The 230,686-nt window shown below is 69.9% G+C and carries 115 protein-coding genes and 3 pseudogenes (2 of these 118 cut by a window edge); 73 read left to right on the top strand and 45 right to left on the bottom strand.

From position 1 onward, the window contains the following. The 3 genes in view from MUY22_RS01850 to MUY22_RS01840 are tightly spaced (at most 26 nt apart) and all read left to right on the top strand, a layout consistent with a single transcriptional unit that may run on beyond the window. Positions 1-653, top strand: partial view of a glycoside hydrolase domain-containing protein gene (locus MUY22_RS01850; RefSeq protein ID WP_247056331.1) — the end only. Its footprint begins 1,648 nt before the window's first position; the window shows 653 of its 2,301 coding nt (coding positions 1,649-2,301); the start codon falls outside the window, past its left edge; its stop codon occupies positions 651-653. Beyond that, positions 653-1,339, top strand: a complete 687-nt coding sequence (locus MUY22_RS01845) for a hypothetical protein (protein WP_247056329.1) — start codon at positions 653-655, stop codon at positions 1,337-1,339. Before MUY22_RS01850 ends, MUY22_RS01845 begins: the two co-directional genes overlap by 1 nt. 26 nt (positions 1,340-1,365) lie before the next feature. After that, a complete protein-coding gene (locus MUY22_RS01840; RefSeq protein ID WP_247056327.1) occupies positions 1,366-1,923 on the top strand; it encodes a hypothetical protein in 558 nt (185 codons plus the stop codon). Positions 1,924-2,006: 83 nt separating this feature from the next. Here the strand turns inward: MUY22_RS01840 and MUY22_RS01835 are convergent, their stop codons facing one another. Continuing rightward, positions 2,007-3,689 carry a DUF4832 domain-containing protein gene (locus MUY22_RS01835; protein ID WP_247056325.1) on the bottom strand — a complete coding sequence of 561 codons (1,683 nt, stop codon included), beginning with the start codon at positions 3,687-3,689 and terminating at the stop codon, positions 2,007-2,009. Positions 3,690-3,897: 208 nt separating this feature from the next. Next, positions 3,898-4,311, bottom strand: coding sequence for a helix-turn-helix domain-containing protein (locus tag MUY22_RS01830; protein WP_247056323.1), 414 nt, complete (start codon positions 4,309-4,311; stop codon positions 3,898-3,900). Between the two features lie 106 nt (positions 4,312-4,417). Here MUY22_RS01830 and MUY22_RS01825 point away from each other — a divergent pair, with 106 nt between their 5' ends. Beyond that, complete coding sequence (locus tag MUY22_RS01825) at positions 4,418-5,251, top strand: enoyl-CoA hydratase/isomerase family protein (protein WP_247056321.1); 834 nt, start codon at positions 4,418-4,420, stop codon at positions 5,249-5,251. Positions 5,252-5,258: 7 nt separating this feature from the next. Here MUY22_RS01825 and MUY22_RS01820 read toward each other — a convergent pair whose 3' ends face one another. The 5 genes from MUY22_RS01820 to MUY22_RS01800 all read right to left on the bottom strand — a co-directional run bounded on the left by MUY22_RS01820 (position 5,259) and on the right by MUY22_RS01800 (position 9,366). After that, positions 5,259-6,467 carry an Ig-like domain-containing protein gene (locus MUY22_RS01820; RefSeq protein ID WP_247056319.1) on the bottom strand — a complete coding sequence of 403 codons (1,209 nt, stop codon included), beginning with the start codon at positions 6,465-6,467 and terminating at the stop codon, positions 5,259-5,261. A gap of 234 nt (positions 6,468-6,701) precedes the next feature. Beyond that, positions 6,702-7,661, bottom strand: a complete 960-nt coding sequence (locus MUY22_RS01815; RefSeq protein ID WP_247056317.1) for a pyridoxal-phosphate dependent enzyme — start codon at positions 7,659-7,661, stop codon at positions 6,702-6,704. After that, the gene (locus tag MUY22_RS01810; RefSeq protein WP_247056315.1) at positions 7,658-8,311 is read right to left on the bottom strand and encodes a transcriptional regulator; all 654 of its coding nucleotides are present in this window, start codon (positions 8,309-8,311) and stop codon (positions 7,658-7,660) included. Before MUY22_RS01810 ends, MUY22_RS01815 begins: the two co-directional genes overlap by 4 nt. Beyond that, on the bottom strand, positions 8,304-8,657 hold the full coding sequence (locus tag MUY22_RS01805) for a RidA family protein (RefSeq protein WP_247056313.1): 354 nt from the start codon (positions 8,655-8,657) through the stop codon (positions 8,304-8,306). Before MUY22_RS01805 ends, MUY22_RS01810 begins: the two co-directional genes overlap by 8 nt. Positions 8,658-8,754: 97 nt before the next feature. Beyond that, positions 8,755-9,366 (bottom strand): TetR/AcrR family transcriptional regulator, encoded by a 612-nt coding sequence (locus MUY22_RS01800; protein ID WP_247056311.1) that lies wholly within the window; start codon positions 9,364-9,366, stop codon positions 8,755-8,757. Positions 9,367-9,486: 120 nt separating this feature from the next. On the opposite strand from MUY22_RS01800, the gene MUY22_RS01795 reads away from it, so the two are divergent. Next, complete coding sequence (locus tag MUY22_RS01795) at positions 9,487-10,275, top strand: SDR family NAD(P)-dependent oxidoreductase (protein WP_247056309.1); 789 nt, start codon at positions 9,487-9,489, stop codon at positions 10,273-10,275. Between the two features lie 146 nt (positions 10,276-10,421). On the opposite strand, the gene MUY22_RS01790 is transcribed toward MUY22_RS01795, so the two are convergent. Beyond that, a complete protein-coding gene (locus MUY22_RS01790; RefSeq protein WP_247056307.1) occupies positions 10,422-11,054 on the bottom strand; it encodes a LysE family translocator in 633 nt (210 codons plus the stop codon). Positions 11,055-11,551: 497 nt separating this feature from the next. Here MUY22_RS01790 and MUY22_RS01785 point away from each other — a divergent pair, with 497 nt between their 5' ends. From MUY22_RS01785 to MUY22_RS01710, 16 genes are all read left to right on the top strand, one after another. Then, a complete protein-coding gene (locus MUY22_RS01785) occupies positions 11,552-12,721 on the top strand; it encodes a hypothetical protein (RefSeq protein ID WP_247056304.1) in 1,170 nt (389 codons plus the stop codon). Then, a complete protein-coding gene (locus tag MUY22_RS01780; protein WP_247056302.1) occupies positions 12,721-12,897 on the top strand; it encodes a hypothetical protein in 177 nt (58 codons plus the stop codon). The genes MUY22_RS01785 and MUY22_RS01780 overlap by 1 nt, the downstream gene beginning before the upstream one ends. Then, on the top strand, positions 12,894-13,772 hold the full coding sequence (locus MUY22_RS01775; RefSeq protein ID WP_247056300.1) for a RimK family alpha-L-glutamate ligase: 879 nt from the start codon (positions 12,894-12,896) through the stop codon (positions 13,770-13,772). The genes MUY22_RS01780 and MUY22_RS01775 overlap by 4 nt, the downstream gene beginning before the upstream one ends. Next, positions 13,769-14,830, top strand: coding sequence for an N-acetyl-gamma-glutamyl-phosphate reductase (gene argC / locus MUY22_RS01770; RefSeq protein ID WP_247056298.1), 1,062 nt, complete (start codon positions 13,769-13,771; stop codon positions 14,828-14,830). Before MUY22_RS01775 ends, argC begins: the two co-directional genes overlap by 4 nt. Then, positions 14,827-15,651 carry a hypothetical protein gene (locus MUY22_RS01765; protein WP_247056296.1) on the top strand — a complete coding sequence of 275 codons (825 nt, stop codon included), beginning with the start codon at positions 14,827-14,829 and terminating at the stop codon, positions 15,649-15,651. The genes argC and MUY22_RS01765 overlap by 4 nt, the downstream gene beginning before the upstream one ends. Next, positions 15,648-16,064, top strand: coding sequence for a RidA family protein (locus MUY22_RS01760; protein WP_247056294.1), 417 nt, complete (start codon positions 15,648-15,650; stop codon positions 16,062-16,064). Before MUY22_RS01765 ends, MUY22_RS01760 begins: the two co-directional genes overlap by 4 nt. Beyond that, positions 16,061-16,633, top strand: a complete 573-nt coding sequence (locus MUY22_RS01755) for a type 1 glutamine amidotransferase (protein WP_247056292.1) — start codon at positions 16,061-16,063, stop codon at positions 16,631-16,633. The genes MUY22_RS01760 and MUY22_RS01755 overlap by 4 nt, the downstream gene beginning before the upstream one ends. A 14-nt stretch (positions 16,634-16,647) precedes the next feature. Next, positions 16,648-17,043 (top strand): PPOX class F420-dependent oxidoreductase, encoded by a 396-nt coding sequence (locus MUY22_RS01750; protein ID WP_247056290.1) that lies wholly within the window; start codon positions 16,648-16,650, stop codon positions 17,041-17,043. Between the two features lie 19 nt (positions 17,044-17,062). Continuing rightward, positions 17,063-18,235, top strand: coding sequence for a pyridoxal phosphate-dependent aminotransferase (locus tag MUY22_RS01745; protein ID WP_247056288.1), 1,173 nt, complete (start codon positions 17,063-17,065; stop codon positions 18,233-18,235). Positions 18,236-18,587: 352 nt separating this feature from the next. Then, positions 18,588-19,163 carry a hypothetical protein gene (locus MUY22_RS01740; RefSeq protein WP_247056286.1) on the top strand — a complete coding sequence of 192 codons (576 nt, stop codon included), beginning with the start codon at positions 18,588-18,590 and terminating at the stop codon, positions 19,161-19,163. 3 nt (positions 19,164-19,166) lie between these two features. Further along, positions 19,167-21,176: a flotillin family protein gene (locus tag MUY22_RS01735; RefSeq protein ID WP_247056283.1), complete on the top strand. Its 2,010-nt coding sequence runs from the start codon at positions 19,167-19,169 to the stop codon at positions 21,174-21,176. After that, a complete protein-coding gene (locus MUY22_RS01730) occupies positions 21,173-26,047 on the top strand; it encodes a DNA repair ATPase (protein ID WP_247056281.1) in 4,875 nt (1,624 codons plus the stop codon). Before MUY22_RS01735 ends, MUY22_RS01730 begins: the two co-directional genes overlap by 4 nt. A gap of 99 nt (positions 26,048-26,146) precedes the next feature. Beyond that, entirely contained in the window at positions 26,147-26,668 is a 522-nt protein-coding gene (locus MUY22_RS01725; protein WP_247056279.1) for a PadR family transcriptional regulator, read from the top strand. Beyond that, positions 26,668-27,357: an ABC transporter ATP-binding protein gene (locus MUY22_RS01720; RefSeq protein WP_247056277.1), complete on the top strand. Its 690-nt coding sequence runs from the start codon at positions 26,668-26,670 to the stop codon at positions 27,355-27,357. Before MUY22_RS01725 ends, MUY22_RS01720 begins: the two co-directional genes overlap by 1 nt. Further along, entirely contained in the window at positions 27,357-29,648 is a 2,292-nt protein-coding gene (locus MUY22_RS01715; protein ID WP_247063561.1) for an FtsX-like permease family protein, read from the top strand. The genes MUY22_RS01720 and MUY22_RS01715 overlap by 1 nt, the downstream gene beginning before the upstream one ends. 146 nt (positions 29,649-29,794) lie before the next feature. Next, complete coding sequence (locus MUY22_RS01710) at positions 29,795-30,091, top strand: cellulose binding domain-containing protein (protein ID WP_247056275.1); 297 nt, start codon at positions 29,795-29,797, stop codon at positions 30,089-30,091. A gap of 52 nt (positions 30,092-30,143) precedes the next feature. Here the strand turns inward: MUY22_RS01710 and MUY22_RS01705 are convergent, their stop codons facing one another. Then, complete coding sequence (locus MUY22_RS01705; protein WP_247056273.1) at positions 30,144-30,299, bottom strand: hypothetical protein; 156 nt, start codon at positions 30,297-30,299, stop codon at positions 30,144-30,146. Between the two features lie 848 nt (positions 30,300-31,147). Between MUY22_RS01705 and MUY22_RS01700 the strand changes: the two genes are divergently transcribed. The 8 genes from MUY22_RS01700 to MUY22_RS01665 all read left to right on the top strand — a co-directional run bounded on the left by MUY22_RS01700 (position 31,148) and on the right by MUY22_RS01665 (position 41,519). After that, on the top strand, positions 31,148-34,399 hold the full coding sequence (locus MUY22_RS01700) for a helix-turn-helix transcriptional regulator (protein ID WP_371827573.1): 3,252 nt from the start codon (positions 31,148-31,150) through the stop codon (positions 34,397-34,399). Positions 34,400-34,514: 115 nt separating this feature from the next. After that, the gene (locus tag MUY22_RS01695; RefSeq protein ID WP_247056269.1) at positions 34,515-34,748 is read left to right on the top strand and encodes a hypothetical protein; all 234 of its coding nucleotides are present in this window, start codon (positions 34,515-34,517) and stop codon (positions 34,746-34,748) included. Between the two features lie 9 nt (positions 34,749-34,757). Next, entirely contained in the window at positions 34,758-35,087 is a 330-nt protein-coding gene (locus MUY22_RS01690) for a hypothetical protein (RefSeq protein ID WP_247056267.1), read from the top strand. Between the two features lie 15 nt (positions 35,088-35,102). Next, the gene (locus tag MUY22_RS01685; RefSeq protein WP_247056265.1) at positions 35,103-35,519 is read left to right on the top strand and encodes a hypothetical protein; all 417 of its coding nucleotides are present in this window, start codon (positions 35,103-35,105) and stop codon (positions 35,517-35,519) included. Between the two features lie 17 nt (positions 35,520-35,536). Then, a complete protein-coding gene (locus MUY22_RS01680; protein WP_247056263.1) occupies positions 35,537-35,749 on the top strand; it encodes a hypothetical protein in 213 nt (70 codons plus the stop codon). Positions 35,750-36,044: 295 nt separating this feature from the next. Beyond that, entirely contained in the window at positions 36,045-36,923 is an 879-nt protein-coding gene (locus MUY22_RS01675; protein ID WP_247056261.1) for a hypothetical protein, read from the top strand. Then, positions 36,923-37,624 carry a hypothetical protein gene (locus MUY22_RS01670; protein ID WP_247056259.1) on the top strand — a complete coding sequence of 234 codons (702 nt, stop codon included), beginning with the start codon at positions 36,923-36,925 and terminating at the stop codon, positions 37,622-37,624. The genes MUY22_RS01675 and MUY22_RS01670 overlap by 1 nt, the downstream gene beginning before the upstream one ends. Before the next feature lie 1,198 nt (positions 37,625-38,822). Further along, the gene (locus MUY22_RS01665; protein WP_247056257.1) at positions 38,823-41,519 is read left to right on the top strand and encodes an AAA family ATPase; all 2,697 of its coding nucleotides are present in this window, start codon (positions 38,823-38,825) and stop codon (positions 41,517-41,519) included. On the opposite strand, the gene MUY22_RS01660 is transcribed toward MUY22_RS01665, so the two are convergent. Beyond that, positions 41,516-42,412 carry a serine/threonine-protein kinase gene (locus MUY22_RS01660; RefSeq protein ID WP_247056255.1) on the bottom strand — a complete coding sequence of 299 codons (897 nt, stop codon included), beginning with the start codon at positions 42,410-42,412 and terminating at the stop codon, positions 41,516-41,518. The genes MUY22_RS01665 and MUY22_RS01660 overlap by 4 nt on opposite strands. A 30-nt stretch (positions 42,413-42,442) precedes the next feature. On the opposite strand from MUY22_RS01660, the gene MUY22_RS01655 reads away from it, so the two are divergent. The 14 genes and pseudogenes from MUY22_RS01655 to MUY22_RS01590 all read left to right on the top strand — a co-directional run bounded on the left by MUY22_RS01655 (position 42,443) and on the right by MUY22_RS01590 (position 75,429). Then, entirely contained in the window at positions 42,443-44,020 is a 1,578-nt protein-coding gene (locus MUY22_RS01655; protein WP_247056253.1) for a PD-(D/E)XK nuclease family protein, read from the top strand. Beyond that, positions 44,017-45,024 (top strand): hypothetical protein, encoded by a 1,008-nt coding sequence (locus MUY22_RS01650; protein WP_247056251.1) that lies wholly within the window; start codon positions 44,017-44,019, stop codon positions 45,022-45,024. The genes MUY22_RS01655 and MUY22_RS01650 overlap by 4 nt, the downstream gene beginning before the upstream one ends. Further along, the gene (locus MUY22_RS01645) at positions 45,024-48,404 is read left to right on the top strand and encodes a hypothetical protein (protein ID WP_247056249.1); all 3,381 of its coding nucleotides are present in this window, start codon (positions 45,024-45,026) and stop codon (positions 48,402-48,404) included. Before MUY22_RS01650 ends, MUY22_RS01645 begins: the two co-directional genes overlap by 1 nt. After that, positions 48,392-51,037 (top strand): pPIWI_RE module domain-containing protein, encoded by a 2,646-nt coding sequence (locus MUY22_RS01640; RefSeq protein WP_247056247.1) that lies wholly within the window; start codon positions 48,392-48,394, stop codon positions 51,035-51,037. The genes MUY22_RS01645 and MUY22_RS01640 overlap by 13 nt, the downstream gene beginning before the upstream one ends. 35 nt (positions 51,038-51,072) lie before the next feature. After that, a complete protein-coding gene (locus tag MUY22_RS01635) occupies positions 51,073-52,083 on the top strand; it encodes a hypothetical protein (RefSeq protein WP_247056245.1) in 1,011 nt (336 codons plus the stop codon). A 431-nt stretch (positions 52,084-52,514) separates the two neighbouring features. Continuing rightward, positions 52,515-57,011, top strand: a pseudogene (locus MUY22_RS01630) (DEAD/DEAH box helicase); the annotation flags it as partial. Between the two features lie 1,259 nt (positions 57,012-58,270). Further along, complete coding sequence (locus MUY22_RS01625; protein WP_247056241.1) at positions 58,271-60,313, top strand: hypothetical protein; 2,043 nt, start codon at positions 58,271-58,273, stop codon at positions 60,311-60,313. A 26-nt stretch (positions 60,314-60,339) separates the two neighbouring features. Beyond that, on the top strand, positions 60,340-66,051 hold the full coding sequence (locus MUY22_RS01620) for a hypothetical protein (RefSeq protein ID WP_247056238.1): 5,712 nt from the start codon (positions 60,340-60,342) through the stop codon (positions 66,049-66,051). 1,067 nt (positions 66,052-67,118) lie between these two features. After that, positions 67,119-67,355, top strand: coding sequence for a hypothetical protein (locus tag MUY22_RS01615; protein ID WP_247056236.1), 237 nt, complete (start codon positions 67,119-67,121; stop codon positions 67,353-67,355). A 647-nt stretch (positions 67,356-68,002) separates the two neighbouring features. After that, complete coding sequence (locus tag MUY22_RS01610) at positions 68,003-72,532, top strand: hypothetical protein (RefSeq protein WP_247056234.1); 4,530 nt, start codon at positions 68,003-68,005, stop codon at positions 72,530-72,532. Positions 72,533-72,923: 391 nt separating this feature from the next. Further along, positions 72,924-73,301: an isocitrate/isopropylmalate family dehydrogenase gene (locus MUY22_RS01605; protein ID WP_371827572.1), complete on the top strand. Its 378-nt coding sequence runs from the start codon at positions 72,924-72,926 to the stop codon at positions 73,299-73,301. Continuing rightward, positions 73,298-74,743: pseudogene (locus tag MUY22_RS01600) on the top strand (aldehyde dehydrogenase family protein). Before MUY22_RS01605 ends, MUY22_RS01600 begins: the two are co-directional and overlap by 4 nt. Next, the gene (locus MUY22_RS01595; protein ID WP_247056232.1) at positions 74,740-75,186 is read left to right on the top strand and encodes a carotenoid oxygenase family protein; all 447 of its coding nucleotides are present in this window, start codon (positions 74,740-74,742) and stop codon (positions 75,184-75,186) included. Before MUY22_RS01600 ends, MUY22_RS01595 begins: the two are co-directional and overlap by 4 nt. Before the next feature lie 57 nt (positions 75,187-75,243). Further along, the gene (locus MUY22_RS01590; protein ID WP_247056230.1) at positions 75,244-75,429 is read left to right on the top strand and encodes a carotenoid oxygenase family protein; all 186 of its coding nucleotides are present in this window, start codon (positions 75,244-75,246) and stop codon (positions 75,427-75,429) included. A 6-nt stretch (positions 75,430-75,435) separates the two neighbouring features. On the opposite strand, the gene MUY22_RS01585 is transcribed toward MUY22_RS01590, so the two are convergent. From MUY22_RS01585 to MUY22_RS01575, 3 genes are read right to left on the bottom strand one after another with little or no spacing between them, the layout of a single operon-like run. Continuing rightward, complete coding sequence (locus tag MUY22_RS01585) at positions 75,436-76,368, bottom strand: alpha/beta hydrolase (RefSeq protein WP_247056228.1); 933 nt, start codon at positions 76,366-76,368, stop codon at positions 75,436-75,438. Positions 76,369-76,385: 17 nt separating this feature from the next. Further along, complete coding sequence (locus MUY22_RS01580) at positions 76,386-77,147, bottom strand: hypothetical protein (RefSeq protein WP_247056226.1); 762 nt, start codon at positions 77,145-77,147, stop codon at positions 76,386-76,388. Further along, complete coding sequence (locus tag MUY22_RS01575; RefSeq protein ID WP_247056224.1) at positions 77,144-78,169, bottom strand: UbiA family prenyltransferase; 1,026 nt, start codon at positions 78,167-78,169, stop codon at positions 77,144-77,146. The genes MUY22_RS01580 and MUY22_RS01575 overlap by 4 nt, the downstream gene beginning before the upstream one ends. 127 nt (positions 78,170-78,296) lie before the next feature. On the opposite strand from MUY22_RS01575, the gene MUY22_RS01570 reads away from it, so the two are divergent. Then, positions 78,297-78,614 carry a hypothetical protein gene (locus tag MUY22_RS01570; protein ID WP_247056222.1) on the top strand — a complete coding sequence of 106 codons (318 nt, stop codon included), beginning with the start codon at positions 78,297-78,299 and terminating at the stop codon, positions 78,612-78,614. A 160-nt stretch (positions 78,615-78,774) separates the two neighbouring features. On the opposite strand, the gene hutH is transcribed toward MUY22_RS01570, so the two are convergent. Genes hutH through MUY22_RS01555 form a run of 3 tightly spaced genes read right to left on the bottom strand, consistent with a single transcriptional unit; the run spans position 78,775 to position 82,432 of the window. After that, positions 78,775-80,391 carry a histidine ammonia-lyase gene (gene hutH / locus MUY22_RS01565; RefSeq protein WP_247056220.1) on the bottom strand — a complete coding sequence of 539 codons (1,617 nt, stop codon included), beginning with the start codon at positions 80,389-80,391 and terminating at the stop codon, positions 78,775-78,777. Positions 80,392-80,409: 18 nt separating this feature from the next. Then, complete coding sequence (locus tag MUY22_RS01560; RefSeq protein ID WP_247056219.1) at positions 80,410-81,315, bottom strand: alpha/beta hydrolase; 906 nt, start codon at positions 81,313-81,315, stop codon at positions 80,410-80,412. Positions 81,316-81,325: 10 nt separating this feature from the next. Further along, positions 81,326-82,432 carry a cytochrome P450 gene (locus MUY22_RS01555; RefSeq protein WP_247056216.1) on the bottom strand — a complete coding sequence of 369 codons (1,107 nt, stop codon included), beginning with the start codon at positions 82,430-82,432 and terminating at the stop codon, positions 81,326-81,328. A 273-nt stretch (positions 82,433-82,705) separates the two neighbouring features. On the opposite strand from MUY22_RS01555, the gene MUY22_RS01550 reads away from it, so the two are divergent. Both MUY22_RS01550 and MUY22_RS01545 read left to right on the top strand, forming a co-directional pair. Next, entirely contained in the window at positions 82,706-83,518 is an 813-nt protein-coding gene (locus MUY22_RS01550) for an alpha/beta fold hydrolase (RefSeq protein WP_247056214.1), read from the top strand. A 65-nt stretch (positions 83,519-83,583) separates the two neighbouring features. Continuing rightward, positions 83,584-84,702 carry a cytochrome P450 gene (locus MUY22_RS01545; protein WP_247056212.1) on the top strand — a complete coding sequence of 373 codons (1,119 nt, stop codon included), beginning with the start codon at positions 83,584-83,586 and terminating at the stop codon, positions 84,700-84,702. A gap of 12 nt (positions 84,703-84,714) precedes the next feature. Here MUY22_RS01545 and MUY22_RS01540 read toward each other — a convergent pair whose 3' ends face one another. Genes MUY22_RS01540 through MUY22_RS01530 form a run of 3 tightly spaced genes read right to left on the bottom strand, consistent with a single transcriptional unit; the run spans position 84,715 to position 87,103 of the window. Then, a complete protein-coding gene (locus tag MUY22_RS01540; RefSeq protein ID WP_247056210.1) occupies positions 84,715-85,704 on the bottom strand; it encodes a zinc-binding dehydrogenase in 990 nt (329 codons plus the stop codon). Then, the gene (locus MUY22_RS01535; protein ID WP_247056208.1) at positions 85,701-86,741 is read right to left on the bottom strand and encodes a class I adenylate-forming enzyme family protein; all 1,041 of its coding nucleotides are present in this window, start codon (positions 86,739-86,741) and stop codon (positions 85,701-85,703) included. The genes MUY22_RS01540 and MUY22_RS01535 overlap by 4 nt, the downstream gene beginning before the upstream one ends. Before the next feature lie 50 nt (positions 86,742-86,791). Then, positions 86,792-87,103: a hypothetical protein gene (locus MUY22_RS01530; RefSeq protein WP_247056206.1), complete on the bottom strand. Its 312-nt coding sequence runs from the start codon at positions 87,101-87,103 to the stop codon at positions 86,792-86,794. Between the two features lie 201 nt (positions 87,104-87,304). Here MUY22_RS01530 and MUY22_RS01525 point away from each other — a divergent pair, with 201 nt between their 5' ends. From MUY22_RS01525 to MUY22_RS01515, 3 genes and pseudogenes are all read left to right on the top strand, one after another. Then, the gene (locus MUY22_RS01525) at positions 87,305-88,279 is read left to right on the top strand and encodes a beta-ketoacyl-ACP synthase 3 (RefSeq protein WP_247056204.1); all 975 of its coding nucleotides are present in this window, start codon (positions 87,305-87,307) and stop codon (positions 88,277-88,279) included. 101 nt (positions 88,280-88,380) lie between these two features. After that, positions 88,381-89,535 carry a cytochrome P450 gene (locus MUY22_RS01520; RefSeq protein WP_247056202.1) on the top strand — a complete coding sequence of 385 codons (1,155 nt, stop codon included), beginning with the start codon at positions 88,381-88,383 and terminating at the stop codon, positions 89,533-89,535. 13 nt (positions 89,536-89,548) lie between these two features. Beyond that, positions 89,549-91,087 (top strand): annotated as a pseudogene (locus MUY22_RS01515) (MDR family MFS transporter). A 16-nt stretch (positions 91,088-91,103) separates the two neighbouring features. On the opposite strand, the gene MUY22_RS01510 reads toward MUY22_RS01515, so the two are convergent. From MUY22_RS01510 to MUY22_RS01495, 4 genes are all read right to left on the bottom strand, one after another. Further along, entirely contained in the window at positions 91,104-92,204 is a 1,101-nt protein-coding gene (locus MUY22_RS01510; RefSeq protein WP_247056200.1) for an AMP-binding protein, read from the bottom strand. 22 nt (positions 92,205-92,226) lie between these two features. Next, a complete protein-coding gene (locus MUY22_RS01505; RefSeq protein ID WP_247056198.1) occupies positions 92,227-93,393 on the bottom strand; it encodes a beta-ketoacyl synthase N-terminal-like domain-containing protein in 1,167 nt (388 codons plus the stop codon). A gap of 663 nt (positions 93,394-94,056) precedes the next feature. Then, positions 94,057-95,724 carry a hypothetical protein gene (locus MUY22_RS01500; protein ID WP_247056196.1) on the bottom strand — a complete coding sequence of 556 codons (1,668 nt, stop codon included), beginning with the start codon at positions 95,722-95,724 and terminating at the stop codon, positions 94,057-94,059. Positions 95,725-95,732: 8 nt separating this feature from the next. Continuing rightward, the gene (locus MUY22_RS01495) at positions 95,733-96,155 is read right to left on the bottom strand and encodes a hypothetical protein (RefSeq protein ID WP_247056194.1); all 423 of its coding nucleotides are present in this window, start codon (positions 96,153-96,155) and stop codon (positions 95,733-95,735) included. 275 nt (positions 96,156-96,430) lie between these two features. Between MUY22_RS01495 and MUY22_RS01490 the strand changes: the two genes are divergently transcribed. Further along, entirely contained in the window at positions 96,431-96,985 is a 555-nt protein-coding gene (locus tag MUY22_RS01490) for a TIGR00730 family Rossman fold protein (protein WP_247056193.1), read from the top strand. Positions 96,986-97,040: 55 nt separating this feature from the next. Here MUY22_RS01490 and MUY22_RS01485 read toward each other — a convergent pair whose 3' ends face one another. Next, positions 97,041-104,525, bottom strand: coding sequence for a type I polyketide synthase (locus MUY22_RS01485; protein ID WP_247056191.1), 7,485 nt, complete (start codon positions 104,523-104,525; stop codon positions 97,041-97,043). Between the two features lie 207 nt (positions 104,526-104,732). Between MUY22_RS01485 and MUY22_RS01480 the strand changes: the two genes are divergently transcribed. Both MUY22_RS01480 and MUY22_RS01475 read left to right on the top strand, forming a co-directional pair. Further along, a complete protein-coding gene (locus MUY22_RS01480; RefSeq protein WP_247056189.1) occupies positions 104,733-106,175 on the top strand; it encodes an FAD-dependent oxidoreductase in 1,443 nt (480 codons plus the stop codon). Then, entirely contained in the window at positions 106,165-107,166 is a 1,002-nt protein-coding gene (locus MUY22_RS01475; RefSeq protein WP_247056187.1) for an FkbO/Hyg5 family chorismatase, read from the top strand. The genes MUY22_RS01480 and MUY22_RS01475 overlap by 11 nt, the downstream gene beginning before the upstream one ends. 65 nt (positions 107,167-107,231) lie before the next feature. Here MUY22_RS01475 and MUY22_RS01470 read toward each other — a convergent pair whose 3' ends face one another. From MUY22_RS01470 to MUY22_RS01460, 3 genes are all read right to left on the bottom strand, one after another. Beyond that, positions 107,232-107,666 (bottom strand): thioesterase family protein, encoded by a 435-nt coding sequence (locus MUY22_RS01470; RefSeq protein ID WP_247056185.1) that lies wholly within the window; start codon positions 107,664-107,666, stop codon positions 107,232-107,234. Positions 107,667-107,668: 2 nt separating this feature from the next. Beyond that, positions 107,669-107,878: a hypothetical protein gene (locus MUY22_RS01465; RefSeq protein WP_247056182.1), complete on the bottom strand. Its 210-nt coding sequence runs from the start codon at positions 107,876-107,878 to the stop codon at positions 107,669-107,671. A gap of 421 nt (positions 107,879-108,299) precedes the next feature. Further along, positions 108,300-109,235: a CHRD domain-containing protein gene (locus MUY22_RS01460; RefSeq protein WP_247056180.1), complete on the bottom strand. Its 936-nt coding sequence runs from the start codon at positions 109,233-109,235 to the stop codon at positions 108,300-108,302. 286 nt (positions 109,236-109,521) lie between these two features. On the opposite strand from MUY22_RS01460, the gene MUY22_RS01455 reads away from it, so the two are divergent. Beyond that, entirely contained in the window at positions 109,522-109,923 is a 402-nt protein-coding gene (locus MUY22_RS01455; protein ID WP_247056178.1) for a hypothetical protein, read from the top strand. Between the two features lie 18 nt (positions 109,924-109,941). On the opposite strand, the gene MUY22_RS01450 is transcribed toward MUY22_RS01455, so the two are convergent. Continuing rightward, on the bottom strand, positions 109,942-110,250 hold the full coding sequence (locus MUY22_RS01450; RefSeq protein WP_247056176.1) for a helix-turn-helix domain-containing protein: 309 nt from the start codon (positions 110,248-110,250) through the stop codon (positions 109,942-109,944). Positions 110,251-110,542: 292 nt separating this feature from the next. Between MUY22_RS01450 and MUY22_RS01445 the strand changes: the two genes are divergently transcribed. Continuing rightward, positions 110,543-120,466 carry a hypothetical protein gene (locus tag MUY22_RS01445; RefSeq protein ID WP_247056174.1) on the top strand — a complete coding sequence of 3,308 codons (9,924 nt, stop codon included), beginning with the start codon at positions 110,543-110,545 and terminating at the stop codon, positions 120,464-120,466. A gap of 595 nt (positions 120,467-121,061) precedes the next feature. On the opposite strand, the gene MUY22_RS01435 is transcribed toward MUY22_RS01445, so the two are convergent. The 10 genes from MUY22_RS01435 to MUY22_RS01390 all read right to left on the bottom strand — a co-directional run bounded on the left by MUY22_RS01435 (position 121,062) and on the right by MUY22_RS01390 (position 139,371). Further along, positions 121,062-127,646 carry a hypothetical protein gene (locus MUY22_RS01435; RefSeq protein ID WP_247056172.1) on the bottom strand — a complete coding sequence of 2,195 codons (6,585 nt, stop codon included), beginning with the start codon at positions 127,644-127,646 and terminating at the stop codon, positions 121,062-121,064. A gap of 161 nt (positions 127,647-127,807) precedes the next feature. After that, the gene (locus tag MUY22_RS01430) at positions 127,808-131,263 is read right to left on the bottom strand and encodes an FAD-dependent oxidoreductase (RefSeq protein WP_247056170.1); all 3,456 of its coding nucleotides are present in this window, start codon (positions 131,261-131,263) and stop codon (positions 127,808-127,810) included. After that, complete coding sequence (locus MUY22_RS01425; RefSeq protein ID WP_247056168.1) at positions 131,260-133,047, bottom strand: fatty acyl-AMP ligase; 1,788 nt, start codon at positions 133,045-133,047, stop codon at positions 131,260-131,262. Before MUY22_RS01425 ends, MUY22_RS01430 begins: the two co-directional genes overlap by 4 nt. A gap of 137 nt (positions 133,048-133,184) precedes the next feature. Next, positions 133,185-133,724, bottom strand: a complete 540-nt coding sequence (gene idi / locus MUY22_RS01420; protein WP_247056166.1) for an isopentenyl-diphosphate Delta-isomerase — start codon at positions 133,722-133,724, stop codon at positions 133,185-133,187. Beyond that, positions 133,721-134,725, bottom strand: coding sequence for a tryptophan dimethylallyltransferase family protein (locus MUY22_RS01415; RefSeq protein WP_247056165.1), 1,005 nt, complete (start codon positions 134,723-134,725; stop codon positions 133,721-133,723). Before MUY22_RS01415 ends, idi begins: the two co-directional genes overlap by 4 nt. 254 nt (positions 134,726-134,979) lie before the next feature. After that, a complete protein-coding gene (locus tag MUY22_RS01410; protein WP_247056162.1) occupies positions 134,980-135,768 on the bottom strand; it encodes an alpha/beta fold hydrolase in 789 nt (262 codons plus the stop codon). 163 nt (positions 135,769-135,931) lie between these two features. Then, the gene (locus MUY22_RS01405) at positions 135,932-136,885 is read right to left on the bottom strand and encodes a threonine/serine dehydratase (RefSeq protein WP_247056161.1); all 954 of its coding nucleotides are present in this window, start codon (positions 136,883-136,885) and stop codon (positions 135,932-135,934) included. A gap of 5 nt (positions 136,886-136,890) precedes the next feature. Further along, the gene (locus tag MUY22_RS01400) at positions 136,891-137,793 is read right to left on the bottom strand and encodes a DMT family transporter (RefSeq protein ID WP_247056159.1); all 903 of its coding nucleotides are present in this window, start codon (positions 137,791-137,793) and stop codon (positions 136,891-136,893) included. After that, a complete protein-coding gene (locus tag MUY22_RS01395) occupies positions 137,790-138,800 on the bottom strand; it encodes a TauD/TfdA family dioxygenase (protein WP_247056156.1) in 1,011 nt (336 codons plus the stop codon). The genes MUY22_RS01400 and MUY22_RS01395 overlap by 4 nt, the downstream gene beginning before the upstream one ends. Before the next feature lie 145 nt (positions 138,801-138,945). After that, positions 138,946-139,371, bottom strand: a complete 426-nt coding sequence (locus MUY22_RS01390; protein WP_247056154.1) for a hypothetical protein — start codon at positions 139,369-139,371, stop codon at positions 138,946-138,948. A gap of 585 nt (positions 139,372-139,956) precedes the next feature. Between MUY22_RS01390 and MUY22_RS01385 the strand changes: the two genes are divergently transcribed. After that, on the top strand, positions 139,957-152,853 hold the full coding sequence (locus MUY22_RS01385) for a hypothetical protein (protein ID WP_247056152.1): 12,897 nt from the start codon (positions 139,957-139,959) through the stop codon (positions 152,851-152,853). A gap of 47 nt (positions 152,854-152,900) precedes the next feature. Here MUY22_RS01385 and MUY22_RS01380 read toward each other — a convergent pair whose 3' ends face one another. Continuing rightward, a complete protein-coding gene (locus MUY22_RS01380; protein ID WP_247056150.1) occupies positions 152,901-153,140 on the bottom strand; it encodes a hypothetical protein in 240 nt (79 codons plus the stop codon). A gap of 382 nt (positions 153,141-153,522) precedes the next feature. Between MUY22_RS01380 and MUY22_RS01375 the strand changes: the two genes are divergently transcribed. Genes MUY22_RS01375 through MUY22_RS01360 form a run of 4 tightly spaced genes read left to right on the top strand, consistent with a single transcriptional unit; the run spans position 153,523 to position 178,031 of the window. Next, positions 153,523-155,631 (top strand): hypothetical protein, encoded by a 2,109-nt coding sequence (locus MUY22_RS01375; protein ID WP_247056147.1) that lies wholly within the window; start codon positions 153,523-153,525, stop codon positions 155,629-155,631. Continuing rightward, positions 155,571-156,212: a type VII secretion system-associated protein gene (locus MUY22_RS01370; RefSeq protein ID WP_371827571.1), complete on the top strand. Its 642-nt coding sequence runs from the start codon at positions 155,571-155,573 to the stop codon at positions 156,210-156,212. The genes MUY22_RS01375 and MUY22_RS01370 overlap by 61 nt, the downstream gene beginning before the upstream one ends. Before the next feature lie 29 nt (positions 156,213-156,241). Beyond that, positions 156,242-156,571 carry a WXG100 family type VII secretion target gene (locus MUY22_RS01365; RefSeq protein WP_247056142.1) on the top strand — a complete coding sequence of 110 codons (330 nt, stop codon included), beginning with the start codon at positions 156,242-156,244 and terminating at the stop codon, positions 156,569-156,571. 40 nt (positions 156,572-156,611) lie between these two features. Then, on the top strand, positions 156,612-178,031 hold the full coding sequence (locus MUY22_RS01360; protein WP_247056140.1) for a hypothetical protein: 21,420 nt from the start codon (positions 156,612-156,614) through the stop codon (positions 178,029-178,031). 736 nt (positions 178,032-178,767) lie between these two features. Here the strand turns inward: MUY22_RS01360 and MUY22_RS01355 are convergent. After that, entirely contained in the window at positions 178,768-189,756 is a 10,989-nt protein-coding gene (locus MUY22_RS01355; protein WP_256475343.1) for a hypothetical protein, read from the bottom strand. Between the two features lie 388 nt (positions 189,757-190,144). On the opposite strand from MUY22_RS01355, the gene MUY22_RS01345 reads away from it, so the two are divergent. Further along, the gene (locus tag MUY22_RS01345) at positions 190,145-190,420 is read left to right on the top strand and encodes a hypothetical protein (RefSeq protein ID WP_247056136.1); all 276 of its coding nucleotides are present in this window, start codon (positions 190,145-190,147) and stop codon (positions 190,418-190,420) included. Between the two features lie 31 nt (positions 190,421-190,451). Here the strand turns inward: MUY22_RS01345 and MUY22_RS01340 are convergent, their stop codons facing one another. After that, a complete protein-coding gene (locus MUY22_RS01340) occupies positions 190,452-191,693 on the bottom strand; it encodes a helix-turn-helix transcriptional regulator (RefSeq protein ID WP_247056134.1) in 1,242 nt (413 codons plus the stop codon). Between the two features lie 778 nt (positions 191,694-192,471). Here MUY22_RS01340 and MUY22_RS01335 point away from each other — a divergent pair. Further along, complete coding sequence (locus MUY22_RS01335) at positions 192,472-193,242, top strand: IclR family transcriptional regulator (protein ID WP_247056131.1); 771 nt, start codon at positions 192,472-192,474, stop codon at positions 193,240-193,242. 167 nt (positions 193,243-193,409) lie between these two features. After that, positions 193,410-193,748, top strand: coding sequence for an SsgA family sporulation/cell division regulator (locus MUY22_RS01330; RefSeq protein WP_247056129.1), 339 nt, complete (start codon positions 193,410-193,412; stop codon positions 193,746-193,748). A 5-nt stretch (positions 193,749-193,753) separates the two neighbouring features. Here the strand turns inward: MUY22_RS01330 and MUY22_RS01325 are convergent, their stop codons facing one another. Next, entirely contained in the window at positions 193,754-196,528 is a 2,775-nt protein-coding gene (locus MUY22_RS01325) for an AAA family ATPase (protein WP_256475339.1), read from the bottom strand. 170 nt (positions 196,529-196,698) lie between these two features. Then, on the bottom strand, positions 196,699-197,202 hold the full coding sequence (locus tag MUY22_RS01320) for a cupin domain-containing protein (protein WP_247056125.1): 504 nt from the start codon (positions 197,200-197,202) through the stop codon (positions 196,699-196,701). Between the two features lie 128 nt (positions 197,203-197,330). Here MUY22_RS01320 and MUY22_RS01315 point away from each other — a divergent pair, with 128 nt between their 5' ends. The 7 genes from MUY22_RS01315 (at position 197,331) to mycP (ending at position 209,760) form a co-directional block, all read left to right on the top strand. Then, entirely contained in the window at positions 197,331-198,176 is an 846-nt protein-coding gene (locus MUY22_RS01315; protein WP_247056123.1) for an IclR family transcriptional regulator, read from the top strand. Between the two features lie 32 nt (positions 198,177-198,208). After that, positions 198,209-199,060 (top strand): cupin domain-containing protein, encoded by an 852-nt coding sequence (locus MUY22_RS01310; RefSeq protein WP_247056121.1) that lies wholly within the window; start codon positions 198,209-198,211, stop codon positions 199,058-199,060. A 40-nt stretch (positions 199,061-199,100) separates the two neighbouring features. Then, positions 199,101-200,612 (top strand): NAD(P)/FAD-dependent oxidoreductase, encoded by a 1,512-nt coding sequence (locus MUY22_RS01305; protein WP_247056119.1) that lies wholly within the window; start codon positions 199,101-199,103, stop codon positions 200,610-200,612. A gap of 160 nt (positions 200,613-200,772) precedes the next feature. Continuing rightward, on the top strand, positions 200,773-203,376 hold the full coding sequence (locus tag MUY22_RS01300; protein ID WP_247056116.1) for a LuxR family transcriptional regulator: 2,604 nt from the start codon (positions 200,773-200,775) through the stop codon (positions 203,374-203,376). 41 nt (positions 203,377-203,417) lie between these two features. After that, positions 203,418-205,817, top strand: coding sequence for a right-handed parallel beta-helix repeat-containing protein (locus MUY22_RS01295; RefSeq protein WP_247056113.1), 2,400 nt, complete (start codon positions 203,418-203,420; stop codon positions 205,815-205,817). 113 nt (positions 205,818-205,930) lie between these two features. Then, complete coding sequence (locus tag MUY22_RS01290; RefSeq protein WP_247056111.1) at positions 205,931-208,504, top strand: hypothetical protein; 2,574 nt, start codon at positions 205,931-205,933, stop codon at positions 208,502-208,504. After that, complete coding sequence (gene mycP, locus MUY22_RS01285; protein ID WP_247056108.1) at positions 208,501-209,760, top strand: type VII secretion-associated serine protease mycosin; 1,260 nt, start codon at positions 208,501-208,503, stop codon at positions 209,758-209,760. The genes MUY22_RS01290 and mycP overlap by 4 nt, the downstream gene beginning before the upstream one ends. Before the next feature lie 464 nt (positions 209,761-210,224). On the opposite strand, the gene MUY22_RS01280 is transcribed toward mycP, so the two are convergent. Together MUY22_RS01280 and MUY22_RS01275 are read right to left on the bottom strand one after the other, a co-directional pair. Continuing rightward, positions 210,225-211,916 (bottom strand): flavin monoamine oxidase family protein, encoded by a 1,692-nt coding sequence (locus MUY22_RS01280; RefSeq protein WP_371827570.1) that lies wholly within the window; start codon positions 211,914-211,916, stop codon positions 210,225-210,227. A 243-nt stretch (positions 211,917-212,159) separates the two neighbouring features. Next, positions 212,160-212,648, bottom strand: coding sequence for a hypothetical protein (locus tag MUY22_RS01275; RefSeq protein WP_247056107.1), 489 nt, complete (start codon positions 212,646-212,648; stop codon positions 212,160-212,162). 427 nt (positions 212,649-213,075) lie between these two features. Between MUY22_RS01275 and MUY22_RS01270 the strand changes: the two genes are divergently transcribed. From MUY22_RS01270 to MUY22_RS01255, 4 genes are all read left to right on the top strand, one after another. After that, positions 213,076-229,245 carry a hypothetical protein gene (locus MUY22_RS01270; RefSeq protein ID WP_247056104.1) on the top strand — a complete coding sequence of 5,390 codons (16,170 nt, stop codon included), beginning with the start codon at positions 213,076-213,078 and terminating at the stop codon, positions 229,243-229,245. Between the two features lie 115 nt (positions 229,246-229,360). After that, positions 229,361-229,879 carry a YbaB/EbfC family DNA-binding protein gene (locus MUY22_RS01265; protein ID WP_247056102.1) on the top strand — a complete coding sequence of 173 codons (519 nt, stop codon included), beginning with the start codon at positions 229,361-229,363 and terminating at the stop codon, positions 229,877-229,879. Between the two features lies 1 nt (position 229,880). Continuing rightward, positions 229,881-230,213 (top strand): WXG100 family type VII secretion target, encoded by a 333-nt coding sequence (locus MUY22_RS01260; RefSeq protein WP_247056100.1) that lies wholly within the window; start codon positions 229,881-229,883, stop codon positions 230,211-230,213. A gap of 82 nt (positions 230,214-230,295) precedes the next feature. Continuing rightward, a protein-coding gene (locus tag MUY22_RS01255; protein ID WP_247056098.1) for a DUF4241 domain-containing protein crosses the window boundary here: on the top strand, positions 230,296-230,686 show its 5' end (the start). It continues 719 nt past the right edge of the window; only the first 391 of its 1,110 coding nucleotides appear in the window; the start codon lies at positions 230,296-230,298; its stop codon lies off the right edge, out of view.

Genomic DNA, 230,686 nt, shown 5'->3' with positions numbered 1-230,686 from the left:
CGATCGACCAGAACTGGATCCAGTACGCGACCGCGCACGGGATCACCCACGTCGCGAACATGCCGGACCCGTTCTACGGGATCGTCATCGACCCGGCGCACTTCGGCGCGTCCTGCAACGGCGCCTACCTGATCCCGCCGCCGCCCGGCGTCGCGTTCAACCGCGGTGACGTCGCCGGCTGGGCCGGTGACCTCTACACGTTCTACGGCGAATGGCGCCGCGACAGCGACAGCATCGCCTCCGGGTACGACTACTGCCGGCAACGGCTCGCCAGGATCGACGACACGACCGGCACGTTCAAGCTCACGGACCTGCTCGAGGACTCCACCGCCTACACGATCGCCACGGCCGTCCGCGGGGGCCGCACCATCGTGCAGGCGATGCAGGACCACCTCCTCGGCGGCTACACCACGAGGCTGAAGCGGTTCGTGCAGGACCGGCTGGGCGGCACCGCGGCCAGCGTCGCGGCCTTCGCGCGGGAGGCCCTGCTGCGGGCCGACGACACCGTGATCGCCCTCGGCCGGATCTACCTCATCGAGACGACCGGCGGGGTGCCCACCGCGCAGCCCAACTCCCTGCCCGACTCCGTGCTCGACCCGTTCTGCCAAGGCTTCGGCGAGACCCTCGCCGCGCTCGTCACCCAGGAGGGCTGATGACCATCCGACTGTCCGACCCCGACGGCCCGGCGGGGCTTTCCCGCCGTCGCGTGCTGTTGTCGAGCCTCGCCCTGGCCGGCGGCGCCGTGGCCGGTCTGCCGGCCGCGACGGCGTCCGCGGCGCCCCGGAACGGGACCGCGGCCTCGACGGCCAACGGCTGGCCGGTGCTCCCGTCGGCCGTGACGACCCTCGTGGAAGGCAGTGACCTCACCGTTTCGCTGTGTCCGGGACCGGCGACGGTGATCCTGGTCCACTGCCTGCGGCGCTACCTCTACGAGGTCGACGCGACGGTCCGCCAGGACGAGCTCACCGGCTACCGCGCCGATCGGGCCGCGTCGACGGCGGAGGCGGGCAACCACCGGTCGGGCACGGCGATCGCGATCCGGCCCGCGGCCTACCCGGACGGCGTGGCCGGTGGCTACTTCCCACCCGGCGTGGCGGTCATCCGCGACATCGTCGCCGAGTGCGAGGGAGTCGTGCGGTGGGGCGCCGACTGCGTCCCGGTGCAGGAATCCCGGTTCCAGATCGACGTCCCGCCGAGCGACCCGGCGCTGCGGCGGGTGGCGGACAAGATCACGGCCTGGGCGGGCCGGCCGGGTGAAGGCGCGGGTGTCGTCGTCGATCCCGCCGAGCCGGGCCGCCGGGCGGCCGCCATCGCACTTCAGCGCCGGCAGCGGCGCTGATCACCCGAAACAGGAGGAGCTCCACCATGCGGTTCGGTTTTCGGAAGACGTTCGCCGTCGCGGCGCTGGCCGCGGTCGCCGCGACGGTGCTGTCCGGGGCACCGGCCTCGGCCGCGACGCGGTTCGCGGCCGACGGGACACGGGCCGGCCTGACCGCCGGCCAGGTCGGCTGGCTGCAGGGCGAGGTGAACCGGTACCTCGCAAGGACATCCGGGCAGCAGACCGGGCTCAACGAGGTCAAGACCGCGACCGGCGCCGAGTTCAGAGCCGCCCTGCCCGGCGAGGCCCATCCCCGGAACCTGAGCGCCACGGCCGCGTCCGGACCCTGCGACGGCGGGACGGCACCCGGGTACCTGTGCGTCTACAGCGGCCCGCACGGCACCGGTTCCCAGATCGCGATGTACACCTGCGGTGGCATCGACCTGCCCAACTGGAACGGGTACGGCTCGTGGGGTGACAACCAGACGCCGGGCACGGTGACGTACTTCTACACGCAGTACTACGGCATCGCCGACAAGTTCACCGCGAAGTCCAACAACCAGAACTACAACTGGACGCCGGTCTGGCACATCGACCCCTGCTGAGTCGCGCCGTCGGGCTTGCGTGCGGCCTCGACACGGCCGCGCGCAAGCCCGACGGCACCGCCGCGTCGCCGATCGAGGCGGCGCTACGACACGGTCACCGAGGACCGGAGGTCGTTGAACCCGGTCGCCGCGTCCCAGAGGCCCGTGTTTGCCGTCCGCACGGAGTACTCGGGCCGGGTGGGCAGCAGGGGATCGGCCAGCTCCAGCAGCAGCGCGTACGTACCGGGGGCCAGCGACGACGGCACCGTCACGGTTTGCGCCACGGTCTGCGCGCCGGGCAGCCAGGTGCGGGGGTCGGCGGCGAGCGGGATCCGCGTCACCGCCCCGGTGGCGGTGTTGCGCAGCACCAAAGCCACGTTGCGGGGATTGGTCGCCGCCGCGTAGCCGTCGTTGGTGAGCCCGAGCCGGATCGCGAGGCCCGACCCGCGCACGGCGGTGGCCGGGAAGGTGCCGTCGCGCAACGTGAACCGGTAGCCGAGGCGGTTGGTCACGTCCGCAAGGCAGCCCTGGGCCGCCCACGACTGCAGGACCGCCTGCTGGTAGTCGGTGTTGAGGAACGTCCAGTGGAACCGCGACAGCTCACCCGTGGCCGTGGGGCAGTCCGAACGGGGTGGGTTCGGTGCGCACGTCTCGCCGCCCATCGGCACCGTCCGGGTCTCGCTCTCCAGGTACGGGTACTCCACGGACGGGTTCTCGTAGGTGCCGAAGTCGTCCGCGCTGGCCAGGAAGCAGTCGTTGTGGTGGCCCAGCCGCGCGTTGCCGCCCGCGTAGAGGGTGCGCTTGATCTTCGGTGTCCGCAGCTGCACGGCCCGCGTGGCGGGCAGGACGCTCAGCAGCTTGTCCACCACGGCCTTGCGGTTCGCCCAGTCCGCCGAGGTGATCGCGCCCGCGTTGCCGAAGTTGCGCGTGTAGTACCACTCGCCCCACGCGCCGATGAACCCCGCCTGCACCACGTCGATGACGTCCGCGTTCGCCTTGAGGTACGGCGCGAGCTGGTCCAGGTGCCCGAGCACGCGGTCCTTCGGCGCGTCGTCTCCGGCGTCCGACGCCGTGTAAGCGAAGCGCAGCACCAGTTTCACCCCCGCCGCGCGGGCCGCGGCGAACTGCCGGCCCAGCCGGTCCAGCGCGCTCTGGGCGATCGGCGTGGCCTTGTACTCGGCGAGGTAGAAGATGCACATCACCAGCGTGATGCCCTGCGAGACCCGGTACTGGCGCAGCGTGTCGGCGGAGAAGTCGGCCTTGTCGCAGTCCTGGGTGTGGTGGTAGAGCCCGCGTTCCGGGTTGGCGATGAGGTCGGCCGAGGGCTGGTAGACCGGACCGCTCGCACCTCCGGTGTAGGTGTAGGTGATCTTGGCGGAGGTCTCCACCGGGGCTTCGACCTGGAACACCGCGTCGGCGTCGTTCGGGCTCGCCGATTCGCCGATGTCGGCCCGGTCCACCGTCCAGCGGGCGATCCCGCCCGACGAGGTGAACGGCACCGATTTCACCGGCGTCCACGCCCATCCGCCGCCCGCGTGCCGGTAGAGGGATCCGTTCTCCAGCAGGAAGTCCGCGCCGACCGCCCCCTGGGCGAACCCCGTGCCGGTGTTCCGGTCGACGTCGAGGTAGACCCGCGCGAACGCGGGCGCGCCGGTGTAGCTCATCTGGTAGGTGACGGTGGTGGCGGTGCTGGTCACCGTCGGACCGGTGATCGCGGCGGCGGCGGGAACGGCCGCGACGCCGGTGAGGGCCAGGGCCGTCACGAGGGCTCGCACGATCTTCGGCACGCGCTTCTCCGTTCCCGCCCGCGGAGCGACTGCCGTCACCCAGCGGAAGACGTCTTCGGTGGAGCCGACCACAGTGATCGAACGTTAGACGTGCACGCCGCAGGGGTCAATATCCGAGGGCAGGACGCGGACCACACGGTCAATCGATCATTTCCCGCCCGTTCGTGAATGATTGAATCTCGCGTGAGAAAGCGCTTTCACAATGGGCTCACGGCGTGGACCTCGAATCGGCGCCGTGGTCGTAGGCCAGCTGAGCTTGCTGGATCTGTGCGCTGTGTTCGACCGTCCAGGAGTAGAGGTGACCGAACGGCTCGCGCAGTGACTCGCCCAGCGGCGTCAGGGAGTACTCGACGCCGACCGGTGAGGTCGGCAGCACGGTGCGGCGGATCATCCCGTTGCGTTCCAGGCGGCGCAGCGACTGGGTGAGCACCCGCTGGGTGACCCCCTCCAGCCGGCGCATCAGCTCGTTGAACCGCGTCGGCCGCTCCAGTACCGCCATGATCATCATGGACCACTTGTCCGCGATCTGGTCGAGGATCGGCCGGCTGGGGCAGTCCGAGCGGAACACGACCCGGCCGCCGGTGGCATCCGCGGCCGCGCCGAGCAGGTAGGTATCCCTCATGATCCCTGGTTCTCCCAAAGTGCTTTCTTGATCTTCGTCGTCGTGCTGACCAGCATGGGTATGCATCGCAAACCTACAGGCCGATCAGCAACGCAAGGGATCCGTGATGACCGAACAGCCCTACTCGACCCTGCACGTGAGCACCGATCGCGGCGTCGCCCGCGTCGTGCTGCACAACCCGCCGGTGAACGTGCTCGGCGCGACGATGATGCGGGAGCTGCGCACCCTGCTCGACGGGCTCCGCGACGACCCGTCGGTCCGGGTCATCGTCTTCGCCGGCGCCGATCCCGAGTTCTTCCTCGCCCACGTCGACATGCTGATCCTGGAGGACGCCGACGGCCTCGACGAGCTCGCCAAGGCGGCACCGGCGGGGGTCAACGTGTTCCAGGCCGTCGGCGAGCTGCTGCGCCACCAGCCCCAGGTGACGATCGTCGAGCTCGCGGGCAAGGCCCGCGGTGGTGGCGCGGAGTTCGTCGCGGCCGCGGACATGGCGTTCGCCGCGGCCGAGACGGCCGGGCTCGGTCAGATCGAGGCGCTCATGGGCATCGTTCCGGGTGGCGGCGGCACGCAGTACCTGCGTGAGCGGGTCGGGCGCAACCGCGCTCTGGAGATCGTCCTGGCCGCCGACCTGTTCGACGCCGAGACCGCCGCGGCTTACGGCTGGATCAACCGGGCTGTGCCGGCCGCCGAGCTGCGCGGTTTCGTCGACCGGGTCGCCCGCAACATCGCCGCGCTGCCCGACGGGGTCATCGCCGCGGTGAAGCGGGCTTTGCCCGCCGACGACCTCACCGCCGGGTACCTGCGCGAGCACGACGCCTGGGCGTCCCAGGTCGAATCGCCCGCCGTGCAGAAGCTGATGGCCGCGGCGTTGCCGAACGGGGTTCAGACACGCGACGGCGAGCGCGACCTCGAAACGTTGATGCGCACCATCGCCCGCTGAGCGTTGCTCAGCCGCGCAGGGCGCTGCCGGCCTGCCAGGCGCTCCAGCTGATCGCCCAGTCGCCGTGGCCGTTGTTGATCGACAGCTGCGGGCCGCCCGAGTTGGTGACCTCGACGACGTCGCCGGTGTTGAAGTTGTCGAAGAACCACTTGGCGTTCTCGGTGTTCATGTTGAGGCAGCCGTTGGAGACGTTGTCGCTGCCCTGCACGCCGACCGTCTTCAGGTTCTCGTGCAGGTACTCGCCGTCGTTGGAGATCCGGACGTCCCAGTTCTCCGGTGCCTTGTAGTAGCCGGGGTCGCCTTCGCACACGCCGTAGCTGCAGGAGTCCATGATCGTGTGGTCCACCTTCGACAGGACCGTGTGGGTGCCGTTGAACGTCGGCGTCGGGCCCCGCGGCGGGGTGTCGACGGTCTTGCCCATGCTGATCGGCGCGGTCTTCACCAGCTGCCCGTTGTGGAACGCCTTCATCTGGTGCGTCTTGCCGTCCGCCTTGGCGACCCAGGAGTCGTGCACCTTGTAGCCGGCCGAGACGTCCTGGCCGCCGTACACCCCGCCCCCGATCGGCATCCCGAAGGTCGTGGTCTCGAGCTTCACCGTCGAGCCGGCCTTCCAGTACTCCTTCGGCCGGAAGTGCACCTCGCGCTTGCTCACCCAGTACCAGCCGCCGCCCTGCGCGGGCGAGGACGTCACCTTGAAGGACTTCTCCACCGTGGCCTTGTCGGTGATGTCGTGGTCGAACTTCAGCCCGATGACCAGGCCGACGCCGATGTCACCCGACGCCGGCTGGAACAGCGAGGCGGTGGCGACCCCGGACGGCTTGAGGGTGTGCACTTCCCCGCGTTGCTCGGTCGCCGCACCGGCCTGGTTCACCGCGGTGGCGACCGCTTGGTAGGTGGCCCCGTACCGCAGGGTGTCCGCGCTGGTCCAGGTCGTCTTGTCCGGCGACAGGGCGCCCTTGACGGCGTTGCCGGTCTGCGGGTTGGTGACCGTGACCGCCTGCAACGTGCCACCCGAGGCCCGGACCACGATCGGGTCCTTCGGGCTCAGCTGGTCGCCGCCCTCGAACGCCACCGTCGCGGCCGGCATCCCGGGCACCGTGGCCGTCCCGGCCACTCCGACCGCGCCGACTGCCTGGGCGGTCCCGCCGGTCTCGTTTTGTCCACTGCACGCGGCCAACAGCAGGGTCACCAGGCCGAGCCCGGCGATGCGGATCACTCTCACGGTCCATCAGACGTTCGACCCCGCGCCAAGTTGCGTCACGATCCGGTCACTCGTGGACAAAGCTGCCGTCGGCGTCCGGCTGGCATCGCCTGATGCCGATCCCAGCCGGACGGGGTACCCACCCAGCCCGAGGTTTCTCGGGCTGGGTGATCATGCCGCGTCCCGTACGTGTGACGCCCACGTCGTCTCGCGTCTCTTCACCCGGCCGCTGCTGTGCAACCCGACGGATCAGCCGCCGAGCAGCTCGGCGAAGCGCTCCGGGCTGATGTTGCCGCCGCTGAGGATCACGCCGACCCGGCCCGGCGCGGTGATCTGCCCGCTGAGCAACGCGGCGATCCCGGTCGCGCCGCTGGGTTCGAGGACGAGCTTCAGCCGCTCGAAGGCGAACCGCATCGCGTCCCGGATGGCGTCGTCGGTGACCAGCGCGATCTCGTCGACGAGGTTCCGGTTGATCGAGAACGTGAGCTCGCCGGGGATCTCGGCGGCCTGGCCGTCGGCGATCGTGTGGGGCACGGGGATCGCGACACGCTCGCCGGCCGCCAGCGACCGCTTGGTGTCGTCACCCGCGGCCGGTTCGACGCCGACGACCCGGATGCCGGGCCGCAGTGCCTTCGCGGCCGTGGAACTGCCCGCGATGAGGCCGCCGCCGCCGACCGGGACGACCAGCGTGTCCAGCGAACCGGCCTCCTCCAGCAGTTCCAGCGCCGCGGTCCCCTGACCGGCGATGACGTGCGGGTGCTCGTAGGGCGGGATCAGCGCGAGCCCGCGCTCGGCGGCCAGCGCCTGCCCGATCGCGACCCGGTCGCCGGTGTACCGGTCGTAGGTGACGATCTCGGCGCCGTAGCCCCGGGTCGCGTCCACTTTGGACTTCGGGGTGTCCTCGGGGACGAGGATCACCGCGCTGCTCCCGAGTTCCCGCGCGGCGAGCGCGACGGCCTGGGCGTGGTTGCCCGAGGAGTAGGCGGCCACGCCCTTGGCCAGCTGCTCCGGCGTGAGGCGCGAGACGGCGTTGTACGCGCCGCGGAACTTGAAGGCCCCGATGCGTTGCAGGTTCTCGCACTTGATCAGCACCTCGGCGCCGACGAGGTCGTCGAGGGTGCGGGAGCGGACCACCGGAGTCCGGTGCGCGACGCCGGCCAGCCGGGCGGCGGCGTCGCGGATGTCGTCGAGGGTCACGGGCGCGGTCATGGTGCTCCTTGGGCGCGGATGTCGGCGAGGTAGTTGTAGGCGGAGGCCCGGGAGATGCCGATCCGGGCCGCGACCTGCGGCACCGCCCGCCGCACGGCGAACACGCCGCGGGCGTGCAGGCTGCGGAACAGGTCCAGCCGCTCGTCGCGGCTGAGCGCGGCCCAGGGTTTGCTCAGGCGCAGCTGGTGCTCGTCGACGATCGCGTCGACCACGGCGTCGACGTCGTCGCCGAAGGTGGTCGTCGGCGGTTCCGCGGTCGTGCCGACGTCGGCCAGTTCGCCGACCAGGGTCCGCAGCTGCCCCAGCGCGGTGACGTCGAGGTTCACGCAGAGCGCGCCGAACACCGCACCGCCGCTGTCGCGCACCAGCATCGTCGAGGACTTCACCAGTTTCCCGGACGCGGTGCGGGTGACGTAGTTCAGCTGGTCCTCGGCGTCGTCACCCCGGGCGAGCAGGCCCATGCCGATCTCGCTCATCGACCCGCCCACCGAGCGTTCGGTGACCGACCCGGCGATCGCGACGACCGAGCTGTCCGGCTGCCGGAAGTCGTGCACGACGACCTCGCAGAACGAGCCGAGGGTCGCGGCGATGCCGTCGGCGACCGGGGCGAGTGCCGCGAGGATCGCGTCCCGCTCGGGGACCTCAGGCATCCCGCACCCGGGCGAGCGCCTCGACCTCGACCACCGCGCCGTAGGGCAGCGACGCCACCCCGACGCAGGTGCGCGCGGGCCGAGGCTCGGCAAAGAACCCCTCGTAGACGGCGTTGAGGCCGGGCCGGTCGGCGATGTCGGTCAGGTAGGCCACGACCTTCACGACGTCGGCCCGGCTCGCGCCCACCGACCGCAGCGCGGCGTCGAGGTTGGTGAAGGCCTGCGGGCACTCGGCGTCGAACCCTCCCGGCACCAGCTCGCCGGTCCCGGTGACACCGAGCCGCCCGGACACGGAAACCAGATCGCCGCTGCGGAAGGCCGGCGGGTAGGGGTGCTCGTTGCTCATGGACTCAGCGTATATCGAGTGGACGAACTGTCCAGATGGCCTGTGTCACGCCGCTGCCGAGCAGGTCCTCACGTCGGCGGCGGGTCGACCCTTCCTGCTAGAACTCGACGTGCGGCCGGTCGCCACCCAGTGCGGCCAGCACGGTCCGGTAGGTCAGGTCGGCCCGCGCGCCCACCTCGCCCGCCGCGGTGCCCAGCGCCGGGGAGTCCGTCGGCAGCCGTGCTGCTTCGTGGACGACGGCCAGGTAGAGGGCGCAGCACCACGCGGTGTCGGTGGCGGTGATTTCGCCGGCTTCGCGCAACCGCCTGAACAGCAGCTCGAGCCCGGCCGTGACCTCGGGGCTCATGGGTGTCATCCGGGTGGCCGGGTCCGCGGTGAGTTCCATGATCGCCCGGCTGCCGACCTTGAGCTCGAAGAGCAGCTCGGTCAGCCGGTACAGCGCCGCGACGGGCGGGGCCGTCGCCACTCGCGCCTGGTCGAGGCCGCGCAGGTAGCGGTCGTTGAGCACGCCGGTCAGCGCCTCCAGCAACACCTTGCGGGACGAGAACCGGCGGTGGACGGTGGCGCGCGCGAGCCCCGCGGCGTCGGCGATCCGCTCCAGCGTGGCGTTCGCGTCGACGGCGAGCACTTCCTCCGCGGCCGCCAGGATCCGCGCCGTGCTGCGCTCCGCGTCCGCCCGCAAGCGCCGCGGTCCCGCGTCTGCACTCATCCGAACCCCTCCTCGTCCCGGATCAGCCTACATTCGAAGCGCAGCCGTCTCGACTCCTGGACTAAATGAGACTCTCGTGTAGCATTTGTGCAGTCAAGTCAGACGCGAAAGGAAACCATCATGGATCTGGATCTTGCGGGCAAGCGCGTCCTCGTGACGGGGGCGAGCAGGGGCATCGGACTGGCGACGGTCGAGGCGTTCCTCGCCGAAGGCGCCGAAGTCGTTGCTGTGTCGAGGAAGAGCACTCCCGAGCTCGAAGCCACCGGCGCGACCTTCGTGTCCGCCGACCTCCTCGACGCCGGCGCGCCGCGGCGGGTGCTCGACACCGTGCTCGCGGCCGACCCGCGCCTCGACGTGCTCGTCAACAACGCCGGCGGCGGCGATGTGGCCGAGGCCGATCTCCTCGACCCCATCGGCGGTTCCGGCGCGGTGTGGAGCGACGTCCTCGCGCTGAACCTCGGCGCCGCCGTGGAGATGACCCGGGCCGCGCTGCCGGCGCTGTCGCGGGCGCGAGGCGCGATCGTGAACATCGGTTCGAGCTCCGCGCGCGACCCGCGCGGGGTGCCGCTGTCCTACGCCGCGGCCAAGGCCGGGCTGAGCGCGTTCTCCCGTGGACTGGCGGAGAAGCTGGGAGAAACGGGCGTCCGGGTCAACGTCGTCACCCCCGGCGCCACCCGGACCGCGATCCTGACGAGCCCGGACGGCTACGTGGGACGGCTGTCGGCGAGCATGGGCGTCGACCAGGAGACGGTGCTCGCGGCGATGCCCGAGCAGTCGGGAATGGTGACCGGCAAGCTGATCGAGCCCGCCGAGATCGCCCGGGCGGTGCTCCTGCTGGCGTCGCCGGCGATGCCCAGCGCGGTGGGCTCCAACTGGACCGTCGACGGGGGCATCCTCAAGACCCCGTAAGAGTCTCGGGGTGATCGGGAACGACTGCACGGCCGCCGGCCGGATTCTCCGCTCATCGACGCGGAATTGCCCGGGCAATTCCGCGTCGAGCCTGAAGCGACGGTCTCGTCGTCGTGCTCGCGGGTGGCCGCACGTGGCTGAACGGCTCACAAATTCTCCGTGAGCAAGCGCACTGCCAGGCCGCCGAAAATGACAGCGGAAAACTCTTTGATCCGGCGTTGGAACTTCGGTTTCCGGAGCAGCAATGCGGAAAACGTGCCGGCCGCGATTCCGACCGCACTGTCCATGGCGAGGCCGATGGCGATCAGGACGGTCCCCAGCGTCAGGATCTGGGCGGACACGGCCCAGCCTCCGGGAGTGAGGAATTGGGGCACGAAGGCCAGGTAGAAGAGGACGACCTTCGGGTTCGCGAGGTTCGTGAACACCGCCGACACGTAGGTCCGGCGCGCGGTGGTCCGCGCGTTCGTGCGCAGCGCGAAAGGTGTCGCCGATCTCCTGGCCGACACCAAGGTCATCACCGCCAGGTACAGCAGGAAAACCGCACCGATGATCTTCACGATTTCGAGGGCGGCAGGAGCGGCGCGCAGGAGCGCGCTCAAACCCAGCGCGGCCGCGACCGTGTGCACGACGGTGCCGCTGGCCATACCCAACGCGGCGGCGACGCCCCCACGGCGTCCGCCGGCCATTCCGTGGGCGATCATGAACATCATTCCCGGTCCCGGTACCAGGTTGAGCACCACGCATGCTCCGGCAAAACCGAGAATCAGTCCCAGCTCCATCAAGCCATCAAAACACCGATGCTCCGTCATCGGAACCCCTGTGCTCGTTCGGGGCAGGTCGCCGTTTTGCGTTTCGGTTGCCGTGGCCGGGGGTGTTCGTTCACCTGGTCGCGGCGACGCCGCCCGTGCGTGGCTCGTCGCCGTGATCGCGAAAACCGTGATTTCGTACAGGTGTCGCACCAAAAAACGCGGCGCGGTGCCACGGGTGATCACTATTCAACAGAATTTCCCGATAAACATGGCCGTGCACTGTTTCTGGTGTTTCTCGACGTGGTACCGCCAGGCGGGTCGGTAGTGCGCAATTTTCTGGAGAATCGACGAACGAAGCGACGCCGGCGGGTGGCCTGGGCCGGGTTGCGCCGTCAAGATCGGTGCGGTATACCGGATAAGGCGCGGTTTCTGCTGGGTGAGGAACTGCCAGGGGATGGGCAAACAAGCAGTCACATCTGGCTGTGTCGAACTCATAATATCGCCAACTCGTCATAGAAAGCTGTCCAATGGAATCTGCAGACCCGGTAAGAAGCACAACTTTTCCGTATATCTCGGACGCCACCTTGCGGGATTCCGCGCACATGGCGGGCGTGGAGTTCACCACTGATGACGCCGCGCGCATCTCCGGCCTTCTCGCCGGTGTCGGAGTGGACCTGGTCGAAGTGGGCATCATCTCGGGGGCCGGCTCACCGGACGCCGACCTCATTTCGGCCGTGCACAACGAAGTCGGCCCCGAACGCAGCTTGAGCCTGGTGATGGTCAGGGACCGCGACCAGGTCGCCGGAGCGCTCGCGGAGGCCGGTCGGCTCGGCTGCCGGTCGATCATGCTGTCGATCCCGACCTCGGCCAGGCACGCGGAGCTGAAGCTGGCTTCCTCGAGCCTCGGCTATCTGAAAACACTGGCGAAATCGGCCATCCACCAGGCCAAGGACCTCGGCTTTCACGTCACCTTCAGCGGCGAAGACGCCGCACGCACCGACGTCGAGCGTCTCAATGACTACGTGGCCGCGGGTTTCGCCGCGGGTGCGGATCGGTTCAGGCTCGCCGAAACCGTCGCGACGCTGCGCCCGCAGGACTGCGCCGAGCTGGTCGCCGGCCTCGTGGCGATCGACGGCGCCGAGATCGAGATGCATTCGCACAACATGCTGGGGATGGCGGTCGCCAACTCGTTCGCGGCGTTCGACGCCGGCGCGACGTGGATTTCGACGACCGTGGGCGGGATCGGCGAGCGCGGCGGGAACAGCCCGCTCGCCGAAGTCCTGTGCACGCTCCGCGCGGCCTACGGCAACACCCGTCACGACCTCTCGTTGCTGACCGAGCTGACCCAGGAGGCGATTCGCCGGGGCGGGTTCGGTTCGGCCTTCATGCCGGGCCCCACCACACGACACGCCTACGCCTACGAGCTGCTGGGGCAGCTGCTGCACCCGGAAGCGTACGAGACCACCCCGGCCGAAGTGGTGGGGAACGCGCGATCGCTGCGCGTCCGCTCCCGGCTGTCGCCGGCCCTGGTCGAGTTCGCGCTCGACGGGCAAGAACCCGCCGTCGACGCCGACCTGTTCTGCGCCTGGCTCGGCACGCACCAGGAACAGCACGGCAAACCCCTCCTCGACCGGGACTCGATCCGGGCCCTGGCGCGCGAGTACGCGGCGCTGAACCTGGTCACCGGGGGGCGATGATGGAGCTCACCGGTATCTGCCCGGAGTGCGAGACGAAACTGGCCATGCCGCCGCTCGCCGTCGGCGAAACCTTCACCTGCCCGGAATGCGTGCTGACGCTGAGGATCAACGCCGTCGACGACGGCGTCCTCGAGCTCGAGATGGTCCAGAAGCAGCTCAGGGACTGGGGTCAGTGAGCCGTGCCGACCGGGACGGGGAAGCGGGCGGAAGGATCGCGATCGTCGCCGACCGGATCGGGTGGGAAGAGCGGGAGCTGACCACCGAGCTCGAAAGACGGGGAATCCGCGCACCGTGGATGAACGACGAATCGCTGGGGCTGGGCGTTCCCCCGACCGGATCCCTGAACGCGGACGACCTGGTGCTCGTCAGGAGCCGGAGCTACACCCGCGGCGGCCTGCTCGCCGCCGCCTTCGCCGCTCACGGCGTACCGACGATCAACAGCGCCGCCGCGATCCGCACGAGCGAGAACAAGCTGCTGACGCGCTCGGTCCTGCACGAGCACGAGATCCCGGTGCCGGAGTTCCGGCTCGTGTTGTCCCGCAAGGACTTCCGCTCGGCCGTGGCCGAGCTGCCGCTGCCGTTGGTGATCAAACCCGTCTTCGGCGGTATGGGCCGGCGGGTGTTCCTCATCCGGGACGCGGATACCGCGCAGTCGCTGTACGACTACATCGAAGATCTCGGGCACGCGTTCGAGCAGGCGTGCCTGGTCGAGCGTTACCTGGGCAGCCGCTCCATCCGGTGCTTCGTGGTCGGACACGAGATCGTCGCCGCGGCGGAGTTCGAGAGCAGCGGTGACGGTGAATGGCGGAGCAACGCCGCGACGGGCTCGACGCAGCGCGGTCTCGCCCACGGCGTGGAGCTGCGGCAGATCGTGGACCGGGTCGTCGACGTCCTCGGGCCCGGCATCTACGGCGTGGACCTGTTCGACCAGGCCGGTTCGCTGGTGGTCAACGAGGTGAACCACGCGCCGGCGTTCCGGGCGATCGCCGAGACGTCGGAGGTCGACATCGTGGCGGTGCTCGGCGACTACCTCCAGAAGAGCCTGTCGTGACGCGCGTCGGGATCATCGGCGCCTCGGGTCTGGCGGGCGGGGAGCTGGTGCGCATCATCGACCAGCACCCGCACCTGGAGCCGGCGTTCCTCGGCGGTTCCCGGAACGTCGGCAAGCCGCTGGTGGCCGTCCACCCGGGGTTGCGGAGCCCGGCGGGCGCTGTCATCGAGGCGGTGTCGGCGCCCGAGATCCACCGGCGGTGCGACGTCGTGCTCCTCGCCACCCCGGCCGGCGTCTCGGCGGAACTCGTCCCCGCCTTGTCCGGCCGAGGCACCACGGTGATCGATCTGAGCGGGGCCTTCCGTCTTCGATCGGCGGCGGCCCACGACCGCTGGTACCCCGGCGTCCACCGTGATCCCAAGCTGGTGGCGAGCGTCACCTACGGCGTGCCCGAGCTGATCGCGGACGAGCTGACGGACGCGGACCTGATCTCCCTGCCCGGCTGCTACGCCACGGCCATCACGCTGGCGCTCGCTCCGCTGGTCTTCGGGCTGAAGCTGGCGGAGAGCACGGTGCTGGTGGACGGCAAGAGCGGATCCAGCGGCGGCGGCCTGCGCCTGCGGCGCGCCAACCTGCACCCCTACCGCAGCGGCGCGATCACCCCGTACGCCCCGCTCGGCCACCGGCACGCCGCCGAGGTCCGGGGATTCTTCGCCGAGCGGGCGCCCGACGCGTCCGTTTCCCTGACGATGTCGGCCTACGGCGTCGCGCACGTGCGTGGCCTGCTGGCCAGCTGCTACGTGTCCGGGAACTGGCCGATGGACGCCCGCACGCTGGCGCGCGCCTACCTGCGGTACTACAAGCCACACCCCTTCGTCCGCGTGCGGGACCACGCGGAGACGATGATCCCGATGCCGGACCCGCAGGCCGTGCTGGGGTCCAACTTCTGCGACGTCACGGCGCTGTACGACCCCGAAGGCGACGGCCGGATCGTCGCGCTGGCGGCCTTGGACAACCTCGTCAAGGGGGCGGCGGGGCAGGCCGTGCAAGCCGTCAACCAGCGGTTCGGGCACCAGCCGGAACTCGGGCTGACCATGCAGCCGGTGGTGCCGGCGTGAGCGCCCCGCTGGTGGTCAAGCTCGGCGGCAGCTGCGTGGAGCAGCTCGACGAGCTCTGGTGGGACGACCTCGCCGGTGTCATCCGGGCCCGGCGCGTCCTGCTGGTCCACGGCTGGTCCGGGCCGCTGGGACGGTTCGATCCCCGCCACGGCCGGCCCGCCGCGTTCCTGCGCGACCGCTACGGGAACCGCAGCCGGTGGACCACACCGCAGGTGATCGAGGACATCCGGGTCGTCTCCGCATCGGTGCGCGCGGCCATCGCCGGGAAACTGGCGGCCCGGGGCCTGCGCGTCGAAGGCGTGCTCGGCTGTGACGGACTGCTGCTGGCCGGGCCGGGGGAGCGGTTGTGGTGGCAGGACGGACGCTTGGTGGAGCTCGACAACCTCGTCGGGCCGGTGGCGTCGGTGGACCCGTCCCGGCTGACGGCGTGCTCCCCGGATCCGGCGAGCACGCTGGTCACGCCGCTGGCTCGCGACGCCGGTGGCCGGACGGTGAACACCGACGCCGACCGGGCCGCCGCGGCCCTCGCCGGTGCCCTCGGAGCGGCGGCGCTGGTGCTCGTGACCGACGTCCCGAACTTCTTCATCGACGGCGAGCCGGTCGAGAGGCTCGCTGCGGCGGAGGCGATCCGGCACCGCGACGGCAAGACCACCGGCGGTATGCGGAAGAAGCTCCGGGCCGCCGTCGAAGCCCTCGAGAACGGAACACCGGAAGTCGTCCTGGGCAACGGATCGGTCACCGCCATGGTGGCGGGCGGCGCCGGCACCGCGATCACCCGCGAGGGAAACCCGAACGCACCGAGAACGGAGCACCGAACATGACATCGTCTCGCACGGTCGTGCAGCCGGCCTCGCACCCGGACCCGGCAGGCAACTACTCGACGGCGGTCCGAGCGCTGTCCGCCGGATCAGCTCTGCTGTTCATCAGCGGCCAGGTCGCCAAAGGGCCGGACGGCGCGCCGACGGCGATCGGCGACGCCGGAAAGCAGACAGAGCGGATCTTCGACCTCCTCGAGGAAATCCTCGAGGAGGCCGGCGGCAGCGTCGACGACCTCGCGGCCCTGACGGTCTACATCGTGGACATGGCGGACTTCTCCGCCGTGACCGCCGTGCGCAACAAGCGGCTGGGCGCGAGCCCGCCCACCAGCTCGATCATCCAGGTCTCGGGATTCGCGCGCGAGGAGTTCCTGGTCGAAATCACGGCGACCGCTCTTCTGGGGGGTGCGACGTCGTGACAGTGCCGCGCGTACTGATCATCGACAACGGCAGTCTCTCCATCGGACCGCTGCGCCGGAAGTTCGAACGGCTCGGCCTGGAGACGGACGTCGTGCCGGTCGCCGACGCGCCGGTCGGGTTGCTCGGCCGGCACCAAGCCCTGGTGCTGAGCGGTACCAAGGTCCCGGCCCACGTCGGTGACTACCGGCACGTCGTCGATCTGGTCCGGGGATCGGGCGTGCCGACCCTCGGTGTGTGCGGCGGGATGCACGTTCTGGCCCTGGCGAACGGGGCCGAGCTCGAACGCGGCAAGCAGCGGGTCGGGAACTTCCCGGTCGACCTCGAAACCGGCGGCGGGCTCCTGGCCGGCGTCAAGCGGACCGTGTCCCTGTTCCAGCGGCACACCCTGTACGTGGACCGGGCGCCTGCGGGGTTCTCGGTGATCGGCCGCTCCGCGGACTGCCCGGTCGAGGTCATCCTGTCCGACGACGGACGGATCCTGGCGACGCAGGCCCACCTGGAGTTCCGCGAAGACGGCTTCGCGTTGATCGAAGCTTTCGCCCGGCGCCTCCTGGTGCCGGCCGTCTAGAGGAAGAAGGAACGATGTCCAGTTCTCAGCTGACCGATGAGGCCGCGGCCTGGTTCGGCGCACCCAACTTCGGTTTCGTCGCGACCAGTGAGCCGGACGGACAGCCCCAGCTGTCGATGGTGTGGGTCACGGTGAAGGACGGCGAAGTCCTGTTCTCCACCACCAAGGAACGGCGCAAGTACCACAACCTGGTGCGCGTTCCGCAGGCGACGATTCTCGTGCCGAAGGAGCACGATCCGTACCACTACTGCGAAGTCCGCGGGAAGGTCGTCGTGGACGAAGATCCCGGCGGTGATCTCATCCAGGAGCTCTCCCAGGCCTACACCGGCGGCCCGTTCACCGCCGACACCCCGGCCACCCAGCGCGTGATCGTCAGGATTTCGCCCGCCCACGTGGTCTTCCGGGCGTGATTCCCGCTCGGTGGGCGCCGTGACCGAGTGGACGCGGGAGCGTGCGATCGAGGTCGCGGTCGCCGCCGGTCACGTGCCGCTCGACCTATCGCTGGGGGTGCCGGGCGAACCACCGCCGACGTGGTGCCGCGCGCCGGAGTCGCGCGCGCCGGCTGCTTACCCGGCCAGCCGCGGCACCCTGACGCTGCGCGTCGCGGCCGCCGGCTACCTGGAGCGACGGTTCGGGATCACGGTCGACGCGGACGCGGTAGCGGCGTCGGCGGGGGCGAAGGAGTTCATCTCCACCGCGCCCTTGTTCCTGCGTGATGTGCTGGCCCCGACGACCCGTGACACCGTGCTCATTCCCGCGCTGGGCTACCCCGCCTACGAGGTGGGTGCCCGGCTCGCCGGCCTGCGCGCGCACCGCATCCCGGCGGACGAGGACTTCCGGATGCGCCTCGATCGGCTGCCGGACGCGGTCGCCGCGCGGGCGCTCTGCGTGTGGGTGAACAGCCCGGCCAACCCCAGCGGTGTCGTCGAGGCGCTGGGCCCGATCGTCCGGTGGGCCTGCGAACGCGGTGTGCTGCTGCTGTCCGACGAAGCGTACGCGGAGACCACGTGGTCCGGCACGCCGCGAACCGCGCTCGAACACGGCCCCGACGGTGTGCTCGCGGTGCACAGCATGTCCAAACGCTCCAACGCCCCCGGCCTGCGAGTGGGGTTCTACGCGGGCGACCCGGCCGTCGTCGCGGGCTTGGTGACCCGCCGACGTGCGGCCGGTTTCATGGCCTCGGCCGACGCGCAGGCCGAAGCAGCCGCGCTCCTCGACGACGACGCGCACGCAGAGGCGCTCCGCGTCGTGAACGAGCGCCGGTTACGAGACCTGGTGAGCGCTTTCGCGGCCCACGGCCTGCCCTGCACCGTGCCTGAAGGTGGCTTGTTCGCCTGGCTGCCCGCACCGGGCGCCGACGGAGCCGCTTTCGCTCGGTACACCGCTGAACGCGCCGGACTGATCGTGGCGGCCGGACAGCAGTACGGTCGTGCAGGGCGAGGCCACGTGAGAATCGCCGCGACTCACGACGTAGCCGTGGTAGTGCCTCGACTGCGGTTGCTGAGAACTGACAGCCGGAGATCACGGCGTGAAGTGGCAGCGTCCGGCCGGGCGCCGGATCAAGGAGACGCTGCGGGCGATCGTGCGACGGGCGGGGGATGAGGGCTTGCTGACCCACAACGTTCACGAAGCCGGACGACAGCCCGGCTTGCGCTCTCGGGCTCCCCACCGGCCACAGTGGACGAAGAGAAAGCGAAGAGAGGGGACTCGAACCCCGAACCCTGACGTGTCGGTCGGGCCGGTGGGTGGCCTGGCTCGCGTGGGTGTTCGGTATCTGCGTGTCGCTGGTGGCGAAGATCTGCTCGGTTCCGGAGCCGGGCGTGTTGCGGGTGACGGTGGCGGTGTGACCGGTTCGTGTCCGAAATGTTCTTCCCCGCCCTCGCCCGCCGGTTATAGTCGCTGGCCAGGGCTCTGGAGTGCCGGGCCCTTCCTTGGGGGAAGGAAACGACGTCGGATGAGCGGGTTCGTCACCGCGGCTTTGGCTTTTCCTGCCGTGCTCTTCAGCTTCCTGCTGATCGTCGTCATCGGGTACTGGGTGCTGGCCCTCGTCGGGGTGCTCGACGTCGAGGACGGTGACATCGGCTTCTTCGGCGGGGTTCCGCTGCCCCTCTCGCTGTCGCTGCTCGTCGCCTTCAGCTGGTTCCTCAGCCTCGTCGGGACCGTTCTCATCGACGGCGTGAGCACACCCCTGCGGGTCGGGCTCGGCTTTGGCGTGCTGGTCGCCGCGCTCGGGGGAGGGGCGCTCGGGACCCGGCTGGTCGTCGTGCCGTTGCGGCGCGTCTTCGCCGGGGCCGTGCCGAGCCGGCAGGACTTCGTCGGCCGGGTTGCCGTGGTGCGGACCTCGACCGTCACCGAGGACTTCGGGCAGGCCGAAGTGGCCGCCGCCGATGGGGCGTCGGCGATCATCTCCATCCGGCTCGCCGGGGAAGGCAACCTCGGGCTGGGCAGCCGCGTGGTCATCTACGACTACGACAGCGCGGGTGAGTTCTTCTGGGTCAGCCCGCTGGAACTCGAAGCAGAAAAGGACTGACGCATGGATGCCATCGGCCTGGGTGCCGGCGTGTTGATCGCCGTCGTGGTGCTGATCCTGCTGGTGCTGTTGTTCGTCGTGAGCCGGCTGTTCCGGAAGGTGCCGCAGGGCAAGGCGCTGATCATCTCCAAGGTGCGCAAGGTCGACGTCACCTTCACCGGCGCCGTCGTGCTGCCCGTGCTGCACAAGTCCGAGGTCATGGACATCTCGGTGAAGACGATCGACATCGAGCGCACCGGCCAGGAAGGCCTGATCTGCCGGGACAACATCCGCGCCGACATCCGGATTTCGTTCTTCGTGCGGGTCAACAAGACGGCCGAGGACGTGGTGAAGGTCGCGCAGGCCATCGGCACCGAACGCGCGAGCGACGAGACGACGTTGCAGGCGCTGTTCAGCGCGAAGTTCTCCGAGGCGCTGAAAACCGTCGGCAAGCAGCTCGACTTCGTCGACCTCTACACCAAGCGCAACGAGTTCCGCGACCAGATCATCCGCGTCATCGGCACCGACCTGAACGGGTACAGCCTCGAGGACGCGGCGATCGACTACCTCGAGCAGACGCCGATGACGTCGCTGGACGCGGCGAACATCCTGGACGCGCAGGGTATCCGCAAGATCACCGAGCTGACCGCGATCGAGCACGTGCGCACCAACGAGTTCCGCCGCCACGAAGAGAAGGAGATCACGCGCCAGAACGTCGACGCCCGCGAGGCGATCCTCGAACTGGAGCGGCGCCAGGCCGACGCGGAGATCAAGCAGCGCCGCGAGGTCGAGACCATGCGGGCGCGCGAAGAGGCGGAAATCCTCAAGGTGCAGGCCGAGGAACGGCTCAAGTCGCAGGCCGCGCAGCTGCGCACCGACGAGCAGCTCGGTATCCAGCAGCAGAACCAGCAGCGCGAAATCGAAGTCGCCGGCAAGAACCGGGAACGCGTCATCGCCATCGAGTCCGAGCGGATCGAAAAGGACCGCCTCCTCGAAGTGATCGGCCGCGAGCGCGAGACCGAGCTTTCCCGGATCTCGAAGGACAAGGAACTCGAAACGGAGAAGCGGTCGATCGCCGAGGTGATCCGCGAGCGGATCGCCGTCGACAAGACCGTCGCGGAGCAGGAAGAGAACATCAAGAAGCTGCGCGTGGTCGAGGAGGCCCAGCGCACCCGCGAGGCCATCGTCATCCGGGCCGAAGCCGAAGCCCAGGAGAACCTGGTCAAGGGCATCAAGGCCGCCGAGGCTTCGGAGCAGGCCGCCAAGCACAAGGCGCGCGAGGAGCTGACCCTCGCCGAGGCGCGCCAGCAGACCGCCGAGCTGGAGACGCGGGCCAAGATCCGGCTGGCGGAGGGCATCCAGGCCGAGGAGGCCGCCGCCGGCCTCGCCGCGGCGCTGGTCAAGGAGCGCGACGCCGACGCGCTGGAGAAGGTCGGCCGCGCCGAAGCGATCGTCGAACGCGAGAAGGCGATCGTGGTCGCCGAGGCGCTGCGCGACAAGCTGAAGGGCGAGGCCGAGGGGCTCACCGAGAAGGCCGCCGCGCTGGCCGCGCTCGACAGCGCGAGCCGCGAGCACGAGGAGTACCGGCTGCGGCTGGAAGCGGAGAAGGAGATCCGGCTGGCCGCGCTCGATGTGCAGCGTGACGTCGCCGAGGCGCAGGCGACCGTGCTGAGCGTCGGGCTGGAGAAGGCCGACATCGACATCGTCGGCGGCGAGACCATGTTCTTCGACCGGATCGTCGGCTCGATCGGCCTCGGCAAGAGCGTCGACGGCTTCGTGCAGCACTCCGACGTCGTCCAGTCGCTCGCGCGGCCCTACCTCGACGGGTCGGCCAGCCTCACCGACGACCTCGCCAAGCTGATCGGCGCGGTCAGCACCGAGGACGTGAAGAACCTGACGCTGTCGGCCTTCCTGGCGCAGCAGCTGAAGGCGGGCGGCCCGGACACGGACAAGCTCCGTGAGCTGATGACCACGGCGCAGCGGCTCGGCCTCGCCGAGACGTCGGTCGCCACCGTCGTCGCCGCGAAGCAGTGACGGCGGCCGAGACGGAGCTGGACGCGGGCACGTATGACGTGCTCCGCGTCCGGCTGGCCGCCCAGGCGGCCGAGCTGGGCAAACGCGCGGACGAGCTCAACGCGCGCCGGCTGGCGGTCTTCGGCAGCGCGCAGCTCGCGCTGATCGGCACCGAACGCATCCGCACCGCGAACAACTGCGTGCCCCGGGACATCGTCGCGGTCGGCGGGCGGATGTTGTTCGGCTACAACGTCTTCATCGGGCTCAAGCCCGAGACGGCGGTCGATGACGTCTTCTCGCTGCAGCGCTTCAGCCACGACGAAAACGCGTTCCGGTTCGACGACGTGAGCGCGCAGGACCTGCCCGAGGTGCTGCGGGACGAGCAGTTCGGGCGGGACTTCGGCGAGCTGTACCGGTACTACCGCCAGGCGAAGCTGCTGCAGCTGCGCCGGCTGGACGGGAAGCTGCTCGCGGTGTTCCAGATCGGCCCGCGCACCGAGGACATCCGGGTGCTGCGGTGGGGCGTCGCGCCCGACGGCGCGGTGTCCTACCTGGACAACCGCGGTGAGCGCGACCACGTCTTCCCGCCGTCGCACGATTTCGAGTGGGTCGAAACCACGCGCGAGAACCACGTCCTCGGCCGGCACCCGCACATCTCGATCGAGGACGAGGTGTTCGTCGAGACCGTCGGCGGCAACCTGACGGTCAAGGTCGAGAACAACACCGAGACCGGCGCCGGCGTCTACGCCGAGCCGGTCGACGAGCCGTTGCAGAGCCTCGCCGACGCCGAGGTCTCCTACGCCCGGATCGGCCCGCTGATCCTGCTGCGCATGCTGCCGTACAAGGAAACCACCTACCGCTACCTGGTCTTCAACACACGCACCCAGGACGTCGTGCGGCTCGACGGCATCGGGCAGGCGTGCCAGCGGCTCCCCGAGGACCACGGCATCATCTTCCCCGGCGGCTACTACCTCGACACCGGCGTGAGCAAGACGTTCGACACCACGGTGGACGGTCTCGAGTTCGAGCGCGTGATCCGCTCGCCCAACGGCGAGGACGTGCTGTACGTCTTCCACGCGCGGGCCGAGGGGCGCTCGCTCCTGCTGCCCTACAACGTGATCCGCAAGGAGGTCGCCAACCCGATCCCGTGCCACGGGTATTCGCTGTTCGACGACGGCACGATGATCCTGTTCCGCGCGCTGTCCGGCGAACCGAGCCGGGTGCACCCGATGCAGGTGTGGCGCACGCCGTTCCAGTCGGACACCTACGCCGCGTCACAGCCCGCCGGGACCGGGCCGCTGGAGCGCGTCGGGAACGCCGATCTCGTCCGCGGGATCTCGGACTGCCTCTCGATCACGACGATGATCGCGGACATGGCGCCGTCGGCGGCGGTGTTCGAGGCGCTGATCGCCGCGTGCGCGCGGCTCTTCGACCACTACCACTGGCTCGGCGAGTCCGAGCTGGGTGATCTGCGCTCGCCGCTGTCCGACGTCCGGGTCACCGCCGAGCAGGTGCTGGACGAGTTCGAGACGGTCACTTCGCTCACCGCGCAGGCGGCCGAGGCCGTCGACACGGTGGCGGCCGGCACCGCGTCCCTCGTGCGGCGGGTCCGCGGCGAGGCCCTGAACACAGCGGACGCGTGGGTGCGCCGCCTCGCCGAAATGCACCGGGCGCGGGGGCGCCTCGTCACCGTGCGGGAGCTGCGCTACGCCGACACCGCGCGCGTCGACACGCTGATCGGCGAGCTGGACACGGAGTTTTCCGAGGCCGCGCACCGCGCCGTGCGGTTCCTGCAGGGCGAGGAGGCGTTCACCGGCTACCACGCCGAGGTGGACGCGCTGGTCGCCGGGGCGGCCGCGATCGCGACGGTCGCCGAGGCCGGCCCGGTCGCCGAGCGGCTCGACGAGCAGTCGGCCGGCCTGGAGGTGCTCACCGACGTCGTCGGCGGGCTCGACATCGCCGATGCCGTCGTCCGCACGAAGATCCTGGAGCGCGTCGGCGAGGTGATCGGCGCCGTCAACCGCGCCAGGGCCACCTTGGACGCGCGGCGCCGGGAACTCCTGGACACCGAGGGCCGGGCGGAGTTCGCCGCCGAGTTCGCGTTGCTCGCGCAGGCCATCACGGGCGGGCTCGCGGTCGCGGACACCCCGGAGCGCTGCGACGAGCAGCTGGGCAGGCTGTTGCTGCAGCTGGAGAACCTCGAATCGCGGTTCGGGGAGTTCGACGACTTCCTGACGTCGCTCGGGGAGAAGCGCACCGACGTCTACGAGGCGTTCTCCTCGCGCAAGCAGGCGCTGCTCGACGAGCGGGCGCGGCGGGCGGACCGGCTCGTCGATTCGGCGGGCCGGATCCTCGGCAGCGTGACCCGCCGGGCCGGTTCGCTCGGCTCGGCCGACGAGATCAACACCTACTTCGCGGCCGATCCGATGGTCTCGAAGCTGCGCGGCGTCGTCGAGGACCTGCGTGCGCTCGGTGACCAGGTCCGCGCCGAGGAGCTCGAAGGCCGGGTGAAGGCCGCCCGCCAGGAGGCCGGCCGGAGCCTGCGCGACCGGCTGGACCTCTACGGCGAGGGCGGCGAGACGATCCGCCTCGGACGCAGCACCTTCGCCGTCAACACGCAGGACATCGACCTGACGCTGGTGCCACACGAGAGCTCGATGAAGTTCGCGATCACCGGCACCGACTACCGGGCGCCGGTGCGCGACGAGGCGTTCGAGGCGACGCGGCCGTACTGGGACCAGCTGCTGGTCTCGGAGTCGCCGGAGGTGTACCGGGCCGAGTACCTCGCGACGTCGATCCTCGCCGAACGGCCCGTGGCCGAGCTGGTCGAAGCCGACCTGCTCGACGTCGTGCGGAGCGTGGCCGGGGAGCGTTACGACGAGGGTTACGCGCGCGGGGTGCACGACCACGACGCGGCCGCGATCCTCGCGGCCTTGCTGCGCCTGCGGTCCGCGGCCGGTCTGTTGCGCTACCCGCCCGCGGCCCGTGCGGCGGCTCAGCTGTTCTGGGCCTTCGGCGCCGACGAACGGGCCAAGGCCGCGTGGACGACGCGGGCCGCGTCGCTGGGGCGGGTGCGGGAGGCGTTCGGTCACACCACGGCGATCGACGCGCTGGCGCGGGAACTCACGGACGCGATGACGGCTTTCCTCGACGGTGCGGGCCTGGCGATCGAGACCGAGTTCGCCGGGGAGTACCTGGTCGAAGAACTCGCCGTCGCCCAGCCCGGGTTCGTCACCGACAGCGGCGCGCGCACGGTGCTGGACAAGTTCCGGCTCGACCGGCGGAGCTTCGCCGAAGACCTGCGTTCCCTCGACGCCCTGGCGGACCGGTACCAGCTGGCCGACGCCTGGCTGCGATCCTTTGTGGACTCCGCCGGGCTGCCGGCCGACGAGCTGCCGGAGGCCGTCGCGATCGAGCTGTGCGACCTCCCGCGGTACGACTCGTCGGCGACGCTGACGGCCACTGTGGACGGTCTGCTCGGCTCGCACCCGCGGATCACCGGGCGGTCGGTGACGCTGCGGCTGGACGAGGTGCTGGCCAGGACGCACCGGTTCCGGCGTGATCGCGTGCCGGGGTTCCGCGCCTACCAGCGGCTGCGCAACGAGCTCGTCGCGGCCGAACGCGACCGGCTCCGGCTGGACGAGTACAAGCCGAAGGTGATGAGCGCCTTCGTGCGCAACCGGCTGCTGGACGAGGTCTACCTCCCGCTGATCGGCGACAACCTGGCCAAGCAGCTCGGTGCGACCGGGGACGCCAGGCGCACCGACCAGTCCGGCCTGCTCCTGCTGATTTCGCCGCCGGGGTACGGCAAGACGACGCTCATGGAGTACGTGGCCAGCCGGCTCGGGCTGGTGTTCGTGAAGGTCAACGGGCCGGCGCTCGGCCACGACGTCACCTCCGTCGACCCGGCAGACGCGCCCGACGCGACCGCGCGGCAGGAGGTCGAGAAGATCTCGTTCGCGCTGGAGCAGGGCAACAACGTGCTGCTGTACCTCGACGACATCCAGCACACGTCGCCGGAGCTGCTGCAGAAGTTCATCTCCCTGTGCGACGCGCAGCGACGGATGGAAGGCGTGTGGGAGGGCCGCACGCGGACCTACGACCTGCGCGGCAAGCGGTTCGCGGTGTGCATGGCCGGGAACCCGTACACCGAGCAGGGCAAGCGGTTCCGCATCCCCGACATGCTCGCCAACCGCGCGGACGTGTGGAACCTCGGCGACGTGCTGTCCGGGAAGGAAGACCTCTTCGCGCTGAGCTACGTCGAGAACTCGCTGACGTCGAACGCCGTGCTGGCGCCTTTGGTGTCCCGCGAACAGTCCGATGTGGACGTCCTGGTGCGGATGGCGCGCGGTGACGGTTCGGTGCGCGCCGACCAGCTTTCCCAGGCGTATTCGGCGACGGAGCTGGAGCAGATCCTCGCGGTGCTGCGGAAACTCCTGCGGGTGCAGCGGACCGTGCTGGCGAACAACCGGGCCTACATCGCCTCAGCGGCGCAGGCGGACGCGTCCCGCACCGAACCGCCGTTCCAGCTGCAGGGTTCGTACCGGAACATGAACAAGCTGGCCGAGCGGATCGTGCCGGCGATGAACGACGCGGAACTCGAGGCCCTGATCGACGACCACTACGCGGGCGAGGCGCAGACGCTGACTTCGGGCGCCGAAGCCAACTTGCTCAAGCTGGCCGAGCTGAGGGGGCGCCTGTCCGAGGAGCAGGCCCGCCGGTGGGCCGACGTCAAGGCCGCGTACCTGCGGGCGCAGGCACTGGGCGGCGACGACGAGGACCCGATGAGCCGCGCGGTCGGCGCGGTGGGCCTGCTGGCCGACCGGGTGGGCGCGGTCGAAACCGCCATCGGACGTGCGGCGCAGCGGCTTGTGCGTGAAGAAGTGCCGTGACCTGCTGGTACTGCCTACTCTGCGAGTGTATACGCCGCGTGTATACGCATCAGGTATAGTGATCCCTGCTCGGGACATCCGGGTAGGGAGGGGTAGGAAATGTCGGTTTCGCACACCTTGCTCGCGTTGCTCGAATCGGGCCCGCGGCACGGCTACGACCTCAAGCGGACGTACGACGAGCAGTTCGGGCAGGACCGCCCGCTTGCTTACGGCCAGGTCTATTCGACGTTGTCGCGATTGCTGCGCAACGGCATGGTCGAGGTGGCGGGCGTCGAGAGCGGCGAGGGGCCGGAGCGGAAGCGCTACACGATCACCGACGCCGGGGTCACCGACGTCGAGACGTGGTTGCACACTCCGGAGAATCCGCAGCCGTATCTGCAGAACACGCTCTACACGAAGGTGGTGCTCGCGCTGCTGTCCGGGCGCAGCGCCGCCGACGTGCTCGACGTCCAGCGCGGCGAGCACCTGAACGTGATGCGTTCGCTGACCAAACGCAAGAACGCGGGCGACCTCGCCGATCAGCTGATCTGCGACCACGCGCTCTTCCACCTCGAGGCGGACCTGCGGTGGCTGGAGCTGACCGCCGCGCGCCTCGGCGAACTCGGGAAGGCGGTGCGCTGATGACCACGCCCGGAACGCCGTTGCTCGTCGGCAACGGACTGCACAAGTCGTTCGGCCGCACACAAGCGCTCGACGGGGCGGCCCTGTCCGTCTCGACGGGGGAGGTGCTCGCGATCATGGGCCCGTCCGGCTCCGGCAAGTCGACGCTGCTGCACTGCCTCGCCGGCATCGTCCGGCCGGACTCGGGCACCATCCGCTACGGCGGCGCCGACCTCGTCGCGATGGACGACAAGGAACGGAGTGCGCTGCGGCGCACCGAGTTCGGCTTCGTGTTCCAGTTCGGCCAGCTCGTGCCCGAGCTGTCCTGCCTGGAGAACGTCGCGCTCCCGCTGCGGCTCACCGGCGTCAAGCGGAAGCCGGCCGAGACCAAGGCGGCCGAATGGCTCGCCCGGCTGGAGGTCGACGGACTGGCGAAGCGCCGTCCCGGCGACGTCTCCGGCGGGCAGGCACAGCGGGTCGCGGTGGCGCGGGCACTGGTGACCGAGCCGAAGGTGGTCTTCGCGGACGAGCCGACCGGCGCGCTCGACTCGCTCAACGGCGAGAAGGTCATGCAGATGCTCACCACCGCGGCGCGGGAAACGCACGCCGCGGTGGTGCTGGTGACCCACGAGCCGCGGGTCGCGGCCTATTCGGACCGGGAGGTCGTGGTGCGCGACGGGCAGACGGTCGACCGGGAGCTGGTCGCGTGATGCGGGATCTGGCGCTGGGGCTCCGGCTGGCCGTCGGGGGCGGCCGGATGTCCGGCGCGGCGCTGCTGCGCCTCGCGATGACCGCCTTCGGGATCGCGCTCGCGGTCGCCGTGCTGCTGCCCGCGGCGGCGGTCCAGCACCTGACCGGCGCGCAGGCGGAACGCAAGGCGGCGATCACCCAGGTCACCGAGCCGCGTGCGGGCGTCGCCCCGCTGCTGACCTACAACTGGTACCCGTCGGTCGGCGACGACTTCGTGAAGGTCACCGCGGTCGCGGCGACCGGGCCCGGCTCGCCGGTGCCGCCGGGACTCACCCGGCTGCCCGCGCCGGGCGAGCTCGCCGTGTCGCCGGAGCTCGCCGCGAAGCTGGCCGCACCGGGCGGCGGTTCGCTGAAGGCGCAGCTGCCGGGGCGGGTGGCCGGCCAGATCTCGCGGGACGGCGTTTCCGGCGCGGGTGATCTCGCCGCGTTCTACGGGGTGCCGGCCGCGCAGATCGAGGCCGAAGGCGCCAGGGGCAACAAGGTCTACGCGTTCGGCAAGCCCTACACCGGGCTCGGGCTGTCGGCGGCCATGCTGGCCATCATCCTGCCGATCGCGGCGGTGCTGCTGCTGCCGTTGCTGATCTTCGTGACCACCGCGTCGCGGATGGGTGCGGCGCAGCGGGAACGCCGGCTCGCCGCGCTGCGGCTGATCGGCCTCGACTCGCGGCAGGTCAAGCGGGTCGCGGCGGCGGAGTCACTGGTCGGGGCGGTGATCGGGCTCGTGGCCGGCATCGGGTTCTTCGCCGTGCTGCGCACGTTCGTCGCGGACATCCTGCCGTTCGGCCTGCGGATCTTCCCGGAGGACTTCGTCCCGGACTGGCCGCTGGTCGTGGTGATCGTGCTGCTGGTGCCCGGCCTCGCGGTCGGCTCGGCGATGTTCGGGCTGCGCCGCACGATCGTGGAACCCCTCGGCGTGGTCCGCCAGGGCAAGCCGATGCGCCGGCGGATGTGGTGGCGCTGGGCGCTCACCGCGACGGGTGTGCTGCTCCTGGCCACGAGCCTGGCTCTCGGACGCGGGACAAGCGACACGACCGCCGGGATGGCACTCGCGGCGGGGAGCGTGTTCCTGCTGGTGGGCGTCGCGGCCCTGCTGCCGTGGCTGGTCGAGCGGCTGGTGGAGCGGCTGCACGGCGGTCCGCCGTCGTGGCAGCTCGCGATCCGGCGGCTGCAGCTGGACAGCGGCACCGCCAGCCGCGTCGTGTCCGGCCTGGTCGTCGTGCTGGCCGGCACGATCCTGGTCCAGGGCGTGCTCACGTCCCTGACCGGCGGCGTCGAGCAGCAGGTCTCACCGGACAGCGTGGCCGCGGCCCCGGTGCGGGTGCAGACCACCACCGCGCACCAGGCCGAGGCCGCCGAGCGGGCGGCGTCGGCGGCCGGGGTGACCGGGACGCACCCGGCCACGAACATCATGCTCCAGTCCGGGCGGGAGTCGACCTACGGCATGGTCGGTGATTGCGTCGCGCTCAAGGTGGAAGCCGACATCGGCGGCTGCGCCGACGGCGACGTGTTCTACGTCGTGCCGTCGCGGGGCGGTACCGCCCCGGCGGGAACGGTGCGGCTGCGGAGCTTCCTGCACGACAGCGAGGTCGACGGTCCGGAGTGGACGGTCCCGGGCGGCGTCAAGGTCGTGCCGTCGGCCACCACGGCGACGGCGGCGGAGGGGACGTTGTTCGTCACACCGGGTGCGCTCGGCGGGCTCACGGTGCCGGCCTCGTCGGTCGCGCTGTACGTGTCGGGCACCGGCGACCCGCAGGCGCTGACGGACAACGTCGCGAGGGCGGTCAACGCGCTCGCGTGGAACGCCACGGTCAGCAAGAGCAGCTACCTCGACGACTTCCACGCCCGCGACCAGCAGATGGTGGAGAACTTCCGCTCGGTGCTGATCACGGCGGCACTGTTCGTGCTCGCGGTGGCCGCGATGAGCCTGCTGATGCTGTCGATCGAGCAGATCAGCGAACGGCGGCGCCCGCTCGCGGCGTTGTCCGCGGCCGGCGTGCCGATCGGCGTGCTGGCCCGCGGAGCGCTGTGGCAGACCGCGGTTCCGGTGGTGGTCGGCGTGGTGCTGGCGATCGCGGCGGGGCTGGGGCTGACCGCGCCGATCCTGTCGCTGGCGGACCGGCCGATGATCGTCGACGTCCCGGTGCTGCTCGCGCTGGCGGGCACGACGGTGGCGGCGGTGCTGCTGGTGACCGGGTTGACGATGCCGCTGCTGCGGCAAGCGACCAGGTTGGACACGCTGCGCTCGGAATGAGCCGGCCGGCTGGACCGCCGGGAAGTCGTCGTCCACTGTGGACACGACCGCACCCGCCGCGCCCGGCACCCCCGTCGTGTCCGCGGTGTCGAGCGGCGGCGCCACACTGACCCGGACGGCGGCGTCAAGAGCTACGACGTGTGGTCGTGGTAGCGCGCAACGGCGCGGGCCTGGCGAGCCCGGACTCACCTGCCGCGCAGTTCACCGGCACGACGGCGTGGACGAGCTGGAAGCTGGGCTGCACCTTCCCGGGCAACCAGAAGGTGACGCAGGGGCGGTCGGCGACGTGGGCGCAGTCCGGCGCCGACGTGACCGCCGCGGCCATGCCGTGGAACGGCTCGGTGGAGCCGGGGCAGTCGGTCGCGATCGGGTTCAACGGCAGTTGCACGGGGACCAATCCGGATTCGTCGGCTTTCACGGTCGACGGGAGGGCGTGCGCCTGACGACCGACCCGCTCGCCGGGTTCCCGCGGACCCGGCGAGCGGGTGTTCCCGCTCAGAACCAGTGCCCGCGGCCGCCGACCTTGCGCCCGGTCCCACCCAGGACGGCGAGGATGACACCGGCGACCGCCAGGACGATGCCGATCGTGTACAGCACGGGAATGCCGATGAGAAAGCCGAGGACGATCAGGATGACGCCGAGGATGATCACGGTCGGGAAGCTCCTTCTGCTCACGGAGGGCCGGGCACCGGGGATGTGGTGGCCGCTCGCCCGGGCCCGGAGTGCCCAGGGATCTCCGCGGTCAAACAGACGTCTTCATCCCATCGGTCCATGAGCGCTTTCAGCGCAGCGTCCACCGCTGGTTCGCCTGCCCGGTGCAGGCCCAGAGGATCAGCTGGGTGCCGATGCTCCCGGCCACGGAATGCAGCGCGCCGAACCAGGTGGCGGCCATCTTGTCGTACCCGGTGGCCGTGGGGGTGGATGCCGTCGGTCAGATCGCCGGTGGTCACGGGCTCGCAGGAGACCATTGTGGACAGTTCAGAGGCGGAAGAAAAGCTCCGGAAATCACAAATCCCCGGGCCGAAGTAATCTTCGACCTGGGGAGTGAGGGTGCGCCATCAGACGTGTGCGAGACCTTTCGGGCACTTCTCGGGCTCGTCCGTGCCGGATTCTGCCGGGCTGTTCTTGCCGGTCGTTTGTGGTTCGTGGTGTGGACGGTGGGGCAGGGCGGTTGCTGTGTTGAGCCCGAGCGGGGTACGTGATCCGGTGCTTTCGGCGGTGACGCTGATCGTGGGGGTCATCGTGGCTCTGACTTTTTGTTCGGTTTCGGGAACGTGCTGACGTCGGCCCTCCGGCTGGGGTGCCGGTCTGGGTTGCGCCGTTGGTGGCGCCTGCGGTGGATCTGTCGGTGGTCGGGCTGCCGGCGGCAATTCGGTATCTGTCGCTGCGGGGCGCCCCTATTGAGGTGATTCGGCCGGCTCGGCGGTTGCTGTGCGGATGTTCGGCAACGCCGGGAGTGGTCGGAGTGCCGCCACCCTGCGTCGCGCGTAGTGGGCCGGATGCTGCTGGCGGGGGTGGCAGCCGGCTGGCCGCACGTAGAACTCGGTGCCCGTCCGGATCCGCCAGTACGACGGTGCCGTCGTCGCGGGCGCCGAGCCGAACGGCGCCGAGGAAGATCAGCGCGTCGACCGCCGCCCGCTGGTCGCCGTCGGACGGGAGCAGCTCGAAACTGCCGGTTCGGCGCCACGGGCGTGCCATCCCACACGTCCCAGGCGACTTTCGTGCCGCCGCGCGGTGGCTGGATTGCGGTCTGCTCGCCCGGCCCCACACCAGGGACGAACCGCAGGCCCAGCTGGGCGTCTCCGTCCGGTAGCAGCACACCGCCGGTGACCTCGACGACCTCCCGGCCGAGCAGACCCGCCCAGAAGCGTGCCGCTTCACCCGGGTCGTCCGCCTTGAAAGTCACCGTTATGGAACCGGCGGATCGATTCCTCGTGCACACGGCGACAGGATCCCGCACCATCGACCCACCGGGCCTTATCGTTTCGGACATGGACGGTGATTTTGTCGGCCGGGTGAAAGAATCGGAGTTGCTCGCCGGTCAGCTCCGGGACGCGCTATCTGGCAACGGGCGGCTGGTCCTCATCACCGGCGAGCCCGGCATCGGCAAGACCCGGCTCGCGCGCGAAGTCGTGTCGCGCGCGGAAGTCTCGGACACCCCGTTCGCCTGGGGACGGGCCAGTGACGACGAAGGCAGCCCGCCGTACTGGCTCTTCCGCCAGATCGCTCGTGCCTTGGATGATTCACTGCCGGCTGCTCTGGTCGAAGGCGGCACGACCACCGACTCGGCGGGGGCTCGCTTTCAGGCGTTCGAAGCCTTCGGCGAACAGCTGCGGGAACACGCGCGACGCGCCGGCCTCGTTGTCGTCCTCGACGATCTCCAGTGGGCCGACGCCGCGTCGTTGGCACTGCTCGTGCACATCGCGCGGGACCTGGCCCGCTCCCGCCTGCTGCTCGTCGCCACCTACCGGGACACCGAGACCCGCGGCCGGGACGGGCTGGCGGCCGCGTTCGCCGCTCTTTCCCACGAGCCGGCCCTCGTGCGCGTCCGCTTGGCCGGGCTGCCACCCGCGGACGTGCGCCGCCAGCTGGAGGCCACCGCCGACCGGCCGGTCACCGTCGAGCTCGCCGCCCTGGTCAGCCGCCGGACCGGCGGAAATCCCTTCTTCGTGAACGAGCTCGCGCCACTCCTCGACCACGTCGCGGAGACGTTGCCCGACGGAGTACTCGACACCGTCCGCGCGCGGCTGGCCCGGCTCAGCCCCGTCTGCCGGGAGCTGGTCTCGCTCGCGGCCGCGCTGGGCAGCGTGCTGGAGGCGCCCCCGTTGGCCGCGGTGACCGGAAGCCCCGTCGAGACCGTGCTGAGCGCGCTCGACGAGGCCGCCGCCGCGGGGTTGCTGACCCCCGGTGAAGGCCGGCGGTTCCGGCACGACCTCATCCGGGAAGCCGCACGAGCCGACCTGCCCACCGCGACCCGTGCGGGCGCCCACGCCCGGCTGGCTGCTTGGCTGGCCACGCGATCCGACGCTGCCGAGCGCGCCGCGGAGATCGCCCACCACTGGCTGGCTTCGGCACCCGTCGGCGATCCCCGTCAGGCCCGCGAGTGGGCCGAACGCGCCGGTGACCAGGCGCTGGACCGCCTGGCCTGGGAGGAGGCCGCCGAGCAGTACCGGCGGGCGCTGGACGCCGGCGCGCCGCTGACCGCGGGCGACCGCGCCCGGCTGCTGCTGCGGCACGCCACCGCGCTGACCCGCGACGGTGATCTCCGGTCCGCCGCCGAGGTGCTCACCCGGTCCGCCGAGGCCGCTCGCGCCGCGAACGATCCGGACGCGCTCGGCTCGGTCGCCCTGGCCACGGAGGGCGTCTCCAACCCGTGGGGCGACTTCGGCGGCGACCGGCTGGCCCGCGAGGCACTGACCCAGCTGCCGGCAGCGGACAGCTCGATGCGGGCCCGGCTGCTGGCGCTGGTCGGCGGCGAAGCGGGCTTCGCAGGTGGCCCGGACGCCCAGCGGTATTCCGCCGAGGCACTCGCGATGGCGGAACGGCTCGAGGACGCGTCCGTGCTGCGTTCGGCGCTGCGCTCGCGGCAGATGGCCCGCTCGGGACCCGACGGCGTGCACGAACGGCTCGAGCTGGCCGAGCGGATGTTCGCGCTCGGCGAGGCCGAGCAGGACGACGACACCCGGTTGTGGGGCTGGCTGTGGCGCTTCGACGCCTTCATGATGCTGGGCCGCATGGACGAGGCCGAGGCGACACTCCCTCCGATGCGGCAGTTGACCGAACGCCTGCATCGTCCGCTCGCGACGTGGCACCACTTGCGCAGCGTGGCCGCGGTCGAGATCGCCCGTGGCCGCTTCGACGACGCCGCCGACGTTCTGCGGGAGTGCGTGCGGCTGGTCGAGGGCCGCACGCACAGCTCCGTGTTCGGGATGTCGGTGTTCGTCCTGATCATGCTCGACGGGCTGACCGGGCGCGATCTGGTGAAAGAAGAGCAGCACCGGGAGTTCGAGAAGCACTTCCCGCCTTCCCTCCTGCCGTCGTACGGCCACTACTGGGCACAGCACGGCGATCTCGCGCGTGCCCGCCGGCTCGCCCGCCCCGCCGCCGACGTCGGCAGCTACCCCCAAACCCTGCTGCTGGCGGCCCTCGCGGTCCGGGCCGAGCTGGCGTGGCTCTTCGGCGAACGGGAGGTCGCCGCGGAAACAGCGGGCTTGTTGCGGCCGCATGCCGGCTTGTTCGTCGTCGGCGGGGCGGGCGCCGTGGTGAACGCCGGCTCGGTGCGCACCTACCTCGGCCTCGCGGAAGCCGCTTGCGGACGCCTCGACGACGGGGTGCGCCAGATCCGCCTCGGGATCGCCGCCGACGACGCGGCCGGCATCGTGCCCCACACGGCGTTCGGCCGCTGGCACCTGGCTTCGGTGCTGTCGCGCCGGCGCCGTCCCGGCGACGTCGAGGAGGCGGCCGCGTTGTGCGCCGGTCTCGAGGACACGACCGCAGGCCTCGGGATGGAACCGCTGCGGCGGCGTGTCGCGGAGCTGGCGGCCACCTTGGGCGGAGCTGCCCCGGGCGAGCTCACCCGCCGGGAAGCCGAGGTAGCCGGGCACGTCGCCCAGGGCCTGACCAACAAGCAGATCGCGGCACTGGCGCACATCTCCGAGCGCACCGTCGAAACCCACGTCCAGCACATCCTCGCCAAGCTTGGCTTGACCAATCGGACGCAGATCGCCGCCTGGTCCGCCGGGCAGCGGTGAGGATGCGTGCCACGAGTACGTGGTTCCACGGATCCGTCCGCAAGGTGCACCTCCTAGCGTCGGAAGGAGCCGGAAACACCCCGGTGCCCCGCAGCCGCGAAGGAGCACAACAATCATGAGCAGCCCTGGTTTCCCGCCCCCTTGGCAAGCCCAGAACGCCGCCAAAGCAGGCGCCGACGCTGCCTCGCGCGCCCGGAGCGCCCACGAACGGTCACGCCGGGTTTCACGCGGACGGTCGGGGAGCTTCCTCGGCAGTCTTGTCGCGACGCTGATCGTGCTGGGCATCCTCGCGCTGGCGGCGCCGTTCGTGATCGACTTCGTCATGCACTTCCTCAACAGCATGCGCTGAGCGGGCGACATGGAGCCGCCGCAGTCGCGGGGGCACGCCGAAATCGACAGCCACACCCTGGAAGAACTGGCTTTCCAGGCGAGCCTGGCCGTCGACGCGGCCGGTGCCTTTCTGCAGAACCTCCAGAACTCCGCGCACGACCCGGGACTGTCGGCCCCGCTCACCGGGACCGACGTCGTCCACGACCCGAGCCTGTCGACCGGCTCCGAGCATGCGACGCACGACGCGGCGATGTCGCTTCCCGTTCCGGGCTCGGCGCACGACTCGGCGTTCGTTCCGCACGACGTCGCGCACGATCCCGGCGCGCCGCACCTCGACGCCGGACATTTGTTCCACTGAGCACGAGGGGCGATGATGAGCCACTACAAGGGACGCGTGTCCGGCTACACGCCGCGGGCGGAGGGCGGCGTGTTCCGCAAACGGCAAACCCTGGTCTGGGACTTCCGCCTGGAACGCCACGACCCGACCGGGCAGCCGCTGCCGCGGGTCGCCGTCGAACTGCGGGCCAAGTTCTACCGCGGCGGCTCGATCAGCAACGGCGACGTGGTCGAGCTGTGGGGGCACCAGTCGCGCAACGGGGTCGTGGTCGTCAATTCGGTGAAGAACCTGACCGCGGGCTCGGTCATCCGGGCGCACAAGTGGAACACCGGCGTCACGGTGGCCTACCTGACGGCCTTTGTTTTCTTCGCCGCCCTGGTGGCGGGCGGCCTTTACCTTGCGTTCGGTCCGGGAGTCTTCGACGCGATCACCAGCGGACACCACCACCGTTGAACAAGAAAGGAATTCCGATGAGCGACCATGACGATCCGAGGCTGGAACCACTCCGTTCGATCGTCGAGATCGGGAAATCCGGCCTCGAAGTCGGCCACGCGGCATTCGAGGTCGGCATACCCACGGTGGCGAAGGGGGCAGCCGGCTTGGCGGAAGGCGCGGTGCTCGTGTTCGGTTCGGCTGTGATCATGGACGGGATGGGCGTCGGCTTGCCGGGCGTGCACACCTGACCGGAAGACCATGCGGGGGACCCCGCGAAACTGCCCGACGACTACGGAAGCCGGCCCGGCGAACCGGGGTACGCAGACCACAGCAACCCCGGCACGTCGGCGGCCTCCTGCACCGCCGGGAATCCGGCCCTATCCGCCGGCCATGACGCCGCAGCGTCGATGTCGCCGGAGCCCCATTCCTCCTCTGAGACGTCCTCGCATTACGGAATCCGACGTCTTGCAATCGACGAAGAGATTCGACAAATTTTCCGGCGCGCCACTCCGAGGCGCACCCCAGGTGGAAGGTGTGTTCAGCATGGCAATCCAGGCAAACTGGGCGTCCTGTGCAAAATGCCAGGGCATGCACTACGCAGGGTTCCCCGATTTCAAGGGCGTCTGCCCTGCCGGCGGAGCGCACGAGCAGACTGGAAGCTGGGAGTACCGGATGCTCTACGATCTGCCGGGCAGCAACAAACGACAGGCAGGGTGGGCATCGTGTGCAAAGTGTCAGGGGCTGCACTATGCCGCTTTCCCGGAATTCAAGGGCGCCTGCCCTGCTGGCGGCGCCCATGAGCAGGCCGGGTCATGGGCGTACGACGCACTCTTCGAGACGAACTCCCGTGGCGGTCAGCGCGACTGGAGGTCATGCAGGAAATGTCAGGGGCTCTTTTACGGTCCCTTCAAGGGAAAGTGTCCAGCCGACGGCAGTGAGCACGACCCAGCGGGCAGTTTCAACTACTTCCTCATCGGCGGTCCCGATGTGCCGGACAAGCTCACTTATCATGCGAAATCAATCACATTCTCAGGCGGGACCGCCCTTGGCGGCTGGGCGCTCGTCACCTTGTTCCCCGACGGAAACTTCGAATTCTCCGGCCATTTGCACAACTCCGGAGCCGCTGCGTATGAGCACACGCTGATTCTGGCGGTACCGGATGCCGCAGGCCAGATCCTCACGTTCCGCCAGTCCGGGAATACCTTCGGAACACTCCAGCCGGGCCCCAGAGACTGCGACTGGAAGACTGCCGGGCACAACGATCTCATCGCAACATCATGGAATGCCCTAACCGCTCAAGGAGGCGAGCCGAGTTGGCGGATCGATGCCTCCGTGAACTGGGGTGCCATCATCAATGCACTGGTCGACGACATCGCCAAGGCGGCCGGATATATTGGCACAGTGGTGAGCATTGTGGGCTAATGCTCAAGCCGGTGCGCCACGAGGCCACCGTTCACATCGCCGCGATCAACGAATGGCTCCAACCGGCTTCGACACAGGCCCTAGTCGAGTTCTTCCGGCGGGCCGGCTGGGACGTGGGCGGCTACGACGGCGAGAGCCGGAAGGCGTGGACGATCGCTCAGCTGCTGAGCCGTCGCGATGACGCCGCCGCGATCGGACAAGTGCTGAAGCGGATGGCCGATCCCCGCGAATACCAGCAGGACCGGGAGTCCGCCGACGAAGTCCTCACAGCCCTCAACTACCTCCTGGAGGTCGAGAACCTGCACGTCGAACTCGACACCGATCTGCGCCCGGTCGCGCGGACCGCGCGCGGCGCTGCGGGACTTGCCGGTGGACATCAGTCGGCAGAAGCTTCGTCGATCAAGGTCACGATGGACCTCTGCACGAACGTCGGCAAAGAAGTCCTGGACGACGCCGCCCGGAAGCTCGCCGGAGCGATCCCTCGACGGCCGCTTTCTCTCGCCAGCACTCTCGGGTTCCCCTCGGGCTCGCAGGAGACCACTGTGGACAGTCCAGAAGCGGAAGAAGAAGTTCCGGAAACCACAAATCCCCAGGCCGAAGAGATCTTCGACCTGGGGAGTGAGGGTGCGCCATCAGGGACTCGAACCCCGAACCCGCTGGTTAAGAGTCCTCACCTGGACAGGTTCGATGGTGTCGAGTGATGCCGGCCAAGCTCATTTACTTCGATTGTCGGGTGGCGGCGGTGTCGGCCCCTGACACGGTCTGTCGTCGCGTCCGTGCGCTCTCGGGCTCCCCTCGGGCTCGCAAATGTCAGGCCGTGTCGCCTGGTCCGAGCTTGTCTGCGGCGACCCTTGATCCGTTTGCCGGGCGCTTGGCGAGACCGGCTGCCCGTGAGTTGAGCCTGCGATATTGACGTGGCTCAGGCGTGGCTTGCTCAAGGCCTTGCCCCGTTCGAATAGTGCGGCTGTACCGGTTGCCGTCGATCGCAACGGTCGAACTGTGAAGACCACCGCTCCGACCGTCGGTCAGGGCGGTCGGTGGCCTAGCAGGCGTTCGTGTTCGATATTTGTCTGTCGCTGGGGGGCGAAGGTCGGCTCGGCAGCGGCCTTGAGAAAGCTGCAGGATCACAGCTACGGGGTGTGCTGGCCGCTGGTCCTGCTGCCGGCAGTCGAACCGTTGAACGAAAGTTTGAAACAGTGGTCTCGCGAGACCGACATAGCTCGTAGCAAGACGCACGCACAGAGACAGGCGATGAGATCTCGAAGCCGGTTCAGCCGATCGGGGTCTTGCGACCGAGTTCGGAGAACTCTGAGCAGCGATTGCGTGCTGTCCTTCGGCGTTACGAACCTTGCGCTGCGAACCGACGCCACGCGAACGGATCAGGGATCGCAGGCGTCCCGAAGTCCCGAATTCGGGGTCGTTCGGTGATATGGCTGCGACTGGCCTGGGGTTGTTCGAGACCTGACGGGCCCCGGGGGCCGGCCGCTGGAATGGCGGCCGGCCCCCGGGGGGCCGCTTCCGGCCTGGTCAGGCAGCCCGGTGAGACGACGCCGGCCTGGGGCGAGCCGGCGACGTCGTCGGGCGAACGGGGCGTCGGGGCGGCCAAGACGGACGGCGGCCGCCGTTGCCCGCTCGGTGCGTGGCCTCCCGGAAATGACGGTTCTTCTGCACCTGGTTCTCCTTGATCTTTGGTTCCTCGTTGTTACCCGCAGACGATTCTTGCAGGCCAGGCCATCGTGGCAGGCGGTCGGCGGTGATCATTCGCCGCGGTCGTGGGTCGAACGTGGGTCGAACGTGTGTTGGCGTACTGGCCAACGGGTGCCGATGGGTGCGAGGATCTGGCATCGGTTCGGGCGCAGCTCGCTTCCGGCTAATATCATCGATTGTCAAGTAGGTCTGATGGAAATCCACCTTTTGGGTCCGTTGGTGGTTTGCGTGGATGGCGGCGAGGTTGATATCTCGTCACCGCTCGCGAAGGGGCTGCTCGCCCTTCTCGTCGTCGCGCCGAACCGCAAGATGTCGCACGCGGAGATCGTGACCAGGCTTTGGCCAGGGGAACGTGTTCCCCTGGATCGCATCCGAGAGGCGCGGCGAGCTCTCCGGAAACGGCTGCCGGAAGTCAAACCGAGAAACCTGAACCTGCATTGCATGATCGACCTCTCTGGCTGGTCGGTCGATTTCGCCCGGTTCACGAGTGGGGTCACCGAGGCGAAGCGGCTCGAGGGTCATGCTCGGGTCGAACGGCTGCAAAGGGCGCTCGACGAATGGCGGTCCGAGCCGCTCGTCGACGCGGACTTGGCGAAGTTCGATTTGTGCCGGGAGCAGGAGTACTTGGACGGCCTGCGGCGCGCGGCCACCTTCGACCTTCTCGAAGCGACGGCGGAGTGCGGTGACCGTGTAGGGTTCCGAATCGCCGTGCACGACGCCGTCGGCCGGTGGCCGCACGACGTTCCGATGCTGACTCTCGTGTCCGGCGTCATCGCGAAAACGGAGTCAGGGTCGTCGGCTGGCTCCTTTCTGGCTCGGCACTGCCAAGAGCACGGCGATTCCGAAGGCAGGTTGGCCGAGCTTCAGTCGCTGTATGGACCGCATCCTACGGTGACTTCACCTCGCTCCGGGGCGCGGCGGCAGGTGCCCGCGTTCCGGCCGAAACTGGTCGGGAGGCACGCCGAACTGCGAGAGCTGGACAGTGTGCTGGTACGCGCCAAGCCCGGTGACGCACGGATAGCATTGGTGACCGGTATGGCCGGAGTAGGCAAGACCGCATTGGTTCGCGACTGGGCGCACCAGATGGAGGACGAGTTCCCCGGCGGGACGCTGCACGTGGACCTCAACGGCTTCGGCGCGACCGCTCCAGAATCCCCCGAGGAGATCCTGACCAGGTTCCTCAAGAACCTCGACGTCGAACCACCGACGACCACCCTCGACGGGTTGATCACGGAGTTCCGTTCCGCGACCTCCGGCCGTTCATTGCTCGTCGTGCTCGACAACGCACGGGATGCGGCGCAAGCCCGGCCACTGCTCCCGGGTACAGGGTGCGCCGTCGTGATCACCAGCCGGACTCGCCTGGAGAGCCTCATCGCCCAGGAGGGGGCCCATCCTCTCACTGTGCGACCGTTGGCGCGGTCCGACGCGATCGCCATGCTGACCGGCTCGCTGGGGGAGCACCGGACGCGCCACACCGGCCACTTCGTCGACGAAATCGCCGAGCTGGTCGGTGGGCTCCCTCTGGCGTTGGCGGTGGTCGCTGCGAGGCTGCACAGGCATCCCGCCGAAGAGGTCCGAGCGACCCGCGACTTGCTCAGGGAAACCAAGTCCAGGCTCGACGCCCTTTCCCCGGGCCGTGAGGCAGACCTGAACGTCCGGGTCGCCCTGTCGTATTCGCACGGCGGCCTGACCGGCACCGCAGCCGAACTGTGGGCCTTGCTCGCCTTGCACCCGGGGCCCAGCGTCAGTTTGGCGGCGGTGGCGAATCTCGCCGGCCGGGACTGCGCAGCCGACATTGATGAACTCGTCGCGGCGCACCTCCTGGAGGAGCCGATCCACCGGAGGTACGCGATGCACGACCTGGTCCGCGACTACGGACTCGAACTCGCCTTAAGGCTGTCTCCGGGCCATGCCGAGGGAGCGATCGTGGCCGCCTTCGAGTACCTCCTCCAGCACGTGTGGGCCTGCGATCAGGCCCTGGTTCCCGGTCGCGAGCTGCCCGTTCCCGCCGCCTCCGCCGGTCAGGTGGCGGTACCGCCGACAGCTCGGGACGCGATGGAGTGGCTGGACGTCGAATATCCGACGATTACGGCGGCGCTGCGTCAAGCCGCCGAAACCGGTGACGATCAGCACACCTGGCTGCTGGCCATGGCGCTCGTTACATACCAGTGGCGCCGCAGCAGGTTTGCCGATGCCGAACGGTACTTGCGTGCCGCAGCTGAGGCGGCCGAACGCGTCGCCGGCCTCGCTGATCAGGCGATGGTCTACCGCATGCTCGGGGGATCCCGCTGGAACATGAAGGTGTACCCGCTGGCCGAAGCGGCGCAGCGGCGAGCCATCCAGCTGAGCGAGGGGGCGGGGGACACCCGTGGTCTTGCGTACGGACTCTTCGGAATGGCTGCGATTCACCTCGGTCGCGCCGAGCACTCGACGGCGAGTGCGGTGTACGGCCGGGCTCGTGCTCTCTTCCAGCAGCTGGGCGACGAACTCGGTGAGGCCGATGCGCTCGGTGGACTCGCGCGGGTCGCGCTCGCCGAGGGTGACCACGACGAGGCTGTCGGAGCTTGTTCAGATGCGCGGGACCGGTTCGCCCACATCGGTGATATGAACGGCGAAGCCTCTATCTTGGTTCTGTTGGGTGACGTTCACGCCGACCGCGGAGACCTGTCGAAAGCTGCGGCGAACTACGACTTCGCGGTATCCCATTATCGGTCGCTGACCCGGCGCAGCCACGAAGCGAAAACGCTCGTGCGGCTCGCCGATGTGCTGAGACGCGACTCCCGCGCCGACGAAAGTGAGCAGGCATTGCGCAGCGCCCGAGCCCTGTACCACGACCTCGGCGACACAAGTGGCGTCGAGCTGGTCGACGAAATGCTGGCGAATGTCTAGGAGGCGGTTTGGTGGCGATCGAGCCAGTACCGGAGCACTGGGTCGGGCACACGCCCCCGCCTGGGTGGCACCGCGGGGCCGGGAAGGAGCCGGACCAGTTCTGCGGCCACGTCGCCCATGGTCTGCGGCCGATTGGCAGGGTCCCATTCGATCATGCGGAGACCGACCGTGCGCAGCCCCGGGGCAAGCGCTTCAAGCGAACGCTCCAGCCGGTTCGGGAACGGAGGGCCAGGAACTGGCGGGAGTCCCGTCGTGTTGTCGTGAGGAAGGCCCATGATCGCCAGCTTGAACAGCAAACAGCCCAACGAAAAGATGTCTGAGGCCGCGGTAGCCGGGGCTCCCTGCAGGACCTCGGGCGCGCTGTATCCAGGAGTGCCCTGTGGGCTCGCGTCCACGTCCCGGGGAACTGCGCTGCCGAGATCGATCAGCCAGACCCGGCCGTCCGGGGCAATGAGTGCGTTCTCGGCCTTGACATCACGGTGGATCCAACCGCGAGAGTGCAACTCGCCGAGAGCGTTAGACAGTTGGGCGATGATCGCCGCCGTTCGTTCGGAAGAGACGGGGGCCTCGTCGGCTGAGAAAGCCACAAGATCCCGGCCGTCGACGTCCGGCATTACCAGGTACTGCCGCTTGACATGATCGCCACCAGGGCGAGCGAGGATCAGGCGGGGCACCTCGCGGAGCTCCTGTGCGATCGATGCCTCGTGGAGAATTCCCTCGCCGAAGTACTCGTAGTCGGTGGTGTTCTCGAAGAACCGGGCCGGCTGGATCTTGAGCACGAGCCTGGCCCCGGTGCCGCGGTCAGTGACCCGGTAGACCTCACCCGAATTCCCTTGGCCGAGTGCTTCCCGCACCACATAACGGCCGTCGACGATCTCACCTGGATGGAACACCCTGGAATGCTCTCACGGAAGAAGGAAGAAATGACGACATGGCACCCTCCGGTCGGGGTATCCGGTGATTCCGGCCTGATCAAGGTGTCGGTCGGGATGCTCGGACCGGCCAGGTATCGCTGCCCGGCGCGCGATGCGCTCGTAGCGCGGCCGCGCTACCGCGCCGATACCCCGGTACCCCGCAAGCCCGAGGTGCTGGAAACGTTCACGAATGGAGCGTTCATGGACGTGCTCGACCTCGTTGAGCACCGAGGAGTCGCGGTCGGAGACGCGCTCGGGAAACTCAGCCGGCGTTCGATGCACGACTCCGTCAGGCAGTGGACGGAGCACGCCGTTGCCGGGTATCTCGAAGCTTTCCCAGCCCGCTTGAACGGCGTCTTGAAGCCGTTCCGGGGTCGGTGGGTCTATGAATCCGTACTCGCGAATGCCGACCAGCGAGGCGCACGGCAGTACCGGATCAGTGCCTGGGGCCGGTGCTACCGCTCCGTGGACGGCAAGGTGCGCGAAGTGCGGCTGCCGGCGAACCGCCTCGGAGGCCGGACGCGCACTGACGCCGAGATCGCGGTTGCCGCGCTCGTCCTGGCCGAGGGAGGCCCGGACGCGCTCCCGGAGCAGGTGACGATCCGGCAGTTCGGCATGCTGGAGGGCCGGTCGGTCACCCTGTTCGACGGTTCGCGGAAAGCCGCGCTCGATCTCTACGCGGTGTCGGGCCGGGACGCCTTGGCCCAGCTCGTGGACGCTGGTGATCCTTTCGAGTATCGGCCGGGCGCTGTGTGCGCCGACTGCCCGTTCGCCGCGGTGTGCCCTGAGCTGCGCCGGACGCCGGGATTGCTGGGAGTCCGTAACCGGCGGCGACCGCGCCGGAGCTGGTCCGCTACGTCGGCGCGGAATCACGCCACCTGTCCTGCTCTGGACTACGGACGCCGGCAGCGTCTTCCCGTCGACCAGAAGGTCGAACGGGGGCCTGCGGCCGAACGGGGACGGGCGGTGCACCGATACCTCGAGGATCGCCACCACGAAGCCACCTGTCCCTGCGACACCCGGATCCCGACGGATTGGGTGCCCTCCGGCTTCGACCTGACGGAAGACGACCGGGCACTCGGAGCTGTGCTCCTGCGTCATCACGCCGTCGTGTGCCCGGTGCGGCACACGACGAAGCCGGCCGACCTCCGGGTGGAGCCCAACCTGGTCTTCGACGACGTCGACGCCGACACGATCGTCCTCACCAAGCCCGATCTCCTCTACCACGACGGCACCACGTGGGTCTGGCGGGAAGTGAAGACCTCGGCCTGGGGGCGCCGTGGGACGAGGCCATGGCTCGAGCAGTACCCCCAGCTCGCCCTGGCCACCGTTCTCGCGGCGCGTGACGAGTTCGGACTGGGAATCGGCCGGGTCGAGCTGGAGGTGCTCCGGCCCGCGGGCGCTGACCTTTACACGCTCGACCCGCGGACCCCGGAGGTGCGCCTGCACGCCGAGAAGGTGGTGCGCGAGTCCTTCGGCCGGTGGCATGACGACGACCGGTTCGTCCCGGTTCCGGGCAGACACTGCGCCGATTGCGAAGTGGCCCGGTGGTGTTCCGCTCGGGAAACGACCGAAGGAGACGCATGACGACCTTGCTCCACCACCTGGCCCGAGGTATCGACGCTTTGTCGAGCCGCGACAGCTCGAGCCCGTCGGTTCCGCCATACCCGGACGACACGCAGTACGCCCTGGACCTCGTCGTCCGGGAGTGCCTCGACCACGAGCGCACCCCCCCGGCAGGCGTGCCCGAGCTGGTCCGGTGGTGCACGGACCTCACCTCGAAGCAGTGGCCGCACCCGCCTGCGCACCCCGGAGTCGCTCTGGTCGATCCGGTGCACCGCATCCGGACCCGGGCCTGCGCCGAGCTGGCGGGAGTTGCAGCCACCGCCGACGCGCTCATGGCCGACGCCCTGTCCGATCTTTCCGAAGACGAAGCAGCCGAACGGCTCCGGTTCCTGGAGTCGCACGTCTTGGTCGGACCCGGCACGCCGCGCGAACTCCTGATGAAGAGCCCGAAGGACGCGTCGATCTTCAAGTCCGTCAAGGCGCTGTACCGGCCGGTTCCGGCCGAATGGGCCGTGCGAGGCCGGGTTGCTCTTTGCGAGTGCGGGCTGCCTGCCCGGTTGGATGATCTTGCGGACGAGGTCATCGTCCGGTGCGAACGGGAGACCTGCCCGCCAGGAGCCTGGGCAGGGCCGCGGCTGCAGGCCGGCCGGGCGCTCCTGCTCCACACCGCGCTCCGGCTCTTCGTCGCCTTGCCGGCCACCTTGGATGATCGAGTTCGCGGTGGCCTTGTGTCCGAAGGACTGCCGATGCGCACTTCGGACCCGGCCACCCGGCGCCACGAAGTCCGTTTTCCCGGCTGCGCACCGATCACCTTCCGTTGTTACGACCGGATTGTCGCTTCGGCCCTGGCCGGCGACGCCACCGCTGATCGTGTGGACGTCGCGGTGGTCCCGGACCGTTCCCCGACGGCCACACCGGTCGCCCGTCAAGAATTCACCGACGCGCTGCCACCCGGATCCCTCGTCATTCTCGCGACTGAAAGCGAACTGCTCAGTGGTGCGACTAACGACCGAAAGGACGCCTGATGCGCGACTCCGGAGTAGTGCTGGCGTCCGTTCTGGACGCCCTCGAAGATGCTGGTCTTCGAACGGACCAGGCCGCCCTGCTGTGCGATGTCGAGCTGGGGCTGTTGCTACACGAGCGCCTGAACCCCGGCGAACCGATCGGCGGAGCTTGGGTTTTGTTCTGCGGGATCCCCTACGCCCGCGGCCGTGGACTCGTGACCAGCGACGAAGCGGCTACCGCACTTCGCTCCGCGCGCTTCACGTTGTGGACTTTGCGGCGGCGCGCGACGTGGCACGACGCCCTGGCCACCTACCAGGCTCTGGACCGAAAGTTCCGGGCCTTCGACGCCTCGGGCCCGGACGCCCGGATCGTCCGCCTGCCGACCGAGGGTATCGCCGACGACCGCTTCACCCGGTACGACCGCTTGCTGGCCACGGCCCCGCCTTTCAAGGGCGGCCCGGCCGTGTTCGCCCGGCGAGGACTGCACCGGTTCCAGGCTGGCCGCGCGACAGTCCGCGTCGACCTGCCCGACACCGCGCACCTTCCCAAGCCGGCCGGGCACGACATCGACCTGCCCCCAGCCGAAAGCGGCGAGCCGATCCTCGTGAACCGGGACGATCTGATCGCGACGGCCAAGGACATGGACACGATCGAATTCCACGACTGGGCGGGGCGGATGGACTCGGTCCGGCTCCGGACGCGTGGGCAGCAGGACTTCCGCGGTGAGCCCGGGTTCACCATAGCGGGGATCGAACATCTCCTCGGCATCGTCGGGGCGGGGAAGAGCACCTTGCGTGACGTGCTGACCGTGCACCTCGCCCGGCAGGGCTACCGGATCACGGTCGTGGTCGGCGACGTCGCCGAAACCCTCGAACTGGTGAGGCTCTACAACATTTACACCGGTGGCAAGGCGGCGCCGATCCTGGGCGCGTCGGGCAAGGAACGGCATGCGCAACGGATGCACCGCAGGCTTGCCGGGCGGGGCGTGGCGAACGTCCTTGCCCACGAGGATCCCGGGTTCGGCTACTTGAGCACGTCGTGTGCGCTGAACACCCTCCTCAGCGACCAGGACGACGTCCTCGCCTTCAACCAGGCCCCGTGCACCCGGCTGTACCGCCGCACCGTGCGGCCCGACGCCAAACGGGAGTGGTCGACTGTGCCGGTGGCCTGCCCCTTCTGGGCCGGTTGCCCGCGGCACCGTGGCGCACACGAGCTGGTGCAAGCCACCATCTGGGTTTCGACTCCGGCCGGTCTGGTGGACGCCGCAGTACCACGCCCGCAGAACGCCGAGAAGGTCCGTTATCTCGAAGCCGCCTGCCGACGGAGCGACCTGGTCATCGTCGACGAAGCCGACCGGGTGCAGATGCAGCTCGACCGGATGTTCGCGCCCGCGGTCACCTTGGTCGGCAGCTCGGGCAGCAGGTCACTGCTGGACGATCTGGTCGGCCACAAGAACCGCGAGCTGGTCGAAGGCGCCCGGATGCAGCTGTCCGACCACGACGTCGAAGACTGGACGGCGGCGGTGAACACGATCACCGCGACCACCGACCGGTTGTACGCGATGCTGGTCGCCGACCGTGGTCTGCGGGACTGGGTGCACACCGGCTATTTCAGCGCGTGGACCTTGCAGCTCCGCCTGATCGAGGAGCGCTATCCCGATGACCTGGCCGATGCGGAGGAGCCGCGCAAGCACCTCACCGAATTGCTGGACGAGTTCCGCGACAACCCCTTCGGTGACCGCACCGGAAAGGTCACTCCGGAACTCACGACGCTGGTGAACGAGGTGCTCACGACCGGGCGCCAACCGGCGACCCGCCAGAAGATCAGCGATTTCCTGGTCGAGCTGTTCGATCTGACTTCGAAGCTGGAAGAGCTGCAGCTGGCCTTCGACGAAGAACAGGCACGGCCTCGCCCGGCCAAACGCGGACACAAGCCCGCTCCGGATCCGGTGGACTGGCTGGACGAGAAGCGCCGCCAGTTCGAGTTCACCCTCCTTCTGTCGGCACTGGAACCGAAGCTGGCTCTGATGAACGCGATGTGGCCACGGGTCGAATCGGTTCTGAAGCTGGGCTTCAACGACATGTACCAAAGGCCGCCGGACTACGGCCCGCTCGTCCCGGAAGCCCCGATGGGGAACGTACTCGGTTTCCAGTTCATCGTCGACGGGCCGCCGCGTCACGGTGTGCAGAGTGGTGAGCTGCGGTACTTCCGGTGCAGCGGAATCGGGCGAGAACTGCTTCGTGCCATGCCGGACCTGCCTCGGGTGGACGGCCGCCCAGGGACGAACGTGCTCTTGATGTCGGGGAGCAGCTGGGCGGGCAGCTCCAGCCGCTACCACGTGCGGGTCCCGGTCGGCGTCATCCTGCTACCCGCCGAAGACGCCGTCAAAGCCGTTGTCGAGGGAACAGAGATGCGGTTCGAATTCCTGCGAGGTGGAGCCGGGGGTGAACCACTGAAGCTCTCCGGCGCTGATCTCGATCAACGCCCGGAGATCCTTCGCCGTATGGTGACCCGGCTGGGCGAGCCCGACCACGACGGGAGCATTCTGGAGCGCGAGCTACGTGAGTGGCCGGATGCCCGACGGCGGATCCTCCTGCTGGTCGGCAGCTACGACGAGGCCGAGCTGGCCGCCGACACCTTGCACACCTTGAGTCCGAGGTGGAATGGCCGGGTCGTACGGCTCGTGTCCGACGATGTCGAGGTCACGGTCGGGAGCGATGACGACCACCACGCACCGGTCCTGCGCCGCGGTGATGTCGACACGCTCCGCGACACTGCGGCCGAGATCCTCGTGGCGCCGCTGCTCGCCGTGGAGCGTGGGCACAACATCTTGAACGACGACAAGGTCGCCGCCATCGGGAGTGTCTTCTTCCTGGCGCGGCCGAACCCCCGGCCGGACGACTTGGGGCTGGCGGTCCACACCGTGAACGACTGGTTGGTCCGGTTCGCCGACAGCGCCGGCTTCACCGAGCAGCTCGGGGAAGCGGCCGATCTGGACGAAGGCGCCACGGCGATCCGCAAGGAAGCGCGAGGCCGGTGGTACCGGGCTCTCGCCAGGTCACTCGGCTGGAGCTCGCTCGGCCCCGATCGCGACACGGTGACCTGGGACCTGCTGGTGCTCATCTGGCAGGTCATCGGCCGCCTGGTGCGAGGCGGAGTGCCCGCTCGCGTCGTGTTCGTCGACTCCGCGTTCGCTCCGGAAACGGCCGCGGGCCGACCGGCGGACGAAACGACCGCGACCAGCCTTTTGCACAACATCCACGCCGTCCTGACGCCGTACTTGACCATGGATTCGACGGAGCCGACTCACGATCGCTACATCGTCGACGCGCTTTACCGGCCGCTCTGGGCGGCCCTTGACCGCCTTCTCGAGGACAGGAATCCGGAATGCACTCCCTGATCACTCCCTGCGCGTACGAGCCCGACCCCGAGCATGGCCCGTGGGTCGAAGACCTCCACGTGACGACCTTCGCCGAGCAGTGGCGCACCGAGCTGACCGATCTGTCCGCGCTCGGCTGGCGCAGTCGGGAGCCCTTCGCCGGGCTGCCGGTCCGCAAGCTCGACAGCCTTCTGCGCGCGGTGGCGCCGGGGATGCTCGCGACCGGCCGTGGCGCCGCCGCCGACAGTTCGGTGCCGTGGCTCTACGCGCGGGAGCCGCTGCCGACCGATGTCGTGCTGCCCGCCTTCTTGAGCTGGGTCGCTGCTCTCCGGCCGGAGAGCGAACACCTCGCCGCCACGCGCCGTGTGCTCGACGCTGTCCGCGAAACCGAACCGGAGTGGTCGACCTGCGCGGTGGAGCTGTCCGGTACCGATGTGTCCCCGGGCGGGACCGCCGCACCACACCGGCGGCTCTACGCGCTCCTGCCGGAGCTACTGGCTCTTCGTCTGGCGGAGCGGCCCTTCCAAGCCGAAGGGGCAGCCACCGACATGTGCTTCCGCGCAGTCCGGCTCGAACACGGGGCGGAGCTGGTTTCCTGGCCGCCGGAGACGTTCCGGAAGAACGGAGTGGACCACCGGTACTCGGCCCGGTTGGGGATCACCCTGCACACCGTCCCGTTCTCCCCGTCTTTTCGCGTCCACGTGTCGTCGGGGATCCGCCGATGGTCCACGCGTTCCCCCGTCTGGGTTCCCGGTGGCCGCGGAGCAACGGTGCTGTTCGACCTTCCGGTGCCCTGGGACGAAGAAAGTGGCGAGAGTCGCCTCCGCCTGGTCGGCAACACGATGAAGTTCTCTGCCGCCGAAGGGCGGTGCACGTGGCGAGGACACAGCCCGGTGGAGATCATCGACGAGCTCGACATCGTGCGGCGTTACCCGAAACCGGAAGACCTCATCGCCGATCCGCGCGCATGGCTGACCGGTCAAGGCGGCGTCAGAGCGGCAGTGGTGCACAGCACCGCCATGGGCCGGCACGAGATCGCCGCCGGTCTGATGCCCGGGGAGCGGGCTGATCTCGACAACTGGGTGGAAGCCGGGCTCCGTCCGTGGCTGCGCCGAGTTCCGTCGCTGGAGCGAGCGTTCCGCGTCACCAAGCCGGTCTTGCTCCCGAAGGTGCCGAAGACCGACCCGGTGCGCCGGGCCGAAGTGGATTTGCGTGCAGTATCGGCTCGGAGAGAAACGCTGCGCACCGTGTTGGCGGGCGAGCCGCTGCACGTCGACATCGTCACTGCCTACCCGGAGACGCGAGAGCACCTGCTGCGACAACTTGCACTGCTGCTCGGAGTCACCGATCTCGGCGAAGGCGATCTTCGCCGCTGGTCCGTGGGTGGCCTCGAAATCGACGTCCTGCTGTCCGACGCGAGTTTCCTGGCCACGGCACTGAAAACCTCGTCAGAGGCGCAGCTCGAAGACGCTGAGGCACTCCGCGCACGGAGAGCAGCGGTGGCCGCGCGGTACCCGCGTCGCGCTGGTCGGCCGGGGTTGGCCTTGATCGAGATCCCCGGCGCCGACCGGTTCACGGTTCCCGGCACGGACCCGAAGCTCGCGTTACGGCTCGGATTCGCCGACAGTCGGCGGGTCGCCCAGTTTATCCAGGTCGCCGACAACGAGACCGCGGATCCGGCGACCCGCGCCGAAGCCGCGTGTCGGGACGGGCTTCGTCAGCTCGGTGCCGTCTCCGCACCGGCGCATCGTGCGGGTGCTGGACTCCCGGCGGATCTTCAGTACGTTGCCTTGTGGGTGGTGCGCAAACAGGCCACGGCGAAGTCCAAGCGAGCAGGCCGGCAGCTCATCGCCGTGCGAGTGCGGCCCGCCGACACCGAACACCCGGTCCGGGCCTGGGACGATCGTTTGCAGGACTGGCTCCCGTACGCTGACTTTCTCCTATCCCTGGCAACAGGTGGCCTCGCCGCGGACGGCTCGGCGAGTGGTATTCGTCCATTTCTCACCGTCGAGGACGAACGGGCCGACATCGAACGACGGGTGCGCGCGATCCTCTTCCAGGTCCGGGATCGCCCGACCTTACTGCTGGTGAACGCCGGCAACCTCCGGGATTCGTGGCGATGGCTGGGCAACGGAACCCTGGTGCGGGACAAGCTCGGCTTTGCCGGCGAACCGGACCAACGCCTGGGTGCGTTCGGTGAGGACCTGCGGGTCGTCTTGATCCGCGACCGCAACAGCCGGGACGAGGTCCCGCAGTGGTACGCGCCCGGCAAGGACAACGACACGCCTGGCTTCGGTGTCGGACTTTGGGCGTCACAGGAAGCTTTGCCGGACAATCGGGTTTTTGCCAGCACGGCGGACGTACCCAAGAACTTCCCCAAGGTCCCCCGTGGACTCCGCAAACTCACCGGAGAGCAAGGCCCAGGCCACGCGTCCACGGTGAGCGCGTGGAACCCGCAGTACCTGGAACTGACGGTGCTGGGCTGTCCCCGGGAGGACGAACCGGCGGTGTGGGCGGCGATCGCCCATCAGCTCAGGTTCCACGACGACTACGTACCCCTTGCGAGGCCCCTGCCGATGCACCTGGCCAAGCTCGCCGAGGAGTATCTGAGCCCGCAGTCCACGACGACGGACCGTCGGAGTGACCCGACCTGAGGCGCCGTTTTGACGCCGTGCCATAAGCTGGGGAGATGACTCTCGGTGATTCGCCCGAGCCGGCAGGTAAGGGTCCCCGTTCGGTGCCGAAGCCGAAACGGCTCGAGCACCTTCGTGCGGACCCTCGCGGCTACCCGATCATCGCCACGACCGGCCAAGAGCCTGGGGACGTCGACTTCGGTGCGTTGTCGGAGCCGCGAAAGCTCGCTCTGGCCACCTTCGATCTGTGTGCGGTGTGTGCGCTTCCGTTCGGCGAAGAGCTGCGGTGGCAGGTTTCCTTCGACGAGGTGATGGCAAAGGCTACGACGCTCGTTTCGAACGAGGCGCCGGTCCACGGAATCTGTGCCTTGTACGCGGCTCAGGTCTGCCCGTTCGTTTCGTCACCGTACGCCCGACACGGCGATGGGCTCCGTAAGGGGGTGAAGCGTCCTGCGGTCACGTTCCTGACCGGTTTCCGCCGAACAGCGCGAGTCTTCGGTCGACGTTCCGGTCTGCAGACCTCCGAATCCGTTCTGCACTTCGAGACCACCGGCGTCGAGCAGCGGCTGACGTTGTCGACCTCGGCCGAAGCGATCGAGGCCTATCAACGAGCGCTGGAGACCGACACGCTGGTCATCATCGATGACACCGAGCGTGAGGTCGTTACGCGCCTCACCGAACTGACGATCAAGGAGGGTGAAGATTCCGGCAGTGTGATGGCGGGTGCCGCGTGGTTCGCTGGAGGAGCGTTCTGTCCTGGGATCAGCACCGTGCAGGGCATGCGGCGCTTCGCTGGTGACCCGATGTACACGACTCTCGCGCGGCGGGTCCTGCTGGTACCTGGTTTCGCGAAGGAGTTCGAGGCGACCGAGGACCTGTACACCCGTGCCGCGATGAAGTGGCTCAACAGCCGAGCTCACCTGCCGGAGGTCCTGAGAAACTGGCGCAAGACCACGTTGAACCGAGTACAACGCGGCGAGGTGTCGGCGGGCAAGAGCGGCGGCGGTGATCCGAAGAAGTCCAAGCGCAAGCTTCAAGGCACAGCCCGGCGCAAGAACCGCCGGTGACCTGGACAGCTCGGCCAAGGCGTGCCAGCGGGTCCACGTCGAACCAGCCGGGCACGCCGGCGATCGCTGGGACTACCAATGCCACGTGGTGCTACGCGTTGGATGACCTGCTCGCGTGAGCGATTTCGCGTTGCGAGGTTGACGGAATGCTGGCCCGTAAGAAACGTTGTAAGAATTCACTCGAAAGTATGACGGGTGTCGGCCTTCCGGTGGGCCGGTACCGCCGATGGCTTCATCACTTCGAGTTGTAACGTGCGGTGGCCGACTGCCGATCCATCAACCATGCGTGGTGGTGATCGTCGATCTTGTCCGGCGGAAGGAGGCGTCCGCAGGGCCGTACCGGCGACCTGTGTTGACGTTTCACCCTTCGCTTGGCAAAGGTGAAAAAGCGCCACGATCCTGTGGCTGAAACGGCTTCGTCGGAGGTTTTCATGGCCGCAGAAGTGTGCCAAGCCGAAGAAGTCGCCGAGATCCTCGACCGGATCGGGCCGGTCGACGGAAACGTGCTTTTGGAGGAATCGCAGCGCCGCTGGCCACTATTGACAGCGCGGCGCCTGCGCGCGGTTGTGATGGCGGCGATCCGGGCCGGATTGGTTCGGGCCGATGGGGAGATTCTCTCGGTCGTTCCGAAGACGGCACCTCAGTCTGACGAGGGACATCCCGATTTCCTGCGTGCCGTCGTCGTGGATTTCGAATCCGTGGTACGCCCCAGTTCGGAACGACCGGACGGCGACCGCCGAATCTATCAGATCGGCGGCGCTCGGTTGTCCTGCGACTCGGACTGGGTCAGCCGGGGCGAGCGGTTCACCGCCTGGGTCCAGCTGCCGGACGAAGGCTGGGAAGCCGACATCAGGTCGGAGCGCGTCCGCGCGTCCTACGAGCGCGAGGCGGTCGGTCCGGCGGAAGCGTTCGAGGCGCTGCGGCAGTTCTGCGCCGACGCGGACATCCTGATCGCATACAACGGTATGCAGGCCGACTTCCCCTTGCTCGACGAAGCAAGCGCCGACGCGGGCATCCAGGGGTTCGGCGGCCCCCGTCGGGTCGACGCGCTCTACCTCGCCCACGCCGTCTGGCCGGCCGCGCGTTCACACCGTCTTGCCGAGCTCGCCACTGAGCTGGGGATCGACCGTTCCGGGATGCGGTGGCACGATGCCGGGGACGACGCGGTACTGGCCGCTCGCTTGCTCGGGCGCGCGGCCGAAACGGTGGCCGCGTGGCCGCGGGCCGAACGCGATCTGGTGCTGGGCGTGGGGGCGGGAACAGCCGCCTGGGACGTGATGACCTCGTTGCTCGGCGCCGGCCCGACCCTCCCCGAGCACGATGACGCCGCGGTCGTGCAGGTCTTGGCGGACCTGCTCCCGGCGTGGGAACCGAGCCGCCGGCGCACTCGCCTGATCGTCTCGACCGAACTGCGCGACGAGTCGGGCCGGGTCGACCCGCACCGCCTCGCCATCGCTGCGGCTTCCGGCCGGGTGGAGCGTCGTCCCGCACAGCAGGAGATGGCCGCCCGGATGGCCGATCAAGTGACGGCCGGACGGGATGCCCTGTGCGAGGCTCCCACCGGGACCGGCAAGAGCCTCGCCGTCCTCGCCACCGGCCTCGACTGGCTCGCCGGCGCTCCGGGCCGGCAGGTCGTGCTCTCGACCCACACCAAGCAGCTCCAGTCCCAGCTCGCCGAGGACATCACCAGGCTGGTCGCGGTTGTGCCCGGGATCGAGGACGTCGCCACTCTGGTCAAGGGCAAGCGGAACAGGCTCTCCCTGCGTGCGCTCGTCACCGCTCTGGCCGACGCCACCGGCAGTGCACAGCCGGAGCAGCGCATCCGGTTCGCCGCCGACCCGTGCTACCAGGAACTGCTGATCTACTTACTCCGGCGCTTGGGCGAGGCCGGGACGCTGGACCAGCGTTGGTCGTCACGGAGTGTTGATCCAGCCGATCTCCCCGCCTTCGTCGCCGAGTACTTCGAATCGGGTGCTCGCGCTCCGCTTTCGCTCTGGCTCGCTGGTCTCAGCCAGGAAACCGGCGACTACCGGCGCAGCTCCTCGTCGATCCTCGGCCGGATGACCGAGACCGCTGGTGAAGCTTTCGCCGCGCACCAGCTCGTCGTCGCCAACCACGCGCTTCTCCTGGGCCAGCCGGACGTGGGTTCGGACAGGACGCTGCTCGTCATCGACGAGGCGCATTCGCTCGAGCAGGCCGCCACCGCCGCAGCGAGCGCCGAAGTCGACTACCGCTCGGTGGAGAACCTCACCGGCGAGCTGCGCCGTTGGTGCACCCGCGCGCGCGAAGTTCCCGACAGGCTGGTCGAAGCCGTTTCGGATCTGGAGTCGCTGCTGGACACCGAGACGCTGCCACGAGCGGCCCAGGCCGTCTTCGACCGGTCCGGTGGCACGGTGGGTACTCGCGTCATCACCTTGGCCAGCCCGTTCGGCGGAGTCGGCGGCGAGGCCCCGTCCCGGCAGCTGCTCAGCCGCCTCGACCGCCTGGCCCGTTCGTCGAACGCCGTCGCCGGGGCACTGGCCGGGTATCTGGGTGCTCGAACACCGACCGATGCCTGGTGGGAGTACGAGCGCACCGCGTCACTGGCAGCGCGTGTCGAGGTGCTCGCGGACTCGGCCGGCCAGATCACCGAAGACGCGCGGCAGATCCTGGACGGGCGGCCGGATGATCCGCCGCCCGAAGACGGCAACCGCGTCGTCTACGCCACCGAGCTGGAAAGCGAGGGGATCAGCGTTTCCGCTCGCCGGTACGCGTTCGCGGTCACCTCCGCCCCCATCGAGCTCAGCCGCGAGGTGACGTGGGCCGAGGTGCGTCAGCGGTTCAGCCGGGTCTTCTACGTTTCTGCCACGCTCCGGGTGGCCGGCAGCTGGACCTACATCCGCTCGAGGCTCGGTCTCGGGGCGGACGTCGACGCGTTCGCGCTGCCCGGTCCGTTCGACCTGGCCGGCCAGGCTCGTCTGGTCTGCCTCTCCGACTTCCCGAGCTGGGGTGAACAAGCCGACGGCGCGGTGCGGACGACGGCGCACCAGCTGGCCGGCTACGCGGAGGAGGTCATCCGCCGTGACGGCGAAGCGTTCCGCGGGGGCGGTCTGGTCCTGACGACCGCGAAGAAGGCGGCTTCCGCCGTCGCCGAAGGGCTGATCGGTGAGCTCTCCGGGCGAGCCCCGGGAACGCCGGTCACGGTGGCCCCTTTGCTGGGTAACACGCGTGCCGCGCGTGCGTTCGCCGAAACCGGTGGCTTCTGCGTCGCGACGCGGGGGATGTGGCAGGGCGTTGACTTCGCGGCGGACCGGGTTTCGCTCGTGTGGATCAACAAGCTGCCCTTCGCTCCTTTCGCCGACCCGCTCGTCGCCGCCCGGCGCGCGGCAGCGGCGCGCCGGGCCGCTGCCGCCGGTGATCCCGACCCCGAGCGCGCCGCGAACGAGGGCTACTACCTGCCGTTGGCCGCGATGGATCTCCGGCAGGCCGTCGGCAGGCTGGTTCGTTCCACCGAGCACCGGGGCATTGTTGTGATCAGCGATCGCCGGCTGGCCGGCCGCACCGCGCAGCGCCGGAGCTACCGCCGGGTGTTTCTCGAATCGCTCGATCCAGGTCTGCTGGTCCCGGACGAGGCGACCGGCGAGCCCGCGGGCGGCAACGTGATGTCGATGGCCGAGGGCTGGCGGACGATCTGGCGGTTTCTCGGTGACCACGGGCTCATCACCCCGGAACGGGCGGTCGAGCTGTGCGAGTCCGACGCGCTGCGGGCTCACACCTTGCTGCCGGCCACCCGCGAGATCCTCGACGCGGTCATCGGCCCAGAGGAAGAAGCGGCCGCCCGTGCCTCCAGGGCTCTCGGCGACCTGCTGGTCGAGCGGTGCAGCCGGATCGCCGGCCTGCTCCGCTTCTCGGACGAACCGCTTCGGCTGCGAGAGCAGCAGGAGTCGGTGATCCGGGCAGTCGCCGAGGACGCCGACGTCTTGGCCCTGCTACCGACCGGGTTCGGGAAGTCGTACGCCTTCCAGCTGCCGGCGCTGGCGCTTTCCGGGGTGACGGTCGTCGTCTCGCCCCTGGTCGCCTTGATGGCGGATCAGGCTCTGCAGCTGAACGCCACGGTCGGCGGTGCGGTACGCGCGCTGGTCGGCCCGATGCCGGAGTCGAACAGCCGCCGCGGGAAGACCGAAGTCGCCGAACAGCTGACCGGCGTCGCCGACCACGGCATCCGGCTCGTCTACGTCTCGCCGGAGCGGCTGGCGAACCGCCGGTTCCAGGAGTTGCTGCGCGCCGCTGCGGTGAAGGGCATCCTGCGCCGGATCGCGGTGGACGAGGCGCACACGTTCGTGCAGTGGGGTGACGATTTCCGCCCGAGCTTCCGCCGTGCCGAGCGGCTCATCACCGAGCTCCGGAACAACCATCGGGTGCGAGTGACTGCGGTGACCGCCACCGCGAACCAGTCGGTCCACATCGGCCTGCGGACCGGGCTCTTCGGCCTGGCGGAAGAGCCCGCCGCGAATGAGCCGCTTGTCACGGTGAGGGCCAGCCCCCTACGGCCCGAGCTGGCCGTGTACCGGCGGGTGATCCGCAACGCCGGACCGGCCACGGTCGCGGGGCTAGCCGAGGAGATCGCGACCGCGTGCGACGACCACGCCATCTTCTACTGCCTGACGGTGAAAGAGGTCGAGGCCCTGCACGCCCATCTCCGCCAGTTTCTGGGAGAGGCCGGTATCCGCCAAGTCCGGCGCTTCCACGGCCGGCTCTCCGAAGCGGAGAAGGCGGCTGTGCTGACCGAGTTCCGCGAAGCTCCGGCCAAGGGCGACCCCGGGTTCGTTCCGTTGATCATCGTGGCCACCAGCGCCTTCGGACTCGGTGTCAACCGGGTGGACATCCGATGCGTGTTCGTCGTGTCGCCGCCGCCTGATCTCGCCGCGTTGTACCAGCAGTTGGGCCGGGCCGGACGCGATCAGGCCGGCAAGCCTGCGGGGGAAATCACCGCTCCGTCGTACGGCTTGGCCCTGGGGACGGGACGGGGCTTCCGCACCCTGCAGTGGATGCTTGCCCAGGGCATGGCGCCCGCCACCGAGCACCGGATCGAAGGGTTCCTGCTCGAGACCGCCTCCCGATGCGGCGTGCTGGATCCCGACGAGCTCGCGGACAGCTGCCTCCAGGCAGAGGTCGCCGCAGGCCGCGTGCGGCCTGCTGAGGCGCGCCATTCATCCACAATGGATGCTTTCCGGACGGCCGTCGTCCGGTCGGTGGCCGTCCTGGCGAACAGTGGTGTCCTGGACGACTGCGGCGACTTTCCGGCGACCGTGATGCTGACTCCCGTCGACGAACCGCTCGCTCTGGCCGATGACGAGCTGGCGGATGCGGCGACGTGGTTGCGGCGGATCGCTTCGGCGAATCCGGGCCGGTACGTGACCACCGAACTCCACGAACGGCTGGTGCGGGAGGTGCCTGGATACGGCGAGGTGACCGGTGACGTCGCCGGCACCTGGGCGATCCTTTCGACGCTGCACGACCGGGGTTGCGTCGACGTGTCCCAGGCCGGCAACTACCGGACGCTGATCTCGGTCCGGCGGACCTCCGAGGGAGAAGTGGTCGTCCCAGCCAGCGGACATCGTGCTCGACGCGACAGCGAACTGGCTGAGCTTCGTGCCTGGTACAACGAAGACCGCCGCTGCGCCAATGTCGGGATGGCCGGGTACTTCGGCGTGCCGGAGCGCGCCCTGCCCGAGGACGTGTGCGCCACCTCGGCTTGCCGTTGCTCGACCTGCTGGCAACGGGCCGCGGATCGCGCCCCGCGGCCGGACCTGCTCCGTGCGTTCGACACGCCACGTCCCCGGCCGTCGGTCCGGCGGGACGGCCTGCCGTATCGGACAGTGACTGATCGCAACGTCCGCAGCCTGCTCTGGGACAACTACCGTGGACTGGCCGACGCGATGATCCACCGGGTGCTCCGCGGCGACGAGACCTTCCTGGAGACGCGTACCGGACGGCAACGCCCGTTGTGGCCGAAGCTGCTGTACCACCGCCTCCGCGGTTGTGATCCGGGCGTCCGGATCGAGGACGTGCGTGCCGCGCTGGAGCGGCTGACCGTCGCGGAGCAGGTCGTCCGGACGGACGGCGGGCTCTGGCGGCTGCGCAGGTACGCGGAAGCCGACGAACGCCGTGAGCGCACCACGGCCGGACGAGCTGCGGAGGTGGCGACATGACAGCCAGCGCGATCGAGATCTGGCGGCCGCTGCGGGACGACCCGCTGTTCACCGCGGAGCTCCTGGTCGAACCGGACGCGCCGCACGAACGGGTCTTGGCCTACCTGGAACAGGTGGCCCTGACGCGGCGGACCCCGCTGCACGTCGCGACGGCGTTCAACGCCGTGCATTTCGGCTTCGGCACCGACGGGTCGGGCTATCGTGGCGAGCTGCTCGACCCGGAGCTGTTCTTTCGCCTCGACACCGGGACGAACTCGGTTCTCGAGGTCGGTATGTTCGTACGCGTCGAACGAGGCGGGCACACCCTGTGGGCCGAGACGGTCGGGCAGTTCGGGGCCCATCACGGCGTCGAGGCCGACGGCTGGGTCCCGCCCGAGCTGACGAGCACGTCCGGACGGAACGAGCGTCCGCCCGCCGGCAAGGTCCGTGCCGTCCTCGACTTCGAGGCATTCGGCACCGGACTCAACCACCGGGACCGGGCGGAGCTCGCTCGGCTGCGGCGCCGCGGCACGGTCCTCGACTCGCGAGGCCACGCGCTCGGCACGGACCCGGCGATGACGCGACCGCACGGCATCGGCCGGTACGCGGAGTGGCTGCTGACCAGCGCGAAACCCCTGCTGCTCAGCGGCCCGCTCGGCGGCCTTCTGAACGATCCCCACGACGACGGCGCGCTGGCCGCCGCCCTCGATGCGGCCCTCTCCACGATCGACAAGCTCCTCGCCCGGTCGGAGATCCTGCGCCGCTGGGGCCTGTACGCCACCCCCGTCGACCGGTTCAACGAACGTATTTCCTCGCCTGGTGTTCTCGGCGGAGACGACCTGGGTGAACTGGTCAGGATCGTCACTCGGCCGACGGACCAGACCCGCTACACCGGCGTCTGGCCACTGCTGGCGAGGGCACATCACGCGGACGTGCCGGACCCGCTCGCCTTCGCCGACGCGGTCGAAGCCGTCGTGCACGCCAATCTCGCGATCGGCGACGGGGCCGCCCGGCTCGACGGGTTCGAGGTGCGGCTCGACGACCCGTGGCAGGCGGGTGGCGTGTGGCGCGCCGCGCCGTGCTCCGCCCCGGACGACGAGCCCATCCCGGACGACGTCGTTGTGGAGCACCTCGACAGCACGCTCACCGTCGTTACGGTGGCGCTCCGCGCCACCCACATCGACAACGGCGTGCTCCCGCTGCCCTCGTACGTCACAGAGCTCCTCCCACACGAGAACATGATCATCGACCTGTTCCACGACGGCGAGCCACTCGACGACGCGATGCGCGTCCAAGACGTGGTCCTGAGGGACGACCGGCTGACCGGGATCACCTGGCCGTTCGGGTTCTACCCCGGGATCAAGGTCACCGTCGCCGCCGCCCGCGGCGCCAGCCGGGTGGCGCTCTCGACGAAGCTCCTCGACGAGCCCCTGCCCTACGGCGACGACTACCGGTGGGCCGCCGACGAAAAGCTCGTCGCCGCCGCTCTCGGCCTGGCCGAGGCGCCCGCTCCTGCGCCGGCGGCCGCCCGCGGTGTCAAGCCGGGGCGCGGGGTGGACCCGCTGGGGCGGTTCATCGTCAACGCACTGCGCAGACATGGCGAGGCGGGACCGTTCGGTGCGCGACAGCTCACCGGTCCACAGCTCATGACGGCTCTGTTCGGGCCGGAGCCGGTCAACCCAATGCTGCTCTGGCAGGTGATCCACACCTGTGAAGACCTCGTGACCGCGGACAAGCTCACCTGCGAGCCGGTCGAGGGCGCGCCGGACGTTTTCGTCTGGTGGCCCGACGGTGCCGGTGCGCCCCGTGTCCCCGATCAGGCCCGGCGCCCGGGCGGGCTGGCCGGCCGGGTCAAAGAGCACTGGGTGCCACCCGGCATGCGTCAGCTCCCGGACGGGTTTCGGGCCAGCGAGCAGGCGAAGGCGAACTACGCGAAGTACGTCCGCGGACTACGGGGACCGCAGGCATCCGTGGAACTACCACCCGGTTTCACCTTCGTCCGAGGGCATCGTCGCGGTGACGAACCAGGCCCTGTCTGGCTCGACGCGACTTCCGACTGAACCGGGTAGAGAGAGGACGATCGGACATGGCCGCTCCACACCGGCGTCACCGCCACGACACACATCTCGGCGGGCCGCTCGACACCACTGACCTCATGGCACAGGCTGCGGTGGAAACCGACCTGGACAAGGCCGCCCGCCTGCGTGCCCAGGCCGAGCTGGCCGGAATGCTGGACCGGCTCGGCGACGTCGTGGAAACCGCGCTCGACCTCGTGACGGCCGAGGAGTTCTCCCGGCTGGTCTGGCGGCTGCCCAACCCCGATCGGACGAACTTCCTGCGTGAACTGCGCGTCCCGCCTGCGAAACGGCCGACACCGATGGCAGCACGCGACGGGCTTGCCCGTCTTCGCACGTGGCCGCGGGAGCGGCGCACACACGCCGTGCAGCGTCTCGTGTCTCCGGTGCGCCGCGCGCTGGCCCCGGCCTTGACCGAATGGCGCCATAGCCACGACGACGACGGCCTGCGGCAGGCGCTGACGAATGACCCGGCGCAAGCGAACATCGTCCGGTTGACGGTCTTCGCCGATTGGCAGCGAGAAGCCGCCTCGGTCGCCGCGCTGCGGATCGCCCTGCGCAGCAAGCTCGCTTTGCCCACCTGGCCGAGCGAGCTCGTCGACACCGTCGTCGAAGCCTGTCAGCGGCTGGAGGCGTTGAGCGGTGACTCCGCGACAGCGGTCTGTTCCGACGTCGAACCCGGGCTGGACGATTTCGCCAAAACGGCCGAACGGCTACGGGAAGCCCTCGCGGAGGCCCAGCGGGCAGCGGCCGGCGTCTCCGCACGGCTGGCGGATTCCCGGCCGGCGGCCCCGGAGGACCTCGCGGTGATCGCGGCGCTCGAGCAGCTGGCCGACTCGGCATGGGTGCTTCTCGAAGAGCAGGGATCGGGCCAGGGTTCCGAGGACTGTCTCGTGCTGGCCGCGCGCTTGGACGCCGCGGCGGAGCGGGCAAGCCGGCCGGCCGGCCACCCCGAACTCGACCGTCTCGAGGACCTGGAGGGTCCGCCGGAATACGGAGAGATGATCGCGAGCGTCCGCCATTCCGCGAGAGAGCTACTCGGCAGTGGGGCCTGGGACGACGCCCAGCAAAGCCAGGCGGAGAGCTTGACCGCGTTGGTCCGCCTGGTCGATGCCACGGCCGCGGGGGAGGCCGGAGCGGCAGTCGAACTCCACCAGACTGCGCAGGCGACACTGCCCGACGACATCCGTCCGTTGCTCGTGATCGCCTTGTTGGGCCGTCTCGGCTTCCGCGCGGAGGATCGGCCGGAACCGCGCGACCTGATCGTGGCGGAGCCGGCACCCGAGCCGCAGCCCCTTCCACGCACGGTAGCGCCTCCGGCCGAGGAGGAGACGGTCGCTGCCGAAGTACCGCCTCCCGCCGACGAACCGGATGACAACGCCGAAGCCCGGCAGCTGACCGTGGCCTTGCTGGACGCCGGCAAGCTCGCGCTGGCCCACCACGCCGCGGCCATCTCCGAGGACGACCGGCTCGCCGAAGCGATCCGGTTGCTCACGTTGGCGACGGCCGTCCGGACCGAAGAGGGTGCCACCGCCAAGGAGCTGCGGGAATCGCTCGAAAAGCTCGAGCTGCGCCGCTTCGACGGCCATCAGCCCGCCCAGCTCGCCTTGTTGATGTCGGCCGTCCGCGCCGCGCTCGTGACGGCCGACCCCCATGCCGGGGAACTGGTCGGAGGGCTGAGTGGGCACTTCAGCCAGCAGCCCCACCTGGTCTCGCTTACCTCGGCGATAGGCACTGCCTCGGCGCGCGGGCAGCTCTACAACCAAGCCATCCTGGCCGAGCTGGCGCCGATCGCGATCGCGGACAACGACATCTCCGCCGCAGCCGAGGCAGCGGCCGCCGACCGCGACCGGAGCAGAAACCTGCGGTTCCCACGGGCCAACCAGATCGCGGAGGAGTGGTGGGCTCCGACCGGGCTGATCGGCCGCGCGGTGGCCATCGCGGCGGCCGATCGGAGGGAAGACATCGAAACCGCGGCCGGGACACTGCGCAAGCTCGGCAAGCGCCAGGATCTCATCGGCGAGCTCAAAAGCCTCGACGACCGCTTGCGCAGCCCGGGTTCACGCCCCCTTGAAGGAGCGTCCCGTCGCCGGATCCTCGAGCAGGCCACCGAGTCATTCGATCTGGTGCGGGCGTGGATCGACGCAGTGCGCGCGGAGGCCAGCACGGCCCGCGGGCCGCAACCGCCATCCGCACAGGTGGCCGAGCTGCGCTCCCAGGTGCGTGAGGATCGGACGGCGGCGGCCGGCGAGCTCGATGCGTTGCGTCACGGGAGTGCCGACCCACTGCTGGCGGCAGCGGCGACCGCTTGCCTGGTCCTGCTCGAGCAGAGCGTCGACATGCTCGACGGCGAAAGCCTGCAGGGTGCCGAGCCCGACCCGCACGCGGTGCTGAACCGCGATCTGCTGCGAAGTGTGGCGCTGCGGCTCAGCGCCGACCTCGTCCCGGACCGGCCGACAACCTTGGAGGACATCCGGCTCGCCGACCGCACCAGCTGGGAGACCGCGTTCGACGAGCGGCTGGCCAACGAGGACTTCGTCGCCGTCCGGACGATCGTCGACGCGATCTCCGAAGAAGCCGGTCGGGACATGACTCCGCTGCTCGACCAGCTCGAACAGGCGGTCGCTCGCTCGCGGGCCGAGGTGCGCGTGCTGGCCACGGAGATCGAAGGGCGGGTCCAGAAGGCGGCCCGGCTGGGCCAGCTCCTGGAATCGGCGCGGTCCGACGTGCTGGCCCAGCTCGAAGCCGCCCGCCCCGATCGTGACGACCTGGACCAGGTGCGCCGGCTCCTCGCCGAGATCGATCGCCGTCTGCCCGAGTACGCGGCGAAGGCGAAGGAGGAACTTTGGGAGCGGGTGACCTTCGAGCTGAACCGGGCCGGGCAGCGCGTCCCGGAAAACGCCGCGGCAGACATTCGCGCGCGGATCGACGCCGGCGATCTCGCCACGGCGGAGGAGTATCTGCTCATCGCGCTCGGCGGTGAGGAACCTCCGAGCACTTCGGGATCCACCGACTTGCATCGCTTCCTTGCCGCACTCGACACGCTCCCTGTCACGGTGGCGCGTGACGCGGTGAAAGCCGCTGAAAACGGCTCCGTTCTCGCGGACTGCCTGGACTTCGGACCGTTGTCCCCGGCGGAACGGACCGCGGCGGCCGATGGGCTGCACGCATGGCTCGACCTCGCCGGAGACCAGCGGCACCGGGCGTTCCGGCCTGCGCTGGCCCAGGCGCTGCGGCTTGCCGGCCTCGAGTTCATCGCCGAGCGCCCGGCCGGGCTGTCTGACGGGCCGAGCCGGCGCTGGGTCGAGCTGAGTGGTGTGAAACGGGTCGGCGACGCCCTGATCCCGGCGTTCGGTTCGCTTGCCGGTGATCAGCTGCGGCTCATGCTGTGCTGGAACGCGCCCGATGTCCGGACGCTCTTCGCCTGGGTGGCCCAGGACACGAGTGACTCACCCGTCCTGGTGGCCGTTTTCGGAACGTTGTCCGCGGGGCAGCGGCGAGCGCTGAGCAAGGTCACCGCGGGCCGGCCGGAGAAGCCGGTGATCATGCTCGACGACATGGCACTGGTCTACCTCGCCGCCTACGGCGGTGGGCGGTTCGCGGCCACGGAACGGATTCTCCTCCCCTTCGCGACGACCAACCCGTACTATCCGCACGCGACGGGCAACGTGCCGAGCGAGATGTTCAAAGGCCGGTACGAGGAGCGTTCCGCCATCCTCGATCGGCACGGGGCCAGCCTGCTCTACGGCGGTCGGCAGCTCGGCAAGTCGGCGGTGCTCCAAGCCGCCGCACGCCGGTTCGAGGTCACCCTGGAAAACGTCGCGGTATACCTCTCCCTGCCCGCCTTCGGCGTGACCCGGAAGCCTGACGCGCTGTGGGACATGATCGTCGCCGGGCTCGCCGAACGCGGGATCACCGCCCCGAAACAGCGAGGAAGGGACGCCGCCAAGCACGCCGAACGGGTGGTGAAGACTTGGCTGGCGGCGGACGCCCAGCGACGGTTGGTGCTGCTGCTCGACGAGAGCGATCTGTTCTTCGACGCGGACGCCACAACCGGGTTCGCGACGACCACTCGGCTGCGTGACCTGATGAACTCGACCGATCGCCGGTTCAAGCCGGTCTTCGCGGGTCTGCACCAGGTTCAGCGGTTCGCGCAGCTGCCCAACCAGCCGCTCGCCGCCGCCCACTTCGGTGACGCGCTGGCGATCGGCCCGCTGGCCCCGGAACCCGCTTACCAGCTGATGTTCACGCCGATGGAAACGCTGGGCATCTCGTTCGCCTCGGACGAGCTCATCCACCGTGTGCTGGCCTACTGCAACTACCAGCCCAAGCTCTTGCAGCTCGTCGGGGAAGCGCTCGTGCGGTCCGCGCACGAGCGGCGGGAGGACAATCCGCGGTACGTGATCGGCGACGACGAGCTCGAACGGGTCATCGGCTCCGAAGCGGTCCGGCAGAAGGTGCGCGAAGCCGTGCACCTGACCCTGAACCTCGACTCGCGCTACAAGCTCATCGCCCTGGTGGTGGCCCTGTCCGCGCTGGAGCGTGGTGCCGACCAGACAGTGACGACGGGCAAGCTGCGCGACGAATGTCTTGCCTGGTGGTCGGAGGGCTTCACCGGGCAGGGAGCCGACGAGTTCCGGTCGCTTCTGGAAGAGATGAGCGGGCTCGGCGTGCTCGCCGCCGCGGACGGCGGCTGGCGGCTGCGCTCGAGCAATGTCCTGCGGCTGCTGGGCTCGGCACAGGACATCGAGGACGAGCTGTTCGGTTCGGAGTGGCTGCCGCCGACCAGGCTCGCCGCCGAAAACGCCCGCCGGACGGTCGCCGACGGTTTGGCCGCCCCGCTCACCGAGAAGCAGTTCGCCACCTTGATCGAACGCAGCAACCGCATACGGCTGGTACTGGGCAGCCGGGCGACGGGTATCGACCACGTGCGGCAGCTGCTCCAGGAGGAGCACGGGCGGATCGGTGCCCGGTGCACGCTGGTGAAGTCGACGTCTCCGGAGAGCTATCGACGCGAGCTGCGCGGTGGCAAGCCCGGTGACCCGCACCGGATCGTGTTCTGCGACCTGGGCACGATGAAGGTCGTCAGTGCCTGGACGGCCATCGACCAGGCACTCGAGCTTTTCCCTGAGGCGGGAGTGACCCGTACCGTGGTCGCCCTAGCCAGCGCCGACGCGAGCGAGGTCTTCTCCGCGATCTGCGACTCCGAGCGTCCTGATCTCGCCGACCTCGTCGTCCCGTTGCGCCGTGTCTCGGCGGACGGGCTCCGCTCGTGGTTCGGCGCCGACAACCTGACGACGTCGTTCAGCGACGCGGTCAGCCAGGGAGAGCTGCTCAAGATCACAGGAGGCTGGACGAGCCTCCTGAACCAAGCCGCGAGGCTGGCCGCCGGAGAGGCGCGAAGTGCCCGCTTGGTCTGCGAAAGGATCCGCCAGCAGCTCGCTGGGCCGGAAGGCGCAGCGGAGCTGGTTGACCAGGTCGGAGTGACAGCGATGCCCGCCTGGGCGGATGCGTTCGACGAGTTCGTGAACTATGACGACTCGCTGACGGCTGACGATCTTCTGGCCCTCTTCGACGAACACGGCGGTGCGGCGACCATGGGTGTTTTGCGGAATTTGGACGTGCTGGTGGAGCGCCCGCAAGACGGCTTGTGGGAGCTCGAGCCGGTCATCGCGGCGGCTTGGCGTGTGCTGTCCGCGTCACGCCGAGACGGCGCCGGCTGACTCTCGACGTACCGAATTGAATTTGTGTTCGCGGCCCACTGCCTGCAGAGGTGGCGGGTCCACACTGCTTATTGTGCGCCGCGGCGAGGGAGGTAGGGGCAGCGGGTACTGACCTGGAGATGTCGGTCAAGGTCCACGACGAGCGTCTCGAGCCATGGGTGAGTCCGGTCTGCCGCAGCGAACGTTGCTGACCGTAGCTTCGGCGCCACTGCCGACGGGCGAGGTGGCTGAGGCGATCGAGTTGCCGGAGGGGCGGTGGCGGCCTGTCGGCTTTGGTGTTGATCAAGGGTACGCAGATCGGCTCGTTCTGTTGTCGGAGTCGGATCGTTGGCGGTTACTTTGGCCGTGCGTTCGCTGCTGACCTTCAAGAGTGGATCTCGCCAGGTCAGGTGCCAGTTTCGGCCGGGCTCACGGACATGAGTTCGCGCCCCGCTTCGTTGCGGACACGATGGCGACGTCGATCTGCTCGTTCTTGGTCGATGGTCGGCTGACGAACGCGACCGTCGAGCTGTGGAAGACCCATCGCGGTGGTTCGCGGGTCGGGCCGGTGGGTGGCGTGGCTGGCGTTCGTGTCCGGTATCTGCCGACCGTTGGTGGCGAACATCTGCTCAGAGTCGGCCTTGGTGATGGTTGCGGCGTGACCGTCGCTGGTCGAGCTGCTGAACTGCGCGTTGACGCAGCGATCTCGCGAGATTGGCTCCGAGACCGTCGGCTCTGGTAACGAGACGTCTGGTCAATCATCCGGCAGTTGCGGACGGTCTACAGCGACGGGGGAGCGGCCTGTCGAGGCTTCGGTGTTGATCAAGGGTGCGCATTTGTACCAGTTGCTCTACCGGCAGGAGACCGGCTCGCTCTGATCTCGGGTTCGGTTATTGGCAGTTACGTCGGCGGTGCGTTGGCTCTCGACGTTCAGTGGCGGATTCCGCCAGGTCAGGAAGCAGTTTTCGGCCTTGCTCCGAATGCCGACATGTTCCCCGGCACGCGTGGCCGCCAGGTCACGCTGGAACGCAGCGCGCCGAAGGCGCTCCGTCCGGGCGACCTCGTCGCGAGCGGCGCGTTCTGGTGGGGTGATCACCAGCGTGGTCGCGATCCTGATCGCGGTCTTCGTCCTCCACCGACACATTCGTTCCCACCACCTCCGCTTCCGGGTTCGGTTCGACCTGCTGCCGACGGCGACGTTCGATCCGTCGCCGCGAGCAGGGTGCTGGGGGTCAGTCATGGAGACGATGGATCAGCCATCAGTCGAAGACGGCGTGAACGACCGCTGGGACGAGTTCGTCCGCGCCACTTTCCGACCGCGCTAGCCACTCGCGACGACGACCCCGGCGAGATGCCAGGGCCGTCGACCTATCCGTAGCCTCTACTCAACCGCGGCGCAGCACCGTCTTGCATGTCACCTGCATGCGACATCACCCGCACTCGTAGCGGCGGATGCGCCTCACACGATGAACGTCAGCCACAATTCGACCCATCCGCACACTGCTACGCCGGCGAGTGCCGCGACGATCCGCAGGTCGATGGCGACAATCCGCCCGGAACGGTCAACGCCAGCCTGCGGGCCTCTTACGTGGACTCACAAGGTCCGATGTCATCACTCACGGTGCCCATCCCGCCGGACCTCAGCCCGGCGTGTCGGACCGGAACACCGATCTTGAGACAGTCGCGACCTGGCTGTTCGGATACACCCGGTGTGCAGTGAACGATTCCTGACCACTGTCGAGAGGGTCTGTTCGTGAGGGAAGTCCGGCTGATCAGGCGGGTTTGGGCGACGGTGGTAGCCGGTGCCGGTGTGCGTGTGAACGATGTACTGCAAACAGGCCCATCCCACCCGGAGGAGGGGGTGATGGCGCCAACGAGGCTGAATGATCGGATCGACGCGGGACCGGGTTGCGACCGCGGCATGTCAGGTGCGCGATGGTGTCACGCTCGCTTGCCGAGGGAGGTGGCGTAGTTGTCGGACTGGATGCTGGACGCGGAGGTGCTCGGCCGGGTTCATGTGATGCATGGTTCCGGTGTCGCTGATCTATCGGACGGTGTGCAGAGTTTCCTGAAGGTGCTGGGTGCGCCGTGGCCTGAGGGCAACGGCGATCGCATGTATTCGATGCGGGATTCGTGGGATGCGAGTGTGCGGTGGTTGGAGGACCTGCTCGCTCTGGTGAAAGAGCTCTCGCCTGAGGTCGCGGCCGGGTTGGTCGGTGAGCTGGGAAACTTTTTTGAGGGGTGGCTGCGCGAGGACGCGGTGTCGGGGTTGCAGGGTTTGATCGCAGCCGGCCGGGAACTGTCGAAGATGCTGAAACGGGGTGCAGCGGACACGGTGAAGGGCCAGGCCGAGATGGTGTTGATGACGCTGATGGCGCTGGCGGCAATTGCGTCGTTGTTGTCGTCGTTGTGGGGCGCGTTTTTTGTTCCGTTGGTGGAGGCGGCGGCGCGATTGGGACTGTGGGCGTTGTTTCGTGAATTGCTGGCGAAGCTGGGGTCGATGTCGGCCGAGGCTGCGTTGGCAGGGGCGTCGAACGCGGTCAAGGTGGGTGCGAAAGCGACTGTGACGGACCTGGGGTCGGTGACATGGGGAGGCGTCCGCGATGCTGCGCTGGCTGCGGGGAAGACGGCGTTGAAGTTCGGTGCTGTCGGTGCTGGGTTGATGGGTGGTATGGATCTTGGTATTGAGGTGGGTCAGGTCGCGTTGAATCTACGGGATGAGGTGGACGTCAAGTCGGCTTTGTTGGCGGCGGTGGGTGGTTTCGTGGGAGGTGCCGCTGGCGGGTTGTTCCATGCTGTCGCGTTGGACATGGCGGAGGTGGGCAGGAAGGCCGTGACGGCTGCGACTGAGGGGGCGGCGGGCAGGAAGGCTGTGGGCGGGGAGGCTGTGGGCGGAAAGGCGTCGGATGAGAAGGTCCCGCGTTACGTCTCGGCGGTGGGGGATGTGCTGTATGGCGGTGGGCAGGTGGGGGTGGCGATCGCATCGGCGCCGTTGGTCAATCTGGTGACGAATTCTCCGGGTGCGTTGACGGCGGGTGTACTTGGGGCATTGAGTCGTTTCGGGGGTGGCCGTCATGGTGGTAGCGAGTCCACTGGCGGCGATAGGGCGACGCTGGACGCGGCGTTTGCTGCAGTGGATCAGGTGCGACCGATCCCGTTGATTTCGGGCGAGGCCAAGGGTAGCGAGAAGGCCGGGGCCGGTGGTGGGGTCAAGTCGGGTGCTTTCGGCAGCGTGGAGGGTGTGGAGGCACCGCCTCCGTATTCGGTCGTGCCAGAGGTCGAGCAAGCTGGGGACGTTGTCCCGCTGTCTTATGAGGACAGTCAGGCGGTTGTTGTGGGTGGCCGGGAGCTGGGGACGATGTTCGGCCAAGCTGGAGCCGATCGCACCCCGCTGGCGGCTGCGGCAGGTGCTGCCGAGCCTTTGACGGCATCTGGCGCACTTGAGAATGCCACGACGACCGGTGTGGGCCAGGCCGGCTATGCCTCGTCACCGTCGGATGGTTCTACCGCCGCAGTCCGTCCGTCCGAGCACGTTCTCGGCAGGCGCTCAGGCACAGTGTCGTCGAAGGCAGTGATTGGTGGGCTGGACTCTCCGCCATCTTACAGCTCGAACGTATTGCCAGGACGAACGGCAATGGCGAGTGTGCCTGTGGGTTCCGGCAAAACAGGTGGTGCACTGTTCCCGGTTGAGCCACAAGCGACCGCACCCTCGGTCGGAATACCAATCTTCGCAGGAGAAGCAGGGCCAGTTGACAGTGGCGCAGCTTCACCTCAAGCGCTTGAGCAATTTCCTTCCGAACCATCGCAACAGGCGCACGGCGATGTCGGTGTTCCGGATCACACTGCTACGGTTCCTGGTCGCGTCCCGGTGGAAGGAGACGTCGGGGCCATCGAAGGCCACACTGCAGGCGGCTCGGATGTGGTGGCAGGCTCCGGCGCGGAGCGACCCAGAGGCTACGTACGCCGGATGACCGCACCGTTCTCCTCCGAGCACGAACCTCGCGAGTTCACGACGGTATCGATTCGGAGCACTGGGGACGAAGGTGGGCCGGGCGAGACACGACGGCCCCTCAATCTCCCGGTGGAGAGCCCGGTATTTACCCACGGTTCCCTCGCTGGGGAAGAGAAAACCGATCAGCTGAACACTTCGGCACACCGTCACCGGAGCACCGGATCCTATTCGGGGACCGCACCCCTTGGCGAGGATGTCCCGGACTCGGTGACCGCGATCGCCGCGGAGGTGCTCGGCTCGCCGCCGGTGGTCGGCGGCAGCGAATCGACAGTCCTGGTGTTGCCGCACAACGCAGGTGTCGCGTTCGTCGACCCCCGTTACACCCCCAACATCACCCAAGCCTTCAGAAACCACGGAGCCGGCACCTTCGCGGTGGCCGCCCATCACCGTGCCAATGCCTTCCAGCTCCCCGACAACTCCGGCCGAGACATACCGCACACCTACACCGAATTCGCCGGCACCCTCGCCGGCCTCCCTGCTTCGCTGGTCACCTGGAGCGCGGTCACCGACGTCGTCCTCTACGCCTGCGACCTCACGCCGCACTCGATGACCGCGATTCAACATGCCGTTACCTCCATTCCAGTTCTATCTCACATCACCGTCGCCGCGCGTCACTTGCACGGTCAAACCCGCATTCACCTCGACGGCAGCACCGCCCACGGCACGACACTGCCTCCGGCGCCACCCGGCGCTCTCAGCCTCGGCTTCGACGACAGTGGATATCCCTCGGACGCACACGAATTCGCGCAATACGCCGAAGGTATCTCCACGTTGTCTCCGAGGCCTCCTGTAGATGTGCTCCACGATCTGAACGACCTACTAGAGACGAATCCCGGCGCGATCGGAGGCTGGCTGGCAACCGAAGCTACGTCGGCCAGGGACCGACTTCGCAGCAACGTGGACCAGTCAAGCGACGCGCATCCAATAAAATCACATTACGAGATTCTCCAGAATCACTTGATGGTGCCTGTCGCCAGTCCAACTCCCGGTGCTTTCGTTTTCGCACCCGCGACGCCAAGGGGAAACGTTGACCTCGCAGACCTGAGTGTCGTCATGGAAGATCTGGTCTCGCGCGGACATGTCTATGCTGCGGAATCCATGGCTCATTTTCTCTTGAGGAACGACAGGCGAAACCCTGGCGTAAATGTCCCAAGAAAAAAGTACTACACTCACGGCGCCGCACTTGATGACGCGCCCAGGTTCGGAGGTATCCACCGGATCCGCATCGACTCGAATCCGAAATCGAACTGGAAGTCTTTTTACTCATTGCTCGGCAAAAAATCGTGGCCCGGAGCCGAAGAGCGCAGAGTCTTCATCCACTCGGTTTTGACTTTGGCACTCGAACGGTCGCCGTATGCGCATCAAGAGACCGATGCGCTAAAACTCCTTCAAGATCGCCTACCTGACATAGTAGCGGCATATAAGGAAGACGACTGGCATCGCGCGGTCTCTAAAGCCAATGCAATTGTTGCGCATCAGCGGATCGAGCCTTACATTGAAATAATGTCCGGCGCCCCTCCTCGAATATCGGAAGACAAGAACATTCGTTGGTATGCAGTAAATGCTGACGTCAAATATGGCGCAGGAATAGTGGAGCAGTTCGTGGCAGCCGCCTACCTTGATTTTGGCAACGAGGCCGCCTCGGTGGCTGCCAGAGTCTTCACCGACTCTCTTGACTTGACGCCAAAGACTACGCGGTCAAGAGTTGTTCACGTCATTGACGAATCACAACGGAAGCTTCAAAGGTACCTGAATACAGTTCGCTTGGCTGCGGCAGATGTCGCCGACTTTGTTGCCGGGGATCTCGGTAAGAGAATTATCGCGGAATCAAACCGCTCCTATGGTGACACCAATATTCGAGAGCTTCAGGCGGTCCTGTACGGTCAACCGTCAGGAGGTCACAAGAACCGCCACGCGCCCATGCTCGACCACGGGGCAGCGAAGCGATGGCTAGGTCAACTGTCGGCAGACATTGGACAAGAGAGTGGGCGCGGCGGATGGATATTGGACACTGAGCATATCAAAGCAGCGACAGACGAATTCTTGGACGCGTTCAGTCTCCCAGCAGACTCACATTTTGCCACGGCAGACCTGAAACCGCTACGCAGTGTACTCTCCTTTTTCCTGGATGCTGACAAAAGGAGTGAAGCGATATTTGTCGCCGCCCTGTTCACCGAAATTAACAGGATGAAAGCGTCATCGTCCGGCAGTTCCGAGGTGGCGGCAAGTGCTACCGTCGTACCCAGTATCCAGGAGTCCGTCAGCAAGAGCGCCGCCATCGCCGATGGCGGATCCGGGCTCTCCTCATCGGACTCTGGCGGTCCCTCGCCCGCCGGTCTCACGGCTGGCTACCGTGGCGGCGCTGGAGGTTCAGTTGCCGAGCAGACGCTGGAGCACTTCCTTTCCGGGGACAGCGGGGCCGTCGAAGGCCACACCGCGGCCGGCCAGAATGTGGCGGCAAGCTTCGACGTGAAGCATCCCGATTCTTGATGCAGTGTCACCTGAAAGAACACCGAGATAGCCCGATCCGGTGAACGGGCGACAAAAAGACCGAGCCGGCTAGGCTTTACTCTCTTTAGCGCGAGGTGCGGCCATCACATTGACTGGCTGAAAACGGCGACGGCGTGGCTGAGTATCACAAGAAAGCTACGGCGTCGGCGTCGTGGGTGCTGCAAATAACGCCAGATGGCACTGAACACCTCGATCAGCAGGCGTTTGGTCTCGAAAGGGGTCGCAGACCCTGCGGTGGATCATGTAGTACACGGCATAGGCGTTAGCGCTCGACCAGTTCGCCGAACGCGTCGATGTCGCTGGCGCGGGCGCAGCTTCCAAATCCTCGTCGTCTCGCTCGGACGACCCGCAGACCGGGTCATTTGGGCTCGTGCTCGACCTCGGCGGGTTCGACGTGATCGTCGCCTCGAACCTCTTCGGCGACGTCCTGTCCGACCTCGCCGGCGCGCTCGCCGGGTCCATCGGCGTCGCGCCCAGCGGCAACCTGAACCCGGAGAAGAAGCACCCGTCGATGTTCGAGCCGGTGCACGGTTCGGCACCGGACATCGCCGGGCTCGGCGTCGCCAATCCGATCGGTCAGCTCTGGGCCGGCGCGATGATGCTGGACCACCTCGGCGAACCCGCCGCGGCCCGCGAGCTGATGGCCGCGTTCGAAGCGTGCCTCGCCGACGGCTTGCGCACCCGTGACCTCGGCGGCACCGCGTCGACCGAGAAGTTCACCGACGGCGTCGCCGAGCGCCTGGCATGACCACCGGAACCGAAGAGAGGACGCGCATGCGTGACCAGGCTTTGCACATCGACGGCGAGTGGCTCACCCGCCCGGCGACCGCGGAGGTGCGCGACCCGTGGGACGGCAGCCTCACCGGCACCTATGCGATCGGCGACGCCGACGACGCGGCCGCCGCCGTCACCGCCGCACGCCGAGCGCTCGCCGAGGGGCTGCCGCCGCACCGCCGGGCCGAGATCCTCACGGCGGCGGCCGACGGGGTGGCGCGCCGGGCGGACGAGTTCGCCGGGATGCTGCGTGCCGAGGCGGGCAAGCCGATCACTGCGGCCCGCCAGGAAGTCCAGTGCGCGGTGACGACGCTGCGGCTGTCGGCCGAAGAAGCGCGTCGACTGCCTGGCGAAGCCGTGCAGATGGACGCTTACCCCGCGGGCGAGGGCATGCTGGCGTTCACCGTCGCCGAGCCGCTCGGCGTCGTCGCGGCGATCACGCCGTTCAACTTCCCGCTGAACCTGGTGGCGCACAAGGTCGGCCCGGCGCTCGCGGCCGGCTGCCCGGTGGTGCTCAAACCGTCGGAACGGACACCGCTCACCGCGGGTCTGCTCGTCGAGGTGCTCACCGAGGCCGGGCTGTCGGCGGGCTGGCTCAACCTCGTCACCGGCGACCCGGGCGTGATCGTGCCCGCGTGACAGAGCGACGAGCGCGTCGCCGTCATCTCCTTCACCGGCTCGGCCGCGGTGGGCTGGCAGATCAAGGCCGGCTCACCGCGCAAGCAGCACATCCTGGAGCTGGGCTCCAACACCGCGATGGTGATCGACGCGCACGCCGACCTCGGCCGGGCCGTCGCGGCCGCGGTGGCGTCCGGGTACGGCTTCTCCGGCCAGGCCTGCGTTTCCCTGCAACGGCTGTACGTCCACGAGTCCGTTGTGGACGAAGTGCTCACCCGGCTCGCCGCCGCCGTCCAGGACCTGGCGGTCGGCGACCCCGGGAACGAGGACACGGTGGTCGGTCCGCTGGTCAGCCCCGAGGCCAAGGACCGGGTCCTGGCGTGGGTCCGGGACGCGGTGCGCGACGGCGCTCGGGTGGTCGCCGGCGGCGGTGAACGCTCCGGCGTGCTGGAGCCGACCGTGGTGACCGACGTCCCGGGAGACGCCGACCTGCTGTGCGCCGAGGTGTTCGGCCCGGTCGTCACGGTGGTGCCGGTGAAGAGCGTCGGCGACGGCATCGCGGCGGCGAACGACTCCCGCTTCGGCCTCAACGCCGCGATCTTCACCAACGACCTGGCCCACGCGCTGGCCTTCAGCCGTCGCACGGAGGCGGGGTCGGTGCTGGTCAACGTGCCGCCCGCGTTCCGCGCGGACCACATGCCCTACCACGGGGTGAAGGAGTCCGGCCACGGCCGCGAGGGCGTGAAGTACGCGATCGAGGCTCTGGTGTCGCCGAAGCTCGTCATCCTCGCGGCGTGAAGGGATTGTCCGTGTCGAAGGTCATGACGCTGCCCGAAGCCGTCGAGCGGTTCGTGCGGCCGGGGATGTTCCTGCACCTGGCCGTCGCGGCGACCCCGGTGATGCACGACATGGCGCTCACGCCGAACCACGTGATCCTGTTCGACAACCCCGCCCGGGCGACCGGATCGCTCAGCCCGGCGACCGGGCGGGTCTGCACGTGGAAGTGGAACCGCCCGACGCGGCTGGGTGTCCTCCGGCGCGGCGCAGCCGGTTTCGGCCGTCCGCTGGTTCGAGACCGATCCCTGCTTCCTCCTGCACAACGTCAACGCCCACGAGTGCGGAACGGCATCCGCGACGAGGGTTTGCCGGACCAGACGCTCGGCGATCGGTCTCGCCCGCGGGACACCTCCGGCGGCGGACGCTCGACCTCGCGGGTGGGACCGTCCGGCACCAGCAGCTGAGCGACCGCTACGAAGACCTGCCGCGGATCAACTCCGAACGGCCCACAGTCCGGCCGAATGGTGCTCCTAGACTGCGGCGTGGAGGACGATGGCTGGGTGCTCACGTACGTCACCGATCTCGCCGCCGGCACCAGCCGCTGCGCAATCCACCACGGCTCCGGCCTCCTCGGGGACCCGGTCGCGACCGTGCACCTGCCGGACCGGGTGCCGCCGGGCTTCCGCCGCAGCCGGCTGCCGGACTGACCCGCGTCAGCCGAGCCAGCCGGCTATCCGCTGCTCGCGGTCGCCCGGGTCGGCTGCTAGGTGCTTGCCGAGGAATTCGACGGCCTGGGCACCGATCGCGGGCAGGTGGGTGGTGAGTGCGTCGTGGTGGGTACCCGGGTATTCGTGCTTTTCCTTGACACCGGGCAGGGCGTCGAACATCGCGCGGGCGTCATCGAGCAGGCACAGCTCGTCCGCGTCGGTCAGTGCCAGCATGGTCGGTGCGGTGATCCGCGGAGCGTGGGCGGCCACTTCGGTGGCGATCACCTTGTCCAATGAGGACAAGGTGATCTCGTTGCGGTAGCCGGGCACGATTTCCGCGAGGTGGGTCACGGTGGCGAGGACCCGGTCGTCGCGGAAACCGGCGATCTCCGCCGAACCGCCTGGTGCCGCCAGCGGGATCCGGGCCGCCGCTTCGCCCTTCGCCCGCGCCAGCCGGTCGTCGTGCAGGCGTCGCAGCAGGTCTACGCGCGCGTCTCCGGTGTAGAGCGACGACCGCAGGGCCAGGCCGCTCACCGGGGGCGCGATGGCGACCACCGCGCCGACGCGCCAGTCGAACGCCGCGGCGTGCAGGCAGTTGACGGCCCCGATGCTCATGCCCCAGAGGCCGATGCGGCCACCGTCGACGTCGTCGCGGCCTTCCAAGGCGGTGAGCACGTGCCGGAGATCCTGGGCCTGTAGCCATGGATCGACATCGAGGCGGGGTTCTCCATCGCTGTGCCCGAAATTGCGGTGGTCGTACCCGAGCACGCCCAGGCCGGCCGCGGTGAACCACGGCGCCAGCGGCCAGCACATCCGGGCCAGATCGCCCATGCCCGGCTGCAACACCACGACCGGAGCGGGACCGGCCTGCTCCGGGAGGAACAGCCTCCCGCGCAGCCGGACGCCGCCTTCACCGATGAACTCGACATTCTCCGGCACGAGAATTCCTTTCGGGATCAGCCGACCGGCTGCGGGTTCGGCAACGCACGGGTAGCGAGCTGCCCCGACCGGCTTTCCGCGTTCTTCTTGCGGGTGAAGAGGACGAGGTAGCCGACGTCCAGTGCCGCGGAGAGCACGGCCATGCCGATGAGGAAGTGGTTGTCCGGGTAGTGCAGCAGCATGAAGACGGTCATCACGCCGCTGCCGGCGGTGCGCAGCCAGGCGAACGTGAGGGAGAACAGCCGGGCCGGCATGTCCGGCCGCAGCGCCAGCGTGTAGTAGAGAACGGAGATGAACAGCTGCGCGATGTAGGCCGAGATCGCGCCGGCCGGGGTGTCGAGCCCCTGTCCGACGAACGTCGCGTACAGCACCGCGAACACCACCGCGGTGGTCGCCAGCTGGACGGCGACCGACCGGCGGCCGCGGGGGTCGCGCAGCTGCTTGCGGCCGTGGCGCAGCACCAAGGCGAAGATGACCAGGTCGAGCAGGAACCAGCCGCGGATCGCCCAGGTGAACACCGAGCCGAGGTCGACGGCGAAGAGCCAGGCCCAGACGAATTCCCAGGCGATGTTGCTGCAGGCGGCGACGAGCGGCATCTCGACGAACCGGTTGCGCAAGCTGTTCCGCAGCAGGAGCAGGTAGGCCAGCCCCCAGAGCACACAACCGGCGGCGAACAAGCCGATCTGCAGCGACGAGTACGGAACGCACGCCGTATCGACGATGTTGACGAAGTTCGCCGGGCTGTTGCCACACGACGTGGCCGGAAGCTGAGTGTTCACAGGCGGTCCTCGGAGTCGCTTCGGGCGGGGGTTTCGTGACGCTGTCGCATCAGGTGCTGGGTGACGACGGTGGCGAGAACCAGGACGAGGGCCACCGCGAGCACCGCCGACGTGGGAAAACCGAGCGTGCAGGGTGCGGCCGCGAAGGCGAGTCTGGCCACGACCAGGACGGCGTGGGAGCGCAACGCGGTCTTCCGCGCGGACCGGTTCGCTATCCCGCGGAGCCCGCTCAAGGCCACGAACCCCAGGGAGAGGGCGATACCGCCGAGCACCCAGTAACCGGGGTCGCCCCCGGCTGTCCAGCCGACCGTGACGACCAGGGCGGCGCCGGCCGTGTAGAGCACCGCTGCCGTGCCCGTGGCGACCTCGAGCCCGTGGCGGACGGGTACGGTTCCGTAACCGCCGGTGCTGTCCCCGACCACGTCCCGCATCGCTCCGACCAGGTTCGAGGCGGTGTCGTGCAGGCAGAACGCGGCCGCGAGCCCGAGCACCGCCGCGGGGAAGGAAAGTCCGCCGGTGACCGCTGTGGCGCCGAGTGCGCAGGCCAGCGCGGAAAGCAGGCCCCGCACCAGGTTCCCGAGGATGCCCCGGCTCTTGAAGAGCGCGCTGTAGGACCAGATGCCCGCGCAGATCGCCACCGCCAGCACGCCCGCCGCGGGCGCGGCGAGCCCGGCGAACACCACGCCGGCGATCAGCAGGAGCGCACCGCAGGAAAGCGCTTCCCTCGCGGCCAGCCTGCCGGACGGGATGGGCCGCTGGGGCTTGGCGATCGCGTCGAGGTCCCGGTCGAGGTAATCGCCGAGGTAGTGGGCGCCGAGCCAGGCCGCGGTGGCGCTGGCCCAGGCCAGGACGATCGGGCCGGCCGAGACGTCCGATCGCGCGGCCGTGGCGCCGCCGGCCACGGCGATCAGCCCCGGGTACCAGACGGTGTACGGACGCCACGTCTGGAAGTGGGCGAACAGCCGGGACCGCACCGCCGGGAACGGCCGGTGGGTGGGTGATCCGAGCAGCAGACCGGACACGGGAGGCACCTCGTTTCGGAGTCGAGACGGGCTTCTTCGTGAGGGAATCTTCGGCTTTCGCCGCGGTTCGGGAGCAGGTCCCTTGACCGGGACTCGCCGTCGCTACCGCACGGTAACTCCCCGCGGAGTGCCTTCGCGCGGCACGTTCCATCCTCCGGAACGCCACTGTGGATGGTCCCGGAGTGAAGCGGCCGGTTCGTCCGCGGAGCGGAACCCGGACGGCCCCATCGCCGAGTGGACGGGGCTGGACCCGGACTCGCTGCTGGCCGAAGACCGGCAGTCCCTGATCGATCTGCTCACCACGCACGCCGACGAGGACGTCCGCCGGGCCGAACGCAACCTGCGAAACCCCGACATCCGGGAGCACGTCTACGACACGTCGAGATCGTCGCAGGTGTTCTCCGGGCGTTCGGCGGACCACGTGCGGGTTCCGACGAGCAGGTGAGCTCGAGGTGCCGGCACGAGTGGCGAGGCCGGCGTGGGGTAGTGCGGGGACCGCGTCCGCGGAACGGGCGTTGGCCGGACGGTGGGCCGAGGAGCCGGACGGTACTCCTCGGCTGCCGATGTGATCGCGCTGCCGGGCGGGCCGGTCGACATCGCCGAGATCACCCGCCGGTGACGACTTCGCGGAGCCGTCCGGACCGGATGAACTCGGCCAGGTCCTGGATTTCACCGTCCATCTGCCGGTCCCGGTCCAAGGGCGCCACGAACTCCCGTACCGCCTCGTACACCCGCCGCGCGACAGTGCTGCGCAACTTCGTCTCGCGCAGGTCGAGGCCTTGGCAGGCGGCATGCAGGTGGATCGCGAGCACCTCAAGGGCCAGTTCGCCGACCGTGCGCGCGTCCCGGGCGGCGATCGTGGCCATGCTGACCTTGTCCTGGTTGTGGGCCTCGGTCGAGCGGGAGAACACCGTCGCCGGACCAGCCTGTTTCAGGGCTTCGGCGGTCAGTGCCGAGCACGCGATCTGCATGCCCTTGTAACCGTGGTGCAGACCGGGCTCTTCCGCCGCTGCGCTGAACGAGATCAGATTGGGGGTGAGGCCGTTGTTGAACTTCTCGTCGACCATGAGCTCCAGTTGCCGGTCGAGCAGGTCGGCGACGCTCGCGACGGCGACCTTCAGGGAGTCCATCGCCTGCCCGACATGGCCGCCGTAGAAGTTGCCGCCACTGCGCACCACCCCGGCTTCGACGTCGAACAACGGGTTGTCGTTGGCCGAGTTGATTTCGACGGTGAGCCACGGATCCACCCAGGCGAGCGTGTCCCGCAGGACGCCGATGACGTGGGGTGCGCACCGTACCGAATAAGAGTCCTGTACTCGTCTGGGCAGCTGTTGGTACTTCCGATCGGACAGGGCGTCGTAGCGGTCGACGATCTCGGCGTGGTCCAGGGCCAGCGAGGAGTCCGCCAGGTACGTCGCCATCGCCCCGGCGCTGGCGACCTGGCCCGGATGCGCCTTCTGGTCATGGAGGAACGGCGCGTAGTGACCGCGGTTCCCCCGCAGGACTTCCACGGCCAAAGCCGAACACACTTCCGCCGCGAAGGCGAGCTCGGCCGCGTCAGCCGCGGCCAGGACGGCGAAGCCCGACATGAACGAGGTTCCGTTGATCAGGGCCAAGCCCTCTTTCGCCTCCAGCGTGACCGGAGCCAGGCCGAGCTGCCGATGTGCCTCGGCGGCGGACCGCTCGGTCCCGGCGTGGCGGACCTGCCCTTCCCCCTGGAGGACGGTCGCGAGGTAACACAGAGGAACGAGATCACCGCTCGCGCCGACCGAACCGCGTTCGGGGATGATCGGCAGGACGTCAGCATCGAGCAGCCGCAGCAGGTTGTCGACGATGACGGGCCGCACCCCCGAAACGCCCTTGGCGAGGCAGTTGGCCCGGACGAGCATGGTCGCGCGGACCACGTCGGGGGCTGCGGCGGGCCCGGTGCCGTTGAGGTGGTAGCGCACCAGGTTGCGTTGCAGCGCCGCGGCTCGCTCTGGCGAGACCTGCCGGGAAGCGGAGTCGCCGAACCCCGTGGTCACGCCGTAGACCGGTTCAGCGCCGGCCACAATGGATTCCCGGAGTTCGGCCGACGCGGTGCAGTTCTTCCGCGCGTGCGCGGCGAGCACCGGTCGCACGGACCCGGGAACCCTCGCGGCCGCAGTGAGTACAGCTGTCGTCAGCGTATCTCCGTCCACTTCGAGCAGACGGCGGGCGTTGCCTGAGATTGTGGTCGCCATGGAATCTCCTGGGGTCGGTCAGTCCGGGGACACGCCGTGGACGGTGGGGCTCAAGGCTTCGGTGAAGAACTTCGCGGAGGCGCCGACAATGCGCGGTAACTGCCTTGTCAGCACGTCGAAATGCGTGCAGTCGAGGCTCAGCAGCTCTTTCGTGCCGGGTAAGTGCGCGGCGAAGTCGTCGATCAACGAGGGCAGGCAGACGGTGTCGTGCGCCGCCTTGACCAGGAACGCCGGCACCTCGATCCGTGGTGCGTAAGGCAGGAGCTCCAGTTGGAGCAAGAGGTCCAGCGACAGCAGGGTCAGCTCGGTCCCGCGTCCGCCGGCGACCTCGGTCGACAGCGGATCGAACAAACTGAGCTCGTTCGGCGAACCGGTGCCGAACAGGGGGATCATCTTCGGGTGGTGGCCGAGCCACCGATCGCGCCGTTCCTCAGCGGTTGCTTCGGCAACCCGCCGCATCTGGGTCCGGGAGCGGTGTGCACGTGCTGCCGCGTAGCCGCTCACCGGAGGCGCTATGCCCGCCACCGCGCGGACGCGGATGTCGAGCGAGGTGACGAAGAGAGCGTTCGCACCGCCGTAGCTCAGCCCCCACAGGCCGAGACGTTCACCGTCGACGTCCGGCCGGCTCTCGAGGTAGGTCATGGCGCGACGAAGATCTTTCGTCTGCAGCCAAGGGTCGGCCTCCTGACGCGGAGTCCCCTCGCTGTTCCCGAAGTTGCGGTGGTCGTAACACAAGACCCCGAACCCGGCCTTCGCGAACCGCCGGGCGACCGGCCTGAGGTGTTCAGCCGTGCCGGCCACGGTTCCTTGCAGAACCAAAGCCGGCACCTGCGTACTGGTGGTGCAGGGCTTGCTGAACCACCCGTGCAGCTTCAGGTTTCCTTCGCCCTCGAAGGAAACCTGCTCTTCGTCGATCGCGGTCATGCGTTTCCCCTCACCAGACCAGCGGGACCTCGGTGTACCCGTCGACGATGTGCCCCGGGCGGTGTTCGAGCTCGTCCAGGGGCATGGCCAGCGCCAGCGTGGGCCACCGCTCGGCCAGGACCTCGAGGACGATCCGCATCTCCATCCGGGCGATCGACGCTCCCGGGCAGTAGTGCGAACCGGCCCCGAAGGTGAGGTGCCTGCGGGGTGGCGCGTGAAGATTCAGCGCGCCGGCGTCGGGCCCCATGGCGGGGTCCACGTTCGCGGTGCTGACCATCGGCAGCACGGCAGTGCCCGCCGCGACCGGGTGGCCCCTGATCTCCGTGTCGGCCACGGCAGTGCGCAGCAGCCCCACCTTGCCGGGTGGATGGACGCGCAACAGCTCTTCGACCGCCGACGGTACGAGTTCGGGGTGTTCGTGGAGCAACGGAAGACCGTCCACGTCGGCGGAAAGCAGGCCCACCACGCCGGTCTGGATGAAGACCATGCTGTTTTCGCAGGCGCCCACGATGATGTCCGTGACGCGCTTCACGAAATCCCGGCGAGCGTCGGAGCTGTCACCGTACGCGCTCCGCAGACGGCCGGTGAACGTGTCCGGGCGGGGGTGACGCCGTTCTGCGTGCCACAGTTTCATCGACACCTTGGCGATTCCCCGGACCGCGGCCGCTACCTGGTCGGCGTCGTCGGCGTCGACGGCGAGAATGGCCTCGGCCCAGGTTGTCATTTCGGTCGAATCCGACTCGTCGAGCCCGAGGATCAGGGCCGCCACCCGGGCCGGCAGTGGTCGTGCCCAGTGCCGGACCAGGTCGGCGGGCGGCCCGGCGCTCGCCATCGTGTCGGCCAGTTCATCGGCGATCTCGCGCACTGCGGGACGTAGACGGTGCGCCTCGGCCTGGCTGAGCGACGGTCCCAGAAGCTGCCTCACACGGGCCCGTTCCACGTCCTCCAGCATCGGCCAGCTGTCGGGGCCCATCCGGCCGTTGAGCCGACGGGCGGCGCACTGCCCGCTGGCCGCTCGGCTGAGCCGCTCGTCCCGGAACGCCTGGCTGGACGCTGCAAAGGAGACAGCGAGCAGGAGTGGTCCGAAGTCGGGGTCGTGCACGGCGGTGACGTCCAAACCGGTTCCCGTGTCGGCGGGGCAGCGAGCGTGGATCCGGTGGCTCACCCAGCCCTCGGTGTCCGATGTGGATGCCGTCATGTCGACCTCCGGAATCGCCTAGTGGTCCGCGTGCCGAACTTCGCACGCGGTACCGGCGACAACAACCACCAGGACGGACAATGGTCGATCAAGCGAGGGTAATTGCCCTTTTTCGCGGCTCGGTTGACTCCGCCGGGATGCAGCCGTCAAGGTCGGTAGCGTGCAGTCGCACGTGGACGATGAGGAGCCGGCATGACGGTTGCCGCGCCGAGGTCCGGCTTGCTGCGGGGCCCCGATGGAGCACTCGAGTACTTGATCGAAGGCGAAGGCGGCCCGGTCACCGTGGTGGGTCACGGCCTCACGCGGACGATTCCCGACACCCGGCCGTTCGTCAACGATGTTTCCGGCACGAGGGCATTTCTGCACTTCCGAGGGCACGGCGGTTCGCCCGATCCGGGGGGTGACTGGACGTTCGACGGGCTGGCCGACGAATTGCGGACGCTGGCGGAGCGCACCGCCGCCACCAGGGCGGTCGCGGTGTCTCTGTCCTGCCGCACACTGGCGACGCTCGCCCTGGCGGATCCCGGCAGGTTCGAGCGGCTGGTGTTCGTCCTGCCACCGGCGATGTTCGGAGATCACTCGCGGGCGCACCGCGACCTCCTGTTCGAGCACCTGCGTGAGATCGGCTCCGGCGACCCCCGCCAGCTGGTCGCCGGCCTGACCGCGGCGTTGCCGTCGTGGATGAACCGGCAGGATCCACGCTCCCTCCTGGCGCGCGGTGTCGCCGAACCCTTGCTGCGCCGCCCGCAACTCGCGGCCTCGGTCATCACCCTCGCCGAGCGCGACGTCGATTTTCAGCTCGACCGGCTGGCCGGGATCGAGGTGCCGACGCTGGTGGTCGGCCAGTCCGACGACCGGCTCCACCCGCGGGAGCTGGCCTGGGACATGGCCGGGATCCTGCCAAGGGGGACCTACTACGAGATCGGTGAATGTCGCAGCTTCGCCGCCTATCGGCGGATGATCCGCACCGCGATAGCGGACTTCCTCGGACCGGGCACACCGTGACGGCGGCAGAGGGCCGAGTGGGGCACCGGCTGCTCCGAGCGGCGTGTCCGTCTTCCGGAGCCGACGTGGCGGTCGCCGACCTTCCGCCGTTCGGGAAAGTTCATCTCGCGCTGTCCCACGAGGCCGCGAAGACCGTCTACACGGACGCACGATTCAGCCGTCGTGAGAGCTTCGCCGGTGCTGCGGCGCGGCTGAACGGCAACATGAGCGCGTGGGGTACCGAGGGAGTCGAAGGTGCGGCGCACCGCTTGATCCGCCGTCAGGTGTCGGCTGTGCTGACCACCTCGGCGGTCGCACGCGTCGAAGCCGCAGTGACCGACCTGGCTCACGGACTCGTCGAGGAACTGAGCCGCGCCGGCCAGCCGGGTGATCTCGTCTCCGGGCTCGCGGTCCCGCTCGCGGTGCAGGTGGCCGCGATGGTCTACGGCGTCACGCTCCCGGACCCGGCGCAGCTGCGAACGTGGATCGACGTCCTGGTTTCGGTGGAGGACGTCCCCGACGACCAGGTTCAGGCCGCGGTGGCCGGCATCAGCGGAGCCGCGCTGCGTGCGGTCCTCCGAGCCCGGCCGGACCCGGACGCGTCCGGTCTCGTGCCGCGCCTGCTCGCCACGCTCGGCACCGATCGCCCGGCACGGACGCGCATCGCGCACTTGCTGGTGATGCTGGTCGTCGCGGCGGTGGAGAACCCGGCAACGTCGTTGTGCACGACAGCAGTCGCGCTGTTGTCCGATCCCGCGCTCGTGCACCGGGTGCTGGCGGAACCGGATCGGCTCGGTCCCGTTCTCGACGAGCTGCTGCGGCTCTACCCGCCGGGTCTGATGGGCTTCGCGCGCACCACCACGGCAGAGGTCGAGCTGTGCGGCACCGTGATCCCGGCAGGCGCTACCGTGGTGCCGCTGATCGCCACGGCAAACCGCGATACGACGGTCTTCGAGGCGCCGGACGAACTGCGGCCCGGCCGGGTACGCGTCCAGCCGGACCTGACCTTCGGCTGGGGTGCACATTCCTGTGTCGGCGCGCAGCTGGGCCGGATGCAGCTTCACGCCGCGATCGGCGCGTTGCTGAGCCTGCCCGGATTGCGGCTCGCCGTCCCGGTGCACGAGCTGCCGGTGCGGGGCGGCCACATCGTCGACGGCTTCGAAGAGATCCCGCTGCGCTGGGAACGCACGCCCGACGTCGGGTGAAGGCCGCCGGGCTCAGTGGCTCGGCAGCGCCAGCACGATCTTGCCGAAGTGCCCGGCCGAGGCCATCAGGCGGAAGGCCTTGCGAGCCTCCTCCACGGCGAACTCCGTGAAGGGCAGCGGAGTCAGCTCGCCGCGCTCGATGTGGTCCGTCACCAGCCCGAGGATCTCGCCGGTCCGGGGCCCGAGGTCGTCGATGTCGGCGACCCGGTAGCGCACGTCCGGTCGGCCGGTGGCCGATCGCACGTCGGTCTTGCCGATCTCCACGAACGTTCCACCCGGGCCGAGCAGGTCCAGTGAAGCATCGACAAAACGTCCGGTCAGGCAGTTCAGCACCACGTCGAGAGGCGCGCTGCCCAGCTGCGCTGAGAGTCGGCGCGCGAAGGACGGATCCCGAGAGGACGACAGCCGGTTCGCGGCGAGACCCAGCTGCGCGAGCCGATGCCATTTGGCGGGGTGCGCTGTGCCGTACACCTCGGCGCCGCAGAGCCGGGCGAGCTGGACCGCCGCCGTTCCGACACCACCGGCTGACGCGTGCACCAGCACCCGCTGGCCCGCTCGGATTCCGGCGACGTCGACCAGGGTGTGCCAAGCGGTGAGGAAGGCGACCGCCAGTGTCGCCGCGACCGGGAACGACAACGTCGACGGAACTTCCGCCACGTGCCGGTGGTCGGTCACGCTGAATCGGGAGAACGCGGCGGGCAGGAGTCCGAACACCCGGTCGCCGACGCCGAACCCGGCGACGGCGCAGCCGGTTTCGGTCACCACGCCGGCACCTTCGAAACCGAGCGTCAAGCTCCCCGCGGCCGGTGGTATCCGGCCCACCGCCGTGAGCAGGTCCCGGAAGTTGAGTGCCGCCGCCCGGACCTCGACCCGGATCTCGTGCGGCCGCAACGGGTTCGTGCCACGGTTGTGCTCCTGGTAGGAGATCCGGTTCAGCGAGCCGGGGAACGGCATGCCCAGGCACCAGGTCGCCGTGTCGGGTGGGGCAGCGAGACGGCTCACCCGCGCATCCCGCCGAGGGTCTTGCCGGTGGCCGACCGCGCGATCTTCGAGACCCGGCGGATCGCCCGTGGCAACACACCGAACTCCTGGACGACGGCCGCGATCTGCTGGTGGACCTCGCTGCCGGGCTCCGCGACGTGGATGTCGAACCCTTCACCCCGCACGGCGTCGCGAACCGGAACGCACGCGAGGTCGGCGCAGCTCACGCGTGCGACGAGTGTGGCCGTGAGGTGGTCGAGGTCGATCCGCCGGCCGTTCACCTTGACCAGCCGGTCTCGCCGCCCGGCAAAGGCGAACTGGCGTTCACCGAGCCGGCGGACATGGTCGTCGGTGGTCCATCGAATGGGGAACACACCGCCGGCGGGCCGGGCCAGTCGCGGGCTGCGAACAGTGAGCCGCGGATCCTCGTCCGTGTGGTCTTCGGCGACAGCTGCGTCGGCGAAGGACACGTCGGGCATCAGCGTCCACCGGCCGGCCTCGTCACCTCGGGTACGGGTCGCGATGCCCCCGGTCTCCGTCGAGCCGAAGATCTCGATCAGCCGCGCTCGTGTCGGGTCGAGCGCGCCGAGCAGTTCTTCCGCCGCCGTGGGCAGCATTGCCGTGCTGTGGAGAAAGGTCAGGCGGGGCGCGGCGGCCAGCTGCTCGGTATGGGCGCGCAGGAGCGTGAACGTCGAGGGGATCGCGACGACGAGCAGGTTCGCGCCGACCGGCAGCGCATCTATCGGCCGTCCCGGTGCGACATAACGCGTCCTGACACCGAGCCGAGCCCCGAGCAGCCCCGTGGAGAGCGCTCCGTAGAGGTGGGAGGGGGGAGCGAAGGAGACGATCTCCACGGGTCGCGCGGGCGTCAGCAGATCGGCGATCAGCCCGGCTTCGGCCCACATCTGCGAGTAGGTCCGCCACCACGTCCGCGGCTGCCCGGTACTGCCGGAAGTCCGGAACTCGACGTCACCGTCCGGAGGCGCGAACGTGGCCGGAGCCCCGCCGCACCAGTCCGCCGTCCACGATTCGGCTGCGCGTTCCATGAAGGCGAGCACGCCTGCCTGGTGGCCCGGTGCCCAGAGCCGGGCGGCAGGCCCGGGCGCCGTCACGGGGTGAACTCCGGCTCGGCGCCGGCGTCGGCCGCGACGACGCGGTGGACGATATCGTGGATCCTTTGCACTGCACCGAAATCCTGACCCGGCGCGATCGCTGCCAGCTCGTTTCGCATCCTGTGGAGCACTTCGGCGACGAGTTCCATCTGCCGGACCGAATCGAGGGACAGCACATCGAGGTCGGATTCTTCGTCGATCAGCTCGGCGAGGTGATCGAAGACGCGGTCGTGCAGCCGTTTTGCCTCGGCGAGTGCGCGGGTCATCGGCCAGAGCGTTTCGCCGTGGCCGGCGGTCTCGGTGTTCACTGTTCGCCTCCCGAAGCGGCGGAGCCCGGGTTCGCCCGGACCGCGCCGACGGTAACAGCGGGGTCTCCGCCGGGCTGCCTTTGTTGTTCGCACGGCGAACGGATACTGCGCGAACGGGCGGAACGTTCCGTCGTCTGGAACCGTATTGGCCTCCTTCGACGATCGTCCTTAGGTTCTGGTCCGGACGGTGATCGGAGTGCGATGAACGACCAGCAAACGGTTTCCCGGCTCGTCTCGCTCGGGCACGCCCAGCCGGGCCGGACCGTGACCAATGACCAGCTCGGTGCTCAGCTGGCCACTTCGCCGGAGTGGATCGAAGAACGCATCGGGATCGAAGCCCGGCGGATCGCCGATCCGGGAGACACGGTGGCCGACTTGGCCGCCGCAGCTGCGACGGCCGCACTTGCTCGCTCCGGGCTCGCGGCCGAGGACGTCGATCTGGTCGTCGTCGCGACCTGTACGGCCTTCGAGCGGATGCCCAACATTGCGTGCCGCGTCGCCGAACGGCTGTCCATCACGGCTCCGGCAGCCTTCGACTTGAATGCCGCGTGCTCCGGATTCTCCTGCGCCCTCGCGACGGCGGACCACGCCATCCGGGCCGGCTCCGCCCGGCGCGCGATCGTCGTCGGGGCCGACAAGATGAGTGACTTCGTCGACTGGGCCGATCGCACGACCTGCGTCATTTTCGGAGACGGCGCCGCAGCGGCCGTCGTCGAGGCGGCGCCGCCGGGAGAACCGGGGGGCATCGGTCCCGTGGTCTGGGGATCCGCGCCGGAGAAGGGGTCTCTCATCACCTTGGAGACGGACAAACCGAACGTCCTGCCCGCCCTGTTCCGGCAGCAAGGACCGGCCGTGTTCCGCTGGGCGACCACGGAGCTCGCGCCGGTCGCCCGAGAGGCGTGCCGGCGCGCGGGCGTGGATCCGGCGGAGCTGAACGGTGTTGTCACCCACCAGGCCAACCTGCGGATCATCCGCGCACTGGCCCGAGGCATCGGAGCGCCGGACGCCGTGGTGGCGACCGACCTGGTCGAGTCCGGCAACACCTCGGCCGCCAGCATCCCGCTCGCGCTGTCGAAGCTGATCGAGAAGCAGTCGATCGTCCGCGGGGACCGGGTTCTGCTGTTCGGTTTCGGTGCGGGCCTGACCTACGCGGGCCAAGTGGTCACTTGCCCCTGAGGGCGCTCGCTCGACCACCCACGATCTGCACTCATCGCGCGAAAGGCGGACTTCGCATGACAGCAACAAAACCTGGACGTCCTTCGTTCACCCGGTTCTTCGTGAAGTCGACCCGCCCGAACCCGTACCCGTTGCTCGCCGAGCTTCGCGAGCAGTCCCCGTTCGTCGTCGACGGATCCACCGTCGTTCTCGCCCGCTACGCCGATTGTGAGGTCGTGCTGCGAGACCGGACAAGCAGCAGTGACCACGGAAAGATCGTGCCGGACGGGGTACGGCCACCCAAGCCGTACTCATTTCTGTACCAGGACGGTGCCGAGCACACAACCCAGCGTCGTGCCGTCGCCGACGCTTTCGGCCGGGCCGCCGTCGGGCGGTGGCAAGAACTCATCCGGGAGACCACCGAAGAGTGCTTGGAGCGCGCCGCCGGCCGCGGCGAGATGGACCTCGTCCAGGACCTGGCACTGCAGATTCCCATGCGCCTCGCTTTTCACCTGCTGGGCATTCCGGAGGGCGATCGGCCGAAGGTCCAGGCCTGGGTCTTCGAGCTGGGCCGGTACATCGACGTGTTCGGCCTCCGGCCCGCGGACATCGCCGAAAGCGCGCGGGTCAACACCGAGGTCGACGACTACTTCATCGAGCTGCTGCGGCTCCGCCGCCGCGAGCCGGGCACCGATCTGCTGTCGCGGATGGCCGCGAACTCCGACATCGACGACCCTGTCGTCGCCAAGCAGCTCGCGCAGACGCTCAAGCTGATCGCCGTGGCGGGCATGGAGACGACGGTCAACCTGATCAGCAGCACGTGCCTGGCCCTGATGCGCAATCCCGCTCAGCTGGAGCTGCTCCGGTCCGACCTGGACTTGGTGCCGGACGCGGTGGAGGAGACCCTCCGGTACGACCCCCCGCTGCACCTGCTCTACCGGACGAGCACCCGTGATCTCGAAGTACGCGGCGTGCCGATCGCCGAAGGCACCCGCCTGATGGTGCTCCTCGGAGCCACCGGGCGGGACCCGGAAGTCCACCTGCGACCGGACGAGTACGACGTGGTGCGCCCGGACAAGACGCACCTCGGATTCGGCGCCGGGCCGCACTTCTGCCTCGGCGCCGGGCTCGCCCGGATGGAGGTCACCACAGTGGTCCACGCCTTCGCCGAGCGTGTGATCGCTCCCGAGCTGCGCACCGACCGGCTCCGGTACCGCCCGCACGTCACGCTCCGCGGCCTAGCGGAGCTTCCGATCCGGTTCCGCGCCGTCCGCTGAAGGAGCGACCGCCATGACCACACGGGAACACCCGACCGCGAAGACCGTGCCTGGGTTGCGGGCCCTCCTGGGATGCCTGGTCGCCGGGGTGTTCGTGGCGTCGCTCGACCAGACCGTGATCGCGACGGCGATCGTGCGGATGACCAGTGATCTGGGCGGGTACGAGTACCAGGCTTGGATCACCAGTGCCTACCTGATCACCGCGATGACGTCCGGGCTGAGCGCCGGCCGGCTGTCGGACAACTTCGGTCGCCGTCCGGTGTACCTGCTCTCCGTGGTGCTGTTCCTGGTCGGCTCGGCCTTGGCGACGTTCGCCTCGAGCATCCCGGCGTTGGCCGCGTTTCGCGCTGTGCAGGGGTTCGGCGCGGGCGGGCTCATGTCGCTGGCGCTGGTCGTGCTCGGCGACGTCCTCCCACCTCGGGAACGGCCCCGTTTCTAGAGCCTGTTCTATGCGGCGTTCGGCCTCTCCACCGTGCTCGGCCCGGTGCTCGGCGGGGTGTTCGCCGACATCGACGCGTTCTTGGGGCTCGCGGGCTGGCGGCTGGTGTTCCTGATCAACGTGCCGATCGGCCTCGCCGCCCTCTACGTGGCGGCTCGGTGGCTGCACACCCCGCACCAGCGGAACCGGCAGCGGTTCGACTGGTCCGGTGGGCTCGCGTTGCTGGCGACCCTGGTCCCGCTGCTGATCGTGGCGGAACAGGGCCGGGAGTGGGGCTGGCGCTCGGGGCAGGCGATGCTTTGTTACGGCTTGGGCCTGGCGTGCGCCGTGGTGTTCGTGGTCAACGAACGGCTCCGCGGCGAGGCCGCACTGCTGCCGTTGCGGCTGTTCCGGCGGCCGGCGCTGGGACTCGGCGTGCTCGGAAGTGTGCTGTTCGGGGCAACGCTGTTCGGTACGCTGATACTGATGCCCCAGTACTTCCAGGTCGTCCGCGACATCACCCCCGGTGCGGCCGGAGCGCTCGCTCTGCCGGTCGTTTTCGGCATCGTCTCGGGCTCGGTGATCAGCGCCCGGGCGGTCGAGAGGACGGGCCGGTACAAGCTGTTCGCGGTCCTGGGCAGCCTCCTCGCCGGGGCCGGCTCGCTGTGGTTCGCCCAGTCCGATCCCGGCACCGGCCTGTGGCTGCCGCTCGCCGCGTCGGCGGTGATCGGATGCGGACTGGGCTTCGCCATGCAGACACTGGTGATAGCGGTGCAGGCCGCCGCGGATCCGGCCGATCTGGGCGTTTCGAGTTCGGCCGCGACGTTCTTTCGCACACTGGGTGGGGTCATTGGGGTGACGGTGCTCCTGGCCGTGATGTTTTCCGTGCTGCCGGGCGATATCGTGCGGCAGCTCGGCTCGGCGCCGCCGCCGGAACTGGCGGAGCGGTTGGCTGCGGCGCAGTCCGACACCGCGGTCCTGCACGCGCTGCCGGCGGTGATTCAGCGCCCGGTGGTGGCGGGCCTGGCGGAGTCGATGAGCACGGTGTTCGTCATCGCGGCCGTCGTCGCTTTGGCTGCCGCGGCGCTGTTGCTCGCTCTCAAAGCGCGGCCCTTGGAATCGTCCCGCCGGTAGCGGCAGGCCGGGGTGATCAATAGACTCCTTCGACCACCTTGATGTCCGAGAAGGTCTTGAGGGGTTCAATGTCGGCGACGGCATCACCCATGGCGCCCTCGGACGGCCGCAGCCGGATCGCGGTGTCGCGTTCCAGGTTGTTGGGGAGGAACATGGCCTTGCTCACGTGGTTCATGACCACCTGGCCGCGCTCGCCGTACCGCACCGGCTCGCGGGTGACCGGGTCGACCACGGAAAACGTCATATAGGGCGAGAAGGGATCGAAGACGCACGGATCGCCGACCCCGCCGCCGGGTCTTTCGTTGACCCCGCCGAGCAGGGTCGTACTCCCGTACACACCGATGATCGGAATGCCTGGGTAGCTTTCCGACTTGAGCACGGCGCGGGTTTCCGAGGGCATGTGCGCCCCGCCCCACATGATGACCTCGACCTTCTCGTTGATCAGGGACCGCAGCTCGTCGTCCTGGGCGAGCCGTTCCAGCATCGGCGGGGTGGTCATCAGCACCCTGATGTCTTCGCCACGCAGGATCGACGCGGCTTGGTCGGCCAGATGATCGATGTACGCGGCGGCTTCTTCGCGCTTTCCAGCCGATATCAGCTTCTTGACCCAGCGTGGGTCCAGATCGACGGAGAAGGCGACTCCGCCGCTCTTCCGGGCCTCACGGGCGACGATGGAGCCGATCAGGTGCGGGCCGCTGGGCGTGACCGTCAGCCAGGCGGCATCACGAGGACAATTCCATTCCGCCAGAGAACGGGCTCGATGGTCCAGCAGCAGTTCAAGCCAGTCGTCCAGGAAGACGATTCGCTTGGGTGGCCCAGTTGTCCCTCCGCTTTCGTAAACCGCCGCGATCGGCGCGGTGGATCCGTAACCACGGGGGATCAGGTCCAGAGCGCGGATGTCCCGGAGCTCGTCGGCGATGTTGGGAAAACGCCGGAGATCGCCCTGCCCCTTGACGTCCTGGATGGGGTCGAAGCCCAGCGTTGCGGCTCGGGCCAGCCAGTAAGGAGATCCCGTGTCCGGCCCGAAGTGCCACTGCATCGCGGCGCGGACGTACTCGTCGGGATCGGCGCGGCCACTTGACGACGCGTCGGGGGGAGGGTCTGTCAGTGAGAGCATGTCGGTGTCCCTCCGGGTACGGTCAGCCCTGGTGGGCCCGGTAGACGGCCACGCCGATGTTCCCGCCGAAACCGATGCCGACCTGCACCGTGTGTGCGGCGGGCCCGAGCGGCGCCGTGGCCAGCTGTGGATGACGGACTGCGCCTGGGTACGGCGGCGGGACCGGTATGAAGCCTTCCTCGTGGCCCCGAGCCAGTAGCACCGTGTCGAGCAGGTTGGCCGCGGCCATGCAGTGGCCGAAGAGGGGTTTGGTGCCGAACGCGCGGACCTGGGTGCCCAGGTGGGCGACCACGGCTTCGTCCGCCCGCGCGCACCCCGGCGTTCCGGTCGCGTGGGCGATGTAGGTCTCGACGTCGGTCGCGGTGATCTCCGCGTCCGTGAGTGCGTCGTCGACCGTGCTCTTGATCATGCGATGCGTGGGATCGATCCCCACCGCGTGGTAGGCCTCGCTGCTGAATGCCGTGCTCGACACGGAGAGGTAGCTGTCTTCGACCGACGCGGACAGGACGACTGCCGCCGCTGCCTCCCCGATCACGAATCCCCGGCTGCCGTCCTGGAAGGGGCGACAAACGTCAGCAGGGTGCGTGTCGAAGTGCAACGGGCCGAGCTCGTGGAACGACCGCATGGTCTCCGCGTTGTAGCCGGAGTCGAGTCCGACCACGACCACGTCCGTGGCGTCTCCCAGGGTGATCAGCCGCTGAGCGGTCGCCATCGCGTGCAGACCTGACGTACAGGCCGCGCTGATCACCAGAGCCGGACCGTGGAAGTCGTGCTTCTTCATGACTTCGTAGGCGGGGGTCGTCCAGGTGAGCTGTACGTACGCGCGCCGGCGGATCTCGGCCTCGTCGAAGTGAGCGGTGAGGTGCCGCAACAGTTCTTGGTCCGCTCGGGTGGTAGCCGTGAGAACCGCGACCCGGCGTCCCGGTTGCCAGCCGCGTGAGTATGCGTCGCGGATGGCTTCGTCGGCCGCGCTCACGTAGGCCCGCGCATATCGGCTCAGGCCGTTTGCGGGGGTACCGTCATCCGGAATCCTGGCCAACCAGCACGGATCGGGGAACCGATATCCGAGTCCCGAGTGGACTCGTGCGGCTGTTTCGCCCGAGATGACGCCTTTCCACAGATCGTCGATGCCCCAGCCGTAGCCGGAAACCGCCCCTATTCCCCGGATGCCCATTCGGCTCAGCCGCATGGAGAACCTGCCGTTCGTCTGCGCCGTTGTCGTGTTGGGCAAACGTAGCTCGCCCGGCAGACCCTGGGGCGTGGCGTTCCATGTGCCGGAACGCGGATTTCCCTGCCCGTTCGGGCGGAGCCGCCGAAGGCCGTGGCGCCCGCGGAGCCGGCCACCATAGTCTGCATCGGCTGCCGGTTTCCGGCCGGTATCAACGATCTGGTGAGTTTGGCACCTCATCGCGTCCGGTGTGGACGCGATTGGGGATGTCCCCGCCGGTCGCAGGCGGGTCGAGGACTGCTACGACGCCGATCGGGCAGTGCCCGGACGCATGACGCCGGGATCCCGCCGAGGTCGACCGCCGCCGGAAACAAAGGATCTACGTCGGCGGATCAAGACGGCGCGTGAACAGAGGTGGATCTCACGCGAGTCGCGGCGTATTCCGACGTGCTGCGCCACCGTCGTTACCTGGTCCACTCGAAGAAACAAATGGACGCAGGCCCACCGGTCGACCGACGACGCCGCACAGCCCGCCGGGAATGTGGTGGCCTGGGCCTTCGGCAACTCGGCTTGTTGCCGCGTCCTTCCGACCCCTCAGCAGGTATCTGACCGGGCCGAGCCGGATACCGGCGCGGCCCGTTCTGACCAAGGCCGACGACGAGGGTGAGGTACCGGCCGGGCGGGTCAAACGGACTGAGATGCCTGGTGCTCGTGGTGGTGCCGTGCCTCGTGCCCCGCGAACTGGTCACCCGAGTGCTCGCCGGCGCCGAGGAAGCTCGCCACCGAGTCGTGCCCGTGATGGTAGTGTCCGGGGTTCTCCAGAGCGTGCACAACCCGCTGCTTCGCTTCGGCCAGTGCTTGCTGCGCGGCCGGGTCGGTGGTCTGTGCGGCGAGGGCGTCGATCGCTTTGCCCGCTGAGTCGGCGAAGGCCGATGGGTCGGTGACGCCTTGTGCGCCGGCTGCGTCGATTGCGTCGCCGGCAGCGCGAGAGGCTTGCTCGATGGCCGCTTGCTGGGTGGGGGTGCTGCCGGGGGCGGTCACGCTGTCGATCGCCCTCGTGGCGGCTTCCTTCTCCTGGGCCGGGCCGGCCGAAGTGTCTCGGGGACCCTTGGAATGTGTGGCCGGCGTGGTGCCGTCAGGGTTCTGGCCGGACATCGGCCGGTGGCCACGGTGGTCGCCGGGCGAGTGCGAAGCGCCGGAATCCGGCTGAGCGCCACCGGATGCCGGGCTGGACCCGCCCCCACCCGACCCGGTGGTCGTGGGGGAAGGGGTGGGCGTGGCCGGTGTCGACTGGCTGCCCTGACCTCCACTGCTGGCCCCCGAGCCGGAGGGTGCGGTCGTGGCCGGTGTCGCGGTGCTGGCAGGTGCGGTGTTCGTCGGCGCGGGTGCGGTGGACGGGGCCGGCGCCGGGGCGGCCGTGATGGTGGCCGGCTGCGAGGTCTCCGCTGACCCGGCCGGGTCAGCGGGGGCCGTGGTGTCCGCTGGTGTGGTGTCGGCTGGTGGTGTGGTGTCGGTAGGTGTGGTGTCGGCTGGTGGTGTGGTGTCGGCAGGTGGTGCGGTGTCCGCCGGTGCGGTGGGTTCCGCCGGCGGCGGCGCCGCCGGAGCCGCCGGAGCCGGAGGTGGCTCTGGGGCGCCGACGTTGGCGCGGCCGTCCACGATGTCGATCGGCGCCAGGTCGTCCACCCGGGTCCCGTACTGCCGGGCGAGGGAGTTGAACAGGTCCTGGAGATCCCGTAGCAGGTCGTCCTCTGCGGTGGTCTTCACTGAGGCGAGGTCTTTTTTCGTCTGTTCGTTGATGCGCCCGACTTCGAACAGGTCCGCGGCGGCATCGACCCGTGCCTTCGAATCGGCTTTGATCTTTTCTTCGTCCGACTTCTTCTTGTCCGAAGAGTGGGCCTTGGTCTCCCACCAGGTTGCCGCGAAGGACTGGATCGAGTGGCCGATGTTCCCGATCGTGGCGCCGTACTGCCTTTGCGTGAGCTTGCCGAAGAGATCGTCGCTTTGTTTGTGGATTCCCGATGTAAACGTCTGGAGGGCTTTCGCGGTCTCGCCGGAGATGGCGTCCGGAATCCCCTTGATCTCCTTGGCGAACTTCTCGTTCACGTCACCGAGGTGCTGGACCGCCGCGTTGAAGTCCTTCTCGAGTTTGTACCAGGACTCGGCGGCGCTGCTGTGCTCCAGGCTCGCGTGGCCCTTCGTGTAGGAATAACCGGAGATATCCTTCTTGGAGTTGTTGATCAGCTTTTCCAGGACATCCTCCATCTTGGACACGGAGGGGTAAAGTCCGGCGTCGAAGTCCGGTGCCGGTTCGGTGTGGGCGCCGACGAGGAACTTGTCGTCCGAATTCGTCATCGTCGTCCCTATTTCCCGTCGAAGGAGTCGTCGTAGCCGTCGCCGTCGTCGGGCTTGCTCTTGCCGCCGGAGAAGTTGTGCTGATTCTTTTCCGTCTTCTCGTCGTCCGCGGTGATCGTGCCGATGACGTCGCCCTCGATGCTCTTGGCGATCTTCTCCGCGTTGCCCTGATCGGCGTCTTCAAGGGCGTCAGCCATCGACTTGAGGGAGCTCTTCAGCTCCTTGAAGATGGTCTTGAGGTGCTCGGCGTGCGAGACCAGGCCGTTGCGGCGGTCGTCCACGATCCGTTCGAGCCACTGAGCGGTGGCGAAGGTGCCTGCGTCCGGGTGCTGGCCTTTGATGGCGTTGAACGGGTCCATGTCGTCCAGGAGGTCACCGATGTTGTCGGCCAGTTTCCGGAGCCCTTCCGGGTCGTAGCTGGTTTTCGCCATGCCCACTCCTCCGTCACCTTCGCCTCCGGCCGCCATCTTAAAGTCGGCCAAACGGTCTTCCTGGCCGCGATCTGTGGGACGGAGGAGACGGGGGGATTCCATTCACCAACGTCAGCGTGTCCGTTCGGGCATCGGCAGTGGACGGAAGCACGGCAGCCGGCCCCTTCTGTCCATCCGCCGAGCCCGTTTTTCGCCAACCAGGAACGAAACCTGGTGATCGTTGACGGTGTTTGCCGGACTGAAGCGATATTCCGTCCTCAAGAGGTGGAGATGTCATGACCGACAACTGGCAAGCCGTGCGCCGCATCGGGGTGTTCTGCGGCGCTCGCACCGGCGGGCAGCCGCAGCACATGGAGACCGCGCGGCAGTTCGGCACCGCGCTCGCGGGGCGCGGCGCGAGTGTCGTGTACGGCGGCGGCGCGGTCGGCTTGATGGGGGCGGTCTCCGGGGCGGCCCTGGCCGCGGGCGCGCTCGTCACCGGCGTCGTCCCCACTCACCTGTACGACTCCGAAGACGCCGGCCGGAGCGGGGGCGAAACCGTTGTCGTGCCGTCCATGCACAAGCGCAAGGCCCTGATGTACTACCTGTCCGACGCGTTCGCGGTGCTGCCCGGCAGGCTGGGCACCTTGGACGAGCTCATGGAAGTCGCGACGTGGAACAAGCTCGGCTTGCACCGCAAGCCGCTCGTCCTCGTCGATCCGTCGGGTTTTCGGCAAACTGACGGAGTTCCTCGACGACCTGGTCGACCAGGAGTTCCTGAGTCCGCCGGACAAGTCGAGGATCCAGATCAGCGACGATGTCGAAGAAGCGCTCGATCTCTTGCTGCCTGAGCCGGAAAACGCCGAAGTGCTCCAAGCCGCGTCGTAACGGAACTGCGACGTCGGATCAGCTGGTCAGCGTCGCCTTGATCCACGTGCTCAGCGCCGTAACCGTGGTCTCAGCGTCGTCAGTGAGGACCGTGTCGTGGTCGCCCGGGACGTCCACCGCGTCGTGCGGCAACGGCCACCGCGGCCGCCAATCACGGTCCGGATCGGCCTCCAGCATCCCCGGCGTCGGCCGGCCGCCGAGCAGCAAGGTCGGTACGTGCGACGGTTCGGGGCTCCAGCGGTCGAAGAGGCGCACGTACCCGCCGACGGTGAGCGCCCACGCGTCGCCGAAGTGGCCGGCTTCCGCGAGCCCGGCCGGCATGGTGGGGGCGCCTGTCATCAGGGCGATCGTGCGCGGGTCGGTGCCGTCGGTGAGGCCGATGTCGGACTCGATCAGCGCGACCCCGGCCGGGGCGGGGCCGGTCGCGGCCAGGTGCGCCGCCAGCGCGTGCGCGGGCAGGCCGCCGGAGCAGTAGCCGAGCAGGACGACCGGGCGGTCGCCCGCGAGCGCGCGCACCTGCCCTGCGAACGTCTCCACCAGGGTCTCCCGATCCCGGGGGATCGCCTTGTCCGCGCCGAATCCGGGGTACTGGAGCATGAAGAGGTCGTAGCGGTCGCCGAAGGACTGCTTCAGCCGGACCGGGACCGGGTCGTCCCAGCGCAGGTAGCTAGGCAGGAAGAACAGCACCGGGTCCTGGGAGCCCGCGGCGATCCGCATTGGCGGCAGGGCGTGCTCGCCCGCCTCGGCGGCCGAGAACGACGGCAGCGCCTGTGACGCGATCACTTGGAGTTTCATAGCCTCGTACGGTCCCCACTCGGCGAACACCCGGCGGTGCAGCGCGGCGATCCCGTACGGCGACCCCGGAGCCGGAGCTTCGGCCGGGGGCTCCGGCGGGGCCGCGCCGAGCAGTTCTTCGAGGTGCGCGGTGAGCTCCGCCGGCGTCGGGTGGTCCAGGCCGACGGTCGGCGCCAGCCGGAGGCCCGTGTGCGCGGCGATCCGGTTGCGCAGCTGCAGCGCCATCAAGGAATCGAAGCCGACGGCGGTGAACTCCTTGTCCTCGGGCAGCGCCCGCGCGTCCGTGAACCCGAGGACGTCCGCGAGTTCGGCGCGCACCAGCTCGGCGAGCACGGCGCTGCGCTCGCCCGGCGCCGCCTGCGCCAGCAGGTCGGGCCAGGCCGCCGCATCGCCGGTCCCGGCGGAGTCCGCGGCCGGGGGCAGCAGCTCGTGCAGGATCGCCGGGGTGTCCGGGTTCCGGCTTTCCCGCCGCAGCAGCAGGGGCACCGGAACGGGGTCGGACGTCCGCAACGCCCGCTCGAACGCCGCCATGCCGGTCTCGGCGTCGAAGGGCAGGACCGTGTCGGACGCCGTGGTCGTCTGCCCGGTCATGCCCGCGTCCCACAGCCCCCAGGCCAGCGACTGGGCGGGCAGTCCGCGCGCGGTGCGGTACCGGGCGAGCGCGTCGAGGAAGCTGTTGGCGGCCGCGTAGTTCGCCTGCCCGGGCCGGCCCAGGACGCCCGCGGCCGAGGAGTAGAGCACGAAGGCGGCCAGCCCCTCGGTGGCTTCGTGCAGGTGCCAGGCTGCGTCCGCCTTCGGGGCCAGCACGCCGGCGATGCGGTCCGGCGTCTGCGAGGAGAGCACGCCGTCGTCGAGCACGCCCGCGAGGTGGAACACCGCGGTCAGCGGCGGCTCGCAGGACGCGACCAGCTCGTCGACGGCCGGCCGGCTGCGCACGTCGCAGGCCACGACGGTGACCCGGGCGGCCAGGTCGTCCGCCCAGGACGGCCGTTCACCGCGGCGCCCGGCGAGTACCAGGTGCCGGACTCCGTGCCGGCCCACGAGGTGCCGGGCGAGCAGGGCGCCGAGCGCGCCGCCACCACCGGTGATCAGGACGCTCCCGCCGGGATCCAGCACGGGGGGTTCCCGGTCGGGGGCGGGCGCCGGCACCAGCCGCGGCTGGAGGAGCCGGCCGCCGCGCACGGCCACCTGGGGGACGCCGGCGGCGACGGCCCGGTCGAGCGCGGCGGCCGAATCCGGGTGGCCGCACAGGTCGACCAGCACGACGGTGCCGGGCTGTTCCCGCTGCGCGCTGCCGACCAGCCCCCACACCGCGGCGGCGGCGGGGTCCGGGTCGGGACCGGTGGCGTTGTGGGTGACGACGGCCAGCAGCTCCCCAGGCGATGCCTGCAACCGCGCGAGGGTGGCGGCCAGCAGCCGCCGCGCGCGCTCCGGCGGGCTGCCCGCGCCGTCCGCGCCGGCCGTGTCGAACACGGCGTGCCGGCCGGTCGTGGTCCCCGGGGTGACGGGCAGCCAGCTGACGTGCTGCACGGCCCGCCGGGCGACGGCGTCCGCGCGTGTGCGCTCGTCGAGCTGCCGGGTCACCAGGGAGTCGACCGAGGCCACCAGCCGGCCCGAGGAGTCGGTGAGCCGCACGGCGACTTCGTCGGCGCTGACGCGCCTGATCCGCACGCGGACGGCGTCCGCGCCCGTGCGGTGCAGTTCGACGCCGGTGAACGCGAACGGGACGCGGATCGTGTCCTGATCCGGTCCGCCGGCCAGCAGGGACGCGTGCAGCGCCGCGTCGAGCAGGCACGGGTGCAGGGCGTGGTCGCCGGGGGTTTCCCGGCGAGGCAGTTCGACCTCGGCGAAGAGCTCCTCGTCCCGTCGCCACAGGGCGGTGACCCCGCGGAAGGCGGGACCGTAGCGGTGCCCGCGCCTGGCCAGCTTGCCGTAGCTGACCGGCACCCGCTCCGCACCCGCCGGCGGCCAGGGCCCGCCCGGCTCAGCGGCGGGGACCGCTCCCGCGGGCGCCGTCTTCACGGTGACGTGCTTGGTCCACTCGTCGCCGGTCCGGGCCCAGATCGTCACGTCGGCCGTACCGGCGACCACCTGAACCTGTGTCTCGCCCTTCTCCGGCAGGATCAGCGGCTCGTGCACGATCAGTTCCTCGAGCCGCCCGGTGCCGCCGGCCTGGAACGCGAGGTCCACGAACGCGGCCGCCGGCACGACGACGTCGTCCCCGATCCGGTGATCTCCCAGCCACGGAACGGTTTCCGCGGACAGCACGCTCGTGTGCCGGACCTCGGGTCCGTCCGCCGCCGGCTGCGCTTCGCCCAGGAACGAAGACCGCGCCCGGGAACCGCCGCGCCAGTAGCGCTGGTGCTCGAACGGGTAAGTCGGCAGGTCGATCGTCGCGGCGGAGCCGTAGACCGCGCGCCAGCCGACGTCGGCGCCGTGGACGTGCAGGGTGGCCAGCGCGTCGAGGAACGCCACCGGTTCCGCTTCCCCGCCCGAAACCGGCACGAAGGTGCCCTTCGTGCACGCCTCGCCGAGCACGGTGAGTGCGGTGGACGGCCCGACTTCGACGAACAGCCCGTCCGTGCCGAGCCCGCCGACCGCGTCGGCGAACCGGACCGCTTCCCGCGCCTGCCGCACCCAGTAGCCCGGGGCGGTGAGCGCCTCCGACTCGACCTCGCCGGTCAGCGTCGACACGAACGGCACCTCGGGATGCCGGTAGCGGACCGTTTCGGCCACGGCCCGGAACTCGTCGAGAACCGGGTCCAGGAGCGCCGAATGGAACGCGTAGTCGCCGCGCAGCCGCCGGTGCGGCCGGCCGACGCGCGTCACCACTTCGGCGACGGCCGCCCGTTCACCGGAGAGCACCACCGCTTCGGGCCCGTTGACCGCGGCGACGGACACTTCGGCGGACAGGTGCCGCCGGACGTCCTGCTCGGACGCGCGCACGGCGACCATGACCCCGCCGGGACGCATCGCGGCCATGGCCCGGCCGCGGGCCGCGACCAGCCGGACCGCGTCGGTGAGCGAGAGGACCCCCGCGACGTGCGCCGCGGCGAGTTCGCCGACCGAGTGGCCGACGACCCGGCCCGGCCGGATCCCCGCCGCCTCGAGCAGCGAGCACATGGCCACTTCGAACGCGAAGAGCGCGGGCTGCGCGTAGTCGGTCCGGTCCAGCAGGTCCGCCGGTACTTCGAGCAACGGCGTGTCGAGAAAGGCGTCGAACTCCGTGCACACGGCCTGGTAGGCCGCTCCGAACACGGGAAACGCCTCGGCCAAGGCCAATCCCATGCCGGCGCGCTGGGAACCTTGGCCGGTGAACAGGAAGACCGGACCGGGCTCGGTCGCCGCGGTCGCCTTCCGGACTCCCGGGTGCGCCACGCCGTCGGCCAGGGCCCGCAACCCGCCGAGCATTTCGGCCCGGTCACCGGCGAGCACGGCCGCGCGGCGGTGCAGCGGTGCCCTGGTGGTCGCGAGGGCCCGCGCGACGTCCACGACGGATTCGTCGGTGAGCGAGTCGGCGAGCCGCGCGGCGTGGGCGCGCAACCCGGTTTCGTCGGCGCCGCCAAGGACCCACGGTGCCGTGGTCGGCCCCTGATCCCGCGGCGCCGGCGGAGTCTCGGGCTCGGGCGGCTCTTCGATGATCACGTGCGCGTTGGTGCCGCCGATGCCGAACGACGAGACCGCCGCGCGCCGCGGCCGCTGTCCTTTCGGCCACGGCGCCGGGTCGGCGAGCAGGCGCACCGCGCCGGATTCCCAGTCGGCGTACGGGGTGGGTTCGTCGGCGTACAACGACTTCGGCAGTTCGCCGTGGCGCATCGCCCAGATCAGCTTGACCACCCCGGCGGCACCGGCCGCGGCCTGGGTGTGCCCGATGTTCGACTTGACCGAGCCGAGCCACAGCGGATGGTCGCGAGGGCCGCCGTAGGCGGCCAGCAGCGCGGTCACCTCGACCGGATCGCCGAGCTTCGTGCCGGTGCCGTGCCCTTCGACGACATCCACTTCGGACGGATCGAGGCGGGCGTCGGCGAGCGCGAGGCGGATGACCTCCCGCTGGGCCTCGCTGCTCGGCGCGGTGAGGCCGTTGGACGCGCCGTCGGAGTTCACGGCGGATCCGCGCAGCACGGCCAGGACCCGGTGTCCGTGGCGGCGGGCGTCCGACAGGCGTTCCAGCGCGACCACCGCGGCGCCTTCGGCCCAGCCGGTGCCGTCCGCGCCGGCGGAGTACGAGCGGCACCGCCCGTCCGCCGACAGCGCGCGCTGCTGGCTGAACGCGATGAACGGGCGAGGCGTGGCGAGCACCGTCACCCCGCCGGCCAGCGCCAGCGAACACTCGCCCGCCCGCAGCGACCGGGCGGCCAGGTGCATCGCGACCAGTGACGACGAACAGGCCGTGTCGATGGTCATCGTCGGGCCGCGCAGGCCGAGCACGTAGGAGATCCGGCCGGACGCGACCGCGCCCGACGAACCGAGCAGCAGGTGCGACTCCATTTCCGGTGCTTCGCCGGAGCCGTAGCCGTTGTTCATCAGCCCGACGAACACGGCGGTGTCGCTGCCGCGCAGGGACGACGGCGCGACGCCCGCGCGTTCCAGGGCCTCCCACGAGACCTCCAGCAGCAGGCGCTGCTGGGGGTCCATCGCCAGGGCCTCCCGGGGTGCTATCCCGAAGAACGCCGGGTCGAAGCCCGCGACGTCGTCGAGGAAGCCGCCGCGGCGGGTGTAGCTCGTGCCGTCGCGCCCGGGCTCGGGGTCGTAGAGGGAACCCAGGTCCCAGCCCCGGTCCGCCGGGAAGTCACCGGTCGCGTCGATCCCGTCGTGCACCAGCCGCCACAGGTCCTCGGGTGAGGACACGCCACCCGGGAGCCGGCAGCCCACCCCGACGATCGCCACCGGCTCCGCCGGGTCGTCCGCGAGCCGCGCTGGGCTCGCCGCCCGGTCCGCGGGCTTCCCGGCGAGGAGCCGGTCGAGGTGGCCGGCCAGCGCGCTCGGCGTCGGGTGGTCCCAGACCAGCGTGGCCGCGAGCTTCAGCCCGGTCAGCACGCTGAGCCGCTGCCAGAACGTGCCCGCCTCGATCGAGGTCATCCCCGAGTCGGCGAAGGCCGTCGCCGGATCCACCCGCTGCCCGCGAATCGCCGCGGCCTCGGTCAGGACGAGGTCCAGCACGGCCGGGAACCGTTCGCCCGGCGGCAGCGCGGCCCAGCGCCGGACCGGCGCCGCCTGCGTCTCCGCGGCCAGCGCGTCACGCAGTGAGCGTCGCCGGAGCTTTCCCGAACCGGTGCGGGGGAGCACGGTGGTGAACCGGATCTCTTCGGGCACCTTGTACTCGGAGAGCGCTTCCGCGCAGGCTCGCAGCAGCGTGGCGGGCTCGGGCGGTGCCCCGCTCGGCACCACGAACGCGACCGGCGCCTCACCGGTCAGCCGGTGTGGCCGGCCGGCCACCGCCGCGTCAGCCACGCCGGGCAGGCCGAGCAGCACCTGCTCGACCTCCGCCGGGTCGATCTTGTGGCCGCCACGCACGATCCGGTCGCTCACCCGCCCGGCGACGACGACGTGCCCGTGCTCGTCGAGCCGGCCCAGGTCGCCGGTGTGGTACCAGCCGCCGGGCAGCGGCCGGACCTCCCGCGAGGCGGCGTCGTGGTAGCCGGAGATCAGGCCGGGGCTCTGCACCCGGATCTCGCCTTCGGTTCCCGGCGGCACGTCTTCGCCGGTGTCGGGGGCGACCACGCGCACCCGGACGCCCGGCACCGGCGGGCCGCTCGTGCCGGGCACCCTCGGGCCGGTGGCCGGTTCGACCGAGATCATCCCGCAGGTCTCCGTGCTGCCGTAGCAGTCGAGCAGCGGTGCGCCGAGCGCCGCTTCGACGGCCGACCGCAGCGCCGCGTCGCCGGGTGCGCCCGCGGTCACGCAGATCCGCAGCGACGGAACCGGCGCCAGGCCGGTGTCCAGCAGCCGGCGGTAGGTCGCGGGCACCCCCGCCAGCACGGTCGGGCGGTACCGGAGCAGCTGTCCGGCCACCGCCGCCGGGTCCCGCTCGGGGCACAGCCGCGCGGACGCCCCGGCGACCGTCACCCCGAGCAGGCAGAACGAGTGCGCGAAACTGTGCGACATCGGCAATGGCCACAGCAGCCGGTCGTCCGCGGACAACCCGAGCAGCGCGGTGTAGCAGGCCGAGGGGGACCACAGCGCCGCGCGCTGCGTCGACACCGCCGCTTTCGGCGTCCCGCTGGTCCCGGAGGTGTAGATCATCCACGCCGGCTCGTCGGGCCCGAGGTCGTCCCGCGGCGCTCCCGCGTCGCCGGCGGCCAGGTCCTCGAACTCGTCGCCGACGACGATCACCCGCCGCGGGCAGGCGGCCGCGGCCGTCACGGAAGAGACGTGGCGCTGGTCGGTCACCACCACGGCCGGCGCGCAGTCGGCGAGCAGGGCGGCCACTTCGGCGGCGGTGCTCTGCGGGCTCAGCAGCACCCCGACCGCGGCCGCCCGGGTCGCGGCCAGCACCCCTTCGACCAGCTCCAGGCGATCGTCGAGCAGGAACGCGACGTGCTCACCCCGCTCGACCCCGAGCCCGGCGGCGAGCCGCGCCGTCCGGTCCGCCAGCTCGGCCCACGTCACGGACCGCCGGCCGTCCCCGAACGCTTCCTTGCCGCCGTAGCGCCGTGCGTTGTCGCCCAGCAGGCGGGGAACGAGACGAAGTGCGGTCCGATCGTCCATGGTGGTCTCCCAGCTGCGGCCCCGGGGTCGGCGCATTTGCCTCTGATTGTCGCCGAGCCCGGGCCGCCGTGTCGGCTCTTCCGGGAAATGTGCTCTTCCGGGCGGACGCGACGGACGAAAGCACGTTGCTGCGCTGCGGGCGGCTCGCCGTGGTGCGTTACGGTCCTAGCTTCGTCGGACGGACAGCACGCGGGGGACGGGGCGCCCATGGAAAACCTCAGTTACGACGTCATCGTCGTGGGCGGCGGGCCGGCGGGTTCGACCGCGGCGACGGTCGTCGCGATGCGCGGGCACCGCGTGCTGCTCCTCGAAAAGGAGCACTTCCCCCGTTACCAGATCGGAGAATCGCTGCTCCCGTCGACCGTGCACGGCCTGTGCCGCCTGCTGGGCGTCGACGACGAGGTGTCCCGGGCCGGTTTCACGCTCAAACGCGGCGGAACCTTCCGCTGGGGCCGCAACGCGAAGCCGTGGCAATTCTCCTTCGCCATGTCACCGCGGGTGCCCGAGCCGACGTCGACCGCGTTCCAGGTCGAGCGGTCCCGGTTCGACGAAATCCTGCTGCGCAACGCCGTTGACAACGGGGTCGAAGTCCGGGAAGGCTGCGCGGTGCGCGCGGTCGTCTCCGACGGGGACCGGGTGCGCGGGGTCGAGTACACCGACGCCGGCGGGACCGCGCGGACCGCCCACGCGCGCTTCGTCGTCGATGCCTCCGGCAACACCAGCCGCCTCCACCGGCAGCTCGGCGAGCGGATCCAGTCCGATTTCTTCCGCAACCTCGCGGTGTTCGGCTACTTCGCCGGCGGCGCCCGGCTGCCGGAACCCCAGCGGGGCAACATCTTCTGCGCCGCCTTCGACGCGGGCTGGCTCTGGTACATCCCGCTGCGCGACGACCTGACCAGCGTGGGCGCGGTCGTCGCGCCCGAGCACCGGGCGCTGATCCAGCAGGACCCGCGCACGGCGTGGACCGAGCTGATCGCCGCCTGCCCCGAAGTCGCCGAGAAACTCGACGGGGTACCGGCCGCGACCGAGGCCCCGTACGACCAGGTCCGGGTCCGCAAGGACTACTCGTACTGGAAGGAGAAGTTCTGGGCGCCGGGAATCTCGCTCGTCGGCGACGCCGCCTGTTTCGTGGACCCGGTGCTGTCTTCCGGGGTGCACCTGGCCACTTACGGCGCCCTGCTCGCCGCGCGATCGGTCAACAGCTGCCTGGACGGCATGGCCGAAGAGCAGAGCTTCGCGGAGTTCGAGACGCGGTACCGGCGGGAGTACAGCCTGTTCTACCGCTTCCTGATCTCCTTCTACGACATGCACCGCGACGAGAAGTCCTACTTCTGGTCGGCGAAGAAGCTGACCGACGTCGCGACCGACGAGACCGCGGCGTTCGCGGAACTGGTGGCGGGCCTGGCTTCCGCCGACGCCGATCTGACCGATCTGTCCGCCGCCGCTGCCGACTTCGGCCACGCGGTCGACGCGCTGGCGACGGCGGGCGACGAGGTCAATCCGCTCTACACCTCCCAGGTGGTCGGCGCGACCTTCCACGAGGGCAAGAGGTTGCAGGACGAGGCCCGGTTCGGTGCCGGGACCGACCCGGCCGGCGGGCTGACGACGGCGAAGGACGGTCTCGGCTGGGCTGCGCCCGATGTCCGCTGAAACCGCCAGTACGTACGCCCTGCCCGTGCTGACGCCCGCCTTCGGTGTGGCGTCGGCGTCCACTGTGCTCGGTGCCATCCGGTACGCCGGGCGGCACCGGGAACCGCACGACGACGCGGGGTACCCCGAACTGACCGTGCAGCTGGTACGCGACGACGCCGACGCCTTCACCGAGGTGTGGCACACCAGCGGCGAGGTCGAGCGCGGGAGCCGTGACGGGGTGGTCTACGCCCACGACGGCGAGCACTTCTTCGCCGCCGGGCACGTTCGCGAAGCCCGTGGTTACACCGACGCGATCGCCACGGCGTACCTGACCGCGCTGGACCTGGCCCGGTCCCACGGCTACCACCGGATGTTCCGCGTCTGGAACTACCTCCACCGGATCAACGGCCGGAACGCCGAGGGCCTGGAAATCTACCGGGATTTCTGCCTCGGCCGGGCGATCGCGTTCGACCGCGCCGGCCTGGGCGCCGGTGACCTTCCGGCGGCCACCGGCGTCGGCTCCCTCGGCGGGGGCATCGCGTTCTGCTTCCTGGCGACCCGATCCGGCCACAGTCTCAACATCGAAAACACCCGCCAGGTTCCGGCGTACCGGTACCCGCGCCGGTACGGGCCGCGCCCTCCCGGCTTCGCCCGGGCGACCTGGTTGTCCGACTCGGGGCACATCTACGTCTCGGGCACGGCGAGCATCGTCGGGCACCGGACGGTCCACCCCGGCCGCGTCGACCGTCAGTGTCGCGAGGCGCTGGCCAACATCGCGCACGTGATCGGCGCCGAGAACCTTGCCGCGCACGGCCTGACGGACGGCCGGACGCCGCGCGACCTGCGCAACGTCAAGGTCTACGTCCGCGAGCACGCGGATTTGGCGCAGGTGCGGGAGATCTGTGCCGAGGCGCTGGCGCCGGACTGTGCCGTCGCGTACTTCACCACCGACATCTGCCGGTCGGATCTGCTGGTGGAGATCGAGGGCATTGCGATGACCCCCGCCTGACCCGTACGGCTCCGGCTGGGAACGGGGTCTCCGGAAGGTTCCGGAGACCCCGTTCCCAGCCGTCTTCAGCGGGTGATCGTCGCCGGTTCGGCGAGGACGACGGCAGCCGGGCTGGGCTTGCGCCGCAGCCGGGTGCTCTCGAACTCGCCCTGGTCCACCGTCACGAACCCCAGCTGGGCCGCGCCGACCCGTTCGGCCTCGTCGTGCACGGTGACGTCCCATTCGCTGTAGCGGCGGCGCAGCAGCGTGCAGGTCGCTTCGATGACGAGCTCGGCGCCGATGACGATCGGGGCGAGGTGTTCCATCCGCTGCCAGACGCCGAGGGAGCACTCGAGGGGAGTGATCCGGGTGCGCAGCAGGTCCATGCACGGCCATTCGCACATCGCGACCAGCCGCCCGCTGGCCATGACGTCCGGTTTCCGTGAGTAGAACTCTTCGCTGAACGGCAGGGCCCGCACGGAGTCGTCCGCGGTCACGCGGTAGCCGATTCTGGTCCGCATGGTCACCACGTCATGCCGTCCTGGGCTCGGTGGTCGCGGTCGGTCAGATGCCCGGCCGGCAGCACGCAGACCCAGCCCGCGTGTTCCGTGTCCAGTGGAACCGGTGTCAGGACCTCCGCGCAGGTTTCCCGGGGCAGCGTGCGCGTGCCGGCGAAGACGTGCCGGACACACGATTCTTCATCAAGGGAATGTGCTTCGCTGAGAGTGGGCATTGAACGACGTCCTCCCGTACCCGAAGGGGAACTCGGGCGAATTCCCGGACTTGGCCGGAACGGCGCCGTGCGATCGACCGAACCAGGGACTTGGAGGCGAGACCCGGCCAACGTCATTGTCCGGTGCGGGGCGGCCACGAAGGCACTGCCACGGTGCTTGCGGTGAACCCGTGGGTGAACGACCAACCCCACGGCGACCCTTCCGGGATGAAGCTCACCAGAATCGTGGACGGCGGCCAAGAGCGTACGCGGGGTTTGCCGACCAATGGGCAGTCGATCTGGACGTTCGAACCCACCGGCGAGCGAAGCGGGTACGTCGGCGCGATATCCATCACATGTACGGGGTCGGTGACCGGTCGGCACAGTCGCATGTGGACCGTCCGACCGGACGGTCCACATGCGATGGTCGTGTGACGTGAGGTCAGCGTTGCAGCTGGCCACGCACCGCGCCGCCGGGGAATTCGGCGGTGTGGAGGTTGGTGTAGAAGGTCTCGGGCTTGGCTTTGATCGATTTCAGCAGGGAATCGTCGAGGCCGGAGACCGAGCCGGAGACGGCGAAGATGTTTTCCGGAACCGCTGATCCGAACAACGGGACCCGCACTTCGCCGTTCTGCCCCGCGGGGCCCCAGTGGACGTGGCCCATCGTGGGCTCGGCGATGCCCGTCCAGGTGAAGGAGTAGTCGAGGGTGTCGTCGACGAACTTCACGGAGGAATCCGCGCGGCCGTCCGGGTCGCCGGACTTCGGGCCGGCCGGGTCGGGTACCTCGTTGGCGCCGTTGTTCTGGGACTTCAGCTGGGCGTTCCAGCCGAAGGCCAGCATGTCGTGCTGGTCTCCGGCCGCCGGCGCGAGCTGCCCGCGCAGCGCGCCGCCGGGGAACTCGGTCGTGTGGAGATTCACGTAGAAGGAGCCCGGGTTCTTTCGCAGCCGGTCGGCGAGGCCGGCGTCGGTGAGGTCGATCGCGCCCGCCGCCGCGTCGACCGTGGCCGGCATCGCCGTGCCGAACAGAGGAACCACGACCGGGCCGTTGACGCCGCTCGCGCCTTCGTGGATGTGGCCCATCGTGGGTGCGGAAATGCCGTCCCAGCCCAGCTGGAAGATGACCCGGTCGCCGGCGACCGCGACGAGCGCGGTTCCGGTCCCGACCGGGGAGCCCGACGCGGGGCCGCCGGGTGTCGGAACTTCTTCCGCGCCGCTGAGCTTCGCGCTGAAGTAGACGGTGGGCCCCGTCGGGGTGGCTTCCTTGGCCGCCGCGACATCCTTCACTGTGACCGTGGGCACCGGGCTTGCGGGCGCAGCCGCGGGCGTGTCGTTTCCTTTGCTCACCACCACGATCGACGTGACCACGGCAGCGGCCACCACAACGGCTCCTGCGGCGGCACCCAGTAGTACGGCGCGGCCACGCTTGCGAGTCGGACTGGGCGTCTGATCGGTCATCGTCTTGTCTCCAATGTGGCATCGGCAGAACTCGTCGGGAAAGGTCTGTTTCCCGGGAAACGAGACTGGAGCGTGCTTTCTCTGGACTGGTTCAAGATTAAGTGGAGGGGGTGGCCCGGGCAAATGCCGTCGTCGTCTTGTCCAGTACTGCTGCCCGATCACACGTGGGGCCGGTCACTTCGTGCGAGAACTGTTGTGTGGAAGGACGATGACGTCCCTTGTGGACGTCGTCGCCGCCGGTGACGACGCGATGGCGCGCCTTCCCCAAAGGGCGGGATTCCTGGACGGATCGACGCGGTGCTCCACGCGCGGGGTGCGCATCGGCGGATCCTCGGACGAAGAACCGGGGGCGAGAAGATCGGTGCTGACGATGACGAACTTGCGGCCGCGTCGTGCCGGGCGTGCGCAACACCTGCTCCGGTGCGCCCTTTTGCCGGTGGTCTTCGTGGCCGGCGTTCTACTGGTGATCGGAATCCTGCGAGGTTCCGGGTATTGGATCGTGACCGGCATCGTCGGGGGGTGTATCGCGCTCGTGCCGGCGGTCGTCACGCGCGTACGCGAGGCGGCCGGCCGGATCGACCGGATCGTCCGCGACGAGCTGTCACGCTGAGACGGTCGGCCGACGGCGTCAGCCGAGCCGGTATCCCTTCCACTGGACGGTCTGGATGACGTGGCCTGCTTGGTCGTCCAGCTTCTTGCGAAGCACGGCGATCCGCCATCGCACCCGGTCGCGGCTGTACATGACACCGGTGCTTTCGAGCTCGTTCGCCAGGACCCTCCAACTCACCATGTCGCCGCGGTGCCACAGCAGCATGCGCAGCATGACCAGCTCCGCCGCGCTCAGGCGCACCGGCCGGCCGTCGTGGTTCCCGGCGCCGGTCTCGATGTCGAGAACGACGTCGCCCAAGGTGACCACGGGATCGGCCAGCCGGAGCACGTGCGCGGCAGGGGTACCTGGAAGGCCTGCGGGGTTTCGTCGTGGGAGCACGTACACGACGAAACCAGGCACGGATGACGGATCGTCGCGGCGGGCGACCGCGGGGGGCGGAAAGAGGAAAACCCTCCACAAAGGACTGCGCAGGCCGCGTTCCCGACGTCCGGTGAGTGAACTTCCCCTGTTCGGAGCGCTGGAGCTCGAGACGGGTGACCGGCGGATCGCGCCCGGTTAGCGTTATGCCGCGCCTTTCTTCCGATGACGAGTGAAGTATTTTCGCGGAGGGAGCGAACGGGTGAGTGATGGGGTCCACGTCCCGGCGGCGGCGCAGCACTTCCTGGAGGTGGTGCTGGGCATCGCGATACCAGAAGGATCGGTACCGGGACTTTATGCGATGGCGGACGACTGGGACGACCTGGCGGACGCTCTGGGCGACCTGATCGATGCGGTGGAAGTCGGCGGGGCGGGCGTGGACGCGGCGCTGGTGGGCATGGTCGGCCGGGCTACGGGGCAGTGGTTGGAGAGGCAGGCGCCGGAGGGCCTGCGGGCGTTGGTGTCGGGGGCGCGGGAGTCGTCGAAGCTGACGCGGAACGCGGGCGCGGATGTGGTGAAGACGATCTTCCTGATGTCGGCGATGGCGTTGTTCGCGCTGCTGACGATCGCGGAGCTGCTCTCGACGGTGATCGGGGCACTGCTTGTCCCGGCGGTGGAACTGGGGGCGCTGGCGGCGGTGCGGGCGGTGGTGGCGGCGATGGTCGCGCGGATCCGGGGCTTGACGTTCTCGGCTGCGGCGCGGGGACTGAGACAGGTGGGGGTGCAGGCGGGGAAGTTCGCAGTGCTGGGCGCGGGGCTGATGGGAGGCTTGGACCTGGGGTTTCAGGTCGGGCAGATCGCGTTCGGGGCGAGAGAGGGCCTGGACGGGCGGTCGGTGCTGGGGTCGGTGGTGGGCGGGGCGTTGGGGGGTGCGTTCGCCGGGGTGGTGCACGCGGGCGGCCTGTTCGTGCGGGATACGGCGCTGAGGCTGAGCGAGAAGTCCCCGGGATATGTGCGGGCGGTGGCGCACGCGTTGTACGGCGGTGCGCAGGTGGCGACGGTGGTGGTGACGGCGCCGGCGGTGAATGCGGCGACGGGGTCGCCGCAGGCGGCGTCGTATCTGGGGGCGCTGGGCGCGTTGGGCGCGATGGGTCGCGGCGGGCGTCACGGTGGCGGCACTGGAGTGTCGTCGTCGTTGGATGGGCTGCTGGAGAAGGCGGCGCATCTGCGCCCGCCGTCGATCACCGTCCCCGATGTGACGGACAAGGACGAGCCCGGCGGCCACTCCGACGCCGGCAGCAAGGGTGACAAGCTGTTTTCGCCGGACGGCGAGGGTACTTCCTCGGACCCGCCTCCTCCTTACTCGAGCCGGTCGCCCGAGTTGGAGAGCGGAGTACTCGATGCTCCGGCATCCGACGTCCGGACGTTCGGTGTGGTGTTCGGTTCGGCTGAACCATCCGGACTGGATTCACCGGACGCCGGAGCGGCCGCGGCGGGGGAGCGCGCACCCGGGGAAACACCGATCGATCGGCATACCGGGGCGGCGGTAGTCACCCTCGCGGCTGTGGACGGCGCTTCTTCCCCCGAAACTTCACGCGACGCTGCGGCGGGTGGTCGCCTGGCCGCCGCTCCGGTCCGTGGTGCTCGCGGTCCGGAATCGCCGGCGTTTGCCGGCGGGGGCCGGGCCGAAACGGCGGCGCCGGACCGGCCGCACGTGCCGGCTGCGGCGGACGGGCCGCCGCGCACCGAGACCGCGCCGCGGCTTCGGACCGGAAGCGAAGTTCCGCTGTCCGGACAGGCGGCTGCGACCGACCGGCTGGTGAGTACGGGCCGGGGTACGGCGTCCGGCTACCACGAATCGCGCGACGCGACCAGTTCCTCGCGCGGGTCGGCTCCGGCGGGCCGGGACGAACCGGTGCCGGCCCCGGTTGCGCGCGGTGATCGTGCACGGCCGGCCACCGCGGCCGCCGGACCGAGCGGTGACGGCGGGGACGACACGGGGACGGCCCGGTTGCCCGGTCGCCCGGTCGACCCCGGTTCCAGTGCGGTCACGAAAGCGCCCGAAGGCTCGAGCGCGCGGGCGGAAGAGGCCGGTGTCGACCGGCTCTGGTCCGACGAGGACGAGTCCGACGCCGAGTCCGTGCCGGCGGATGCCGGCCCGGCCGCGCCGGTTCGCGCCGGTGCGGGACCGGGATTCTCCCTCGTCGAGCTGGCGGCGAGGTGGGTCACCGACGCGGAGAACCGGCGGAACCTGGTGAACCTGATCGCCGATCCGGGCTCCGCCCGGCAGGTGAACCTGGCCTGGCACCAGAGCACTGCCGCCGCGCAGCGGACCTACGCCGAAGTCACGGAGATCGGGGGCCTCCGCCGGTTCCACCGGGAAGTCCCGGCGCCCTGGGGGCGTTCGCTGGCGACCGGCCGGATGCCCGCGGACTTCGTGCTGCTGGAGGCGCGGGGGAACCGGTTCGTCGTGCCCCGGCCTGGACAAGAAGCGCAGCTGATGACCCCGCGGCTGCTGGCCGGGGTGCTCGCCCGGACGAGTCCGGCCGGACCTCGTGGACCCCTCGTCGTGCTGACCCGCGACACCGATCCCGCGACGAACGACCGGCTTACCGCGACGCTGCTCGAGGAACTGGTCGCCCTGACCGGCCCGGTTCCCACCTTCGGGTACCAGGGTGCGTTCGGGGTCCGGCGGGACGGGACGTTCTGGTTGCCGGCCGGAGCGGACGTTTTCCGCGGGCCGGAGCTCGAGCTCGAGGATGTCCGCTACCACTCACGAGAGAGCGTTTTCGGCTTTCCCGGCGAAACCGAACCAGACGACCTCGCCCGCGTCGCCGCCTCCGCCGCGGCCGAGGTGGGCGTGGCGGACCCGGTGGTGTTCGTCTCGACGGCCGGTGGACCGGGGCATACACGAGCCGGGGTGGTGAACGGCACGAACGACGTAGAAGGCCACGACGCGGTACGGCTGCTGTTCGAGGACCGGAACTTCCGCGACGCCGTGACGGATCCGGCACGACCGATCGTGGTGGCCTCCGACTTCGCGGGTTCCGGAACGGGATACGGGGACTTCGGGTTCGACTTCGCGCGGGCGCTGCGGCAAAAACACATCTTCAACGACGTGTACGCCCCCACGGGCCCGGCGGCGGGCGGCGGGTTCCGGTTGGTCTCGGGGCTGCACGCGGGTGACGTGCAGGTGGCCCGCATCGCCGACTCGTCGGATGTCGAGTTCATCTACTTCGTTCGCTTCCCCGGCGACGCGGCGATACTGGAGTCCGTGCGCCGCTGGGCACGGACGTCGGAAGCCCAGCAGATGACCACCATGGCCGGGGCGATGTCGGTCAACGGCACCAGGGTCCGGCCGGTCGTCGTGATCTCCCTGCAGACCGGGGGCAGCCACCTGGTCACCCGGTCCGACGGCGAAGCTCGGTTCTTGCCCCCGGCAGGACTGGGGCAGGTGATCCGGCACGACGAGCACCTGCGGCGGATGCTGGACCACCCGATGTCCGGTCTCCATCGGCGAGACCGGGCGCCGGTGCTCCTGATCACTCCCGGCGGCGAAGCGACCGGGATCGAGGAATTCGCCGCGAGTTTCGCCCGGGGTGGCTACGCCCGGGACGTTTACACCCCGGCCGGGGGCGTCAAGAACCTCGGTGATCACGGCGGTTTCGAGGCCGTCGACGGGTGGCTCAAGCCCGTCCTGGCGACCGCACCCGGCCCGGAGCGCGTCCGCCGGTTCGAGTTCGCGATGCCCGGGCTGGGCGGCTACGGCCGCATTTTCCCGTCGCGGGCGTTCGACCTGGCCGGTGGCGTGGCGTCGCTGCTGCGAGACCGGCCGTTGAACCGGCGGCTCTACTTTTCGGAGACCAAGGAACGAGACGCGGCGGGGCAGGAGCGGAGCAAGTGGACGCCGTACCTCGTGCCGTCGGGCCCGCTGACCGACGTCGACCGGGTCCACGGTTCCACCGAAGGAGGGTTCGACTTCTCGCTGCGGACGGAGGATCCAGCGCTGGCCGGCGACCGGGTCAGGCTGACCGGAGCCGCGGCGGACGCCGTTCTCCTGGATCGGGCCCACCTGCCGAGGCTCGCCGACCGTCCCGAACACCGGATGCTCGAGGCGTGCTGGGCCGCTTACACCGACGCAGTTCATGCGCAGAGTCCGTTGCAGCTCATGCATCTTCGGGCGTTGGCCGCCGGAAGCCCGCTGGCGGACCTGGTCGGGCCCACGCGGGAGGTGGGTCGTGAACCGGAGCACGGTTTCGTCCGCGTGCTCCGCGGAGGGCACGTCGTCCGCGCTGACGAGACCGGTACCGAACCGATCCCGCTCGGCGACCTGGCCGCGAACGCCATCCCCCCGGCGCGGGTGACGTCCGGGCCGGGGGGAACCGGGTCGCGGCTCGACGAGGTCCGGCTGGCCGCCCGCCGTGCGGCGAGAGCGGACTCCTGGCGCCGGCGGCACGACGTCCAGCGGGTGAGCGCGCAAATCTTCGTCGGGGGCAACGACGAGTTCGGTGCCTATCATCACGCGCAGGAGGCCTACCGGCAGGCTTATCTCGAGGAGGGACGCCGGCTCGACCGGTTCGGTCTCCCGGCTCCGGGTGAGCCCGTGATCGAAACACGACGCGCTTCCGGCGGCCAGGACGACGCGGCGCGGATCGCGTTCTCGGTCCCGTTCGCCGAACTCGGCGGGACTGCCCTGGCCGAGGACGACCTCGCGGCGTACCCACAGGCGTTCGCCGGGTTGCTCCCCGATCGGCCGGTGGACCTCGCCGCCCGGTACCGAGCCTTGCCCGACCCGTTCGACCGCTTGGCCGAGGCGGGGGCCGACGACCTCGAAGCGATGCTGCTCTGGGGTGAACCGGCCGCGGCGTCGCTCGACGAGCTCCCTGACACGGTCGTGACGGACACCGACGGGCAGGTCAGCCTGATCAACCTGACCACGGATGCCGACAGCGCCCGGTCCGTCCGGAACCTGTGGGAACAGCGGGTGACCGCCCGCAGCCGGCAGCTGCTGGCCGTCAGGCAGCGCGGCGGCGGGTTCCAGGAGACGGTAGCGCCATGGGCCGACTGGCTGGCCGAAGGCCGGGCGCGGCCGATCACCCTGGCCCTGGAGACCGAGGGGGGACGCTTCCGCCTGCCTGCGGCCACCGGATCGGTGCCGGCGGAAACGCTCGCCGCCCGGGTGGCCGCGACGCTCTGGGCGGCCGATCCGGCGGTGCACCGGCCGCTGGTGGTGTTCCACACGGCTCACGACGGCAAGCGTGACGACAAGTTGGTCGGTGCGTTCCTGAAGCACCTGGAGGACATCACCGGTCCCCGGCCGGAGTTCTCCCGGTGGGGAACACTTGCTCCGCGGGAGCTTGACGGCGTCCTGCAGGTCGACGACGAGACGTTCGTCAAGGCCCCGCTGCTGAGCCTGCGGCAAACCCGTCACCACGGAGATGGTGTCGCGTTCGGCTTCCCAAGCGACGACCCCGCTGGGGACGCCGCGCGGGCCCGGGTCCTGGCCGCGGTGTCCGGCGCCGGCGGCCGGAACCCGGTGGTGCTGTTCGCCGCGTCGGGTGGCCGGACGCACGTACGGGTCGGGGTGCGGGGCGGTTCGGTCGACCTGGGCGCGGATGAGGCTGTGCCGCTGCTGCTGGAGCATCCCGGCTTGCCGGCGGCGCTGGCGGACCCCGGGCGCCGGGTGGTCGTGGTCTCGGACTTCGCGGGCTCGGTGGTGGGCTACCGCGAATTCGGTTTCGAGGTGGGGCGTCAGCTGCGGCAGCGCGGCCACTTCAACGACGTCGTGGCACTCGTGGGGCCGGTGAACGGCGAGCCGTCGGATGCGGTGTTCCGTTCGGTGTCGGGCTTGCACGCGGGAGACGTCCGGGTGACGACGATCAGGGACGAGGACGGCGGCGGGGTCCTGCACCTGGTCCGTTCTCCGGACGACGATGCCCTGCTGGACGAGCTCACGCGGTGGGCGCGGACGCCCGGCGCTCAGCACTTCACGGGCTTCACCTCTGCGGTGACGCCAGGCAAGGAGGCGCCTCTCCCGGCGTTGGTCGTGGTGAAGCGCACGGCTGCCGGGACGCTGGCTGTGCGCTCGGACCATGAATCCGTGACTCTTTCGGATCACGAACTCGGGCAGGCCCTCCGGCACAGTGCGGAACTCCGGGAGGTGCTCGGCACCTCGGGCTTCGGGCACCAGGACGACCCGGAGTTCGTCCCCCCGGCTGTCCTGGTGCACTCCGTCGGCGGCGTGGCTGTCTCGGTCCGGGAGTTCCAGGAGAGCTTCGCCCGCGGGGGTTACCAGCGGACGGTCTACGCGCCGCGAGGACCGGCGCGGCTCGTCGACGACGAACGAGGGCTGGTCGTGCCCGGAGGGTTCGACGAGGCCGCTCCGGCTGCCCTGCGGGAAAGCCGGCTGTTCGGGTTCCCTCTCGCCTCCAGCCGCTTCGGCACGTTCGGGCGGGCGTACCCGTCGCTGGCGTTCGACTCCTCCGCGATGGCCGTACCCGCTCTTGCCGACCGCGCGATCCGGCTTCGGATCTACCTCACCAGGGAATCGTCACCGGGGCAACCCGACGGCACGTGGGCCCCCTATCTCGTTCCGGCGCCTTCGCCGACTTCGCTGATCGTGGCTCATGGCTCGCCGACGGGCGTGGGCGTCGCGCTGGGCACCGAGGACCCGATGACCTCCGGGGACCGGCTGACGATCGCCGGCCCGGCCCTGGATTCGATCCTGCCGGAGCGGAATCCGGCTTTGCCGGCCGCGAGCACCTTCTTGCACGCGTGCAGGCTCGGTGCGGCGGAGCCGGTCAGCCAGGTGCGGATGATGCAGGCCCGGACCGAGCGGCCGGAAGGACTCCCCGGACACTTCGTTGCGCCGACGAGCGTGCTCGGACGGCTGTGGGACTACGGCGGGGTGATGAGGCTCGACGACGGCGGTCACATCGCGCGAGGAGACGATCTCGGCGGCGAACCGGTGCCGCTGCGAGACCTCGCCGCGAACCACATCCCGGTCGCACGGGTCCGGTCGGCAGCCGGGCCTGGCGACCACTTGGCCGAGGTGGCCAGGGCCGCCCGGCAGGCAGCCAGGGCCGACTCCTGGCGGCTCCTCAACGGCGCTCCCCGGGCAAGTGCCGAGATCATCGCTCACGGTTCCGATGCCGCGGAGCCGGTCGCCGTTGAGGACGCGTACCGCACGGAATACCTGGCCGAAGCCGCCCGGCTGAGCCGTTACGGCCTCCCCTCGCCGGGCGAGCCCGCCATCAAGGTGACGACGGCCGATGTCGCTCCGGAAGCCGGGATCTCGGCACGGATCGACGTCACGCTCCCGCACCGGGAACTGGGCGGCGCGGCGATCGACTCGGGAGATACCGAGCAAATGTTCACGGCCTTCGCCAAGCTGGCTCCGGCCGAGGAGCGCCCGGCGGCTCCCGAAGACCTGACTGCGGGCGGCCCGCTCGGCCGCGACGTCGACATCTCCTCGGCCACCGCGCTGTTTCTCGCTCCAGGGTCTCCCTCGACGACACCGGAAACCGGCTCGACGCCTCGGGCGGCCACCCGGCGCAAGAGGAATCCGACGGCGAACGACGCCGACCTGGAAGCCGCGGTACGACGCGCTGTCGAGGAAGAGGACAAGAAGACCGTCACCGAGATCATCGCTGCGGTTCGCTCCCGCAACGTCGGCGCCGACGACGCGCGAATCCGCGACATAGTGCACCAAGTCCGCGGTACGACGCCGAGGCTGGTTCCCCGGACCACGGTGGACGACGTGTCGGTCGAGGCCGCCGTGGTCCGCGTACTGGGCCTGGGCATGACGAAGATCGGCGACATCGTGGCCGCGGTGCGAGCCGAAGGCGTCTCCAATGAGGGGCGGATCCGCGACGTCGTGCACCGGGTGCGCGGCACGAAGCCCGGCAAGTGGGGGACGGACGACGCGACTTTGGAGGCCGCGGTACGACGAGTCATCGCGCCGAACATGAAGACGTACGACATCACGTCCGCCGTGCGAGCGCTGGGAGTTTCCGCCGACGACGCGCGAATCCAGGCCATGATCCATCGGGTCCAGGGTACCGAGCCGAGCAGGAGAACCACGGCTTCCGTGAACGACGCGGTCGCGTATCCCGCCGCGTCGAGCAGCGAAGAGCGGGCCAAGCCGGACGACCAGGCACTGGATGACGAAGTGCGGCGAGTGATCAGCGAGAGGAAAACCACATCGCGCAAGGTTATCGCCGAAGCGTTGCGGCAGAAGGGGATCAAGTTCTCGAGTACCCGGCTCATGGAATCGAAGCACCGGGTGCAGGGGACGCAGCCGCGGCCGCGGCACACGGTGAGCGACGCGGAACTGGAGGAGATCGTGCGAGGCTTGATGCCCCTGGGCACCGAGCGCGTGCAGGACGTCGCGGATGCGGTGCGCCAGGCGGGCGTCACCACGGGAGCTTTCCGGATCGATGCGGCGATCCACCGGGTTTGGCCGGCCCGGGCACGTACCCAGCTGTCCAGCGGAGAGGCCTGGGCGAGCACCGAGTTCGAGCAGGTGCCGGAGCACGTGCTGCGGGGCGTGGTCGAGCAGCTGGTGCGCAACGGGGTCCGCGCGGTGCCGGAGATCGCCGGAGCGCTGCAAGCCGGCCGGGTCTACGCGACACCCGAGATGATCACGAGCGTGCTCGCCTCGATCGAGGCGGAGGCGCCCGAGCCCGGGGGTGACCGGCATGGCGATGACGCGACCGAGGCCGGGCAACGCCACAGCGAGAGCGAGGACGTTGCACCGGCGGGTTCCGCCGGCCTGACCATGGCGTACCGCCCGCCACCGGCCCGGGAGCCGGTGGCGGGCGAGAAGCGGAGCGCCGAGGATGCCGTCGGCCGTTCCAAGCGCCGCCTGACCACCAGCACGGACGCGGGCTTCGCCGGAGTTCGCGCCGAAACGAGCACCGGGCCGGCCGGCCTGGGGACCGACCAAGCCGCGGACACGAGCCGGCTGCCGGAGGGTGCGACCCCAGAGGACGTGGACCGGTGGGTGCTGGCGAGGCTGGATACGGGAGCGTCTCCAGCCGACGTCGCCGCCGCCTCCGGTGGACGGGTACCCGCCCATCGAGCGGCCGCATTGTACAACACGGCTCCCGATTCCGGTGCCGAAAGCCGTGGAGAAGCACTGCCGGACGGGACCTTCTGGGAGGATCAGGGACGGCGCCGGACGAACTGGCCCGCGCCTGCCGACGAGGATCTGCCGGAGCTGTACATCTCCCACGCCATCCGGCACGGGCTGCGCCCCATCGAGGGAATGGACGACCTGTTCCACTGGCGTGATCCGGCCGATCCGCTGTACCGCGTCGCTCCCGCGTTCGCAGGGCCCGACGGAGACCTGCACCCGGAAGTGCGCAGGCGGGCCGGCGAGATCACCGCGAAGATCGTCTTCGGCAAGTCCGAGCTCAAGGGAATCGCCGAAGATCCAGCCGACCCCCGGCTGCCGGAGGCCGCCGCCCGGCACCTGGACAAGCTGTGGCCGAAATTGGAACGCCGGATCGCCGATGAGATCCGGCGCGTGGTGCGCACTTCGGTCAACCCCACGCCGGACAGCGTTCGTGAAGCGCCGTTACGACCTGTGGACGACCGTCAGCACGTCTACGTCGGACGTGTCAAGAAAAATCACGTCGCCGCGCACGAACCAGGGCTGGTCCACCAGCTGGGCCTGTTCCTCGCGCACGTCCCCGGGAGTGTGCCCGGCAAGAACCAACCGACGCTCGCAAACGGACACTTCATCGGCATCTACGCCGGCGCGCACTTCGGCAAGCTCTACGTGACCGCGAAGCAGAAGGGCCCGCGTCGGCGGATCGAAGAAGAGTGGGGGGAGCGGCACCCTGCCTACCCCGCCTACCACATGGCGGCGGGCCGCGAGCGTGATCCGGACCTGATGAGCAGCGAGGGCGCCGCGAACTCGACGGCTTTCGCCAACTCCGCCACCGACCCGGAGACGGGTGAAGGGGACGACGCTCGGATCAACACCGTCTTCCTCGGGGTCGAAGTGTCCCTCCCCGACAGGAACAACCCCGGACGCACGGTGAAGGTCGGCGCCACCGTCTTTGTCGCTTTGGACAACGCTTTCGATCCCGAGGCCAATCCTTACGGCCTCATCCTGGCCGCCTACGGCGAGCAGTACGAATTTCCCGAACCTCAGGTCAAGGCCGAACCTGAGGAGTGACCGTTCGCCCGCTCAGGGGCTACCGGGCCACCAGCGCGACAGTTCCCTGATCGCCCGGATCCGCAGGTGTCCCACGAAACGATCCACCAGAATCTCGAGGTGCAGGGCGGAGGCCGAACCGGCCGCCTGCCTGCGCACCGGCCGCGCGCTGCGACGCCCGTGACAGATGCCCGGCGGGCGCCGCACGGCCGGCGGCAAGAGCACCGGGATGGTCCCGATCTCCGACCGTCCGGCCGAGGTCGTGATCGCGGTCGTCCGGACCTGCCTGGGCAGCTGCGCGGGTCACTGGCCTGGGACCAGGGCGCCGAGCCGGCCCGGCACGCCCGGGTCACTCCGGCTGCCGGCCTGGCCGGCTAGGTGCGCGACTCGCGCTCGCGGCAGCAACAGAAACACCAACGGCCTGCTGCGCCGGTACTTCTCCACCGGCGCTGATCTCTCGGTCCACACTCGAAGCACCTGGCTACCGTCGCCGCCGAACTCAACGGCCGCCCGCGAGAGACACCCGGCTGGGACGCTTCGCCGAACGCCTCGGCTTGCGGCTGTCCACAACGGAGCCCGTTGCAGCGGCCACGTGAATCCACCCCTTCATTGCCGCTCACGAGCCGGACGACTCCGGCCGGTCCTCGCCGGACGAGCCGTCCGCGGGGGCCGTGCTTTCGTCCGCGGGGGCGTCGCGCGGAGCGGTCTGCCCGGCCTGCCGGCGCAGGGCAGGGCCGGTGGCCTGGCGGCTGTCGCGGGACGTCCAGGACGAAGACTTCTCGTCCGCGTTCATCCGGTCACCGGAGGACGACTCCGCCTCGCCCTCCGAGACCGAAGGTAGCTCGGCCACGGGCCTTGCCGGTTGGGGGCGACGGGGAAACTCCTGCGCGATTTCGGGCTCGTGGCCCAGGACGACGGCACCGGGCACCGGGTCCGCACCGAGGTCCAGGACTCGCGGGCCGCCGGCGGTGACCTCGACCGGAACTCCGTGGCCGAAACTGGTGACCCGGTGCGCGAGGCCCGCCGTGCGGGCGAGCCGCTGGACGGCGGCCGCGTGGCCGTCGCCGGCCCCGCCGACCAGCCGGAGCCGCTCCACGGACACGTGCGGTACCCCGCCCGACCGGAGGCTCGCCACCACCGCGGTGAGGTAGTTCACCAGCGAGCTGTCGGGCATGGGCCACGCCGGACCGTGCCAGCGCGGCTCGGCGAAAACGCCGAGCCAGGTGCTCACCGGATTGGTGCGGACGAGCACGTCGAAGGCCTCGAACCGGTCCGCGGGGAGGCCGGCGTACGCCGCCTCGACAGCGTCCGCTTCCGCACGGGGAAGGAACGCCGCACCGGCGACCGTTCCGTCCGACGTGCGCAGCAGCCGGGCCGGAAGCCGTTCACCGATCGCTTGCCGGGCCGCCTCGACCAGTGCGTCGGGCTCGAGGAGGGGGAGCGTCACCGGGTCTTCGTCCCGGAACAGCCGGAAGGGTTCGCCGTTGCGGAAAACGTGCCAGCCGTCCGCGGAGGCCGCCAGCACCACGGCTCCGGGAACCGTCAGCGACAGCTGCGCCGGGACGCTGCTCCGTCGCGCGGGGTCCGGGGCTCCGGGCAAGAGCGGCTCGCCGCGCAGCACGAGGACCGCTCCGTAGTCCGGCGACAGCCGGTCCGCGACCAGCTTGCCGAAATCGTACGCGTCGATCGTGCCGGACGGCGTCCGGACGGCGCCCCAGCCCGCGTCCGGCGTGAACTCGACGAAGTGAGCGTGCCGGATCACCGGCAGGGCGGCGAGGGCGTCCCGCCCGGCGACGGCGGATTCCGGGCCCGTGATGTGGAGGTTGCCGTCGGTGCTGGTGAACCCGTGACTCCACAGTGGAACGTCCGGGGCGCGTCCGGTCCGCGCCGCCGACTCGGCGTGGATCCCCGCGAGCGGCTCGGCCATCGCGAGCGTGGGCTCGAGCAACCGCACCAGATCGCGCACGCGTGCCGGATCCTGGGCGTTCGCCGACCGCTCCGGCTGGTCGAGCAGGTCCTCGACGAGAACTCGCCGGGCCGGATCGGCCGCCGCCCGGAGCACGCCGAGACTCAACTCGGCCAGCACCTGGATCCGCCCGGGGTCCGACCGGGCGGGACCGTTGTCTCCCAGCCGGAAGGCGATCGAGCCGGGCCGGTCGCCGAAACCGGCCCGGGTGAAGTCGACCGTCTCGTTCCCGGCCGGGCTGAGCGCGTGTACGTCACGGGCCGAGGTCACGGCGCCGGTACCGGTCAGCGGCAGGGGATTCGGCCACGCGCGCCGCACCCCGGCGTCTCCGGCCCCGGCAGAGCGGTCGGCCAAGCCGTGCAAGATGTCGCCGTGCTCGGCCATGATCCGGGTGACCCAGTAGTAGGTTTCCGGATCGCGAGCGCCGTCCAAGTCGACGTGGAGCACAACACCGAGGTGCCTGCGGGACTCCCTGGCGAGGCGGCGAGCGGCGTCCAGAGCGTCCGGGAGCTCGCGCCACGGGTCGTCGGCGGGCCGCCGCATCGGCGACATCAGGGTGTCCTGGTTCAGTGGACCTTCGGGCAGGAAGGTCCACCGTGAGAGGTCGTCCGGGGCACGCCTGCCGGACGCGGCTGTCGCGTAGCCGACCTGCTGCAGCGCCTGCCGGGTGAACGGCGGCAGCGGTTCGCCGGCGGTGGCGTGACCGGGCCGGTGGAGGACGAGGGAAAACCCGATCCGGGCGGCGGGTGAAGAAGTCAGCCCGCCCGGCACACCACCGGAGTGGAAGGGGACGAGGTGGCCGTCGCGCGGAACGGGTGCGTCCGCGACGGCTTGGAACCGGTCTTCGAACTCTTCTCCGGCCGCCTTTTCCCGCGCGGGCATCGGGACTGGTCGTTCGTCGCGTTCGTGCGCCGGCCCGGACGACACCGGCACCACCCCGGCGCCGCGGGATGCCTCGACCTGCTCGTAAGACGGCACCAAGTCGCCGCGAGCCATCGCCGGTTCCCGCACGGCCCGGGCCACGAACAGCTCCGGCACGTAGGCCTGGCGGCGCTGCCCGGCCGCGGCCGGCTCGAAACCCGGGATGTGAGCCAGCTCGGGCACCGTGGGCGCCCAGCTGGGCGGAGCCTTCACGTAGGTCGGCAGGTCGTCGTTCCCGGCGATGATCGCTTCCTCGTCGGCGGCGACGGTCAGGTGGCGCAACGCCACCCCGTCGGTGCGGCCGGCCGCGAACGCCGTCCCCAGGTGCGCGGGCAGCAGCCGGGGAGCCTGGCCGGTCTCGTACCTGATCCAGCCCGCCGAGCTCGGCAGGTACACCTTCAGGCTGGGATCGTCGTCGACGAAGGTCTCCGCGATACTCCGGCCCGGCAGGGTCTCCGCTTCGCGGCTGTCGCTCTCCACCAGCAGGGCCAGGCGACGTTCGTCATCGGGGAACTGCAGGCTGCGCAGCACCGCGGGCACGAACTCGCGAGGGGTGAGCGCCGCGCCGTTCCACGTCCGCACGACGTCGGTTTCCGGATCCACGGTGAAGGAGACCGTCGCTCCCTGAGGAAGCGGCCGCATTTGTGACACAGTCCCGGCGACGGACGCGGTGTTCTGGTGCGGACGGGGGAACACCAGCTGGCTGTCACCGGCCAGGAGCGACGCGTGGGCGGCAATCTCTCCGGCGGGCGCCTGCCAGGGTGCGGTCCAGCCGGCCAGCTGGGCCACCCGTTCCGGCATCCGGCCGCCGAGTTCGGTCAAGTCCAGGAATTCCAGGAGTTGACGCCACCGCTGCTCGAATGTGGTGACGGCCGGGTCGGCCAGCAACGCCGGCCGCCGGAGGGCAGCGGCGATCCGGTCCGCTTTGGCCGGATCCTGCGCTGTCTCGAAGATCGCGGTGCTGATCGCCGTCTGGACCTGCAACGCGCCCGGTGACGAAACCGGGCTCCAGAACTGGAACATCACGCCTTCGTCCTGGTACCGCAGGGCGTAGCCGGGCGAGGACGATCCCGGCAGGTCGTCGAGCCGCCGGACCTCGCGCGGGTCGGCCGGCCACGGCAGGGGCCGGGCGCCGGTGAGATCACGGTGCCCGTGGCGGTTGCCGAGTTCGTTCGCCAGCCAGTACAACGGCGCTTCGAACGCCTTGACGATCTGGCCGGTCCTGGCCGCGGTCGCGACGTCCGGGGTCGTGCCCCGGAAGCCCACGACTATCCTCGGCCTCGCGGCATAACCCCATTCGTCACGCAGCTTGGTCAGCACGGAGGCGGTCTGCGACCAGTCGAAGGTGCTGCCGTCGGTGGTCTGCGTCCGCACTTCGGAGTAGCGGTCGTCGACCTTCCAGCTCGGCGCTCCGGCGATCAAGGTCTGCAGCCGCCGGCGGAACAACTCCGTGCCGCCCGGATGCGGGCCGTCGAATTCGAGCAGGACCGCGAGCGGGTTGGGCGACGACATCATGCCGCCCGGAATCCCGCCGGCGTCGAAACCGATCGGGTCGGCGTGCCCCGGCCGGGTGCTCCCGGTCGAGACCCGGTCGTGGATGTCGCGCAACGGTGTGGCGTGGGTCCGGTTGTGCCGGATGGTCACCCCGCGCTGCTGCTCCGCAGAAGAACCGTGGCCTCCGCTGTTCGCGACCAGCTTCGCTTCCAGCTGGTGGAACGGCGGCAGGTCGGCACCGGGCTCGGCCGCGGCGGCCGCGTGCAGTTCCCGGAAGCTCTGCGCGAGCTCCGACCGGACGTCCTTCGCGCGCAACTCCCCGACATCCCCGACGAGGACCGCCGTTCCGCCGTACCCGGTGATCTCGACCGGGTCCATCCGGTCGCCGCCGCGATAGGTGGTCACCAGCTCGTCGAACAGTCTCCGCGCGATGTTCTGCCGCACCACGGTCCGCTGGACCTCACCCAGCCGGTGCTGTCCGGAATCGAAGGCGAGCTGCATCCCGGTTTCGCCGAGGACGACGGCGCCGGGGGTGGGGGCTTCGCCGGGTGCGAGAACGCGGCGGCCCCGATCGACGGAGATCTCGACGGCGCGGCCGTGGGCATAACCGACCACGTCCCGGGTGTAGCCCGCGCGGCGGCCGAGGTCCTCGATCGCGGCCGCGTGCGCGGTGCCGGAACCGCAGTCGACCAGTTCCAGGGTGTGCCAGGGCAGCTGGGCTTCCCCGAGGTGGTCGAGGCTGGTCCTGAGGTTCTCGAGCCGCCGAGAGAAGCCCGCGTCGCTGACCGGCCGCGCCGTACCGGTCGTCGCCGGTTCGGTGATCCCGGCGGGGGTGCGGTGGAACACCAGCTGGAACCCGGCCGCACCGTCACCGGCGCCGCGGGCGTATGCCCGCTCGACGACGTCGGCTTCGTGCGGGGGCAGGAAGGCGGCCCCGACGATGGTCTTGTCGGCCGACCGGAGCAGCCGCGCCGGCACGGGTTCGTCGTGCACCGGTGATCCGGCGCCCGGGTGCCCGGCCACGGCGGCGGTCGTTGCCGCGATGTCAGGCTCGGCGGTGTGGGCGACAGCCGCGTCCGGAGTGTGCGCTCCAGTGCCGTCCGCGGACGTGACGGGCCGGGTGACGTCACCTTCGAGATGGTGGCTGAGCTGCGGTGAGAGCCGCGGTCCTGCGGCGGCCCGGCCGGCCGGGCCGGCACTCACCACCGCGGAGCCTGCCGGTGTGGAGGCTCCCCGCGCGGCCGTGCCGTCGATGACAGCGGCCGGCACGACGGAGGCTGTGGTTCCCGGCCTGCCGTAGCCGATGGTCGTGCTCGCGGCGGGCCGGGCCGCGGCTCGGCTGGTCTGTTCCGCGGGGGCGAGGCTCGCGGCGGCGTGGTGCGCCGCTTGTTCGGTGCCGGTGCCGGTGCCGGTGCCGGTGGCGATGACGGGCGGAGGACCACCGGTGGTGGCCGTGGCGAGGAGACCGCCGGACACCGTGCCGGTGGTATAGACGGTGCCGATGACCTGGCCGGATGGGAGGAGGGCCGGTGTGTAGGCCGGTGGCGGTGTCGTATCGGCCGGCTGTTCCGCGACTGGGGTGTACGCCGGCGGTGCGATGTCGGCGTCGCCACCTTGCCGTGCCGGCTCGGTGACCTCGGCGATCGCGGAGGTGTTGTCCTTGCCCGTCGTCAGCGTGGTTTTCTCCGTGCCCGCGCTGGGTTCTTCCGGCTTTTCACTGCCGGCAAAAGACTTTTCGCCGTCGCCGCCCGGAATGGTCACCACCGGCGGCTTCTCCGTCATGACCGCCTGCAGCCGATCGTCCAGCGACGCGCCATCACCACCGGATCGGCCTCGACGGCCGCCACCCAGCCCGCCGACGGCCCCCAGCGCACCCAGCCACGGTGACGCCCCCGGCGACTGCCCCGACGCCGCGTTCACCGCCGGCGCCGACATGACCGCCGTCAAGACCTGACCGGTCGCGTAGGACACCTGCCCCACGCCACGCACGTACCGCGGTAACTGTCCGCCCAGCTCGGTCGCCGCGCCCGTAGCCACGTTCCGCACCGACACCGCGACACCGTGGAACACGCCCGCGAACGCGCCTCCCACCGCGCCACCGACGAACGAACCGAGCAACGACCGGGTGTCGAGGCCGTCGCGTTCCCCGGCCAGGATCTGGCCTCCCTGGATCGCGAGGTCCAGCCCACCCATCAGACCGCCACCCACCGCAGCGAACTTCGCCGCAGATGTCCCGGCTTCCAGCCCCACCTTCGCGGCACTCCGCAACGCGAGGCGCGCGACCTCACGCGGGGCCATCGCCAGCAACCGCGCGGTCAGGGCCTTGAGCACCGCCCACAACGAAACCCGGGCCGCCGCTTCCACCGCGGGCACGAAGGGAATGCCGATGATCGAGGTCAGCAATTCCAGTACGGCCAGCAGGGTGATCCCTGCCATGATCCCGAGCAATGCTTTGGTCTTCACCACATCGGCGCCGGCGTTCTTCGCCATCTTCGCCATCTCCGCGGCACTCGACCGCAACTCCGTCACACCCGAGGCCGCGCCCCCGGACAGCCACTCGCCCAGCGAGTGGCCCGTTTCACCCACCAGAGCCGACAGCACACCCGGACCACCCGTTCTCAGGGCCGCCTCCAGGTTGTCCAGCGCCACGATCAGCTCACGCCACTCTCGGGACAACGCCTTGAAGGCGTCGGAATCGCCCTCCGGCCACGGACCTCCCAAAACGACTTCGAGAAACTTCTGCAACTCCGCCGGCAAGCGATCGACGTCCTGACTCACCTCACACCACCTGCCCTTACAAGGTTTCTCCGAGAATCGCAAGCCGGATCCGTTGCCGGCACGCACCAGAACCCAGCAAGCGCCTTCGGCAGGCCGGTCGCGGACTCCGCCTCGGGAAAACCCCAACCTGCAGGGGAAACATCCACGAATCGCGAACTGTCCACACAGGATCAGTCACCGACGGCGAGTGCGTGTGCGGCCCGTCACTCCGTCGTCTGCTTCCCATCGGGGTGGCTGTGCTCGATGGCGCCCGCAACCTGTGTGACGTGGGGTGGCACGAACATGCTGAAGTGGTTCCCGCTCACGGGAAACACCCGGACCTTCGCGACATCGACGTGCTCCCAGCCGTTGGCGGGACTGTCGAGGTGGAGCTTCAGGCCGAAGTGCGCCGAAGGCATTGGTGCGAACCCGCCGACCGTCTTCAGGACGTGCACGGTCAGATCGGACGGTGGGAAAGCGTAGCTGGCGTAGGCGTGGAGCGAACTGAGCTGGACCTCGACGATGGCCGCCAGGTGCTCGTCGTAGCGAGCCGGCTCTGTAGCGCCGAGTGCCCGGGCCAGAGCGTCGCGCTGCCCGGCGAGCGGCGCGTCGAAATCGATGCCGCAGTCGCACGTGCCGGTGGCAAGGCACGCCATGTGGCGCACGACGGCTTGGTCCCGCAGCGCACCCGCGACGTCGTCGTCGGGCGGTTGCTGCCCGGCGACGGCCACGAAGGTGTCGAGGAGCAGCACCGGAGAGACCTCCGCTCCCGCCGCGCGAAGCTGCCGTCCGATCTCGTAGGCGACGACGCCGCCGAACGAGTGGCCGCCGATCCGGTACGGGCCTTCGGGCGACAATGCCTTGATCTGCTCGACGAAAGCCTCGGCGATCGTCTCGACGTCGTCGAGGGGCGCTCCGGTCCCGTCAAGCCGGCCGGGGATCTCGAACGGGAGCAACGGCCGCTCCGGTCCCAGCGAAGCGGCCAGCGGGCGCAAGTAGGCGCCGGAAGCCCCGATGCCGCCCACGCAGAAGAAGGGGCGAACACCCGGGCTGAAGGTTTCACGTACACGTTTCGCCGCGAAAGGTGCCTCGCCTTCGGCGAGGTAGCCCGCGACGGCGTCGATGGTCGGCAGCTGGAGGAAAAGCGTATGCGGAACGCGGAAGCCCAGGTAGGTCGACAGATCGGACATCAGGCCCGCGAGCGCCAGCGAGCCGAGCGGAAGCTCGGAGAGCGGCGCCCGGGGGTATGCCGTGCCGGCGGTGGCTTCGGCGACGGACCGGACCAGCCACGCGCGGATCTCGCCGCTCGTACGGCCGACGGGGCGCTGGGGTTCGCCGGCCGCGGCCGCCGCGGCGTCCCGGCCGGGGAATGCGCGATGGACCAGGTCCAGCGCGTGACTCATCGCGCACTCGACGGACTCGAAGCCCAGCACCCCGCCGGTGAAGTAGGTGTGCCGCTCGCCCTGCCGTGCCTCCAGGTCCTCCAGCACCCCGGCCCGCACGTCGGCGCTGGTGAAGTGCGGCATGAGGAACCAGTCGCGGTGCAGGTGAGCGCGGAAGTCCTGCGCGCCGCAGGCTGCGAGGTCGCGTTCGAGCTGCCCAGCCGTGTCCTCGCCGAGGTAGGAGTAGCAGGTGTAGACGTCGCTGCCGGGGTACCGGTGCTGGAAGCCGACGCAGTGCCCGCGGTCCACGGAGCTGTCCGCGAACTCCCCGAGCAAGTAGAAGGCGTCCTGGGGCAGCCCGGTCGCGGTGGCCACGGTCGTGCGGTACCCCTGGTACCGCACCCGCCGGGCCACCTCGTGCTCGGCCGCCGAGGCGTCGAGGACCCCGGCGATCCGGTCCGGCGGCACCGCGATGACCAGGTCGTCCGCTTCGACGACGCCGCGGTCGGTGCGCACGACCACGCCGCCCCGCGCGGTGTCGTGGCGGGTGACGGCCAGCACGGTCGTGTTCACCCGGACGTCCGCCAGGTCTTCGGCGACTCGTTCCCACAACGCGCCGAATCCACCCTTGACGGTGAAGCGGGCCTCGATCGCCTCCGCGCTGGGCACGGTGTCGGAGAGCAATCCCGTCGTCTCGGCGTACTTGACGAAGTAGAGCGCGGGAAGGTCGTCGTCCGGGAAGCCGTAACCGGCGCTCGTGTAACCGAGCCCGAACGTGGTGTACATCGCCTGCAAGTCGTTCTCGGCGAGCCACTCGGACAGCGGGGCGGCCAGGGCCGCGGCCGAGTGGGCCAGTCCCGGTTCGCCGATGCGCGGGAACCGCGCGGCACGCAGAGCTTCGTAGCGCTCGACGGAACCGTCCGTGAAGAAGCGCATGTCGGTGGTGGTCCGGCCGGACGAGCCGGTGCTCAGCACCAGCTCGGCCGGCGTCGGTTCGGTGCCGACACCGAGTTCCGCGGCGAGCGCCGCCAGCGTGCGGTAGCGGCCGGTGCAGATGTGCGCGCCGAGATCGTGGGGATGCCTGTCGACGTCGACGGAAGTCGCCTTACCGCCGACGTGCCCGGCGGCCTCCAGCACGATGACGCGGTGGCCGGCGCGCTCCAGTTCCCGGGCCGCGGTGAGGCCGGCCGGGCCGGCTCCGATGACGCACACCGTGCGCGGGGCGAGGGCGTGCCGGGGCGGGCGCAGCAGGCCGGCCAGCTGCGGCGGGAGCGGCTTGCCCAGCCGGGCCAGTGAGGTCATCCGGTAGATCAGCGCACGCAGGTGCCCGAGCGACGCGGTGGATCGAGGGGATCGCGCCAGCGCGACGCCGAATCCCGCCGGCGCCAGCGCGGGGTCGAAGGCGAGCGCGTCGGTCGTCTCGTCCGGGAGCGGCTCGTCGAACCGGATCCGGGCCAGGTCCGTCCACCGGTACTCGCCGGGCCAGGGCTTCGTGGCGTCGAGAGCGTCCTCGAGCCGCCGCGGATCGGCTTCGACCGGGCGGAGCCGGATCTGGAGCACGCAGCCGAAGCCGCCCCCGCTGAGACGATCGCGTAGTTCGTCCCGCAGGGCGGTCGGAGCTCCGGTCTCCTCCGCCGGGCGGGCGACGGCCTCGGGTGGAGTCGGCGGCCACCACTGGGTGCCGTGGTCGTAGTGACCGGGCCGCACCGGTTCGTCCGCGGGCCGGACGCGGTACCGGGCCAGCCACCGGGAGCCGTCCGCGGCGGTGAACACGCGTGGTGCCTGGCTGTGGAGTTCGTAAGTCGCGTAGGACACAGCGACGCGTTCGGTGTCCCACAACGCCGTGCGCAGCCTCGGCTGCGCGTCGAGGACCTGGTCCCGTTGCGCGGCCGAACCCGCGGTGAGATCTCGGAAGCTGCTCGCGTCCGGCGCGAAGAACACTTCACCGGTGTTGAAGGTCAGGTCGAGCAGGCCGGCGGATTCGTCGCCGAGCAGCCGCAGCGAGAGGCCACGCACCGAGACTTCGTGGTCGTCGGCACCCTGGGAGTTGCTGTACCGCCCGAGGACGGGAAAGACGCGGCCGGGGCGGAAGAAGTCCTGTGCGGGCACGGCCGGATCGGCCACAACGCGCAGAGTGCCGCGCGCACCGATCGAGGCCGGATGGAGGAACCGGGTGCCGTGGCGCGCCGAGTACGCGACCAGGCCGGACAGGTCGATGAGGACCTGCCGGAAGTCGTCGTCGATGTCGTACAGCCGGGGGTCCTCGGGACCCGAGGCCACGACGAGGCCGGCGTTCACCGGGCCTCCTGCGGTCCACGGCCGGTGGAGCGGAGAGCGTGGAGAAGGGCGTTCGAGTACACGAGGGTGCCGTCCAGGAACGCCGCTTTGGCGACCTGGCGCCGCAGCTTGCCGCTGGTGGTCTTCTCGGCGAAGCCGGGCCGGCCGATCAGCAGGGTGTCGATGGTGATCCCGTGGTCACGGCTGGCCCGTGCGCGCACTTCGGCCCAGATGGCCAGGGCCGCCTCGCGCGCGAGCTGCCGGGCGCGTGTCTCGAGCAGGAGGACGACGTGGTCTTCACCGGAGCCGCCGTCGACGGAAAACATCAGCGTCCCGCCGGGCCGCACCAGCGGGTCGCAGTCACGGACGCTGTCTTCGACATCGCCGGGGTGGACGTTGCGGCCGCCGACGATCATCAGGTCCTTGATCCGGCCCGTGACGAACAGTTCGCCGTCGAGCTGGAAGCCGAGGTCGCCGGTGCGGAGGTAGTCGCGGGACTCGGCCACGCCGGTGAGCCGGGCGTGGAAGGTGTCTGCGGTCGGCTGCTGCTGGTTCCAGTACCCGGCGGCGGTGGTCGCCGAGTGCACCCAGATCTCCCCGACGCGCAGCGGTGGGCACGGCAGGCCGGTGTCCGGGTCGACGATCCTGATGTCGTCCCCGGCCTTGCTCGACTTCCCGCACCCGCGCAGGACGGTGGCGTGCGGGCCGGCATCGGACACCACGACTTCACCGGCGGCCAGGGAGGTCTTGTCCAGGAGCACCCGGCCCTGGCCGCGATTGGTCACGCTCGCGGTGTTTTCGGCGAGACCGTAGGCGGCGAAGAAGACGTCGTCGCGCAGTCCGGAAACGGCGAACGCCGACTGGAACTCGCGGGCGGTGCGGTCCCGGACCGGCTCGGCCGCGCAGATCGCCATCTCCAGCGAGCTGAGGTCCCACTCGCTCCGCTGCGCTGCGGTCGTCTTGCGCACGGCCAGGTCGTAGGCGAAGTTCGGCGCGGAGGTGACCGTCGCGCCGACCCGGGACATGACCGCGAACCACACGGCGGGATCGCGCAGGAAGGTCAAGGGGGACATCAGGTGCGTCGCCGAATTACCGCTCACCGTGCTGAGGATGACGTTGATCAACCCCATATCGTGGTACTGCGGGATCCAGAACACCCCGCGTGTCCCGTCGTGCAACCGCAGGTCGGTGACGTTGGCCGCGAGCTCGTGCGCGATGTTCCCGTGCGTGACCACGACACCTTTGGGTGTTCCGGTCGAGCCCGAGGTGTACTGCAGGAACGCCGTCTCGGCCGGGGAAACCGGCTCGTGCCAGGGCTCCGCGCCCTCCGATCGCGGCAGCCGGCGATCGGTCCGGTGCCACGACAGCTGCGGGACGTCTGCGGTGGCGCGGCCGAAGAACCCCGCCACGGCCGCGACCTTGCGCGCCCGGTCGTACCCCGAGTCCGTCAGCGCGAGACGGGCGCCGCAGTCGGTCAGAATCTTCGCGAACGTGCGCATCGCGCGATCGGGCCGGACCGGGTCCGGCGGGTACACCGGAACCGGCACCACACCGGCCGCGAGGCAGCCGGTGAAGGCGGTGACGAAGTCGAGCCCGGGTGGGTAGACGAGGACGGCTCGATCACCCGGTACGGCTCCCCAGCTGCGGAGCGCTTGCGCGACCTCGTCCGTGGCCTCGGTGAGTTCACCGGCGGTGAGGGTCTTGCCGTCTTCACCGTCGTCTTCCACCCAGGTGAAGAGCGGACGGTCCGGATTCGTGGCGCGCAGCGCCTCCAAGACCGTCGGAAGCGTGGCCGAGCTCGTCATGCTTCCAGCGTGCGCGCGCAGTCATCCGAAGCCGGTCGCCGAGGACCAGGGCGGCCATCTGGGAGGACTTCACCTCACGAACGTCATGACAGCCATCACTCCGGACGTCGCGAAACGTGATCGCGCGGTGACGGCCCTCAGCGGCATTCGGCCGCGAGCAGCTGCGGGACCTGCAGCTGGGCCCACGGACTGAGCAGAAACGGGGTTCGGCGGACAATCGTCAGCAGGTCCATCCACTCGACCCAGCGCCATTCGCACACCTCGGCCGGTGCCGGCCGCGGGTCCGCGTCGACCGTCGCGGTCCACACCGGACAGAATTCGTTCTCCACGATCCCGCTCGCGTCGACCGCTCGGTACCTGAAATCCGGTACGGCGATGCGCAGGTCGGCGAGTGTGACGCCGAGTTCCTGCCGACCGCGCCGGACGACGGCGTCTTCCATGCGTTCGCCGGGGCCGGGGTGACCGCACACGGAATTGGTCCACACACCGGGCCAGGTCTTCTTGCCGACGTCCCTGCGGGTCAGCAGCACCCGGCCGTCGGGACCGAAGATGTAGCAGGAGAACGCCAGGTGCAGCGGCGTGTCCGTGGTGTGCACGCTCGCCTTGGGCGCGGTGCCGGCCGGAGCGAACCGCTCGTCGAGCAAGACCACCAGTTCCGTCTCGCCGTACTCGCTCACGAGGGTTGCCCCGATCCGTCGAGGGCCGCGTAGACCGTCACGATGGGATCCGACGGCTGCTTGTAGCCTAGCCAGCTGAGCCGGTGCGCGCCGGCGGGGTGGCTCCCCGAGATCGCGGTACTGACGGTATCGAACCGATCCGAGGCGATACCCGACATCTCCAGCAGGTCGACGATCCGCGCGTTCGCCTCGGCGTCGTCGGCGAGGTTCGGGTCCAGCGGGCAGTAGAGCGTGGCGGACGTCGGCTGCGGGCGGTTGCCCTGAAACGCCAGGCAAGTCATGGGTGCCTTGCGCAGGCCGGCCGCGGCGTCGCCGTAAAGCCGCCCGAGGATCTTGGTGAAGAGATCGGGCTGGTAGTCCTCGGCCAAGCCGGCGGCCCGCTCGAACTCCGCCGGGCCGCAGCCGGTGTGCCGGAGGTAGAGCTTCACCCGGGCCTCAGGTGAAGCGCCGAGGTCAAGCGCGAAGAACGCGATCTCCTGGTGCGGCGACCGCCCGGCACCCAGTTGCTTCTCGAGAAACGCCCACTGCGCGCCCAACCCCAAGCGGGCCATTGCTTCTCCCACGGCCTGCCGGGGTTCTCCGGCCGTGGCCGGGTTCAGGTACACCTTGAACAGCGGATCGCCGTCCGCCCGGAACGCCGTCGCGCACAACATCGAGAACAGCCCGCCTGCCGGACCGGGAGCGAAGAGGTCCTCCACGAGGCGAAGCCTGCTGACGTCGACGGCCAGCACATCGTCCAGCTGCCGCACGAAGTGATGCTGCGTCAGGCCGTGAGGCGCACCCGAGGAGCGGTCGAGCGATTCGAAGCACACTCGTGGTTCCACTTCGGATCGGTTCATGGCGAAGGAAAACTCCACCGGCGATCCGTCGTTCGCCGCGAAGGAATGGTGGTCGTCGAGCCGCGAGACGGGCTCGTTCACCCAGTTCCCCATCAGCGACGTCGCGAGCTCGACGTCACGCGCGGCGGTCTCGCCCGACCGGCCGGCGGTTTCGGACAACACCGTGAGATGCGCTGCGACGACCTCTCGATACGTGGGCTCGTCACCGAGTTCGACACTCGGCCATGCCCGGGTGCACCTTGTCATCCGCATCACCTTCCACCAGCTCGCTCGGACGTCGAATGTCCGTGAGTGTTTCCGGTTTCGGTTGACGCCAGCGGACTTTTGCGGACAAGGCGGGTGATCGGGTCTAGGTGATCTGCACTTATCGTCGCCGACCGAACTCCGCGGTCCGGCAGGACAGCGCACAGGCCGTGCTAGCGCGGCAGGCCGCGCACCGCGTCGAGGATGAAATCCGCCACCAGGGCCGGGCGCACCGCGAACGACAGGTGGCCGGTCGGCACCTCCATTGTGCGCGCGCCCATCCGCTGGGCGACGAACCGCTGCAGCTGCGGCGCGGTGGTGCGGTCCTGCGTGGTGATCAGGTAGCGGCTCGGTTTGCTGTGCCAGGCGGCGGTGGTGGTGCGGCCGGCGAAGAGGGTCTGTGCGATCCGGCCCTGCGCCGCGTACAGCGTCCGGGCCCGCTCGCGGGGGACGCCGTTGGCGAAGTCGGCCAGGAAAGCCGCCTCGTTCAAGCCGCCGAAACCCTCGTGGAACTCCAGTCCGCTGTTGGCGGGCGGTGTGGGGAACCCGGCCGCGAGCGCGGTGTAGTCCTCGCCGGCCTCCGGGGCCCTCGCGGACAAGTAAACCAGCGAGCGCACGGCCGGGTGCAGCCCGGCTTCGGTGATCACCGCGCCGCCGTAGGAGTGCCCGACCAGCACGGTGGGACCGGTCTGCAGATCGAGGGCCCGCCGGGTGGCCCCGACGTCTTCGGCCAGCGAGGACAACGGGTTCTGCACCGCGGTGACGGCCACTCCGGCCCGCAGCAGGAGCGGGATGAGTTCGCCCCAGCAGGAGCCGTCGGCGTAGGCGCCGTGCACGAGGACCACGTTGGCGCCGGGAGGTAGCGGGGCCGCGGCGGCGGACGCCGGCGCGGCGACCGCGGCCAGTGCGCCCGCGGCGCCGGAGGCCAGACCCAGGGAAAAGGTGCGTCGACTGATCGTCATATCGATGACGTTACCATTCTGCTGGTGGGAAAGGATTGCGGAAATACTGTGACCCGCGCGGCCGTGGCCGGGATCACCGGTATCGAGATGCCCTTACGCCGCAACGGGAACCGGCCGACGCCTGATTCGAGAAATGTGACCGCTTCCAGGTGCCGGAACGGGATCAGCTGCCCAGGACTTCGACCAAAGCAGACCGTGCGATGTTGCGTCCGGTGACGACGGCTACCGGGGTTCCCCGGGTGGGCACCTTTCCCGCGAGCAGGGCCGCCACGCCGACCGCGCCCGATCCCTCCGCGGTCACCCCTCGCTCGAGGGCGAGGTAGCGGATGGCCGCGCGGATCTCGTCCTCGCTCACCGTCACGAAGCCGTCCACGTGCTCCCGGACGAGGTCGATCGTGACCGAGCCGGGCTCGATGTTGCCCGCGATGCCGTCCGCCAGCGTCTCGCCCACCTCGACGTCCACCTGGGTGCCGGCGCGCACAGCGGCCGACATCGCGGTGGAGCGCTCGGGCTCCACCGCGACGATCCGCGCGCCCGGCCGGCGGGACCGCCACAGGCCGAGGCCCGCGGCCAGGCCGCCGCCGCCGACTCCACACAGGACGGTGACGTCGCCGGGAAGCTGGTCGTCCAGTTCGAAACCGATCGTCGCCTGACCGGCGATCACATACGGGTCGTTGTACGTCGAGACGTAGCAGGCGCCCTCGGCCGCGAGCCGCAGCGCGTGGGCTTCCGCGTCGTCGAAGGAATTCCCGAACCGCACCAGATCGACGCCGGAGGCGCGCAGGGCGGAGACCTTCGCCGGTGAGGCGTTCCGCGACACGACGACCGTGATCGAACGGCCGGTCAGGCCGGCGGCGAACGCCATGCCGAGGCCGTGGTTCCCCGAGGAAGCGGTGATCACCGGGACGTCGTGTGGCACGGCGGCCAGGGCGTTGAGCGCTCCGCGCACCTTGAACGATCCGGTGGGCTGAAGGGATTCGAGCTTCAACGCGATCTCCGGGCCACGGCCGTACGCGGTGTCCAGCGGAGTCGGGGGGAGATGGTCCGAGACGACCTTCGCCGCCGCTTCGAGGTCGTCGTAGGTGGGTACGCGGACGTGGCGGACCGGTTCGGGCATGCGTCTCACGCTTTCGACGGTGACGGGGAGGAACGAAATTCGGCCAGGCACATCGCGCCGACGACCATGGCTCCGCCCGCGACGATCCGGCCGCTCAGCTCGTCGTGGTCCACCAAGACACCGAAGACTCCCGCGAACAGCGGTTCCAGGGTGAGTACGACGGCCGCCACCGAAGCCGGCAGGTGCGCCTGGGCCCAGGTTTGGACGAGGTAGCCGGCCGCGGTCGCCACGATGGCCAGCCCGATCACGGCGGCCCAGAAGCCCTCGTCCGCCGGAAGGTCGAGCCCGCCGGGCGAGCCCAGCGCGAGGCAGAGCAGGCCGATCACGCCGAGCTGGACGACGGTGAGGCCGTAGGCGTCCTGGGCGGTGGACCACTCGCTGAGTGCGATGAGGTGTACGGCGAAGAACAGGGCGCACAGCACCGTGAGGCCTTCACCGGGGCCGACCGTGAACCCGTGCAGCGTCATGACCGCCAGCCCGGCCGTCGCGACCGCCGCCGCGCACCAGATCATCGAGCCGATCCGGTGCCGGAAGACCAGTCCGGCGATGATCGGGGTGAACACCACCGACATGCCGGTGATGAATCCGGACATCGACGCCGAGGTGTACTGCTGCCCGTACGTCTGCGCGAGGTACGCGCCCCCGAGCGTCAACCCCAGCAGTGCGCCGCGGACCAGGCCGTCGCGGCTCAGCCGGAGCACTCGCCGCGGCCGCAGCGTGGCCAGCACCACGAAGGCGATCAAGAACCGCACCGCCAGGAAGTCCACGGGGGACGCCAGCCGGATCGCGCCCTTCACGATGACGAACGTGCCGCCCCACAGGGCGGTGGTCACGACGAGGGACAGCAGCGCGAGCGGGACCAGGCCGCGGCCCTGCACGACCGTCCCCCGGGCGCCGGCGGTGGTCACCGGTCGGCGAACAGGGACGGGTACGGGCCGACCTGGACCTGGTGATAACCCGGCTCGTGGCGCTCGGTCTCCGGACGGACGTGGGTGCTCCGCGCCAGGATGCGCTTCAGCCAGCGATCCGTTCCGTCGTAACGGGCCTTGAAGGGGCGCCGGGCGTGCGCGGCGACGTCGTTGTTCACGACGACCACGTCGCCGGGATCGGCCGTCACCGTGGTGGCACAACGATCCAGTGCCTCGCCCAGCCGCTCCCAGGCGGAACGTAGTGCCGGCTGGGCGTCGGGCAGCTTCGTGTAAGGGGGGTCGAACCTCATGCACAGACCGTCGGTGGTTTCCCACAGGGTCAGCATTCGTGCCGGGTCGTCGGTGTCGCTCCAGCTTCCGGGGTAACTGTCGTCCGGATAGAGCAGCACCGGGGTGGTGCTCAGTGCCGCGATGTCTTCGTCCGTCAGGTCCGCCTGCCGGACGCTGGCGATGTCCGTCCCGACCCGGTCGGGGTTGCGCACGCAGGCCAGGAGAAGCAGCTCCGGACGATCCGGGTGGTAGGAGTCCTCGGTGTGCCATTCCAGCTTGACCGTGCTGCTGGCGCCGACTTGCAGGGTTTCGGAGCCCTTGCTGGGAACGATGTCGTGGACGAGCCGCCCGGCCTGCTGCGCTTTCCAGCCGAACGGACGCCCCGCAGCTCCGGCGAGCAGCGCGAACGCGATGTCCAGTTCGCGCGTCCGTTCCGGGTCGGCGGTTTTCCAGGAGGACGGCGTCGGCCCGGCGGAATCCGGGTAGCCGGAGAGGATGCCTTCGATGACGCAGTAACCGTCATGCGACCGTGGTGTCCCGGTCAGGTCGCCGAGCGCGACGATCAAGCTGCCCGGAATCCGATGGGTGTGGGCATGCAGGCTGTCGGCGGCGACGCCCTCGGCGACCAGAGCGGACGTCGTCCGGTGGAGCAGATCCAGGGTGTGACCGGAGGGCTCGCGTATGTCCGCCCGAGAAGTTCGTGAAGCCTCTTTCATGGAATTCTTTCGTAGTTTCGACAGGATTCGGATTTTCGGCTATTAGTCGCGTGGTTCGACGTCGAGCATAAATACCTTGTGGTTGCCGAATGGCCGGGGTTTCGATGCGGGAGGCAGCAGAGGGGAATCCCTCGCGGGCGGCGGCTCAGACGACCACCGGGCGGCCGGTGTACTGCTCGCGATCCAGCTCGAGCTGTTCCAGCCGGTGAGCGCACCACAGGGGCCGGGAATCCCTGCCGTGGTGGATTTCGTGGCGCAGCCAGTGAGCCATCGAGTCGCTGAGCTCCTCGGCCGCCCCGATCCTGCCGCCTTCCACGAGGGCGCACAGCCGCGCCTCGGCGTTGCGGAAGGTGGTGAGGTCGGTGACGGTGAACTGCTGCGCCGGCAGTCGGCGTCGGCGGTGACGTACCAGCAGGAAACCGGCCAGGCCGAGCAGGGCGATCATGCCGACTCCCAGGAGCAGGAGCTTGGTCGCCAGCGGTACGGGCGCCCCCACGACGTTGTTCGGAGTACCGGTGACGGTCAGGGCAGGAGCATGGGCGGCGAATCCCGCTGTTCCCGGGATGATCATCTCGCACTACCTCGCAATCTGGTTGAAGAGCGTCCCCGGCCGGGGACGCGAGCCTGCCGGCGCAACCGGCCGCAAAAGTTGAGCATGCGATGTTCCGGTTGGTCGGCCGATGCGTGACGAAATTTCGAGGAATGTGACCGAAAGGCCATCCGATAGCCGACGAATCGCGGCGGAAAGTTTTGCTGCCGAGGGAATTCCCTGCGAATCGGACGTCACGGTCGCCCGCCGTGCCGAGCCGGAGAGCTCGCCGGACATCGGGTGATGAGTGCTTCGCTGAGGTCGGTCGCGAGGCGAAGACGGTGTGTTCGGCTACCTGTTGTACCCGATGGGGCTTCGCTGCGTGACAACGGTTGCCGGGGAGTGATAAGCGTGGTTCGTGAGGGATCTCCCTCGGGTTCGGGCTGATCCGTTGCCTCGTGTCGCGCAAGGGGCGTCGGGAAAAAACCCTGGTGACGCAGGTCATGTGTGGCCATGGCTGCGTCGGCTCGGGGAAGTGGTAACGCCGCTGGCGCGGCCGGCTCGCCGTACGCCGTGGTCCGGCCGCTGAGTGGTGCCGGGCTTTCAGGCGCGAAGGGAGGTGTTGTGGTGGGTGATCACGGGTTGTCTGTGCCGGTGGAGGTTCAGCATTTTTTGGAGGTGGTGTTGGGGGTTGCGGTGCCGGAGGGTTCGGTGCGGGGGTTGTATGGGTTGGCGGGTGATTGGGATGAGTTGGTGGGGGCGTTGGAGGGGTTGGAGCGGGCGGTGGGGGTGGGTGGGGTGGGGGTGGGGTCGGCGTTGGTGGGTGAGGTGGGGCGGGTGTCGGGGTTGTGGTTGTCGGGTGATGCGGTGGAGGGGTTGTCGGTGTTGGTGGGGGGTGCGCGGGAGGCGGCGAAGTTGTCGCGGAATGCGGGTGCGGATGTGGTGAAGGCGTTTTTTTTGTTGTCGGTGATGGCGTTGGTTGCGTTGGCGACGATTGTGGAGTTGGCGTGGACGGTGGTGGGGGCGTTGCTGGTGCCGGTCGTGGAGGCGGGGGCGCGGGTGGCGGCGTTGGCGTTGGTGGAGGCGTTGAAGGCTCGGTTGGCGGGGTTGACGTTTTCGGGGGCGGCGCGGGGGTTGGGTCGGGTGGGGGTGCAGGCGGGGAAGTTCGGGGTGGTGGGGGCGGGTTTTATGGGTGGGTTGGATTTCGGTTTTCAGGTGGGTCAGGTGTTGGTGGGGGCGCGGGAGGGGTTGGATGGGCGGTCGGTTGTGGGGTCGGTGGTGGGTGGGGTGTTGGGGGGTGCGTTTGCGGGGGTGGCGCATGCGGGGGCGGTGTTTGTGCGGGACACGGCGAGGAAGTTGGAGGCGGGGTCGGGGAGGGGGGTGGAGTTTCCGGGGTATGTGCGGGCGTTGGGTCATGTGGGGTATGGGTTGTCGCAGGTGGGGATGGTGGTGGTGAGTGCGCCGGCGGTGAATGCGGCGGTGGGGACGCCGGGGGTGAGTCCGTTTTTGGGGGCGTTGGGTGCGTTGGGGGCGATGGGTCGTGGTGGTCGTGCTGGTGGTGGTGGTGGTGGGGTGTTGTCGTCGTTGGATGGTGTGTTGGTGGGGGTGGGGGGTTTGCGCCCGCCGGTGGTGACCATTCCCGATACCGGAAAGCCGGCCGACACCGACGGGAAATCGGGGGGGATTGCCGAAAGCCCGGCAACGGTCGCGGAGAAACCGGATCTCCTTCTCGAAAATCCGAGTTTGGCGGAACCCGTAGCGGGCACTTTCGCGCTCGGCGACGAGCTGGAGAAATCCGTCGTAGCCGAAAGAATGAAGCCCGCGGACGAGAAGTTCGCCAATGAAGCGGCTGACGCCTTCACGTACGGAGACCGAGCCGGTACGCCACCACCGCCTTACGAGGCTGTCGCACCCACGGTGGTGTCCCCCGCTTCCGGCGCTACCCCGTACGGCACCCTGTTCGGCAAACCTGACGTAGCTGCATCCCGAGGCACCACCTCTCCGATCGGCGCGCCCACCCTCGGCGGCGGCAAACTCACCGCGGCAGCCGATGCCCACGTGACAGGGGCTCCGATACCGCCCCCGGCGCGAGAGATCGTGGCCGGGACTCGGACCATCGGAGAGCCTTCTGAGGGTGCGACGTCTTTCCTCGGCCGAAATGGCCTGCCGATGTACGCTCTTTCCTCGGAGACAGCGGTGAAACCGGAGGCGGCCGGAGGAACCGTCGCGTCGTCGGGTCATCTGCCTTCGGGGGCGGTGTACAAGTCTCCGGTCACGAGTGAGCCGGTAAGGGAAAGCTCGAACCCGCTCTCGGCGACGGGAGAGCTGCCGGTCCGAACCTCGGCCGTCGCGCCGCGTCCTGAGGGCGGGATCCCGGCCACGTCCGAGCCTGTTCGGTCGGCCTTGGCAGTACACCTCACACAATCGAGCACGGACGGCGCGGGGGCGTTTCGGGCTGGAGAGCGCTATGTCGACGGGGTCGATGAGACGCCGGTAAGGCCGCACGGTCCCGGTGCCGCCGAACTTCCGCCGGGTACGCTGACGCTGGGCCCCAAAGCCGCCAAACTATATCCCAATGACCTGGCGGATCGCGTCGCCATTACGGCGATCGTCGACGAGCTCATCGCAGAGCGCGGAACATTGGAGAGCCCGCATCTTATTATTCATCTGAGCTCTAGAAACATCCAAGTCGCTTCTGGTCATGAAGGGCAGCTGCGAAAGATAATTACGGACGCGCGAGAACGTGCGAGCATGTCGGGGTCTGCGTGGACTCCGCAATATCGTGGCGGGCGGCCCGATGTGGAATTCGACGTGAAGGAACCAGGGGATGCCACAGTATTATTGTACTGGATTGTGAAAAAGAACCCAACGGCCAAGGCTGAGGAAATTGCCAGAATTTCCGTAGAGTCGGGGATACGTGGCGGTATGACGCAACTCAGGCCGACGGTCGCTCTTGCCATCAAGGAGGCCGAAAAATGGGGTGATCGGCCGAAGCATCTCCGTACCTCCGAGCCTGACGATATGCCGCAGATCGACAGTCTGATCGATCAATTTATCCGGATTTACGACAGCTCGAGTCTCAGGGAATTTTATAATTTTTTGCGAGAAAGAAATGTATCAGGAAGGGAGTCGATTTTCCGGGAGCGTTTGACTATGCGCCGAGCGGCGCGCCTGGAGGCGCCGCATGCTCCTGCCTCGGCCGGTACTGCGGTGGTCGAACCGGGTTTTCTGGGGCGGCAGTTGGATGTGGGGGTGGCGGGTGATCGTGAGCTGATCGGCCGGTTGGCGTATGTGGTGGCGTGGGCGTTCAAGACGGAGGGTGTCCCGGAGCTCGTTGGCAGGCTGGCCGCGGAAGGCGTGCGCGGTCCGGAAGCCGAGCTGGCCGGGTTTGTACAGGCGGCGGTGGCGGAGGCTGATGCCCATGGTGATCGGCTGGTGCCGGCTGCGGTGGGGGATCCGGCATTGAGGGGTGAGGTTCGGCGGCGGGCCAGGGGGATTTTGGCGGAGATGCCTCAGTTGCACACGGCTGAGCGTGGCGCTGTGGAGCTGGTGCGGCAGTTGCGGTTGCGTCATGTCACGGGTGGCGTCAACGAGGTGAACGCGGTTGCTGGGGAGTTTCTGTCGTTGTCGCCGGGACAGTCGCTGCCGGGTGGGGTGGCTGATGACTACGGAGAAAATGCGGTTGTGGTGTCGTCTCCGGCGGGCGATGTGGTGGCGGTGCCGTTGCCGCATGCTGCCGGTGTCGCGTTCGTGACGGCTGGTTATGTGGACAATGTTCTTCGTGCGTTCGCGCAGGCTCCGGTGTTTCCGAGTGACTTCACGGTGGTCGTGCATCATCTTGGTGGTTCTTATTTCGTGCCGAAGGCCGGTGGGGGGATAGCCGAGCTCGGTCCTGATGGTCTGGCCGACACTCTGCAGAACCTGTCGTCTCTGCCGGATTCGTTGTGGGCGTGGTCCGCGATGGCCTTGAGCGCGAACGTTTATGCCTGTTCGTTGTCGCTCGACTCCGTCTCGGATCTTCAGACTGCTTTCAGGCGGACCGACCAGTTGGCGCACGTTCAGGTTGCTGCCCATCGGCTGGATGCGCGGATTCACATCGATCGCGGTGGGGTGATCACTTACAGTTCGGCCGTGGACGTCGCTCCGCGGCCTGCGGGCACTCTCTCCCTTGCGCCTGGGCATCGGCCCATCGCTCCCCTCGAGCCTGCGGACCAAGCTGCGGCCGGGAAGGGTTCCCTTCCTGTGGAGACGGTAGCGAAACCAGAGCCGGTCGTCCTGTCTTCGGGTCACTCTTCTGTGGGGGCGGCGGACAAGTCTCCGGTGACGCCCGAGCCGGCAAGGGAAGGCCCACTATCGCTCTCGGCGAAGGGTGAGCGGCCGGTCCGGCCGTCGTCGGCCGTCGCACCGCCCCGTGAGATCGGAATCTCGGCGTCGTCCGAGCCCGTGAGATCGGCCCTGGCGGCGTACCTCGTGCAGTCGGGCTCGGACGGCGGAGACGGCGTGGGGGCGGTTCGGGCAGCGGAGGCTGCTGCCGGCGGACTCGATGAGGCACTGGTGAAGGCGAGCGGTCGGAGCGACGCGGATCTGCCGCCGGGTACGCTGACGCTGGGCCCCAAGGCCGCCAAGCTGGATCCCAAAAACATCGCGCATCGTGCCGCAATTGCGAAGATCGCTGATGAAGTCGTCGCGGAGCGGGGAGTGCTGGAGAGCACTCTTCTCCTGTCCCACATGAACGCCAGAAATGTGCATGTCGGGGCCGAATGGTCCGGGCAGTTGCGAAAAATACTTGGAGAGGCGAGGGAACGCTCGATCGCGGCAGGTTCCGCGTGGTCGCCACGATATCGCGGCGAGCAGCATGCGCTCGAATTTGATACTGACAACCCTGGAGATGTTACAGTCCTGCTGTGCTGGATTGCAAAAAGAAATCCGGCAGCGAAGTTGCCTGAAGTCGTCAAACTCGCCGTAGATGCAGGAATTCATGGCGGTGTCAGTCAGTTGAGGATGTACGCCGACCGTGCTGTCAAGGCGGCCGAAAATTGGGGATACCGGAGCAGGGCTCTCAGTGCATCGAAAGAGGAAGATATTCCGGCGATAGACGCCTTGATCGATCGGCACATTCACAATGTTGGCGAAGTCTCACAGAGGAAAGTTTTCGAATTTTTGAGACAAAACAACGTGTCCGGAGATGATCCGCCCCTTCGGAGGCGCTTGGAAAACCGTGTTGCCGCGCGTGTCGATGGCCATGATGCCTATGAACCGGAGAGTTCTGTCGTGGCGGCGCCGAGTTTCATGGGGCGGCAGTTGGATGTGGGGGTGGCGGGTGATCGTGAGCTGATCGGCCGGTTGGCGTATGTGGTGGCGTGGGCGTTCAAGACGGAGGGTGTCCCGGAGCTCGTTGGCAGGCTGGCCGCGGAGGGAGTACGTGGTTCGGAAGCCGAGCTGGCGCGGTTTGCGCAGGTGGCGGTGGTCGAGGCGGAGGTGCATGGTGATCGGCTGGTTCCGGCCGCGGTGGGTGATCCGGCGTTCCGGGGTGAGGTTCGTCGGCGGGCTGGGCTTATTCTGGCCGAGACGCCTCGGCTGCATACGGCAGAGGGGGGTGCCGTAGAGCTGGCGCGGCAGCTGCGACTGCACCATGTTACGGGTGGCATCAATGAGGTCAATACGGTTGCGGCGGAGTTTATTTCGTTGTCGTCGGGTCAATCGCTGCCGGGTGGGGTGATTGAAGACTACGGGGACAATGTGGTCGTGGTGTCGTCTCCGGCGGGTGATGTGGTGGCCGTGCCGTTGCCGCATGCCGCCGGTGTCGCGTTCGTGACGGCGGGTTATGTGGACAATGTTCTTCGCGCGTTCGCGCAGGCTCCGGTGTTTCCCAGTGACTTCACGGTGGTCGTGCATCATCTCGATGGTTCTTATTTCGTGCCGAAGGCCACTGGTGGGATCGCTTCGCTGAACCCTGATCAGCTGGTGACGACACTGGACAACCTGTCCGGGCTGTCCGTTCCGATAGCCGGCTGGGCGATGACCGCCATTTCCGCGAACGTCGTCGCGTGTCTGATGACTACCGACTCCGAAGGGGCGCTGCAGAGCGCCCTGAACGCTCGTGATCACCTCGGTCACATCCAGGTCAGGTCCTATCTTCGGGATGCGGCCATCCACATCCATCGCGGTGGCGCCATCACGCATACCGAGCCGGGAGACACCACCTCGCAGCCTGCGGGCACGCTCTCCCTCGGCCCCCGGACGGGCGTGCTCGAAGAGCCGCCGCGGTTGCCCGCGATCGAGGAAGAAGCGGCCCGGTTCGTCGAAGAGCTGTTCGACGAGCTCGACGAGCACGCGCCCCCGCCGACGCTCGTGCGCCAGGACAGCTGGGTATCGATCCAGTCGGCGCATTCCGACGTCGTCGACGAGCGCACCCTCGAATCGCAGTACGGAATTTCGCTCCGGGACCAGCGGCGCTTCCAGAAGATGACCGACCGGTTCGGGGTGGTGATCGACGTCCGGCCAACCAACCCCGCATCCGTCGCGTGGAGGGCGCGGGGCGCGGTGCCCAAGCCACTCGAGATCAAGGCCAAGACCCTCAACGCACTCGACGTCCACTTGGGCATGCGAAGGGAGCAGATCGGGCTCGTCGGCTACTTCCGGCCACATCAGCCTGACTTGACCGCCGTGCCGGAGGAACTCCGGGAGCCGGTGCTCAAGCGATACCACGCTCGCTCGGCCGAATACACGCAGCTCGCCGGGGACATGGACCGGCTCCGGCGGGAAGGCCGCTTCCAGGTCGTCGACGGCCTCGTGCAGGAGCGCCGGGCCGACGGCTTCCGGAACATCACGGGCGACAACGACCTCTACGACATCCGGTTGCCCGAGGATGGCGCCAGCCTCTACCAAGCCGACTACGACCGCATGGTGTACCTGCTCGTCGGCCGCGAGCTGGGCGTCGAACACGGCGCGATGAAGTACTGGGAGCCACAGACCGAGTTCCAGCGCAAGATCCGCGACGACATCGACGAGCAGCATCGCACGGTCCCGCTCGTCCGGTTCGCCCCGGCGTTGCCGGCTGCGCTGATCTACTTGACGAACGACCGGAGCGAGCGGCGTCCGTCCATCGCGCCGGTCGCCGCCGCGGTCCCGCAACCCCAGCTGAGCATGAACTACCGGTCCGTGCCGGTCGACGCCGAGCTCTTCGAGTCGGTTCGGCCGATCGAGGCGAGAGTGCGCACCGATGGGGAGTTCCCGGTGTTCGGGCGCCGGGAAGCCGAGGTGACGACGCAGTTCCGCCCGGTACTGCGCGTCGCCCAGGATTCGACGTTGGCGATCAACGGCACCAGGTCGGTCGGAGACGCCGGTGGCGTGAACGAAGCCAGGGAATTCTTCGCCACGCCGGAGGTGCTGGAGCGATCGAGGGAGGCGTTGCGACGTACGGGAACAGGCGTCGAACTGGTGGCGGAGGAAACCCGGCTGGTCCTCGACCAGGACGGCCGGGAGCAGGTGCTGCACCGCGTGGTCGCCCGGGTACCCGGCGAGTCGGCCGACGCCAGCCGCGACTTCGCGCAGCTCGTGCACGGCGGCACGCCGGACACGCTCTTGTTCGAGACGCCGGGCGGCGGGCGGGCGTCGGCTCCGGTCAACGCCGAGGACGGCCTGGAGGTCACCGGCACCTATCACCTCGCCGAGGGGCTGGCCGAGATGGTCGACCACGGCGATCTGTCCGAAGTGGATGCCGGCCGTGCCGCGCTGATCATCGGGCGAGACCAGCGCGAGACCGGTGGTCTTCCCGGCCGTCCGCTGCCCGGGAGCCGGTACGGACAGCTGCTGGACCAGGCCCCGGAGGCCGGGGAACGGTGGCGGCTGCTCGGCGAAGCCGCCCGGCGAATGGGCGTCAACCAGTTCGCGTGGGCGACGCCGGGCCGGCTGTACCTGCGCGCGTCGATTCCGGAAGCCGGCTCGGGTGGGCGTTCAGGGGCCCAGGGCCTCCACTTCGCCACCGTGATCGCGGAGAGCGCGGACGGCCGGTCGCAGATCACCCTGGAGAACCGCTCGCACGCCGCGGAGCTGGACACCGCCGTGCGCGCCGCGATCGACCGCAACCTTGCTGAGCACGCCGGAGACCTCGAGCGCATCGCCGCGGATCTGGCGGAACGGGTCCGGGACGCCGGTGACACCACCGATGCGGCGAGTCTTCGGCGTCACCACGAACTGGCGGACGCGCTCCGGGAGATCGAGGAGACCGGGTACGACGCCGCCGAGGCCGGTGCCCGGCGGCGGGCCCGGCGGGCGATGGCCGCCGAAATCATCGGCACTCCCGGTCCGCGGCGCTGGCACTTCCGGATGTACACCAAGGAACCCGGTGAGACCTTCTTCGACCAGCAAGCGTTGCTCTACGAACCCGGCAGCGCGGCACCGGGCGTCAATCCGCTGGTGACAGTCGCCGTGGGCGGGCTCGGCGACATCGCCCCGGCCGGCGTGTGGTTCACCGGAAAAACCCGGACGGTCGACGACGACACCCTCGCCGGTGTCCGCGCGACAGCGCGCGCCACCGCTCGCGCGGCTGTGCTGCGAGCGGACCTGGACCTACCTCGGCCCGAGGTCACGGTGACCGGATACGGCGACCGGGGACGGGCCGGCCAGGTGGCAGCGCACTTCCGCAGAACCCTGGCGAACGAGCTCAAGGCACTCCAGGGCGACCACGTCACGGTCCGCGCGGAGGACGTCCGTCTCCACGTGGAGACGGGTACGGACCCAGCGGGCGACGCGACCGAGCCGCGGGCCGTGGTCGAGGTCGGGTTCGCCGACCCCCGGAACATCCCGGAGCACCAGGCGGTGGCCGGTTATGACCGGGTCGCACACGGGTTGCGAGAACTGGAACTGACCCGGTCCGAGCTGTCGGGCAAGGTGGCCGAGTACGCCGAACTGGCGGCGGAGGGCAGGCTGGAGCCGCGCGCGCTGCCGGACGGCACCCGGGAGCGGCTGGTGGCGCTCGACCGTTCGCTGGCCGCCTTCTCCGACGCGGCGGTCAAGGGCCGGGTGCGCACGCTGGTCAACGAAGCGGTGCTGGCAGCCTCACTGGTCCCGACGCGCGAACGGGAACGGCGGCCGAAGCTGTCCGAGGGTGGCTCGGAGGTGGACCGGCGGGCGATCCAGCCGATCCCGCCCGCCCGGCTCACTCAGCTGCTCGGCGATTTGAACGTGCCTCTCGCGCGCGGCCGGAGCCCGTTCACCGGGCCGTCCTCGCCGGGGTACGGCATGTCCGTCCCGCCGGCGGCGGACCTGTCCGTGCGCCTGACCGCGCTCGGGATGATCAACCTGGTCCCGGCCGCCCGGGTGAGCTTGGCGCGCGAACCGTTGTTCCAAGCGTTGCTGAGGAATCCGGCAGCGCTGCGGGAAGCGTTGTTCGCGGGTGCCGGCCACGAAGAGCAGTACTTCCTCAACACCTGCGTTCCGGCCACGGTCCACATCGGGGTACGTGGCCGGGTGCCGACCATCGCCGGGCTGCTGCAGGTGGGCCGGGCCGTGGTGGACGGGACCGAACAGGGGCTCGACGGGGTGCCCGCCGAGGTGCGGAACCGCCGGGACCGGCCGTTGGGCCGTAGCCAGGAGGACATGGTCCGCAAGCGGGTCGCCGACGCGCGGGAGGAGTTCGCGGCTGTCGAACGGCGCGCCGTGCACCTGCTCACCGCGGACCAGGCCAGCCCGGCGGTCCGGCGGGAGTGGCGCACCTTGACCGAGCGCTGGGGCCGGTCGATGCAGAAGCTCGCGGCCGCCGACCTGGAAGCGGACCCGGTGCCGGTGCTCACTTCCAAGGTCGTCCGCGGCAACTGGCGGACAAGCCTGAAGCTGACGTCCCCGCTGATCGTCGACCGCGGTGCTCGCCGGCTCACCGGGGTGGTCCGCGCCCGATACAGCCGCAAATTCCGATCGCAGCTGGCGCTGGAGCCGGACGGCACGCTGTTCGGATTCGACGAGCTCACGGACGACGGCCGTTCGGGAGTGGCTCTCGCCGAGGTCCTGGACTCGGAAGACCGTGCTTTGGCGTTCTGGCGCCAAGTGGCGATGGACGGCGGAACCGTGCTGCAGGCACCCGCTCACCCGTTCCATGTTCAGGCCGTCACCGCGGCCGGCCGGCCGGCGTTCGTGACGAGCAACGCGATGAAGTCGTACCCGGTCCTGCAGACACCGGAGGAGTTCACCGGGTGGGCGCATTCATGGGGTGCGCGGGCCCGGGTGAAGCTGTTCCCGGATCTCGATGTCGATGTGGCCTCGGAGGTGGCGGACGGGAGCGTGTTCGGCGCGGTGGCCCCGGAGGCGGAGCCGTCACGCGGTGGCCCTGCCCAGACCGGCGAGCCATCCGGTATCCGCCGTACTCCCACGGACGTGAGCCTCGCTTCGACCGTGGGTGACATTTCGCCGTTCGATCCGCGTCGCACCGCGAGCGAAGTGGGCACGGGCTCGTCGGGCGGCCTCGACCTGCGGCGCATCTCCAGTCCGGAGGGCCGCCGCGCCTCCGTACGGCCCTTCAGCACCCACGACGGATACCTGCAGGTGCCGGTCCGGCGTGCGTCCGGCGGCCACGCGGGTGCTTTCTACCCGACGTTCGACACGGCACTGGAAGCCGTCGGTGGCCTGCGGTCCGCGTTCGTCACGCTGAACCACCTGCCTGAGATGATCTCGGAGGTGGCGGAGGGCAACGCAGCCGGGCCCGTTCCGTCGGTGGTCATCGACTCCGCGCCGGAGGTGGCGGCGGGTCTGGTGGAGGGGAGTGGTTCCGGCGTCCGGCGAACTCGCTGGCTCGAGCTCATGGACGCGCAGGGGCGGCGCTACGGCGTGGGCTTCGCCCGGTCCGGGCAACGCGGTGACGAGATCACCTCGGCCGTCGCCGCGTCGACCGACCACGCCGAGCGGATCGTGGCGGTGCGGTCGGCGCGCGAGGACGGCGAGACCTTGATCACGGAGTCGTTGCAGGACTGGGCACCCGCGACGGAGGGAGACCGGACACGGCCCGTGCATCTGATCCTCGAAGGCGAGAACGGCCGGTTCGTCGCTCCCGGGCACGAAGGGGAAGCCGTCTCCCGTCTCGATCCCCAGGCGATGGCGGAGGCGGTCGCCGCACTGGGCTTCTTCCGCGAAGCCACGGGAGGACCGGTCCGTCCTCCGCTGATCGTCACCACGCACGACGTCAGCGCGAACCCCGATGTGCGCGACCTCAACCGGGGCTTCTTGACGCACCTGCGCGCGCTGACCGGGCCCTGGCAGGCATTCGAGCACGCCGGGCGGCTCACCTTCGGACGCGATTTCGGCGTGCCCGGCATCGAGCGTGGAAGCCGGTTCAGCGAGTCCTTACCGAGCACAGACGAGGTCCGTTTCTTCAGTGACGGGTCGGTCTTCGCGATTTCGTCGGCGTCGGGGGATGCCGAGGTGCGAGCCGCTGCCCTGGCTTCCGTCGCGAGGTCCGTCACGGGCCCCTGGAAGGACCGTAAGCCGCTCTACGTCGTTCTCGACGCCGACCGGTGGCGCGCTTTGGCCGGTATCGGCCCACACCAGGATCTCGAACTCGGCGGTAGGCCGGTCGGGCGCATGATGCTGTCGAACGCGGCGTTCCGCGCGCGGCTCGAAGAGGACCGGACCCGGCCGGTCGTGGTACTCGCCACCGATTCAGGAGGACGAAGGGACATCGGCGGACTCGGCTTCGACTTCGCCGGGGCCCTGCACGAAGACGGGTTCTACCCGCCCGTGTACGGGGTCAAGGGCGAAGCCGGCGACCGCCCCGTTTTCGTCCCGGTTTCCCGGTTGCGTGCCGGTGATCTGCGGACAACGGACATCTCCCGGCCGGACGGCACGCTGGCCGCCCGGCTCCTCCGGGCGCCGGGGGACGACGACGTCCTGCGGCGGTTGCGGAACTGGGCCACCAAGAGCACCGAGCCGACGCTCGGCACCTACGTACGACGTGACGGCAGGCTGGTCGAGGCTCCCTGGGACCGTGCGCCGGTACTCCTGGTCGCCCAGCGCACCCGCCGGGGCTACCTCGGAACCCGGCGGGACGGACTGGTGGGCTCGGTCAGCCCGGCCGGGCTCGCCGACGTGTTCCGCGATGATCCAGCCCTCCGCGAAGGGCTCGGAACCGATCCGGGCCTGCCCTACATGCTGGTCGGTCTCGGTGGCCGGACGCTCGGCCTCACGGAGTTCGCCGCCGGAATGGCTCGAGGCGGGTACGCCCGCACCGCCTACGGCCCTCGTGGCACGGTGACGTTCCGGGCCGGCAGCCCGCTCAGAGTGGACGGCCCGGGCGTCCGGGCCGTCGAGCCCCGGGTGCCCCGGCCCCGGGACATCGTGAGTCATCCCAGCGCCAATGACCGGCTGGGGACCTTCGGGCAGTTTTTCCCGAGCCGGGATTTCGACGGTGCGCACGAGGGGCTCGCCGCGCTCGGTGAGTCGCGCGGGCAGCAGCAGTACTACATCCGGGAGATGCGCCGAACCGGCGCCGATGGTCTGCCGGAGTACGTGCCGGTGCCCTTCCGTGCTCCCTGGGCAGGACGCAATCCGTGGTTCACCAGCGGTCACGGGGGGATGCCCAGCGGACTCGCGTTCTCGCTGGTGACCGGCGATCGCTTCCGCCGCGGCGATGTGGTGATGCTGGGTGACGCGCCGGCCGCGCGGGCGATCTTCGCCAGCGAGATCTACCTTGCAGCACAGCCTGATCCGGACGAGGGGCTGGTGCTGGGGCAGTGCTCCACCAACGTCACGGCATCCGCGAAAATCGGGCCCACGGCCGCCTTCGGCATCCGCGAAGGGTGGGAACGGGAAGCGGGTCCGATGGAGATCTGGGCCGCTTCCGAGGCGGTGGCCGTCGCTCGGGACGGTGAACGAACGGTCAGGGCGGGCGGCGCCTTCCTCAGCGCCGTCGCGCCGGGCGTAGTGCCTGCGCAGCCACAGCCGTTGTGGTCCGGCCTCGCACAGTCCGGACAGGACGACTTCGTCGAGAGCCCGAGCCTCGCCGCGCCGGGGCCGGTGCGGCGACCGGGTATCCAAGTCCGGCTCGACCCGACTTTCGCGGGGTTCTCCGACGACGAGTCTTCCGAGGCCGACGCGTTCTCCGACGATGCGGCGTCGGAGGCCGGCGGCGACGAGCAGTCCTCTCCGGAGAGGGCTGCTCTCGTGGAGTGGTCCGAGCGCTTGGGGCAGGCCCGGGAACAGGTCGAAGAGCGGGAAGCCGTTTTCCCGCAAGAAGTGGCGGAAGCGCGGTCCCGGGCCCAGCGGTTGGTGCGGGCCGTGCCCGTGGCGGCGGGCGCGGTCGACGAGGAGATCCGCCGAGCCCTCCACGAAGGCCTCACGGTCGTGCTGACGGAGGTGATGCTGACCGGCGCCTCCCCGCAAGCGGCGTGGTCGGACCCGGTCGTCACCGAACTGCGTGAGACCGCCGAGTCGCTGCGGGGCCCGGTGGCCGGTGCTCCGCACTACACGATGCTGCCGGTGGCCGAGATGGCCGCGCTGCACGACGAGGTGACGGGCGACCGCGCTCCGGAGCAGTGATTCCGTGCAAGGCCGAGGGGAACGTCCGAGCGCCGGGCCGGTTCCGTTCAGGGGACGTCGAAGCAGCTGCTCCAGGACAGCGCGGTCCGCCAAGCGGCGATCAGCGCTTCGTCGTCGGCGTAGGTCGGGTCCTCGCCGACGGGGATCCACGTCTGGCCGACCGGTTCGCCGCCTTCGACGCGGGTGACGGTGATTCCTTCGTACCGCACGACCTCGTGGCCGGTCGCGCCGGAGACCGACACTGCCCGAGCGGCCGCTTCCAGCCGTACCCGGCGGTCATCGGTCATGGGACGCGCTTCCCGTCTCACCCCACGGGGTGGAAGTGGCCGGTGGGTGGTTGCGGATCACGGAACCACCCACCGGCCGTGCAGGACTTCGACACCTGTACCAGGAGGCGCCTCAGCGCGTTCGACGGTACGTGCGGCGAAGGCAATCCAGTCCGGTTCCGGTCCGGTGCCGCTCATCCGGGGAGCGACAGTGCCCGTTCGACCGGGCTGGGCCGCGGTGACAGCGGCCAGTTGTCACGATTTCCGTGATAGCTGTCGGGTGGGCCTCTTCGTGAGGGATATCCGCCTGATCGGGCGGGGGCGGGTCACGACGACGGCCGAGCCCCGGTGCGCGCGGGACGATCGAGCCCGACCAGGCACATCCCAGCCACGGGAGGGCGCGATGCTGAAGAGACTGCGTACCCGGATCGGCGCGAGGCGGCGGGTGCAGCCCGCGCCGGACGACCGGCTCGAGCGCACCACCGTCGGCTGCGTCCTCGTCGTGCACCCGGCGGGCGGCATGTCGGAACAAGCTCGCGTCCTGGCACTTTCCCCGGACGTCGACCCGGAACACGACCTGGTCGTCGTCGACGCGCTGGCCGGTACGCCGATCCGGGACCGCGAGCTGGTCGCCGCCGCCATTCCGGCGGGAGATCGTGCGATCCGGTTCGTGCCCGTCGATCTCGGGGGTGACCCGCGGCTCGACGGGCCGTGGCTGGCGGACCGGCTCGGTCGCCCCGTCGTGGTGCCGGTCGGCACGTTGCGGCCGTCCGCGGGTGGACTGTTCTTCGACGACGCCGTGCGCGATGGCGGTTGGTACCGGTTCGCGCCCGGCGCGGAATCCGAGTGGGCCGGCAAGCGACTTCCGCGGCCGGCGTGGGATTCTCCCGGTTTCGCGAGCCTGAAGCCCTTGGGGACTACGAGTGTCGCGGAGCCACTGCCGGCCGGAGTGTGGCTTCGCTCGGTCGGGACCGCCCGCTGGCTCGAGCCGCACCGGGCCCGGCTGATCCGCTGGGCGCGAAGCCGTCCGGGAGAGATCGTGGTCGTTCTCGGCGGTGAAGGACTGCCGGAGCTGCCGCTGGAAGCGTTCACCACGTGGTGGGAGTCGCTGACCGCTGACGAGCGTACCCAGGTGCGCGTCGTCCGGTACGGACCTGTGGAGTCGCCGGCGGGCGACCCCGTCGGGCAGACGCTCGCGGACCTGCTCGGCACGGAGATCGTGCAGTCGTGCGGCCTGCCGGTGGGGACGGGGCAGTCGGCGGCCGTCGTCGCGCTGCGACCGGACGGCTCGCACGGGTGGCCGATGTTCGCGCACGCGCTGACCTACCGTCCCCGCGGGCCGGAGGACACCATTGCGCCGACCCCGGTTCTGCGGTCGCACCGGAAGCCGCTGAGCGGACTGCCGGAGGTCTCGCCCGGCGTCTACCAGTACGACTCGGACGTCGTGCTGGAGGTTGTGCAGGCCGGGGTGTGGGTGCGCACTCCCGACGAGCCCGTTTACGGCGACTCGGTACGCGCGCTGCCGGCCGATCCGGCGGTCCCGCAGGTGCTGCACGACATGGCCGGTTCCGGGCTCGCCGCGCGTCTCTGGGACTGCGCGGAGAAGGTCGCCGAACGGCTCGCCCCAGCCATCGGAGCGCGGCCGAAGGTCGTGCTCACCGACGGGGTGGAACCCGCTCCGGCCACCGGGTACATCTCGCACCCGCGGCGGGCGGCCGCTTTCGCCGCGGAACCGGCACCGGAACCGGAGCAAGAGCCGGCGGAGGAAGAAGAGCCGCTGGTGTACCTCCTCCAGCTCGTCACCGCCCCGGACGGCGATGCTGCGCTGCCCGCGCAATCCGGGCCTCCGACGGCGGCTGCGGCAGCGGAGAGTCAGCCGGTGCCGCAGCCGCTCACCACGAAAGCCGGCGCCGCCGCCGCGCTCGCGCTCTACCTCGGTCCATTCGGGACCGGCATCGACGACGCCCTTCGCGACGGGGGAACCGGCGAACAGGCGGTCCTCGGACGCCGTGCGGCCGCGAGCATGGCAGCCCTTCCGGTGCACCACGGCGTCACGTCCGCCGCTCTGTCGTCGGACGCCGTGCCGTGGGATCTCGTGCGTGACCTCGACATCCTCGTCGAGCCGGGCTTCTTCGCGCTGCCCGTCGGATCCGGTTCCAGCGGTGAAACCGACCTGCTCGTCTGGTCGTCGACGGGACGGCTGACCGCGTCACTCGAACCCGACTCCGGGCGCGGCCGGGTGCTTTTCGCTCCCGGCACGGGGTTCCTGGTGCTCGCGGCCGAAGCACCGGCCGGGGACCGGCGCGGCCGGATCCTGCTCCGGGAACTGGCTACGACGGAGACCGACTTGGGTGCCTACGAAGGCCTGAACTCGCTCGACCAGATGATCCTGGAGTCCTTGCGCGACGCCGGTGACCGGCTTTCCACTGGAGACACATCGCCGTCCGGACCGTGGTCCGAGCGGTTGCCCGGGCTCGCGCGGGCCGGCCGGGCGGGGGCCGGACGACGGTGAACACGGAACCGGCGGCGCGAGAGGTTCCCGAAGTTTTCGAGCGGTTGTTCGCGGACGGTCAGTTGCAGCTGCTCCTGGATCCCTCCTGGACGGAGTCGGAAGAAGCGCCGAACCCGCCTGTCGAGGCCATCGTCGGAGGTTGGGCGATCACGGGCGAAGGACTCCGGAGCAGGTTCTGCTCGAACCCCGGCTACCGCCCCAGCTCCCCTTACGCCGCTCTCGATCCCGTGGACGGCGTGCTTCGCGTGCTGGTGCGAGGCGGCGACGACGCCGAAACGATCACCCCGCACCTGCCGCCCGCCTTGTTCGACACGGTGCTCGCGATCGCGGTCGACGAACAGGGGGTCGCGCTGGTCCGGTCGGCCCCGGACGGTGCGCCGTCCGTGCTGGTGGCCACGGCGTACGGGCACCGAGCCCTGCTCGACGTGCCCGGCTGGCTCGACGTGACCCTGCACGACCTGGCGGCAGCGCTTCCGGAGAAGGGCGTGGACGTTCTGCTCAACCCCGGCGCCCCCGCTTCGATGCGAGTGCCTGCCGACGTCGTCCGGGACATCGTGAACGCTCCCGACGGCGAGCTGTGACCGCGTTTTCTTCCGGAAAGGACACGACAATGGTGGATGAGTTTCGGATGGACCCGGCGGGGGTCGACCGAGTTGTCGCGCGTCTGCGGGATGCGTGTGACTCGGGCTCCGCCGGCCTTCGAACTTTCGACGGATACCTTGACCAGCTCGACGGGTGCTGGGGTGACGACGAGAGTGGCGAGGCTTTCGCGAAGAACTACGTGGGCACCGCGGACCAGGCCAAGGAAGGCATGCGGAGCATGCTCGAAGGCTTGAAGAGCATGGCGGAAAACCTAGCTCAGTCCACGAAGAACTTCCAGGGTCTCGACGAATTGGCGGCGAAGGAAATGGACCGGAGGATCGGCGACGGCCTGAAGTAGGTATCGGTGGTCGGAGGGGCTTGATGGTGCGCTGAGGGAGGTGGTCGTGTTGTCGGATTGGATGCTTGACGCGGAGACGCGCGGCCTGGTGCAGGTGCTGCACGGCTCCGGCACCGCCAACCTGTCGGACGGCGTGCAGAACTTCCTGAAGGTCCTTGGCGCGCCGTGGCCGGAGGGAAACGCGCAGAGAATGTACTCCGCGCAGCATTCCTGGGATGCGGGCGTGCGCTGGCTGGAGGATCTACTGGCGTTGGTTGAAGGGCTTTCCGTCGACGTCGGAAATTCTCTGGTGGGTGACGTGGGTGGCTTTTTCGAGGAGTGGCTCGGCCAGGACGCCGTATCGGGATTGAAGGGGCTGATCGACGCCGGCCACGAGTTGGCGAAGATGCAGAAGAACGGCGCCGCGAACGTCGTCAAGGGCCAGATCGAAATGGTCGTGATGTCCCTGCTGGCGCTCGCGGCCATTGCGTCGCTGCTGTCGTCGCTGGTCGGTGCTTTCTTCGTGCCGATCGTCGAAGCCGCGGCGCGGGTGGGTCTGTGGACGCTGTTTCGCGAACTGGTCGCGAAGCTGGGCTCGATGTCCGTCGAAGCCGCCTTGGCGGGGGCGTCGGCCGCGATCAAGTCGGGCGCCAAGGCGGCCGCGGCGAAGGTTCAGGCGATGACCTGGAAGGAGGTCGGCGGCGCCGCGCTGGTCACCGGGAAGCAGACGCTGAAGTTCGGCGCCATCGGCGCGGGGTTGATGGGGGGTATGGACCTCGGTATCGAGACGGTTCAGGCCGCGGCCGGCCTGCGGGACGGGGTGGATTTCAAGTCGGCTCTCTCGGCGGCGGAGGGTGGCTTCATCGGCGGGGCCGCTGCCGGGGTCTTCCACGCGTTCGCACTGGGATCAGCCTCGGTGGGCAGAACGGCCGTGACGGCGGTGGCCGGGAAGGTCCCGCGGTACGTAGCGGGGCTGGGAGACCTGGCGTACGGCGGTGGGCAAGTGGCGGTGGCCATCGCTTCGACGCCGTTGATCAACGAGATCACGGACGCGCCCGGTGCGGCGTGGGCGGGTGCGCTGGGGGCGCTGGGCAGGTTCGGGGGCGGTCGTGGCGGTGGCGGTGCGACCGGCGGGGGCAAGAGCGAGTCGCTGGACGATGACCTTGCCGCGGTCGATCGGGTGCGGCCGATCCCGGTGATCTCCGGGGACGTCAAGGGCGGCGGGAAGAGCGGCAGCGGCGCGGGTAAGCCGGTCGAGAGCCTGCACGACGTCACGACCATCGGTGGGGTCAAGCCGGATACCTCGCAAGCTTCGGAAGTGCCGCCCCCACCGTATTCGACGGTGTCGGCACCGCAGGAGGAGCAGGCCGCGGACACGATCCCGCCTCCCTACGAAGACGGCCAGGCGGTTGCGACCGGTGACCGGGGGCTGGGGACCGTGTTCGGGCGGAGCGGAGACGATCGCGCGCCAGTGGTGGCCGTGCCCGATCAGTCCACTGTGGACGCGCATGGCGCCGAGCCGGCGGCGTCGGCGAGCACGTCCCAGGACGCCACGGCGAACCGGGCGGGCCAAGTGGCCGAGGCCGGGCAGCCGACCGCATCCACCTCGGCAGACCTGGGCGCGCCGGAAACCGTCGTGCCTTCCCCGTCGACCGCGGAAACGACAGGGGGAAGGGAGGCGCCCGCCGGTGCTTCTGCCCCGGCATCGGTGGGCTCGGGGGATGGCCAGGCGGTGCCGAGTGGTGTGGCTTCCCCGGCGCAGGGGGACACCGCCGGTGTCCGGGACACCACGGCGGCACCGCCCTCCGGGCTGGCTGCGCCGGTACCCGTCGCCGAAGTCGCGGGCAACGCCGCCGCGCCTGTCCCGCCGGCTTCCGATGGCGGGGCTCGCGGTCAGTCCGTGTCCGCGGTGGTCGGCGGTGGGCCGGCGTCCACCGTGCTGGGCTCGCCCGGGTCTGGTGCGGCAGTGCAGGGTCAGACGGCGGCCGCCACCGGTACTGGTTCTTCCACAGTCGTACCCGGGGCGTCAGGATCCGTGGCCGCCGCGGTCGGCAGTGGGCCTGCGCCCGCCGCGCCTGGGCCTGGCGGGGTGGTGCAGGGTCAGCCGGCGGCCGCCGCCGGTCCGTCCGCAGCCGTGCCCAGCGCGTCTGGATCCGTGCCCGCCGCGGTCAGCGGTACGCCCGCCCACGTCGCGGCGAGTGGTGCCGGCATGACGCCGTCGGATGCGAAGCAGGCTCTGCCCAGCGGCGAGGGCCGGCCGCCGGTGCCCGGTACGGCCACTCCCGCCGAACCAGGCCGTGGAACCGCGCCGAACGCGCCGGGACCGGAGTTACCGGCGGCCACGGCCCGTTCGGCCACGCCCCCGAGCGCCAGCACCGGACCGGTGCGGCCGGACACCATCACCGGCGCGGCGCGGCCGGACACCGGACCTGCAGTCGCCGACTCCACGTCGCGGGCTGATCCGGGCGCCCGGCCGGTGCCGACCACCCGTCCTGGTTCGCCGGAAAGCACGGCGCCGGTGCCGGACCGCTCGGCCGGCGACGCCAAACCGCCAGGAGGCTCGAACCCGCAGAACCGTCCGGGCGGTGCCGGCCAGGCGCGCCCTGCGTCCCACCCGGACCAGGACGAGCACCGCGCGGAACGTGACGGCCAGGGTGCCGACGCGGCTGCCGTAGCGGCGGCTGTGCACGCTGCCGAACTGGCGGCGATGGTTCCGGGTGCGCGCGCCGCCGACACGGTCGCGCTGGCGCCGGAGAAGGTCGACTGGGCGAACTGGGATGCGATCCGGGACAGCGTCGAGGGGACGCGGTACAGCGCGGAGCGCTTCGAACCGAAGGCGAACCCGAGGCGTGAAGGGGGGCTTCTGGAAGGTCCTATCACCCAGATCCGCTTCGACGTCCGGCGCAAGCAAGTCGCCGAGGGCGTGTGGGTGCGGGAGATGGCCATCCCGATCGACCTGGTGTCGGACGTGATCGACCAGAAGACGCGTGAGACGTTCCTGCACAAGCTCAACGCCGACCTGGACAAGTACTTTTCCGGTCTGCCGTTCAGGAACGGCGACCACGCTCGGTTCCGCGTCGACGGCCGGGCCCCGGACGGCGCCGACCCGGACTGGCACCGGCTTCCGTCGCGGCCCATCCCGGTCACGCTCCGGCCGGGACAGGGCGAGACGAACCAGGTCGAGTGGTTCCTCGGCGAAGACCCGGGACGGGCGCTGCACGAGATCTTCCACACGGCGGGGCTGGCCGAGGGATACCTCGATACCACCGCGGGGCTGAACCGTCGTCCGGTCCGGGGCATCATGGGTCCTGACCCCGTCAAGGAGAAGTTCCTGGTCCGGGCCAATCTCGACGCGCTCGACGAGATCTCCCTCGCCGCGGGTGACCACGGTGGCGGCTACCGCGGGCCGGAACCCGCGTCCGGGCGGGCGACGCTGACCTCGATCGTGTCGAGCGAGCCCTACGGCGCGTTGCACTACCCGACCAAAGCACCCCCGAAGCCCCCGGGCCCGGGCGGTCCTTCGGGGGAACCGCGACCGCCACGAGTGGAGCTGGGAACGGGCCGGCCGTCCTCGGCCCCCACCGACGATCCGCACACCTTGTCTCCCACCGCGTCGCTTACGCCACGACGCCGCTCGTCGGGTGCGTCACCCCTTCGGGCCGCGCTGCCGACGCTCGGGCAGATGCTCCTGGCAGAAGCCCGGATCGAGCAGCCCACCGTCGCGGGGGACCCGGACTTCGCGGGGATCCGGACCACGGTGCTGGACCAGCTCGAGGTGGCCGGGCTGAAACGTGCCGAGTGGGAAGCGTGGGTCGGCGACAAGTTCTCCGACGACCAGCTCAAGGACTTCCACGAGACACTCGAGGGCCGGTCCGCGGACACCCTGCGCGGGGTCGAGGTCCGGCTGACCGCGACGGCGATCGGCCCGCCGTCCGGCGTCGTGGCGGACACCGTCGAGCTCACCAGCAGCAGTGAGCACGGGGGGCAGGCCGCCAAGACGGCCGACGGGGTCGAGACGACGCCTCTGAATCCCTCCAGCCTGCTCTCGGCGCCGGCCGGTCCGGTGACCCTGGCCGCGAACGTCAAGGGAATCGGTGCGTCTTCGAAACGCGCCGTGACCGCGGAGAAGTCGACGTCCAGCACGGTCGAGGTGCAGGAGCGGCGCGAAGTGACCCGGTCCACGCACGACGTGGTGCACCAGGTGTCAGTGTTCCGCAAGGGGCACCGACGGCGCGATCGGTCGCAGGACCCCCGTGACGTGACGGTCCGGCTGGATCTCGACTGGCCGAAGTACGACTCGTCCGTGGTGGACGCCGGGCTGCTGCCCGTCGGGTACCCGACCTTGCCCGGCCACCTCACCCAAGCGGAGCGGGACAAGGTCTTCGACGCGTTCCGGGACGCCCGCAAGCGCATCAAGCACGTGGCGCTGGCCGGCACCGGCGAAATCTTCCGGGGCGTCAGCGACCTGCTGAAACTCGACGAGAGCAAGGACGAGGCCCGCGAGCTGCGGAGCTGGCTGGCCGCGCTGGGCGCGAAGCACGGTCGTGACCTCGTCACCGGCGGACTCGCCAGCCGGAAGTTCACCTTCGACAACCACCGGCACCCGATCGAGATCGTGGTGGGACGCCGGCACGAGCCGCCGGGCGCGCGCCCGTCCTCCTCGCGCCGGGCCAGCAGCCGTGGCTCCTTCGGGCAGCGGCGCAAGTCCACGTCGTCCCACGGCGATTCCCAGAGCGGGTCGCGGGACTGGGGCGGTTCGCTCTCCGTCGGGCTGGGCGAGTCGATCGCGGACGCGCTCGGGGCCTCGCTCTCGGCGACCTTGTCCTACAGCCGCACGGCCACCGACTCGGAAACCCACGTGGCCGGGCTGGTGCACGAGCTGAACGCACAGACCCGGGGCGAGTTCGACGCGCACGACATCGAACTGCCGCTCTTGGTCACAATCGTCTCGGAAGGCCGTCCGACCGGCGACCGGCCGGTGAGCAGTGGGTCGGGCTCCGGCAGTCACCGGTGGCGCTCGACCGACAGCGGCCGTCCGTTCCAGCAACTGACCGTGAACGGCGCGGCCCGGCTGTCGATCGCGAACCCCGGGGAGATGGACTCGGACTCGTCCAAGAGCGGAGATTCCGCGAGCACCGATCCGGCGGATCCCCGTGCCGGGATCCCGATGAGTTCGGTGCCCGATCACGCTCACGGATTGTGGCGGCTCACCACTGACACACTGACCCGGGTGGCCGCGCAGGTCGTGCGCCGGCTCGTGGTCGACGAGATCGTCGCCGAGGCCGACACTCAGCGAGTCAAGGAAGAACTGCAGGACTTTCTTGACGAGAACGCCCGGGCGATGCTCACCAGCGGCGACGGTGCGCGGTTCAAGCTGGACGGAGAGCAGGACCTTTTCCTCGGCGGCGATGTGGAACGGGGAGACGGCCACTACGTGAAGCTCGCGTCGTGGAAGGAAGTGGGCGGCCGGCTGACGGCCGGCGACACCCTGCAGGTGGCCAACTCCCGCAAGCAGGAAGGGTCCCTGGCGATCGAAGCCGAAGGTGACGCGGGGCCGGTCACCGTCGGCGGGTCGCTGGCGCCTTCGGTGAAACGGGAACGGCGTGGGTCGGTGTCCCAGGTCGTCACGGCCGGGCACGAGTGGTCGGGCGGAACCGGCGGTGCTCACCTGTACCACTTCCCGGTCACCGTCGAGGCCCGGCTCGGTTCCGGCTGGAACGACCTCGGCGAACCGATGACGTGGCGGGACGAGGAGCAGCAGGACTCGGCGGATCGCAGTCCGGAAATCCGGGGACAGCTCGAGATCGCCGTGCCGACCCGGCCCGGCACCCGGGTCACCATCAACGCCGAAGAGAAAAACGAAACCGCCTGGCAGGACGACCACGCGCAGCTGGCGGACGGCCACCGGCGAGGTTCGCTGCCCGCCGCGTTCGACATCGACTCGATGGCCCCCGTCCGCAATCTGATCACGACGATCGTCGACCTGGTTTCGAGGCCGGATCCCGAAGGCGTCCGAGGCAAGACCCGCAGCGCGTTGAAGCACGGAGTCCTCGGAGGCCGTCCCACCCCGCTCGGTCACCAGCACGCGGGCAATCCCGAGCGAGACGTGTCGCAGCAGGCCGTGGAGGCGTGGGCGAGCGGCGCGGAGCGGGAAGGCCGGCTGTCACTGGCCGCCGGCCCGGGCGACCGGCTCGACTTGGAAAGCTTCAACGACGGCAGCCTGCTGGGAACGGGCAGCCGCGGCCTCAGCGGCAGCGTCGACCTGACGACGAGCTACCTCAACCCCCGGATCATCCGGCGGGACGACGCGCACCGGTTCGAGGACACCAGATACACCGAGACCGAGCTTTCGCCGGAGCAGAAGAGGCTGATCGGGCTCGGAATCACCACCAAGGTCTCGGTACCGGCCGGGGAGATCGCCACGGTCGGGGCCGGCGCGGAAGCGTCGATCGCGCGCGGGCGGGGTGAGTCCGGGTCGACCAAGGTACAGTCCGACACCCGGCGGTCCCGCGTCGAGCGGGGCTACCTGGTCGAGTACGACGTGACGCACACGCTGGGCTCGTCCGTACAGGAGGGCTGGACCGGCCCGTTCGGCGGCCGGCACGCCGGCGAACCCGACCCGCGGAGCAAGGGCAAGTTCGTTTCGCACGCGGTGAGCGTGTGGGTGCCCGCGACGGACATCGCCACCATCGGCGAGCTCGGGGACGCGGAAGTCGTCAAGCTGGCGTCCGAGGACCAGGACACGTATCGCGCCGCGGCACACCCGCCCACCCCCACCCGGCCGGTCGCGGACCCGTCCGACATCCTCGGTGAACTGGACCCGGTGCGCTTGGACATGGTGACCGACCTGCTGACCGAACTGCGTACGCGGTTGAGTCAGTGGGAGGCCACGATCGGCGACCCCAAGGTCGCGGCCGAGTACGCGTCGATGCACGACGCGATGGTGCGCAGTTTCGGCACTCGGCTGCTGCTGGGCGGGTTCCCCAAGATCCTGCGGGGGATGCTGCGGGGCGGCGTGGAGCTCTTCGGCGAGCGCGTCGGCCAGTCGGGCAAGCTCGAACAGCTGACGGTGCTCAAGGCCAAGCTGGTCGACGGGCTGGACCGGGAGCCCGACCGGGCCTACACCTACGAGTCGACCGTCAAGACCACGGTCCGGGGCCGGTCCGGCACGGTCCGGGAGCTGAAGTACGGGGCTTCCACGCACGTCAAGCCGTCGATTCCGGTGCCCGAGTTCACCGGTTCGTCAGTGCTGGGGCTGGGCGACGCCGTCGATCCGCACGCCAAGGTCGAGGGCACGCAGACAACCTTCGCGGGACCGGAGCGAACCACCACCAGGAGCGTGACCTTCAAGTGGTCGGGCCACGCCGAGCGACGTGACTACGGCCTCGAGGTCGAGGTCTACGTGCGGCCCTGGGCTCGCTCGGGGGTGTACCGGCGGCACATCCCGTTCATGCGTCACGCGCCGGTGCGTGACGACCAGGGTCTCGAGGCGTTCACCATCGGTTCCGCGGTGCGCACGACGGTACCCTCGATGTTCTTCGCCCGCGGGCCGGTATTGGCCACAGTGGAGGGATCCCTGCGGGAGGCCTGGCAGGCAGACGGGAAGACCGGCCTGCCGGAGACGATGCCGGTGTGGGGCTTCCCGTTCGAAGCACCCCACCTCCAGGAGCACTTCGACGGGATAGTCAAACAGCTGAACGCCCGTCGTGGCTTCATCTTCATGGTGGGCACGCGGACAACGCTGACCAGCCAGCAACTGCACGAGCTGCTGTCCGATGGCGGCTACGGCGTCGACATCGGCAGCAGCAAGGTCTCCTCGGTGAACATCCGGCTCGACCTCGGCCGCCGCGAGGTGGTGCGGGAGATCGACGGCGCGTCGCTGACCGAGTCGACCGGTTCGGACGAACGGGCTGTCCGGCAGGACGCGCACGAGGGTGTGGTTTCGGGCGGCTTGCTGGGTGGCTTGGCCAGTTCGCTGCTCGGCGAGCAAGGCACGAAGAAGTTCGGCAAGGCCGCCTTGACCGAGCCGGTCGAGCCCGCCGGCACCGAATCGGCCACCGGTAAGAAGGTCTACTGGGTCCGCGCCGAACCGAGTTTCACCGTGACCCTGGTGTCGCGGAAGGGTGAGCCGGCGCCGCCCCACGCGACCGGGCCCGACGGCCTGATGGATCTCCTTGTCGACGAGGACGGCCTCAAGGAACTCGGGCTCACGCTGCCGGCTCCCGGCACGCGGGGTGGTGGCCCGAGCATCCTGATCCGGCAGCCGACGCCCCCGCGAGACGGCGATTCGGGCGCCGACGCGAACGTCCCGGACATCCAGGTCCGGTGGGCCACCTTCGAGGACGAGCAGGCGACCGAAGCGGCCCTCGGCCAGTTCGCGCATTCGCGCGCGGTCACCGGTTCCCTGCGCCGGGACCTGGCCCGGATGGGCGTGGACACCCTCGAGACGTTCGACCCGCTGCCGGACACCGGCCGGAAGCTCGCGAGGCTCGCCGCCGTGGTCGACGACCTGGGTGAAGCGGTCGGCGGAGCGGTCCGGAACCTGGTCCGGGACGCGCGCTTCGCCACCGAAAACGTCCCGGTCCGTACCGTTCCCGACGCGTCGGGTGCCGGGGAGCACCGCCAGACGATCCGGCCGGTGACCCCGGAAGGGTTCAGCCGGCTGCTGGACGATCTCGCGAGCCGGCTCGAGCTAGGCGGAAATCCGTTCGAAGCGGAAGACTCCCTGGTCGCCCACCTCGGGTACGACTCGGAGGATGCCCTCGCCGTTCGTCTCGCGAAGCTCGGCACGATGAGCCTGCCTCCCATCGCGCGCAGGGGGCTTTTGACCGATGGATCGCTGTTTCCGGTTCTGGCCGGCAGTCCGGCGGCGATGACGGAAGCGCTCTACGCCGCCAGCGGCTTCGAGAGGCCGGTCGGTGACGACACCGCGGCCGCCGTCGTCGACTCCGCCCTGCGGGCCAGGGTGCCCTCGGTCGCCGGGTTGCTGATGGTGGGCATGGCCGCGGTCAAACGGTTCACGAATGCCCTGAGCTCGGCCGAAGGACATCCGGCCGGACCGGAGCGCGCGCGGCAGCTCGCGGTCCGGGCGGCTCGGGTCGAGCGGGAATTCCGGGCCGGCATGGCAAGGGCGGCGGAGCTGGCGCGAGAGGAGCACCAGGACCCGGCGGACTGGCAGGCCCTGGTCCGGAACTGGGCGGGTGCGATGCAGCAGCTCGCCGGAGCGGCCCAGGACGGGCACGCGTCGATCAGCGCGCGTATCGAAGCGTATGCGCGGCTCGTCGCGCCACAGGTGATTCCCGAGTCGGCTCTCCCGGGCTCTGCGCGGAGCGCGCTCGCCGAACGGCTCGGCACCGCAGCGGACGTGACGTCGTTCTGGGAGCGGCTGGCGGCCGGCCCCGGGCACGTGCTCGTGGGCGGCGAAGGCGCGGTGTTCGCCCAGGCGTGGCGATCCGAGAACGATGAGCAGGTCTTTCTCCTCTCGGACGCCGACCCGTCCGGAATGACCGAGCTCAGCCTGGAGGAATTCGGGGTATGGGCGGCGGCCGGCGAGTTTTCGGCGCCGAGTTCGCTCTTCCCCGATTCGCAGAGCCTCGACGATGGCGCCCTGCGAATCGTTCCCTTCACCGGAGGAATCGAGGTCGGCGGCGTACGGGGGACGCGCCCGAACGTGGCCCCACCCGCGGGTGCGTTCGCGGTGGTTCTCGCCGGTGACGGCCGCCCGCCGGTCGCGAGCCTGCTCGCCGCTCTGCGGCGCAGCGACTGGAATCGCACGGACGAAATTGTCCTGTCCGGCCGGAACCGCGAAGATCTGGACCTTCTCCGCGATGCATTGCAGCGCGAGCTGGGCACGTCCGTGAGCCATCTCCTGGAACCGAGGACAGCGGGCGCCGTGACCCGCGACGGTCGGCTCGGGGTGAGCCGGCGCTCACCGATCGAGCGGCAAAGCGGGCCGGACTTCCGGACGCTCGGCGCGTCGCGAGTGGAGCACCCGCCGGCGTCGGCACCGGTACCCGCCGTAAGAGAACCGGCGACCACGTCTGCCGCGTCGGACCGGGTGCCGGAAAACGTCCTGGCCGCGGAGACCGCAGACGGCCGGGTGGGCTTCGTCGCACTCGTCCCCGACTTCGTCGACGCCGGGGAGCTGCGCCGGATCTGGACGGATTCGAGCGTGCACAACCTGCGAAACATCCTGCGTCACAGAGAAAACGAGAGCTACTTCGAAACGCCCGTTTGGGCCGGCGCGGTCGCCGACGGACGAAACGGCTCGCTGTTCCTCGCGCTCTGGGCCGAGGGATCCAGGCTTCGGGCAGGCAGCGAAAACCTGACCGTCGCGGACGCGGCTCACCGGCTGCTCGACTCGCCGGGATTTCAGCGGTACCGGCGAGAAGGGGTGCGGGGTCCCCTTGTCGTGCTCGCGGACGCCCCGGACCGGGAGGCGGTCGCCACCGCCGGGCAGCTCATCGACGCGCTGGCCGCCGAGCTCGGCCCCGTTCAGCTGTTCACCTACCGGGACAGCTTCCGGTTCACCAGCCGGAGAGAACTGAAGTTTCCCGCCGGCGCGCGGTTCGAGCAGCGGCTGACGGCCGGATTCGCGGACTTGGCCAGTGCTTCGCGGAACAACGTTTTCGCCTTCCTCGAAACCGACGACCCGGTGCGCGGCGATCGCGCGATACGTGACGCCGAGGCCGTCCTGGCTGCCTGGACGCAGGCGTCACCCACGGGCCATGCCCCGTTGCTGCTCAGTCTGCCTGGCAATGACGTCGAGGCCACCGTCGGCGCGAAGAGCAGCGATGTCCGGCTCGCGCTGGGTGGCGCCGAAATCGCCGGGCTTTACCTCGACGCGCCCGGCGTCCGGGCCGCTTTGGCGGCGGACCCCGGAGTCCCCCTCGTGGTCGTCACCGGCATGCCCGGCACCACCGCACCCGCTCGTGCCGGGGACGTCCCGTTCGACATCGGTGCCGCGCTCCGACGGACGGGACTGTTCAACCCGGTCTTCGCGACCCGCGGCGGGGATTCCGCGGGAAACCGGTTCTTCCAGCCGGTTTCCGGGCTGTTCGCGGACGACATCCGCACCGAGCTGATCACCGACGCGGACGACCGGCCGGCCGCGATCTTCGTGCGGCACGACGGTGACGAGGCGGCACTCGCGACAGTCCGAGGGTGGGCGAAGCAGCCCGGATCCTCCGGCGTCACGAAGGTCACCGGGCCGGACGGCAGTGCGCTCCGCCCAGCGTGGCGGGGCAAGGCCGTGCCGATCTTCGTCAAGGCGTCGGCCGGCGGCGCCTACCACCTCCGTCGGTCCGACGACAAGTCCGTGGTGGTCACGGCGGCCGGACTCGGGCAAAGCCTGCGGGACGGCCGTGACCTGCGATCGGCTCTCGGCGACTTCGGAGATGGCCACAGCCCTGGTGACGAACGGTCGCCGCTCGTCATTCCGCTGGAGGGGACCATCACGGGGCTGGCCGAGTTCGTCGGCGAGCTGAGCCCAGGCGGCTATTCGCGCAGGGTTTTCGGCGCGCGAGGCTCGGTTCGGCTGGATCCGGCCGGTGGACTTCGCACCGGTGATCCGGCGTTCGACAGCGCCGACGCGGTCATCCCCGAACCCGGGCACCTGGTCAGTTACGCGATTGCGAACGCCGAACTCGGCGTCAACGGTCAGTTCTTCCCGGTCAGCAGGAACGACATCACCTGGATGTGGCGGATAGGCGCGCGGTCGGACTCCGTGTCGAACCGGATCTACTACTCCCAGACGGCCGGAAACACCGGAGCGTCGCAGGGCACGCCGTATTTGACGCCGGGAGGGGCACCGGGCTGGCGCAGCGTGCTCCACGGGGAGCCGCGATCGATCGTGATGGCCATGGCCTCCGGCCGTCCTCATGAACTCGGGGACCGGCTTCGGCTGTCCGACGGCGCCGCGGCCGAGGCCTTGTTCACGACCAAGGCCTTCCAGGCCGCCGGCCCGGATCCGAGCAGGCCGTACTGGCTGCAGGCTTGCCGAACCGCCGCCGCGACAGAAGTGCTCGAAGGGATCGAGAACCTGTGGGGGGACGGCCCTGTGGTCGCTCCGACGGCCGAAGCTTCGGCACCGCTGAGCGGAAAAACCGTCCACGTCGCCGACCGCGGGCACTTCAGGCGCGCCGGAGAGCAAACCGGAGATCCCGTTCCGCTGTCGGATCTCGCGGCGGAAGACATCGGCCTGAACGCGGTCGAACTCACCGGCGACCTTCGCGACGATGTGGGTGCTTCCCCGGAGATCCGGAAAATCGCCCGGCAGGCGGCTCGTGCCTCGGCTTGGCGGGTCGCCAACGGTGCGGCTCCGGCGACGATCCAGGTGCTCGTCCGGGGCGAGGACGAGAACGCCGGCTGGGCGTGGGCCGGCCGAGTCGCGGACGCGGTGGAGGCGGCGTTCAACCACGAGACCGCCCGGCTGGCCACCGAGTTCGACCTGCCGGACGTGAGCGGTCAGGCGTCCATCGAAGCCGGTTTTGACAACACGGGACGAACCGTGCCGCTGGCGGCGGTAACGGTGGTACTGCCCCCGGGCGACTTCGGCATGCGGGCTCTCGAAAGCCGTGACACCGGGGTGATCACCGCCGCCTTCTCCGCGCTGGAGCCCGGGAATCGCCGGGCGGGTGCGCCTCCGGTGGCGCCGAGTACCGTTCCTCGACGTGACGAGGGGCCCGAGCAGCTGGGGCCTCCGTTGGCACCGGACTCACCGGCTCCCCCGGGTGGCGAGCCGTTCCGGGGGAGCCGGGGGAATCCGGGTCCGGAGGACGAGGCCGGGCCGAGCGGGCAGGGGAACGCCCGTCCCGCTGCCGGAAGAGGGCGGCCAGTGCGGCAGGCCTGGCTGCGGCACGTGGAGACCGCACGATTGGTGCAGGGCAAGGTGCACGCGGAGGACATGTCCGCCTGGCGGCAGCAAGCGCGAACCGTGGCCGTCGATGTGTTGCGCCGTGCGCGGGAGCGGCTCGAAATGCCGGACATCCGGCTCATCCACTACAGCGGAACGATGTCGGTTCTGCGCCACAGCAAGATCGAACGAGAGTTCTTCGGGATGGTCGACGAGGAGCTCACGGCCCTGCAGAACGGAACTCCCGAGCACACTGCTGCCGGTCTGAACCTGCGCAGCAGCAACATGACCACGGCGAACAAGCGGAACCCCCGAGTGGAACTGTGGTCTGACGGGAGCCCGGGCCGGCGGATCGCGGAGTACCAGAACGAAACCGCGGTCAAGGTCGATTTCCTGCGGGGCGGTATCGACTTGCCGGTCGCGCACATCGATCGGGCGTGGTGGGCGGTGCAGGGGATGATTCTGCGGGCGGCGCAGGCCGGTGTCGTGCCGGCACCGCCGATCCGGGTGACGTTCCGGTACCCGCCATCCCAGGCGGTCGGGAATCTCGCCGAGCGGGAGACCGCGATGACCGGCCTGGTGCGGTCGATGGTCACCGACGCGCTCACCACGGCCTCGGTACTGGGGTCGGCGAACCTGCCGACGGCCGAGCAAGTGATGCCGGCACTGGAATTCGCGATCGAACCCGAGCCCGAGATGCCGCTGAACCAGCTGGGTGCGCTGGTAACGCTGCCCGAGGTGCCGGGTATCTCGGCCGTTTTACCGCCGTTTCCGGTACAGCCCGGTGTACTGACGGCTCAGACTGTGAGAGCCGGACAGTTCACACGGCAGGCCGAAACCCGGTCAGGGCCGGCCGCCTCGGACGGCGAGATGATTCCACTGCCGCGCGTCACCGGTGAAGCACCGCGGGGAGATGACGTGGCGTACGTCCAGCGCAGCGCGGAGGAGCAGCTGAGCTGGCAGGCCTCACCGGCCGGGTCCGGGTCGCTGAGGTTTTCGCAGGCGGATTCCGAGTCGCTGGACAAGCTGGTGACGCTGGTCGCACGAAACACCGCGGTGCTGGTACGCGACCGTCGTGAGCCACCGGACGTCCGGGTGGACCTCACCGGCGGCAAGGCGCAGTTGCGCCAGCAAGGGGCCGCGGCATTCGGGCTGGTAGTGGCGGAGTTGCGCTCCGCAGTGGTGGCCGCCGGGATCGATCAGGATGCGGCGAGCGAGCTGATCTACGACCGCATCGAGCACCTGGGCCGTGGTGGCAACAAGGCGCTCGCGATCAAGATCAGCGTGCATAGGACGCCGAATCGGACTGTGGACGGCTACCGCGCGGCTCGGCGATCGGACCTGTCTTTCCTACCGCGCACGCACGAGCTTCCTGCGGCCGCGTTGTTCCGCTTGAAGAGGCAGTTCGAAGGACTGATCGAACGGGTACGGAGCTCTGCCGGCACCGAGGAGTCACCTCGCCTGGTTCTTGACCTGCGCACGCAGGAGACAGAACAGCAAGCCGGCGTCCGCGCGGTGACGGACATGGTGAACACCATCGTGCGGGATTTATTGCCTCCGGAGGGGGAACTGACGCCCGCCCTCCTGATCCGGAACCACGTCGAGTTCCGGTACGACGGCACGTTGCACCGGAACCAGAGAGCGCTGCTGGTGGATCTGATCGGTCCGCAGCATGCACTGGACCTTCGGCCGACTGACGACGAGATGACTGTCGACTGGCAGGAAGGAAACCAGCCGGTCGTCCACCCCCGAGTCGAGAAGACCGACGACGTTATTGCCCGATGGGAGGCACGTGTCGATCCCGGTCGGCCTGACTCCTTGCCGACGTCGGCCGAGGCCGGATTCGACCCATTCGTCGAGCGCTACGTGGCCGAGGTACGCGGAAGGGTGTCGCGGAACGAGGAAATGCCCGATGTCCGGGTGCAGGTGTACCAGGCGACTCCGGCCCGCTCAGGACAAGCTTCGGCGCTGCACGAGAACTTGATCGGCCGGATGCGAAGTGCAGTCGCCGCCGAGCAAGAAAACCCACCGGACCTGCGATTCACCGCGCTGACTCACGAGACCGACGGAACCGAAGGCTCGGTCCGAGTGGTGATGTACGCGGGCCCACGTGGTACCGCGGACAGCTATCGGCGAACGCACGCTTTGGATGAGCCTTTCCTCTCGCTTCAAGCGGGGGTGCCGGAGGCGGCTTTGCCGAGGATCACCTGGCTGATGGAGGGAATCCTTCCCCTCTTGCCAGCGAGTCCGGACAGGGACGCAGGATTCCTGTCGGTCCACGTGGTCAGCCGGTCGGCGAACCCCCTGGATCGCCTGCTCGCATCTCTGATGATCGTCCGGGAAGCCCTCGGTGCGGCGCTCGCCGCCCAGGTGGATTCAGCCGACAGCGGCCATACCGTCGACGACGTGCTGCGGAACTTCGTGCGATTCTCCTCGTCTGTGGACCATCACCGGCCTGCCGGCCTCCGGTTCCGGTTCGTCACCGATCGCGCACCGGACGGCGCTGTGTGGGTCGTTCCTTCGGTCGAAGGCGATTTCCGGTCCCTGAGCGCACATGTGGCGGAATTGTTCCCTGAGGATGCGCTATCCGTCCGGGAGGTGGGAAAACAGATAGGTGCGGAAATCGTCAGGCTGGACCATGCGATAGAGCTGCCCGACGTTCGCGTTTCGTTCGACGCGCCAGGGAATTCGGTTGATGACGAGAGGATCACGCAACGAGCAGCCAGCTATGTCACGGCCCTGTTGCACGAGGGTATGAGGTCTGCGAGCGTCGTCCCGGCAATCGTGCGACGGGTGCCGATCACAGTGAATTGGGCCAAGAATTCGAGTCGGCATGAAGTTCGAGTCCATATTTGGGTCGTCGGCAACGCAAGACATCCTGCAGACCATTACGAGAATGTCCGGGAGCTGCGGGAGTCTTTCCTCTTTCGAGTCGGCGGGCGGCTGTCCGTGGCGTCAGATCAACGTATCCGGCGGGTTGTCGCGGGCTTTCTTGGCCGCTACGCGAACAGCCGCGCTGGTCGCCCGGAGTTGCGAATCGATGTGTCGGGAGAGGGGGAAACCGGTTCGGCGCGTGCGAACCGCGTGGCAACGCTGGTGCGTGAAGCACTGACCGAAGGCAGGAACGGGCTACGGGTATTCGGCATGCCGTCCGTCGACGAAATCATGCGTGACGGCGTGCGAATCGGCAGGGTTCCGGCGGATCAGTTGCCCGGCGGGCTGCAACTGCGCTTGATCGAAGTGACTCCTTCCGGGGGACGGCGTCCAGTCACGCCGGAGCCTGGCTCTGCGCGGGCGTCTGCGGTGTCCGAGGGCGGAGGGCTGCCGGACGCGCCTGAGGCTTCTGGCGGTGACGGGATTTCATCCACGCCGGGGCCGGCTGCCGAGATGGGTGGGCTGCCGGATGCTCCGGACGCTGTGGGCGAACCTGGATTACCGGTATTTTGGGATAGGGCCTCCGAAATCGGTGAATTGCCTGACGTGCTGGAAGGTGGCGATTCGAGGGAAGATTTCTCGTCCTGGAATACGCACCAGTTCGGGTACAACTCCTGGGAAGGATATCCGTGGGGTGAACCATTGTCGGTGGAAGGCGAACGGGTGGAGGCGCTTGCCGGAGACCCGATGGACACTGATCTCATGGATTACTCCATGGGTGACGAGAACGGTCCGGGGTGGCACCTGTCCCAGAGGGATGAGGATCCCGATTTTTCCGGGAGGTGGGGTACTCTTCCCGATCCGTTGGACCTGGATCTTTTTGCACCGGGGAATGAAGTTGGGCCGAATGGAGGTTTGAATTCGCTTGATTCGGCTGATCTGGTGGAACTGGGAGACCTGATTGGCCCCGATTGGGTACTGGAAGACTTGCATTTCGTGCCGTTGGTCCAGGGATCTGTGGTTCACGGAGTATTTTTCCATCGGCCGGGCCGGGCGAATCCGGACTTGGATGAAGTCGGGATCATGCGGTCGGCCTTCGAGAACGGAGCAGACGTCGTGGATGCGTATTCCACGGTCCTGCACCACGACGATCGTGGTTTTTCCGTGTGGCGGAAGGCTGATGATTCGGAACTTCGGCTGGATGAGTACGGTGTCGAGCGGCTGTTGAACAGTGCGGGTCTACCGGGTGGCCAGAGGTGGCGTGGGTTGCCCAGGCTGCGGATTTTGGCCTGCGGGGTGGACGATCCGCGGTGGGGTCGGCTGGGTCGGTTGGGGGATTGGCTGCGGAGTGGTGGTTTTGCGGGGCAGTTGGAAGGTCCGGCGCGGGCGGTACGGGTGTTCGAGGACGGTTTCGTGGAGGTGGGGGAGAGGCGGTACGGGGTCGGGTCGTCGCTGCGCTTTGTGGAGCTGGCTCCTGGAGATGGGGCCGGGCCGAGCCGTCGGGAACAGCAAACAAACCCCAGCGCTGAAGAAGAGGCTCGTGGCACGGCTGCGCCACGACGCGATGTGCGGCTGAGGACCGAGACCGAACTCGTCCGCTGGACCGGGCGACGGGATTCGGCGCAGCCGCATTCGCTGTATCCCGACGACGAACAGGCACTGAGCCGGTTCGCCGCGCAATTCGCCACTGAAGTACACCGGAGGTTGCCGGACCAGCAGACGCCGGACACGTGGTTGCACGTCTTCGATTCGTCGCAGCCGGATAGCGTGGCCGCACAGGTCACCCCGCTGCACACCCGGCTGGAAGAGACGTTGCGTGCGGCGGTCGCGGCGCGGGGCCCGGTACCGGAAGGCCTGCGCTTCACCACGCTGACCCATTCCGTCGGTGCCGCGGGGCCCTTGGCTCGAATCGCGGTGCACCAGGACCCGGCGCGCACCGTGGCCGAATATCAGCAGATCCGGATGCTGACCGAGCCCTTCCTGCCGCTGACCGACGCACTGTCGCAGGCGACGGTGCAGCGGATCGAGTGGATGCTGGGTGGCTTCACCCGCCGGTTGTTGACCCACCCGGGTCGCGGTGACGACCAGCTGGTGGTGACGCTGCGGTATCCGGCCACGACGACCGCTTCGGCGGCGGAGACTCGCGAGCAGGTGGTGCGGAGCGTTGTCGAGGCCGCGATCCGCGCGGAGTACAGCGGCCTGAACCACGTCGGCTCCGGGCGTAATGTCAAGACAGCCCTGCGGGCGGTGCGTTTCGAGCGGAGCCCGGCCTGGCACGACTCGGAGATCCGGTTCACCGTCCTCGACGGTCGAGACCACGCGGCCACGCCGCGGACAGGTTCCGTGATCGCCGAGTGGACGGGCCTGATGGATCCGGCTCAGCCGGGAGCACTGCGGCCCGAAGACCTGGCAACCCTGAATCAGTTCACGGCGAAGTATGTCGACGAAGTGCGCCGGCGATCCGAACGACACCAGGAACAGGTGGACACCCGGCTGCACGTCTACCACCGCAAGAGCATGCTGCCGGGGATCCGGACCGAATCGCATAATCAGCTGGAGAGCCTGCTGCGCAGCGCGATCGCTGACCGGGGCGCGACGCCGGAGGCTCTACGTTTCACCGTGATGACGCACGAGTCGCTCGGCGGGCAGTTCAAAGTCCGGGTGAACGTGCACGGCACGGCCGAACGCACCATGGGCGACTACCGGCAGGACGTGCTTCTGGTAGACGAGTTTCTCCCACGCTTCACCGCGCTTTCGGAGGCCACCCGGCAGCGGGTCGGGTGGATGTCGGAGGGCCTTTTCGATCGGTTCTTGACCAGCGCGAGCGGCGGCGGTGAAGTGCTTCACGTGACGCTGGTGCATCAGGCCACCACGTCGGCCGCCGTGATCGAAGCCAGGGGAAAGCTGGTGGTGGAGGTGATCGGGAGCGCGGGGGTCGCGGTGCTCGCGGCCCCGCAGCACGCACATAGCGGGTATACCCCCGATGATCTCGTGTCGCGCTTGGTCCGCGTTGAGCATGTGGTCGGCCGAAGTACCGGAACACTTCGGTTGGAAGTGGTCGCCGCACCCTCGGCCGCTTCGGCTTCGGGTGCCGTGCCCGGAGAGCGGCGGCCTGGCACGGGATCGGCGGCGGCACGAGCTGCGGTGCGCCCGGACGAGCTTCGGCCTGTCGATGGTCTGGCCGTCGAACGGACCGGCACCGAAGTCGCGGAGTGGCTGGGCCGGCCGGACCCGACCAGCCCACGTGGGCTGCGGGCGGAAGATCTGACGAGACTGGTCGAGTTCGCGGGAACATTCAGCAACGAGGTGCTGAGGCGGTCCAGTAGGGACCTGCAGCCGCCGGACATGCGGTTGCACGTGTTCCAGGCAAGGGGGGCCCTTCCGGGTGTTCGTGCGGAGCCGCACGACCGGCTGGAGAACCTGCTGCGAAGCCAGGTCGCCTCCCGGGGCGCGGTGCCGGACGATTTGCGTTTCACCGTGCTGACCCACGAGGCGGCCGACGGGGAGTTCGGCGTCCGAATGGTGGTGCACGACACCCCGGAACGCACAGCGTCCGACTACCGGCGAAGCCGCGAACTGAGCGAGTTCTTCCTGCCGCGCTTCGCGGTGTTGCCGGAGGCGGTCCGGCAGCGGATCGGCTGGGTGTTCGAGGGCTTTGCCGGCCGTTTCCTGACTCACCCCGGCGAAGAGGTCCTGTACGTGACCGTGGCACGTCATGCCGCTGCACCCGACTTCGTGGCCGAGGCCCGTGAGCAGACTGTGCGACGCCTCGCCATGGACGTCTTTTCCGCGGTGCTTGCCGACCCGCGGCACGCCGGCAGCGGGCAATCCGGCGAGAACCTTCTGCAGCTGGTCCGCTTCGAGCGGATTCCGAGCCCCGATGAAGGGGCACTCCAGCTGATTGTGGTCGACAGCGGAGAGCAGGCAATCCGCCCGGGTACCTCGCGTTCCGAGGCCGCGCGTCCCGGAAGCTCGACCGGCCGGGCGGTGGTCAAGGACAGTGCCGTGGTCGCCGAGTGGACGGGTCGGCCGGATCCGGCGCAGCCCGATTCGCTGCATCCCGAAGACCTGGTGAGTTTGGCGCATTTCACTCCGGCATACGTCGACGAGGTCCTGAGGCGGGTCAACCGGGACTGGGAGCTCCCGGATACGCGGTTGCACGTCTACACGACCACCGCGGCGCCCCCCGGAACCCGTACCGCGTTGCATGAGGATCTGGCGCAGGCCTTGGGGGTCGCCGTCACCGCCGCGGGCGGGGCACCGGACGGGCTGCGCTTCACAGCGTTGACCCACGTAACCAGCGCCAAGGAGGCTCGCGTTCAAGTGACGCTGCACCAGAGTCCTGAGCGGACGGCGGACGACTACCGGAACGTCCGGGATCTGGTTGAGCCATTCCTGCCGCGGCTCGATGCCCTTTCCGAAGCGGCTCTGCAGCGGTTGAGGTGGGTTGTGGAGGGCTTCATCGGCCGGTTGCCGGTTGATCCGGGAGACGGCGGCGAGATGCTGCGGGTGACACTGACCTACCGGCCGACAGTCTCCACCGCCAGGGCCGTGGCTCGCATGCAAACCCTGCTGGGCTTCTTCGCGGACGCTTTCACCGCGGTGTTCGCCGGCCCTGAGTACGTCGGCAGCGGGCGGGCGCCCGAGGACCTGCTGTCGCGGTTCGTGCGTTTTGAACAGGTCATGGTCACGGACGCTCCCGCCGCGGTGCGGCTCGAAGTGCTGGCCCGCCGGTCGCTGCTGGGCCCTGCCGGGGCCGGTGCGCCGGCAGGGCCCAGCAGCGTGCCGCTGATTCTTCCGGCGGCGGGCAAGCTCGACGAGACCGCACGACTGTCCGATGAGGAAGCGGCGAAGGTCAGGGAGTTCGGACGGCAGGTGGGCCGGTGGATCGCCGGACGGCCCAGCCAGGACGTGGAGTTCCCGGACGTCCGGGTGAACCTGGCGGTGAAGGAAAGGCATTCTGCCGCGGTAGCGGAGCACTGGGGACAGGACCGTCTTGAAGACCTGCTGCGCGAGGGGATGCTGTCGGTCGAGGGGATCGGCCCGGAAACCGGCGATCGGGTGCCTGTCACGTGGTCTTGGACCAAATCCAAGCAGGAGCCCCGTGAGGACACCTTCACGATTCGGACCGCGGGTGAGCCGGGACGGCCCATCGCGGATTATCGGGCCCCGGGCGAACTGACCGAGACCTTCTGGGGGTCGACCAGTACCCGGATGACGGCGGCCGCCGAACAGCGGATCAGGTGGAAGGCGCAAGGTTTCCTCAGCCGCTTGGTGACTGACAGCGACCACCGTGGCACCCTGGCGATCGACGTCACCGGTCTGGCTGTGGTCGGCCCCAGGCGCCGCGACGGAGTGGCCGAACTGGTGAGGTCGGCCTTCGCCACAGCGATGGACGAATTCGAGGGGCACTTCGACCTTCCCCCGATCGACGACCTGATGCGTGCCCACGTGCGTGTCACCTGGGACCCCGAACTCGCTCTCGGGCGAGGGCGTCAACTGCGGCTGGTCGCGACTTGGCCCGATGGCGGATCGGACGGCGTTTCGATCGATATGGGCGACGCGGAATCCGATACTCGGGAATCGAGTCTCTTCGGGGAAGAGTTCTACGATCGGATGGCCGCGGAGTTCGGCGGTGCGCGGGATGAGGACATTCCAGGAGCTCCTCCGGGGTATCCCGGCCCGGGGGGCGGATTCGGCGCAGGGCGGCCGGCCGCCTTCGAGGATCTCTACGACATCGCCCCCGGGCGGTAAAAGCGTCCGGCCGCCGGTGGTTCCAGCGGCGACGACGCGGCGGCACCGCGGTACGGAGAACAGGACCGATGATCAAGACGGCGGCGGCCACCGGGGCATGCGGGAGCACGGCCCGGCGGCGCGCTGGTTCCTTCTTGTGGATCCCGTGGTTGTGGAAGACGGCAGGACGGGCAAGTTTCGGTCGAATCCGGAGTACGTGCCGAGCGGCACTCGCCGTCCGATCCGCTCGACGCGGTGCTGCGGCTGGTCCAGCAGGGTCGTGGCGTAGAGGAGCAGATCTCACTCGTGCTCCGCGACGTCGCGGTGAACTCGGATGGAGGCCCACTGGTCACCTAGTCGCCGGATGGCGTCCGGTGCCGGCCGCCGGATCGCCGAGCGGGATCTCGAGCCGGACGCGTCCCGGCGAACGCCGCGAGTAGCCGGAGGCTCGGCAGGATCTCTGTCCGATCGGAGGACCGTCTGCGGGCGAGAAAGCGCGACCGGCCGAGATCGCCGTGCGGTGGCGGCGTTCGCCTGAGCGCCGGCTGCGGCCCGAGGCCTTCCCCAGCCCTGATGGATCGGGGTTGCCGTGCGGAGCGTCCGGTACTTCCTGCTGTCCGGTCCGTCCGGCACGGCGATCGGTGCGTCGCGTCCGGCGATATCCGCCCAGCCGCGTCGGCCATCCGCGTTCCGGCCTGACGTGATCGCCCGCGCCTGCGGCCCGAACGGCGATGCCGCCCGCGTCGGCCGTCTTCCGTCACCCGCCGAATTCGCCGGTACCCGGTGCCAGGAATTCGGCGATGGGTCCCGCGGCCGGACCGGCCGGGACGGGTGCCGTGGCATCAAGTTCCTTGGCCGGCCTCGGAGCGGGCAACTGCCGTACCCGGCGCTGCCGGCCGGATGAACCTCGGGTGATGGGCGGTTCCTCCTGGCCGGTAGTGGCCTCGTGGACCGTTTCGCTCTTCGGTACCAGGACGAGGGTCTCGGTCGGCAGGTCATCGAGTGCTGGGCCTTCGGTGATGGTGCCGTCTCGGTGGATGTGGATCTGCGTATGGAAGCGGTAGGGAGTGACGTGGATCGAGGTGAGGTGGCCACGGGCGGAGAACGCCGTCTGAAGTTCGGACACGGAGTTCTCTGTCAGATTGCAGGCATAGACCTCGGCGCTGAACGTGCCGACCGCCCACGCCGTCAACGGCATGGAGAGGTCGGACAGATTGTCCAGTGTGGTCACCAACTGATCGGCGCTCTGTGCCGTGCCTCCGCCGTCCGCTTTCGGTAGGAAGTACGAACCGTTTTCGTGGTGCACCACTATGGAGAAGTGTCCGGTAAGCGTGGAAGGGTGAGCGAACGCGTGAAGAACATTCTCCACAAAGTTGCTCGCTACAAACGCGACCCCTGAATTGTTCGGCAGTGGAACAGCCACCACGTCGCCGGTTGGCGATGGCACGACGACGGCCTTGCCGGCGTAGATGTCGTCGATCGTTGCGCTGGGAGCGTTGTCTGTGGTGTGGTGTGACCGATTCGGTGAGAGGATGTCGCGGACAAAAGTGTCAAGAGCTTCGATTGTTCCCTTGACGTGACGGATGCGTAGTTTGTGTACCAGCCATTTCGCGTCGTCGTCCACGGTTGTCAAGTCTGGCTTGTCGGCAAGAATCAGATCCGCGCGACGCTGAATTTCGGCTCGATCCGCGGGAACGTCGATCGAAGCGGGTAGTAGTCGATCGCCGTGCGTCTCGGCTTCGGTGATCGCGCTCGCCAGAAGCTCGGACAACTGCTCGTCGGAGCCGTGAACGCCTTCGGCGGCCAGTTTTGGTACCAAGTCGGAGGAGTTTTCGAGTTTGTTCGCCCACGCCACCACGTACGCCACTCGTTCGATCAATTCGTGGTGCTCGTGGTTTGCCACCTCCAGGCGATTTCCCAGGAAGTTCGATGCCGTCGCCGATGAGCTGGAATCGTTTTTCCCTGCAGTGTCCGAAGTGATGTTCGAAGCGGTTGTGTCTCCATGTCGAGCTTTTCGTGCGCTGATGCGATTCCGCAGTAGGCCGCTTGTTCCTGTTATGTTCTTGTCGCGTAGCCTTTGGAGGGCATCGGTCATATTAAGAGAAGAGTTCTCGGCGAGGATGCGGTCGATGTGTTCGTCAATCGCGGAAAGGTCCGACTCTCTCGAGACTCTCAAGTTCTTCGATCGGTGGCCATGGGTCTCGGCATCCAGGATGGCTTTTCCGGCATCTTCGAAGAGTGTATGATATGCAGTCTGAATGCCGGCCTCTCCAGCGTGTCGGGTGATCTCCGTCGGTGATCCATAGGGGTTTTTCTTGGCGATCCAGTGGAGTAACACGGTTGTGTCGTTGGGATGGTCGGAGTCGTATCTTTCCGTGAGTTTTTTCCCGCGATAATGGGGGCGCCAGTCGATGTCGGCTGCTAGGACCCGTTCCCGCGCTTCGGTCACCATGATTTTCAATGTATTCTGGTTTTGATGACTGTGGTATATGTTCATTTTGGTCAAGTGTGTGATCAAGATGCGGGAATCGAGTGCCCCGTGGTTCGCCACTACGTGATCGGCGGCGTGGGCGATGGCGTCGCGGTGTTGAGGATTCCCTGGGTCGAGCTGGCCGCCGCGCGGTCCCAATGTCAGTGTTCCCGGTGGTAACCGCTCAAGATTGGTGGCCGGCGAGGGTATCGGTGCCGGCTCCCCGCCGGCGGCAGGCAGAGCCTGCTCGCCGGTTGGGCGGACGTAGGTGGCGGATCCGGCCGGCGCCGGCGACAGGGTGGTCCCGGTGACGAGGGTACCGTCCGCGAGGGCGCGGACTTTGACCCCGGTGTGCAGCGCCTCGACTCGCAAGTGGCTGAGCACGCGGTGCTGCGCCATGGATTGACGGAGGTCGGCGATGACGGGGCTGGTGAGGTCGCAGCCCACGATGCGCAGATGGGTGAACCGGCGCCAGCCGTCGAGTGCGAGGGGGAGTTCCGCGAATGTCTCGGCCAGCTGTGGGATGGACAATTCCGTGCGTCCGCCATGGGGAGACGGTGCGCCGAAGATCCCGTTCGCGTGGTGGACGAATGCCAGGACGGTGCCTTCGGGAAGGGCCAGGCGCGCTGCTGCTGCCCGAGTGGCGGCCACCTCGTCCGGGAAGACGAACGCGACTCCGGGCGCGGTCGTTCCGGTGCGGGTCAACGCGGTGGCCACGACCGGGCCGCGTGGTGATCTGACCGAACCACCGATCGCGCCGAAGTCGTCCAAGTAGGAAGGCGGTTCGACGTCGGCTGCCGAGCGGCTGCTCTCTCCGTTGCGGCTGGAGATCTGCCGCCGGCCGGGAGAAGTTCGATCAGCCTCCGTCGGGTAGCGGGGAAGCTGATGCTCGTCGTCGACCCATTCGAGCACGGACTCGATCGAGCCTGCTGGGGTGTGGCTGCGCGTTCTGCCGTTCTCGACGGCCAGCAAGGTCGCACCGTCCACCACGTACACAGTGCGTGCCAAGTCCACGGAGAGGTGCCGCGCCAGGCTGGGTGCGGCCGTGGGGGCCGCCAGTGGTGGGAGTTCCTTCCCCTCCGGTGAGACGGGGAGCAGAATGAGCTTGGTTTCCCCGGAACCTGACAACGCCGCCTCGATGAGTCCGGTCAGGTGGGCTCGGCCGGCCGGGGTGCCGTCCGCGCGCAGCGCGTCCGCCCGGTCATCGGTCGCCGTGTACCGGACGAGGACGTGGCCGGCGCTGGGTGGGAGCGCGTCGATCGCCTCGGTGGCCGTCTCGAAGGTGTCGCCCGGTGCAAGCAGCAGCAACCGTCCATTGTGCGCTCGGTAGTAGTGCGGCCGGGCGTTCGCGTCCAGCCTGGCCGCATACGGGCGGCTCCAGGCGTACAGCTGTACCGCCATGCGGTGGCTCAGCGCCGGGAGATCGAGCAGGTCGAGGAGGGCCTGCAAGCGCACCCAGCGGTCCCGGTCGCTCAGGACCGGCGCCTGACCGGAAAAGAATCGCCGATCGGTCGCGGCCCGCGTGATCTGGTCGTGTTTGGCGGGCTTGGCCGCGGCACGCAGGATCGCGGTGGACAGCTCGATCCGCGCCTGTACGGCCGACGGCGTGCGGGTCGGTCCCCAGAACGCGAATGACACGGGACTGCGCCGGTCGCCCGGGCGAGTCAACGTCAGGGGCCGGTGGCCGGCCGGGTCGGCATCGGCGGCGAAGACCGGGCGGACGTACGCGTCCACAATCCGGTTCGCCATCCGCAGGGTCTCCGGGCTGGTCTCGTCGCCGTAGCGAGCCTCGATCCGCAGGCCGGGCAGACCGTCGAGAAGGTGGCGTTCCGCGGACAGCAGGCTGCAGGTGACCGAGAGCTGCCGCCACTGAGCCTGCGCTCCCTCGTCGGGCCCGAGGATGGACAGTTTCCCCAGCGCGTGATCATCGGAGCGCAGGAGGCTTCGGGAAACCCGGGCACCACGACCGGAGCCGGCCGGAACGTCGACATCCAGCCAGGGGCCAAGATTGTCGATGGCGTTCCTGCGGAACTCGCCGACATTCCTCTCGACGTCGCCGGGGCGGTCGACCCGCGCAGTGAGGTCGAAGCGGTAACTGAACCGCGCCTCGGGGTCATGGCTGGCGAACTGTTCGGAACCTAACGGGAAGTAGTCGAAGAGGAACCGCCCTTCCGTCGACTCAGCCAGGGCTTCCAGGTAGTGGCCCACCGCACGTTCCGGGGTGACCTCTCCGACGAACACGCTCTGGTTGGCCTCACCGCGGGGCACCTCGTCGTCGAGCTGAACGGCGTGGCGACCCAAGCCCTCCACCTCGATACCTTCGAGGAGATCCAACACGGTCGGCAGGTCGGTCTCTCCAACAGCCCGGCCGGCGCGGTTTTCCAGGACGAAAGTCTGCTGGAAGACCGTGTATACCGCTTCCGCCCGCCGCAGTCCCGTTCTCCGGGCGTCGAACAGCGACCGCCCCCCGCCCATCAGCCGGATCGGCCCCGCCAGCCCGTCGCGTCGGTAGTTGCGGAGTCGTTCCGCGTAGATGACGCGGGCGAGCCGGACCACGTCGTTCCGGAACTCGCCGGTGATGGTGGTTCGGTTGTCCGGGAAAAGAACGCGCGGGAACTCGCCGAAGCCCTGATCCGGCCAGACGACCCGGCCGTGCCTGTCTCCGAGGAGGACGGAGCCGTGGGTGGGGGATTCGCCGGGAGCAAGCACGCGCGTGGTCGTGTCGGTGATCTCGACGAGGTGCCCGCGGGACCAGGACGTGACGGCGCCGGCGGTATTCGTCCGTCGTGCGAACCTCTCGACACGAGCCGTGAAGGCATCGTCGATGGCGCAGCTGACCAGGGCAAGTTGCGTCCACGGCCGATGGGGGATCCGGCGGCGCTGCAGATCGAGCCGGAGGTCCCGCAGCCGTCCGCTCAGGCCGGCAGGGTCGGTGAACCGAGAGCCCCCGGACCACAGTGGCTCCGCGGCGCCTTCGTCGGTCGAGTGGACCAGGATGAGGAATTCCGAGCCGTCACCACCTGCTCCGCGGGCGAATGCGGCTTCGACGTGGTCGGCCATCTCGATCGGCAGGTACGCGGCACCGATGACGGTTTCGTCGGCGGAGCGCAGCAGCCGGGGCGGCAATTCGGACGCGAGCAGCCAGCGCGTGGCTTCGACCAGGCGAAGTCCGGGCTCCATGGCGGGCAGCTGGCCGGCGACGTGTCCCTGGTGGAACACCAGCCAACCGTCCGCCGTCCGGACGGTGACCGGCCCGGCGAGCCGGGAGATCCGTTCGGGAATCGTGGTGCCGGCCAGGTCCGTGCGGTCGGGGAACGGCTCGTCACTCAGCAACACGACGACCGAGTGGTCGTCCGGAGCCAGCCGGCGGAGAACGGACTGGGCGAAGGGGTGCGCCCCGGTGAAGCCGTCGTTCCAGGTCCGGACCTGACGCCACCCGGTCGCCGGCGTCAAGCGCACGAAGTGGCCGTGGCGAACCACGGGCAGGTCGGTCAGCCGGGTGTGCGCGTCCCGGGTCACTTCGCCGGGTCCGGGATAGTGCAGGTTTCCGCTGGTGGTGGCCAGGCCGGAATCCCGGAACGGATGCTCCGGTGTCACGTCGGCCGTGGTTTCGGCGTAGCGCCTGATGATCTGATCGGCCACCGCCGGGCTGGGCTCGAGCAGTTCGATGAGGTTTTCGAGCCGGCGCAGACTGTCCGGACCGCCGGCTTCGACGAGGTCGGGATCGGTCAAGGCCGCTTCGATCCGAGGCCGGCGGGCCGGGTCGGCGGCGGCGTGGACCACGGCGAGGCTCAGCTCGGTCATGAGCTGCAGCCGGCCCGGATGCCGGTTGGCGGCGCCGTCGCCGGGGTGCCACAGCCGGAAGGAGAGCGTGCCCGGGGCATCCACGGGACCGACCCGGCGGAAGTCGACGGCTTCCTCGCCGGTGGGGCTGAGCCGGTGGACGTCGCGCACCGTCACCGCCGAGCGCGGGTTCGTAGTCGGCCAAGGGTTGGGCCGCACCGGATCGGTGTGCGGAGGGCGGCCCGCCAGCCGGTGAAGCGTGCCGCCGTACGCGGCGAAGATGCGGTTGACCCACGCGTGGACCTCGGGACGGAGGTGACCGTCGAGCCGGACATCGATGGTCGCGGCGAGCCGCAGTTCGCCGGAGGACGTTCCCGCGGCCAGAAAGGCGAGCGCGGACTCGAGTTCGTCCCACAGCACGGTCGCCGGGGCCATCGGTGACCGCAGGACGGTGTCGCCGGGCGAGTCCTGCACCAGCGCCCAGCGCTGTTCACCGGCCTGAGGAGCGTCGCCGGGTCGGACGAGGTCGTACCCACGCCGGTCGGTCAGCTCGGCGAACCGTTGTCGCGCAGCCTCACCCAACTGGTGGTGGCGGCCGTTCGGGCCGAAGAACTCCAGCGTGACGCCGATCCGGTCGGCAGAGGCCGTGAGGCCGCCGGGCACGCCGCCGGGGTGGAAAGCGACCACTTCGTCCCCTTGGACGATGGCTGTGAGTGCGGCATCCCGGACACCGTCCTGGGGCGGTGGCGTCGCGGTGTTCAGCCCCAGGCCGACCCGCTGGGCGGGGGAGGCTTGGCGCGGTGAGCCGCTCGGTACCACGGGCGGCTGGTAGCCCGGTGGTGCCTCACCGACCGTGGGCGAGTCCGCAGTGGGCCGAGGTGGGAAGACCGGCGCGGTTCCGTAGGTCTCCGGGTCTGTCCTCCGAAAGCTCGGAATCCAGCCGTGGTCGTACGCCGGCGGGACATCCGGTCGGGGCCGGTTCCGGACCAGCAGGCTGGAGAGGTCCCCGGACCAGGGCAGCGGCCTGCCGGCCATAGTGGACAGGTACAGCGCCCAACGCGGCTCGTCCGGGCCGTCGAACGCAGCAGTCCACGGAACGACCACCTCGATGTCCCGATGGGCCCGGGTGAGACTCTCGGCAACGATCGCGGGCACCTGACTTCCGGTTGCGCGGACAGCCGGCGCGTCGAGCCGCTCGGGCAGCAGCGCGATCGATTCGTCCACGACGTGCGCCAGCTGAGTTCCGAGGATGCGGGTGAACTCCTGGGCGGTGACTTCGGTTCCGTCCCAGAGCAGGACGCGGGTCTGGTCGGGGTTCAGGCTGAAGTAGACCAGGGTGCCCCCTCCGAAAGGCCGCATGACGGCCGCGTCTTCGGCGATCGAAGCCACGTCCTGCCCCGGCCGGGGGAACATCAGCTGCTGACGGCCGACCCACACCGCCTGGCCGTGCGCTGGGTGACCGGCCGCCGGGTTCGCCTGCCACGGCGCGGTCCACCCGGCGAGCTGCACCACCTGCTTGCGGGCTTGTGCGTCGAGATCCAGCAGGTCCAGCAGTTCGTGCAGCTGCCGCCAGCGCTGCGGGAACCCGGTGGCGGCCGGGTCACCGAGCAGGTGAGGCCGCCGCAACGCCGTTTCGATCCAGTGCGCCTTCTCCGCGTCCGCCGCCGCCCGGACGATGGCGGCGCTGATCTCCACCCGTGCCTGCAGGACCCCGGGTGACGCGGTCGGGCCCCACAAACGGAACTCCAGGCTCTCCTCGCCCCCGTCACCCAAGTTGAGGATCGCGGCGCCGCGAGCCGGCGGACCAGCGTCCTCGGCCGGCTCGTCGCCGAACTCGCGAGTGCGCCAGTGCACGTAGGGCAGTTCACGGGGGTGGGCCGCCTCGGCGGGCCAGGACAGCGGCGGGTGGTTGTCGAGGTCGCGGTGCCCGGTCTCGTCGCCGGGTTCGTTCGCGAGCCAGTACAGGGGTGCTTCGAAGGCTTTGACGAGCTGGATCGCCCGGTTCAGGATCTTCCGCCGGTCGGGTGTGTCCGGGAGCGTGACGGTGACCCGCGGCCCGCCGACGTGGTCTCGATAGGTGCTGTTCAGTGCCGACAGCAGGGCACCGCTGCGCCACCAAGAGATCGGTTCGCCGGGCGTCGGCAGCGAACGGATTTCGAGCCGGGTGCCCTCGCCCGGGCGGACTCCCCAGCCGTACCGGGGCCGGGTTCCCGGTCGCGAGACCGACGTGAGGTCCCGGACTTCGCGCGTGAGGGTGCTGTAGTGCTGCAAGCTCGAGCCCTGCGGGCCGGGGTCGAAGTCGAACGCGACCCGGACGTCGAGCCCGGGCGCGGTGGTGGCCCCGTCCCGGTGCCCACCGGGGTGGAAGCCGACCGGGTCCCGGCCGTCGCCGGAGTTTCGCTGAACGTCCTGGTACACGTCGAGGAACCGCGGCGGGGCGGTGTGGTCGATCGTGACCGTGCGCTTGCGTCCGGTGTCCGGGTCGTGGCGCACGCCCCGGATGATCAAGAGGCCCTTCAACAGGTCGAGGGGCGGCACCCGGTCCCCGCGGGCCGTCGCTTCCCGGTGCAGCTGTTCGAACTTCGCGTGGTACTTGGCCCGGACGTAGCGGGCGCGGTGATAGCCGGTCCAGTGGCCGTGGTTCTTCGCCGAGCCGCGGCCGGTGATGAGCACCGGGGTCATGGGCTGATCCGCGTTGTAGTGGTTCACCTGAACGATGAACGACCGTTCGGGCAGGGCGCCCGTCACCAGGCGTTCCTGGAGCCCGTCGAGCCTTCGCTCGCTCCGGCGGAAGGTGATTTCGGGCAGGTCGCTCTCGCCCAGGACGAGGCTCCCGGGGGTGGGTGCTTCACCGGGCTCGAGGATGCGGAGCGTCTTCGAGGGAGTGACTTCGACACGCCGGCCACCGGTCCAGCTGCGGATGTCGCCGGTGATCCCGGCCCGGTGGGCCAAGGTGCGCAGTTCGGCCGTGCGGACGTCGTCGGCGGCGCAGCTGATCACCAGCAGGTTCCGCCACGGGGCGGTGTGCCCCGCGGTGGAGAGCATTCGACGCAGCGTGGCGATGCGGTCCGCGACCTGACCGGTTTCGACGACGCGTGAAGTCCGGTCCTCGAAGTGGTCGACGAACCCCGCGGCCGTGGAGTGCAGGACGATCTTGAACCCGGGCAGGTGGTCGGCGGCCCCACCGGCGAACGCATCGGCGACGACGACGGCTTGGTCCGGTGGCAGGAAGGCCGCGCCGGCCAGCACACGGTCGGAGGTGTAGAGCAGCTGCGGACGCACCGGAACCGGGGCGACCACGGCACCAGCGTCCGCCGCCTCAGATCGTTGTGGGGCAACGGGTTCGTCCGAGCGCACCGCCGCAACGGCCGGGTCGGCCTGTGACGAGGTGGTGCGCGGGCGGGCGGTTTCGGCGGTCGTTGTGGACTGCTCGGTCTGGTGGATCGGGTCGGTCACCGGACTGGTGGGCTCTTGGGCCCGGGCCGTGGTGGTGCCGGGCGCGGTGTGCGGTGTGAGGTAACCGGTGCGGGCGGGAACGGGGTTGGTGAACTCTCGCGCCCGAGCCGACGTGGTGCCAGGCAGCGTTTCGGTTGCGGCGGTGGGGGCCAGGTGGCTGGTGGTCGTGCGGGCCGGTGCGCCGAGGTTGGTGGGGGTAGGGGCCGGGTTGGTGGCTTCCAGGGCCGGGGTCGTGGTTGTGCGCGGCGTACCGGTTGCGGTGATGGGTTCGGGGCCGGTGGTGGTCGTGCGGGTGGGGGTGGTGGCGGTGGGTTCTGGGGCTCGCGCCGTCGTGGCGCCGGGCGTGGTGTGTGGTGTTTCGGTAGTGGTGCGCAGGGTTTCGATTGCGGCGGTCGGTGCGCCAAGGGCGCTACGGGCGGGGTTGGTGGGTTCTTGCGCTCGGGCCGTCGTGGTGCGCAGTGGTTCGGCCGCGGTGCTCGGCGTGTGATCGGTGGTGGTCGTGCGGGCGGGGGTGGTGGCAGTGGGTTCTGGGCCTCGGGCCGTCGTGGTGCCGGACGTGGCATGCGGTGTGGTGGTGCGAGGAGATTCGGCCGCGGTGGTTGGTGCGAGACCGGCGGTCTCGCGGGCCGGTGCGCCGAAGCCGGTTCGGGCCGGGACAGCCGCGGAATCGGGCTGCGACACGATGGTCGTGGGGTGCGTGGGGCTCACCTCGACCGTCGGTTCGGGCCGGTCGGTGACGCTGGTCTTCTGCGCTCGGGCTTCGGTGCTTGTCACCGTGTGGGCCGGCGCGACGGACGCGATCGGTGCTGCCAGTTTGTTTTCGAAAGCAAGAGAATCAGTTCGTCCATCTTGGACGATCGAGTCGTAATCAGGCAGTGTCTCCGCAGCGGGTGTGGCTGTGTAGAGGGTGCCGAAGGCGGTCGCCGTGTAGGCGGGGGGCGGGTGTTCCGTCTCGGCTTTGTCGTTGAGCACGGTGGATTTCCCGGCTTCGAAAGACTTTTCGGGCTTGGCCGGCTTTCCGGTATCAGGAATGGTCACCACCGGCGGGCGCAAACCCCCCACCCCCACCACCACACCATCCAACGACGACAACACCCCACCACCACCACCACCAGCACGACCACCACGACCCATCGCCCCCAACGCACCCAACGCCCCCAAAAACGGACTCACCCCCGGCGTCCCCACCGCCGCATTCACCGCCGGCGCACTCACCACCACCATCCCCACCTGCGACAACCCATACCCCACATGACCCAACGCCCGCACATACCCCGGAAACTCCACCCCCCTCCCCGACCCCGCCTCCAACTTCCTCGCCGTGTCCCGCACAAACACCGCCCCCGCATGCGCCACCCCCGCAAACGCACCCCCCAACACCCCACCCACCACCGACCCCACAACCGACCGCCCATCCAACCCCTCCCGCGCCCCCACCAACACCTGACCCACCTGAAAACCGAAATCCAACCCACCCATAAAACCCGCCCCCACCACCCCGAACTTCCCCGCCTGCACCCCCACCCGACCCAACCCCCGCGCCGCCCCCGAAAACGTCAACCCCGCCAACCGAGCCTTCAACGCCTCCACCAACGCCAACGCCGCCACCCGCGCCCCCGCCTCCACGACCGGCACCAGCAACGCCCCCACCACCGTCCACGCCAACTCCACAATCGTCGCCAACGCAACCAACGCCATCACCGACAACAAAAAAAACGCCTTCACCACATCCGCACCCGCATTCCGCGACAACTTCGCCGCCTCCCGCGCACCCCCCACCAACACCGACAACCCCTCCACCGCATCACCCGACAACCACAACCCCGACACCCGCCCCACCTCACCCACCAACGCCGACCCCACCCCCACCCCACCCACCCCCACCGCCCGCTCCAACCCCTCCAACGCCCCCACCAACTCATCCCAATCACCCGCCAACCCATACAACCCCCGCACCGAACCCTCCGGCACCGCAACCCCCAACACCACCTCCAAAAAATGCTGAACCTCCACCGGCACGCGCAGCCCGTCGCTCACGTTCGATATCCCTTCACAAAGCGCGGTATTCCTCACGGCCGGTCGGTCAACGGAAATTCTTGTTGCCTGGGTGAGTCGGCCGCCGGAGGAGCCCGGGAGGACCGTGAACGAAGGGGGGTTTACCTCACGAATAACGGGCAGGAAAGTGTGACGGGTCACTGCGCGGGCCCGTAAGAAATGGTGAAAGGTGCGCAGGATCACGCATCCGGCGATTGATCATCCGCGGGAATCCGGGAGAGAACCCTCACGAACCCGGGCCGGCCGGCTGCCGAGGGAATCTCCCCGACTGGTTCGAGCACCCGGTGCCCGAGGTTCCCGTCCTGCTCTCACGGCGCTGTAATCATCGGGTCGATTCCGTGTGAGCGAACCGAGTTTGGAAGGTGCCGTCATGTCCCGAACTGGTCTCGAAGCCGCCCCGGTGCTGGTCGATCGCTGGTCCGACACGACCGAACGGCGGGCCGGCCGCGCGCTCGGTGGTTTCGGTCCCGGTCCGGGGTACCCCGAGCTGCCTGCTCCTGGCGCGGTGCGACTCCTCGACCGGGACCCGGCCGAGGAAGACCGCGCGTACCTCTGCTTCGACGAGAGTGTGTTCGCCGAACACGAGCACGGCGAAGTCGATCCCCTCTACGGGTTGCCGCCGGTCAAGCCGATCATCGGTTGGTGACTACGGCCGGCTCGCGCGCGGGGGCCTGCGGTCAGCCGAGGTTCAGGGGGCGCGAGATCAGCTCCCGGCGTCCCGACACGTGCAGCTTGCGGTAGACGCTCGACAGGTGGAATTCCACCGTACGCACCGTCAGGTTCAGCTTCGCCGCGATGTCCTTGTTGCTGTGGCTCGCGCGCGCGAGCTTGGCGATGCGCGTCTCCTGCGGGGTCAGCGAGGCGCGGGATGGTGCCGTACCGGCGTTGCGCAGTTCTTCCTCGATTTCGGTGACCAGGCTTTTGTTGCCGATCTGACGGGCGAGTTCCGCCGCGCGCTCCAGCTGAGGCTCGGCGAGCTCGAGATCGCCCGCGGCTACGAGCCGACGGCCAAGTTCCAGGCAGACGGTCGCGAGCTCGACACGGGCCCCGGCGACCTCCAGCAGGTTGACCGCGTCGGTGAGCATCAGCAGCGCGTCCTTGGGCCGGCCGGCCACCATGCCCCTGGCGTACAGCGCGTAGCCGACGCCCGCCGGCGCCGCGCAGCGCATCGCCGCTTCGTGTTCCCCCTCGGCCAGGGCTCGCGCGAGATCAGGACGGCCGGCTCCTTGGGCCGCGAACGCGGCCATCGCCCGCCAGTGCAACACGGCCTGGTTGGGCATGTGATCGGCAGCGTGCGCGTCACCGCATCCGGTGAAGTCGGCCAGTGCCTCGGCGAACCGGCGTTCGGCCAGCCGGACGGTGCCGCGCGCGGCGAGCAGCAGCGGGCGGTGGGCCGATGGCAGCGTGACCAGGCGATCCAGATCGTGCGCGTGCGCCAGTGCCTGTGCCTGTGCCAGCTCGCCGGCCCGGATCAGGGTCTCGAGCTGCCAGGCGAGGGCGATCTGCCGGACGTTCCGGGGGTTGCCCGGCGCGATCAGCTCGTCGAGGCCCCGCCGTGCGCCGTCGAGGTCACCGGCCAGCCGGGCGATCTGCGCGCGGATCAACGGCCAGATCCCGTCCGCCGCCGGTCCAAGCGTGCCGGTCAAGCGGGTGCAGTGATCGTCGACCGCCGCCAGGGAACGGGCGATCAGGAGCACCGACATCGCGCGCATCACGCACCGCAGGTCGTTCTTGCAAGGGGCCTCCCGGAGCGCCTTGTCCGCCAGCTGGGTCGCCAGTGTGCGGTCCACGCCCGCCAAGCCGACCGTCAGGGCCTCCGTGGCGACGCAACCGGGGTGGAAGGCGCCGACCGTGGTCTCCTGGGGGCGCTCGTGATCCAGCTGCCCCGGTGCGCCGCTGCGATCGAACGGCTGAGCCATGTTCACCACCACTGGTCACGAGCGGGCAGGTGCGATGCGCCGGGAGCAACGCGGCGGCAGGAGCCCGCTCCGGCTGATGCGCACCAGTTTACGGTGCACAGTGGACAGATGCAGTTCCACTGTGCGCAGGGCGACAAGGAGACGTCCGGCGATTTCCGTCGAAGTGGAAACCGAAGGGGCCGGCACCGGCCACTCTGAGGGAAACCTTGCTGTGGTTCGGAAAGCCGCTGGCGACGCCACGAACCGAGCACGACTTCGATCTCCGGCTGATCGCCGAAGCGGCTGACGGCCGACACGGTGCCGGATCCGCGCGCCCGAGGTGCGCGCGCCGCGCCCGGCCGGGGCCGTCGACCCGGATCGGCCCGTCCGGCTCCGGCGGCCGCGTGGCCTGGTGTTACGGGGGTCTTCCGCATGGCCATACTGCTCGCCCGCTTCTCTGTCGTGCTCCCCGTTGGCTGCCGTTCGCTGGTGGCGACCACTGTTTTCCCAAGGTAAATGCCGATCAAGCAGACGTCAACTCTCTGCGACGGTGTGGTGACGCAGCTGTCAAGCGCCCGATGGGGTGGCTTGAGTGTCTGTCAAGCAGCTATTCGAGTGAACCTGTGGTACTGGTTGAGTCGAGCTCGGCCCCGCCGGTGGTGCCCGCCCAGTTCGAAGATCGGGCAATTCCGCTCGCCGAACAGGCGCCGCCGTTCGCCGTCGCAGGGGTAATCAGCCGATCGGGTCATAGTGTCGGCGGGGTAAGCACCCGGCACCTGGTTGAAGTGGACGGACACCGATGAGCGCATCTCCGGCCGGCCGATCAGGGTTCCACGACGAGCCCGGCGGCGTGCCCAGCGCGGTCGACAAAGCGATGCTCGTGCTCAACGCCGTGCTGACCGACGAAGACGAGCCCACTCTCGCCGAACTCACCCGCCGGACCGGTCTCGCGAAGGCGACGGTCCACCGGGTGCTGAATGTCCTGCACGCGCACGGCATGGTCGAGCGCACCGACAGCCGGTACGGACCGGGTGAACGGCTCACCGGGTTCGGCCGGCCGGTCGACACCGGGGTGTTCACGCTGCTGCGGCGGGAATCCACGGCCTACCTCGTCGAACTCCACCGCGCCACCGGCGAGACGGCGAGCGTCAGCGTGCTGGCCGGTGATGTCGTGCACCACGTGAACCAGGTGTACGGCCACCGCTCGTGCCGCCTCCCCGAGCAGACGCCGGTCGGGGCGGGCTCGAGCCTCTCGGCGATTTCCCGGATCCTACTGGCCCACAGTCCCGCGGCCCGAACGCCGCTCGTGCCGGCCACCGAGCTGGCCGCCGTGCGGCAGGCCGGGATCGCGTGCAGCCAGGACCGGTCCGGAGCGCTCAGCACGTTGGCTGTCACCGTGCCCGGATACCTCGGGGTGAGCCGGCCGGTCGCGCTCGCCGTCACCGGCCGGGCCGGCCGCTTCGACCACGCGGCGGCGGCGAAGATGTTGCGCAACAGCGCTTTTGCGATCGCGCGGGCGGTTCGCGTGGCGACTTCTTCTTTTCCGGCGGAAGGAAACGCGGTCGGCTGAGCCGCGTTGAGAGGAAATGAAGTCCTGCGACCGAGTCTGGGTTCATGGACGATGAGGCGCGACCAGCGGGGGAGGCCGGTGTCCGGAAGCAGGTCCTGATCTGCAGCCGGCCGATGGTCTTCGGGTTGCTTTCCGAAGAGCGGGAACCGGTCTCCGTGCGGGCCCGGATGTCCTACGACAGCCGGGATCCGTTCGCGGTGAAAGTTCGGTTCATCGAGCAGGACGGTGATGCCACCGACTGGATCTTCGCACGCGATCTGCTGGCGCACGGCCTGAAGCGACCCGCGGGGTACGGTGACATCAGGGTGCGGCCCTGGTGGACCCAGGAGGGGCCGGCCGTTCTCCTCGAACTGAGCAGCCCGTTCGGCGCCGTCGCGCTCACCTTGCTCCGCGAGACGCTGGTCGACTTCCTCCGGCAAATGGACGACATGGTCCCGTTCGGCACGGAAGAGGACTGGATCGACACCGATCTCGCGCTGGTCCGGCTGCTCGGCGACGGGCGCTGAGCGCGTCAGCCGCCGCCGGAGTCTCCCGTCGCCATCGCGAACTCACCGTTGAGCAGTGCGTTGGACAGCTCGATCCGAGAGCGGAAGCCGGTACGCGAAGCGAGCCGGCTGAGCCGTCCTTCCACGCTCTTTTCGCTGGTCCGCAGGGCCGACGCGAGCTGCTTGTTGCTCAGGCCTTCGGACATCAGCACCGCCAGCAGGTATTCGTTCTCCGTGACGGATTCCTGGCGTCCCGGAACGGGAATGCCGTGTTCGCGCATGATGCTGCGGGTCCGCGCGCGGATGAGCAGCGCGCCGTGGCGGCCGAGGATTTCGTAGACCTCGCTGAGCCCCGTGGGGTCGGCGACGCCATGCTTGATCAGCTTGGCCAGGATCCGGGCCAGCTCGAGCGGCTGGTCGCGGTCACGGCTGAGCCGAAGACATTCGTCGGCCGCGGCACGGTCGCCGAACACAACCGCGCGCCCGAACAGCGCGTGGATCACGGTGCGGACGCCCGGCACGCTGTCGGCCAGCCGGTCCATCTTCGTCACGCACAGCTCGGCCGTCGGGCGGTCGCGGAGGTCCAGTGCCAGGTCCACCATGGTCGACCAGACCAGGTCCATGCCGAGCACGATGCCGTGAGACTCCGCGTGGTCCCGCGCCGCGCGGACCTTCTCGGCCGCGCGCACGGGGTCGCCCAGGAGGTTCTCGTACTCCGCTTCGGCGAGGTCCAGCAGGTGCGCCAGCACCGGTTTCGTTTCCCGCGCGGCGGTCAGCAGTTCTCGCGCGGTGGCGAACTTTCCCCGGGCCACGAGCGCCAGTACGACCATGTAGTACATGCCGGAGTACCCGGCATCGAACCCGCCTCCGGAGCGGTAGGCCACGGCGCGCCGGGCCACCTCCGCCGCCAGATCGATGTCGCCACGCAGAGCCGCGGCCATCGCCCGGTTGCTCGGCTGCAGTTCTTCGTCCCCGACCTGTTCCTGGACGAGCAGCCGGCCGGCCCGGTGCGCGTCACCGTTCAGCAGCAGACCGGCCACGTGCAGGTTGATCTGGTCGACCCGGTGACGCCGCACATCGCGCAGAGGCCACTGTGATCGCTCGAGGAGGCTCTTCTCGAAGGGGCCTTCGTCACCGGTGCACAGCTTCGCGAAGTCGTGGAACAGACCGCCCAGCATCGCCGAAGTCGAGTTGCCGGAGGCCCAGCTCGGCTGGCTGCGGGACAACCGGGCGTCGGCCGCGGCCCAGCGGTCGAGCATGGCGCACGCGAGTGCTTCGGTGACGAACCCGGTTTCCGGCCCGCCGGGCCAGCGGCGGCGCGCATCCGCCAGCTCCGCCAGCTGCCCGGCCTGGTCCAGTCCGCCCAGCGCACACACGGCCATCATCTGCAGTTCCTGGGCGGTCCCGGCGGATAGCTGGTCGGAGAAGTCTTCCAACAACCGCCGGGCGCCACGCAAACTGTCTTCGTACTTCCCGCGCGAGTGGCAGATGGTGGTGTAGAGCAGCAGGATCATCACCCGCTGCGGACGGCTGTCGGCGAGTTCCACGGCGGCGCTCAGCCAGTGCAGCGCGGATTCGATCCGCGCCTCGCTCACCGCGGTGCTGTGCGAAACCAGAACGCCCAGAGCGCGTCGCGAGTCGACCAGCCGGCCCGCCTCGGCCACCCGGTCGCACAGGTAGCCGGTGTCGTGGCTGGTGGCCGTGCCGTCCCAGACCGCGGTGACCGCCTTCGCCGCGAGGTGCTGTTTGGAATGCGGCCCGGAGCAGTCGATCAGCGCGTTCGCGACTTGAGGCACAACGAATCGCCACACCGAACCGTCCAGGCCGCGGTGAAGCACGCCTTGGCGGCGCAGCACTTCGAGTTCCGCGGTGACCGCCGGTGCCGGGATCTCGAGTGCTTCGGCGACCAGCCCGGGCATCGCGGCACCGAGCGGGGCCAGCGCGGCGGCGGCCTTCGCGGTGGCCAGGATCGGCGCTCCGAGCTCGGCGACAGCGTCGATGAGCCGGCTGCGCATCGGGGCGACGACCAGCGGCCGCCCGGGCACGAGGTAGGCCCGCTTGTCCACCATTCTGATCCAGCCGCTGCGCTGCAGGAGCTCGTAGGTGTCCCAGAACGCCGCTCGCACGCCCCGGCTCTGCTCGTACAGGTAGGTGATCAGCTCCGGCTCGGGCAAAGCGCCGGCGATCTTGGTCAGCTCATGGCCGATCTGCTTTCGCGTCATCGGCCGGACCCGGACGACAGCGGCGGCTCCCGAGGCCCGCAGCTGGGCGAAGGCCGCGAATGTTTCGGCATCGCCGAGGTCCGGAGCCGGAGTCCGCACCGCGCACACGCACGAGACCGAACCGCCGGCGGCCCGGCGGGCGACCGCGACGAGCACGGCGAGCGAGTCCGAATCCATCCACTGCGCGTCGTCGACCAGCAGGAGTGACCGGCCACCGGGTTGCTGCAGCGACGCCAGGACCGCCGCGGCGGCGCGTTCGGCGATCGCGGGGTCGTCGTGGGCGCCCTCGACCGGCCGGAGCGGGGTCCAGGCCGCTTCGGCCGGGGCGCCGGGCGTAGCCGGGAGATCGCCGGAGTCGGGCGAGGAACCCCCGCGCAGCGGAAGAAGGTCACCGCGCGCTGTGAACCGCAAGCCGGACACCCGGTGCCCGGCCCGCTCGAAATGGGCGCCAAGGGTCGTCAGGGCCGTCGTGCGGCCCATCCCCGCCCGTCCGGTCACGACGACCAGCGCGGTTTCGGGTGCGGTCACGGTTTCGAGCAAGTCCTCCACGGAGTGAGCTTGGGACGGCCGGGGGACCACGGCTCGGCGGACCCGCGAGCTGGGGGGCTTTCTTCCGGCAGAACTGCCCTAAAAGCCGGCTTCGCCGCTCTCCGGGAACGGCGGACGTGGTACGGGGCGCTGCGATCGGAACCGGTTGCTCCGCCCAGTGCCGATCCAGGCCACTCGCCTCGGTCGGGCGCGGGCGGTGGTCACGAGCGTTCCGCGCCGAACCGGGCCCGTGCTTCCGCCACGGACACCAGCCCGGCGCTCTGCCGGCGGCCGACGCCGAACAACGCGAGCAGCCGGGAGTTTTCGATGGTCAGGAACTCCACCGGGGCTTCGGCCGAGTCGTTGTAGTGGCGGTGCCACGTCCAAGGCGGGGTGTAGACGAAGTCACCCGCGGACCAGGTCGCGGTCTCGTCCTCGACGTCGCTGTGCCCGGTGCCGGCGATGACGTAGTGGACCGTCTCGTGGTGGTGGCGCTGCATGTCCGAGCTCTGCCCGGGCGGAATGGTCTGGCGCAGCAGTTCTAACGTGGCCGTCGGCAGCAGGCCGGCCACCGCGAGCTCGGTGGGGTTGTGCACCTGCTCCGCGGGCAGCCGTTCGAGTTCCCCCGCGCGGACCACGACCGGACGCAGGTCGCTCGGCTCGACCCGGTCGGACAGGGCACCCAGGAAGTCGGTCAGCCGGAAACCGGCACCGGACGCGCTCATGGCGCGGCCGGCACGGGATGGGTGTTTTCGGCGATGGTTTCCTCCCCAAAGTGCGTTTACTCGCACCCGGCGCTCCGGTGAGACTCGTCGAATCGCAGTTTGTTCGCCGCGCACCGGGAGTGACAACCATGAGTCCCAGCAGCCGGGACGACGCGCCGCCGGGACGAGCCGGCGCGCTCGACCGTGCGGCGCAGATCCTGGGTGCGTTCACCACCGCCAACCGCGAACTGACGCTGGACGCGCTCGTCCTGCGGTGCGGCCTGCCGCGCTCGACCACGCACCGGACCGCGGACACGATGATCCGGCTCGACTGGCTGGAGAAGACCGCGGGCCGGTACCGCATCGGCAAGCGGCTGTTCGAGCTTTCCGGGCTGGCGCCGGTCCGACTCGAACTGCGGGAGACGGTGCTGCCGTACCTGCAGGACCTGTACGGGGCGGTCAACGCGACCGTGCAGCTCGGCGTGCTCGACGTCGACCACGTGCTGGTGGTGGAGAAGATCACCGGGCACCGCCCGATGCCGATGCTCTCCCCGGTCGGCGGTTCCGTGCCGGCGCACTGTTCGGCGTTGGGCCGCGCGATCCTCGCGTTTTCACCGCCGGCGGTCGTCGACAAGGTGATCGCGGCCGGGCTCGAAGCGCAGACGGAGCGGACGATCACGACCGCGTCCGGGCTCAAGCGGGAGCTCGCGGCGGCGGCGGACCGGGGCTGGTCGGTCGAACACGAAGAGGGCAACGTCGGGGTCACCTGCGTCGGCGCGCCGATCTTCGGGCCCCGGGGCGACGTCGCGGCCGCCCTTTCGGTGACCGGGCCGTCCGAGCTGCTGCGGACCGACCGCGCCGTGTCCGCGGTCCGGACCGCGGCGGCGGGGGCGTCCCGGGCCTACCGCTCGCGGCCTGCCGCCGGCCCGGCCGTGACGAGCAGTGCCTTCTGTACCGCAGCTTCCGGAACCAATGAAGGGGACGATGCCGAATGAGGTCCGATGTGGACGGAGGAACCCGCCGGGACGTGCTGGCTCCGGGAGGCGGCGAGGACGTCGGCGCGATCGGGCTGGGCATGTTCGTGAAGCTGACCGGCGCGGACACCGGCGGGGCGTACTCGTTGTTCGAGTACACCGCGCCGCCCGGGCTCGGCGGTCCGCCGACGCACGTGCACACCCGGGAGGACGAGCTCTTCGTCTGCACGGCGGGGGCCGTCACCGTGGAACTCGGCGGGGAGCGGCACGTGCTGACGCCGGGGGCCGCGCTCCTGACCCCGCGGGGGGTGCCGCACATGTTCTTCAACGAGGGCACGGTCGAGGCCCGCATCATCGCCGTCGTTTCCCCGCCGGGGCTGGAAAACTACTACCGCGACCTCAACGCCCTGCCGCCCGGGCCGCGGGACATGACGAAGGTCGCCGAGGTGATGAGGAAGCATGGCCTGTCGCTGGTCGGACCAGGAACCGACGGCCCGGACGCCGCGCGGGACGAGCCGGCGCCACCGCGCGCCGAGCAGGTCGTCCGGCGGATGTGCGCCGCCGTCGACGAGCACGACTTCGCCGGTTTCGGTGCGTTCTTCGCCGAAGATGCTCGTTACCGGTTCGGCAGCGGTGCTCCCGTCCGCGGCCGGGCCGCGATAGTCGCCGCCACAGCGGCCGCGGCCGCCGCGCTGCCCACCGCGCGGCACCGGGTCGAGCAGGTCGCCGAGATCGGCCGGCAGCTGTTCTGCCGCTTCGTCATCGAGGTGGAAACCCCACGTGGCGCGGTGGAGATGCCGTGCGTGACCGTGATCGAACTGGCCACCGGCGGCACGGGCGAAGGGTTTCCCGAGATCGTCGACTACCGCGTGCACATGGACGTCTCGCCGGTCCTCGCGAACTGACTGAGCGGTCGAACGGAAACCAAAGGAGTGAGGAGTCGTCGTGAAGATCGGGATCATCGGCGCCGGCTTCGCGGGGCTGTGCACCGCCAAGGTGCTCCACCGGGCCGGACACGACGTGGTCGTGTTCGACAAGGCACCGGACGTCGGCGGGGTCTGGAGCCGCACCCGGCGGTACCCGGGACTGGCCACCCAAAGCCCCAAGGCGCAGTACGCTTTTTCCGACTTTCCCATGCCCGCGGAGTTCCCGGAATGGCCCAGTGGTGAACAGGTGCAGCGGTACCTCGCCGACTACGCCGCGGCCTCCGGGCTGACCGGGAGCCTGCGCCTGGACACGGAGATCGTGCGGGCCGTACCCGGGGAGCGGGGCTGGTCGTTGTCGTGGCGGGGTCCGGGCGCCACCTCCGGGACCGAGCCTTTCGACCGGCTCGTGGTGGCGAACGGCGTGTTCTGTGAACCCGATGTGCCGGATTACCCCGGAGCCAACGGATTCCGGGCGCACGGCGGGCGTGTGGTGGCGAGCACCGCGTTCCCCGACGCCGAAGCGGCCAGGGGCAAGGCGGTCCTGGTGGTCGGGTACGGGAAATCGGCCTGCGACATCGCCGCCGCGGTGAGCGGTGTGGCGGCGCGGACAGAGGTGGTCGCCCGCCACGTGCTGTGGAAGATGCCCAGGAGGATCGCCGGTCTCGTCAACTTCAAGGCGCTGCTGCTGACCCGGCTCGGCGAGTCGTTGTTCCGCTACGTCCGGCTCCGGGGCGTCGAGAAGATCTTGCACGGCCCGGCGAACGGCCTGCGCCGCCGGATGCTGAACTCGCTGGGCGTGCTCTCGGTCCGGCAGTACGGCCTGAAGCGCCACGGGCTGGTGCCTCGTGGCGGCATGGAGGACATCGTCAAGGGGGCGGTCAGCCTCGTCACCGACGGCTTCTTCGACGCGGTCGCCGACGGGCGGATCGTGGTCCACCGCGACCGGACGGTCGCGCGGCTGCTGGTCCGGGACGGACGGCCCGGTGCCGAACTCGACGACGGCTCGGTGGTGGCCGCCGACATCGTGATCTGCGGTACGGGGTTCAGCCAGGGCGTCCCGTTCTTCGACGCCGACGTGCAGCGCGAGCTGTTCGACGAGCGCGGCAACTTCATGCTGTACCGGCAGATCCTGCCGTCCGGCCCGGCCGGGCTCTACTTCAACGGCTACAACTCGTCGTTCTTCAGCCCGTTGAACGCCGAAGCCGCGGCGATGTGGATCGCCGCGGACCTGGCCGGGACGCTGACGCTCCCAGACCCGGCCCGGCGTCGCGAAGCGGTGGTGGAGCAGCTGGCGTTCATGGACATCGCCACCGGACGGCACCACTGCCGCGGCACGAAGATCATTCCCTTCTCCTTGCACAACGTGGACGAGGTGCTCGACGACCTGGACCTGAACATCGGCCGGTTCACCCGGGCGGCGCACTGGCTCAAGCCGGTCGATCCGGCCGCCTACCGCGACGTGCTGCCGCGGCTGCTGGAACGGCTGTCCGACCCCGCGGAGAAGGCCGTGGCCGATGCGCTCGCCGGCTAGGGCAACCACGTGTTTTCGTCCACCCATCCCGCCCGAACGGGCGGATGCCGCCGGTGGCGCGCGTACCACGACGGTGGATAGAGATTTCGTTGAGTTGCCGGTGATGTCGTGGTCGCACCAGTGGTTTCCCGGGAACGGGGGAGCGGGAAGGGGAACAGGGATGGCGCGGCAGAGCAGCAACTTCGTCGGACGCCGGGTCGAGCTCGCCGCCTTGACCAAGGCCGCCGGCTCGGTTCCGCTGACGATCGTGCGAGGCGCACCGGGCAGCGGCAAGTCGGCGCTGCTGACCAGGGCACAGCCCAAGCTCGGCGGGGGCGACGCCTTGACCCTGACCATCGCCTGCGACCAGCCTCACCCGGAGTGGGACCGGTACGGCATCACGTTGCTCATCGCCGCGGTCCGGTCGGCCTTCGAGCTGTTCGGGGGCCGGCCGCGGCTGTCCGAAGCGATCGACAGCGTGGTCCGGTTGTGCACCGAAGCGGCGTACCGGTCGGCCTGGACGCGGTACCGCCTGCTCAACGCCGTCGGCGTGCTGTTCACCCGGCTCGGGGGGATGCAGCGGGTCACCGTGGTGCTCGACGACGTGGACCTGCTGGCCGAGCCGGAGCCCACGCTGGCCGCGTTGCAGCGATCGGGCCGCCCGCTGGTGGCCTCCTGCACGGCGGGCGGCCCGCTGGAGGGTCTTCTGTCGTCGCTGGCCGGTGAAGTGGTGGACCTGGAACCACTCGCCGAAGAAGAAGCCGAGAACCTGTTTCGCAAGTCCGTCAACGCCACCGTCGACCTCGCCCTCCGCCGCGCGGTCCGGGCGGCGCTCGGGCCGCTCTGGGGCAATCCGGCGACGCTGTTGTCCACCGTGGCGGACCTGCGCCGGCAGGACCGGCTCGTGTCCCGCCACGGTGCGGTCTGCCTGCGCGAGCCCGACCGGGCGATCACCCTGCCACCCGGTCACCACCTGCTCACGAGCCTCGCCGGGTTCGACGCCGACGGCCGGGACCTCGTGCTGATCGCCGCCGGCCCCGACAGCCTGGACATCGACGGGATCCCGCTGCTCGCGGCGGCCACCGGGGGCTCCGCCGTCCGGTTCGGCAGCCGCGCCGACGCCTTGGTCCGGGCCGGGGTGCTCGAGGTCGTCGCGCCGGGCCGGCTGACGTGCCGGTGCCCGGCGCTGGCCGCGTCGGTGATCGAGCAGGCGGGAGCGGACCGCGTCGCCTCGCTGCACCGGCTGATGGCCCGGCACCTGCTCGAGGCCCAGGCTGGGTCGTCCCGGCCGATGTCGATCCTCGCCGAGCACGTCGCGGGGGCGGGCCGGTCCCTGGCCCCCCGGCCCGACCTGGTCGGCCTGCTGCGCGACGACGAGGTGCGGCTGCAGCCGTTCGACCGGCCGGCGCAGATCTCCCACCGGTACGCCGCGTGGTGGCACAGCGAGCCAGGCCCGCAGCGGCAGCAGCTGCGCGCGGACCTGGTGCGGCTGCTCGCGCGGACGGGAGACCAGGACACGCTCGCCGATCTGGTCGAAGCGGCGCCGGAGGAGGCGAGTGGCCCCGATCTGGCGGCCGCGGCCGCGCTGATCTCGATCTTCGACGGGCGGCCGGTACCCCCGGCCATCCGGGCTTCGCTGACCCTGACCGGTACGCCGGCCCCCATCGAGTTCGCGGATCGCTGGCTGGCCGGTGCCGTCGTGCGGGCGCGTGACGTGGAAACCGCGTTCGCGGCGATCCGGCCGCCGGGCGCGCCTGCCCTCGAGTTCGGCCCCGACGTCGAAGCCGCGTGCACGATACGGGACCTCGTGCCCGTGTTCGACGCGATTTCCGGCCCGGGTTACCGCGCCCCCCTGCTCGGGGCGATGGCGGCCTACCACCGCCTGTGTTCGGGGTACGCCGGGCGCGACTGGGACGAGGCCCTCAGCGCGGCCCGGGCGCTGGACCTCGATCCTGGGACCCCCGGGCCGCTCCGCACGCGGGCCCGGCTGCTCGCGGCCGAGATGTCCAGCTGGCGCGGCGACGACCGGCGTGCCACGGCGTGGCTGGACAGCATCGAGCGGGACGGCCCCTTGCCGGCCCTGAGCGCCTGGGTCGAGGTGGGACTGCGCTACCGGGGTGGCGACGACCCCGCCGGGGCGTGGGAGTTCGGCTTGGCCGCCTACGAAAACCACGCCGGTGACGACGAATCGACGTCGGCCCGGTTGCTCACCCGGCTGCTGCTCATCGCGGAAGACTGCGGAGAACGGCACTGGGTGCGCCGGACCCGTTCCGAGGCCGACGCGCTGCACGAACGGTTCGGCACGGCGTGGACCGCGGAGGTCGCGGACCTGGCGCACGGGATCGCCGAAAACGACGAGAACCGGGTGCGGCGTGCCGAGGAGGCCGTCCGGCGCCGGGGTGACCGCTTCGGCCTCGCGCTGGTGTGCTTCGTCGCGGGCGGGAGCGCCGCGCAGCCCGAACGGGAGCTGACCGAAGCCTACGAGATCGCCCAGGACCTGGGTGCGGCGAAGCTGGTGTCGATGACGCGGCGGGTGATGGGTCAGCGCCGGATGGCCGTGCCGGTCAGCCGCCCGGCGCGCATCGAACTGTCCGATGTGGAGCTGCGGATCGTCGAGCTGATCCGGGAAGGCCGGACGAACCGGCAGATCGCGAGCGGCCTGCAGATGAGCGAGAAGACCGTCGAGAAGTACCTCACCCGCCTCTACAGCAAGGTGGGCTGCCGCAACCGGTACGGGCTGGCCACGTCCGACCTGGGCGGCTGGGCCGAGCCGGTCGGCGCGTGACGAGGTCCGCCACCAGAGGATCCAGGGAGGAATCGGGAAACGTGAACCAGAACGTCATCACGGTCGCGCAGGCGCCGGGCAACGGGTACCGCCGCATCGGCGAAGCGGTCGCCGCCGCGCCGGCCGGCGCGGTGATCGTGGTGGGCCCCGGTCGGTACGCGGAGAACCTGGTGCTCACCAGGCCGGTGACGATCACGGCCGAAGACGGTCCGGGCACGGTCCGACTGGTGTCCGCCGGCGGGGTCGCCGTCACGCTCGAAGCCGAGTCGGCCGCGCTCGCCGGGCTCGCGATCACCGCGGCGGACGAGGAGAACGCGGCGATCCTGGTCGCCATGGGGCAGCTGAGCATCTCCGAGTGCAGTGTGCAGGGGCAGAGCTGGACCACGGTGTTCGCCGCCGCGCAGGGCACGGTGCTCATGCGCAACTGCGAGATCCGCAACGCCGTCGGGGCCGGCGTCGTGGTCACGTCACCGAACGGCGGCGTGCTCGACGCCTGCCGCCTCGACGAGATCGGCACGTCGGGGGTCGTCGTGGCCGAGGACGGCGCGTTCCTCATGCGGTCGTGCACCGTGAGCACCGCGGCGGGCAACGGGATCTGCCTCAACGGCCGGGGCAAGCTGACGGTTGAGGACACCGCGGTGAGCAAGGCGGCGAAGCCCGCGGTCGCGGTGGAGCAGCAAGCTACGCTGACCGCGACCCGGCTGACCGTCTCCGATGCCGAGACCATCGGCTTCTACCTGGCCAGCAGCCAAGCCGTGGCGCTGGAGGACTGTGTGGTCGAGCGGGCCGGTGCCGAAGGCGTCTTCATCGCCGAAGGGTGCTCGCCGATGCTGCGCGGCTGCGCGGTCCGGGGAGCGAACGGGTACGGGATGCTCTTCACCGGCCGGGCGGCCGGCACGGTCGCGGGCGGCGAGGTGTCCGATGTGGACGGAGTGGGGATCGGGGTCACCGCCCGCAGCGTGCCGGAGTTCGACCGGACCACGGTGTCCACCTGCACGACGTCCGGCGTGCGGGTCGACGACGGCGCCGATCCCTTCTTCCGGCGGCTGCGGGTCGTCGGCTGCGACGGCGCGGCCGTCGATGTGGCCGGTGCCGCCCGCGGTACCTGGGAGAACGTCGAGATCGAGGGTGGCGGAACCGGGATGCGGGTGACCGACGGCGCGCGGCCGTCGGTCACGGGCCTCAGCCTCAGCCGGACCGCCGAAGCCGGCATCCAGGTGCTCGGCGCCGCCCTTTCGCTCACCGACAGCGCGTTGTCGGGCACCGGGGCGGAAGGCGTGCACGCGGGCTCCGGCGCGGACGTCTCTGTGGTCCGCTGCCGGGTGCACGGCAGTACGGGCGCCGGCTGCCTGCTCGCCGAAGGCGCCTCGGGCACGATCACCGAGTCCGAGTTCACCGGTGGCTCCGCGGACGGCATCCGGCTCGACACCGAGGAAGCCGTCCGGGTCGCCGGCTGCACCGTGCGGGACAATCACGGCAGCGGCGTCCGGCAGACCCGCCCGGGCACGGCCATCGAGGTGCTCGATCTCATCTCGGGCGGAAACCTGACACCGGACGCCTACGGCACCTCCGCCTCCGCCGGGGCGGCCGCGTCACCCGGTACCCCGGCGCCGCCGGCTGCCGCACCGGCTCCCGGGGCCGGCGATCCGCTGGCCGAGATGCAGGCGCTCGTCGGTTTGGCCGGCGTGAAGCTCGAAGTCAGCTCGCTGATCAACCTCAACAAGATGGCCAAGCGCCGCAAAGACGCCGGGCTTTCGGCACCGCCGATGGCCCGGCACCTGGTGTTCGCCGGCGCGCCGGGTACCGGGAAGACCACGGTCGCCCGGCTCTACGGTCAGGTGCTGGCCCAGCTCGGCGTGCTGCGCAAGGGCCACCTGATCGAGGTGGCACGCGCCGATCTGGTCGCGCAGATCATCGGCGGTACTGCGATCAAGACGACCGAAGCCTTCAACACCGCATTGGGCGGGGTCCTCTTCATCGACGAGGCGTACACGCTGAGCTCGGGCAAGGGCGGCACCGGGCCGGACTTCGGCCGGGAGGCGATCGACACGCTGGTGAAGCTCATGGAAGACCACCGCGACGACGTCGTGGTCATCGCCGCCGGTTATTCGAAGGAGATGCGCAGCTTCCTGGAAGCCAACCCCGGCATGGAATCGCGGTTCAGCCGCACGATCGAGTTCGCCAACTACAGCCCCGACGAACTGGTGACCATCGTGCGCACGCAGTGCGCCCGGCACGACTACCGGCTCGACGAGGACGCGGCGGAGGTGCTGCTGAAGTACTTCGACGCCATCCCGAAGGACGGCACGTTCGGCAACGGCCGCACCGCCCGCCGGGTGTTCGAGCGGATGACCGACCGGCAGGCGTCCCGGCTGGCCGAAATCGACGCCCCGACCTCCGCCGACATGACGTTGCTGACCGCGGCCGACATCGAAACCTGAGCGCTGGAACGAAAGGTGGTGCCTGACGTGCGCAGCAGACGAGCCGGTGGACGTGCCGGGCCGCCCGGCCGGGAACCGGTGCCCGCACGCACGTTCGGAGGCAGGAGCGGAACATGACCGAGAATTCAGTACTTTCGCTGGTCGCCGAACGACGCGGGCCGCACCTGCTGGTGCGGCAGCGCGACGAAGACGACCCCGCCGCGCGGTTCCCCTGGCCACCGGCGGTCGCGGGCCAGCTGTTCGTGCTGGTCTCGCCGGCGGCCGGCCGGGATCCCGCGTGCGCCGGTGCGCTGGCCGGCCTGGCCGGTCCCGAGCTGCGAGCCGACGGCGTCAAGGTGCTCCGGCTCGGGCTGCCCCGGCTGGGTGCCCGGCCGGAGGCCGCGCAACAGCTGGCGGACGAACTGGAGGCCGCCGTGCTCGTGCCGGACGGCGGGTTCCTGGTCCGCCCCGGAGCGGCGCTCTACACCGGGCCTGGCACGGGCGGCACCGGGTGGCAGCTGTTCCGGCCCGGCAAGCCGGCCGGGTTCGGCGGCCTCCGGTACCCGCAGCCAGCCTGGGAGGCCGCGCTGCCGGCCCGGTCGTCCGTGCTCGGTGAGGTGGTCGCCGACCCGGTACCGGCCGGCGTGCTGGTGCGCGGCGTCGACTCGGCACCACCGAACCTCGGCGATCCGGTGGCCGGTCTTCCCGTGGACCAGCGGGCGCCCAAGGTGATCGTCGGCCGCCACGGCGAGGTGCCATCGCCCGCCGCGATCACGGACGTCCTGCGCAAGGCTCCGGAGCCGAGCCTGCTTGTCCCGGCCGAACCCGCGGCGGCGGCTTACGCCTGGCTGGCGGAGGTCGCCCTGCGGCTCGGCCGGGAGGTCCTGGTCGGGATCGGCAGGCTCGCCACCACCGGCCCGGACGAGACCCCCCGGGACGGCTTCGACCCGTTCGTGACGGTCCTGAAGCAGCCCGCGGGCGGGGGCGACCAGGTGGTGCTCGACGTCGCGGTGCCACCGGCCGGCTGGGAACGGTCCGGCCGCGCGACCTACCGCCTCGGTGAGGTCAGGGTGGACGTCGTGCCGTCGGGCCTGGTCGTGCGCACCGGGCCGGCGGACCCGGCCGCGACCGCGTTGCCGTTCGACCCGTCGGGCTGGACGCTGCAGCTGGGCACGCCCGGTGAGCCGGTCGGCAAGGGGTTGTTGTCGGCCGCCGAGAAGCTCATGGCCGGTCTCGACCCGGTGCGTCGCCGCCGGGCCCGGGTCCGCGTCGCCGGGGTGCCCGACGAGGCGGGCAAGCGCGTCCTCGGCTCGCGCGGCGCCACGCTGCCGGGCGGGAGTGCGCCCGGCGGTGCCGTGCCGAGCCCCGGCGGTCCCGGTTTCCCCGACGGCGATGTGCCGCGAGCCTGGGGCAAGCTGCCTGGGGGCGATGTGCCGCGGGGCGGGGCCTCGCTGCCTGGTGGCGTTATGCCGGGTGCCGGGGTGCCGGTGCCGGGGGGAGGTGCGCCGCAACCGGGAGACCCCAGCCGGAATCCCGGGCCGGATACTTCGGCGTCCCCGGTGCCACGGCCGTCCGCGTCCGCGGTGGCGCCGCCGATCGCGATGATGTCCTCCGTACCGGTGCCGACTGTCTCAGGGAAGCCGGGCGGCCCGGCACCGGTCCGCGAGAGCACACCACTGCCCGTCCCGCCTCCGGCCGCGCCCCGGCGCGACGTGCCGGCCGCCGGAACTGCTTCCCCTCGCCCGGAGCCGACGGCGCCTCCCGTCGCGCCGCTCGCCGAGGTGGCACCGGAACCCGTGGCCCCGGCCCCGGTCCCGCCGCCCGCATCAGCGCCGCCACCGAAACCCAGCGGTCCCCGCGCGGCGCCACTCGCGGTGTCGGACCGGGCGAGCAGCGCCGCGGAGCAGGCCAGTTTCACCACGGCCGCGGGCGACGAGTTCAGCGAGGCCTTGGCCACGGTGAACACCGCGCTCGCGACCTGGCCGTCGATGCGCCAAGAGGACACCGCCGGGGTGAAGGCCGACTACGCGGCCGTGTGCCTGTTCCTCGGCAGCGGTGACGGCGGGTCACAAGCGGTCAACGGCGCGGTCCGGGCCGGCCAGGACAGCTCGATGGCCGGCCAGCTCGCCTGCCTGTCCTCCGGGATCCGGCGGCTGCCGACGCACCGGCGGCCGGTCCTGCGCCAGAGCCGGACTCCGGAACCAGTGCAACCGGGCACGCTGCAGGTGGAACCCGGCTTCCTGACCGCGAGCCTGGACCTGGACATCACGGTCTCCGGCGCCGAATTGGACGTCCTGATCTGGCCGTCCTCGGCCCGGCGCACCTCGGAGCTGCTCGGCGGCCGGACCCCCGACGAGGTCGTGTTCGGTGCCGGTTCGCGGTTCAAAGCGCTGGCCGTGCGGCAGGAAGGGGGCGAAGGCGAAGCGTCGCCGGATCGCGACGGTCCTGAGGCCCCGAGGATCGCGGTGCTCCTGCGTGAGCTCGCGCCCGGCGAGGAGCCGGGGGAATCCGGTGAGCTCGACGAACGCGACCTCGCGGTGCTCGACAAGCTGGACCGGGTCCTGGCCCGCCGTCGCCAGAACAAGCTCCGGCTGGTGGACACCCCGGACGTGGTCACCCGCCTGACCAGCCCGCTGCTCGAGTGGGACGCCGAGACGACGGAGTCCGACCGGTCGGGCGGCGGGCACACGGCGGTGATGGCGTCGTGAAGGTCCGGCACGCGTTGACGGCCCTGACCGGGGCCGCTCTGCTCACGGTCCTGCCGGTGAGCCCGGTCGCGGCGCAGCAGACACCGCAGCCCCTGCCGAGTGACCAGAAGGGCTGTCTCGGCGCACCTCAGGGCAGCGATCACGGGAAGCCGTGGGCGCAGCGGCAGCTGGCGCCGGATCAGGTCTGGTCGCTGACCACCGGATCCGGGATCACCGTCGGTGTGATCGACTCCGGAGTCGACGGCGCTTCGCCGCAGCTCGCCGGCGGCCGGGTCCTGCCCGGCGTCGACGTCACCGCACCGGGCGGTACCGCGAACACCGATTGTTACGGCCACGGCACCTTCGTCGCCGGGATCATCGCCGCCGCCACGGACCCGGGCACCGGGTTCGCCGGGATCGCGCCCAGCGTGACGATCCTCCCGATCCGGGCCGCGAAACCCGGCACGGACGGTGCCGCGCCGGTGCTGTCCGCGGACTCCCTGGCCGACGGCATCCGGGCCGCGGTGGACGCGGGAGCCCGCGTGCTGAACGTCTCCGCCAGCACCACGGTCGCCGAACCGAAGCTCGCGGCCGCTGTCCAGTACGCGGCCGACCACGACGTCGTACTGGTCGCGTCGGCGGCCAACGGCAAGCAGCAGGGGGACCCGGTCACCTACCCCGCGGCCTACCCCGGCGTGATCGCGGTGGGCGCGATCGACGAGCAAGGACAGCTCGCGGACTTTTCCCAGACCGGGCCGTTCATCTCACTGGTCGCTCCCGGCGTCGGCGTGGAGAGCGTCGGCCCGGGCGGCGCGGGCCAGTGGCAGGGGACCGGCACCAGTTACTCGGCGCCGTTCGTGACCGGGACCGCGGCCCTGGTGCGCGCTTACCACCCGGATCTGAGCGCCGCGCAGGTCAAGCACCGGCTGGAGGCCACCGCCGACCACCCGGCGAAAGCCGCGTTGCCGGATCCCGGCGTCGGCTGGGGCACCGTGAACGTCGTGGCCGCCGTGACCCGGCTGCTGCCCGAGGAATCGGGGGCCGCCGCGAAGATGGTGAAGCCACCGCCGATGGGCGCGGCGCCGGCGGCGGAGGCGGCCGGGAACGGCCCGGCACTGGCGGCCGGGAGCGTGCTGCTCGCGGTGTTCCTGGCGGTGGGGCTGGTCGTGTTCCTCCGGTTCGCTCGCGGCGGACGGGCCCGGAACTGGGCACCGCCGCGGACGGTCCGGGTCGAACCGGAACCGCCGGCAGCCACCCCGAAAGGCCGGGTCGGCTGAGAAGCCGGCAAGGCCGTGTTTGCCGGCTGCTTCCAGCTGTGCGAGGAGCGGACGCAGCAGGACTGCGCACGGTCACCGGTGGGAGAGAGTACCGGTGAAGGTCAGGGCGGCTCTGTTTCGGCCGCGGATGTGCGTGCGGGGCGGACGCGGGGGTGCGCTAAGTCAGGTCGGGTATCGCGACCGGCCCGCGATGTGGCAAGAGTTGTCTGCACGCCGGCGAATGCCCGGACAGCGGTCGTATGCGCGCACGAACGTGGCTCCGCGGCGGCATCGTCGGCACCCCTTGGCCGTGACCGGCTACCGGGCGGCGTGCCCCGCCCTCTCGTCCGAGCGACCGCACTGGCCAGGCATTCTCCTCCTCTTTCGAGGGAAGTCCTGCTCAGTCCTCACCACGACGACGCGGCCCACTGGAGGGTCGGCGCCAACGCTCCCTGTGGCCCGAGTGGTCGGCGGGCTTGCGCAGTTCAGCCGGCGAGGCGCATCGGAGCGAGGTCGTCGAAGACGTCGCCCGGGCCGGGGTTCGCGGGATGCGTGCTGCCGCCCAGGTGCTCGACCACGCCCCACACCGCGTTGAGCGCCGTGGTGACGGCGCTTTCGGAAAAGCCCGCGATCCACGCGACGTCGTCGCCGGCGAGGAAGAAGCCGCGGTGGTGCTCGGCGAGGTCCCGCTGCATGAACTGGGTGAACAGCCGACGCTGGTAACGATAGCTGCCGGGCAGGCTGGACTTGAACGCGCCCTTGAAGCGCGGCTGGGTCTCCCAGGTGATGGCGATCGGCGGCCCGATCATGTGCGAGCGGATGTCGACGCCGGGGTAGATCTTGCCGATCGCGTCGAGCACCACGTCCAAGCGTTCTTCGGCGGTCAGCGACGCGACCTTCAGCGAATCGTCGTTCCACGTGTAGGACAACAGCATCGTGCCGGGCTGGTCGGGGCCGTTGTCGATCAGGTAGACCCCGCGGGGGAGGCGGTCGGTGAGCGTCGTGCTCATGACGTCGCGGCCGGTGGCCGGATCCTGGTCGAGCCAGAACGGCCGGTCGGTGATGACGAACAGCTTGGACGCGCCCATGTAGTGCGTGCGCTCCAGCGCGGTCCACACCGGTTCCGGCAGCAGGGCGTCGTCGGCTTTCATGCCCGAGAGGAGGTTCCAGTTCTGCGCGGCGAAGATCGCGGCCGGGTAGGTGCGCACGTCGCGGTCGGCGTCCTCGATGGTGAACCCGCGGCCGGTCCGGTCGATCCGGACGACCGCCGGGTGCGGCTGCCCGCCGTGCAGCGACTCCAGCGACGTCCCGGCCGGCCAGTACTCGAGGTCCGCGGGCTCGTCGGACCACAGGCCGAGCGGCAGCTGCTGGCAGCCGCCGATGATCCGGTGGTGCTCGTCGCTGGTGTCGGTGCAGATGACCCGCAGGATCTCGAGCGCGGAGTTGGGGAAGTCGGTGTCCCAGCCGCCGCAGCCGAAGCCGACCTGGCCGAAGATCTCGCGGTGCTCGAAGGAGGAGAACAGCGGCGACGACGTCAGGAAGCCGTAGAACGACACGTTGTCGAACTTGGTGACCAGGTGGTTCCACAGCGCCTTGATGGTGCCGACGTCGCGGCGCCGGATGGCGTCCTCCATCAGCGACAGGTCGGCCTGCTCCTGCAGCGTCTTCGTCCAGGCGTCGTTGACCTCGCGGTAGACCGGGGGCAGGTCGGCGGTGGTGCGGGCCGGATGGCTTTCGCCGTGGAGGTTGATCACCGTGCTCGGGGATGCTGCCGAGAGGGGGTTGGGGAACGGCTTGGTCTGCAGCCCCAGCTTGTCGATGTAATGGAAGAGCGTGCCCGCGGACGGCGGGAAGCGCATCGCGCCCAGCTCGGCGACAGCGCCGGGGTAACCGTCGAGGGTGACCGAGCGCATCCGCCCGCCGAGCTGCTCGGCCTCGTAGATCACCGGCTTAAGGCCGAGCTTCATCAGCTCGTAGGCGGCCACCATCCCGGACAGGCCGCCGCCGATCACCGCGACCTCGGTGCCGAGCGCGTGCCGGGGCACGCGGCCCAGGCCGGCCGGGTGCCGGATCCAGTCGTCGTAGGCGAACGGGAAGTCGGGGCACAGCATGCTCGCCGTGTCCCGGCCGCCATGCGGGACCGAAGGGGCGTGTTCTTCGACTGGTGACGTGGTCATCGGCGTTACCTCCGGCTGTGGTCCGGCATTCGGGGGCGTCCAGGACGGCTGGTGTAACGAAGATCGCAGGTGTCCCGAGCGGGTCCAGCCGGTGAGTGACCAACGGGGTTCTTCCGTATCCCGTATCTGCCCTTCCGGTCCGCGGTGTCCAGAAAGGATTCAGATGGAAAGCGCATTCTGTGGCGACCGCCGGACGTCGCACGATCCGACGCCCGGCTCCTCGGCCGGAGGTGAGCCGGTGGCTCAGCCGCGGAACTGGCCGTGCCAGCTGGCTTGGGCGCCGGAGTCGCCGATGCGGTAGACGTCGTAGCCCGCGGCTCCGGCCGCCACGATCGACAGGACCGCCAACACCACCGTGACCCAGGTGGCCGCCGGGGCCAGGAAGGTGCGGGCGCCCCGGGCGCCGCGGAGCTCTTCGCGGTGCCGCCACCACACGAGGAGCGACAGGATGGCGACCGGGATGGCGACGAAGGCTGCCGTCTTGCCGAGTTCGGCGTGGTCGCGCACGAGCGGGGTCGGCGCCACGTGAGCCTGCAGCCACTCCCCGGCGTTGATGGTGATCGGGACGAGCACGGCCACGAGCACCGAAAGCCCGGCGGCGGGCCCGGCCAGCTTCCGCCGGGCGGCCGGCCAGAGAGCGTTCACGACCAGCAGGATCGCCGCCAGCGGCAGCAGCACGACGATGGCGTGCACGAGAAGCACGTGGGCGGGAAGTCCGTTCAGCGTTTTCATGGGGTTCCCTCGGTCTGCGGGTAGGTGGTGCCCGGTTCCGTGATCATTCTTCGCAGGGTGACCGCGGCTCCCGCCGCCGGAAAGCGGACGCGTCGGTTCGGCCACGAGTTGTGCCCGATGGGGCGTCCGGCGAGCCAGAGGCCGTCGCCGCGGGTGAAGCTCGGGGTGAAGAGCTCGACGTCGGCGCGGACCGCCCTCGTGAGGGATGTTCCTTAGATGTGGAGGATCCCGATATTTCGAGTCGCAAAAATCTTCGCTGGAAAAAACCCTGTCCTGTGAGGTGGGTCATGAGCAGTCCGTCAGGAGGTGCCGCGTCCACGAGCTGCAAACCGGACGGTTCTGCCTGGTCAACCGCGTTTGTGCCACCGCGAATCCCTTTTGGCTCCTAGCTCAGAAGTGGCGATTCCGCGAAGGGAGGTGAAGTGCGGTGAGTGACGAAGCAGTGCATTTGCCGGAGGATCTCCAGCGATTTTTCAACGTGGTGCTGGGTGCTCGGTGGCCGGAGAGCAGTGAGCCGGGGCTGAAAGCGCTGGCGCGCTTTTGGGACGATCTCGTGGCGGCGTTGGAGGAGCTGGAGCCCGAGCTGGCGGACGGGGGGTCGGGAGTCCTGGCGGCGTTGGTGGGCGAAGTGGGACAGGCGCTCGGGTTCTGGTTGTCGAAGGATGCGCCGACGGCTGCGGCGCAGCTGGTGCTGGGTGCGAAGGAGTCCGCCGATCTGGCGAAGAACGCCGCCGCGGACGTGCTCAAGTCGAAGATCATGTTCGGGGTGATGGCGGCACTGGCACTGGTCACGATCCTGGAGCTGGTGTCGACGCTGGTCGGGGCGTTGTTCGTGGGGGTGGTGGAGGCGGGGGCGCGGGCGGCCCTGGCGGCGTTGTGGCGGGCGCTGGTGACGCAGCTGGAGTCGTTGACGGTGTCGGGTGCGGCGCGCGGTCTGGCCCGGGTCGGCGTACAGGCGGGAAAGTTCGCGGCGATCGGCGCGGGGCTGATGGGGGGCCTGGACCTGTCGATCCAGGCCGGTCAGGTCCTTGCGGGCGACCGAACGAAGTTCGATACGCAGTCCCTGCTGGGGTCGTTCGTGGGCGGCGGGCTGGGGGGCGCGTTCGCGGGTGTGTTCCACGCCGGCGCGCTGGTGGTCCGGGACACGGCCGGCCGGCTGGGGAAGGAGACTCCGGGGTACGCGCGGGCACTGGGGCAGGTGGCGTACGGGGCGGGGCAGGCCATCACGGTGGTGCTCAGCGCGCCGGTGGTGAACGCGGCGACGGGGAACGCCGGAGCGAACCCGGGACTGGGTGCCCTGAGCGCGTTCGGCGCGATGGGCGGCAGGCGGCACGTCACCACGACCGGCAGTGGCAGCGAGTCGCTGGACGGCGAGCTGGCGGCGGCCGGGCAGCTGCACGCACCCACACTGTCCATTCCGGACATCACCGCCGCCGAGCCTGACGCCGGGGAAAGTGGTGGTGAGAAGCCGGGTTCCGGCACGGCCGACACCGGCAAGCCCGGCGAGGAAACCGGCGGCGAGAAGGTCAGTACCGGGACGGCTGGTGGCGAGAAGGCTGGCACCGGCACGACTGGTGGCGACAAGGCCGGTTACGAGACGTTCGGCCGTGGCGGGGCTTCTGACGAACAGCTCGGCTCGAGCGAAGAAGCCGCACCGCCTCCCTACAGCGCCGTCGCCGCGCTCGACGAGGGATACCGATCCACCCCCGTCGCTCCGTCCGCCGGCAAGCCTCTCGGCACCGTCTACGCCACCGCGGCTACCGGCGACAGCCGCACGCCCGGAGGGAACACCGTCCACGACCGGACGGCCCTCACCGACCCAGGGGCGACCGGCGCGAATTCGTCCTCGCGGCTCGGTTCGGCGACGGTCACGAGCAGCGCCGGGCGCTCGGCCCCGGGCGGGGAGGCGACTGCGCCCGATCCGGCCCGCGCTGCCGCACCGCCCAGCTACACCAGCGTTGCGACGGTGGCCGGCCGTGCTGTGCCGGGTGTCGCGACGGTGGCCGGGCGTGCTGTGCCGGGTGTCGCGACGGTGGCCGGCCGTGCTGTGCCGGGTATCGAGTCTTCGGTGGCCGGTCCGGTCGCAGTTCCGCCGGGGCGCCAGGCCGCGGCGAGCGTCTCCGCTGCCGCGAGTCATTTCCTCGGCGGCGATTCCGGGCTGTCGGCCCGGCAGACCACCACGTCGCCCGTGACGACCGGCGACACCGAGCAGCCGCGGGCTGACACCGCGGTCACGCCGCAGCGCGTGGCCGTGAACGGGAGCACGCCTGGACTCGGAGCCCAGCCGGAGCCGGCCGCCTCGGTTCCGCACGGTGCCGTGACCGACGTCGGCGCCGGTACGGCCCGGTCCGCCGACGCACATCGGGACGCGGCCGGGCACAGCGCGGTGCAAGCGGAGAGCACGCACGTCGGCGGTGTTCCCCTCGTCGGCACGGCTCCGCGCGGCGACCTTGCTGTCAACGATGTCAACGTTCCCGGTGCACAGGCCGGTACCGCGCCCCGCACGCAGGTGCTGCGGGACGAAAGCGGGTCCTTCGTCGGCGTGGCCTTCCTGCCCGCGGACCAGGCCGCCACGGTCGCGGCCGGCTTCGCCCGGGGGGCCGGCGCGGACGTCGACGGGGTGAAGGTGCTGCTGCACGGGGAGACGGCGAACCTGGGCGAGTCGCGGCTGGACCGGGCCCGGCAGCTGGTCGATCGGCTGGCCGAGGTGAACCGGGGGTTGTCCGCGACGGGCGAGCTGAAGCCCTGGCGCAAGGCGATGATCGTGTCCTGCGGGTTCGACGACGCCGACGCCACCGTGGTGCAGGATCTCGCCCGCCGGGCCCGGGTCGCCGACCGGGTGGAGTCCTACAGCCACGGTCTCGCCGCGGAGGTGACCGGTACGGGGACGCTGCGGAGGCTGGAGCCCGGAAGACGGCCTGCGCCCGGGTCCGTCGTCCTCGGTGAGGTCACCCACCACGGAACCGGTTCGGCGGACTCGGGCTCGAGCCGGAGCGGGAAATCCCGCCGCTTCTCCGATGCGACCACGGTCGCCGACGACTCCGACGCCGTATCGAGCCTCTCGAGGGCCACCACCGCCGCCGACGACGCCGCCGAATCCCCGGACCCGCGCCCGTTCCGCGAGCAGCTGCCCGAGTACGCCCGCAGCGGCACCGCACTCGGCGGGGTGACCATCAAGGGCAAGGCGAGCGGTGCGGAAAAGGTCCAGGCCCTGGCCGGGAAGCTGCTGGGTACCTTCACCGAAGGGGAACCGGAAGGGCTCGAGGCGATCTCGACGTTCCTGAACCGTGCCCGCTACGAGTCGATCCTCGGTCAGCGACGCTTCGCGCCGGTGCGGGTCGGTGCGGAGTGGTTCGAAGTCGACGTCCGGGCGGAGCCGGATCTCGACGCCGTGACCGCGGACGAGATCGAGCCGTCGTCGTCCGTCACCGTGGGGCACATCAAGGACCAGGACCAGGTCACCCACTCGGCCACCCGCAACGACACCCGGGTGACGAACCTGGGCACGGGGGCCTCGGCGATGCTGACGGGCGCCGGTCTCTCGGTCTGGGCGTCGGCGTCGGCACCGGTCGGTGCCCCGGGGCGCCGGCACGCCGACGGCACCACCACCACGGCGCACGGGTCGGTGCGGGCGAGTGGCCCGGCGTCGAAGGCCGAGGTGACGGTGACCTACCACGTCACCGTCACCGACGCGCGAGGCCGCGCGGTCAGCGGAGTGGTCCAGGGCGAGAAGATCGAGCTGCTGCTGCCTGACACGCTCCGGACCATGACCGAGCCCGGCGAGATCGAACAGACCGGGCCGGTGCGGCCGGACTGGGCCCAGCGGATCGAGTTCCTCATGCCCGATGTGGTGCAGGTGGACGAAGCGGCGCTGTTCAGCGCGGTCACCGGGGTGCTGCACCCGTCGGTGACGAAGCTGGGCGCACCCGGGCGATCGGAGCTGCGGGAACTGCTCACCGGAACCGGCCTCCGGCCCCTCATGCGCACCGCGTTGTCGGGCCACCCCGTTTTCTCGGCCGATCTGGCCAGCTCGCACGGCAGTTACCGCCAGGCGCTCCGGATCACGGCGACCCCCCGCGCCGCCGAACTCGTCGGGATCCTGCCTGATCGGGAGAAGGTGGGTTTCACCGACACGACCGACGTCGGCGACGTCACCACCGCCTCCGCGGTGTCCGGGCTGCAGGTCGAAGGCGGGGCCGGCGGCATGGCGGGTGTTTCGGACCTCTTCCGGGCGGTCGGCGGTGCCGTCGGGGGCGCCGCCGCGAAGGTCACGCGCGTCGCGAAGAGCGGCATCCACACCAGCTCGGGCACGGCGCTGTTCGCCACAGGAGAGCTCGGGCTGTACAAGGTCGTCACGGACCTGAAGATCACGACGTCCGAGGGCCATGAGGTCGTCGTGCCCGCCACGACCTACCTGCGGCTCGGGCTCCCGGAAGCGAAGGCGCAGGGCCTGCCCGTGCCCCAGGGCACCAGGGACAAGCTCGTCCCGACGGACGAGCCGCGGTTCGAACCGCCCTACCTGCCGGCCGCGGCGGCGGGCGGGCAGGTCACCGCGGGTGCTTTCGAACCGGCCGTGCACGTGGCGAAGCGCGTCGAAAACATCCTCCGGGCACGCAAGGGCTTCGACAAGTTCCTTCCGGACTGGGACAGCGGGGCACGGCCCAATCCCGCGAAGGGCGACGGCTGGGAGGCGCGCGAGCGGTTCGCGAACCTGCGCAAGCTGCTGACCTCGTTCTCGCCGACCGCGCTGCGCTCGCGGCTGGACAGCCTGCTCGGCCCCGGGGTGCCGGCCCGGTTCAAGCGCCGGGGCCTGTTCACCAACGAATACGTCCAGGTACGGGTCCGGGCGAAGCTGTCCGCGGGACTGCACCTCGGCCAGGCGAGCGGTCGCACGGTGTTGACAACCGGCGAAAACCGGCCGGTGCTCGCCGACGGCGCGACGACCGAGTTCGGCTGGAGCGCGGGTGCCGAGGGCCGGGCCGTGCTCTTGCCCTCGACGGACGCCGCCAGCGGGATGGCCGACCTCACCTTCACCCCGCTGCGGTACACCGACGACAAGATGTGGAAGAACACGGCCGACACGCAGACCGACCGGCTCGACTGGAACCTGGGCAGCCCGGATACGCAAGTGTTCGAGCACGACGTCGAATTCGAGATCGAGGTGACGAGTTACACCCGCAGGCGCGCCTGGGTCCGCAGAGTCACCCCCGGTTCGCCGCTGCGCCAGGTGCCGCGGGTCACCCGGGTCCCGCAAGCCGAGCTCGGACCGCCGATCAAGGGCAAGGTCGAGCTGTGGGTCGACGACGCAGTGGTCTCCCGCACGGACCTCAGCGCGTTCGCCCCCGGCAAGCCGGGGGTGATCGGCCTGGCCGAGGCCGACACGCCGTCGATCGGCGACCTGCTGCTCGAACCCTCTTCCGCGCCGCGGTTCATGCGGGCGGAGGCCATCACCGGCGCGGAGGTCCTCCAGGACGAAGCGCTGCGGCTGCTCGACGTGGCCGCGAAGCACGACTCGGCCCTGACCTTGCCCGGCGGTGAATCCCACAGTCGCGTCGAACGCATGTTCGAGCCGGAAGCGCTCCGGAACCAGCTGCCGAGGCTCCTCGGCAGTGGCGCGACGTCCAGCGAACTCCGGTACGCGCGCCGGGCCGCCGATCGGGTGGGCACAGTGGCCACCCGGGTGGCGCTGAGCGACCCGGTGGTGGTGGCGGTCGGGCCGCACGGTGACGCGGAGACCTCGTTCGTCGGGGGCCACCGGATCAGCGGGGAGTCGGTTCGCCGGCGCGCTGTCTCCGCCGTGCTGCAGCTGGGCAGCTACCTGCGTCCCGGGGCCGCGGCGGGCCGCGGCCAGCTGAGCGCCGGGGCGAGCTGGACACCGTGGATCCGCGGCAAGGACAAGTCGCTCGAGTTTTCCGGTGGCTACGAGCGCATGCACCGAGGCGGTGCCGAGGGCGGCAACGGCCGGGCCTTCCTGGTCCGGTACGACGCCGCGGTCCGGATGGTGGCCGAGGTCCGCTCGGAAAGCGTGGTCGACGGCAGCGTCGGGCGAGCGGGTTCGGTGGTCCACCTCCCGGGGGGCGTGTTCGTGCGGATGTCCGAGGCACAGGCCCGGGAAGCGGGCTTGCTGCCGGCCGCCGAGCCGCGCACGCCACCGGCGAGCGCGCTCACCCCACCGACCCCGGCCGGGGTGAAGACCACCGGCGGGTTCGGCACGGAATCGTACGAGCAGGCGCCCGAGGTCGGCGAGTTCCTCAAGGACGCGGAAGCGGCGCTGCGGGCGCTCGATTCCTCGCTGCTGTCCAAGTCCGTGTTCGACGACACGATGAACAACCTGCGCCGCACGCTCGACTTCGGTTCGCCGCAGGCGATCGCGGCCCTCGTCGACGACGCGCTCGACGGAGGCGCCGACATCCCGCTCTACGAACGCGGCACCTTCACCACCGGCACCCAGCTCCTGCGGCTCAAGGCCGTCCCGACCGGCACCGAGTTCGCCGACGTCGTCCACGACGGCTCGGACATCGACAACTGGAACTACAACTCGGGCAGCAGCGACACCGGGACCACCCGGGGTACGTCGATCAGCGGGTCGCTGCGGCTGGGGCTGCGCGGCGTGTACAGCGACGCCGACACCGGCAGCAGCGGTTCGGAGGGCATGACCGCCGGGGGTACGGCGGCCAGGTCCACCGGTCAGCGGGTCGGCAATCCGGAACTGGCCTCCCAGAACCACAACACCTCGGCGAGTGGTCCGTTCGTGCGCTACCGGCAGGGGTTGCGGCTCGACCTGGAGCTGGTCCGCGGTACCGACGCGATCCGGCTGGCCTCGAAGGACACGGTGCTGACCAGGCGCACGGTCGCCGACGACCAGCGGGCGCCCGGGCCGGAGCGCACCCGGCCGGCCGAGCCGTCCTTCACCGACGTCGACCCGGCGCGGGTGTCGGAAGGGGAGCTCGGGAAGTGGCGGGACGACGGCCTGGGCGAGTTGCCGCGCATGACGGGCGTGGCGTTCATGCGTGGCGCGGGCGCGGTGCGCGCGGCCGCCGAGCGCGCCCTCCGGCTGGCGGGCGCGAAACCGGCGCTGGCCGCTCCGGAAACCGCGGCCGGCGCGGTGCTCGCCGGCGCGTTCTCGAACACGACCCTCCGGTCCCGGCTCCCGGACCTGATCAAGGCCGGCGGCGAACTTCCCGAACTGCACGAGGAGAAGGCCGGCGGCGGCCAGCACGCGACCGTCCGGGTCTATTCGCGGGTCGTCGCCCGGGAGCTGGCCGCACTCAGCGACAACGTGCGGATCGACCGGGTTCCCCGGACGCGCCGGCAGCTGAACGTCACTCCCGACCGGGTCACCGGCGGCACCGCGACCGCGAACCTGGCCGAAGGGTTCGTCACGGATTCCCACGACGACTGGCTGACGCCTCCCACCGCGAGCAGGAACAAACCCGGCGAGTACCACAACCCGGCCGCTTCGGGGACGGGCCGGCGCGGCCTGGAGGAGCGGCAGGCTGGTCGTACCGGATTGCTGCGGCTGCACCTGGAGCACCGGGTGGTCGCCGACCTGGGAGACGGCCGTGTCGGGGTCGTCGACGTCGAAATCCCCGAAGGCGCGCTGGCCCGGATGGGCGTCGACGACGTCGCCGCCCAGCTGGGCCGGCTGCCCGTGGATCTGCTCGCCGCACAGGACCGCGCGGGCCGGGCCGCCACCCGGTGGCGGGCGGCGGAGCAGGACGCCACGACCGCGCAACGCGCGCTCGACGATCTGTGGCTCGAGCAGACCGCCCTGCGCAGTAAAGCCGCTGCGGACTTCCAGGCCTTGGCCGGGCGGCTGGGCCACACCGGGGACGACCCGGTCGCCGCCGCGGAATCGGCGATGTCGAAGACGGCCGCGGCGTGGCGGAAGGTCGTCGGAGAGGCGGCGGAGAGCGCCGGATCCGGCAGCCGACGCGCCGACGCCGGGGACGAGACGGTGTCGGCGAGCCAACTGGAACTACTGTCGCCGGCCACCGCCAAGCTGTTCGCGATGCGGAGCGAGCACCTGGCTGAGCAGGCCACGATCACCGCCCGGATCGACGAAGCCAGGGAGTCGGCCAGGGCCTCGCTGAAGCGCGCGGATGCCGCCCGGGACCAGTGGCTGGGGGCCAAGGAGGCCGTGGACCGGCAGGTCGACGAGTTCAACCGGGCGGGCGCCGAGGCAGCCCCCGGCAGGCTGGAGACGATTGCCGAAGAGACGTCGGAGGAGCTGGCCACAGCGGCCACGGAGACCTCGGCGCCTGCCGGACCGTCGAGGAGCGGAAAGGGCAAGGCCGTCGCGATCCAGAGCGCCTCCGAGGTGTCTCACGACGACGCATCGGCCCCGGTGAAGCCATCACGACGGTTCCGGCTCGCCGGCTACCTGCTCCGCAACCGGACGTTCGGACCCGCGGTCCAGCTCGGCAAGACCGAGGGCGCGGAGCACGTCGTCGCCGCCGCGACCGGGCTCGGTGGCGCGAAGGTCGCGGCGGGGGACGTCGAGAAGCTGCGGCACGCGGCCGAGAACGAGGTCCGCGGCCTGAACGCCGCCGGCCGGATCTTCACCCTCGGCGGGCAGCGGGTGCGGGTCCAGGCCGACCCCGACTGGTCACGGGCGACGCCGGTGGACGGGGACGCGGCGCCCGCGTCGGCGGCCGGCAGCTGGGACCGGCGCACGAAGGTGGCCCTCGCCACGGGCAAGACGCCGAAGCTGAGCATCGCGTACTTCCTGCCGATGGTGCCCGGGATGTTCGGGCTGGGCATGGTGAACGTGCCGACCGGCCCCGGGTTCCAGCGCCGCGCGGGCCATCACGAAGCCGACGGGAAGACCACCGGCATCGCCCTGCCCGTGGACGCGAAGGGCGGGAACACGGGGTACCGCGGCATGCGCACGGCCGAGGTCCCGCTCGTGTTCACGATGACCCCGGTCGACGCCGAGGGCCGGCCCGAAGGCCCGGCGGTGACCGTCGGCGCACCGGCGCAGCAGGCCGGGAAACCGGTCACGGTCCGGATGAGCGTGCCGGACGGGCTGCGGACCGACGGCCGCAGCGTCCCGGTGCCGGCCGCCCTGCCGGCCGCCGTGCTCGAGGGAGCCGCCCTCCGCACGGCGGTGACCGGCCAGTACAAGGGAAAGCCGGTCTCGCGGAAAGCCGCCGCCGGACCGGACGTGGCCGAGCAGGTCATCCGCACCGGCCGCCTGGGCAGCAAGAAAGCCCGCAACGCCGTGCGGGACCTCCTGCGCCCGGAGAACGTCGAGCAGCTCCTGCCCGCGATGGCCGTCAGCCCGGACCAGGCCGCGACCGGCGCCGGCTGGGTTTCCTCGCACGCGCTGCTGCCCGACGGGAACCCGCTGCGGAAGCTGCTGCCGACCAAGACCCGCCGGCTGCAGCTGCGCGCGGTCGCGCGGCAGGTCGCCTACCTCGAAACGATCGACGGCGCCGTCTACCGCGAAACCGACACCGAAACGGCGACCTCCGACGCGAGCGGGGCCGTCACCCGGGACTGGAGCACGTCCTTCGGTGCCGGACCGGGGTTCGACGTCGGCTTCGTCTCGGTGGCGGGCGGGCCGACCGCCGGGGTCGGGCTGAGTGTCGCGCACGGCTTGGACGAAGCGAACCAGACCGGAAGCGAGCGCACCACGACCCGGACCGCACCCGTGGTGCGGTACCGCACCACCTACGACCTCGAGGTGCGCTTCTCCGGCCGCCCGGCGACCACCTTCGCCGACGCGCTCGACGGCTACCACTGGACCAGCCCGGAGAACGCGGCGCGCGCCGGGATCACCGCCGGCGAAGACGGCGCACCCGCGCGGCCGGTGCCCCGGGAGGAACTCGGCCACGCGGTGGCGACCGCGGCGCTCGAACTGCCCGCCGCCAGTGAGCTGCTCAGCTCGATGATGCGGGAGTCGGCGCACACCATTCCCGGCCACCACCGGTGGAAGTGGCGGGACACGACGTTCGCCACCCGGTTCGACGATCCCAAGTTCAAGAAAGGGCTGTCGGCCGGTTACGAGCGTCAGCTCGGCCGCACCGAGGAGATCGAGGGCGCGGTTTCCGGGGAAAACCTCGCCCGCCGGGCGCCCGAGATGCTGACGGACCAGCCGCTGACCGTGGAACTCGAACCCGAACCCGGCCGGGGCCACGACTACCACGCCGCCTTCCGGGTGGCCGCGGCGCTGGAGAGTGGTCTGGTCGACCTCGGCCCGGCCGAGGCGACGCCGACGGCGGACACCCTTGCGGAAACGACCCGGAGCACGACCTCGGCCACGCGTACGCGGGAACTCATGGGCGGGGTGGTCGGCCGGGTCTACTCCGCGTTGGCCGGGGGCATGGCTTTGGCGACGGGCTACAGCAAGGTGAGCCGCAGCTCGGTCAAGGCGGTGACGCAGGAGCAGAGCACCGGCTCGACCGGCGGCGGTGTCACCGGCTCCGAGCTGGACGAGGCCGGCGCCGTACGGCCGGAGCCGATGCGGCGCTACGCCGCACGGGTCCGCCTGACCGTCTCGGGCACGCACTGGTCCCGGCACAACGATCTGGTCCGTGCCGTGACCCCCGGCGCACCCGGCAAGCAGGCACCGACGGTGCACGAACTGAAGATCGTCGACCCGACGGCGGCCGAACAGGGCCGCCGCCCCGGGACGGTCGTCGCGGACGTCGTCCTGGAACTGCCCGCCTCCCGCGCGGCGGAGCTCGGCACCCACGTCGAGCCGGTCGGCCGGAAGCGCCTGACCGAACCGGAGATGGAGTCCGGCACCGAGCTCCGCCGGGGGCTGTCCCGCGACTACGACGGGATCCGGATCGTTTCCCTCAACGGGGCGGAAAACGTGCGGGAGTCCGTCCGTACCCAGCTCCTGCTGGCGGGCCGGGATCCGGCGCTGAGCGCGCCGGACGGCGAGAACTCCCGGCTGATCGACCAGCGGCTGTCCGAGCGCTCGGCTCGCACCGACCGGAGGTTCTTCAGCCGGCCCACCACGCTGACCGGGTTCCGCTGGCATCGCCGGCGGGCCAACGCCGAAGCCTCGGCGCAGGTGTCCCACGTGCTCCGCGACCCCGAGGTCCTCGACACCGTCTGGCAGCAACCGGACGGCTCGATCACGACCACGCGCACCACCGGGCAGAGCAAGACGACCGGCTGGCACCAGGCGAACGCCCTCGAACCGGCCTGGGTGCCGGTGGGGCACGCCGAGAGTCACGCTCTCGGCTTGGAAGGGCACCCGCTCGGCCTCCTGCTGGCCGAGCTGCACCTCTGGAAGGGCGGCCGGACGAAGGGGCGGAGCCGGCAGACCTCGACCGAAACCACGACCGCGCTCCGCGGCGAGCCGAAACGGGTGCACCTCGTCAAGGCCGGCGTCGAATCGACCGTCCAGGTGGAGGTCCGGCACCGCGGCAACCTCGATCGCTGGGGACTGAAGAAGGCGAAGACACCACGCCGGGCGGGCGAGCAGTTCACCCAGCCCGGTGCCGCCTTGGTCCTGGCCACGGACGAGCAGCTGGAGCGGATCCGGGTCACCCAGGCCGCCGTGGACGCCTGGCGGGCCACCGGCGACGAAACCGCGGTCGCGGGCGCTCCCGATGCTCCGGGTACGGATCTGCGGGAGCCGTTCGAGCCGGTGCCCGCGGGACACCGGCTCGGCCGGCCGCGCTGGGCCGACGCCGCCCTCGAACCCGTCGATCTCAGCGGCCACATCGTCCCCCTCCGGGAGGCGCTCCGCCGGCGGCTGGGTCAGGAGGTTGCCGAACGGCTCCTGCCGGTCTCCCGCTTGCCGGGCACCATCGACAACACCTCGCGGGCGGAGGGGTTCCTGTCGCACATCAACGCGGCGCTCACCGAGGCCGCCAACGGCGGCTCGAGCGCTTCGCTGCGTCTCGATGGCCTTATCAGCGGGGAGACCTACGACCTGGTGGTCGGTGCCGAGCTCAGCGGTCCGGCGGTGCCCCGCGGCATCGAGCACGCCGACCTCACCAAGTCCGGCTCGGTCTCGGTCACCGATCGGCTGACCAAGTCGTTCACCCGGGTCCTGGCCGAGCTCGTCAGCCTGTTCCAGCCCGCGGTCATGCTGCAGTCGGAACAGCGCCTGGCCGGCGCGGAGGCCCACCCCGGCCTGCACGGCGCGCCCTACGGCGATGTCGGCTTCGGCTTCGGGAACGCGTCCGAATGGCTCAAGCAGACCAAGACGGTCCAGGAAGACAACGCCACCGGGTACACCCAGTCGGAGCGGGTGCAGGGCGGGCTGGCCGCACACAGCGCCGATGTGCTGTTCGACGTCCGGATCGAACGCAACGGGGAGCGGATCGTGGCCGCTCCGGACGTCCGCACGGTGACGACGCGCTCCGCGGTCGAGGACGTCGTGCCCGACGCCGAGGCGGCTCCTTCGCCGGGTGAGATCGTCGTTCGCAAGGCCTCGGACGGCGACCCGGCGGCGCTGGCGGAATGGCACAACGCCCCGGACGTCGAACGGCTGCCCGCACTCGACCGGTTCCGGGCCGTCGACTTCCGCGGCGACACGACGGACCTGGTCCGAGGCATCGAGCTGGGGATCGAGCAGGTCGGGGCCGGCGTGGATGCGCAGACGCGGCGCATGCTGCGCTCCGCGTTGCTGCCCACCCGGCTGACCACGCAGCTGCCCACCCTCGACAGCGACGGCACGCAGCTCGAAGTCCCGCCTCAGCTCGGCGTCAAGGTCTTCGTGCACGCCCGGAACTTCGAGCGGGCCGGCCTGAACGGGGTCAGCGACCGGATCCGGATGACGGCTACGCGGACGCACACCGGCGGCCGGCACACCGAAATCGAGTCCGAAACCGAGCACGCGGTGCTGGCGCTGCCGTTCCTCGCGGCCGGCGTGCCCCAGGCGCCGAGTTCGGCGAGCTACGCCGACGGACGGCAAGCTTTCGGCGGGATCAGCGACTGGGTGATCCCGATCGAGCCCCTCGGCGGCCGGGGGGTGGGCACCGAGCAGGGGGAGAGCAGCTCGTACGGCGGTCCCGAGCTGCCTTCGGCGGACAGCCTGGCCGCCGACCGGGAAACTCTCACGAGTCTTTGGGGCCACGGCACCGAGTTCCGGATCGTCGTCGAATCGCAGTCGTCGCTCTTCGGCCGCCGCGCCGTCGTCGACGTCTCCTTCGACCGCGGCTACGAGATCCGGCGGGGGGACCGCGCCGATCACGTGCCGGGCCCGGTCAAGGCCGCGGCCACGGAGTTCGCCGTCCGTGACGCGGCGTGGACGGCGGCCCGCGCGCTGCACCGGGCGAAGCCGGACGACGAAGACCGGGCGGCGAGCGTGGCGGAGGCCGAGGCCGCCTGGTGGCGGGCCAAGGCCCGGTACGACCGGGTCCTGGCCGCCGCCCGGCAGGACCCCGCGCTGAGCGGGAGGGCCCCGACGACCCGGCTGGTGGTGCCGGGTGCCGCGGCCGAGTTGCCGGTGCAGCAGCGCAGTGAGCTGCTTCAGGTCGCGCGCGCGGCGCTCGACATCGTCAAGGCGGGGAAGCGGCCCGTGGTCCGCTACCGTGTCCGCGGCGACCTCGGCAGCGGCCAGGCGGCGCGGGACTTCACCACGGTGGGCAACTCCCTCACGAAGGTGCTCGCCCTCGCTCAGACCGGCGCGTCCGAGGCGCAGCTGACCAAGGGCGACGCCGGAATGGCGACGACACCGCACTTCGTGCCGGGCGAAGGTGCCACCCAGGTCGAAATCTGGGTGGAGGCCGTCCCCCTCCGGCCCGCCCGAGACGTCCCGGCGGCGGCCGCGAAGGGTGGTGTTTCCGGGGCGGACACGATCGAGTCCGGGCCGTCGAGGGGTGTTGCCGGGGCGGAGGTGCGGGAGTCCGGGGCGTCGAAGGGGGGCGATCCCGGTCTGGACACGATGGCGTCCTTTCTCGCCCCGACAGGGGCGGCGGCCGAAGCGTTCGCGCACCCCGATGCGTGGGCCGGGTTGCGGGCGGCCGCGCCGGTCGAACAGGTGCAGACCGAGCGTTTCGACCCGGCCAAAAAGGCGGCCGACGGGTGGCTGACCCGGATCGGCTACGAGTCGAGGCGGATCGAACACGCCCCCGGGCAGTGGGTGCGCGAGCTGACCGTGCGGCTGCACACCCGGCCCGTGACCCCCGACGTCACCGCGGCCGACATCGAGCGGGTGCAGAAGCGGCTGGTGAACGCCCTCGACCGGAACGTCAACGGCCGCCACCGGTTGCGCAACGGAGACCAGCTGCACCTGCGGGCGGAGTTCGGGACCTTCGACCCCGCCACCGGCAACCTGCGGTACGAAGGCCCGATCCACGGCACCGCACACCTGCACACCGGCGACCACACTGACCAGTCGTCCTGGTCCGTGCGCGCCGAGGACTTCGAGCTCCTCGACGAACACCGGCACTACCTCGGCCTCCGCGAGCGCTACACCGACGGCGACGCCCTCTTCCGCCCGACGGGCTCGCCACGGACCGGGCCGGCCGGCTCCGCCCTCCTGGACGACCCCACGCAGCTCGGCCTGAGCGAGGCCGAACGCACCTATCTCGACGACAGCATGTCCGGCCTCCGCCCCCACGACCTGCCTCTGAGCGCGCGGTCCGTGCCGGTCCCGAAACACCGGCGCAACGAGCCGCACTCCGTGCACCCGCTGTGGCAGGACCCCGGCCAGCCCTGGGTCGACGGTGGCAAGGCCGGCGCTTCTCTCCGCCCTCCGGGCGCGCCGAAACGCCGTGCGACCACCACTCCGGACGGCGAGAGCAAACGCCCGAGGTACGGCGACACCGAACCTCACCCGGTTCGTTCCGCGCCCGGGAACGCATACCTGCCCAACTGGGGCTTGGACGTATCGGGCAACGGCTTGTGGACCGTGCCCTCGCCCGGCGAGGGGCTGCCGCTCGCGGCGAGGATGAGTGGCCAGGCCGACTTCGAAAGCCTGCTGAGCGACCAGATCGCCGCGCTCCGGGGAGCCGGCGCCGAGCCCACTGCCGGAGTGGAAATCCGCGACGACGCACTCCCGGCTCCGCCGCGCAGCCAGGACAGCGACCGAGACGGCTCCGAGGTCGCCGGCGCGCCTGCCGGAGGGAAATGGGACCTTGCGAACCGGGAAGATCACCCGCACATTCACGATGCGGCCTCCCGGGTGGCGCTCGAGATGATGTCCGCGGGCGACGGAATCCCCGGAAAAAGACGAGTCGCGCGTCGCCTGCTGGCGCTCGGGATCGTTCAGGCAGGGCAGTTCAAGCTGGAGGAGTTCATCGAGGATGACCTGATCCGGGTGACCGGTGTGCGGACCAGGTCCGAGGGGTCCTCTGATGTCGTCGATCGGTCCGGACCGCCTTCGGTCACCGACGCCGACGACCATCAGCAGATCAAGGATTTGGCCTACGACAAGGTTCTCCGCAAGGACTTCGTCGACAAGCCCTTCGATCCGGCCAACATCGCGCCGACCTTTGTGGCCGCCCAGTTGCGCGAAGCGGGTCTGGTGCGCGGAGACCGGGCCGCCGTCGCCAAGGTGATCGGTGACGCGGTGCGGCGGGCGAACGCGGATGCCGCGCGGCAGCGAACGGCGGCTGACGGCACTGCCGGGCCGGGTGACCCGCAACCCACCGCGGATCCGGTCGCGACGACCGGTCCGGAACCGGCTGCGATCCCTGCCGGCCTGAGCCTCGCCGAGACCCGGGAGCTTGACGGCGAGGCCGGCGGCTCAGGCGGCCAGGACTCCGCCCCGGTCGGGGCGATGCCTGAGGAAGTGCGGTCGCCGTCCGCCGACATCGGCCTCCTTCCCGCGTTCGGTTCCCCCACCTGGACCGAACCCTCGTGGTCTCCGGAGATTTCCGTTCGCGCTGAAGAAGTCTTCGGGAACGCGCACCTGCCCAATTGGGGGCTGGGGGATTCGGTGCCGGGCCTTTGGGACACGGATCTGGCTGCCGGTCGGCCGGTGGACGCGGAGGCGGAAACGTGGCCGGACCTCTTTTACGACCGGGCCGAGGACGCCGCGGGCACAGCGTCCGGTACTCCGTTTCAGGAGTCCTCTTCTGCCGGTTCACCCCCTCGAGGTGACGGACCGGAGCCCATCGCCGCCGATCCTCCGGTGCCGGCGGAACCGCACGAGCCTCTGCCGTCGATTGGTGGCTGGGACGACTTTGCGGTCATCAGGGAAGCGGCCCGGACCGAATCCCTCGCGGCACTCGCGCGCGGAGAAGCCGTCTCGACCAAGACGATCGCCGTAAAACTGATGGCCATGGGTGTTCGGTACGGACACGGGACTGTGGAGGAGATCATCGCCGAAGCGGTCAGCGATGCGATCGACAGCACGGGCCTGCTCACCTTCTCGGATCCCGCGCACCAGCAAAAGATCATCGACCTCGCTTACGACATGGTGGTGAACAGAACCTTCCGGGGGCAACCGTTCGACGTGAACAACGTCAGTGCGACCTTTATCTCGGCCGAGCTGGTCGACGGGGGGTCCGTGCGAGGCAATCGGTCCTCCATCGGATTCTTGATCAAGGACGCCGTCCGACGGGCAAACGAGGACTTCGCCCTTCGGGTGTCGAGGCCGGGAGAGGCGGCGGCCGCGCCGGCGGGGGAAGGCACCGGCCGTGGTCCGGCCCGCCGGGATCCCGCGGCGGGCACTGGTTGAGCGGTCTCCTGCCGCCGTGTCCGGGGCCCGGGCTTTCGTAAGGGGACTTCCTCCGTGTGGAGTGGGGGATCGTTTTCGTGGGCTCGTGACCATCTCGGCGTCTTAGCCTCGGATCGTGCCGGAGCCGGACGAAAGCCGGATCGGTTCGGCCGGGAAGGAGCTGATGGTCATGTCGGAATGGGACTCGCCGGTGGACGCGGAGCGCGCGCTGGAGAAGGCGATGGCCGATCTCGACTCGGAGCGGCGGAAGCTGTCCGAGCTGGGGCGGGTGTGGCGTGACGAGAAGACGACGATCAAGTCGAAGGACCAGTCGCTGTCGATGACCTTCGACGGCCGGGGCGACCTGGTCGACCTGGTGTTCAACGAGTCGAAGTACCGGGCGTTGCCGCCGGCGCAGCTGGCCAGCGTGCTGCTGGAGACGTTGCGGCGGGGACGCGCGCAGAGCATGACCCGGATGAGTGAGGTCATGGGGCTCGGGGAGCGCACCGGCGGGATGGACCTGAGTTCCTTCGCTTCCGGCGATTTCGACCCGGAAAAGCTCATCGGTTCGTTGCTGGGGCCGATGTACGAAAAGATGGACGATTTCGGCGTCCCGATGCCGGGCCGCGACGCGCCGCGACGTCAGGAGGGCTGAAATGGCGGACGAATTCCGGCTCGACGCACCCGCGTTACGGAAGACCACCACCGATCTCCACGACGCGGTGGAGAAGTTCACCGAGACGTTCCGGCGGGTGCAGGCGGGCTTGGCCGAGCACGACGGGTGCTGGGGCTCGGACGAACCCGGTAAGGCGTTCGCGAAGAACTATGTGGAGACCGCGAAGGACATCCAGACCGGCGTGCAGAACGTCGTCAACGGGGTCACCAGCACGGGGAAGAGCCTGGACGACGCGTCCGCGCGCTTCGTGGGGCTGGACGAGGAGTCGGCGAAGGCGATGGACAAGTCCATGGGTGACCAGCTGGGTCACTGAGGACGCCGCTGGAACCGACGACGGCCGGAACGCGCATCCGACGAGCGCGGTGGCCGACACACCTTCTCGAACTGGAGCTCGCATGCCCATCCCCACGCCCGGCTTCGACCGGATCTTCGCGCCCGGCGCCCGGCACGAGCTGTCCGGCGGGGACATCGTGACCGTCCGGCTGCGGCGCCAGGGTTCGCTGTGGCTGCCGTCCGGTCAGGTCGTCGCCGGTGAGCCGTTCGGGTTCGACGCCGCCACGCGGGGCTTCGTCCAGCGAGTGCCGCCGGGGCAATACCCGCTGGAGCTCGTGATCGCACTGTTCGCCGCGCGTGGCCACTTGCCCGAGCACGAGCTGGTCGCGGCGGCCCGGCTGGTCATCCGGGACGAGCCGGTCGTCTCGTGGGAACTGGCCGCGTGCCCCGGACAGGACGCGGCCGAGCTGGCCGGCGACGAGTTCTTCGGTTATCCGGTGGACGCCGGCGCCG

Source organism: Amycolatopsis sp. WQ 127309 (genome assembly GCF_023023025.1).
Lineage (GTDB): Bacteria > Actinomycetota > Actinomycetes > Mycobacteriales > Pseudonocardiaceae > Amycolatopsis.
This window is presented reverse-complemented; position numbering and strand designations above follow the sequence as displayed.

Bases quoted from the DNA above. Each gene is read 5' to 3' on its own strand.
- MUY22_RS01805 (WP_247056313.1), bottom strand. From the start codon at position 8,657: ATGAGCAACGAGCACCCCTACCCGCCGGCCTTCCGCAGCGGCGATCTG.
- MUY22_RS01455 (WP_247056178.1), top strand. From the start codon at position 109,522: ATGACGTCCCTTGTGGACGTCGTCGCCGCCGGTGACGACGCGATGGCG.
- MUY22_RS01490 (WP_247056193.1), top strand. From the start codon at position 96,431: ATGACCGACAACTGGCAAGCCGTGCGCCGCATCGGGGTGTTCTGCGGC.
- MUY22_RS01830 (WP_247056323.1), bottom strand. From the start codon at position 4,311: ATGAGGGATACCTACCTGCTCGGCGCGGCCGCGGATGCCACCGGCGGC.
- MUY22_RS01665 (WP_247056257.1), top strand. From the start codon at position 38,823: ATGGAAATCCACCTTTTGGGTCCGTTGGTGGTTTGCGTGGATGGCGGC.
- MUY22_RS01620 (WP_247056238.1), top strand. From the start codon at position 60,340: ATGGCCGCTCCACACCGGCGTCACCGCCACGACACACATCTCGGCGGG.
- MUY22_RS01715 (WP_247063561.1), top strand. From the start codon at position 27,357: ATGCGGGATCTGGCGCTGGGGCTCCGGCTGGCCGTCGGGGGCGGCCGG.
- MUY22_RS01410 (WP_247056162.1), bottom strand. From the start codon at position 135,768: ATGACGATCAGTCGACGCACCTTTTCCCTGGGTCTGGCCTCCGGCGCC.
- MUY22_RS01345 (WP_247056136.1), top strand. From the start codon at position 190,145: ATGTCCCGAACTGGTCTCGAAGCCGCCCCGGTGCTGGTCGATCGCTGG.
- MUY22_RS01635 (WP_247056245.1), top strand. From the start codon at position 51,073: ATGACTCTCGGTGATTCGCCCGAGCCGGCAGGTAAGGGTCCCCGTTCG.
- MUY22_RS01700 (WP_371827573.1), top strand. From the start codon at position 31,148: ATGCTGCTGGCGGGGGTGGCAGCCGGCTGGCCGCACGTAGAACTCGGT.
- MUY22_RS01280 (WP_371827570.1), bottom strand. From the start codon at position 211,916: ATGACCACGTCACCAGTCGAAGAACACGCCCCTTCGGTCCCGCATGGC.
- MUY22_RS01790 (WP_247056307.1), bottom strand. From the start codon at position 11,054: ATGGAGCTGGGACTGATTCTCGGTTTTGCCGGAGCATGCGTGGTGCTC.
- MUY22_RS01465 (WP_247056182.1), bottom strand. From the start codon at position 107,878: ATGCCCACTCTCAGCGAAGCACATTCCCTTGATGAAGAATCGTGTGTC.
- MUY22_RS01690 (WP_247056267.1), top strand. From the start codon at position 34,758: ATGGAGCCGCCGCAGTCGCGGGGGCACGCCGAAATCGACAGCCACACC.
- MUY22_RS01335 (WP_247056131.1), top strand. From the start codon at position 192,472: ATGAGCGCATCTCCGGCCGGCCGATCAGGGTTCCACGACGAGCCCGGC.
- MUY22_RS01815 (WP_247056317.1), bottom strand. From the start codon at position 7,661: ATGACCGCGCCCGTGACCCTCGACGACATCCGCGACGCCGCCGCCCGG.
- MUY22_RS01795 (WP_247056309.1), top strand. From the start codon at position 9,487: ATGGATCTGGATCTTGCGGGCAAGCGCGTCCTCGTGACGGGGGCGAGC.
- MUY22_RS01825 (WP_247056321.1), top strand. From the start codon at position 4,418: ATGACCGAACAGCCCTACTCGACCCTGCACGTGAGCACCGATCGCGGC.
- MUY22_RS01685 (WP_247056265.1), top strand. From the start codon at position 35,103: ATGAGCCACTACAAGGGACGCGTGTCCGGCTACACGCCGCGGGCGGAG.
- MUY22_RS01525 (WP_247056204.1), top strand. From the start codon at position 87,305: ATGAACGACCAGCAAACGGTTTCCCGGCTCGTCTCGCTCGGGCACGCC.
- MUY22_RS01845 (WP_247056329.1), top strand. From the start codon at position 653: ATGACCATCCGACTGTCCGACCCCGACGGCCCGGCGGGGCTTTCCCGC.
- MUY22_RS01480 (WP_247056189.1), top strand. From the start codon at position 104,733: ATGGAAAACCTCAGTTACGACGTCATCGTCGTGGGCGGCGGGCCGGCG.
- MUY22_RS01315 (WP_247056123.1), top strand. From the start codon at position 197,331: ATGAGTCCCAGCAGCCGGGACGACGCGCCGCCGGGACGAGCCGGCGCG.
- MUY22_RS01395 (WP_247056156.1), bottom strand. From the start codon at position 138,800: ATGAAAGAGGCTTCACGAACTTCTCGGGCGGACATACGCGAGCCCTCC.
- MUY22_RS01655 (WP_247056253.1), top strand. From the start codon at position 42,443: ATGACGACATGGCACCCTCCGGTCGGGGTATCCGGTGATTCCGGCCTG.
- MUY22_RS01510 (WP_247056200.1), bottom strand. From the start codon at position 92,204: ATGCTCTCACTGACAGACCCTCCCCCCGACGCGTCGTCAAGTGGCCGC.
- MUY22_RS01785 (WP_247056304.1), top strand. From the start codon at position 11,552: ATGGAATCTGCAGACCCGGTAAGAAGCACAACTTTTCCGTATATCTCG.
- MUY22_RS01390 (WP_247056154.1), bottom strand. From the start codon at position 139,371: ATGATCATCCCGGGAACAGCGGGATTCGCCGCCCATGCTCCTGCCCTG.
- MUY22_RS01375 (WP_247056147.1), top strand. From the start codon at position 153,523: ATGCTGAAGAGACTGCGTACCCGGATCGGCGCGAGGCGGCGGGTGCAG.
- MUY22_RS01840 (WP_247056327.1), top strand. From the start codon at position 1,366: ATGCGGTTCGGTTTTCGGAAGACGTTCGCCGTCGCGGCGCTGGCCGCG.
- MUY22_RS01750 (WP_247056290.1), top strand. From the start codon at position 16,648: ATGTCCAGTTCTCAGCTGACCGATGAGGCCGCGGCCTGGTTCGGCGCA.
- MUY22_RS01320 (WP_247056125.1), bottom strand. From the start codon at position 197,202: ATGAGCGCGTCCGGTGCCGGTTTCCGGCTGACCGACTTCCTGGGTGCC.
- MUY22_RS01470 (WP_247056185.1), bottom strand. From the start codon at position 107,666: ATGCGGACCAGAATCGGCTACCGCGTGACCGCGGACGACTCCGTGCGG.
- MUY22_RS01380 (WP_247056150.1), bottom strand. From the start codon at position 153,140: ATGACCGATGACCGCCGGGTACGGCTGGAAGCGGCCGCTCGGGCAGTG.
- MUY22_RS01760 (WP_247056294.1), top strand. From the start codon at position 15,648: ATGACATCGTCTCGCACGGTCGTGCAGCCGGCCTCGCACCCGGACCCG.
- MUY22_RS01475 (WP_247056187.1), top strand. From the start codon at position 106,165: ATGTCCGCTGAAACCGCCAGTACGTACGCCCTGCCCGTGCTGACGCCC.
- MUY22_RS01300 (WP_247056116.1), top strand. From the start codon at position 200,773: ATGGCGCGGCAGAGCAGCAACTTCGTCGGACGCCGGGTCGAGCTCGCC.
- MUY22_RS01810 (WP_247056315.1), bottom strand. From the start codon at position 8,311: ATGCCTGAGGTCCCCGAGCGGGACGCGATCCTCGCGGCACTCGCCCCG.
- MUY22_RS01645 (WP_247056249.1), top strand. From the start codon at position 45,024: ATGCGCGACTCCGGAGTAGTGCTGGCGTCCGTTCTGGACGCCCTCGAA.
- MUY22_RS01505 (WP_247056198.1), bottom strand. From the start codon at position 93,393: ATGCGGCTGAGCCGAATGGGCATCCGGGGAATAGGGGCGGTTTCCGGC.
- MUY22_RS01590 (WP_247056230.1), top strand. From the start codon at position 75,244: ATGGTGCTCCTAGACTGCGGCGTGGAGGACGATGGCTGGGTGCTCACG.
- MUY22_RS01425 (WP_247056168.1), bottom strand. From the start codon at position 133,047: ATGACGAGCTCGGCCACGCTTCCGACGGTCTTGGAGGCGCTGCGCGCC.
- MUY22_RS01275 (WP_247056107.1), bottom strand. From the start codon at position 212,648: ATGAAAACGCTGAACGGACTTCCCGCCCACGTGCTTCTCGTGCACGCC.
- hutH (WP_247056220.1), bottom strand. From the start codon at position 80,391: ATGGCGACCACAATCTCAGGCAACGCCCGCCGTCTGCTCGAAGTGGAC.
- MUY22_RS01675 (WP_247056261.1), top strand. From the start codon at position 36,045: ATGGCAATCCAGGCAAACTGGGCGTCCTGTGCAAAATGCCAGGGCATG.
- MUY22_RS01650 (WP_247056251.1), top strand. From the start codon at position 44,017: ATGACGACCTTGCTCCACCACCTGGCCCGAGGTATCGACGCTTTGTCG.
- MUY22_RS01740 (WP_247056286.1), top strand. From the start codon at position 18,588: ATGAGCGGGTTCGTCACCGCGGCTTTGGCTTTTCCTGCCGTGCTCTTC.
- MUY22_RS01800 (WP_247056311.1), bottom strand. From the start codon at position 9,366: ATGAGTGCAGACGCGGGACCGCGGCGCTTGCGGGCGGACGCGGAGCGC.
- MUY22_RS01500 (WP_247056196.1), bottom strand. From the start codon at position 95,724: ATGACGAATTCGGACGACAAGTTCCTCGTCGGCGCCCACACCGAACCG.
- MUY22_RS01640 (WP_247056247.1), top strand. From the start codon at position 48,392: ATGCACTCCCTGATCACTCCCTGCGCGTACGAGCCCGACCCCGAGCAT.
- MUY22_RS01405 (WP_247056161.1), bottom strand. From the start codon at position 136,885: ATGCCCGAACCGGTCCGCCACGTCCGCGTACCCACCTACGACGACCTC.
- MUY22_RS01725 (WP_247056279.1), top strand. From the start codon at position 26,147: ATGTCGGTTTCGCACACCTTGCTCGCGTTGCTCGAATCGGGCCCGCGG.
- MUY22_RS01260 (WP_247056100.1), top strand. From the start codon at position 229,881: ATGGCGGACGAATTCCGGCTCGACGCACCCGCGTTACGGAAGACCACC.
- MUY22_RS01735 (WP_247056283.1), top strand. From the start codon at position 19,167: ATGGATGCCATCGGCCTGGGTGCCGGCGTGTTGATCGCCGTCGTGGTG.
- MUY22_RS01780 (WP_247056302.1), top strand. From the start codon at position 12,721: ATGGAGCTCACCGGTATCTGCCCGGAGTGCGAGACGAAACTGGCCATG.
- MUY22_RS01680 (WP_247056263.1), top strand. From the start codon at position 35,537: ATGAGCGACCATGACGATCCGAGGCTGGAACCACTCCGTTCGATCGTC.
- MUY22_RS01365 (WP_247056142.1), top strand. From the start codon at position 156,242: ATGGTGGATGAGTTTCGGATGGACCCGGCGGGGGTCGACCGAGTTGTC.
- MUY22_RS01670 (WP_247056259.1), top strand. From the start codon at position 36,923: ATGCTCAAGCCGGTGCGCCACGAGGCCACCGTTCACATCGCCGCGATC.
- MUY22_RS01495 (WP_247056194.1), bottom strand. From the start codon at position 96,155: ATGGCGAAAACCAGCTACGACCCGGAAGGGCTCCGGAAACTGGCCGAC.
- MUY22_RS01330 (WP_247056129.1), top strand. From the start codon at position 193,410: ATGTCCTACGACAGCCGGGATCCGTTCGCGGTGAAAGTTCGGTTCATC.
- MUY22_RS01290 (WP_247056111.1), top strand. From the start codon at position 205,931: ATGACCGAGAATTCAGTACTTTCGCTGGTCGCCGAACGACGCGGGCCG.
- MUY22_RS01550 (WP_247056214.1), top strand. From the start codon at position 82,706: ATGACGGTTGCCGCGCCGAGGTCCGGCTTGCTGCGGGGCCCCGATGGA.
- MUY22_RS01485 (WP_247056191.1), bottom strand. From the start codon at position 104,525: ATGGACGATCGGACCGCACTTCGTCTCGTTCCCCGCCTGCTGGGCGAC.
- MUY22_RS01625 (WP_247056241.1), top strand. From the start codon at position 58,271: ATGACAGCCAGCGCGATCGAGATCTGGCGGCCGCTGCGGGACGACCCG.
- MUY22_RS01695 (WP_247056269.1), top strand. From the start codon at position 34,515: ATGAGCAGCCCTGGTTTCCCGCCCCCTTGGCAAGCCCAGAACGCCGCC.
- MUY22_RS01340 (WP_247056134.1), bottom strand. From the start codon at position 191,693: ATGGCTCAGCCGTTCGATCGCAGCGGCGCACCGGGGCAGCTGGATCAC.
- MUY22_RS01560 (WP_247056219.1), bottom strand. From the start codon at position 81,315: ATGACCGCGATCGACGAAGAGCAGGTTTCCTTCGAGGGCGAAGGAAAC.
- MUY22_RS01720 (WP_247056277.1), top strand. From the start codon at position 26,668: ATGACCACGCCCGGAACGCCGTTGCTCGTCGGCAACGGACTGCACAAG.